176 protein-coding genes, 1 other RNA gene, 2 pseudogenes, 1 CRISPR repeat array and 2 riboswitches (1 of these 182 running past the window's edge) are annotated in these 179,534 nt (G+C 62.2%); of the genes and pseudogenes, 62 read left to right on the plus strand and 117 right to left on the minus strand.

The features are described 5' to 3' along the window. The 4 genes in view from BJN45_RS12630 to BJN45_RS12645 are tightly spaced (at most 39 nt apart) and all read right to left on the minus strand, a layout consistent with a single transcriptional unit that may run on beyond the window. Positions 1 to 1,325: the 5' portion of a methyl-accepting chemotaxis protein gene (locus BJN45_RS12630; RefSeq protein ID WP_076095765.1), read on the minus strand. The gene continues 799 nt to the left of window position 1, outside the view; only the first 1,325 of its 2,124 coding nucleotides appear in the window; it begins with the start codon at positions 1,323 to 1,325; the stop codon falls past the left edge of the window. Between the two features lie 39 nt (positions 1,326 to 1,364). Continuing rightward, complete coding sequence (locus BJN45_RS12635) at positions 1,365 to 1,877, minus strand: chemotaxis protein CheW (protein WP_076095767.1); 513 nt, start codon at positions 1,875 to 1,877, stop codon at positions 1,365 to 1,367. A gap of 5 nt (positions 1,878 to 1,882) precedes the next feature. Continuing rightward, positions 1,883 to 2,248 (minus strand): response regulator transcription factor, encoded by a 366-nt coding sequence (locus BJN45_RS12640; protein WP_076095769.1) that lies wholly within the window; start codon positions 2,246 to 2,248, stop codon positions 1,883 to 1,885. Positions 2,249 to 2,262: 14 nt separating this feature from the next. Beyond that, positions 2,263 to 2,637 (minus strand): response regulator, encoded by a 375-nt coding sequence (locus tag BJN45_RS12645; protein WP_076095771.1) that lies wholly within the window; start codon positions 2,635 to 2,637, stop codon positions 2,263 to 2,265. 221 nt (positions 2,638 to 2,858) lie between these two features. Between BJN45_RS12645 and thiD the strand changes: the two genes are divergently transcribed. From thiD to sugE, 4 genes are read left to right on the plus strand one after another with little or no spacing between them, the layout of a single operon-like run. Next, positions 2,859 to 3,722: a bifunctional hydroxymethylpyrimidine kinase/phosphomethylpyrimidine kinase gene (gene thiD, locus BJN45_RS12650; RefSeq protein ID WP_076095773.1), complete on the plus strand. Its 864-nt coding sequence runs from the start codon at positions 2,859 to 2,861 to the stop codon at positions 3,720 to 3,722. Next, positions 3,709 to 4,356: a thiamine phosphate synthase gene (gene thiE / locus BJN45_RS12655; protein ID WP_076095776.1), complete on the plus strand. Its 648-nt coding sequence runs from the start codon at positions 3,709 to 3,711 to the stop codon at positions 4,354 to 4,356. The genes thiD and thiE overlap by 14 nt, the downstream gene beginning before the upstream one ends. Continuing rightward, complete coding sequence (gene hemL / locus BJN45_RS12660) at positions 4,353 to 5,636, plus strand: glutamate-1-semialdehyde 2,1-aminomutase (protein ID WP_076095778.1); 1,284 nt, start codon at positions 4,353 to 4,355, stop codon at positions 5,634 to 5,636. Before thiE ends, hemL begins: the two co-directional genes overlap by 4 nt. Then, on the plus strand, positions 5,633 to 5,971 hold the full coding sequence (sugE, locus tag BJN45_RS12665; protein ID WP_076095780.1) for a quaternary ammonium compound efflux SMR transporter SugE: 339 nt from the start codon (positions 5,633 to 5,635) through the stop codon (positions 5,969 to 5,971). The genes hemL and sugE overlap by 4 nt, the downstream gene beginning before the upstream one ends. Here sugE and mgtE read toward each other — a convergent pair whose 3' ends face one another. The 10 genes from mgtE to thiC all read right to left on the minus strand — a co-directional run bounded on the left by mgtE (position 5,972) and on the right by thiC (position 16,918). Beyond that, complete coding sequence (mgtE, locus tag BJN45_RS12670; RefSeq protein ID WP_076096117.1) at positions 5,972 to 7,414, minus strand: magnesium transporter; 1,443 nt, start codon at positions 7,412 to 7,414, stop codon at positions 5,972 to 5,974. Between the two features lie 77 nt (positions 7,415 to 7,491). Further along, entirely contained in the window at positions 7,492 to 8,187 is a 696-nt protein-coding gene (gene mtgA / locus BJN45_RS12675; protein WP_076095781.1) for a monofunctional biosynthetic peptidoglycan transglycosylase, read from the minus strand. After that, a complete protein-coding gene (aroE, locus tag BJN45_RS12680; RefSeq protein ID WP_076095783.1) occupies positions 8,184 to 9,008 on the minus strand; it encodes a shikimate dehydrogenase in 825 nt (274 codons plus the stop codon). Before aroE ends, mtgA begins: the two co-directional genes overlap by 4 nt. A 5-nt stretch (positions 9,009 to 9,013) precedes the next feature. Further along, positions 9,014 to 9,898, minus strand: coding sequence for a TonB family protein (locus BJN45_RS12685; protein WP_205750587.1), 885 nt, complete (start codon positions 9,896 to 9,898; stop codon positions 9,014 to 9,016). Next, entirely contained in the window at positions 9,895 to 11,796 is a 1,902-nt protein-coding gene (locus BJN45_RS12690; RefSeq protein WP_076095785.1) for a ribonuclease catalytic domain-containing protein, read from the minus strand. The genes BJN45_RS12685 and BJN45_RS12690 overlap by 4 nt, the downstream gene beginning before the upstream one ends. A 7-nt stretch (positions 11,797 to 11,803) precedes the next feature. After that, a complete protein-coding gene (locus tag BJN45_RS12695; protein ID WP_076096120.1) occupies positions 11,804 to 12,361 on the minus strand; it encodes a YqiA/YcfP family alpha/beta fold hydrolase in 558 nt (185 codons plus the stop codon). Continuing rightward, positions 12,358 to 13,179, minus strand: coding sequence for an undecaprenyl-diphosphate phosphatase (locus BJN45_RS12700; protein ID WP_076095787.1), 822 nt, complete (start codon positions 13,177 to 13,179; stop codon positions 12,358 to 12,360). The genes BJN45_RS12695 and BJN45_RS12700 overlap by 4 nt, the downstream gene beginning before the upstream one ends. Before the next feature lie 39 nt (positions 13,180 to 13,218). Next, on the minus strand, positions 13,219 to 13,461 hold the full coding sequence (locus BJN45_RS12705) for a hypothetical protein (RefSeq protein WP_076095788.1): 243 nt from the start codon (positions 13,459 to 13,461) through the stop codon (positions 13,219 to 13,221). Further along, positions 13,458 to 14,849 carry a chloride channel protein gene (locus tag BJN45_RS12710; RefSeq protein WP_205750588.1) on the minus strand — a complete coding sequence of 464 codons (1,392 nt, stop codon included), beginning with the start codon at positions 14,847 to 14,849 and terminating at the stop codon, positions 13,458 to 13,460. The genes BJN45_RS12705 and BJN45_RS12710 overlap by 4 nt, the downstream gene beginning before the upstream one ends. Positions 14,850 to 15,001: 152 nt before the next feature. Further along, a complete protein-coding gene (gene thiC / locus BJN45_RS12715; RefSeq protein WP_076095791.1) occupies positions 15,002 to 16,918 on the minus strand; it encodes a phosphomethylpyrimidine synthase ThiC in 1,917 nt (638 codons plus the stop codon). A 55-nt stretch (positions 16,919 to 16,973) separates the two neighbouring features. Beyond that, a riboswitch (TPP riboswitch) is annotated at positions 16,974 to 17,082 on the minus strand. 125 nt (positions 17,083 to 17,207) lie between these two features. Between thiC and BJN45_RS12720 the strand changes: the two genes are divergently transcribed. Genes BJN45_RS12720 through BJN45_RS12740 form a run of 5 tightly spaced genes read left to right on the plus strand, consistent with a single transcriptional unit; the run spans position 17,208 to position 21,742 of the window. Next, positions 17,208 to 18,680, plus strand: coding sequence for a carbonic anhydrase (locus BJN45_RS12720; protein ID WP_076095793.1), 1,473 nt, complete (start codon positions 17,208 to 17,210; stop codon positions 18,678 to 18,680). A 53-nt stretch (positions 18,681 to 18,733) separates the two neighbouring features. After that, entirely contained in the window at positions 18,734 to 19,366 is a 633-nt protein-coding gene (locus BJN45_RS12725) for a TetR/AcrR family transcriptional regulator (protein WP_076095795.1), read from the plus strand. Between the two features lie 60 nt (positions 19,367 to 19,426). Next, positions 19,427 to 20,080 carry a protein-L-isoaspartate O-methyltransferase family protein gene (locus BJN45_RS12730; RefSeq protein ID WP_076095798.1) on the plus strand — a complete coding sequence of 218 codons (654 nt, stop codon included), beginning with the start codon at positions 19,427 to 19,429 and terminating at the stop codon, positions 20,078 to 20,080. Continuing rightward, complete coding sequence (locus tag BJN45_RS12735; RefSeq protein ID WP_076095799.1) at positions 20,080 to 20,403, plus strand: rhodanese-like domain-containing protein; 324 nt, start codon at positions 20,080 to 20,082, stop codon at positions 20,401 to 20,403. Before BJN45_RS12730 ends, BJN45_RS12735 begins: the two co-directional genes overlap by 1 nt. Positions 20,404 to 20,410: 7 nt before the next feature. Further along, complete coding sequence (locus tag BJN45_RS12740) at positions 20,411 to 21,742, plus strand: TolC family outer membrane protein (RefSeq protein ID WP_076095801.1); 1,332 nt, start codon at positions 20,411 to 20,413, stop codon at positions 21,740 to 21,742. On the opposite strand, the gene waaA is transcribed toward BJN45_RS12740, so the two are convergent. Together waaA and waaC are read right to left on the minus strand one after the other, a co-directional pair. Continuing rightward, positions 21,708 to 22,967, minus strand: coding sequence for a lipid IV(A) 3-deoxy-D-manno-octulosonic acid transferase (gene waaA / locus BJN45_RS12745; RefSeq protein WP_076096122.1), 1,260 nt, complete (start codon positions 22,965 to 22,967; stop codon positions 21,708 to 21,710). The genes BJN45_RS12740 and waaA overlap by 35 nt on opposite strands. Next, positions 22,964 to 23,917 (minus strand): lipopolysaccharide heptosyltransferase I, encoded by a 954-nt coding sequence (gene waaC / locus BJN45_RS12750; RefSeq protein WP_076095802.1) that lies wholly within the window; start codon positions 23,915 to 23,917, stop codon positions 22,964 to 22,966. The genes waaA and waaC overlap by 4 nt, the downstream gene beginning before the upstream one ends. A gap of 125 nt (positions 23,918 to 24,042) precedes the next feature. Between waaC and glmS the strand changes: the two genes are divergently transcribed. Continuing rightward, positions 24,043 to 25,866, plus strand: coding sequence for a glutamine--fructose-6-phosphate transaminase (isomerizing) (gene glmS, locus BJN45_RS12755; protein ID WP_076095804.1), 1,824 nt, complete (start codon positions 24,043 to 24,045; stop codon positions 25,864 to 25,866). Continuing rightward, on the plus strand, positions 25,867 to 26,697 hold the full coding sequence (locus BJN45_RS12760; protein WP_076095806.1) for a symmetrical bis(5'-nucleosyl)-tetraphosphatase: 831 nt from the start codon (positions 25,867 to 25,869) through the stop codon (positions 26,695 to 26,697). 190 nt (positions 26,698 to 26,887) lie between these two features. Here BJN45_RS12760 and BJN45_RS18225 read toward each other — a convergent pair. The 9 genes and pseudogenes from BJN45_RS18225 to BJN45_RS12805 all read right to left on the minus strand — a co-directional run. Next, a pseudogene (locus BJN45_RS18225) lies at positions 26,888 to 27,367 on the minus strand (lysophospholipid acyltransferase family protein); the annotation flags it as partial. 50 nt (positions 27,368 to 27,417) lie between these two features. Continuing rightward, positions 27,418 to 28,170 carry a GNAT family N-acetyltransferase gene (locus BJN45_RS12770; protein ID WP_076095810.1) on the minus strand — a complete coding sequence of 251 codons (753 nt, stop codon included), beginning with the start codon at positions 28,168 to 28,170 and terminating at the stop codon, positions 27,418 to 27,420. Positions 28,171 to 28,249: 79 nt separating this feature from the next. Next, positions 28,250 to 29,188 carry a carbohydrate kinase family protein gene (locus BJN45_RS12775; protein WP_076095812.1) on the minus strand — a complete coding sequence of 313 codons (939 nt, stop codon included), beginning with the start codon at positions 29,186 to 29,188 and terminating at the stop codon, positions 28,250 to 28,252. A gap of 9 nt (positions 29,189 to 29,197) precedes the next feature. Continuing rightward, a complete protein-coding gene (locus BJN45_RS12780; RefSeq protein WP_076095814.1) occupies positions 29,198 to 30,244 on the minus strand; it encodes a DUF3426 domain-containing protein in 1,047 nt (348 codons plus the stop codon). After that, on the minus strand, positions 30,220 to 31,110 hold the full coding sequence (gene prmA, locus BJN45_RS12785) for a 50S ribosomal protein L11 methyltransferase (protein WP_076095816.1): 891 nt from the start codon (positions 31,108 to 31,110) through the stop codon (positions 30,220 to 30,222). Before prmA ends, BJN45_RS12780 begins: the two co-directional genes overlap by 25 nt. A 2-nt stretch (positions 31,111 to 31,112) precedes the next feature. After that, positions 31,113 to 32,471 carry an acetyl-CoA carboxylase biotin carboxylase subunit gene (accC, locus tag BJN45_RS12790; RefSeq protein WP_076096123.1) on the minus strand — a complete coding sequence of 453 codons (1,359 nt, stop codon included), beginning with the start codon at positions 32,469 to 32,471 and terminating at the stop codon, positions 31,113 to 31,115. A gap of 8 nt (positions 32,472 to 32,479) precedes the next feature. Next, entirely contained in the window at positions 32,480 to 32,932 is a 453-nt protein-coding gene (gene accB / locus BJN45_RS12795; protein WP_076095818.1) for an acetyl-CoA carboxylase biotin carboxyl carrier protein, read from the minus strand. A 54-nt stretch (positions 32,933 to 32,986) separates the two neighbouring features. Beyond that, positions 32,987 to 33,469 carry a type II 3-dehydroquinate dehydratase gene (gene aroQ / locus BJN45_RS12800; RefSeq protein ID WP_076095819.1) on the minus strand — a complete coding sequence of 161 codons (483 nt, stop codon included), beginning with the start codon at positions 33,467 to 33,469 and terminating at the stop codon, positions 32,987 to 32,989. 39 nt (positions 33,470 to 33,508) lie between these two features. Further along, positions 33,509 to 34,099, minus strand: coding sequence for a hypothetical protein (locus BJN45_RS12805; protein ID WP_076095822.1), 591 nt, complete (start codon positions 34,097 to 34,099; stop codon positions 33,509 to 33,511). A gap of 50 nt (positions 34,100 to 34,149) precedes the next feature. On the opposite strand from BJN45_RS12805, the gene mpl reads away from it, so the two are divergent. Both mpl and BJN45_RS12815 read left to right on the plus strand, forming a co-directional pair. Further along, positions 34,150 to 35,496, plus strand: a complete 1,347-nt coding sequence (mpl, locus tag BJN45_RS12810) for a UDP-N-acetylmuramate:L-alanyl-gamma-D-glutamyl-meso-diaminopimelate ligase (protein ID WP_076095824.1) — start codon at positions 34,150 to 34,152, stop codon at positions 35,494 to 35,496. Continuing rightward, positions 35,493 to 36,080: an SCO family protein gene (locus BJN45_RS12815; protein ID WP_076095826.1), complete on the plus strand. Its 588-nt coding sequence runs from the start codon at positions 35,493 to 35,495 to the stop codon at positions 36,078 to 36,080. Before mpl ends, BJN45_RS12815 begins: the two co-directional genes overlap by 4 nt. Before the next feature lie 48 nt (positions 36,081 to 36,128). On the opposite strand, the gene BJN45_RS12820 is transcribed toward BJN45_RS12815, so the two are convergent. The 10 genes from BJN45_RS12820 to BJN45_RS12865 all read right to left on the minus strand — a co-directional run bounded on the left by BJN45_RS12820 (position 36,129) and on the right by BJN45_RS12865 (position 45,021). Beyond that, a complete protein-coding gene (locus BJN45_RS12820; protein ID WP_076095828.1) occupies positions 36,129 to 38,405 on the minus strand; it encodes an NADP-dependent malic enzyme in 2,277 nt (758 codons plus the stop codon). 156 nt (positions 38,406 to 38,561) lie between these two features. Then, complete coding sequence (locus BJN45_RS12825) at positions 38,562 to 39,344, minus strand: energy-coupling factor ABC transporter ATP-binding protein (RefSeq protein ID WP_076095830.1); 783 nt, start codon at positions 39,342 to 39,344, stop codon at positions 38,562 to 38,564. Further along, positions 39,337 to 39,891: an ABC transporter permease gene (locus BJN45_RS12830; RefSeq protein WP_076095832.1), complete on the minus strand. Its 555-nt coding sequence runs from the start codon at positions 39,889 to 39,891 to the stop codon at positions 39,337 to 39,339. Before BJN45_RS12830 ends, BJN45_RS12825 begins: the two co-directional genes overlap by 8 nt. After that, on the minus strand, positions 39,888 to 40,532 hold the full coding sequence (locus BJN45_RS12835) for an energy-coupling factor ABC transporter permease (RefSeq protein ID WP_076095834.1): 645 nt from the start codon (positions 40,530 to 40,532) through the stop codon (positions 39,888 to 39,890). Before BJN45_RS12835 ends, BJN45_RS12830 begins: the two co-directional genes overlap by 4 nt. A 9-nt stretch (positions 40,533 to 40,541) precedes the next feature. Continuing rightward, positions 40,542 to 41,528, minus strand: a complete 987-nt coding sequence (locus BJN45_RS12840; RefSeq protein WP_076095836.1) for a hypothetical protein — start codon at positions 41,526 to 41,528, stop codon at positions 40,542 to 40,544. Beyond that, positions 41,525 to 41,947, minus strand: a complete 423-nt coding sequence (locus BJN45_RS12845) for a hypothetical protein (RefSeq protein ID WP_076095838.1) — start codon at positions 41,945 to 41,947, stop codon at positions 41,525 to 41,527. The genes BJN45_RS12840 and BJN45_RS12845 overlap by 4 nt, the downstream gene beginning before the upstream one ends. Beyond that, positions 41,944 to 42,639, minus strand: coding sequence for a DUF4198 domain-containing protein (locus tag BJN45_RS12850; protein WP_076095840.1), 696 nt, complete (start codon positions 42,637 to 42,639; stop codon positions 41,944 to 41,946). Before BJN45_RS12850 ends, BJN45_RS12845 begins: the two co-directional genes overlap by 4 nt. A gap of 111 nt (positions 42,640 to 42,750) precedes the next feature. After that, on the minus strand, positions 42,751 to 44,076 hold the full coding sequence (locus tag BJN45_RS12855) for a PAS domain-containing sensor histidine kinase (protein ID WP_076095842.1): 1,326 nt from the start codon (positions 44,074 to 44,076) through the stop codon (positions 42,751 to 42,753). Next, the gene (gene nikR / locus BJN45_RS12860) at positions 44,051 to 44,515 is read right to left on the minus strand and encodes a nickel-responsive transcriptional regulator NikR (RefSeq protein ID WP_076095844.1); all 465 of its coding nucleotides are present in this window, start codon (positions 44,513 to 44,515) and stop codon (positions 44,051 to 44,053) included. The genes BJN45_RS12855 and nikR overlap by 26 nt, the downstream gene beginning before the upstream one ends. A 50-nt stretch (positions 44,516 to 44,565) precedes the next feature. Beyond that, entirely contained in the window at positions 44,566 to 45,021 is a 456-nt protein-coding gene (locus tag BJN45_RS12865) for an RrF2 family transcriptional regulator (protein ID WP_076096125.1), read from the minus strand. A gap of 68 nt (positions 45,022 to 45,089) precedes the next feature. Here BJN45_RS12865 and ccoG point away from each other — a divergent pair, with 68 nt between their 5' ends. Continuing rightward, on the plus strand, positions 45,090 to 46,496 hold the full coding sequence (ccoG, locus tag BJN45_RS12870) for a cytochrome c oxidase accessory protein CcoG (protein ID WP_076095845.1): 1,407 nt from the start codon (positions 45,090 to 45,092) through the stop codon (positions 46,494 to 46,496). 98 nt (positions 46,497 to 46,594) lie between these two features. Beyond that, complete coding sequence (locus BJN45_RS12875) at positions 46,595 to 47,560, plus strand: AAA family ATPase (RefSeq protein WP_076095847.1); 966 nt, start codon at positions 46,595 to 46,597, stop codon at positions 47,558 to 47,560. A 42-nt stretch (positions 47,561 to 47,602) separates the two neighbouring features. Here the strand turns inward: BJN45_RS12875 and BJN45_RS12880 are convergent, their stop codons facing one another. Together BJN45_RS12880 and speG are read right to left on the minus strand one after the other, a co-directional pair. Beyond that, on the minus strand, positions 47,603 to 48,025 hold the full coding sequence (locus tag BJN45_RS12880; RefSeq protein WP_076095849.1) for a hypothetical protein: 423 nt from the start codon (positions 48,023 to 48,025) through the stop codon (positions 47,603 to 47,605). A 90-nt stretch (positions 48,026 to 48,115) separates the two neighbouring features. Further along, on the minus strand, positions 48,116 to 48,652 hold the full coding sequence (gene speG / locus BJN45_RS12885; RefSeq protein ID WP_076095851.1) for a spermidine N1-acetyltransferase: 537 nt from the start codon (positions 48,650 to 48,652) through the stop codon (positions 48,116 to 48,118). Between speG and BJN45_RS12895 the strand changes: the two genes are divergently transcribed. After that, positions 48,585 to 52,088 carry a PAS domain S-box protein gene (locus tag BJN45_RS12895; RefSeq protein ID WP_240494568.1) on the plus strand — a complete coding sequence of 1,168 codons (3,504 nt, stop codon included), beginning with the start codon at positions 48,585 to 48,587 and terminating at the stop codon, positions 52,086 to 52,088. The two genes, speG and BJN45_RS12895, sit on opposite strands and share 68 nt — an antisense overlap. On the opposite strand, the gene BJN45_RS12900 is transcribed toward BJN45_RS12895, so the two are convergent. The 4 genes from BJN45_RS12900 to BJN45_RS12915 are packed head-to-tail and all read right to left on the minus strand — an operon-like array spanning position 52,089 to position 57,599. Next, positions 52,089 to 53,510, minus strand: coding sequence for a nickel-dependent hydrogenase large subunit (locus BJN45_RS12900; protein ID WP_076095857.1), 1,422 nt, complete (start codon positions 53,508 to 53,510; stop codon positions 52,089 to 52,091). Continuing rightward, on the minus strand, positions 53,507 to 54,502 hold the full coding sequence (locus tag BJN45_RS12905; RefSeq protein ID WP_076095860.1) for a HupU protein: 996 nt from the start codon (positions 54,500 to 54,502) through the stop codon (positions 53,507 to 53,509). The genes BJN45_RS12900 and BJN45_RS12905 overlap by 4 nt, the downstream gene beginning before the upstream one ends. After that, positions 54,499 to 55,986, minus strand: coding sequence for a sigma-54-dependent transcriptional regulator (locus tag BJN45_RS12910; RefSeq protein ID WP_076095863.1), 1,488 nt, complete (start codon positions 55,984 to 55,986; stop codon positions 54,499 to 54,501). The genes BJN45_RS12905 and BJN45_RS12910 overlap by 4 nt, the downstream gene beginning before the upstream one ends. Next, positions 55,983 to 57,599, minus strand: a complete 1,617-nt coding sequence (locus BJN45_RS12915) for a hydrogenase maturation protein (protein WP_240494569.1) — start codon at positions 57,597 to 57,599, stop codon at positions 55,983 to 55,985. Before BJN45_RS12915 ends, BJN45_RS12910 begins: the two co-directional genes overlap by 4 nt. Before the next feature lie 223 nt (positions 57,600 to 57,822). Between BJN45_RS12915 and BJN45_RS12920 the strand changes: the two genes are divergently transcribed. After that, the gene (locus BJN45_RS12920) at positions 57,823 to 58,023 is read left to right on the plus strand and encodes a hypothetical protein (protein WP_076095867.1); all 201 of its coding nucleotides are present in this window, start codon (positions 57,823 to 57,825) and stop codon (positions 58,021 to 58,023) included. 6 nt (positions 58,024 to 58,029) lie between these two features. On the opposite strand, the gene hypE is transcribed toward BJN45_RS12920, so the two are convergent. The 17 genes from hypE to BJN45_RS13010 all read right to left on the minus strand — a co-directional run bounded on the left by hypE (position 58,030) and on the right by BJN45_RS13010 (position 72,650). Next, the gene (hypE, locus tag BJN45_RS12925; RefSeq protein WP_076095868.1) at positions 58,030 to 59,082 is read right to left on the minus strand and encodes a hydrogenase expression/formation protein HypE; all 1,053 of its coding nucleotides are present in this window, start codon (positions 59,080 to 59,082) and stop codon (positions 58,030 to 58,032) included. Positions 59,083 to 59,622: 540 nt separating this feature from the next. After that, complete coding sequence (hypD, locus tag BJN45_RS12935) at positions 59,623 to 60,747, minus strand: hydrogenase formation protein HypD (protein WP_076095872.1); 1,125 nt, start codon at positions 60,745 to 60,747, stop codon at positions 59,623 to 59,625. Then, positions 60,747 to 60,995 (minus strand): HypC/HybG/HupF family hydrogenase formation chaperone, encoded by a 249-nt coding sequence (locus BJN45_RS12940; protein WP_076095873.1) that lies wholly within the window; start codon positions 60,993 to 60,995, stop codon positions 60,747 to 60,749. The genes hypD and BJN45_RS12940 overlap by 1 nt, the downstream gene beginning before the upstream one ends. Before the next feature lie 17 nt (positions 60,996 to 61,012). Further along, entirely contained in the window at positions 61,013 to 61,516 is a 504-nt protein-coding gene (gene hybE / locus BJN45_RS12945; RefSeq protein WP_076095875.1) for a [NiFe]-hydrogenase assembly chaperone HybE, read from the minus strand. Continuing rightward, positions 61,513 to 63,798 carry a carbamoyltransferase HypF gene (gene hypF, locus BJN45_RS12950; protein WP_076095877.1) on the minus strand — a complete coding sequence of 762 codons (2,286 nt, stop codon included), beginning with the start codon at positions 63,796 to 63,798 and terminating at the stop codon, positions 61,513 to 61,515. The genes hybE (BJN45_RS12945) and hypF overlap by 4 nt, the downstream gene beginning before the upstream one ends. Then, positions 63,795 to 64,862, minus strand: a complete 1,068-nt coding sequence (hypB, locus tag BJN45_RS12955) for a hydrogenase nickel incorporation protein HypB (protein WP_076095878.1) — start codon at positions 64,860 to 64,862, stop codon at positions 63,795 to 63,797. The genes hypF and hypB overlap by 4 nt, the downstream gene beginning before the upstream one ends. A 12-nt stretch (positions 64,863 to 64,874) precedes the next feature. After that, on the minus strand, positions 64,875 to 65,216 hold the full coding sequence (hypA, locus tag BJN45_RS12960; protein WP_076095880.1) for a hydrogenase maturation nickel metallochaperone HypA: 342 nt from the start codon (positions 65,214 to 65,216) through the stop codon (positions 64,875 to 64,877). Beyond that, positions 65,209 to 66,117: a hypothetical protein gene (locus tag BJN45_RS12965; protein ID WP_076095881.1), complete on the minus strand. Its 909-nt coding sequence runs from the start codon at positions 66,115 to 66,117 to the stop codon at positions 65,209 to 65,211. The genes hypA and BJN45_RS12965 overlap by 8 nt, the downstream gene beginning before the upstream one ends. Continuing rightward, entirely contained in the window at positions 66,114 to 66,587 is a 474-nt protein-coding gene (gene hybE / locus BJN45_RS12970) for a [NiFe]-hydrogenase assembly chaperone HybE (protein ID WP_083651274.1), read from the minus strand. The genes BJN45_RS12965 and hybE (BJN45_RS12970) overlap by 4 nt, the downstream gene beginning before the upstream one ends. Next, on the minus strand, positions 66,584 to 66,784 hold the full coding sequence (locus BJN45_RS12975) for a rubredoxin (protein WP_076095883.1): 201 nt from the start codon (positions 66,782 to 66,784) through the stop codon (positions 66,584 to 66,586). The genes hybE (BJN45_RS12970) and BJN45_RS12975 overlap by 4 nt, the downstream gene beginning before the upstream one ends. After that, the gene (locus tag BJN45_RS12980) at positions 66,781 to 67,656 is read right to left on the minus strand and encodes a hydrogenase expression/formation protein (RefSeq protein WP_083651276.1); all 876 of its coding nucleotides are present in this window, start codon (positions 67,654 to 67,656) and stop codon (positions 66,781 to 66,783) included. Before BJN45_RS12980 ends, BJN45_RS12975 begins: the two co-directional genes overlap by 4 nt. Continuing rightward, positions 67,653 to 68,111 carry a hypothetical protein gene (locus BJN45_RS12985; RefSeq protein ID WP_076095885.1) on the minus strand — a complete coding sequence of 153 codons (459 nt, stop codon included), beginning with the start codon at positions 68,109 to 68,111 and terminating at the stop codon, positions 67,653 to 67,655. The genes BJN45_RS12980 and BJN45_RS12985 overlap by 4 nt, the downstream gene beginning before the upstream one ends. Continuing rightward, positions 68,108 to 68,410 carry a HypC/HybG/HupF family hydrogenase formation chaperone gene (hypC, locus tag BJN45_RS12990; protein ID WP_076095887.1) on the minus strand — a complete coding sequence of 101 codons (303 nt, stop codon included), beginning with the start codon at positions 68,408 to 68,410 and terminating at the stop codon, positions 68,108 to 68,110. The genes BJN45_RS12985 and hypC overlap by 4 nt, the downstream gene beginning before the upstream one ends. Beyond that, positions 68,410 to 69,021, minus strand: a complete 612-nt coding sequence (locus tag BJN45_RS12995) for a HyaD/HybD family hydrogenase maturation endopeptidase (protein ID WP_076095889.1) — start codon at positions 69,019 to 69,021, stop codon at positions 68,410 to 68,412. Before BJN45_RS12995 ends, hypC begins: the two co-directional genes overlap by 1 nt. A 3-nt stretch (positions 69,022 to 69,024) precedes the next feature. Next, on the minus strand, positions 69,025 to 69,729 hold the full coding sequence (cybH, locus tag BJN45_RS13000; protein ID WP_076095890.1) for a Ni/Fe-hydrogenase, b-type cytochrome subunit: 705 nt from the start codon (positions 69,727 to 69,729) through the stop codon (positions 69,025 to 69,027). Between the two features lie 22 nt (positions 69,730 to 69,751). Next, a complete protein-coding gene (locus tag BJN45_RS13005; RefSeq protein WP_076095892.1) occupies positions 69,752 to 71,548 on the minus strand; it encodes a nickel-dependent hydrogenase large subunit in 1,797 nt (598 codons plus the stop codon). Position 71,549: 1 nt separating this feature from the next. Then, positions 71,550 to 72,650 carry a hydrogenase small subunit gene (locus BJN45_RS13010; protein WP_076095894.1) on the minus strand — a complete coding sequence of 367 codons (1,101 nt, stop codon included), beginning with the start codon at positions 72,648 to 72,650 and terminating at the stop codon, positions 71,550 to 71,552. A gap of 279 nt (positions 72,651 to 72,929) precedes the next feature. Here BJN45_RS13010 and BJN45_RS13015 point away from each other — a divergent pair, with 279 nt between their 5' ends. After that, positions 72,930 to 77,180, plus strand: coding sequence for an EAL domain-containing protein (locus tag BJN45_RS13015; protein WP_076095896.1), 4,251 nt, complete (start codon positions 72,930 to 72,932; stop codon positions 77,178 to 77,180). Here the strand turns inward: BJN45_RS13015 and BJN45_RS13020 are convergent. Beyond that, a complete protein-coding gene (locus BJN45_RS13020; RefSeq protein WP_076095898.1) occupies positions 77,162 to 78,067 on the minus strand; it encodes a hydrogen peroxide-inducible genes activator in 906 nt (301 codons plus the stop codon). The two genes, BJN45_RS13015 and BJN45_RS13020, sit on opposite strands and share 19 nt — an antisense overlap. A 158-nt stretch (positions 78,068 to 78,225) precedes the next feature. On the opposite strand from BJN45_RS13020, the gene BJN45_RS13025 reads away from it, so the two are divergent. The 11 genes from BJN45_RS13025 to BJN45_RS13075 all read left to right on the plus strand — a co-directional run bounded on the left by BJN45_RS13025 (position 78,226) and on the right by BJN45_RS13075 (position 86,956). Then, entirely contained in the window at positions 78,226 to 79,230 is a 1,005-nt protein-coding gene (locus BJN45_RS13025; protein WP_205750589.1) for a cytochrome-c peroxidase, read from the plus strand. Positions 79,231 to 79,353: 123 nt separating this feature from the next. Next, positions 79,354 to 79,968, plus strand: a complete 615-nt coding sequence (ccmA, locus tag BJN45_RS13030; RefSeq protein ID WP_076095899.1) for a cytochrome c biogenesis heme-transporting ATPase CcmA — start codon at positions 79,354 to 79,356, stop codon at positions 79,966 to 79,968. A gap of 10 nt (positions 79,969 to 79,978) precedes the next feature. Beyond that, positions 79,979 to 80,647, plus strand: coding sequence for a heme exporter protein CcmB (gene ccmB / locus BJN45_RS13035; protein WP_076096134.1), 669 nt, complete (start codon positions 79,979 to 79,981; stop codon positions 80,645 to 80,647). Then, a complete protein-coding gene (gene ccmC / locus BJN45_RS13040) occupies positions 80,644 to 81,390 on the plus strand; it encodes a heme ABC transporter permease CcmC (RefSeq protein WP_076095901.1) in 747 nt (248 codons plus the stop codon). The genes ccmB and ccmC overlap by 4 nt, the downstream gene beginning before the upstream one ends. Further along, on the plus strand, positions 81,387 to 81,575 hold the full coding sequence (gene ccmD, locus BJN45_RS13045; RefSeq protein WP_170873088.1) for a heme exporter protein CcmD: 189 nt from the start codon (positions 81,387 to 81,389) through the stop codon (positions 81,573 to 81,575). Before ccmC ends, ccmD begins: the two co-directional genes overlap by 4 nt. Beyond that, a complete protein-coding gene (gene ccmE / locus BJN45_RS13050) occupies positions 81,572 to 82,063 on the plus strand; it encodes a cytochrome c maturation protein CcmE (protein ID WP_076095904.1) in 492 nt (163 codons plus the stop codon). The genes ccmD and ccmE overlap by 4 nt, the downstream gene beginning before the upstream one ends. Positions 82,064 to 82,065: 2 nt before the next feature. Then, entirely contained in the window at positions 82,066 to 84,057 is a 1,992-nt protein-coding gene (locus BJN45_RS13055) for a heme lyase CcmF/NrfE family subunit (RefSeq protein ID WP_076095906.1), read from the plus strand. Continuing rightward, positions 84,054 to 84,641, plus strand: coding sequence for a DsbE family thiol:disulfide interchange protein (locus BJN45_RS13060; RefSeq protein WP_076095908.1), 588 nt, complete (start codon positions 84,054 to 84,056; stop codon positions 84,639 to 84,641). Before BJN45_RS13055 ends, BJN45_RS13060 begins: the two co-directional genes overlap by 4 nt. After that, positions 84,638 to 85,120 carry a cytochrome c-type biogenesis protein gene (locus tag BJN45_RS13065; RefSeq protein ID WP_076095910.1) on the plus strand — a complete coding sequence of 161 codons (483 nt, stop codon included), beginning with the start codon at positions 84,638 to 84,640 and terminating at the stop codon, positions 85,118 to 85,120. The genes BJN45_RS13060 and BJN45_RS13065 overlap by 4 nt, the downstream gene beginning before the upstream one ends. After that, on the plus strand, positions 85,117 to 85,953 hold the full coding sequence (gene ccmI / locus BJN45_RS13070; RefSeq protein WP_076095912.1) for a c-type cytochrome biogenesis protein CcmI: 837 nt from the start codon (positions 85,117 to 85,119) through the stop codon (positions 85,951 to 85,953). Before BJN45_RS13065 ends, ccmI begins: the two co-directional genes overlap by 4 nt. 70 nt (positions 85,954 to 86,023) lie before the next feature. Continuing rightward, positions 86,024 to 86,956 carry an exopolyphosphatase gene (locus BJN45_RS13075; protein ID WP_076095914.1) on the plus strand — a complete coding sequence of 311 codons (933 nt, stop codon included), beginning with the start codon at positions 86,024 to 86,026 and terminating at the stop codon, positions 86,954 to 86,956. Between the two features lie 3 nt (positions 86,957 to 86,959). Here the strand turns inward: BJN45_RS13075 and BJN45_RS13080 are convergent, their stop codons facing one another. The 5 genes from BJN45_RS13080 to scpA form a co-directional block, all read right to left on the minus strand. Beyond that, entirely contained in the window at positions 86,960 to 87,214 is a 255-nt protein-coding gene (locus BJN45_RS13080; protein WP_076095916.1) for a hypothetical protein, read from the minus strand. Between the two features lie 68 nt (positions 87,215 to 87,282). Further along, positions 87,283 to 89,295: an acetyl-CoA carboxylase biotin carboxylase subunit gene (locus tag BJN45_RS13085; protein ID WP_076095918.1), complete on the minus strand. Its 2,013-nt coding sequence runs from the start codon at positions 89,293 to 89,295 to the stop codon at positions 87,283 to 87,285. Between the two features lie 21 nt (positions 89,296 to 89,316). Then, positions 89,317 to 90,852, minus strand: a complete 1,536-nt coding sequence (locus BJN45_RS13090; RefSeq protein WP_076095921.1) for an acyl-CoA carboxylase subunit beta — start codon at positions 90,850 to 90,852, stop codon at positions 89,317 to 89,319. Between the two features lie 27 nt (positions 90,853 to 90,879). After that, a complete protein-coding gene (gene meaB, locus BJN45_RS13095) occupies positions 90,880 to 91,869 on the minus strand; it encodes a methylmalonyl Co-A mutase-associated GTPase MeaB (protein ID WP_430793430.1) in 990 nt (329 codons plus the stop codon). Between the two features lie 27 nt (positions 91,870 to 91,896). Then, positions 91,897 to 94,047: a methylmalonyl-CoA mutase gene (gene scpA, locus BJN45_RS13100; RefSeq protein ID WP_076095926.1), complete on the minus strand. Its 2,151-nt coding sequence runs from the start codon at positions 94,045 to 94,047 to the stop codon at positions 91,897 to 91,899. 160 nt (positions 94,048 to 94,207) lie between these two features. On the opposite strand from scpA, the gene BJN45_RS13105 reads away from it, so the two are divergent. Beyond that, on the plus strand, positions 94,208 to 94,879 hold the full coding sequence (locus BJN45_RS13105) for a GntR family transcriptional regulator (RefSeq protein WP_088179072.1): 672 nt from the start codon (positions 94,208 to 94,210) through the stop codon (positions 94,877 to 94,879). A gap of 1,071 nt (positions 94,880 to 95,950) precedes the next feature. After that, positions 95,951 to 97,873, plus strand: coding sequence for an LTA synthase family protein (locus BJN45_RS13115; protein WP_205750590.1), 1,923 nt, complete (start codon positions 95,951 to 95,953; stop codon positions 97,871 to 97,873). Here the strand turns inward: BJN45_RS13115 and BJN45_RS13120 are convergent. Then, positions 97,852 to 98,628: a phosphatase PAP2 family protein gene (locus BJN45_RS13120; RefSeq protein WP_240494574.1), complete on the minus strand. Its 777-nt coding sequence runs from the start codon at positions 98,626 to 98,628 to the stop codon at positions 97,852 to 97,854. The genes BJN45_RS13115 and BJN45_RS13120 overlap by 22 nt on opposite strands. Beyond that, positions 98,615 to 100,570, minus strand: a complete 1,956-nt coding sequence (locus BJN45_RS13125) for an LTA synthase family protein (protein ID WP_076095934.1) — start codon at positions 100,568 to 100,570, stop codon at positions 98,615 to 98,617. Before BJN45_RS13125 ends, BJN45_RS13120 begins: the two co-directional genes overlap by 14 nt. 196 nt (positions 100,571 to 100,766) lie before the next feature. Between BJN45_RS13125 and BJN45_RS13130 the strand changes: the two genes are divergently transcribed. The 4 genes from BJN45_RS13130 (at position 100,767) to BJN45_RS13145 (ending at position 104,151) form a co-directional block, all read left to right on the plus strand. Next, entirely contained in the window at positions 100,767 to 101,444 is a 678-nt protein-coding gene (locus BJN45_RS13130; RefSeq protein ID WP_076095936.1) for a response regulator transcription factor, read from the plus strand. Next, positions 101,437 to 102,699 carry a sensor histidine kinase gene (locus BJN45_RS13135; protein ID WP_076095938.1) on the plus strand — a complete coding sequence of 421 codons (1,263 nt, stop codon included), beginning with the start codon at positions 101,437 to 101,439 and terminating at the stop codon, positions 102,697 to 102,699. The genes BJN45_RS13130 and BJN45_RS13135 overlap by 8 nt, the downstream gene beginning before the upstream one ends. 88 nt (positions 102,700 to 102,787) lie before the next feature. Further along, positions 102,788 to 103,474 carry a class I SAM-dependent methyltransferase gene (locus BJN45_RS13140; RefSeq protein WP_076095940.1) on the plus strand — a complete coding sequence of 229 codons (687 nt, stop codon included), beginning with the start codon at positions 102,788 to 102,790 and terminating at the stop codon, positions 103,472 to 103,474. Continuing rightward, positions 103,471 to 104,151, plus strand: coding sequence for a lipopolysaccharide kinase InaA family protein (locus BJN45_RS13145; RefSeq protein ID WP_076095942.1), 681 nt, complete (start codon positions 103,471 to 103,473; stop codon positions 104,149 to 104,151). Before BJN45_RS13140 ends, BJN45_RS13145 begins: the two co-directional genes overlap by 4 nt. An 845-nt stretch (positions 104,152 to 104,996) precedes the next feature. Here BJN45_RS13145 and gmtX read toward each other — a convergent pair. From gmtX to BJN45_RS17670, 6 genes are all read right to left on the minus strand, one after another. Then, positions 104,997 to 105,722 (minus strand): gamma-mobile-trio protein GmtX, encoded by a 726-nt coding sequence (gene gmtX, locus BJN45_RS13155; RefSeq protein ID WP_205750592.1) that lies wholly within the window; start codon positions 105,720 to 105,722, stop codon positions 104,997 to 104,999. Next, positions 105,706 to 108,645, minus strand: coding sequence for a gamma-mobile-trio integrase GmtZ (gene gmtZ / locus BJN45_RS13160; RefSeq protein ID WP_076095944.1), 2,940 nt, complete (start codon positions 108,643 to 108,645; stop codon positions 105,706 to 105,708). The genes gmtX and gmtZ overlap by 17 nt, the downstream gene beginning before the upstream one ends. After that, positions 108,645 to 110,126 (minus strand): gamma-mobile-trio recombinase GmtY, encoded by a 1,482-nt coding sequence (gene gmtY, locus BJN45_RS13165; protein WP_076096138.1) that lies wholly within the window; start codon positions 110,124 to 110,126, stop codon positions 108,645 to 108,647. Before gmtY ends, gmtZ begins: the two co-directional genes overlap by 1 nt. Positions 110,127 to 110,136: 10 nt before the next feature. Continuing rightward, positions 110,137 to 110,520, minus strand: coding sequence for a hypothetical protein (locus tag BJN45_RS13170; RefSeq protein WP_139326347.1), 384 nt, complete (start codon positions 110,518 to 110,520; stop codon positions 110,137 to 110,139). Between the two features lie 273 nt (positions 110,521 to 110,793). After that, positions 110,794 to 111,168: a helix-turn-helix domain-containing protein gene (locus tag BJN45_RS18270; RefSeq protein ID WP_076095948.1), complete on the minus strand. Its 375-nt coding sequence runs from the start codon at positions 111,166 to 111,168 to the stop codon at positions 110,794 to 110,796. Between the two features lie 575 nt (positions 111,169 to 111,743). Further along, a complete protein-coding gene (locus tag BJN45_RS17670; RefSeq protein ID WP_139326348.1) occupies positions 111,744 to 112,604 on the minus strand; it encodes a hypothetical protein in 861 nt (286 codons plus the stop codon). A 423-nt stretch (positions 112,605 to 113,027) separates the two neighbouring features. Here BJN45_RS17670 and BJN45_RS13185 point away from each other — a divergent pair, with 423 nt between their 5' ends. Then, positions 113,028 to 113,261 carry a helix-turn-helix domain-containing protein gene (locus tag BJN45_RS13185; RefSeq protein ID WP_076095952.1) on the plus strand — a complete coding sequence of 78 codons (234 nt, stop codon included), beginning with the start codon at positions 113,028 to 113,030 and terminating at the stop codon, positions 113,259 to 113,261. A gap of 105 nt (positions 113,262 to 113,366) precedes the next feature. Then, positions 113,367 to 113,600 carry a hypothetical protein gene (locus BJN45_RS13190; protein WP_076095955.1) on the plus strand — a complete coding sequence of 78 codons (234 nt, stop codon included), beginning with the start codon at positions 113,367 to 113,369 and terminating at the stop codon, positions 113,598 to 113,600. Between the two features lie 84 nt (positions 113,601 to 113,684). Here the strand turns inward: BJN45_RS13190 and BJN45_RS13195 are convergent, their stop codons facing one another. Next, positions 113,685 to 115,349, minus strand: a complete 1,665-nt coding sequence (locus BJN45_RS13195) for a cation acetate symporter (RefSeq protein WP_076095957.1) — start codon at positions 115,347 to 115,349, stop codon at positions 113,685 to 113,687. Then, entirely contained in the window at positions 115,349 to 115,669 is a 321-nt protein-coding gene (locus BJN45_RS13200) for a DUF485 domain-containing protein (RefSeq protein WP_076095959.1), read from the minus strand. The genes BJN45_RS13195 and BJN45_RS13200 overlap by 1 nt, the downstream gene beginning before the upstream one ends. Positions 115,670 to 115,797: 128 nt before the next feature. On the opposite strand from BJN45_RS13200, the gene BJN45_RS13205 reads away from it, so the two are divergent. Then, the gene (locus BJN45_RS13205) at positions 115,798 to 116,574 is read left to right on the plus strand and encodes an enoyl-CoA hydratase/isomerase family protein (protein ID WP_076095960.1); all 777 of its coding nucleotides are present in this window, start codon (positions 115,798 to 115,800) and stop codon (positions 116,572 to 116,574) included. Between the two features lie 12 nt (positions 116,575 to 116,586). Here BJN45_RS13205 and BJN45_RS13210 read toward each other — a convergent pair whose 3' ends face one another. Genes BJN45_RS13210 through dctP form a run of 11 tightly spaced genes read right to left on the minus strand, consistent with a single transcriptional unit; the run spans position 116,587 to position 126,478 of the window. Continuing rightward, a complete protein-coding gene (locus BJN45_RS13210) occupies positions 116,587 to 117,396 on the minus strand; it encodes a sulfite exporter TauE/SafE family protein (RefSeq protein WP_430793431.1) in 810 nt (269 codons plus the stop codon). 7 nt (positions 117,397 to 117,403) lie between these two features. Then, a complete protein-coding gene (gene mdcH, locus BJN45_RS13215; protein ID WP_076095963.1) occupies positions 117,404 to 118,318 on the minus strand; it encodes a malonate decarboxylase subunit epsilon in 915 nt (304 codons plus the stop codon). Between the two features lies 1 nt (position 118,319). Next, complete coding sequence (gene mdcB, locus BJN45_RS13220) at positions 118,320 to 119,213, minus strand: triphosphoribosyl-dephospho-CoA synthase MdcB (protein WP_083651280.1); 894 nt, start codon at positions 119,211 to 119,213, stop codon at positions 118,320 to 118,322. After that, on the minus strand, positions 119,206 to 119,871 hold the full coding sequence (mdcG, locus tag BJN45_RS13225; protein WP_076095965.1) for a malonate decarboxylase holo-[acyl-carrier-protein] synthase: 666 nt from the start codon (positions 119,869 to 119,871) through the stop codon (positions 119,206 to 119,208). The genes mdcB and mdcG overlap by 8 nt, the downstream gene beginning before the upstream one ends. Before the next feature lie 3 nt (positions 119,872 to 119,874). Further along, positions 119,875 to 120,597 (minus strand): biotin-independent malonate decarboxylase subunit gamma, encoded by a 723-nt coding sequence (gene mdcE, locus BJN45_RS13230; protein ID WP_076095968.1) that lies wholly within the window; start codon positions 120,595 to 120,597, stop codon positions 119,875 to 119,877. Further along, entirely contained in the window at positions 120,594 to 121,496 is a 903-nt protein-coding gene (locus BJN45_RS13235; protein ID WP_076095971.1) for a biotin-independent malonate decarboxylase subunit beta, read from the minus strand. The genes mdcE and BJN45_RS13235 overlap by 4 nt, the downstream gene beginning before the upstream one ends. Further along, a complete protein-coding gene (gene mdcC, locus BJN45_RS13240; RefSeq protein ID WP_076095973.1) occupies positions 121,493 to 121,807 on the minus strand; it encodes a malonate decarboxylase acyl carrier protein in 315 nt (104 codons plus the stop codon). The genes BJN45_RS13235 and mdcC overlap by 4 nt, the downstream gene beginning before the upstream one ends. A gap of 5 nt (positions 121,808 to 121,812) precedes the next feature. Then, the gene (gene mdcA / locus BJN45_RS13245) at positions 121,813 to 123,465 is read right to left on the minus strand and encodes a malonate decarboxylase subunit alpha (RefSeq protein ID WP_076095975.1); all 1,653 of its coding nucleotides are present in this window, start codon (positions 123,463 to 123,465) and stop codon (positions 121,813 to 121,815) included. Between the two features lie 17 nt (positions 123,466 to 123,482). Continuing rightward, the gene (locus BJN45_RS13250) at positions 123,483 to 124,823 is read right to left on the minus strand and encodes a TRAP transporter large permease (RefSeq protein WP_076095977.1); all 1,341 of its coding nucleotides are present in this window, start codon (positions 124,821 to 124,823) and stop codon (positions 123,483 to 123,485) included. Beyond that, positions 124,820 to 125,404 carry a TRAP transporter small permease subunit gene (locus BJN45_RS13255; RefSeq protein WP_076095979.1) on the minus strand — a complete coding sequence of 195 codons (585 nt, stop codon included), beginning with the start codon at positions 125,402 to 125,404 and terminating at the stop codon, positions 124,820 to 124,822. The genes BJN45_RS13250 and BJN45_RS13255 overlap by 4 nt, the downstream gene beginning before the upstream one ends. 48 nt (positions 125,405 to 125,452) lie before the next feature. Then, entirely contained in the window at positions 125,453 to 126,478 is a 1,026-nt protein-coding gene (gene dctP, locus BJN45_RS13260) for a TRAP transporter substrate-binding protein DctP (RefSeq protein ID WP_076095981.1), read from the minus strand. 189 nt (positions 126,479 to 126,667) lie between these two features. Here dctP and BJN45_RS13265 point away from each other — a divergent pair, with 189 nt between their 5' ends. Beyond that, complete coding sequence (locus tag BJN45_RS13265; RefSeq protein WP_076095983.1) at positions 126,668 to 127,354, plus strand: GntR family transcriptional regulator; 687 nt, start codon at positions 126,668 to 126,670, stop codon at positions 127,352 to 127,354. A gap of 6 nt (positions 127,355 to 127,360) precedes the next feature. On the opposite strand, the gene BJN45_RS13270 is transcribed toward BJN45_RS13265, so the two are convergent. The 5 genes from BJN45_RS13270 to BJN45_RS13290 form a co-directional block, all read right to left on the minus strand. Beyond that, positions 127,361 to 128,161 carry a sulfite exporter TauE/SafE family protein gene (locus BJN45_RS13270; protein ID WP_076095985.1) on the minus strand — a complete coding sequence of 267 codons (801 nt, stop codon included), beginning with the start codon at positions 128,159 to 128,161 and terminating at the stop codon, positions 127,361 to 127,363. Beyond that, the gene (locus BJN45_RS13275; RefSeq protein ID WP_076095987.1) at positions 128,158 to 128,625 is read right to left on the minus strand and encodes an EVE domain-containing protein; all 468 of its coding nucleotides are present in this window, start codon (positions 128,623 to 128,625) and stop codon (positions 128,158 to 128,160) included. The genes BJN45_RS13270 and BJN45_RS13275 overlap by 4 nt, the downstream gene beginning before the upstream one ends. Before the next feature lie 52 nt (positions 128,626 to 128,677). Beyond that, positions 128,678 to 128,857, minus strand: a non-coding RNA gene (gene ssrS, locus BJN45_RS13280) — 6S RNA. Positions 128,858 to 128,887: 30 nt separating this feature from the next. Then, on the minus strand, positions 128,888 to 129,214 hold the full coding sequence (locus BJN45_RS13285; RefSeq protein ID WP_076095989.1) for a cell division protein ZapA: 327 nt from the start codon (positions 129,212 to 129,214) through the stop codon (positions 128,888 to 128,890). Between the two features lies 1 nt (position 129,215). After that, entirely contained in the window at positions 129,216 to 129,413 is a 198-nt protein-coding gene (locus BJN45_RS13290; protein WP_076095991.1) for a hypothetical protein, read from the minus strand. Positions 129,414 to 129,527: 114 nt separating this feature from the next. Next, positions 129,528 to 129,733: riboswitch (cobalamin riboswitch) on the plus strand. A gap of 104 nt (positions 129,734 to 129,837) precedes the next feature. On the opposite strand from BJN45_RS13290, the gene BJN45_RS13295 reads away from it, so the two are divergent. From BJN45_RS13295 to BJN45_RS13320, 6 genes are all read left to right on the plus strand, one after another. Next, positions 129,838 to 131,664 carry a TonB-dependent receptor domain-containing protein gene (locus BJN45_RS13295; RefSeq protein WP_076095992.1) on the plus strand — a complete coding sequence of 609 codons (1,827 nt, stop codon included), beginning with the start codon at positions 129,838 to 129,840 and terminating at the stop codon, positions 131,662 to 131,664. Between the two features lie 4 nt (positions 131,665 to 131,668). After that, a complete protein-coding gene (locus BJN45_RS13300) occupies positions 131,669 to 132,646 on the plus strand; it encodes a FecCD family ABC transporter permease (protein ID WP_076095994.1) in 978 nt (325 codons plus the stop codon). Beyond that, complete coding sequence (locus BJN45_RS13305) at positions 132,643 to 133,416, plus strand: ABC transporter ATP-binding protein (RefSeq protein WP_076095996.1); 774 nt, start codon at positions 132,643 to 132,645, stop codon at positions 133,414 to 133,416. The genes BJN45_RS13300 and BJN45_RS13305 overlap by 4 nt, the downstream gene beginning before the upstream one ends. A 6-nt stretch (positions 133,417 to 133,422) precedes the next feature. Then, positions 133,423 to 134,013 carry a cob(I)yrinic acid a,c-diamide adenosyltransferase gene (gene cobO, locus BJN45_RS13310; RefSeq protein WP_076095998.1) on the plus strand — a complete coding sequence of 197 codons (591 nt, stop codon included), beginning with the start codon at positions 133,423 to 133,425 and terminating at the stop codon, positions 134,011 to 134,013. Beyond that, positions 134,013 to 135,293: a cobyrinate a,c-diamide synthase gene (locus BJN45_RS13315; RefSeq protein ID WP_076096000.1), complete on the plus strand. Its 1,281-nt coding sequence runs from the start codon at positions 134,013 to 134,015 to the stop codon at positions 135,291 to 135,293. The genes cobO and BJN45_RS13315 overlap by 1 nt, the downstream gene beginning before the upstream one ends. 102 nt (positions 135,294 to 135,395) lie before the next feature. Next, complete coding sequence (locus BJN45_RS13320) at positions 135,396 to 136,271, plus strand: Tim44 domain-containing protein (protein ID WP_076096002.1); 876 nt, start codon at positions 135,396 to 135,398, stop codon at positions 136,269 to 136,271. Positions 136,272 to 136,328: 57 nt separating this feature from the next. On the opposite strand, the gene BJN45_RS13325 is transcribed toward BJN45_RS13320, so the two are convergent. Continuing rightward, positions 136,329 to 137,825: a protein adenylyltransferase SelO gene (locus BJN45_RS13325; RefSeq protein WP_076096003.1), complete on the minus strand. Its 1,497-nt coding sequence runs from the start codon at positions 137,823 to 137,825 to the stop codon at positions 136,329 to 136,331. A 255-nt stretch (positions 137,826 to 138,080) separates the two neighbouring features. On the opposite strand from BJN45_RS13325, the gene cas9 reads away from it, so the two are divergent. From cas9 to cas2, 3 genes are read left to right on the plus strand one after another with little or no spacing between them, the layout of a single operon-like run. Further along, entirely contained in the window at positions 138,081 to 141,434 is a 3,354-nt protein-coding gene (gene cas9, locus BJN45_RS13330; RefSeq protein WP_076096005.1) for a type II CRISPR RNA-guided endonuclease Cas9, read from the plus strand. After that, positions 141,421 to 142,323 carry a type II CRISPR-associated endonuclease Cas1 gene (cas1, locus tag BJN45_RS13335; protein WP_076096007.1) on the plus strand — a complete coding sequence of 301 codons (903 nt, stop codon included), beginning with the start codon at positions 141,421 to 141,423 and terminating at the stop codon, positions 142,321 to 142,323. Before cas9 ends, cas1 begins: the two co-directional genes overlap by 14 nt. 3 nt (positions 142,324 to 142,326) lie before the next feature. After that, positions 142,327 to 142,659, plus strand: coding sequence for a CRISPR-associated endonuclease Cas2 (cas2, locus tag BJN45_RS13340; protein ID WP_205750593.1), 333 nt, complete (start codon positions 142,327 to 142,329; stop codon positions 142,657 to 142,659). Positions 142,660 to 142,722: 63 nt separating this feature from the next. Next, positions 142,723 to 146,176: direct repeats of the CRISPR family, unit length 37 nt; unit sequence GATTGTAGCTTTCCGGGGTGAGAGAGGGAGCTACAAC. A gap of 5 nt (positions 146,177 to 146,181) precedes the next feature. Here the strand turns inward: cas2 and BJN45_RS18070 are convergent. The 3 genes and pseudogenes from BJN45_RS18070 to BJN45_RS13355 form a co-directional block, all read right to left on the minus strand. After that, a pseudogene (locus tag BJN45_RS18070) lies at positions 146,182 to 146,547 on the minus strand (hypothetical protein); the annotation flags it as partial. A gap of 3 nt (positions 146,548 to 146,550) precedes the next feature. Further along, positions 146,551 to 146,916, minus strand: a complete 366-nt coding sequence (locus tag BJN45_RS13350; protein ID WP_076096009.1) for a YajD family HNH nuclease — start codon at positions 146,914 to 146,916, stop codon at positions 146,551 to 146,553. Positions 146,917 to 146,929: 13 nt separating this feature from the next. Then, positions 146,930 to 147,940: an MBL fold metallo-hydrolase gene (locus tag BJN45_RS13355; RefSeq protein ID WP_076096011.1), complete on the minus strand. Its 1,011-nt coding sequence runs from the start codon at positions 147,938 to 147,940 to the stop codon at positions 146,930 to 146,932. A gap of 71 nt (positions 147,941 to 148,011) precedes the next feature. Between BJN45_RS13355 and BJN45_RS13360 the strand changes: the two genes are divergently transcribed. After that, positions 148,012 to 148,230: a hypothetical protein gene (locus BJN45_RS13360; protein ID WP_076096013.1), complete on the plus strand. Its 219-nt coding sequence runs from the start codon at positions 148,012 to 148,014 to the stop codon at positions 148,228 to 148,230. Here BJN45_RS13360 and BJN45_RS13365 read toward each other — a convergent pair. Both BJN45_RS13365 and queC read right to left on the minus strand, forming a co-directional pair. Next, entirely contained in the window at positions 148,227 to 149,330 is a 1,104-nt protein-coding gene (locus tag BJN45_RS13365) for a YeeE/YedE family protein (protein ID WP_076096015.1), read from the minus strand. The two genes, BJN45_RS13360 and BJN45_RS13365, sit on opposite strands and share 4 nt — an antisense overlap. A gap of 1 nt (position 149,331) precedes the next feature. Further along, the gene (queC, locus tag BJN45_RS13370; RefSeq protein WP_076096016.1) at positions 149,332 to 150,009 is read right to left on the minus strand and encodes a 7-cyano-7-deazaguanine synthase QueC; all 678 of its coding nucleotides are present in this window, start codon (positions 150,007 to 150,009) and stop codon (positions 149,332 to 149,334) included. 99 nt (positions 150,010 to 150,108) lie between these two features. Here queC and BJN45_RS13375 point away from each other — a divergent pair, with 99 nt between their 5' ends. Genes BJN45_RS13375 through BJN45_RS13395 form a run of 5 tightly spaced genes read left to right on the plus strand, consistent with a single transcriptional unit; the run spans position 150,109 to position 154,586 of the window. Then, positions 150,109 to 151,272, plus strand: a complete 1,164-nt coding sequence (locus BJN45_RS13375) for an ABC transporter substrate-binding protein (protein ID WP_076096144.1) — start codon at positions 150,109 to 150,111, stop codon at positions 151,270 to 151,272. Further along, complete coding sequence (locus BJN45_RS13380; protein ID WP_076096019.1) at positions 151,269 to 152,183, plus strand: branched-chain amino acid ABC transporter permease; 915 nt, start codon at positions 151,269 to 151,271, stop codon at positions 152,181 to 152,183. Before BJN45_RS13375 ends, BJN45_RS13380 begins: the two co-directional genes overlap by 4 nt. Beyond that, positions 152,184 to 153,131, plus strand: a complete 948-nt coding sequence (locus tag BJN45_RS13385) for a branched-chain amino acid ABC transporter permease (RefSeq protein ID WP_076096021.1) — start codon at positions 152,184 to 152,186, stop codon at positions 153,129 to 153,131. Then, positions 153,124 to 153,879 carry an ABC transporter ATP-binding protein gene (locus tag BJN45_RS13390; RefSeq protein WP_076096023.1) on the plus strand — a complete coding sequence of 252 codons (756 nt, stop codon included), beginning with the start codon at positions 153,124 to 153,126 and terminating at the stop codon, positions 153,877 to 153,879. Before BJN45_RS13385 ends, BJN45_RS13390 begins: the two co-directional genes overlap by 8 nt. Beyond that, the gene (locus tag BJN45_RS13395; RefSeq protein ID WP_088179073.1) at positions 153,876 to 154,586 is read left to right on the plus strand and encodes an ABC transporter ATP-binding protein; all 711 of its coding nucleotides are present in this window, start codon (positions 153,876 to 153,878) and stop codon (positions 154,584 to 154,586) included. Before BJN45_RS13390 ends, BJN45_RS13395 begins: the two co-directional genes overlap by 4 nt. Here BJN45_RS13395 and BJN45_RS13400 read toward each other — a convergent pair. The 10 genes from BJN45_RS13400 to ybgC form a co-directional block, all read right to left on the minus strand. After that, positions 154,533 to 156,242, minus strand: a complete 1,710-nt coding sequence (locus BJN45_RS13400) for a putative bifunctional diguanylate cyclase/phosphodiesterase (RefSeq protein ID WP_240494570.1) — start codon at positions 156,240 to 156,242, stop codon at positions 154,533 to 154,535. The genes BJN45_RS13395 and BJN45_RS13400 overlap by 54 nt on opposite strands. Before the next feature lie 173 nt (positions 156,243 to 156,415). Then, on the minus strand, positions 156,416 to 156,778 hold the full coding sequence (locus tag BJN45_RS13405; protein ID WP_076096025.1) for a PilZ domain-containing protein: 363 nt from the start codon (positions 156,776 to 156,778) through the stop codon (positions 156,416 to 156,418). Positions 156,779 to 156,794: 16 nt separating this feature from the next. Next, positions 156,795 to 157,433, minus strand: a complete 639-nt coding sequence (gene queE, locus BJN45_RS13410) for a 7-carboxy-7-deazaguanine synthase QueE (RefSeq protein ID WP_076096026.1) — start codon at positions 157,431 to 157,433, stop codon at positions 156,795 to 156,797. Further along, on the minus strand, positions 157,434 to 158,177 hold the full coding sequence (gene ybgF / locus BJN45_RS13415; RefSeq protein ID WP_076096028.1) for a tol-pal system protein YbgF: 744 nt from the start codon (positions 158,175 to 158,177) through the stop codon (positions 157,434 to 157,436). A 2-nt stretch (positions 158,178 to 158,179) separates the two neighbouring features. Beyond that, a complete protein-coding gene (pal, locus tag BJN45_RS13420; protein WP_076096030.1) occupies positions 158,180 to 158,722 on the minus strand; it encodes a peptidoglycan-associated lipoprotein Pal in 543 nt (180 codons plus the stop codon). A gap of 18 nt (positions 158,723 to 158,740) precedes the next feature. Continuing rightward, entirely contained in the window at positions 158,741 to 160,012 is a 1,272-nt protein-coding gene (gene tolB, locus BJN45_RS13425; protein ID WP_076096032.1) for a Tol-Pal system beta propeller repeat protein TolB, read from the minus strand. Between the two features lie 31 nt (positions 160,013 to 160,043). After that, a complete protein-coding gene (locus BJN45_RS13430) occupies positions 160,044 to 160,814 on the minus strand; it encodes an energy transducer TonB (RefSeq protein WP_076096033.1) in 771 nt (256 codons plus the stop codon). A 3-nt stretch (positions 160,815 to 160,817) separates the two neighbouring features. Further along, entirely contained in the window at positions 160,818 to 161,219 is a 402-nt protein-coding gene (tolR, locus tag BJN45_RS13435; protein WP_076096035.1) for a protein TolR, read from the minus strand. A gap of 3 nt (positions 161,220 to 161,222) precedes the next feature. Continuing rightward, positions 161,223 to 161,900 carry a protein TolQ gene (gene tolQ / locus BJN45_RS13440; RefSeq protein ID WP_076096037.1) on the minus strand — a complete coding sequence of 226 codons (678 nt, stop codon included), beginning with the start codon at positions 161,898 to 161,900 and terminating at the stop codon, positions 161,223 to 161,225. Then, on the minus strand, positions 161,897 to 162,319 hold the full coding sequence (gene ybgC / locus BJN45_RS13445) for a tol-pal system-associated acyl-CoA thioesterase (RefSeq protein ID WP_076096039.1): 423 nt from the start codon (positions 162,317 to 162,319) through the stop codon (positions 161,897 to 161,899). The genes tolQ and ybgC overlap by 4 nt, the downstream gene beginning before the upstream one ends. A 126-nt stretch (positions 162,320 to 162,445) precedes the next feature. Here ybgC and BJN45_RS13450 point away from each other — a divergent pair, with 126 nt between their 5' ends. Continuing rightward, positions 162,446 to 163,909: a sensor domain-containing diguanylate cyclase gene (locus BJN45_RS13450; protein ID WP_076096040.1), complete on the plus strand. Its 1,464-nt coding sequence runs from the start codon at positions 162,446 to 162,448 to the stop codon at positions 163,907 to 163,909. A 1-nt stretch (position 163,910) separates the two neighbouring features. On the opposite strand, the gene ruvB is transcribed toward BJN45_RS13450, so the two are convergent. The 7 genes from ruvB to BJN45_RS13485 form a co-directional block, all read right to left on the minus strand. Next, positions 163,911 to 164,969, minus strand: coding sequence for a Holliday junction branch migration DNA helicase RuvB (gene ruvB / locus BJN45_RS13455; protein ID WP_076096042.1), 1,059 nt, complete (start codon positions 164,967 to 164,969; stop codon positions 163,911 to 163,913). After that, positions 164,966 to 166,021, minus strand: coding sequence for an AI-2E family transporter (locus BJN45_RS13460; protein ID WP_076096044.1), 1,056 nt, complete (start codon positions 166,019 to 166,021; stop codon positions 164,966 to 164,968). The genes ruvB and BJN45_RS13460 overlap by 4 nt, the downstream gene beginning before the upstream one ends. Beyond that, the gene (gene ruvA / locus BJN45_RS13465; protein ID WP_076096046.1) at positions 166,021 to 166,599 is read right to left on the minus strand and encodes a Holliday junction branch migration protein RuvA; all 579 of its coding nucleotides are present in this window, start codon (positions 166,597 to 166,599) and stop codon (positions 166,021 to 166,023) included. The genes BJN45_RS13460 and ruvA overlap by 1 nt, the downstream gene beginning before the upstream one ends. A gap of 34 nt (positions 166,600 to 166,633) precedes the next feature. Continuing rightward, positions 166,634 to 167,179: a crossover junction endodeoxyribonuclease RuvC gene (gene ruvC / locus BJN45_RS13470; protein ID WP_170873090.1), complete on the minus strand. Its 546-nt coding sequence runs from the start codon at positions 167,177 to 167,179 to the stop codon at positions 166,634 to 166,636. Further along, the gene (locus BJN45_RS13475) at positions 167,176 to 168,030 is read right to left on the minus strand and encodes a DMT family transporter (RefSeq protein ID WP_076096047.1); all 855 of its coding nucleotides are present in this window, start codon (positions 168,028 to 168,030) and stop codon (positions 167,176 to 167,178) included. The genes ruvC and BJN45_RS13475 overlap by 4 nt, the downstream gene beginning before the upstream one ends. 143 nt (positions 168,031 to 168,173) lie before the next feature. Continuing rightward, entirely contained in the window at positions 168,174 to 169,001 is an 828-nt protein-coding gene (locus BJN45_RS13480) for a hypothetical protein (protein ID WP_139326349.1), read from the minus strand. A 5-nt stretch (positions 169,002 to 169,006) separates the two neighbouring features. Further along, positions 169,007 to 169,732 carry a YebC/PmpR family DNA-binding transcriptional regulator gene (locus BJN45_RS13485; RefSeq protein ID WP_076096050.1) on the minus strand — a complete coding sequence of 242 codons (726 nt, stop codon included), beginning with the start codon at positions 169,730 to 169,732 and terminating at the stop codon, positions 169,007 to 169,009. Between the two features lie 132 nt (positions 169,733 to 169,864). Between BJN45_RS13485 and BJN45_RS13490 the strand changes: the two genes are divergently transcribed. The 3 genes from BJN45_RS13490 (at position 169,865) to BJN45_RS17675 (ending at position 172,365) form a co-directional block, all read left to right on the plus strand. Next, a complete protein-coding gene (locus BJN45_RS13490) occupies positions 169,865 to 170,746 on the plus strand; it encodes a pirin family protein (protein ID WP_076096051.1) in 882 nt (293 codons plus the stop codon). 208 nt (positions 170,747 to 170,954) lie between these two features. Next, entirely contained in the window at positions 170,955 to 171,671 is a 717-nt protein-coding gene (locus BJN45_RS13495; protein ID WP_076096053.1) for a hypothetical protein, read from the plus strand. Between the two features lie 208 nt (positions 171,672 to 171,879). Next, positions 171,880 to 172,365: a hypothetical protein gene (locus BJN45_RS17675; protein WP_139326350.1), complete on the plus strand. Its 486-nt coding sequence runs from the start codon at positions 171,880 to 171,882 to the stop codon at positions 172,363 to 172,365. Positions 172,366 to 172,685: 320 nt separating this feature from the next. Here BJN45_RS17675 and BJN45_RS13500 read toward each other — a convergent pair whose 3' ends face one another. Both BJN45_RS13500 and BJN45_RS13505 read right to left on the minus strand, forming a co-directional pair. Beyond that, positions 172,686 to 172,940 (minus strand): Txe/YoeB family addiction module toxin, encoded by a 255-nt coding sequence (locus BJN45_RS13500; protein WP_076096054.1) that lies wholly within the window; start codon positions 172,938 to 172,940, stop codon positions 172,686 to 172,688. Next, the gene (locus BJN45_RS13505; protein ID WP_076096056.1) at positions 172,937 to 173,188 is read right to left on the minus strand and encodes a type II toxin-antitoxin system Phd/YefM family antitoxin; all 252 of its coding nucleotides are present in this window, start codon (positions 173,186 to 173,188) and stop codon (positions 172,937 to 172,939) included. Before BJN45_RS13505 ends, BJN45_RS13500 begins: the two co-directional genes overlap by 4 nt. 137 nt (positions 173,189 to 173,325) lie before the next feature. Between BJN45_RS13505 and BJN45_RS13510 the strand changes: the two genes are divergently transcribed. The 4 genes from BJN45_RS13510 to BJN45_RS13525 all read left to right on the plus strand — a co-directional run bounded on the left by BJN45_RS13510 (position 173,326) and on the right by BJN45_RS13525 (position 176,906). Beyond that, complete coding sequence (locus BJN45_RS13510; protein WP_076096057.1) at positions 173,326 to 174,915, plus strand: helicase HerA-like domain-containing protein; 1,590 nt, start codon at positions 173,326 to 173,328, stop codon at positions 174,913 to 174,915. A gap of 86 nt (positions 174,916 to 175,001) precedes the next feature. Continuing rightward, positions 175,002 to 175,307: a DUF1294 domain-containing protein gene (locus BJN45_RS13515; protein WP_240494571.1), complete on the plus strand. Its 306-nt coding sequence runs from the start codon at positions 175,002 to 175,004 to the stop codon at positions 175,305 to 175,307. 146 nt (positions 175,308 to 175,453) lie between these two features. After that, positions 175,454 to 175,960: a DUF2059 domain-containing protein gene (locus BJN45_RS13520; RefSeq protein WP_076096061.1), complete on the plus strand. Its 507-nt coding sequence runs from the start codon at positions 175,454 to 175,456 to the stop codon at positions 175,958 to 175,960. 7 nt (positions 175,961 to 175,967) lie between these two features. Further along, a complete protein-coding gene (locus BJN45_RS13525; RefSeq protein ID WP_076096062.1) occupies positions 175,968 to 176,906 on the plus strand; it encodes a LysR substrate-binding domain-containing protein in 939 nt (312 codons plus the stop codon). On the opposite strand, the gene BJN45_RS13530 is transcribed toward BJN45_RS13525, so the two are convergent. Together BJN45_RS13530 and BJN45_RS13535 are read right to left on the minus strand one after the other, a co-directional pair. Continuing rightward, complete coding sequence (locus BJN45_RS13530) at positions 176,831 to 178,198, minus strand: tetratricopeptide repeat protein (protein ID WP_076096064.1); 1,368 nt, start codon at positions 178,196 to 178,198, stop codon at positions 176,831 to 176,833. The genes BJN45_RS13525 and BJN45_RS13530 overlap by 76 nt on opposite strands. A gap of 4 nt (positions 178,199 to 178,202) precedes the next feature. Further along, complete coding sequence (locus tag BJN45_RS13535) at positions 178,203 to 179,360, minus strand: GGDEF domain-containing protein (RefSeq protein ID WP_076096066.1); 1,158 nt, start codon at positions 179,358 to 179,360, stop codon at positions 178,203 to 178,205. Positions 179,361 to 179,534: the final 174 nt, after the last annotated feature.

Genomic DNA, 179,534 nt, shown 5'->3' on the forward strand with positions numbered 1-179,534 from the left:
GTTGCCGCCGTCACCCGGTTGGCCGCATCGTTGATCCGGCCAACCAGCACGCGCAGTTCTTCAATCGTGTAGTTGATCGAGTCGGCGATGGCGCCGGTGATGTTCTCGGACACGGTCGCAGTGACGGTCAGGTCGCCGTCGGCGAGATCGCCGAGTTCGTTCATCAGGCGCAGAATGGCGTCCTGGTTTTCACGATTGACCTGCTCCGAACCCAGACGCTGCTTTTCCACCTCCTGCGTACGCCTTTCGGCATCGGCAAGATAGACCCGTACCAGCATGACCAGCACACCCAGTGCCGCAGCGATCAACACGACCAGCGCAACAACGAACAAGGCCCGGCCGCTCATCGCGTCCTGATAACCACGCGCCAGTTCGTCGGTGGCCTTGAGCAGTTCTTCGCTGTCGCGGAAGATGCGCGAACCGGCCTGCTTCGACAGGACCAGCGGCTGCATGTTGCCGAGAATGCCGGAAATAGCCGTCTCGTAATCCTTGAATGCCGCTTCCAGCGCTTCGACCTTGCTGCGCGTATCGGCATCGTTGACACCACGGGTCAGGCCCTGCATCAGGTCGCGGAAATTGTTGGTGTCCTTGCCCAGCAGGAAGGCCACTTCCGGGTTTATCTCGGCACCGACGAGAAGGGCTGAAGCGTTCTTGGCGATCCGCTGAGTCAGCATGACCAGCTGGTTGGCCGCCGCGATCTCGCGTGCCGTCGCCCCTGCCTGCAGCTTGAGCGCCGCGACTTGTTCGGTCAGTTCCAGCATCACCGAATTGTTGTCATCGATGGTGGCGACGTTCTTGCCCAGATCGATCAGGTTCTTTTCCTGCCCGATCACCGTTTCGGCGTCCTTGTCGGTCTGCGCCCAGCGTCCGCTGAGGGCATCGAGCTGCGTCTGCACCGCGCCCGGAGAGGCCGGCACGCTGACGCTGCCGAGCTCACCACCGCGCGTCAGTTTTTCCATCAGCTCGCCGAAGGTCGCACGCGACTCCTTGAGCTGGGCGAAGGCAACGGGATTCCCCTGCAGCGCCAGCGACGACGCCTTGGCGAGGCGCTGGGACAACATGCGCATTTCGCCGGAGGCCGCCACATACGCCGTGGCATGAGCCGAGTCGCGATTGTCCCGGGCGACCAGGATGGCAATGATCAACAACAGGACCACGAACACCCCGCCTAGGATCTTCATCTGCTGGATCGCCGACTTCCCGGAAAGGAAGGTGGGCCCGGCAGATGCCGCAGGCTTTGCCGGCATCTCGTCACCGGTCACGGTAAACGGCGACATGTCCTTCTTCGATGCCCCGAATTTCGGGAATTTGAAGCTCAAAGCCATTTCTAACCTCCACTTGGACCCGCCGGAGCGGATCCGCTTTTATATTCCGATATTCATGAAACGCTGATCAGCCAGCAGTTCGCGCACGGCCAGCTTGCGCCAGACCCGCCCGTCGGTGTCGGCGAAGCGCTGCCGCCCCCAGGCAGGGAATGCCTCGTCGGCAGTCATTGCGGTGAAATTTTCCGGCTTCTTCAAACCCAGCATGCGCGACACCAGCAAGGCCGCGTTCGATCCATGGCGCGCACCGATCAGCAGCAGGCGGGCATTGGCATTGCGGGGCGTCGGCGGGCTGTCGAGAAAAGCCGCGAAATCGCTGACTGCGTAAAGATTGCCGCGCACATTGGCGATCCCGGAAAACCACGGATGGGTCAGCGGCACAGAGGCCAGCTGCGGTGCCTGCACGATCTCGCCACCGTCGGACAGGTCGATCAGCCAGCCTTCACCACTGACATCGAGCCCCAGCCACGATGATGAACCATGCCCCTGCGCGGCATCGCTGAGGCGACCGGCCAGATAGGTCTGGAAATCCCGCAGGCTGCTCTTGCGCGCCATGACGGTCAGGGCAGGGCAGCGATGCGCTGCAGGAGTTCCTGCGGATTCAGCGGCTTGACCAGGTAATCAACGGCGCCCTGACGCAAGCCCCAGATCTTGTCGGTCTCCTGCCCCTTTGACGTGCAGACGATGACCGGGATGTGCTTGGTTTCCTCGTCCCGGGTCAGCGTCCGGGTCGCCTGGTAGCCGTTGAGGCCAGGCATGACGACATCCATCAGGATCAGGTCGGGTTTGCTGGCCTTGGCCTTGGCAATCCCTTCCTCGCCGTTTTCGGCGGTGGACACCAGATAACCGGCCTTGCTCAGCAGATCGACTGCGAAAAAGCGCTCGGTCGGCGAATCGTCAATGACGAGAATATTCTTGACGGGCATTCTTGCTCCCTGAACTACTGTTTGATTTCCGTTTCCACCGGCAATGCAAAACTGGCAACCGTTTGCAGCAGGCTATCCTTGGTGAAGGGCTTGGTCAGATACTGGTCCGACCCGACCATGCGTCCGCGCGCCCGGTCGAACAAGCCGTCCTTGGAGGACAGCATGATCACCGGAGTGGCCTTGAAACGCGGGTTTTTCTTGATCAGTGCGCAAGTCTGGTAACCATCGAGACGCGGCATCATGATGTCGCAGAAAACGACAGCCGGTTGATGATCGGCGATTTTTGCCAGGGCATCGAATCCGTCTTCGGCAAGAACAACCTGACACCCCGCCTGCACGAGAAAAATCTCGGCGCTACGGCGTATCGTGTTGCTGTCGTCGATGACCATTACACGGACGCCGCGCAGTCTCGATAAATCAGTCAATTCCCTGCCCCCTGAGTGTCTCTTGGCGCACTTTGCATATGCCTGTCATCTTACTACGGAACCGGCAGCAATCCACAACCTGCAAGTCGCCAAGCATACCCGGACAAATCGGCGTCGGCATCCCGTAATCGGATAGAATCGCGCATTCGAATCATCGCTTCCGCCGCATCCGCTGCGACCCTCCCATGCAGACTGCCACGCCCACACCGGCAACTCCGCCACAGGTTCTCGTTTTCGCCGCCAGCGATCCGACCAGTGGCGCCGGCATCCAGGCCGACATCCTGACCCTGGCCAGCCTCGGTTGCCACCCGCTGACCGCCGTCACCGCACTGACCGTTCAGGACACCACCGGCGTCCAGAGCCTGCTGCCGACCACCGCCGAACTGCTGGAGCAGCAGGCGCGCACGGTGCTCGAAGACATGCCGGTGGTCGCCTTCAAGATCGGCCTGCTCGGCAGCGTCGAGAATGTGCTGGCGGTGGCCGAGATCGTCTCCGACTACCCGGAAATCCCGCTGGTGTTCGACCCGGTGCTCGCTTCCGGCCGCGGCGACAACCTGTCCGGCGAGGAAATCATCGCCGCGATGCGCGAGATGCTGCTGCCGCAGACCACGATCATCACCCCCAACGCCCCCGAAGCACGGCGACTCGCCGAGAGTGACGAGGACGAAAACGAGCCGTCGCTCGACGTCTGCGCCGAACGCCTGATCGAGATGGGCGCGCAGTACGTGCTGATTACCGGCACTCACGAAAACACGCCGGAAGTGGTCAACACGCTGTACGGCGCGAGCGGCGTCATCCGGCACGACCGCTGGGAACGCCTTCCCGGCAGCTACCACGGCTCCGGTTGCACGCTGGCGTCGGCGATTGCCGGCTGCATTGCCGGTGGCGCCAGCGTCGAGGAGGCGGTGCGCGATGCCCAGGACTTCACCTGGCAATCACTGAAGAACGGCTTCCGTGGAGGCATGGGACAGTTCATTCCCGATCGCATGTTCTGGGCCCGCGACGACGAAGCCGATGCTGACAAGGGCAAGGGTGATGAACCAGCCTGAATTGCGCACGCAGTTGCGCGGGCTCTACGCGATCACGCCCGAATGCGTCGATGGCGCCCGGCTGCTGGCGCAAGTCGGCGCTGCGCTGGCCGGTGGCTGCCGCCTCGTGCAGTACCGCGACAAGCTGAGCAGCATGCCCGAGCGCGTCGCTCGCGCCCACGCGCTGCGCCAGCTGACGCGACAGCATGGCGCACACCTGCTGATCAACGACGATCTGGCGCTGTGCACGCTGGTTGACGCCGACGGCGTCCACCTCGGCCGCGGCGACGGCGACCTGCGCGTCGCCCGCGCCATTCTCGGCCCACAGCGCCTGCTCGGCGCTTCCTGCTACGCCGATTTCGACACTGCCGTCAGCGCCGCGGAAATCGGTGCCGACTACGTCGCCTTCGGTGCCGCGTACCCGTCGCCGACCAAGCCCGAGGCCGCGCCGGCGCCGGTCGACCTGTTTTTTCGGGCAAAAACCACGTTGACCGCAAAAATCTGTGCCATCGGCGGCATCACCGTCGCCAATGCACCACCGTTGATCGCCGCCGGCACCGACCTGCTGGCGGTCATCACCGACCTTTTCTCGGCGTCCGACATCACTGCCCGCGCCGCCCAGTACCAGGCACTTTTCGAGGGAAAGAAATCATGAGCTCACGCAACCAGCAACTGTTCGAACGCGCCCAGCGCCACATTCCCGGCGGCGTCAATTCGCCGGTACGCGCCTTCCGCTCGGTTGGCGGCACGCCGCTGTTCTTCCAAAAAGCGGCCGGTGCCAAGGTGCAGGATGCGGACGGCAAGTGGTACACCGACTACGTTGGCTCCTGGGGTCCGATGATCCTCGGCCACGCCCACCCTGAGGTCATCGCCGCCGTCCAGGCCGCAGTCGTCGACGGCCTGTCGTTCGGCGCGCCGACCGAGCGCGAAGTCGAGATCGCCGACCTGCTGTGCGAAATGGTGCCGTCGATGGACATGGTCCGCCTGGTCTCGTCCGGTACCGAAGCGACGATGAGCGCCATCAGGCTGGCCCGCGGCTACACCGGCCGCGACGTACTGATCAAGTTCGAAGGCTGCTACCACGGCCATTCCGATTCGCTGCTGGTGAAGGCCGGCTCGGGTGCGCTGACTTTCGGCAACCCGTCGTCCGGCGGCGTGCCGGCCGACCTGGCACAGCACACGATGGTGCTCGCCTACAACGATCCGCAGCAACTTGCCGACGCGTTCGCGCAACATGGCGACAGGATCGCCGCCGTCATCGTCGAACCGGTGGTCGGCAACATGAACTTGATCGCACCGACCCAGGCCTTTTTGAACGCAATGCGCGAGTTGACCGCAAAACACGGCGCCGTGCTGATTTTTGACGAAGTGATGACCGGTTTCCGCGTCGGCCTGCACAGCGCCCAGGGTCTGTACGGCATCACGCCGGACCTGTCGACCTTCGGCAAGATCGTTGGCGGCGGCATGCCGATGGGTGCTTTCGGCGGCAAGCGCGAGATCATGGAACAGATCGCCCCGCTCGGCCCGGTCTATCAGGCTGGCACGCTGTCCGGCAACCCGATCGCCACCGCCGCCGGCCTGGCGACGCTGAAACTGATCCGGAAAAACGGCTTTTACGAGGCGTTGACCGCAAAAACCCAGGCCTTGTGCGACGGTCTCGTCGCTGCCGCCCGCAAGCACGGTGTCGCCTTCAGCGCCCAGAACGTCGGCGGCATGTTCGGCCTGTACTTCGCCGCCAGCTGCCCAGGCACCTACGACGAGGTGCTGGCCTGCGACAAGGAAGCCTTCAACCGTTTCTTCCACGCGATGATCGCCGCCGGCCATTACTTCGCACCGTCGGCCTTCGAAGCCGGTTTCGTCTCCGCTGCGCACAGCGACGCCGATATCGCGGCGACGGTGGCAGCGGCCGACGCCTGGTTTGCGAGCAGCAAATGAGCAGCGGCGTCGCCTGGATCATCCTCGCCATCGCCGGGCTGTGCGAGATCGGCTGGGCGGTCGGACTGAAATATACCGAGGGCTTTTCGCGGCTGTGGCCGAGCGTGTGGACGGTGATCGCCATGGTTGCCAGCGTCGCGCTGCTCGGCTGGTCGCTGAAAGTGCTGCCGCTGGGTACCGCCTACGCGGTGTGGACCGGCATCGGCGCCGTTGGCACCGCCATCCTCGGCATCTACCTGTTCGGCGAGTCGCGGGAAGTTGCGCGGCTGGTCAGCATCGGCCTGATCGTCGCCGGCATCGTCGGGCTCAAGCTGCTGACCCCGGACGCCCACTGATCACATCAGGAACAGCGTCGCCAGTCCGAGAAAGATGAAGAAGCCACCGGAATCGGTCAGCGCGGTGATCATCACCGAGCCACCGATGGCCGGATCGGCGCCGAATTTCTGCCGCATCAGCGGAATGCCGACACCGGCCGAAGCCGCCAGCAGCAGATTCAGCGTCATCGCTGCCGTCATCACGATCCCCAGCTGGTAACTGCCATACAGCCACCAGGCGGCAAGCCCGAGCAGGCTGCCCCAGAGCAGGCCATTGATCGTGGCCACACCCAATTCCTTGCGCAACAGACGACGCATCGCATCCGGCTGCACCTGGCCCATGGCGATGGCACGCACGATCATGGTGATCGTCTGGTTGCCGGAGTTGCCGCCGATGCCGGCGACGATCGGCATCAGTGCCGCCAGCGCAACCAGCTTTTCGATTGAATCCTCGAAGGCGCCGATGACGCGCGACGCGAAAAAGGCCGTGACCAGATTGACTGCCAGCCAGGCCCAGCGGTTCTTCACCGAATCCCAGACCGAGGCGAAGATGTCTTCTTCCTCGCGCAGACCGGCATGCGCCAGTTGCTCGTGCTCGGCTTCCTCGCGGATGTAGTCGACGACATCGTTCACCGTGACCCGGCCGAGCAGCTTGCCATCGCCATCGACCACCGGCGCCGACACCAGGTCGTAGCGCTCGAAGGCCTTGGCCGCGTCCTCGGCTTCGTCGTCCGGTTCGAATTCGACGAAATCGGTCTGCATCAGACTGCCAACCTCGACATCGACTTCGTTGACCAGCAGGATGTTCAGCGGCAGCACACCTTTCAGGCGCTCGTCGCGATCGATGACGAACAACTGGTCGGTGTGATCGGGCAGTTCTTCGAAACGGCGCAGATAACGCAGCACGACTTCCAGCGTCACATCCTCGCGCACGGTGACCATGTCGAAGTCCATGATCGAGCCGACCGACTCTTCCGGATAGGACATCGCCGCGCGCAGATGCTCGCGCTCGTCGGCCGGCAGGCTGCGGAAGACGTCGTCGATGACGCTCTGCGGCAGATCGGGCGCCAGGTCGGCCAGTTCGTCGGCATCGAGGCTTTCGGCGGCGGCCACCAGTTCGTTGCGCGCCATCGACTCGATCAGGCTTTCGCGCACCGCGTCGGAGACTTCCAGCAGGATTTCGCCGTCGTGCTCGGCCTTGACCAGATCCCAGACGATCAGCCGCTCATCCGGCGGCAAAGCCTCGAGAATGTAGGCGATGTCGGCCGGGTGCATCGGCTCCAGCTTGTTCTGCAACTCGTGCAGATGCTGCTTGTGCACGATGTCCTCGACCAGATCGTGGCGCGGCCCCTCCTGCCGGTGCACCAGATCTTCCACCAGCTTGTGCCGGGCGAGCAGGGTCTGCACCTCGGCGAGGCGCTCCTGCAGATCTTCGGCATCAGTCAGTTGGTTGTCTTCACTCATGGTGCAGCGCCGCAAATGGAGGCCCATTTTAGCACCGGGCAGATGTCGCCTTCCTGACAAATTACTGCGGATTTCCCCTAGGGCACGACCGCCGACGGCATCCGGGCGAGGATGATCGCCGTCTTGCGCCCCAGTCCCGGGGCGTTGCGGTTGCGGTCGTAGAAGCGGGGATTGGGAACCATCCCGGCCAGCCGCGCAGCCTGCGCCGGGCCCAACCCAGCGGCGCTGACGCCAAAGTAATGGCGGGCAGCCGCTTCGGCGCCGAAAACGCCATTACCCCACTCGATGACATTCAGGTACACCTCGAAGATGCGCTGCTTGCTCCACAAATGTTCCAGCAGCAGCGTGATCACCACTTCGTTGCCCTTGCGCCAGAAGGTTTTGCTCGGACTCAGGAACAGGTTCTTGGCCAGTTGCTGACTGATGGTCGAACCACCGGCGACAAAGCGTCCCTTTTTCTGGTTCTTTTCGATGGCTTTCTGGATGCCTTCCCAATCGAAGCCTTCATGATCGACGAACTTGGCATCCTCGGCAGCAATGATTGCCCGCTTCAGGTGCAGCGAGATTTGCCGATAAGGGACCCACTGCTGGCGCAGCACGGCGTCCGGATTCTTTGCCCGCAACTCGCCCAGCCGAATTTCCATGAAGCGCGTCGTCCCGGGATTGAAATACCCCCAGTACATGACCCACAGGACCAGCCAGAACAGCCAGATGAAACCCAGCGCAATCAGGCCGAGCAGTCCCCACTTGAACCAGCGGCCGACGGCCTTCATCCGCTGAGCGCTGCCCGCAGCATTGCCAGCACCGGACCGGTCGCGGGGCGCACGCCGCGCCACACGGCGAAGGCTTCGGCAGCCTGGCCGACCAGCATGCCGAGGCCATCGGCGCAGCGCGCCGCGCCTTGTTCGCGGGCCAGTTTGAGGAAAGGCGTCTCGCCCTTGCCGTACATCATGTCGTAGGCCAGCGCGCCCGGCGCGAAAATCCCCGGCGGCAACGGCAGGCTGTCGCCGGACAGGCTCGCCGATGTCGCGTTGATGACCAGATCAAAGCTTTTACCGGCCATTTTTGCGAAATTACCGGCGTCGACCGCAGCAATGTCGGAAAACGCGGCAGCCAGCGCCTCGGCCTTGTCGGCGCTACGATTGGCGATGCTCAGCGCCGCCGGCGCACCGGCCAGCAGCGGTTCGATGACGCCACGCGCGGCACCACCGGCACCAAGCAGCAGGATGCGCCTGCCGCTCAGCGCAAAACCGAGATTGCCGGCAATATCGGCAACCAGCCCGGCACCATCGGTGTTGTCGCCCAGGATGCGGCCGGCGACGAAGCTCAGCGTGTTGACCGCACCGGCCCGTGCGGCCCGCGGCGTCAGTTCGTCACACAGGCGGAAAGCCTCTTCCTTGAACGGCACGGTGACATTGGCACCGCGTCCGCCCTCGGCGACGAAGGCGGCAACGGCGGCGGCAAAGCCATCGACCGGCGCCAGCCGTGCGGTGTACAACAGATCTTCTCCGGTCGACGCGGCAAAAGCAGCATGAATGGCCGGGGATCTGGAGTGGGCAATCGGGTTGCCGAAGACGCAGTAGATATCAGGCATGATGGTCAGCGATTGCTGGTATCGAGCGTATCGCCCGGGACGAAGTTCCATTCGCGGGCAAAGGACAGGATCGAGGCACCGCCCATCGCCTCGCGCGGAATCGGCCCGAACGGGGCCGCCATGCGCAGGATGCGCAGTGCCGCCTGATCGAGCACCTTGTGTCCCGACGAGCGGGATATCTCGGCACTGTAAATGCTGCCGTCCTCGACGTTCAGTTCGACGAAGATGACGACGCGTCCGTACAGCTTGCCGCGCGCCTGCTCCGGATAATTGAGCGTGCCGATGCGTTCGATCTTCTGTTTCCAGGCGTCGAAATAGGCTGCCAGACCATACTCTTTGGTCCGGGCGCCAATGAATTTTTTCTGTGGCCGCTTGTTGTACTCATCGACCGATTTGCTGATTTCACCTTCGAGACGGGCCATCGCCCTTGCTGCATCGGCAAGATCCAGCCCGCTCAGCGGCGTCGCCGGCGCCGGTTGCTCGCTGCGCGTCTCGGCTGCGGCCACCCGGGCCAGACTGCGCGCCTGCGCCAGCATCTTCTGCTGCGCCGCTTCCAGTTCCTGCACCCGCCGCCGCATCTGCTGCAGATCGCTGCCGGTCACCTGCTGCGCGGTTGGCGGCAGCGGTGTCTTCGCCCGACGGTTCTCGTCGGTATTGCCACCGCCATCGAGATTGGCTTGCGCCAGCGCCTGCGCATCGCTCGGCGCGCGCGCCGAACGGGCATTGACGAGGATGATGTCGAGCGCCTTTTCGCGGGCGACCTTCGACGCTTCGGGAAAGGCGAAATGCAGGCTGAGCAACAGCCCATGCACCAGCAGCGAAATGCCGATCGCCAGCCACAGTCGGCGATCGCCCGGGGCGTTCGGTACTGGCGCCAGCCGCTGCTTCACGGCGTTTCTTCCTCCATGACCTCCACCGGCTCGGCGGCATCGAGCAGCGAGACGAAGCGCAGCGTGACTTCCGGTCCGAGCAGGTCGATGGCCTCGACGGTCAGGCGCAGGCGTTGCCCCGGCGACAGGTCGGCCGGCACCGAAGGCACGCGCGCGATCAGCGGCAGGTGGTCGAGCTTGACCAGCTGCTCGCGGCGCACCGTTGCGTCGATTTCGACGATTTCATGCTGCTGCAGCCAGCGCAGGCACCAGTAACGCTCCATCGAACGCTGGAAATCGGCATAGGCGGCGTAAGTCAGTTCGAAATCGCGCATCGCGGCGAACAGTTCGGCGGATTTCTGCGGGAAAGCCGGCGGTTCGCCGCGCAGGCAGGCGATCAGTTGCCACTGGTTTACCAGGTCGCAGTAACGGCGCAGCGGCGACGTCATCCATGCGTATTGCGGCACCCCGAGGCCTTCGTGTGGCAGCGGCGAGGTGGTCATGCGCACCTTGCCCTGCGTCTGCGCCCGGTACAGGCAGGCGATGTTCTTTTCGGCGAGCAGGCCGCCCCAAGTCGAGTTGGCGACGATCATCAGTTCGGCGACCAGCTTGTCCAGCGGACTGCCGCGCTTGCGCTCGCTGATCTCGACGCGGCAGGCATCGGGATCGGCCAGATCGCCGTCGATGGCGAAGTTGTAGTCATTCACGCCCTGCGTCGCCGACGGCTTCCCGCGCCGGCCTTCGCAGGCATTGGCAAAGTGCCACAGGTGCAGCAGTTCGTCCTTGAAGGGTTCGTCGGGCAACGGTCCGTTGATGGTTTCGGCGTTGAACCAGGGTTCGACTTCGTGATGACGCAGATTGGCGGCGATATGCACCATTTCCAGTTGCGACTCGTGCGAAATCACCTCGAATTGCTCGTTGACCGTGAGATAGATCGACACCGCCGGGCAATCGACGCCGCCGGCCAGCGTGTAGTTCTGCACGACCGCGTCGGGCAGCATGGTGATCTTGTTACCCGGCATGTAAACCGTGGACAAGCGGGTGCGGGCAACACCGTCGAGCGGCGAGCCATGCTCGATGGCCAGGCCCGGTGCGGCAATATGGATGCCGATGCGCGAGCCGATGCCGGGCAGCCGGACGACCGACAGCGCATCATCGATCTCGGTGGTGTTGGCATCGTCGATCGAAAAGGCGCGCACGTCGGCACGCGGCAGGTCGCGCGGCAGCTTCGGCGCATCGAGCGCCGGGAAGGCCAAACCCTTCGGGAACTGTTCGTGCAGGAAACGCTTGTAGTGCAGGTGGTAGGCCGACTTGATCGCGCCGCATTTGAACAGCAGTTGCGCGGCGGTCAGGCCGGTTTCGTCACAGGCCGTCTCGAAAGCCTTGGTTTCCGGCTTGTTGCGATCCGGCGCGTAGAGCAGGGCGTCGGTCAGGGCGCCGATTTCCGGCGGCAGACGGAATGCCTTCAGCTCGGTGAGCCAGCCTTCCATCGCGAGCGCTTGCTGACGCTTTTTTTCAAGATTGGCCAGAGCAGCTGCGAGAATGTCGGCAGGCGCCTTGCGGAAGCGGCCCTTGCCTTTGCGGTGGAAATAGACAGGCGCGGCGTGCAGGGCAAGCAGCACCGCCGTCGCTTCGACCGGCGCGGGGTCGTGTCCGTAGTAATCACGGGCAAAATCCAGAAACGAAAATTCGCCATCGCTGACGCACTCCCACAGGAAATCGGCCTCGATTTCTTCAGCCAGCGGCGTTGCCTGCTCGAGCAGGTGCGCGGCGGAAGGTTTCTCGAAGCGCAACAACACGGTTGCGGCCTTGATCTTGCTGCGCTTGCCGGTCGGCATTTCAACCTGCAACGAGCTGTCGTTGTCGGCCATGATGGTGCCGGCCTTGAAGCCGCCGTCTTCTTCAAACAATACATTCATCGGCGGATTATAGCCCGGCAAATTCAATGAGTTGCGGCAACAACTCGGGAAACCGCGTGAAGCTGTGATCGCCGCCCTCGTAGACACGCTGCCGGCAGCCGAACCAGAAGGCCTGCGCATCGTGATAATCGAGCACCTCGTCGCCGGTTTCCAGCAGCAGCCAGTAACGTTCCGGTGTCGGCCGGGCGACCTGCGCGCGCAGTTGCGCGGCGTGTTCGGCGGTGAAGGAAAAGCGCTCGCCGCTATGGAAATTGTCGTGTTCGCCGATGAATTTCGTCACATCGATGCGGTCGACCGCAGCCGGATTGATCAGTACCGCGTTCAACCCGTACTTCTCCGCCAGATGGCTGGCGTAATGTCCGCCGAGCGACGAACCGACCAGCGTCACCCGGCCGCCGGCGGCTTCGATCAGGCGCGACATGTCGGCCATGGCGATGGCCGGCACCGGTGACAGTTGCGGACAGACAAACTGCCCGGCCAGCCCGCGCCGGGCCATTTCCTCAGCCAGCAGGCGCGATTTCCACGATGCCGGCGACGAGCGGAAACCATGCAGGTAAAGGATCACGCCGTCCACTCGACCCAGCCCATTTGTGCGGTCAACAGCACAATCACGCCAAAAACAATGCGATACCACGCAAACACGGTGAAATCGTGGTTGGAAATGTAGCGGACCAGGGCCTTGACGCTGAGCATTGCGGCGATGAACGAGGCGACGAAACCGACAGCGAACACCGGCAGGTCCTCCAGTCGCAGGATCGCCCAGTTCTTGTAGACGTCGTAAAGGGTCGCCGCAAACATCGTCGGAATGGCGAGGAAAAAGGAGAACTCGGTCGCCGTCTTGCGCGACAGGCCGAAGATCAGCCCGCCCATGATCGTCGCCCCCGAGCGCGAGGTCCCGGGAAACATCGCCAGCGCCTGGGCGAAGCCGACCTTGAGCGCATCGGACCAGCGCATTTCGTCGACGCTGTTGATGCGCGGCTGGTACACCTTGCGCTCGATGTAGAGGATCAGGAAACCGCCGACAATCAGCGCGCCGGCGACCGTCAGCGGATTGAACAGATAAGTCTTGATCGTGCTGTGAAACATCAAGCCGAGCACCGCTGCCGGCATGAAACCAACCATCAGCAAGCCGACGAAACGCTGCTGCACCGGGTCCGAGCGCAGTCCGCCGGCCACCTGGGTGATCCGCTCGCGATACAGCCAGCACACCGCCAGGATAGCGGCCAGCTGGATGACGATCTTGAACACCTTGCTCTGTTCGTTGGTGTAGTCGAGCAGACTGCCACCAATGATCAGGTGGCCGGTCGAGGAAATCGGCAGGAATTCGGTCAGCCCCTCGACAACGCCGAGGATCAGGGCTTTCAGGAGAAGAATCGGGTCCATGCGGGGCGGCACTCTATGACAAGAGCGCGCATTTTACCCTTACGGACGCGTCGCCGCCTCCAGATTGGCAAGCCAGCGCAGCGCCTGGTCGCGCGTCTCGCCGCACATTTCCCGCGCCGGCTGCAGCCCGGCACAGCATGCCGGACGCTCCGGCAGCCCGAATATCCGGCAGCGCATGGCAGTATCGAGATGCCGGCAAGCCTCTCCCGCCGGCTTGTCCAGCGAGGAAATCGACGGCGCGATGCAGCAGGCGCCACAGCCCGGGCGACAGACCGGAATCACTTGGCCGGCGGCGGCGACTGTTGCCGGACCATGTGCTCGGCCAGCGTCGCATACAAGGGCTTCGAAACCATCCGTGACACCGCCGACGCGATCAGCGCCGTGGCCATCAGACCGATCACCAGCGAGTAGCCGTCAACCATTTCCATGACGATGATGAACGCAGTAATCGGCGCCTGCGTCGCCGCGGCGAGAAAGCCGACCATGCACAGCACGACGATGGTGGTCGGGAAAGCCTGACCGGAAAGCAGCGGCACCAGATCCTGGCCGATGCCGGCGCCAATCGCCAGCGACGGCGCGAAGATCCCGCCCGGCAGACCGGAAAGGTAGGAAATCACCGTCGCCACGAATTTCGCCGGCCCGTAATACCAGGGCATGTCGGCCTGTCCGGTCAGCAAGGACTTGGTTTCCGGAAAACCGCTACCCCAGGTGATGCCGCCGCTGGTGTAGCCGATCGCTGCCAGCAGCAGCCCGCAAAAAACCACGAAGGCGTAAGGATGCGCGCTGCGGAATTCCGCCAGTCGCCCCTTCCAGCCAGTCACCGAAATCAGCAGCATGCGGGCAAAGATTCCACCGGCGAAGCCGGTGATGACGGCACACGTCAGGATCGTGTACAACAACTCCGAACTTTCGCCGAACACCACGACCCGACCGAAATAGTTGTCGTTGCCAAGGAAATACTGGGCGATCACACCGGCCAGCACGATGGCGGTGATGACCACGCCGCTCATCCGCGACTCGACGCTGCGCGACAATTCCTCAATGGCAAAGACGATCCCGGCCAGCGGCGCGTTGAACGCCGCGGCAATCCCCGCTGCCCCGCCAGCCACCAGCAGATGCTGGCGATGGATGCGCAAGGTTGCCGGCATGAAACGGCCGGCCGCCGCCATCAGGCTGGCGCCGATCTGCACGGTCGGTCCCTCGCGCCCAAAGGAGAAACCTGCGCCGACAGCCCCCACCCCGAGCATGATCTTGCCAAACGCGATGCGCAGCGACACCAGCGGCCGCCACGGCCCATCCGCCGGCCGCTTCATCTCGGCAATCACCTGCGGAATCCCGCTGCCCTGCGACCCTGGAAAATACGTCCGGGTCAGCCAGAGCAAACCGGCACCGGCCAGTGGCGTGACGATGAACGGCATCCAGGGATACAGCGCTGCCGCATGGGCAAAGCGCTCGGCAGCGCCATCGCTGAGCAGCGCAAACGCCACCGCCGCCAGACCGACGACAATGCCACACCCCCAGAAAACCATGCGCCCGCCCCAGATGCGCAATTGCGCCAGCAGGTAGTTCTGGTTGGCACGGATGTAGGCTTGCGTCAGCCGCAAGCGGGCTTCGACCCGCTGTCGAAGCGCCATCAGGCGACGCATGATCCAGCCTTGATCAGAACTCACAACGCCTCCAGGCATCGGGGAGGCTTCGCCATTGCGGCGAAAAATGGAAGAAACACTTCATGACCGGCATTTTGACAGGATTTCGCTGCATCGTTCAGGCAAAAATGGCGGCCAGCGCCGCCATTTTTGCCTGTTTTGGACCGTCGACCGCATCAGACCTTGCGATAAACCTCCGCACCGCTCTTCACGAACTCGACGGCCTTGGTTTCCATGCCCTTGGTAAGCGCTTCCTCTTCGGCAATCCCCTGCGCTGCCGCGAAGTCGCGTACGTCCTGAGTGATCTTCATCGAGCAGAAGTGCGGGCCGCACATCGAGCAGAAGTGGGCAACCTTGGCCGATTCCTTGGGCAGGGTCTCGTCGTGGAATTCGCGCGCCTTGTCCGGATCGAGGCCAAGGTTGAACTGGTCGTCCCAGCGGAACTCGTAGCGTGCCTTGGACAGTGCGTTGTCGCGGATCTGCGCACCGGGGTGGCCCTTGGCCAGGTCAGCGGCGTGGGCGGCGAGCTTGTAGGTGATGATGCCTTCCTTGACGTCGTCCTTGTCCGGCAGACCCAAGTGTTCCTTCGGCGTCACGTAGCAGAGCATGGCCGTGCCGTACCAGCCGATCATCGCCGCGCCGATGCCGCTGGTGATGTGGTCGTAGCCCGGCGCGATGTCGGTGGTCAAGGGACCAAGCGTGTAGAACGGGGCTTCCTTGCAGTATTCGAGCTGCAGGTCCATGTTCTCTTTGATGAGGTGCATCGGCACGTGGCCCGGGCCTTCGATGATGGTCTGCACGTCGTGCTTCCAGGCGATGGCGGTCAGTTCGCCGAGCGTCTTCAATTCACCGAGTTGGGCTTCGTCGTTGGCATCGTAGATCGAACCGGGGCGCAGGCCGTCGCCGAGGCTGAAGGCCACGTCGTAGGCCTTCATGATTTCGCAGATTTCCTCGAAATGCGTGTAGAGGAAGCTTTCCTTGTGGTGCGCCAGACACCACTTGGCCATGATCGAGCCGCCGCGGCTGACGATGCCGGTCATGCGGTTGGCGGTCATCGGGATGTAGCGCAGCAGCACGCCGGCGTGAATGGTGAAGTAATCGACGCCCTGCTCGGCCTGCTCGATCAGCGTGTCGCGGAAGATTTCCCAGGTCAGGTCCTCGGCCTTGCCGTTGACCTTTTCCAGCGCCTGATAGATCGGCACGGTGCCGATCGGCACCGGCGAGTTGCGGATGATCCACTCGCGCGTTTCGTGAATGTTCTTGCCGGTGGACAGGTCCATCACCGTGTCACCGCCCCAGCGGATCGACCAGGTCATCTTCTCGACCTCTTCCTGGATCGAGGAGCCGAGCGCGGAGTTGCCGATGTTGGCGTTGATCTTGGTCAGAAAGTTGCGGCCGATGATCATCGGCTCGCTTTCCGGGTGGTTGATGTTGTTGGGAATGATGGCGCGGCCGCGGGCGACTTCGCTGCGCACGAATTCCGGCGTGATTTCCTCGGGAATGCTGGCGCCGAAGCTCTGCCCCGGATGCTGACGGGTCAGCAGCTTGGCCATTTTTTCGCCCATCGGACCAGTCGACCGCAAGGATTCGACATAGGCAGCGCGATTCAGGTTTTCCCGAATCGCCACATATTCCATTTCCGGCGTGATGATACCTTGGCGCGCGTAGTGCATCTGGCTGACGTTGGCGCCGGCCTTGGCGCGGCGCGGCTTGCGCTGCAGGCCAGGGAAGCGCAGTTCGTCGAGCGCCTGATCGGCCGCACGCTGGCGACCGAATTCGGAAGACAGGTCCGGCAGTTCTTCGGTATCGTTGCGCTCTGCTATCCATTTTGCCCGCAGTGCCGGCAGGCCGGAGCGGATGTCGACCTTCACCGCCGGGTCGGAATAAACGCCGGAACAGTCATAAACATAGATCGGCGGATTCTGTTCGCCGCCCATGCCGGTCGGCGTGTCGGCCTGCGAGATTTCACGCATCGGCACCCGGATATCCGGACGCGACCCTTCAACATAGATCTTGCGGGAATTGGGCAGCGGCTGGATGGCGGCCTCGTCGACGTGGGCGTTGGCGGCGAGGAAGGTGTCTTTGGCGTTCATGAGTGCTCCATGCGGGGATTCAGCAGGGTAAGACGGGCAAGGAGCGATCTGGTTCCAACGGCAGAGTTCGTTTCCCTACGACGGCATGACCCGGTCAGGTTCGAAGGGTATTTCTCAGTCGACCGAAACACCGAAACCGGCTGGCGACACCCCTAACGAGTGGGCTGCAAGGTACTGGAAACACTGGAAAAATGCAACAATTGCACAAGAAAGCTCAAGATTTCTCGAAACTGGTCGAAATAAGTTCGACAAGCCCGCGAATTTCAAAGAAAAGCCTGAGGGAAACATAATGCGTTTGATGACCATTGCCATCGCACTGGCCACCCTGCCCGGGGTCGCCATGGCGGCGCCGAGCTGGCAGAACATTTCTGCCGAAGCCGGCCGCCGCATCGAGCTCGACCGCAGCACCATGAAGCGGGAAGGCAATGTTGTCGAAGCGCTGAGCCGGGTCACCCTAGACCGCGAACTGACTGACAGCCGCAGCGGCGTCCCCTACAAGATCATCGAGGCCACCACCCGCTACGACTGCACGTCGCGCAGCGCCCGCACGATCAAGCGCATCTACCGCCAGACCGACAAGGACACCATCCGCGAGGAAGACATTGCCGGTGCGGAACTGCCGGTGCGCAGCGGCACACTCGACGATCGCGTACTGCGCGAAGTCTGCCGCCCGCCCAAGGAAAGTCCGGCGGAACTGGCACAGAAAGCCAACGAGGCCACCAGCAAATTGCAGCAAGCCAACGAGGCCATGCTGAAGAAGGAACTGGCCAAGGCAGAAACCCCTGCACCGATGAAAACGGTCGAGACGACGAGTTCGGCGCCGATTCCCTCGATTCGGCCAAATCTGAAGGCGGCCATGGAAAATGCGGCCACCAAGGAAGCCCCGCCGCCCGCGCCGGTGGCAGTGCCGGCGCCAAGCATTCAAAAACCGGCCCCGACCATCAACGTCCCGACCGGCACCACGCAAACCGTACGCAACAACGCCCCCAGCCCGCGCCCTGCCAGCCGTCCGGCCGCGAAACCAGCGGCCGCCCAGGGCGGCTACATGCTCGAACTGGTCCGCCCCGAACAGGCCCGGCCACAGTTGCCGGTTGCCTGGGGATACGAAGGTGCCGGCGGACCTGAAAACTGGGCCAGGATCGACCCACGCAACACGCTTTGCGCCAGCGGCCAGCGCCAGTCCCCGATCGATATCCGCGACGGTATCAAGGTCGACCTGGAAACCATTCGTTTCGATTACCGGCCCTCGACCTTCCGCATCGTCGATAACGGGCACACCGTTTCGGTCGCTGTTGGCGACAGCACTTTCTCGCTGACCGGCAAGACATACGAACTGGAAGACATCCACTTCCACCGCCCCGCCGAAATGCGCGTCAACGGCCAGCGCTACGACATGTCCGCTCACCTGGTCCACCGCGCCCACGACGGCAGCCTGGCGGTGGTCGCCCTGCTCCTGGACCGGGGTACCGAGCATCCGGAAATCCAGACACTGTGGAACAACCTGCCGCTGGAAAAGAAGGCTCCGGTCCAGCCGCCCAAGGCAATTATCGACCCGGCAAAGTTGCTGCCCGAATCCAGGCAGTACTACACCTTCATGGGCTCGCTGACGACTCCGCCTTGCACCGAAGGCGTGCTATGGATCGTCATGAAGCAACCGGTCCAGGTTTCCGACGAACAGATCCGGATTTTCAACCGCCTGTATCGCAACAATGCCCGCCCGGTCCAGCCTGCCGGCGACCGCCTGATCAAGGAAAGCCGTTGACCCTGTCGCAGCGGCAGTGATAACTTAATGACCATCAAGTCATTAAGCCGATCATGCACTCTGCCGTCCCTGCAAGAAAGCGCCGCAAGGAAGCCCGCCCCAGCGAACTGCTGTCGGCGGCGCTGACGCTTTTTGTCGAAAAGGGTTATGCCGCCACCCGCCTCGAAGACGTCGCAAACCTTGCCGGCGTCTCGAAAGGCACGCTCTACCTTTACTACGCCAACAAGGAAGCCTTGTTCAAGGCGGTCATCCAGGAAGGTATCGTCCCAGTCATCGTTGAAAACGAGGAAATCGCCGCCCGCCATACCGGCAGCAGTTTTTCCCTGCTGGAAAAGCTGCTCGACCACTGGTGGAACCGGATCGGCTGCACCGCCTACGCCGGCATTCCGAAACTGATGGTTGCCGAGGCGCAGAACTTCCCTGAAATCGCCGCCTACTATTACGCCAACGTGATCGCCCGTGCCCGGGCACTGGTCGGCGCAGCCCTGCAACGCGGCATGGAGAGCGGCGAATTTCATCGCCACGATATCGAATTGACCATCGATGTAGTCATCGCACCCGTGCTGATGCTGCTCATCTGGGAATTCTCGCTCGGCCAGTTTCAGAACACTGCGACCAACCCCCGGGATTATCTTGCGGTGCACATGAAACTGCTGCAGCAGGGGCTGTGCGTCGCTCGGGTATAATCGCATTTTGTCGGAACCAATATATTAGCCTATGCTAATATAAAGCCTGCGGAGACCTCCATGAATATCGAACAAGCGCGCTTCAACATGATCGAACAACAGATCCGCCCCTGGGAGGTTCTGGACCCGCAGGTGCTGGACCTGCTTTTCGTCGTCAAGCGCGAGGATTTTGTGCCTGCCGTTTACCGCGACCTGGCATTTGCCGACATGGAAATCCCGCTGGGTGAAGGCCAGGTGATGCTGGCCCCGCGCATCGAAGCCCGTCTGCTGCAGGAACTCTCCGTGCGCAAGAGCGACAAGGTACTGGAAATCGGTACCGGCAGCGGCTACATGGCCGCGCTGCTGGCTGCCCGCGCAGAACATGTCGTGACCATCGAACTCCGCCCGGAAATCGCCGCGATCGCCCGCGACAACCTGCAGCGCGCAGGCGTCGGCAACGTCACCGTCGAATGCGCCGATGGCATTCGTGGCTGGACGCAACGCGCACCGTTCGACGTCATCGTGCTGTCCGGCGCCGTGCCACAGATTCCCGATGGCATTCTCAAGCAATTGCGTGTCGGCGGCCGCCTGGCTGCCGTGGTCGGCGCCGCACCGGTGATGGAAGCACAACTAATCACTTGTGTTGCCGAAGGTGTTTTCAACACGGTCAACCTGTTCGAGACGGTGATTCCCGTGCTCGACGGTGCCGACGCCAAGCCTGGATTCAGCCTCTGATGCAACAGATCCGGGCAAGCCAACTCGCCGCCTGGCTGGCCGACGACAGTCGGCCGAAGCCAGTGCTGCTGGATGTCCGGGAACCCTGGGAGGTGGCGCTGTGCCAGATCGAAGGTTCGCAGCACATGCCGATGCATACGGTACCGCTGCGCTGCACCGAGATCGAGCCGGAGCGCGAGATCGTGGTGATCTGTCATCACGGCGGACGCAGCATGCAGGTGGCGATGTTTCTCGAACGCAAGGGTTACGGAACGGTGCTCAATCTTCAGGGTGGTGTCGAAGGCTGGGCCTGCGAAGTCGATCCCGGCATGAGCCGATATTGAGGAAAGCATGAAAAAACTCGCCTGGCTTCTGGCCTGCCCACTGTTTGCCTCACCACTGTCCGCTGCCGATCTGATGCAGGTCTATCGCGACGCCCAGGACAACGACCCGGTTTTTGCCGGCGCCCGCGCCACGCTGGACGCCGGTCGTGAAAAGGCACCGCAAGGTCGTGCCGGCCTGCTGCCCAGCCTGACGCTGTCCGGCAATACGGTATGGAACGACAGCGAGACCGACCCGAGAAACAATCTGGCCGCCAAAAGCAGCAACCAGTACAACACCAACGGCTATCAACTGACGCTGTCACAGCCGCTGTTCCGCTGGCAGAACTGGGTGGCCTACGACCAGGCCAAACTGCAGGTGGCGCAAGCTGAAGCGAATTTTGTTCAAGCCCGGCAGGATCTCATCCTGCGCGTTGCCCAGGCTTATTTCGACGTGCTGTACGCCAGCGAAAACCTGACGGCGGTACGCGCCAACAAGGAAGCCATCGCCCAGCAACTGGAGCTGGCAAAGAAAACTTTCGAGGTCGGCACGTCGACGATCACCGACACCCACGAGGCACAGGCGCGCTTCGATCTGGTCTTGGCACAGGAAATCGCTGCCGACAGCGAACTGGAGATCCGGCAACAGGCATTGCAGGCATTGATCGGCAAGGACCCGGGGCCGCTCGCGGCACCGCGCAAGGATGCCCAGTTGAACCCGCCAGAGCCGAACCGGCTCGCCGACTGGGTTGCCGCTGCGGAAAAGGATGCCCTGCCGGTGCAGATTCAGCAGACGCTGGCCGAGATCGCCGCCCGGGAAGTCGACCGGCAACGTGCCGGCCATTATCCGACCGTCGATCTGGTGGCCAACCAGGGCAAGGCGAAGTCCTACACCAGCGCCGCTGTCGGTGCCGTCGATTCGGATTACAGCAACATTGGCCTGCAACTCAACATTCCGCTCTTTCAGGGCGGCCTGACCACCTCGCGCCAGCGCGAGGCGGCCGCCAACCGCAGCGCCGCCCAGTCCGGACTGGAAGCCGCACGCCGCAACTCGACACTGGCCGCCCGCCAGTATTATCTGGGCGTCACCAATGGCCTGGCCCAGGTCAACGCGCTGAAGGCTGCGCTGGTGTCGTCACAGTCGGCACTGGAATCGAACAAGCTGGGTTATGAAGTCGGCGTGCGCATCAACATCGACGTCCTGAATGCTGAAAACCAGGTCTATGTCACCCGGCGCGACCTGGCCAAGGCGACCTTCGACACGCTGATGGCGCAACTCAGACTGAAGGCGGCGGTCGGCTCGCTGGGCGAGGATGACGTAGCCAAGATCAACGCTCTGCTCGAACCGAACAGCGCTCGATAAGCTGCAGCGTACGCTGCGTCGCCCCCCGGTGGGCTTCGGCAAAGGCACTGGCCGCCAGACGCATGGCAGCCAGTTCGTTTTCGGCCTGCAGCAGGCGGTCGACCGCAATCGTCAGGCCTGGCACATCGGCGACGCGCTGCGCAGCACCGGCAGCGATGGCATCTTCCGTCGCCCGCAGGAAGTTGAAGGTATGCGGACCGACCACGACCGGACAAGCGCAGGCCGCCGCCTCGATCAGGTTCTGCCCGCCCAGCGGCAACAGGCTGCCACCGATGAAGGCGAGGTCGGCCAACGCGTAGTAGGCCACCATCTCGCCCATGCTGTCGCCCAGCCAGACCTGCGTATCCGGTGCCGGCAAGCCTTCGCTGCGCCGGACGTGACGCAGCCCGCGCTGCTGCAGCAGCGCCTCCACCTCGGCAAACCGTTGCGGATGGCGCGGCACCAGAACCAGCAAGGCATTCGCTGCGCTGTTTAGCCAGGCGTCGAGCACCAGTGATTCTTCGCCCTCGCGCGTGCTGGCAGCCAGAAAAACTGGCCGCCCGGCCAGCTGCGAACGCCACTGCCGGCCGAGCGCCAGTATCCCCGGCGAAGGCGCCACGTCGAACTTGAGATTGCCGCAAACCTCAACCCGCCCGGCCCCCAGCGCGGACAGTCGCGCGCCGTCAGCTTCGCTCTGGGCAGCAACGGCGCACAGGGAAGCGAAGGCCGGGCGCACCAGCGGGGCAAAGCGGGCGTAGCCACGCGCCGAGCGCGCCGACAGGCGGGCATTGACCAGCAGCACCGGCAGATTGCGGCGAGCTGCGCCGGCCAGCAGGTTCGGCCAGATCTCGGTTTCCATCAGAACGCCGAAATCCGGCGAAAAGTGACGGAAAAAGCGGTTGACCGCATCCGGCAGGTCGTAAGGCAGATAAGCCTGGATCACCCGATCGCCATAGACCGCCAGCCCGGTCGCCCGACCGGTCGGCGTCATGCCAGTCAGCAGGATGCGGTGCGTCGGCCAGCGCTGCAGCAAGGCTTCGATCAAGGGTTGCGCGGCGCGCGTTTCACCGACTGAAACGGCATGCACCCAGATAACTGGATTTTCCGGACGTTGCCCGTAGAAACCGAAACGTTCGCCGACGTTATGCAGGTATTCCGGCTGTTTTCTTGCCCGCAGCAACAAGCGCAGCAGGATGAAGGGCACCAGCAGGTAAAGCAGCGCTGAATAGACAATCCGGGCCATCAGTTGCACACCGGCGCCAGTTCGGCCAGTACCTCGGCCACCCCGGGACACTGCCCCGTGCCACCCAGATTGCGATGAAAACCGCTGCCGTAGACACCGGTCAAACCCGGTTCGGTTGCCGTGTAGAGAGCAACCGTCGGTACCGTCAAGGCAACAGCGAGGTGGGTCAGGCCGGTATCGACACCGACCACCGCCTGCGCACCGGCCAACAGACTTGCCAGCGTATCGATACGTAGCGGCGGCGCTGCCACCGCGCCCGGAATCGCAGCTGCAAGACGGGAAGCCCGCTCGCGTTCAAGCGGACTGCCGGCCGGCAGCACGGCCTGCAAACCCAGCGCCGCCAGCTTGCCACCAAGCTCGACCCAGCGCGCTTCCGGCCACAACTTGTCATCCCGACTGGTGGCGGTCAACAGCACCAGATAGGGCTTTTCCGGCAACCAGTCGAAATCCTGCGCCACCGCCGCAATGCCGTAATCGACTGCATCGTCAACGCGGTAACCGAGCGCAGCCCCGGCCAGCTGGCGATTGCGCACCACCGCGTGCAACTGGCGGTCGACGCTGTAGTGGCGATCGTAAAAACGCGCCGCCAGCGATTCGCGCGCCGAATCAGAAGCGTAGCCGGCAACAATGCCGTTGGCGCGACTGGCAAGCAAGGCGCTTTTGGCCAGCCCCTGCGTATCGAGCACCAGATCGTAGTCAACTTCGCGCACGCGCTGCTGGAATTCCAGCATTTCTCGCCAGGTCGCCGCCTGCAGCAGCGCCTTCCGCCAGCGCCTGACGGCGACCGGAACGATGCGGCCAACCGCAGGATGCAGGCGTGGAATGGCGACGAAACTCTCCTCGACGCACCAGTCGATCCTGGCCTGCGGGAAATGCCGGTGAATGTCGCTGGCAACGGGCAGGTTATGGATGACATCGCCGAGCGAGGAAGTTTTGACAAGCAGGATGCGCATCGGGCGAAACACGGGGGAAGGACGAAGCCGCGATTATAGATCGGCGGAGCGCACAAGCCCCTTTCCCGGACGGCCCGGACGCAGCTTGCTGTAAAATATGTCCGGTCAATTTCTGGAATTTCACCATGTGCGGCATCGTCGCGGCAGCAGCCGGCAATAACATCGTTCCCGTCCTCGTCGAAGGGCTGAAGAAGCTCGAATACCGGGGCTATGACTCGGCCGGACTGGCGGTCATCGGCGACCGGAAAATCGACCGCGTCCGCTCGGTCGGGCGGGTTGCCGAACTGGAGAGCGCTTCGGCCGCCACCAGCTCGCCGACCGGCATTGCCCACACCCGCTGGGCAACGCACGGTGTTCCTTCCGAGCGCAACGCCCACCCGCACATTTCCGGCAGCATCGCCGTCGTGCACAACGGCATCATCGAGAATTACGAAAGCCTGCGCAGCGAACTGACCGCCCAAGGCTATGTCTTTACCTCCGACACCGACACCGAGACCATCGCCCATCTGGTCGAATCGCTGCTGAAGACCGAACCGGACCTGTTCCGCGCGGTACAACTGGCCTGCCGGCGACTGATCGGTGCCTACGCCATCGCCGTCATCGATCACCAGCAAGCCGGCCGGATCATCGTTTCCCGCGAAGGCTCGCCACTCCTGCTTGGCCTGAGCGACACCGGCAACTATGCCGCCTCGGATGCCTCGGCCCTGCTGCAGGTCACGCGCAACATGGTCTATCTGGAAAATGGCGATATTGCCGAGTTGACCGCAACAAGTGTCAGGATCGAACGCCTCGACGGGACACCGGTCGAACGCCCGGTACATGTTTCGCAGTTGTCGGCCGCTGCAGTCGAACTGGGCAATTATCGCCACTACATGCAGAAGGAAATTTTCGAGCAGCCGGAAGCACTGGCCAACACACTCGAGATCGTCGGCGGCAGCAAAAGCATACAGCCCGGAATTTTCGGCGCCGAAGCCAGCAACTTGCTGCAGGATGTCGACCACATCCTGATTCTTGCCTGCGGCACCAGCGCCCACTCGGGAATGACCGCCCGCTACTGGCTGGAAGCCGTCGCCGGCGTGCCCTGCACCGTCGAGATCGCGAGCGAATACCGTTATCGCACTTCGGTCGCCAATCCGCGGCAACTGATCGTCGCCATCTCGCAGTCCGGCGAAACCGCCGACACACTGGCTGCGCTGCGTCACGCCAAGTCACTCGGCCAGCTGAAAACGCTGGCCATCTGCAACGTACCGGAATCGGCCATCGTGCGCGAGTCGGCACTGCGTTTCATCACCCGTGCCGGCCCGGAAATCGGTGTCGCCTCGACCAAGGCCTTCACCACCCAGCTCGCCGCTCTGTTCCTGCTGACGCTGGTGATGGCCAAGGTGCGCAACCGCCTCAGCGCCGATCAGGAAAGCGCCTACATCGACCAGTTGCGCCATCTACCGGTTGCGGTCAACAAGGTCCTGATGCTGGAAAAGGACATCGAGATCTGGGCACGCCGCTTTGCCGACAAGCACCATGCATTGTTCCTCGGCCGTGGCCGCCATTACCCGATCGCCCTCGAAGGTGCGCTGAAGCTGAAGGAAATTTCCTACATTCACGCCGAAGCCTACCCGGCAGGCGAACTGAAACACGGCCCGCTGGCCCTGGTCGATGCCAGCATGCCGGTCATTTCGGTGGCCCCGGCCGACGATCTGCTGGAAAAACTCAAGTCCAACCTGCAGGAAGTCCGCGCCCGCGGCGGCGAGCTTTACGTCTTCGCCGACGCCGATTCGGAAATTCCGGAATCGGAAGGCGTGCACATGCTGCGCCTGCCTGAACACTACGGCCTGCTGTCACCGATCCTGCACGTCATCCCGCTGCAACTGCTGTCCTACCACGCAGCGCTGGTGAAGGGAACGGACGTGGACAAGCCGCGCAATCTGGCCAAGTCGGTGACGGTGGAGTAAATGGCCACTTACGCCATCGGCGACATCCAGGGCTGCCACGATTCGCTGCAGCGATTGCTGGCGGACTGCGCCTTCGACCCGGAAAAGGACCGCCTGTGGCTGGTTGGCGATCTGGTCAACCGCGGCCCGAAATCGCTGGAAACGCTGCGGCTGATCAAATCCTTCGGCAAATCGGCGTTGACCGTACTCGGCAACCACGACCTGTACCTGCTGATGGTGGCCGAAGGCGGCGCCAAGTATCGGGCCAAGGACGATACCCTGGACGACGTCCTGAATGCGCCGGATCGCGACGAACTGCTCGACTGGCTACGTCGGCAACCGCTGTGCCACACTGAAGGCGAGCACTGTCTGGTGCATGCCGGCCTGCTGCCGCAATGGACGGCAAAACGCTCCCGGGAGCTGGCCCGCGAGGTCGAAGCCAAGCTGCAGGGCAAGGATTACCGCGAGTTCATCCTCAACCTGTGGGGCAGCGAGCCCGCCGCCTGGTCGGATGACCTGAAAGGCTGGGGACGCCTGCGGGTGATCGTCAATGCGATGACCCGGATGCGCTTCTGCACCAAGAAGGGCGTGATGGAGTTCAAGGCCAAGGGCAAACTGGTCAATGCCCCCGAAGGCTATCTACCCTGGTTCGACATCCCCGGGCGCAAGAGCGCCGACGCGGTACTGGTGACCGGCCACTGGTCGGCCCTGGGACTGCGCATCACGACCAATCTGCTGGCGCTTGACTCGGGTTGCCTGTGGGGTGGTCACCTGACCGCTGTTCGCCTGGAAGACCGGCGGATATATCAGGTGGATTGCTCACCAGCGGAAGTGCAGCCGCTAAAGCGATAGCCTCGCGGGCTTCTGCCGCCACCTGCTTGCGATCTTCGCCACGCAGACCGCGCAGCGGTGTCGTCACCAGACGGGCGATGATGCGTGGTCGCTTGAGGATGGCCGCAGTGCATTCGCCCAGCGAGATGTCGCCATCGTAGCGCGGCGCCAGGCTGCGCTCACCGTTCAGTTCCCAGTAGGAAATCGCCGCCGGCAATACCGGCCGCCCCGCCGCCAGCGCCGGCTGGAGCAAGGCGGCGTGGAAATGCAGCAGACTGCGCCCGTCGGTGGTCGTCCCTTCGGGAAACACCGCAACACACTTGCCGGCAGCAAGCAGCGCAGCGATCTCGGCATTGACCAGCCGGGCATGCCCACGACTGCCACGGCGCAGGAAAACCGTGTCGTTCTTTTCCGCCAGCCAGCCGATCACCGGCCAGTGGCGGACCTCTTCCTTGGACACAAACGCGGCCGGAAAAGCAGCGTTGATCACCAGGATATCGACCCAGGAGATGTGGTTGGCCACCAGCAGGACGCCGGGCACGCAATGCGTCAGGTCAGCCTCGACTTCGATCCCCAGGGCGTCGAGAAAAGCCGCCGCCCAGCTTTGCTTGAGCAAGCGGCGGCGACGGTCACCGCAAAGACGGAAGACGGTCAGCGAAACGATCAGGCCGCTGACAAGAAGCAGCGCCACCCGGAACTGGCGGAAGGCGCGAATGAGTCTGCTGGTCTGGTTCAGGCTGTTTATCCCAGATAGTGTTTGGCGTAACGGCTGGCAACCTTGGCCATCGGCATCAGGATGGGCAAGTCGGCCGTGTTGAAATCAGGATCCCATGCCGGCTCACCGCAAATCCAGGCCCCTGCACGCAGGTAACCCTTGATCAGCGGCGGAACTTCGGCCGGACGATCCTGCTGCAGGGCAGCCAGCGGCAGCGGACAACGCGGGAAGACCCGGTATTCCTGCGGCCCCAGATGATCAGCAGCCAGCCGATTATACAGACTGGCGGCAGCATGCCCGCCGTCAGCCATGCTGATCGATGCGCAGCCGATCAGGTAATCGTGGCCCCGCTCCAGCATGTACTGGGCAAGCCCGGACCACAGCAGGGTGATCGTCGCACCGGTGCGGTAATCCGGATGGACGCAGGAACGGCCGATCTCGACCATGCGCGAGCGCAGATGCTGCAGCCGGGTCAGGTCGAATTCGTTTTCCGAGTAGTAACCGACCTGACGGGCATTTTCCGGCGGCAGGATACGATAGGTGCCGACGATGTCGCCGCTCTGGGTATCGCGCACGACCAGATGCTCACAGTAGGGGTCGTAGATGTCGTGATCGACGCCCGGCGTACGGCTCGGCAGATTGGCGCCCATTTCACCGGCAAAGACTCGGTGACGCAGGCGCTGGGCTTCGAGAATGTCGCCCTGGCTGCGGGCAAAGCCGACAGCCAGGCTCTTCTTTTCGGGACGGGCACGTGCTGCCGTCTTGTGGATGCTTTCCATGTTGTTCTCCTTTTTGCTATGGAGAACAGCATGAAAGATGCGTGTTACACGCCTATTGCCCGATCGTTACAGGCGGGTTTCAGACCGGCCAGGGCAGGCTGCCGAAGGCCTTGCGGTAACGCTCACCGATTTCCTCGCGGCTCGGCTGATGGTTCTGGCCACCGCGGTGGGCAATCTTGATCGAGCCCATGACCGAAGCCAGACGCCCCGTGGTTGGCCAGTCGAAGCCGTTGGCGATACCGTAGAGCAGGCCGGCGCGATAGGCGTCGCCGCAGCCGGTCGGATCGACGATGGCATCCGGAGCAACGCACGGGATGTCGTAACGCTGGCCGTGGGTATGGATTTCCGAGCCTTCGCCACCGCGGGTGACGATCAGCGCCTGCACTTCGGCTGCCAGTTGTTCGAGGCTGCGTCCCGTGCGATCGCAGGCGAGCTTCGCCTCGTAGTCGTTGAAGCAGGCGTAGTCAGCCAGCTTCAGAAAATCCATCAGGTCGTCGCCGCTGAACATCGGCAGTCCCTGACCCGGATCGAAAACGAACGGCACGCCAGCCGCAGCGAAATCGCGCGCGTGCTGCAGCATGCCTTCACGACCATCCGGGGCAACGATGCCGAGCTTCGCATTCGCGCGGTCAACCTTGTTCAGATGCGAAAAAGCCATCGCACCGGGGTGAAAGGCAGTGATCTGGTTGTCATCGAGATCGGTGGTGATGAAAGCCTGGGCGGTGAAGCTGCCGGGGACCTCACGGACGTGCGCACGCGTCAGACCAAGCTTGTCGAGACGATCGAGGTAGGCACGGGCATCGTCGCCAACCGTGGCCATGATCGTTGCGTCGCCGCCGAGCAGCATCAGGTTGTAGGCGATGTTGCCGGCACAACCGCCGAATTCCCGACGCATCTCGGGAACCAGGAAGGCCACGTTCAGGATGTGGATCTGTTCCGGCAGGATGTGATTCTTGAAGCGGTCCGGAAAGACCATGATGTTGTCGAAGGCCAGCGAGCCGCAGATCAGTGTCGTCATGTTTTGATTTCAGGGATAGAAAATGTAAAGGCGGTAGCCTGCGGCACCGATGCCGGAAGCCTCGATCCACAAACGTACGGAGGTCTCGCCATTGGCTGGGAAGGCAGCCTGCGGCGAACCCGGCGACAGGTAATCCGCTGCCCCGATCACCCGCCGGGCAACAACCTTGTCGTTCACGTCGGTCAGGGTCAGTTCCAGACTGGGCCAGGCCTGCGCATGAGTTGCGCGATTTTTCAGCGTGGCATTGAGGACAAACAGTCCGCGCCCGTTATCCGACTGCAGATCGGACGTCTCGATGGAAACCAGCGCGGCATCCTGCGGCAACGGAACCTCAATAGCCAGGGCGGAATAGAGCGCCGCGGCAGCGGGCAGGCGCAGGACGACTTCGGTGCGGAAATGGTAGGCCAGCTGACCGCCGAGCATCAGCAGCAACAGGACAAAAACCAGCACGTAGGGCCAGACGGGCGATCTGGGCGTTGCGTCGTCAAAACTGCCGATTCCGTCGCTGGCCAGCGCACCGGCCGACCAACGATTGAAAGTCGTGCTGTCAGCCAGCTCCCGGATGGCAACCAGGCCAGCCTCGCGAGCGGCCTGAGTACTTTCCTCCGGCGTTTCTGCCAGCGGCGCGGCAAGTACGGGAGAGAGGTCATCTGCTGAAGGCGCAACAGGAAATGGGGCGACATCCTGCGGCATCTCGGCAAGCGGCTCGCCCGGCGAGGCAACGGGCATTTCCGGCATTTCCGGGACGTCGACCGCAAGCGGCGCGGGCTCTGCCGGGAGCGCTTCGGCAACCTCCCCGACGGTAACGGCACCAGAGTCTCCGGACCAGGATGTCGGCGCGACAGTTTCAACCGGCGGCGGCAAGTCCGGCACCTGAAGATCGTCCGGTGCTGCAGCGGTTTCGACCTGCAGATGATCGAAGGCGTTGAAAACTGTCTGGCAATGCCCGCAACGCACCTTGCCGGCTTTCAGCCGCAACTGCTCGGAGGTGACCCGGAATACCGTGCCACACGCCGGGCAACGACTGCGGGTCAGGGCCGGACCCCGGCCAGACATACCCAGTCCTCGCGCACGTCGGCGACCTGCAGTGGAATCCACGGCGCATAGACGGCGATGATCTCGTCCGCCTGCTCGCGCAGGATGCCGGACAACGCCAGACGCCCGCCAGAGCGCACGTGGGCGCAGATGGCCGGGGCCAGAACTCGCAGGGGATTCGACAGGATGTTCGCCACGACGACATCATACTCGCCAGCCAGCGCCTGTGCTGAATCGGCGAAGCGGGCAACGACCCCGTTGCGCTCGGCATTGGCGTTGGCCGCCTCAACTGCTTGCGGGTCAATGTCGACACCGGCAACGCTGGCCGCCCCGAGTTTCGCTGCCGCAATGGCCAGAATCCCCGAACCGCAACCGTAATCCAGCAGGGAATCGCCGACAGCAACGGTGCGTTCCAGCCATTCCAGGCACAGCCGGGTCGTCGGATGCGAACCGGTACCAAAAGCCATGCCGGGATCGAGAATCAGATTGATCGCCGCCGGATCGGGTGACTCATGCCACGACGGCACGATCCACAGACGGCCGGAAACACGGATCGGGTCGAATTGCGACTGGGTCAACTGCACCCAGTTCTGCTCGGCCACCGGCTCGACGGAATACGCCGGGACATCGGCCAGACCTACGCGGGCGGCCGCCTCGGCGAGCATCCCCGGGACATCGGCATCGGGCTCGAACAGCGCAACCACGCGCGAGTGCGTCCAGCCCGGCGTACTGACCGAACCCGGTTCGCCGAATTGCGGCTGCTCATCCGGCGTGCCGGCGTCGGCATCCTCGATGCTGGCCGACAGCGCGCCAATCTCGATCAGCGCGTCGCAAACCGGTTCGGCACTCGCCGCATCGGTGAGGAAACTGACGTTTTGCCAGGCCATGACTATTGCTTGACCTCGCTCTTGTCGGCCAGCTTGTGCTCCAGATAATGGATGCTGGTGCCGCCTTCATTGAAGCGGGCGTCGAGCATCAGTTCCTGATGCAGCGCGATGTTCGTCTTGATCCCCTGAATGCTCATCTCGGACAGCGCGATGCGCATGCGGCGGATGGCCTGCTCACGGGTATCGCCATAAGCGATGACCTTGGCGACCATCGAATCGTAGTGCGACGGCACGCGATAACCCTGGTAGATGTGCGAGTCGACCCGGATGCCGGGGCCGCCAGGCGGATGATAAAACTCGATCTTGCCGGGAGATGGCACGAACGTGAAGGGATCTTCGGCGTTGATGCGACATTCGATCGCATGCCCGCGCAACACGATGTCCTTCTGCCGATAGCGCAGCTTTTCACCGGCGGCGACACGAATCTGTTCCTGGACGATATCGACACCGGTAATCATCTCGGTCACCGGATGCTCGACCTGGACGCGGGTGTTCATCTCGATGAAATAGAACTCGTTGTTTTCGTACAGGAACTCAAAAGTCCCGGCGCCACGGTAACCGATCTTGCGGCAAGCCTCGGCACAGCGCTCGCCGATGCGGGCGATCAGGCGGGCGGGAATATGCGGCGCCGGCGCTTCTTCGATGACCTTCTGGTGGCGACGCTGCATCGAGCAATCGCGCTCGCCGAGATAGATGGCGTTCTTGTATTCGTCGGCCAGCACCTGGATTTCCACGTGACGCGGATTTTCCAGGAATTTTTCCATGTAGACCGCAGGATTGCCGAAGAAACTGCCGGCTTCCTGACGAGTCATCTGTACCGCGTTGAGCAACGCGGCCTCGGTATGAACAACCCGCATGCCGCGACCACCACCACCGCCAGCGGCCTTGATGATCACCGGGTAACCAACGGCACGGGCGATCCTGATGATTTCCTTCGGATCTTCCGGCAAGGCGCCATCGGAACCGGGAACACAGGGCACACCGGCCGCCTTCATCGCATCCTTGGCCGAGACCTTGTCGCCCATCAGACGAATGGTTTCAGCACGCGGCCCGATGAAGACGAAGCCAGAAGACTCGACACGTTCGGCGAAATCGGCATTTTCGGAAAGGAAACCGTACCCAGGGTGAATGGCCTCGGCATCAGTGACCTCGGCCGCCGAAATGATGGCCGGCACGTTCAGGTAACTCTGGGCCGACGGCGCCGGGCCGATGCAGACCGACTCGTCGGCCAGCTTGACGTACTTGGCTTCGCGGTCGGCCTCGGAATGGACAACCACGGTCTTGATGCCCAGCTCGCGACAGGCGCGCTGTATCCGGAGGGCAATTTCGCCCCGGTTGGCGATCAGAATCTTTTCGAACATCGCCATGATCAGCCGATCACGAACAGCGGTTCACCAAATTCGACCGGCTCGCCGTTATCAAGCAGGATGGCCTTGATCACACCAGAGGCATCGGCTTCGATTTCGTTCAGCAACTTCATCGCCTCGATGATGCACAGCGTTTCACCCTGCTTGACCGTCTGGCCGATCTGCACGAATGCTTCAGCACCGGGTGACGGCGAGCGGTAGAAGGTACCGACCATCGGCGACTTGACGACATGCCCCTCTGGCGTATCGTCCTCATCATCGAGATTGACCGAGGAAACAGCCGGCGCACCAGACGGCGCGGGCATCTGGGCCGGCATCGCGTACTGCATTGGTGCAGCAACGGCACCGTAGTGCTTGGCGATACGGACCTTTTCCTCACCCTCGGTGACTTCCAGTTCCGAAATACCGGATTCCTGAACGAGGTCGATAAGTTTCTTCAGCTTGCGCAGATCCATGATGACTCCCTAAATTTTTGCGCATTTTGGGCGCATGATCACGACAGTTGTCGTTTACTGATCCAGATTGATTTTGTTGAGCAGGTATTCGAGGGCCAGGCGATAGCCCTCGTGACCCAGGCCGCAGATGACACCAATGGCCAGGTCGGAGAAATACGAGTGATGCCGGAACGACTCCCGGGCATGCACGTTCGATAGATGCACCTCGACAAAGGGGATGGCGACAGCCGCCAGCGCATCACGCAGCGCAACGCTGGTATGCGTGTAGGCGGCCGGGTTGATGATGATGGCGCGAACACCTTGTTCGCGCGCGGCATGAATGCGCTCGATCAGGGCACCTTCGTGGTTGCTCTGAAAAGCTTCCAGGTCAACACCGACACTTTCCGCCAGCCGGGCAAGCGTCAGGTTGATGTCGGCCAGCGTCACGCTGCCGTAATGTTCGGGTTCACGAGTACCAAGCAGATTCAGGTTCGGGCCATGCACGACAAGGATGCGGGCCTTTTCCGTCGACTTGGAAGCAGTTTTTCGCTTCGTCATACCGGCAAGTTTGCCGCAAATCGCTGCAACTTGTCCAGTCTATTCCTTTAGTGAGAGGCGCAACTCGGCGGCCCGCATGCGCTCGCGTGGCCGCCCGTCGCGGTGTTTCATGCTGACCCGCTCAAGCTGTGGCGACAGGATGACCAGGTTGGCGTCAACGGTATCGGTTTCAATCTGCAGTACGGCCTCGACCTTGTCGCTGCGCGGATCAACATGATTGACGTCGACCCCGCGGTTGAGCAGGAATATCTCGACTTCCTTCGCGCTGTCGGCAAACAGCAGAATGTCGATATGCGAGTGCTCGCCCGCCGTACCGTCCAGCACCGAGCCGGTCAGCCAGGGATTGAAGTCGACCAGCAACTCGAGCAGTTCGAGCGCCGAATGGCGCAAGGCCGCCAGCAATTCCGCATGACCTTCGTCCTGATACAGGCTGCGGTAGGCGCGCAGCTCGGCCTCGACTTCGGCATTGTCGGGAAATGCCGTGTGCTCCGGCAACCCCAGCTGGCGGGCTGCCTTCTTTTTGGCATGGTGATAGTCGCTGATACCGTCCTCGGCCATCAGGCGTGCGGCAGCGGCGGCGATGGCGGAGCGGGTTCCGGAACCCGTTCGAAGCCTTTCGTGGCGGGGCATGATGTCTCGCTCAGGGTAGAATCGAGTCCATTCTAACCACAGTACGTGACATGCACATTCACATTCTTGGCATCTGCGGCACCTTCATGGGCGGCATTGCCCAGCTGGCCGTTGCCTCAGGCCACCGCGTCACCGGCTGCGACGCCAATGTCTACCCACCGATGAGTGACCAGTTGCGGCATGCCGGCATCGAGCTCATCGAGGGCTTTGCCAGCGAACAACTGGCATTGAACCCGGACATTTTCGTCATCGGCAACGCAGTTTCGCGTGGCAATCCGTTGCTCGAAGTCATTCTCGACCGCGGCCTGCCCTATGTTTCCGGTCCGCAGTGGCTGGCCGAGAACGTCCTGCAGGGAGGCTGGGTGCTGGCTGTCGCCGGCACCCACGGCAAAACAACAACCAGTTCGATGCTGGCGTGGATACTCGAAGACGCCAACATGGCGCCTGGCTTCCTGATCGGTGGCGTGCCGCTGAACTTCGGCGTTTCCGCCCGTCTCGGTGACACCCCTTTCTTCGTCATCGAAGCCGACGAGTACGACACGGCCTTCTGCGACAAACGCTCGAAATTCATTCATTACCGGCCGCGCACCGCCGTGCTGAACAATCTGGAATTCGACCACGCCGACATCTTCGCCGATCTGGCAGCGATCGAAACGCAATTTCACCACCTTGTACGCACGCTGCCAGAATCCGGACTGGTCGTCTCCAATGCCGCCGAGGCCAGCCTCGAGCGCGTGCTGGCGCGTGGCTGCTGGACACCGGTCGAACGCTTCAACGCAGCCGATGGCTATCGCACCGCAGGTGACGATGCCAGCGGCGAGCTGGTCCTTTACGGCGCCGACGGCGAAATCGGCCGTACCGTCTGGCAGTTGACCGGCGAACACAACCGGGCCAATGCCTGCGCTGCGCTACTCGCCGCCCGCCACGTCGGCGTGCCTTTTGCCAAAGGACTGGAAGCCCTGGCCCGCTTCGGCAACGTCAAGCGGCGCATGGAAGTCCGTGGCGTAGTGCGTGACATCACCGTCTATGACGATTTCGCCCACCATCCGACGGCCATCGCCACGACTGTCGCCGGCCTGCGGCGCAAGGTTGGCGATGCGCGCATCCTGGCGGTTCTGGAGCCGCGGTCGAACACGATGAAACTGGGCACGATGAAGTCGCAGTTGCCGGACAGCCTGCGCGAAGTCGATGTCGCCTACTGTTACGCCGGCAACCTTGGCTGGGACGCCGGGGAAGCGCTGGCGCCGATGGGCGACCGCGCCTGCGTCCACGACGATCTCGACGCGCTGGCCGCAGCCGTCACCGAAGCCGCCCGACCGGGCGATCACATCCTGGTGATGAGCAATGGCGGTTTTGGCGGCATACACAACAAACTGCTGGAAAGGCTTTCTGCATGAACCGACGCGATTTCATCGCCCTGCTGCCGGCACTGGCGCTGGCAGGCTGCGGCCAGAGCGCACCGCGCTTCAACAACACCGACCTGTCGGCCGGCAACATCTTCCCGACGGCAAATTTGTTCGACGGCACTGGTCGACCGCGCAATTTCGAGGAATTCCGCGGCAAGGCGGTATTTGTCTTCTTCGGCTACACCAGTTGCCCGGACATCTGCCCGACGACGCTGCGCAAGTACGCCAGCCTGCTGCGCAACCTGCGCGACAAGGAAATGGCCAAGGTGCAGGTGCTGTTCATCACCGTCGACCCGGAGCGCGACACCCCGGAACGCACCGATACCTTCGTCAAATGGTTCAATCCAAACTTCATCGGCCTTTCCGGCACGGAAGAGCAGATCGCAGCAGTAGCCGCCCAGTTCAAGGTCGTTTACAGCAAAAAGACCGTCGAAGGCGGCATGGGTTACGTCATCGATCACACTGCCGCCGCCTACCTGATCGATCCGAAGGGACAGTTGCGCCTGGCCATTCCGGAAGCGGCATTGCTCGAACCGATCAGCGCCGACCTGCGCACCTTGCTCGAGGAAAAATAAGAAACCCCGCCGTGGCGGGGTTTCGCTAGTGCAACCCGGATCGGGCAATCAGCGTTCCATCGACTCCACAACCGCCAGCGCCGTCATGTTGACCAGACGGCGCACGGTGGCCGTCGAAGTCAGCACATGCACCGGACGGGCGACGCCAAGCAGGATGGGGCCGATGGTGACGCCTTCGCCGGCGGTCATCTTGAGCAGGTTGTAGGAGATGTTGGCGGCATCGATATTCGGCATCACCAGCAGGTTGGCTTCGCCCTTCAGCGGCGACTCCGGATTGGCTTCGCGCCGGACATCCTCGCTGAGCGCCGAATCACCGTGCATCTCGCCATCGACTTCCAGTTCGCCTGCCGACATGGCCGAAACCAGCCCCGCTGCAACGCTCATCTTGCGTGCCGATTCTGACGAACCGGAACCGAAATTGGAATGCGACAGCAGCGCCGCCTTCGGATGGCTGCCGAAGCGCTTGACCTGCTCTGCCGCCATCAGCGTCATTTCAGCGATTTCCTCGGCCGTCGGATTCTCATTGACGTGGGTGTCGCAGATGAACAGCGAACGCCCCGGCAGCATCAGGTAATTCATCGCCGCCAGCGTATTGACGCCAGCGCGCTTGCCGATGACCTGGTTGATCACCCCGAGATGGTGGCTGTACTGACCGGACATGCCGCAGATCAGGCCATCGGCGTAACCCAGCTTGAGCAGCATGGCGGCGATCACCGTCGGCTTGCGATGCAGGGCTTCCTTGGCAATGGCCGGCGTCACGCCGCGCCGCACCATCAGTTTGTGATAGGCGGTCCAGCACTCACGATAGCGCTCGTCGGATTCCGGATTGACGATATCGAAATCGACGCCCGGCTTGATGCGCAGCTTGGCTTTTTCCAGACGATGCTCGATGACGCCAGGACGTCCGACCAGGATCGGGCGGGCAAATTTTTCCTCGATCACCACCTGGGCGGCACGCAACACGCGTTCATCTTCGCCCTCGGCGTAGATGATGCGCTTGCCCTTGGCCTGGCGTGCTGCCTGGAAGATGGCACGCATGCCGACACCGGTGTGATAGACGAATTCCGACAGCTTGGCGCGGTAGGCATCCCAGTCGGTGATCGGACGGGTGGCGACACCCGAGTCGATGGCGGCCTGCGCAACAGCCGGCGCGATCTTGACGATCAGGCGCGGGTCGAACGGCTTCGGAATCAGGTATTCCGGGCCGAAGGAAAGATCGGCGCCGGGGTAGGCCATGGCCACTTCATCGGTGACTTCGGCTTCGGCCAGTTCGGCAATGGCACGCACCGAGGCCATCTTCATCTCTTCGGTGATACGCGTGGCGCCGACATCCAGGGCGCCGCGGAAGATGAAGGGGAAGCACAGCACGTTGTTGACCTGATTCACATAGTCGGAACGGCCAGTGGCGATGATCGCGTCGGGACGGACTTCCTTGACCAGTTCCGGCATGATTTCCGGGGTCGGGTTGGCCAGCGCGAAAACCATCGGCTTGTCGGCCATGGTCTTGACCATGTCCTGCTTGACGACGCCAGCGGCGGACAGGCCAAGGAAGATGTCGGCGCCGACCAGGGCATCAGCCAGCGTCCGCTTGTCGGTCTCCTGGGCGTAACGGGCCTTGGTTTCGTCCATGCCGCCCGGGCGGCCAACGTAGATGACGCCCTTGGAGTCGCAGATGGTGATGTTCTCGCGCTTGACGCCGAGATCGCACCACAGGTTCACACAGGAAATGGCCGCGGCGCCAGCACCGGAAACGACGACCTTGACCTCTTCGATTTTCTTGCCGACGACCTTCAGGCCGTTGAGCATGGCGGCGCCGGAAATGATCGCGGTGCCGTGCTGGTCATCGTGGAAGACCGGAATGTTCATCCGCGCCTTGAGCTTCTCTTCGATGTAGAAGCACTCCGGCGCCTTGATGTCTTCGAGGTTGATGCCGCCGAGCGTCGGCTCGAGCGCGGCGATCATGTCGATCAGCTTGTCCGGGTCGTTCTCGGCCAGTTCGATGTCGAAAACGTCGATGCCGGCGAATTTCTTGAACAGGCAACCCTTGCCTTCCATGACCGGCTTCGAGGCCAGCGGTCCGATGTTGCCAAGGCCGAGGACGGCGGTGCCGTTGGTGACGACACCAACCAGGTTGGCGCGCGAGGTGTACCAGGCGGCCGTCGCCGGATCTTCAACGATCGCGTCACAGGCGGCGGCAACACCCGGCGAGTAGGCCAGCGCCAGGTCGCGCTGATTGGTCAGTCCCTTGGTCGGGCGGACGGAAATCTTGCCTGGCGTGGGCCAGCGGTGATATTCAAGTGCGGCTTCGCGCAAATCCTTTTCCACGGAAAAATCCTCGGCAGTCAGGTTAGGGAAAACCCTGTAGGGTACTCCAAAGATCCGGAACAGGGTGTGTAATTATGAATTATGGAGTACTTGGCAGCAATTTTCCACCATTCCGGGCGTTGACCGCAGCATTCCGTTCACCCGCCTTTCGGCGACTCAGGACGACTCCCAATCGTGGGCATGCAGGTGTGCATGCGCCGTCCCGCCATGACGATGCCGGTGCCGATGCGCCAGACCGGCCGCCTGCAGCAGGTCGAGATCGTGCAACGCTGTTGCCAGCGGCCCGTCGTAAATCAGTTGGCCGTGTTCGTCGAGAATCAGCGCGCGCTCGCCCAGTTCGGCGGCAAGGCTCAGGTTGTGCGTGCTGATCAGCAAGGTGCGCCCGGAATCGAGCAAGGTGTCGATGAGCCAGCCGACGGTGCGCGGATCGAGCGATGCACTCGGTTCGTCAAGCGCCAGGAACTGCGGGTCGAGCGCCAGCAGGCAGGCCAGCGCCAGCTTCTGCTTCTGCCCGCCAGACAGCGCGAACGGTGCTTCGTCGAGCAGGCCGTCGAGCTTCAACTCGCCAGCCCAACGCGCCACGCGGGCGTCGATATCGGCCAGCCCCAGTTGCTTCGGCCCGTAGGCAATTTCGTCGCGTACGCTGGCATTGAACAACATCGCTTCGGGATGCTGGAACAGCAGCACGTTAGCCTGCCGGAAAGCGCGGGAGAAATCGCGCTGGCGCAGGATTTCTGCGGTCAACGCCTGTCCCTGCCAGGAAATCGTACCGCTGGCCGGCGCCAGCAGGCCGTTGGCCAGGCGCAGCAAGGTCGATTTGCCGGCGCCGTTCGGCCCCAGCAGCACGGCTTTCTCGCCGGCTTCAATGCGGAAGTTCAGCCCGGAAAACAGCGTCTTGCCATCCGGCCAGGCATAGCCGACATCAGCAAACTCAAGCATCGAACGCCCCCCGCGAACGCATCGCCTGCGCCACCTGATCGGCGCTGTGCAGCGATTTGTCGAGCAGCGCACCACCCTGGGCGCCAGCATGGCGCAGCAGATCGACCGGCGTCGGCGAAACCGGATTGCGGCTGCGGAAAGCCAGCCGGAAATCGTCGAGCAGGCGCCGGTATACCGCGACCTGTCCGATTGCCAGCGTCGCGATCATTGCCAGCAACGGCCAGCCGGCCAGCGCTTCCAGCAATTTGATGCGGTCGACCAGCCAGAAACCGAGAAAAACCAGCAGCAGCACGCGCAGGTTCATCAACAGCAGCACGTCCGCCACCGGCCGCGCCTGCCACCAGGCGACCAGCGCGTAAGCCAGGCTGACGCTGACATTGAACAGCAACAGCGCAAGCACCGCCCGCGTCAGCAAGCGCCAGCGCGCCGGCCCGGCCGCCAGCAGCGCCAGCCCCAGACCAGCAGCCAGCCAGCCAGCCTGGTGCACGAAAGTGATGCCGACCACCGTAAGCAGGTAAAGCAGCAGCCAGGACTGTGCGCGGTTCATGCGCTGACCCAGCCTTTTCGCCGGGCATGGCGCCAGACGAAGACCGTCAGTGCCGCCTCGCCGATGCCGATCAGCAGATGCGGCAAAAGCACGGCCGGCACGGTGATCTCCGGCCCGAGCGGGAAAAACAACGGCGTCCCGTCTTCACGCCGGGCGATCGTCGGCTGGATGCCGAGCAGCAGCGCAACCAGCAGCGCCGACACCTGCAGCGAGATGAAGGCAGCCAGCGCGACGGCGACAGTGTCGCCGGCGACCGCGAACAACCGGCGCACGGCCACGGCGACCAACGCCCCGACCAGCCCGAGCGCCAGCGCGTTGACGCCCAGCGCGGTGATGCCGCCGGCGCCGAACAGCAGCGCCTGCAACAGCAGCACCCCGCTGTAGGCAAGAAAAGCCAGGCGCACGCCGAAGATCAGCGCCAGCACCGCTACCCCCAGCGCATGGCCGGATGTCCCGCCGGGCAGCGGCAGCATGACCAGCCCCAGGGCGTAGGCCAGCGCCGTCAGCATCGCCAGCCGCGGCACCAGCGTTTCATCGAGGCGCCGGGCCAGTCCCCGCCCGGCCCAGGCCCAGGCGACACCGGCCAGCCCCCAGGCCGGCAGGTAGGTTTGCGGAGACAGGAAGCCGTCGGGGATATGCATCGCTGTCGATTAGAACATCAGCGAAGCGGAGAAGACCAGGCGATATTTTTCTTTGCCCTCGGCGCCTTGCTGGGTGCTCGATTCATTGAGATCGGTCCACACCGGTTTCTTCACCCCCAGCGCGAAACTGGCGTTATGCCAGTAGGCGCGCACGCCGGGCATGACGTAGAGCATGCGCCCACCGGTGCCGCGCTCGCCGACGCCTTCGACGCGGTCACGGCCAAGCGTCAGATATTGCAGTTCGAGCACCGGATCGAGACGGAATCGCTGCTCCGGCAGCGTCAGCGCCCGCCAGGCCAGGGCGCCGTTGAGCCGGTTCTCGGCACCGAACTGCACGCGCTCGCCGTTATCGTAGGTATAGGGCTGGAAGCGGAAAGTGGATGCCTCCAGACTCAGCGTCAGCGTCTCGCTGAGCATCTTGCTCGCGGTGATTCCCAGCGACCACGCCGGCTTGCCGAAACCCAGCGATTTGCCGGCATCGATCGAGCCGTCGGCCAGACGATGGTTGGCGCTGCCGGTCGGCACGGTGGCGCCGGCAAAGACGCTGAAATGCCAGTCCTCGAGATCGTCCAGGCTTTCATTGGCCGGGGTCAGCCGCCAGCCATCCTGGTCGTAACGAAAACCAACCTGGCCCATCAGCGACATGTCGGCCCAGCCACGCGAATCGAGACCGCCGGATTCCTCGACCTTGGTGTTGTGCGGCACGAAAACATAGGCCGAGAACCACGGCGTCACGCCGTAACCCAGGCCAAGCATGGTGAAACGGGCGTAATCGGCGTTCGGCGCCGCCCAGTCGTATTTCCTGAAGCGCGCTTCATCGACCTTCAGGTAAGCGAGCACGCCACCTTCCGGCAATACCGACGATGCCGCCGATTCGATCGGCGCCCCCGGCCCCTGCAAGGCGGCCACGCCGACGCCGGCCACACCGTGATGGGCCAGCGCCGCTTGCGCCAGACCTAGAACCAATCCCGCCCCCAGCAAGATGCGCTTGTTCATGCTTTCTTCTTCCTCAGGAAAAGCTGCCACACCCCGAACAGTCCGAAAATCCCGCCCAGTCCCGCCAGCCACAGACTGGAACGCGCCGGCGTAGCCGCGACCTCTACCGCCGTCCCGCCCACTGCCTGGACAACGATCTCCCGCTCGACACCATGGCCATCGGCCGACCAGGCTTTCAGCCGCCATTGCGGCTGATCGTCGGCGATGAAGACGACGCGACCACGGGCGTCGGTCCGTCCGACCTGTCCCGGAACCTCGCTGCCTGCCGGGTAAAGCTCGTAGGCCTCGAACGCAAAGGGCTGGCCGTCGGCGTAATGCAGGCGAACGACATTCGCCGGGCCGCTCAGCGTCTCGACAACGATTTCATGGGCCGCCGCCGGCAAAGCCAGCAGCCAGCCGGAAAGAAGCAGCGCCCTCATCGCGAAATCTCGAATTGCAGGCTGGTCGAGCGCAGCGAAACATCCGCCTTGCCGTCGTTCAGCGGCGTTTCCCGGCTGGCCGTAAGCAGTTGCAGCCCGCCGTGACGCAGGCGAATGGCGATCTGCCCGTCGGCGCCGCTGACCCCACGTGTATCGTCGCCGTAGGCCACCGGCACGCCGGCCAGCGGCTGGCCGTCGTCGGTGACCAGCAAGTTCAGCTTGTCGCCGATTTTCACGGTGAAAGGATCGCGCAGCGGCGTGATTTCCAGCCCGACCCCGAGTGGTTTGGCCGATGCTGGCGACCACTGGCCGATGCGTTTCACCGCTTCCTGCGAATGCCAACTGCGCAGCACGCCGGTGAGGCCGGTCTTCGGCTGGTTCTTCGTTTCCCAGGCGGTCTTGGTCCAGTAGCCGGAAACATAACTGACCTGCAGTACCGCGCACGGCCCGGCCAGGCGGACCGGGGACTGCGCCGGCACCGTCAGCTCACGCCTGCGACCATCGGCGTCGACACACAACGCACCGGCGACCCTGGCCGCATCGTAAGCCACCGTTTCGGCGCCGGCGTGTCCGGAATGCCGGTGCCCCTGCAGCAACAGGTAGTCGCTGCCGGCGGCTTCGAGCCACAGGTCATGCGCCAGCAGCGGGCTGGCAAACAGCAGGGCGAGGAGAGGAATCAGGACTTGGCGCATGCAGGGAAATCCGGCGTATGAAACTATTTTCTATTTTCATACAAATTCCATGCCCGAACCATAAGTCATTGTGCGTACTGGTTTTGCGGGTTGCTGCCAAGGCTGAAGTGGTTACTTCCCTTCCACTGGCAGTGTCAGGATGAATTCCGCTCCGCCGTCAGGCAGGTTCGCGGCAATCAGCCTGCCGCCGTGGCGCTCGACGATGCCGTAGCTGATCGACAAGCCGAGCCCGGTACCCTGGCCGACCGGCTTGGTCGTGAAAAACGGTTCGAACAGGTGCGCCAGATTGGCTTCGGGAATTCCCGGGCCATTGTCGGCAAAGCGCAGCACGATCTCGCCGCCCTGCTGGCGCCCGGTTATCGACAGGCGCGCATCGCGGCGACCGGCGGTCGCGTCGCAGGCGTTCTGCACCAGGTTCATGACCACCTGCTGCAGTTGCCCGGACGAACCGCGACAGTGCAATTTGTCGGGCAAATCACAGTCGACCGCAAACTTGTCGCTGCTGCTCTGGGTAACCCAGCGCACCGAGCGCTCGACCACTTCGTTGAGGTCGACTTCTTCCGGTTGCGCCTTGTCGACCGCGGAAAATCGTTTCAACGCGTCGACGATGTCGCGGGTCCGCTCGGCCCCTTCGATCATGCCGTCGATCAGGTGCGGCATGTCGGCCAGGATGCGGTCGATGCGCAACTCCTCGCGCAATGCCGGCAATTTTTCGCCGTTGCCGGCATGCACCGTATCCAGGTAAGTGCCGAGGCGGCTGGCGTAGCGCTGCAGCGACAGCACATTGCCGAGCACGAAGCTGATCGGGTTGTTCAGTTCATGCGCCACGCCGGCAACCAGACGACCGAGCGAAACCATTTTCTCGGCGTGCAGCAACTGGCTCTGCGTCCGCTTCAAATCATCGTGAGCCTGGCGCAGCGCCTGGTAGGCACGACGCAGTTCGCCGACCGGCCGACCGGTGACGACGACGCCCATCAGCTTGCCGGTCTGCGACACGCGCGGCGTGCAGTTCATCGACACCGGTACGGTCGACCCGTCGCCGGCGCGCAGGAAGAACTCGCAGTCGTGCACGCCGTCACGGGCATGGCGGGCAAAGACCTCGCGCGCCTTGCTGCGCTCCACATCGTCGGCAAATAGGTCGAAGATCGGCGTATGCGCCAGTTCTTCGGCCGACTTGCCGGCAAAATGGCAGAGCGAGGGATTGACCTCCTCGATGCCGCCATTGCGGTCGCAGACGATCAGGATGTCCGACATGGATGCCAGCACGCTCTCGATGAACTGGTGCGACTCTTCAAGCGCGGCGTTCTTTTCTTCCAGCGCCACTTCGTACTGGAGGAGGTCGTTGTAGACCTCGTCCATCTTCTGGATGACCTCGATCCAGGCCTGCTCCCCGCTGCCGGAGAGCAAGGATTCAGCGGGCGGGACGGTAGTGGACATGGTCGCTGCCATGCGCGTCGTGCGCGTGGTGGAATTCCGTTTCCAGGGCGATCAGATTGAGCTTGCCGTGACGGACGCCACGTTCGGCGATCAGTGCGTCGGCAAATTGCCGCACATCTGCGGTCAACCCCTTCAAAACGACATTTTCCAGGCAATTGTCGTGATCCAGATGCGTGTGCATGGCCGCCACCGTCAGATCATGGTGATCGTGCTGCAGCCCGGTCAGGCGCTCGGACAGCTCGCGTTCGTGGTGGTTGTACACGTAGGACAGGCTGGCCACGCACTGACCGCTCGGCTCGCCGCGCTGGCGATCGCTTTCAATGGCGCCGCGGATCAGGTCGCGCACCGCCTCCGAGCGATTGACATAGCCACGGGCCGCAATCAGTTCATCGAACTGGCGGGCCAGCGAATCATCCAGCGAAATGGTGAAGCGTTCCATCGATCAGGCTCCTGGCGAAAACGCCTGCAACAATGCCGCCATTCGTCGCGTCATGCAACCGGCCTGAGCCCTGCCTCACGCAATGGGATCATCCGGCCAAGCTCGGCCGGATGGTGCAGCAGGTCGTCCAGGGTGTAACGGTCCAGGACCGCGAACATCGCCGCCAGCGCTTCATCGAGGATGGCCGGCAGGCGACAGACCGGCAGTATCCGGCAGTTGCCGCCTGTAACAAAACACTCGACCAGCGCCCAGTCGTTCTCCGTCTGCCGGATCAACTCGCCCAGATGAATTTCGCCGGCCGGCCGCGCCAGACGGATACCGCCACCCTTGCCGCGCACCGTCTCGACATAGCTCAGCCGCCCCAGATGATTCACCACCTTGGTCAGATGATTGGCGGAAATATCGTAGGCCTCGGCAATTTCGCCTATCGTCGCCAGCCGGTCGGCATGCACGCCCAGGTACATCAGCACGCGCAGGCTGTAGTCGGAGAAACTGCTCAGTCGCACCGGCACCCTCCTGATGATAAGATGCAAAAATTATACATGTTAAGCAAACGAGAAACCCTTCGCACACCATGGTAAAGCAATCACCCGGCAAGCGGACCATCGAGATCAAACCGGTACCTGACCCCAACGTCAAGGTTTACCCGCGCTCGGTCAGCGGCGTGTTCAACAGTTGGCGCGTGGCTTTCGTCTGGCTCACCCAGATAGTCTTCTACGGCCTCTGCTGGCTGCCGTGGAACGGCCGGCAAGCCGTGCTTTTCGACCTGGAACAGCGCCGCTTCTATCTGTTCGACCTCGTGCTGTGGCCGCAGGACACCATCTATCTGACCATCCTGTTGCTGCTGTCGGCACTGGCGCTGTTCCTGTTCACCGCCGTCGCCGGCCGGCTGTGGTGTGGCTACAGTTGTCCGCAGACCGTCTACACCGAGATCTTCCTGTGGGTGGAAAAGTGGATCGAAGGCGAGCGGCCGCAACGCATCAAGCTCGATGCAGCGCCGAACAGCCGCGGGAAAGTGCTGAAGAAATCGCTCAAGCACACCATCTGGCTGGTGATTTCACTATGGACCGGCCTCACCTTCGTCGGCTATTTCACACCGATCCGTGAATTGCTGGTCAGCCTGACCACCGCCGGCAGCGGCCCCTGGGAGGCTTTCTGGGTTCTGTTCTACGGCGGCGCCACCTACGGCATGGCCGGTTTCCTGCGCGAGCACATGTGCAAGTACATCTGCCCCTACGCGCAATTCCAGTTCGTCATGTTCGACCGCGACACGCTGATCGTCGCCTATGACGCGCAACGCGGCGAAGCGCGCGGCAGTCGACCGAAGAACGCCGATCCCCGCGCCCTCGGCCTCGGCGACTGCATCGACTGCAACATCTGCGTCCAGGTCTGTCCGACCGGCATCGACATCCGCGACGGCCTGCAACTCGAATGCATCGGCTGCGCCGCCTGCATCGATGCCTGCGACCAGGTCATGGACAAAATGAACTACCCGCGTGGACTGATCCGCTACTCGACCGAAAACGCCGTCGAGCAAGGTTTCGGCCGCCAGGAAATCGTCCGCCGCACCTTGCGCCTGCGGCCGATGCTCTATCTTGGTGCATTCCTGCTCATCGGCGGCGCCAGCGCCTGGTCGCTGGCCACCCGGATGCCGCTCAAGGTCGGCATCGAAAAGGAACGCGCCGCGCTTTATCGGGAAAGCGACAATGGCGACATCGAAAACGCCTTCCGCATGCACCTGACCAACGCCAGCGAACAGCCGCGCAGCTTCCGCATCGAGGTCGCCGGCCTGCCGGGCATTGCCATCAGCGGCACCGGGCAGGCCAGCGTGCCCGCTGCCGGCATGCAGGAAATCGCCCTGTCGGTGCGGGTCGAACCGGGCAGCGCCAGCTCCGGATCGCATCCGATCACCTTCAGCATCATCGACGCCGACAACCCTGAAATCCATGTCGAACAGAAGGCCTCGTTCTGGATGCCGTAACCGGCACGGGAAATGCTTCGTCTTTTGCGTGGCCGGCGACTCAAGCTGGGTCGTCCGGGCTCCGTTAAACGAGGCATGCAGTCCAGGAGGAAGTCATCATGGCCCACACCGACATCCGGCTCACGGTCGCTGAAGAGCGCACCATCTACGACGTCGCCGACATCGAGCGCGCCCTTGAGGACGCCACCGGCAACCGCAACGAAGCCCTGGCCGCACTCTACGAGAAAATGAAACAGCGCGGTGGCGGCCGTTTCCTGATCCGCCCCAGTGGCACCGACATGATCGACGATCTCTACGACAGCTGCCCGAACTTCGGCGACGTCATCGACGACCTGAAAAAGCACCTGGCACTGGCCGTCGCCGGCAGCGAGCCGATGCACTTCACGCCCATCCTGCTGCTTGGCGAACCGGGCATCGGCAAGACCCATTTCGCCCGCGAACTGGCTGCCCGACTCGGCACCGGTCACGAATTCGTGTCGATGAGTTCGCTCACTGCCGGCTGGATCCTGTCCGGCGCCTCGGCACAATGGAACAATGCCAAGCCCGGCAAGGTGGCACACACCCTGGTGCATGGCGACTACGCCAACCCGATCGTGGTCCTAGACGAGATCGACAAGGCCGGCGGCGATTCACGCTACGACCCGATGGGCGCACTGTACAGCCTACTCGAGCACGATACCGCCAAGGCCTTCAAGGACGAGTTCGTCGATATCGACATCGATGCCTCGCACATCCTGTGGGTAACCACCGCCAACGACGAACGCAGCATTCCGGAACCCATCCTCAACCGGATGAATGTCTATGAAGTGCCCCGCCCGGACCATGACGCATCGCTGGCGATTGCCCGTTCTCTCTACCGCGACTGCGTTTCGGAACACGACTGGGGCTTCCCGCCAGACGCCGACGACGCCGTCCTCGAACGCCTGGCCTCACTACCGCCGCGCGACATGAAGAAGCGTCTGCTGTCGGCGTTCGGCACCGCCAAGCTGGAAGGACGCAACTGGCTGGATGGCCGTGATTTCGACCAGACCCGAATGGGGCGCAGCCGCAAGATCGGTTTCTGAAAACGGGCGCCCAAGGTCGAAGACACTCCCCGGCCCTGGGCGTCAGCCACCAACCAGTTGTGCGGCGGCCACTGCGCTTGCTGACAACATCGACAATAAAAATACCAGACGCAACGGCTGCGATACCGGCAACAGATAAAGCATGAAAAGATGCGAGGGATGAGCAGTCCGGCCGATACCAAGCACGACGCAATGCTCATCGATCCTTGCCGAAGTTCCCCGAATACGGATACGGCAACCGGTACCAAACATCCGCTGGATCAGCAGCAACCCGGCCCACGAACTCAGGTCCACGTGACGTGTTGCCGAAAAATCAAAAATCAGATCAGAAAATGTTTGATCGGCACGCAAGCACTGTATCAACGCGGGCATCTGTGTGTGCCGAAGGCATTCCGGCAGGGTCACGGTACATATGCCGCCCCTGCGATCGACCACGATGGGCGGGTAATTTCCGGTTTTCATCATGTAACCTCCAGACCACGAAAAATTGACATAAGCATATCGTAGCCGGAGAAACATTACAAAAGCATTAACCGAAATCTGCTTGCGACTGATTCACTCCTTGCCAGCGGAAGCCGAGCGCATCGCCAGATATTCCGGCTGAAAGATCGCCATCCGAAATACATCCCGATATTCGCCATCGACGAAAAACTCGTGTCGCAGGCGTCCTTCCTCGCGAAACCCCTGCTTGCCATAGACCGAAATGGCCCGCACATTTTCGCAGTCGACAATCAACGACAGCTTGTACAAATTGAGTACGGTAAAGGCGTAATCCATGGCCAGACGGGTCGCCGCCTTGGCATAGCCCTTGCCCTGATGGGCCGGGGCAATGATGATCTGGAATTCGGCGCGGCGATGAATGTGGTTGATTTCGACCAGCTCGACCAAGCCAATCCGCTCACCATCTCGCTCGGCAACAAAGCGGCGTTCGCTCTGGTCGTGAATGTGCTTTTCATACAGATCGTACAACTCGACAAAAGCCTCGTAAGGCTCCTCGAACCAGTAGTGCATCACGGTTTCGTTGTTGTCCAGTTCGTGGACAAAGCGCAAATCCTCGCGTTCCAGCGGTCGCAGTTTCAATTTTTCCGGCATAAGGCCTCCTTCAGGCGATTCAGACCCGATTCTAACGCCGGCAGAAGGTGTAATCTGTCATCGAATTTTCATCCCGCCACGGAACACGATCCTGTCCTCCCTGAACACAGACGCCACGATCACCCACCCGCACCTCCGGCGCTGGCTGGTCGCATTCGTCCTCCTGATCAATACCATCGTTGTCGCCGTTGGCATCCAGAGCCTGCTGTACAGCCGGGAACGAAACATCCAGGCCGTACACGACACAACCGGCAACCTGGCCAACCTGCTTGAAACAAACATCGCGGAGACAGCAAGGCACATTGATCTGGCCTTGCTGGCCGTGGTCGACAGCATGGAGGCCAGCCTGCGCGACAAGCGCCTCGAAAACGGGCGTATTGGCGAAATGCTGCGTGTACAGGCCGAGCGAGTTCCCGAGGTCGATGCCTTCCGGATCACCGACCAGGAAGGCCTGGTCATGTGGGGCAAGGGCGTTGCCCCCAAGGCCCCGGCCAGTTATGCCGACCGCAGCTTCTTCGCCCGCCACGTAGAGGCCCCCGGCCAGCACATGCTGCTCAGCCCACCCATCATCGGCCGTGTTTCGGGTGTACCGGTCATCGCCTTCACCCGCTCCTATCGCCATCCGGACGGACGTTTTGCCGGCGTCATTTCTGCCGCTGTTCCGATCGCGCATTTCACGGCGCAACTCGCGCAACTGAATCTGGGCGCCCATGGTTCGGCCGTAATCCGCCATGAAGATATTGGCTTGATTACCCGCTATCCACAAGTCGAGGGTGAAGCCGGAAAAATCGGGCACAAGGCGGTCTCCCAGCCTTTCCTGGACATTCTCAATTCCGGTGTCGCCAACGGCAGTTTCCACACCCCACGCGCACCGGACGGTTTCGAACGCACCTATGCCTTCCGGCGGGTGCGGAACGTGCCATTCATTCTGACCGTCGGCATGGCGCCACAGGATTATCTGGAAAGCTGGTACGACGAAGCCCGGAAACTCGCTGCCTTCGGCACCGCCTTCCTGCTCGTCAGCCTGCTCGCCGCGTGGCTGATCGACCGCTTCTGGCGGCAACACCTGCGCGATACCGAACGCTTGCTGAGCAGCCAGTCGCGTTTCAGGAATTACGTCGAAACTGCACCGGTCGGTATCTTCATTGCCGATCCCGATGGCCATTACCGCGAAGTCAATCCTGCAGCCTGCGACTTGACAGGCTACACCCGGGAAGACCTGCTCGAAATGTCGATCACCGACCTGGCTCCCGAACAGCACGCCGAACAGCACGATGCGCTTTTCGAAATCATCAAACAGGGGGCTCGTCAAGATACCGAGATGAGCATTCGCCATCGCGACGGCTACGAAATCCCCGTTGCCCTGCGTACCACGATCCTGCCCGACGGTCAGGTGATGGGTTTTTGCACCGACATGCGGGCACGCAAGGCTGCCGAAGCCGAACTGGCGGCACGGGAAGCACTGCTCGAACAGATTTTCCAGGCATCCAGCGTCGCCATCCTGCTGGTCGATCAGCAGGGACGGTTGACCCACGCCAACCAGCGCATGGCCGAGATGTTCAGCATTCCGCTACATCAGCTGATCGGCAGTGAATATGTATCGCTGATTCACCCTGACGAAAGGGAAACCGGCAGACACAGGATGCTCGCACTGCTGGCCAGCGACATCGATGCGGTGGATCTGGAGCGCCTGTACTGGCGCAACGACCACAGTGAATTCTGGGGCCACCTGACCGGCCGTCGCCTTTACGCTGCCGATGGCAGCATGCTCGGCCTGGTCGGCAGCATTGCCGACATCAACGAACGCAAGCTGGCTGAAGCCGCCTTGCGCGAAAGCGAACAGCATTTCCGCACGCTGGCCAACAGCGGCTCGGCACTGATCTGGACATCCGGCCTGGACAAGGGCTGCAACTATTTCAACACAACCTGGCTGACATTCACCGGACGACCGCTGGAACGCGAACTGGGCAACGGCTGGGCGGAAGGCGTGCATCCTGATGACTTCGCTCGCTGCCTGGCCGTTTATGTTGATCACTTCGACCGCCAGCAGCCATTTTCGATGGAATATCGCCTGCGTAACGCCGACGGCGATTACCGCTGGATACGCGATGACGGTACGCCACGCTACGACAGCAAGGGTGAGTTCATCGGCTTCATCGGCTTCTGCTACGACATCACCCGCGAAAAGGCCACGGCTGATGAACTGCACCGCTATCGCCAGCACCTTGAAGAGCAGGTCGAACAGCGGACCCGGGATCTCCAGCGCGCAAAGGAGGCCGCCGAAACGGCCAACATCGCCAAGAGCGCCTTTCTCGCCAACATGTCGCATGAAATCCGGACACCGCTCAATGCGATCACCGGCATGGCCTACATGATCCGGCGGGCCGGGCTCAGTGAACAGCAAAGCGAGCGCCTGGACAAACTGGAAACCGCCAGCCGGCACCTGCTTGAGATCATCAACGCAGTGCTCGACCTGTCAAAAATCGAAGCCGGCAAATTCTCCCTGGAAGAAAACCAGCTCGATATCCCGGTCATGCTCGACAACATTGCTAGCATCCTGCAGGACAAGCTTCAGGAAAAAGGGCTGCGACTGGAAATCAGCCTACCCCCTGCGCTGCCGCCCCTGCTCGGCGACCAGACCCGACTGCAGCAGGCATTGCTCAATTACGCGGTCAACGCGGTCAAATTCACCGAAACCGGTAGCATTACCATCCACATAGAAGTCCTCGAACAATCGCCGCAAGATGCGTTGCTGCGTTTCTCGGTCAAGGACACGGGTATCGGGATTACAGCCGACATCCTGCCGCGCCTGTTCACCGCCTTCGAACAGGCCGACAACTCGACCACCCGGCGCTATGGTGGCACCGGGCTGGGCCTGGCGATCACCCGCAAGCTGGCCGGGATGATGGGCGGCGAGACAGGCGTCGACAGCCTGCCCGGCCGGGGCAGCACTTTCTGGCTGACCGCCCGCCTGCGCACCTGCCACTCATCCCGCCAGTCGGCAGCACCGATCCGGGAAAATTCGGCAGAAACAGGGCTGGGCAGCAATTTCGCCGGCCAGCGCATACTGCTCGTCGAGGACGAACCGATCAATCGCGAAATCAGCATCATGCTGCTCACCGATACCGGCCTGATCGTCGACATCGCCGAAGATGGCCGTCAGGCGGTGGCGGCCAGCAGCAGCCAGCATTACGCGTTGATCCTGATGGATGTCCAGATGCCGGGCATGAACGGCCTTGAAGCAACCCGGGTCATCCGTCAGAACCCCGCCTGTGCCGACATCCCCATCCTGGCAATGACGGCCAACGCATTTGTCGAAGACCGCGCCCAGTGCCTGGAAGCCGGCATGGATGATTTCATCCCGAAACCGGTCAACCCGGAAGAACTGTTCGCCAAATTGCTGAAATGGCTGGAAAGCGGGCGCCAGCCGCAGTGATCAATGCACCGTGCACACCATGCACGGATCGAACGAACGCACCACATGCTGCACCGTTGGCGGTGCGTCGTCGCCGGCAGGCAGGCCGACCAGGGCTTGTTCGAGCGCACCGGGCGTGCCTCCGGCATCGCGCGGGGAGAAGTTCCAGGTGGTCGGGGCAATGATCTGGTAGCGCTCGATGCGTCCACGCTTCACGCTCAACCAGTGGCCCAGGCCGCCACGGGCGGCTTCGACCAGGCCGACGGCGCTACCGCTGTCGGGTAGCGGAGCCGGCAGGCAGAACGGTTCGCCCGGCTCGATGGCGCGTACCCAGTTTTCCATCGCCGGAACGATGCGGGCGACTTCGACCATGCGGGCGACGATGCGCGCGGTGACGCTGCCGCCGTGCCGCTCAACCAGATCGCGCAGCAAGGGTTGGCCGGCGACCAGCTGCCGGGCCAGCGCGCCGGTTTCGACGACCTGCCCGGCGTAGCGCGGCGCCTTGCACCAGGTGTAGGCTCCGGCCTTGTCGGCATCGACACGCGTTTCGCCTTGTGCGGGCGGCAGGGGTTTGTCGCCAAATAGCCAGGAATGGCTGACATCTTCGGCGATTTTTGCCGTTTCCAGTGGGTCGACCGCAGCATTCGGCTGCCACAGACCAGCCGGGAAAAGTTCGTAGGCGCCGTACGACAGGAAACGATCGCTGGCCCGACCACAACCTGCCAGCCCGAGATCGCCGGCTGCCCGCAGGAAATGGGCGAAGTCGCTATCGCGCCCGGCGGCCCAGGCCTGCAGTGCGTCGAAGCTGCTCAGTCCGGCAAAGGCTTCAAGCGCATCGCCGAGCACCACGCCTTCGACGAAGGCGCGAAACTCGCGCAGCAAGGCCTGGATGCGGATACGTTCCGCTGCCGTCATCGCCTTGCTGCTGCCGCCCGGCTGCAGCGCCAGCGTGTGCGGCCAGCGGCCGGCGAGGAAGCCGGTCAGGTTGAAGAAGCGGGCGCGCGCCTGCAGCCAGGGTGCGACGGCGCTGCCGCGCTGGGCAGTGAAACGACGGGCGACCTCGCTGTGCCAGTTGCGGTCGACATAGGCGGCACGGGCAAAATCCGGCATGAAGAACAGATAGAAATGCGTCAGATGGTCGGCCAGGTTTTCCGTTGCCAGCACCAGCCGGCTGGCCAGTTGGCCGTTCGGTGGCGGCGTCACGCCGGCCAGCGCGGCCAGCGCCGAGGCCGCAGCGGCCGACTGGGCAACCGAGCAGATGCCGCAGATACGCGGCACGATGGCCAGCGCGTCTTCTGGCGGACGACCAACCAGCACTTGCTCGAAACCCCGGAACAGCGGCGAATTGACCCGTGCGGCAGCGACGTACCCGGCATCGACATCGAGACCGACCTCCAGGTCACCCTCGACACGGTTGAACGGACCAAGCTGGATGCGCTTCATTTTCCTGTCTTCTTCACCGACGGACGGACCACGGTATGGTCCTCGACCGCATTCTCGCGCACCCGTTTCGGCGTCGCCGACTTGGACAAGGCGGCCAGCGCAACGAACCAGGCTTTCGGCATGTCGGTCGGCAGGCCGACCGGAATGCCGGCGAGCTTGGGCGTTTCCTGGAAAGCGTGGCCGGGCGCCTCGAAACCCGGTTCGGTACAGGCGATGCAGGCGTAGCCGCCCTTCAGGCACGAACCGGCGCCGTTCCATGCCCGCGTGTTGCAGTCGGCGTGCGCCTGCGTACCCTTGCAGCCGAGGTTTTCCATCAGGCAACCGAGATCGGAATGCTTCAGTGCGCTGGCCTTGAATTCGTAGAACTCGTTGCGCGGGCAGCCGTGGTGGACCAGTTGTTCGGCGTACAGCAAGGGCCGGCCGACTTCGTCGAGGTCGCTTGCGGTCAACCCGTCAAAAGCCAGTTTTTCCAGCGTATCGACGATCCAGCCGGGATGCGTCGGGCAACCGGCGATATTCACCACCGGCAAGCCGCTCCGGGAGAGAAAACCCTTGCCGAGCAGGCCGCCCGGCGTATCGGTGTCGTACTGCAGACCGCAGGCTTCCAGCGGATTGCCCGGCGTGCTGGCCGAAAACCCGCCCCAGGCCGTGCACGAGCCGATGGCAAATACCCACTTCGCCTGCTCGGCCAGGCGCTGCACCCATTCGGTCAGCGGTCGGCCGCTACCGGCCATCAAATGAAACCTGCCGGTGCCGTTCGGCCCGCGCAGCATCGCTCCCTCGATACAGAGGACGTCGAATTCGCGCCGGCCGGCGGCGCAATCTTCAAGAATTGTCAGCGCTTCGTCGCCGCTGGCTTCGGACAGCGCCGGATGCCAGACGAACTCGATGCCGGCATCGCGCAGTTCGTCGAACAAGGGCCGCGGCTCGTGGCACAGCAGAGATTGCGTGCAGCCGCCGCAACCGCCGCTTTGCAGCCAGAGAACTTTCATTGGTCCCCCTGCCCTTCGTCGGCCAGACCGTAGCGCGCCAGCTTCGCGCGCAGGCCGACGCGCGACAGGCCGAGCTCGCGCGCGGCGCGCGACTTGTTGCCGTGATGCCGCTGCATGGCTGCCTGCAGCACGCGCAATTCGAGTTGTTCCATGCGCTCGCGCAGATTGCCGGAGAGTCCGTCGGTCCAGCTTTGCGTGGCTTGGCATGCGTCGACCGCAGGACCTTGGCGCAACCTCGGCGACAGCACGTCCATCCCCAGGGTTTCGCCATCGGCCAGCGCCACCATGCGCAGGATTTCATTCTGCAGTTCGCGCACATTGCCCGGCCAGGCGTAGGCCGCGAATACCGCCAACACCTCGGCGGAAAAACCGGTCACGCGCTTGCCCAGCGCGGCGCAACTCTGCTCGAGGATACGCACGGCCAGCAGCGGCAGATCCATCGGCCGGTGGCGCAAAGGCGGCACATGCACCGGGATGGTCGCCAGCCGGTAATAGAGATCCTCGCGGAAACGGCCGGTCCGCACGTCTTCTTCTAGGTCGCGGTTGGTTGCGGCAATCACCCGGACATCGACCGACACCGACTTGTTGCTGCCGAGCGGGCGAAACTCGCCTTCCTGCAGCGCACGCAGCAACTTGACCTGGAAGGCCGGGCTGGTTTCGCCGATTTCGTCGAGGAACAGGGTGCCGCCGTCGGCCTGCTGGAACAGGCCGATGCGGTCATCGACGGCGCCAGTGAAGGCGCCGCGCTTGTAGCCGAACAATTCGGATTCAAGCAGGGTATCCGGGACCGCGCCGCAGTTCTCGGTAATGAAGGGCTTGTCGGCGCGATTGCTCTCGTAATGGATGGCACGGGCAATCATTTCCTTGCCGGTGCCGGATTCGCCGGTGACCATCACCGACAGGTCGTACGGCGCGATGCGACCGACCAGATCGCAGACCGGATCGAGCGGACTGCCCGGCCCGCGGACCAGCGCGGCCAGGCCGAAGACCTTGCGTGCCTTGTCCTGCTTGCTGTCGACGCGGCGCCGCAGCACCGGCTCGGCGGTGCGCAGGTCCAGGCTGAGGCGCTGGTTTTCCTGCTGCAGCCGCCATACCTCGGCGGCGCGCTGCAGCGTCAGCAACAATTGCTCGGGCTGCCAGGGTTTGAGCAGGTATTGCCAGATGCCGGCTTCGTTCACGCCGCTGATGATGTCCTCGGCGTCGGTATAGCCGGACAGAATGATGCGCACGATGTCCGGCCAGCGCTGGCGCACTTCCTTGAGGAACTGGACGCCGGTGGTGCCGGGCATGCGCTGGTCGCAGAGGATGACGCGGATGCCTGCGGTCGACTGCTCCATTTCGAGGATTTCCATCCCCTCGACCGCGCCGGACGCGCAGAACACCTCGAAATCTTCTTCCAGCGTGCGCCGCAAGGCTTCCTGCGAGCGCAACTCGTCATCAATGACGAGTACGGCAGGCAGGCGGCGCAACACGGGTGAGCTCATGCGGGTATCTTCCAGTCGAGATCGCGGTGACGCGCCAGATGGCGCGGCGTCCACGAATGCGGGCTTTTCTCGACGAAATGATAACGCGCGACGTGATACGACGGGTCGAAGCCGTAGAAATTGCGCCGCATCGCTGCCAGTTCCTCTTCCCGATATTGCGCCAGCGGCTTCACCGCTTCGTCGGCGGCGCGGCGGGCAACTTTGTCTGCCAGTTGGCTGACGAAATCGGGCGCGTGCGCCAGTTCGGCTGCCCGGCGCGCGACATCGACGGTGAAGCCGGGCGCCGGCAGGCAGGCGTCGTAGAAACCCAGACGCACCGCCTCGGCAGCGGACATCGGCAGGCGATGGCGCATGATCGCCGCCGCGCCGTCGGCGCCGACGCGGGGCGGTAGCAGATAGGTCCAGAACTCCGAACCGAACAGGTTGCCCATGTTCTTGTAATGCGGATTGAGCATGACCCCGTCGCGCGCCCACACCTGATCGCAGGCACGGGCGAGGAAGCAGCCGCCGGCCCCGGCATTGGCGCCGACGGCGGCAACGGTCAGTTGCGTCGTGCAGCGCAGGATGGCCTCGGCCAGATCGTCGATTGCGTTGATGTTGGCCCAGGATTCATCCGGCGGACTGTCGGCCGACTCGATCACGTTCAGATGAATGCCGTTCGACCAGAAATCGGCACCGCCGCGCAGCACGATGACGCGCACTGGTTGCGTCGTCGCCCAGCGGAAAGCCTCGGTCAGCCGTCGGCACTGCGCCGTGCTCATCGCCCCGTTGTAGAAATTGAAGGACAGGAAACCGACGCCGTCCGCCGCTTCCCAGGCGATGTCCTGCCAGGTCGGGTGCGCTGCCTTGTCCCAGCCAGCCAGCGGCTTTTCCGGCAACAGGGCGGCTTCCGGGAAGGCCAGCGCGGTTGGCAATTTGATGCGGCCGGGACGTTTGACGTGGCCGATCCATACCGCGCCATCGACGGTCGCCCGACAGACTGCTGTTTCACGCCGCGCCAGCAATTCGCCCGGAGCGCCGCGCAATTCACTTTCCGGGTGCGCATCGAACAGGTGGCAGGGCGAGTCGAACAATTCATCGGCAACCCCGGGAAAACCATCGGCAGCATGCAGACAAGCGAGGATTTCTGCGGTCGACTGCGTTTTCCAGTCGATTTTCCGGTCAGCCTGCCGCATCAACGGATGCGCCACACCGGGCACGCGCTGCGGCACGAAGTCACCCGCCGTCAGGCGCTCGACTGCCTGCAGCACGGCGCGCACCGCCGCTTCAGTCACTTCATTGCGATACAGCGAAGCCTTGGCGGCCGGGCGCATGGCAAATGTCGCGCTGGCCCACACCGGCCCGGCGTCCATTTCGGCCTCGGCCTGCAGCACCGTGACACCCCAGCTTTTTTCGCCGCGCCGGATCGCCCAGTCCAGCGCCGACGGGCCGCGATCGCCGGGCACGCCGGGATGGACGACGAAACACGGCAGAACCGACCACACCGAGGCCGGAATCGCCCGCTTCAGGAAAGGCGCCAGCAACAGGTCGGGGCGGAAACGTTCGACCGCCTCCTCGGTGACCGAATCGGCAATGTCGAACTCGACGCTGAGTTCATGCCCACGCGCCGCCAATTCGCAAAAAAGGCGCTGCGTAAGACTGTTGAAACTGTGCGTTATGAATAATATCCGCATGTTGTGTAAGTTTTTTCACCAGACCAAAAAAGAACAAAGCCAGTAACCACGCGGGATTGCGGGCACATTCCGGATACATTGTGCTGAATTATGACCTTCGCCATATTTTTCAATCACTTGGCTTTCGCTAGGATGCGCGAAAACATATCAGGGAGTTAACAACATGACCGCAGCTCAGCGCAAACCATCTCGTTCGCGGACCGCCGCCAAGGTCCGTCCGGAATACATCGCCGCCGTACGTTACCCCGACGGCAGCCGCGATCTGTTCCACGTCCGCAACGCCGACAGCCTCGCCGACGCCCGCGAAATGGTCCTGCTCGAAGTCGGCGACGTGCGCAGCCTGCTGCTTGCCCGACGCCACTGAACACCTTCAGCAAATCCGCGGCAACTGCTCGCCGCTCAGCCAGTCCACAATGCGCCGGCCACCAAAAGCCGTCGTCATCTGAACGAAATGATGATCGTCGGCATGCACCCGGCCGATGATCGCCGCCTGCTCACCGAGCGGATGCGTGCGCATTGCGGTCAACAGGGTTTCAGCGTCATTTTCCCCGCAGATCGCGACCAGTTTGCCTTCATTGGCGACATAAAGCGGGTCCAGACCGAGTAGTTCGCAGGCTGCATTGACCGCCGGCTGCACCGGCAACGCCTTTTCCTGCAACATCATGCCGACGCCCGACTGGCGGGCGATCTCGTTCAGCGTCGTGGCCAGCCCGCCGCGCGTCGGATCACGCAGCACGCGGATGTCGGCAGCGCTCGCCAGCAGCATCTCGATCAGTCCGTGCAGCGCGGCCGTGTCGGAAACAATGGGTGACTCGAAGCCCAGGCTCTCGCGCTCGGCCATGATCGCCATGCCATGGTCGCCGAGCGTGCCGGAAATCAGGATCACATCGCCCGGCCGCGCCCGCCGCCCCGACAACTCGCGCCCCGGCGGCACGACGCCGACGCCGGTAGTGGTGATGAACACCCCGTCACCCTTGCCGCGCTCGACCACCTTGGTATCGCCGGTCACCACCGGCACCCCGGCATCCCTCGCCGCCGCTGCCATGCTCTGCACGATGCGCGCCAGCTCGCCGAGCGGAAAGCCTTCTTCGAGGATGAAACTGGCCGCCAGGTACAGCGGCTTCGCCCCCATCACCGCGACGTCGTTGATCGTCCCATGCACCGACAGGCAACCGATGTCACCGCCCGGAAAGAACAGCGGCGAGACGACATGGGCATCGGTCGCCATGACCAGCCGACCCTCACCGGTCGCCGGCAGCACGGCGCCGTCGTCGCCCTGACCGAGATACTCGTTGCCGAGGTGGCGGGCGAACAGTTCATCGATCAACTGCGCCATCGCGCGACCACCGGAACCATGGGCCATGTCGACCTGGCCGTGTTTGAGGTCGAGGGGGCGGATGTAGGTTTTGCGGGGTTCGCTCATGATGTTAATTGGCGGCTTTGATGTTTAATGAGGGGGGTTTCGCGCTTGAGGCGCGCCTTACTTTCTTCTTGCTTCGCCAAGAAGAAAGTAAGCAAAGAAGAAGGCGACCCTGGGTCGGTGCCGGCTGCGCCGGTTCCCTGCGCTACTCGAAACGCCGGGCGGCTGCGGAACTCGGGGCTGCGCCCCTCAAACACTCCTCGCCGAAAGCCCCCGGCATTCCTGCGTTGCTCGGCACCTCTCAAGGGGCCCGGAAAAACAGCCGTACTCGGAGCGTTTGCCCGTTGATTCAGGACGCCTTTCGGGTCCCCATGTGCAGCGCCGAGCAACGGAGCTGGCGGCGGAAAAAGGGCGAGGACTGTCTGAGGGGCGAAGCCCCGAGTTCCGCAGCCCCCGCCGACAGCGAGTAGCGCAGGGCAGTCGGCAACGCCGACCGCGTAACCTGGGGTCGCCTTTTCTTTGGCTACTTTCTTTTGGCGAAGCAAAAGAAAGTACGCCCGCGCCTCAAGCGCGGAACCCGGCCGCAGTGAAACGGAACACGCCTCAAACATCCTTATACCGCCCATACGTGTAGTGCGCCGCACAAGCCCCCTCCGACGACACCATGCACGACCCCACCGGATTCTCCGGTGTACACACCGTCCCGAATATCTTGCAGTCCTGCGGCCGCTTGACCCCGCGCAGGATCGCCCCGCATTCGCAGGCCTTGTGGTCGGGCACCGACGAATAGTCGACCGGAAAGCGCTTTTCGGCATCAAATTCGGCGAACGTGCTGCGAATGCGCAGCGCCGAGTACGGTAAAACATTCAAACCGCGCCATTCGAAATTCTTGCGCATTTCGAAGACCTCGGCGACCAGCGCCTGCGCCTTCAGGTTGCCGTTGCGGTCAACGGCGCGCGAGAACTCGTTTTCGACTTCGGCGCGGCCTTCGTTGACCTGGCGGATCAGCATGCGGATCGCCTGCATCACGTCGAGCGGCTCGAAGCCGGCGATGACCACCGGTTTGCGGTATTCCTCGGCGAAGAATTCGTAGGGCCGGCTGCCGATGATCGTCGACACGTGCGCCGGGCCGACGAAGCCGTCGAGCGGCACGGTGCCCCACTGGCGCACTTCCGGCGATTCGAGGATGCTCGATATCGCCGACGGCGTCAGCACGTGACAGCAGAGCACCGAGAAATTCTTCAGCCCGAGCGCGGCGGCCTGCTTGATCGCCACCGCCGTCGGCGGTGTCGTGGTTTCGAAGCCGATGGCGAAGAAGACGACCTGTTTGTCGGGATTTTTCTGCGCCAATGCCACGGCGTCGGCACTCGAATAGACCATGCGGATGTCGCCGCCTCTGGCCTTTGCCTTCAGCAGCGACAGGCTGTCGGAAGCCGGCACGCGCAGGCAGTCGCCGTAGGTGCACAGCGTCACGCCCTCGTCGAGCGCCAGCCGGATCGCCTGGTCGACGCGGCCGATCGGCAGCACGCACACCGGGCAGCCGGGGCCGTGGATCATGCGGACGTTGTCGGGCAGCAGGTCGGTGACGCCGTAGCGCGAGATGGCGTGCGTGTGGCCACCGCAGAACTCCATGAAATGGTAGTGGCGGGCTGGGTCAGCTTCGGCGCGGATGCTGGCGGCGATCTTCTGCGCCACCTCGCCGTCGCGGAATTCGTCGATGTATTTCATCAGTGCAGCGTCAATCCGTCGCCATCTGCGGTCAACTGCCCCATTTCGGCAAAAAGCTTGAGCGTCTGCTCGGCTTCTTCCGGATCGAGCTTGTTCAGCGCGTAGCCGACATGGACGATGACGTAATCGCCGACGGCAACGCCATCGACCAGCGACAGCGAAATTTCCTTGCGCACGCCGGCAAGATCGACGACGGCGTTGTCGTTGTCGCGCAGTTCGACGACTTGCGCGGGAATGGCCAGACACATGTTGCTTCCCTCCTGGTTCAGGTCCGGCCGGCCAACCGGCGGAAGAATCCGCGCCGGTCGACCGGTGGCCTGGGCGCCGTTGCTGCCGGCAGCGGCGCAAACGGCAAATCGAAAAGTACTGCCAGCGCATCCATCGCCGCTGTCAGTGCTGCGTCCTGCCCGGCCAGTTCGGTCACCGGCGCCAGGATCGGACAGAAGAAGCTGCGCGGCACGTCGGCATCGTCGGCGTGTTCGGACAGCATGTCGAGGTCGCCGGCCGGGAAGCCGACGCGCAGCCGTTCACCATCGGCCAGATCGCGCCACAGCTCACCGCCGCCGGGCAGCAACAGCAGGTGGATGAACCACGGCGTGAGCACCGTGCCGATCCAGTCGCCGCGATAGCGGCGGAAACCGGCGATATCGACGCTCAGTTCCGGATGACCGGCAGCGCTGCCGGCGACCTGCTGAAAGCGCCGGTAGCGGGCCAGCACCTGCGCCGCCGGGTTGTCCGGGTAGGGCACGGCTATCGAAATTTCGTTCATGCATTCACTCCCTGTTCCTGTGCACGCCGCGCCACCCAGGCCTGACCGAGCGCCAGACCGCCGTCGTTGGGCGGCACCTGACGCGCCTGCAGCAGTTCGACGCCGGCTTCAGCCAGGTGCGCCTGCAGCGCATCGACGAGCAGCGCATTCATCGCGCAGCCGCCAGCGATGGCTATTTTCGCAAGTTTTTCGCGGTCGACCGCAAACAATGCCCATTCCGCCAAACCGGCCGACAGCGTTGCATGAAACAGCGCCGCGCCGTAAGCGGGATCGCGGCAATCGAGCAGTGTCGGCAGCAGTGGCGACAGGTCGAGTTCGCCGCCGGCCAGTTGGTAGCCGCCGGGCAAGGGATCGACCGGACCGTGGCCGGCCGCCAGGCCTTCCAGCGCCATCGCCGCTTCGCCTTCGTAGCGCGCCACAGCGCAGACACCGAGCAGGCCGGCGACGGCGTCGAACCAGCGGCCGAGGCTGGAGGTCGGCGGGCAACGCAGGCGCCGGGCGAGCATCGTCAGCAGCGGCCCGGCATCGCGCTGCGGCCAGGTGCGCTGCAGCCAGTCGCCGATGCGATGCCCCTGACCGCCGGCGTGCAATGCCGCAACCGCCATGCGCCACGGTTCGCGGGCAGCGCGGTCGCCACCGGGCAGGGCGAGCAGCCGCAAATGACCGAGACGACGGCAGTCGGCGCCGTCGACCCGCAGCAGTTCGCCGCCCCAGGCGCCACCATCCGGGCCAAGACCGACGCCATCCAGCGCCAGCCCGATGATCGGCTCGTTGACGGCATGTTCGGCGCAGATCGCGGCAATATGGGCATGATGATGCGCAACAGCCAGCGCCGGCACACCGAGTTCGCCGGCCAGGCGCAAGGCCAGTTGCGTCGACGGGTAATCGGGATGCAGGTCGTGGGCAATCAGTGCCGGCCGGCAGTCGAGGATGGCCAGCAGATGGCCGACGGTTTCTTCGAGGAAGGCGATGCTGGCGGCGTTGTCGAGGCTGCCGACATGCTGCGACAGGAAGGCCTCGCGACCGCGGACAACGCACACCGTGTTCTTCAGGTAGGCACCGAGCGCCAGCACCGGCGGGCCATCGTCGGCCAGCGCGACCGGCAGCGGCACGTAGCCGCGCGCCCGGCGGATGAAATGCGGGCCGGCGCGCAGCACCGAATCGTCGCAGCGAACGACGATGCCGCGGTCGTGTTCCAGAAAGGCGTCGGCAATGCCGGCGAGACGTTCATGCGCCTCGTCGTTGTCGATAACCAGCGGCTCGCCATGCGGATTGGCGCTGGTCATCACCAGCAGCAACGGGCTTGCCTGCGTCAGCCAGCCGGTTCCCGCCGGACGGCCGGCGGCTTCGTGCCAGAGCAGCAGATGCAAGGGCGTCGCCGGCAGCATGACGCCGAGCCGGGACAGGCCCGGCGCGACCTCCGCCAGTTCGCTGTTGCCTTTCGCGCACAGCACGATCGGCGCCGCCGGGCTGCGCAGCAGCGCCAATTCGGCCGCGCCGATCCGCGCCTGGGCGGCCAGCGACGCGGCGTTCAGGCCCATCACCGCGAAGGGTTTGGCCTCGCGCTGCTTGCGCCGGCGCAGTTCGGCCACCGCCTGGGCGTTGTCGGCGGCGCAGGCGAGGTGAAAACCGCCCAACCCCTTGATCGCGACGATCGCGCCGTTTTGCAGCAATTCCACCGTTTTTGCCAGCGGATCACCGTCGACCGCAGCACCGCTGGCGTCGAGCAGGTGCAGGCGCGGGCCGCAATCCGGGCAGCAGGTGGTTTCGGCGTGGAAGCGGCGATCAGCAGGATCGGCATATTCGGCGGCGCAGGCCGGGCACAGCGGGAAAGCGGCGAGGCTGGTGCGTACCCGGTCATATGGCAGACCGGCGCTGACGGTATAACGCGGGCCGCAATGCGTGCAGGTAGTGAAGGGGTAACGCCAGCGCCGACTGGCCGGATCGCAGATGTCGGCGATGCACGCCGGGCAGATCGCCGCATCCGGGCCGATGGCCGTGGCCAGCACGCCGGACAGGCTGTCGCGGATGATAAAGCCGGGCGCCAGCGCCTCGTCGCAGGCGTCGTTGTCGATGCCGTCGACGCGGGCCAGCGCCGGTATTTCCTGCGGCAAGCGGGCGAGGAATTCCGGCAGTTTTTCGCCGTCGACCGCAATCGTCACGCCGGCGCCATCGTTGCGCACCCAGCCGGCCAGCCCGAGTTCGCCGGCCAGCTGCCAGACGTAGGGGCGAAAACCGACGCCCTGGACCAGTCCGCGAATGCGCAGCAGGCGAGCGCTCACTTGGCCGCCGAACTTTGCTCCAGGCGACGCTCCAGCTCGGCGATACGGGCCTTGAGCGCGTCCACGGTCAGCGCGCGCTGGCTGCGCCGGGCGTCGAGGCCGCTTTCGATCCACGCCAGCCAGGCGTCCATGCCTTCGCCACTGGTCGCCGAAACGCGGAAGATGCGCAGGCGCGGATTGACGCGGCGGGCGTTGGCTTCGGCCAGGTCAGCGTCGAACTGCAGATGTGGCAGCAGGTCGCATTTGTTGAGCAGCATCACGTCGGCAGCGGCGAACATGTCCGGGTACTTGAGCGGCTTGTCCTCGCCTTCCGTCACCGACAGGATCGCCACCTTGTGCTGCTCGCCGAGGTCGAAGGCGGCCGGACAGACGAGGTTGCCGACGTTCTCGATCAGAAACAGCGAGCCGTCGGCCGGGCGCAGACGCTCCATCGCGTGACCGACCATGTGCGCGTCGAGATGGCAGCCCTTGCCGGTGTTGATCTGCAGCGCCGGCACGCCGGTGGCGCGGATGCGCTCGGCGTCGTTGGCGGTCTGCTGGTCGCCTTCGACGACCTGGATGGCGACGCGCTCACGCAAGCGTTCGATGGTCTTCACCAGCAGCGTCGTCTTGCCGGAACCGGGGCTGGACACGAGATTCAGCGCAAAGACGCCATGCTCATCGAACCAGGCGCGGTTCTTCGCGGCGTAACCGTTGTTCTTGCCGAGGATGTCCTGCTCGATCTGCACCATCCGCGCCTGGCTCATGCCGGGCACATGCGCCCGGGCCGGGCCGCTGCCGTAATCGAGATCGGCACCAGCGTGGTGGTGATGATGCTCGTGGGCATGTTCATGCTGATGGGCGCCGTGATGGACATGCGGGTGTTCGTGCTCGCTGCCGTCATCATGCCGGTGCGGGTGCGCATGGGCGCCGGCCGTGCTGGCAGCGCCATGGTCGTGCGCGTGCTCGTGGTCATGCCCGTGGGCATGGTGATGGACGGTGCCGTCGGCATGAACATGCGCATGTTCGTGCGCCCCGCCTTCGATCCGGACTTCGCCGTCACCGCATCCGCAAACTGTACACATCCTCGTCTCCTTCTATTCGATTGCGATTTCCCTGACCCGCATTTCGGTGCCACCGGTCGGCTGGACCTGGTGGCTGCCGCAGACCGGGCAGGCGCCGTACAACTCGCTCATCGCCACCGTCGCCGCGCACGGCATGCACCAGCCGGCGCCCGGTACGGCGACGATTTCCAGCGCCGCGCCATCGGCGATGCCGCCCTTGGTCACGACGTCGAAACAAAAGCGCAGCGCTTCCGGCTCGACCGACGACAACTGGCCGATTTCGAGCACGATCAGACCGACCCGGGCGGCGTTCTCGCGCCGCGCGGTGTCCTCGACCAGCTCAATGATGCCTTCGGCCAGCGACATTTCATGCATCTTTCCACTCCACTTCGTAGGGCAGGCACGGATCGAGCGCCAGGATCGCCGTTTCCAGACCAATCCTCGCCGCCCCCGCCGACTCGAAACAACGCCCGGCGAGCAATGCCGCCAGCGCTTGCGGGCCGGCGAAACAGGCATCGGTCGGCGCTTCGAGATGATACCGCTTCACCTTGCCTTGCTCGATGGCGATCGCGTGCGTCAGGATGCCACGCGCGGTGACACTTTGCGCCACCCCGACCCCGTCGCCGCCAGCGGCGACCAGCGGAAACGGCTGGCTGGCCTCGAGTGCGGCGGCAGCGCGGGCAACGTCGGCGATGCGCGCCAGCCAGGCAGCGGCGATGTCGTTCGGCGCCGGTGGCCGTGGTGGCACTTGCGGCGAACTCCCGCCGGCCTGCCACCAAACCAGCCAGGCGGCCGGGTCTGGCGTCGGCCAGTTCGGCGCAATGTTGCGGTCGACCAGCGTTTTCCGGCATTTTTCCACCAGCGGACACAACGTTTCATCGATCAGCCGACGGGTCGCGGCAAGGCCGTCGACACCGAGGCGTGCGCTGCGCCAGGCGGCGAATTCATCGCGCGCCGGCACCAGTCCGCAGGCCACGGGCCAGTCGAGGAGCAGGCGCCACAGGTTCTCGTGCAGCATTTCCAGCCACAGCAAACGGTCGTCGAGCGCGCTGCGCTCAAACTGCCGACCGTCGGCCACCGCCAGCGCCGCCTGCGCGGTGAAGCGCTGGGCTTCGGCGCACAAGGCGTAGAGATGCGGAACCAGGCGCACCGCAGCGTCGGGGTTCTGGCCGACGAACAGTCGCGTCATCGCCGGCCGTTCGAGGACGACTGCGTCGATGCGCACGCTACCGTCGGTGAAGGCAGCGCGGATCTGCAGCGTGCCGGCCGGATTCATCCGCGCAGGCCGAGAAAGGCGCGGCGACTGGCCGGCGCCGCATCCACCGGTGCCGCCGGGACGGCGAGCGGGTCGTTGAACAGCGCGGTGATCGCCGCCAGCGCGGTCAGCCGGGCCTGCTCGTGGCTGACGAATTCGCCGGCCGGCGAGAACAGCGAACACAGGTGGTAACGGCCCAGGCGGTCCTCGTCAGCAACGATGAATTCATAGACGCCGGACGGAAAGGACCAGTCGTAGTGGCTGCCGGCCAGGGCTGCCGGCCAGTCGGCGTGGCCGGGCAGGCAGAGCAGGTTGATCGCCCACGGCGTGACCAGCGCGCCGACCCAGTGACCGGTCTCGGCCAGACGGAAGCCGATGGCCTCGACCACCAGCGCCGGGTTGCAGATCGGCAGACCGGCCATCCGCGTCGCCGCGATGTCGGCAAAAACGTCGGCGATTGCGGTCGACGGGTCCTGCGACCAGATTTTCACGCCGGCAGCACCATGAACTTGTGCTTGCCCGCGTCGCAGCCGGGGCAGCACCAGTCGTCGGGCAGTTCGGCGAACGGCGTGCCAGGCGCGATGCCGCGCACGTCGTCACCTTCGGCCGGATCGTACACCCACCAGCACACGCCGCATTCGAGGCGATCGTCAGGCTGCACGGCGCGGAAGCTGCCTTCGAAAATCACGCCGGCTCCGCCATCATCGCCAGGTATTCCTGCAGACGTTCGAGCGAATCGGCGAAGTCGTCGTCGGCAGCGAGCGCGACTTCGGGAACGCCGACGATCTCGATCGAATTGAGGATCAGCGCGTCCATGCTGTTGAAGTACTGCACCCACCAGACGTTCTTCAGCCGCGTGCTGGTGATCCGGCAGTTGCCGTAGCCGCGCGACAGGATCGATACCTCGCGGTGGCCGAGCCAGCCGTAGAGCGTGTCGAGGTCGGCCTCGCTGACCGGCAGCAGGCTCAGGTTGATGACGTGGGCGGCGTCGCCGGGTTGCCAGGCAGCCGCCTGCATGCGGATTTCCTCGACCAGCGCCTGGGCATTCATGCAGCCGGCGGGGTACTCCGGCAGCGCCAGCGTACTGCCGGCGCAGGCTTGCATGGTGTCGAGCAGAACGCCGGGAATGGCGCCGGTTTCGAGGCGGTCGGCGACGAAGCGGCCGTCGTCGGCGACTTCGAGCACGCGCCAGAAACCGGCAAAGGCGGTTTCCTGGACGCGCCAGTGGCGCGGCGCGGTGGTGAAGGCGCTGACTTCGCCGAAGCCGAGCGACTGGTTGATCAGTTCGCGCACTGCGGCTGGCTGGCCGAGCAGCTCGAGGCTGGCGCCGCCGGCCAGGCCTTCGCGGCCAGCGGCGGCGATGAAGTCGCCGAGCAGGCCGAGCACGGCGGCCACCGCGTCGGGCGCGGCGTCATCCGGCAGGTAAGGCGCGGAAAAAGTCCGCATGCCTTGCGGCATCGGCAGGTAGGCCGGGGCTTCGTCGCCCTGCGAGCCGGGGCCGGTCATTGGCCCCATGGTAACGACAGAAATCGGAAAAGGACGCAGCGTGGACGGGTTCATGCGCAGGCTCCAGTCTGACCGGCATCACGCACCGGGATGGCAATCGGGCGCGGCCGGGCCGGGCCGGCGGCAAGGCGGGCAATCTCGTCGCGGTATTCCTGCCAGTCGCGGATGCCGTTGAGGCTGCCGAGGTAGTCGCCGTCGCGCAGGAAGACGACCGCCGGCGCACGCGCCACGGCAAAGCGCTGCATCAGCGCCGGTGCCGCTTCCGGGCCGGCGACCAGACGGGCAACGTCGGCACCGAGGCCGTTCAGCGCTTCCGGCAGGATCACGCAGGCATCGAGGATTTCCAGGTTGCGCTGCGGGTCGTCGGTCAGCAGCAGCGCCGCCAGGCCGGCGGGGAATTGCGGATTTTCGCGGTCAACCCGCGAAAATCCGTGTTTTTGCTGCATCCGGGCGAGCGCGGTTTCGAGGCGATCGAGCGAGGTCGGGCCGGCTTTCAGTTCGAGACTCATGGGTTTTGCGTCCTCAGAAATTCAGGCAGTTGCGGTTCGCGGTCGAGATCGGCGAAGAAGGCGGAAAGATCGGTGGCACCGGCGTTGACCGCAGAAAGCGCGGCCAGCGCGGCATTGACGGCAGCGGCGCGGTCAGCCGGAATGACTTCACGGGCGGCATCGAGAAAACACAGCAGCCAGGTCCCCGGCGGCTGCGCACCGACCAGCCGGATGTCGATCGACACCTCGCCATTGCGTCCGTGACAACGGGCGAAATGCTCGCCGCAGTCCAGCACCTGGACGGGAATGCCGAGGCACATCAGGCGGCTTCCGTATTGAGAAAGCGCGCGTCGCCAAGCCGGTAGGCCTGCTCGGCCGATGGCCGGCCGGCTTCGTAGACATCCATCGCCAGCGCCCGGTCGGTAATCGCCTCGGCGCCGCCTTCGCGGATGCTGCCGACGACGCCCCAGCGTTCCAGCCAGTCGAGCGCCAGATTCAGCGCCGGCACCATCTGCGCCTTGACCACGTCGCGCAGGCTGCCACCGTAGTCTTCGAGCTCTTCCGGCTGGACACCGATGAGCACCAGTTCGGCCGGCAGCTTGTCGGTCAGCTCAGCGGCCATCAGCACTTCCTGGAAACCGGTCTGGTGCAGGCTCATCTTCTTGGCGCCCATGAAGCGCGGCACCTGGTCGCCGACCACCTCGCGCAGATCGCCCAGCGCGTCGCCATAATCGACGGCGTCGAAGACCAGCAGGCAATCGGCTTCCTGGACGTAGGGCAGCAGGTACAAGCCCTGCGTGCCGCCGTCCATCACCGTGACGTTGTCGGGAAAGCACCAGCCGGCGTTGAGCGCCTCGACGCAACGCACGCCGAAGCCTTCATCGGCCCACAGCAGGTTGCCGATGCCGAGCACGAGTATCCGTTTTTCCATCGCTCAGTCCTTGAACATGCGCCAGCCGGAGATCATCGTCGAGATCAGCGACTGCCGGCTCATGATGTCCTCACGGATGGCTGCGTAGATATGGATGACGGCGAAGGTCATCATGATCCACATGCCCAGCCGGTGCAGGTTGTGCACCTGCAGCGAGCCACCGAGCGCCGGAATCACCCAGCCGAACAGCGTATCGCTCCAGGTGCCGAGACCGGCACCTTCGCTGTACAGCGCAAAGCCGGTGAACACCATGCCGACTGCCAGCACCGTGAAAAAGAAGAACATCATCAGCTGCGCCATCGGATTGTGGCCGACGTATTTCTTCGGCGTCTTTTCCAGGAACAGATACCAGCGCAACTCGAAGAAGACTTCACTCCACCATTGCCGGTTGGTGATCGGCAGCTTGAAGATCTGCTTGGCGTGGTGATTGCCGACGAAGGCCCAGTAGATGCGGCCGAGCAGACCGATGGCAAAGATGTAGGCAGCGGCGAAATGGGCAAAACGGATATAGCCCATCAGGAAGTTGTCCGAAGCCTCACCGGGCATCGTCGGCAATGGCAGGCCGATGAAATACCCGGTCACTGCCAGCACCACCATGGCCAGCGCGTTGATCCAGTGCCACAGGCGGACCGGCGCTTCGTAAACATAGATCGAACGCACCTGCTTGCCGTGCCGTTCGGCCTCCAGCATGTCCTGTTGTGAAAGCATGATTGCCTCCTTTCCGGACCGCTCAGCGGACCTTGACCGTCGTCATTTCCTGTCCGTCCGGGCTCATCACGTGCGTCGAGCAGGCCAGGCAGGGATCGAAGGAATGCAGCGTGCGCAGGATTTCCAGCGGTTCGTCGGCCTTGGCCACCGGGGTGTCCATCAGCGACGCTTCGAACGCACCGATCTGGCCCTTGTGGTCGCGCGGACCGCCGTTCCAGGTGGTCGGCACGACGCACTGGTAGTTGTCGATCTTGGTGTCCTTGATCTTGATCCAGTGACCGAGCGCACCGCGCGGGGCTTCGGTGAAGCCGACGCCCTTGGCTTCCTTAGGCCAGCTCGACGGATCCCATTTCTCGATATTGGCGGTGTTGAGATCGCCCGCCTTGAGATTGGTCATCAGCTTGTCGAACTCGCGGCTCTGCAGCTTGACGCAGTACGCCGTCTCCAGGCCGCGCGCGGCGGTCCGGCCAAGCGTCGAGAACAGCGCGGTCACCGGCACGTCGAGGTGCTTCAGCGCGCCTTCGACCAGACCGTGGATTTCCGGGTATTCCTTCGGCTGCAGGTAACCCAGCACCATCCGCGGCAGACAGCCGACTTCCATCGCGTGACCGCGCCAGCGCGGGGCCTTGATCCACGAATACTTGGCGCCCTCGTCGAGCTCCTTGATGTTGGTCTTGGTGCCCTTGGTGTTCGGGCCGAGGACGAAGTTCGGCTCGGTGACGCCGTCCCACGGATGCAGGCCGAGGTTGTCGTCCGGGTACTTGTACCAGCTGTGGGCGACGTATTCCTGAACCTGTTCCGGATCACGCAGATCGACCGGATGAATCTCGTCGAGCTTGCCGTTGATGATGGCGCCGCGCGGCAGCAACAGATTGCCGGCCGAGTAGTCGTTGGCCGTCTTCGGAATGTCGCCGTAGGACAGCAGGTTCTTCGACGACAGGCCGCCGCCGTACAGCCAGCCCTTGTAGAAGGAGCCGATGGCCAGCAGGTCGGGAATGTAGACCTGTTCGACAAACTCGGTACAGCGGTCGATGATGCTCTTGACCAGGTTCAGCCGTTCCATGTTGATGGCGCCGACCGCCCCCGCGCCTTCGAGGTTGATCGCGCAGGGCACGCCGCCGACCAGCCAGTTCGGATGCGGATTCTTGCCGCCGAAGATGGTGTGCACCTTGACGATTTCCTTCTGGAAATCGAGAGCCTCCAAATAGTGCGCCACCGCCATCAGGTTGGCTTCCGGCGGCAGCTTGTAGGCCGGGTTGCCCCAGTAGCCATTCATGAACGGGCCAAGCTGGCCGGAATCGACGAACTTCTTCAGGCGATTCTGGATGTCGCGGAAATAGCCCGGCGACGACAGCGGCCACGACGAAATGCTCTGCGCCAGCGCCGACGTTGCCTTCGGATCGGCCTTCAGGGCCGACACGACGTCGACCCAGTCGAGCGCGTGCAGGTGGTAGAAGTGCACCAGATGGTCGTGAATGTAGAGATTCAGCTGCATCAGGTTGCGGATGGTGTTGGCGTTTTCCGGAATCTGGATGGCCAGCGCATCTTCAACCGCACGCACCGAGGTCAACGCATGGGTACCGGTACAGACGCCGCAGATGCGCTCGGTAAAAGCCCAGGCATCGCGTGGATCGCGGCCCTTGAGGATGACTTCCAGACCGCGCCACATGGTGCCGGTGGATACCGCGTTGCGGATGACGTTGTTGCTGTCGAGATTCACTTCCACCCGCAGGTGGCCCTCGATGCGGCAGACCGGGTCAACGACGACGCGCTTGCCGGAATTGTCGAGCTTGAAGCCCTGGGTTTCGTAAGCGCTCATCTTATTTCTCTCCCTGATTTTCACTGACTTTTTCACTCTCGCCGGCCTTCTGGCGGGCGCGGGCCAGTGCGGTCACCGCAGCGTGCGCGGCAATCGCCGCACCGACGGTGCCGGCAGCCGCCTTGCCGATGGTGTCGGCATTCGATTCGACGCCGAAGGCCTTGATGTCGGTGACGCGGTCGTAGAACGAACCCTTGTCCCAGAAGCCGTCCTCGGAACAGCCGATACAGCCGTGACCGGACTGCACCGGCCAGCTGACGCCACCGTTCCAGCGCATAGACGAACAGGCGTTGTAGGTGGTCGGGCCCTTGCAACCCATCTTGTACAGGCAGTAGCCCTTGCGCGAGCCCTCGTCATCCCAGGCTTCGGCGAACTGGCCGGCGTCGAAGTGGCCGCGGCGATAACACTTGTCGTGGATGCGTTGACCGTAGAACATCTTCGGCCGGCCCTGGCGGTCAAGTTCGGGAATGCGGTCGAAGGTCAGCATGTAGGTGACGACGCCGGTCATCACTTCGGCGATCGGCGGGCAGCCCGGCACGTTGATGATCGGTTTGCCGGTGATCACCTTGTGCACCGGCGTCGCCCGCGTCGGATTCGGCTTGGCGGCCTGCACGCAACCGTAGGAGGCACAGGCGCCCCAGCTGATGATCGCCTTGGCATCGGCGCAGGTTTCCTTGAGTTTCTCGACGAAGGGGCGGCCGCCCTGGATGCAGAACATGCCGTCTTCGTTGAGCGGCGGATTGCCCTCGACGGCGACGATGTACTGGCCCTTGTACTTCTTCTTGACCTCGTCGAGGATGGCTTCGGCCTGGTGGCCGGCGGCGGCCATCAGCGTATCGTCGTAGTCGAGCGACAGCATCGAGAGGACGACATCCTTGGTCAGCGGATGCGCCGAACGGATGAAGGATTCCGAGCAGCAGGTGCATTCGAGACCATGCAGCCAGAGCACCGGCGTCCGCGGCTTGGTTTCCATCGCATGCGCGATGCGCGGTGCGGCGGCGCTGCCCAGCCCGAGCGAGGTCGCGGTCAGGCTGCAGAATTTCAGGAAACTGCGCCGGGTGATCCCCTGGCGGCGCAGCACTTCGTAAAAGGTTTCGGTCACGGCGCTTCCCCCCTCTGGTCAGACATGCAGTGGCGCCATCACCGCAAAGCCTGTGCCATCTCCGGCGGAATTTTTCTTTTCCCATAAAAACCATGGACTTGAAACAAAACCCCCGGCCCGGCAGCGGCCATGCCGGAAAACAACCGGAAGGCAAGACACCACTTCTGGAAAGTATTCATCCACCTTTAGCGCAGCCGACTGGCGCTATTTCCGCTCACAGCCTGCAAAAGGCTTGCGATCGATCAACACAAGCGCGGTTTCGCTCACTAAAATCCCGGCATGCCTACCGTAGCCGACCTGATGACCCTGCACGCCGATAGCGTCGCGCCCGATTCGACGCTTGCCGATGCCGCAGCAATGATGGTGGACGCCCGGATTTCTTCTGTTGTCGTGATCGATGATGGCCGGATCACCGGCATCCTGACCGAACGCGACATGTTGCACGCGATGCGCCAGCATGATGATCACAGTCGCCCGGTCCGCGATTTCATGACGTCGCCGGTATTCACCGTCAATCACGATACCGAGGTTCGCGCCGCCTTCCGCCAGGCCACCCGCCTCGGCATCCGCCATCTGGTCGTCACCGCCGGTGATGGCAAATTGCTCGGCATCATCAGTGAAACGGACTTCCGGCGTTTCTTCGGCCTCGACTTCTATCGCCAGCTGAATACCGTCGAAGGCCTGATGGACAGGGTATTTCCCCGCCTGCCAAGGACAGCCACGCTGGACAGTGCGCTGGCCGCGATGGAAACCGCCCGCGCCACCAGCGTCGTCGTTGTCGATGGCGATCAGGCCTGCGGCATCGTCACCGAACGCGATGTCGTCCGCCTCTACCTGCAGATCGATGGCAATCCGACGCTGGGTGAAATCATGACCCACCCACTGGCCAGCGTGCTCCCGGAAACCTCGGCAGCGGAAGCAGCAGCATTGATGCTGGAAGCCAGAATCCGGCACCTGACGGTGGTCGACCGCAATAATCGCCTGCTCGGCCTGCTCACTGAACACAGCCTGATCCGGCCGCTGGAAATGGATCTGCTCGACGAAACCGTCAGCGAACAGCGCGGCCTGCAAACCCGTTACGACGAAGCCCTGCTGATCCGCAACGCCGCCATGGCCGGCCTGCTGCGCGGCGAACGCCTGGAGAACCTGCTCGAACTGATCGTGCTCTCCGCCGAACACGAAGTACCCGACATCAAGTGCGCCATCATGCTGGCCGAACCTGCGGGCGAAAGCCTGCACCTCGCAGCCGCCCCCAGCCTGCCCGATGCCGCCTGCCAGATACTGCAGAACGTGCCCATCGCCGAAGGCCAAGGGGTCTCCGGCACTGCCGCCTGGCGCCGCGGCGAAGCCTATATCGAAGATGTCTTCGTCCAGCCCGAGGGTGAAAACTACCGTGATTTCGCCCGCCTGCTCGGCGGTCATTCAGGCTGGGCCGAAGCCCTGCTCGGACCGGACAAGGAGTTGCTGGGCACTTTTGCCGCCTACATGCAGAAGCCGGGACGACTACCCGACAGCAGCCGCGAAACCATCCGACAGGCCAGCCAACTGGCAGCCCTGCTGATTTCCCAGCAACACCAGTCAACAGAACTGCAGAACAGCCGGAACACCTTCCACCAGCTATTCGAAACGGTCGCCAACGCACTCTTCGTGCTCGACGCCGACGGTCATTTTCTCGATGCCAACCAGGCCGCCGAACAGATGTCCGGCTACAGCCGGGATGAGTTGCGCGGCCGCACGCCGGACGACATGGCCGTAGCCGGGATGAATGCGCCCGGCGCAGTACTCGCCGCCATCCGCGCGGCTGCCGGCGGCCAGGCACAAGCCATCGAATACTGGGGACGCAACCGGGCCGGACAGATCGTGCTGATCCGCGTTCAGATGACCGCCACCTGCTACGCCGGCCAGAACGCCGTCATTGCCAGCGCCATCGACATCGGCGCCAACCGTGCGGAGGAATTGCGCCTCGGCATCGAACGCGACCTGGCCAACGCACTGTCCACCGGCGGCGGCAGAGCCGACCTGCTGGCAACGATGCTCAAGCTGGCACTACGCTTCCCTGAATTCGATTGCGGCGGCATCTACTGGCTGACCACCGGCGGCGACTATGAACTGCTTGCCCACCACGGACTTTCGGAACGCTTCATCGAACAGGTACGGCACTACTCGGCAGACTCTCGACAGGCACGCCTCATACGGGAACACAAGGTCATCTGCAGTTGCCAGCACTGCTGCAGCGAGAACCAGGAATGCAGCCTGCTTGCCTTGCCCCACATCAGCGAGGAAGGCCTGCGCTGCCTGCTGATCCAGCCCATCGTCGTCGATGGCCAGGCAGTTGCCTGCATGAATCTGGCTGGCCGCCATACCGACCAGATCTCCGCCGCCAATTGCCTGGCCGTCCAGAACATGGCCCGGCAATTTGCCCTGGCGCTCGAACGCCAGGTACTGGAAGAACGTCAGCGCCTTGCGGCCAGCGTTTTTGCCAATGCCCACGAAGGCATCATGATTACCGACGTCAGCGGCCGCATCGTCGAAGTCAATCCGACTTTCAGCGAGTTGACCGGCTTCAGCCGGGTCGAGGCAATCGGCCAGAATGCCGGCCTGCTCAACTCCGGGCACCACGACAGCGCCTTCTATCGGGAAATGTGGCAGGCCATCCACCGCGACGGACACTGGCGCGGCGAAGTCTGGAACCGCAAGAAATCCGGCGAGATTTTTGTCGAACTACTAACCATCTCCGCCGTCCGCAGCCCGGATTCGAAGATCACGCATTTCGTCGGCATTTTCTCCGACATAACCCTGCTGAAGGAACACCAGCAGCGCCTCGAACATCTGGCACATTTCGATGCCCTGACCCAGCTGCCCAACCGCATGCTGCTCGCCGACCGCCTGCAACTGGCAATGGCCCATGCCGCAAGGACACTGGGACTGCTGGCGGTGTGCTATCTCGACCTCGACGGCTTCAAGCCGGTCAATGACCAGTTCGGCCACGCTGCCGGCGACCGCCTGCTGATTGAAGTCGCGCAACGTCTCAAATCCTGCGTGCGGGGTGGCGATACCGTTGCCCGACTGGGTGGCGACGAATTCGTGCTGCTGCTCGCCGACCTCGGCGACATCCACGAATGCGATCAGGCACTGAATCGCATCTCGGCATCGCTGGTCCGCCCTTTCGCGGTATCCGGCGAGGAAGTCTGCATCTCCGCCAGCATCGGGGTAACGCTCTACCCGAACGACGGCTCGGATGCCGACACCTTGCTGCGCCATGCCGATCAGGCGATGTACGTGGCCAAGCAGGCCGGACGTAACCGGCACCATCTGTTCGACCCGGAAAACGACCGCCGCGCCCGCCGCCGCCGCGACGAAATCGCGCGCATCCGCGAAGGCCTGGCAGCGGAAGAATTCGTACTCTATTACCAGCCGAAAGTCGACATGCGGCAGGGACGCGTCGTTGGCGCCGAAGCCTTGATCCGCTGGCAGCATCCGGAACAGGGGCTGCTGTTGCCACAGGAATTCCTGCCGGCCATCGAAGGCAGCGAACTGGCCATCGATCTTGGCAACTGGGTGATCCGGACCGCATTGGCCCAACTCTCCGCATGGACTGCGGCTGGCATCGATCTCGCCCTCAGCATCAATATTGCCGGGGAGCATCTGCAGCATCCCGGTTTCGCCGAAGACTTGGGCTGCCAACTGGCAGCCTGGCCCAATGTTCCGCCGGACCGGCTCGAACTGGAAGTACTGGAAACCGCCGCCATCGAGGATATCGGACGGGCCGCCCAACTGTTTGAGGAATGCCGGCGCCTCGGTGTCAGTTTCGCCCTCGACGATTTCGGGACCGGCTATTCGTCGCTGACCTATTTCCGCCGGTTGCCCGCGGAAATGCTCAAGATCGACCAGTCCTTCATCCGCGACATGCTGGACGACCCGGAAGACCTGGCCATCGTCGAAGGGGTGATCGGCCTGACCCGGGCCTTCCGCCGGAAGGTTATTGCTGAAGGCGTCGAAACCGTCGAGCATGGCCTGGTGCTGTTGCTGCTCGGCTGCGATCTGGCCCAGGGCTTCGGCATTGCCCGCCCCATGCCCGCCGCAGCGTTGCCGGAGTGGATGGCTGCGTTCCGGCCGGACGAGTTGTGGGGGGCGGCTTCAGCCTTCGAATGGTCGCGCGAGGACCTGCCGATGCTGATCGCCGAAGTCGACCACCGGCGCTGGCTGAAAACCCTGGATGCCTGCCTCGCCGGCGCCCCGGACAGCCACCCGGCGCCGGAGCTCGATCACCGGGCCTGCGGCTTCGGCCGCTGGTATCACGGCGCCGGCGCCCGGCGCTACGGCCGGATTCAGGCATTCGCCGCCATCGACGAGGTCCACGTCCGCTTGCACGATGTCGCCCGAACCATGCTTGACCTGCACCACGCGGGCCTCGCTGACGAGGTCGCCCAGCACGTTCCTGACCTGCAGACCGCCAGCCGGGAGCTTTCAGAGTTGCTGCAGCAACTGCAGGCTGAAATCCTGATCGGCGCTCAGACCAGCAGACGGTAAGCCGGAGAATCCAGTCCGCGGACTGCCGCCAGCAGCGCGTCGATGGCCTTGGGCCGGACGAAGCAGTTGCGCCAGGCCAGCGCCACCCGCCTTGAGGGTTCGGGGGGCAGGAACGGAATGACGCGGATCATGTCGTTGTTGTAAGGATGCTGCAGCGCACCCTCCGGCAAGACCGACACGCCCAGCCCGGAAGCGACCATGCAGCGGATCGTGCCGATCGAGTGGCCGAGACGGATATCGGTTTCCGGACTGCTCACTTGTGGACAGGCACCCAGCACCTGATCGCGGAAGCAATTGCCCGCCTTCAACAGCAGGACCTCGTCGCCGGCAACATCCTCCGGCGCGATGGCCGGCAGGTTTTCCCAGGGATGCCCGCAGGGCACGACAACCTTGAAAATTTCGTCGTAGAGCGGCCGGGTCAACACACCCGGCAGATCGAACGGCAGCGCCAGGATGGCGACATCGAGATCGTTGTCGCGCAGCATGTCGGCGAGGTTGGCCGTCATGTTTTCCTCGATCACCAGCGGCATGTTGGGCGCCACCCGCTTGAGCGAATGGATCAGTTGCGGCAGCAGATAGGGGCCGATGGTATGGATGACGCCAAGGCGCAAGGTGCCGTCCAGCTGATCGCGACCGCGCTGGGCGATCTGCCGCACTTTCTCGGCCTCCTCCAGCGCGTGTTGCGCCTGCTCGACCACTTTGGCCCCAACCAGACTGGGGCTGACGAACCCCTTGCCACGTTCGAACAACTGCACGCCCAGTTCATCCTCAAGCCTCGCGATGGCGACGCTGAGTGTCGGCTGGCTCACCGAACAGCGCTCGGCAGCACGGCTGAAATTGTTCTCCTGGGCAAGCGCAACAATGTAACGCAACTCGGTCAAGGTCATTCGTTTCTCTCCTCTGGCCCCGGATCATACCCTCATGATCCATAGGGGTTCCCTATGAGGGCTATAGTTGAAACCCATAAAAAACATTGACTTGGATCAAGTCTAGCATACCCCCCCGGGGGAGAATGGCCGGACACATCTTTCAACGAGGGAGAACAATGATGAAACAAACCATTCTTTCGACAGCCATTGCACTGATTTCCGGTCTGGCGATCACGACTGCCGTCCAGGCTGCTGCCGATGAGCCGATCCAGCCGATCAAGCCGCCCGCCAGCATCAACATCGGCATGGTCGAACTGGGCAAGAAGCTCTATTTCGATCCGCGCCTGTCCAAGTCCGGCATCATGTCCTGCAACACCTGCCACAACCTGTCGATGGGTGGTACTGACAACATCCCGACCTCGGTCGGCGACAAGTGGCAGCAGGGCCCGATCAATTCCCCGACCGTGCTGAACTCCAGCCTGAACCTGGCCCAGTTCTGGGACGGCCGTGCGGCCGACCTCAAGGCACAGGCCGGCGGTCCGATCGCCAACCCGGGCGAAATGGCCTTCACCCACACCCTGGCAATCAATGTGCTGGAATCCATTCCGGCCTACGTCCGCGAATTCAAGCTGGTCTTCGGCAAGGACAAGATCGACATTGATCAGGTCACGCTGGCCATCGCCGAATTCGAGAAGACCCTGGTGACCCCGAACTCGCGCTTCGACCAGTGGCTGCTCGGCAACAAGGCCGCCCTGAACAAGACCGAACTGGAAGGCTACGCCCTGTTCAAGGACAGCGGCTGCGTCGCCTGCCACAATGGTGAAGCAGTCGGTGGCAACTCCTTCCAGAAGATGGGTCTGGTCGAACCGTACAAGACCACCGCCACCGCCGAAGGCCGTGCCGGTGTGACCGGCAAGGATGCCGACCGTTTCAACTTCAAGGTGCCGACTCTGCGCAACGTCGAAATGACCTATCCGTACTTCCACGACGGCGCTGCCAACACCCTGACCGAAGCTGTCGACATCATGGGTCGCCTGCAGCTGGGCAAGAAGTTCACCAAGGACGAAAACGCCAAGATCGTCGCCTTCCTGAAGACCCTGACCGGCGACCAGCCGACCTTCACGCTGCCGATCCTGCCGCCGTCTTCGGATGCCACGCCGCGTCCGACGCCGTTCAAGTAAGCACCGGTTTCACCTCTCCGATTCGGGGGCTTCGGCCCCCGTTTTTTTCTTGTTTGATTCACCTCAATCTGCCGGTACACTTGCGCCTCCATAATTCGCCCCTGATCTTTCCGGGTATTCACCATGCTGGAAGCTGACAATCTGGAATGCGTGCGCGGCGAGCGCCGCCTTTTCGCAGGCCTGGGCTTCAAGCTGGCAGCGGGGGAACTGATTTACCTGCAAGGCCGCAACGGGGCCGGAAAGACCAGTCTGTTGCGCATGCTGATTGGATTGCTGCCACCGGAAAACGGCGAGATCCGCTGGCAGGGTCGGCCGATCCGCAGCCAGAACGACGAATTCCACGCCGATCTCTGCTATCTCGGCCACCTCAATGCCATCAAGGAAGAGCTGACACCGCTCGAAAACCTGCTGGCCGCCGCCCGTCTGGCCGGCGAGACGTTATCCGAAGACGATGCCATCGATGCCCTGGAACAGGTCGGCCTGGCCGGCCGCGAGGACCTTGCCTGCAAGTACCTGTCGCAGGGGCAGAAGCGCCGCGTCGCACTGGCCCGGCTGGTCGTGGACCGGCGCCCGCTGTGGATTCTCGACGAACCTTTCGTGGCCCTTGACGTTGCTGCGGTCGACTGGCTCGCCGGCATCATTTCCGGCCATCTGCAACGTGGCGGCATGGCCGTGATGACGACCCACCAGCCGGTTGCCATTCCCGCCGGCAATGTCCGCGAACTGCGCATCGGCTGAAGGCGAACACATGCTGAAAATCGTCACTTCCGTCATCGCCCGCGACCTGAAACTGGCCATGCGTCGCCAGGCTGACATCGTCTCCGCATTGTTTTTCTTCGTCATCGTCGTCAGCCTGTTCCCGCTCGGCATCGGACCGGAAGTCGATCTGTTGCGCCAGCTGGCCCCCGGCGTTCTGTGGGTAGCCGCGCTGCTGGCAACGATGCTGTCGCTGCCGCGCCTGTTCGCCGACGACTACCGCGATGGCACACTCGAACAGCTGGCGCTGTCGCCACACCCGCTGGGCCTGATCGTCACCGGCAAAGTGATCGCTCACTGGCTGGTTTCCGGCCTGCCACTGGCACTGATCGCGCCCATCCTGGGCATTCAGTTCGACCTGTCGGGCGAAGCCCTGCTGGTGCTGACCGGCGCCATCCTGCTCGGCACGCCCGCACTGTCCGGCATCGGTGCCATCGGTGCCGCGCTGACCCTTGGTCTGCGCGGTGGCGGCGTTCTTTTATCCCTGCTTGTTCTCCCTCTCTACATTCCGGTGCTAATATTCGGCGCTGGCGCAGTTGATGCGACGGTGTCCGGTCTCGGGGGGGAAGGACATCTTTCACTGCTCACTGCAATGACCTTTGCTGCAATCGGTTTCGCCCCCTGGGCGTCGGCTGCGGCCCTGAAGATCGCCCTCGAATGAACGACCGCTTCAACCTGTATCGTTTCGCCTCCCCGGCCACCTTCTACCCGTTGGCTGGCCGCCTGATCCCCTGGTTCATCGCCGCCGGCATCCTGTTCGGTCTGGCCGGCCTGTATATCGGCATGCTCGTCGCACCCACCGATTTTCAGCAGGGCGAGGGTTACCGGATCATCTTCATCCACGTCCCGACTTCGTGGATGAGCATGTTCATCTACCTGGTCATGGCCTTCTGGGCAGCCATCGGCCTGGCCTTCAACACCCGGTTGTCGGGGATGATGGCGCAGGCACTGGCACCGACCGGTGCGCTGATGGCTTTCCTGTCGCTGTGGACCGGCGCGCTGTGGGGCAAGCCGATGTGGGGCACCTGGTGGGTCTGGGATGCCCGGCTGACCTCGGAACTGATCCTGCTCTTCCTCTACATCGGCTACATGGCGCTGGTCGCCGCCATCGACGATGCGCGCCGTGCCGACAAGGCCGGCGGCATCCTGCTGCTGGTTGGCGTGGTCAATATCCCGATCATCTATTTCTCGGTGAAGTGGTGGAACACCCTGCACCAGGGCTCCAGCGTCAACCTGACCAAGTCGGCGATGGCCGAGGTCATGCTCTGGGGCATGCTGCTGATGGCACTGGCCTTCTGGATGTATTCGATTGCCGTCGCTCTGGCCCGCGTCCGGACACTGATGCTCGAACGTGAGCGCCATACCGACTGGGTCAGAAAAACGCTCGTCGGAGACGAACAATGATCTACTGGAACAGTTTTTCCGACTTTCTCGCCATGGGTGGCTACGGACTCTACGTCTGGGGATCCTTTGGCGTCACCGCACTAGCCATGGTCATCGAGCCAATTGCTGTTGCCCGCAACCGCAAGGCCACCATCGCCCGCCTGAAGCGCCAGCTGCGCGCTGAATCCCGGAGTACCGAAGCATGAAGTCCCGTCACAAGAAACTGGCCCTGATCGTTGGCGCAGTCGCGCTTTTCGGCATCATCATTGTTCTGGTGCTCAATGCACTGAACAGCAATATCGCGCTGTTCAAATCCCCCACCGAGGTAGCCAACGGCAACTTTCCAAAGGACAAATTGTTCCGTATCGGCGGTCTGGTCAAGGAAGGCAGCATTCAGCGGCAGGCCGACGGCGTGACCATCCGTTTCGTCATCACCGACTCCGAATCCGATCTTACTGTCGACTATGTCGGCATCCTTCCCGACCTGTTCATGGAAGGCAAGGGCGCTGTTGCCCAGGGCAAGCTGTTGCCCGACGGCTCTTTCAAGGCGCAGGAAGTGCTGGCCAAGCACGACGAGAACTACATGCCACCGGAAGCGGCCCAGGCGCTTAACGACGCGCATGTGCGCGGTGTCCAGAAACAGGCTGAACAGGATGCCGCCGCCGCGGTGGCCAAACCGAAAGCGAGCTACTAAGCATGATCCCTGAACTTGGCCATTTCGCCCTCATCCTCTCCGCGCTGATCGCGCTGCTGCTTGGCACCCTGCCGCTGATCGGCGCCCATACCGGCCGGCAACCCTGGATTGCGCTCGCCCGCCCGGCGACCACCGCTTTCGCGCTACTCGTTACCGTCTCCTTCGTCTGCCTGACCTGGGCCTTCATCGCCAACGACTTCTCGGTGGTGTACGTTGCCCAGCACTCGAACACGCTGCTGCCCATCGAATACCGGATGGCGGCCGTATGGGGCGGCCATGAAGGTTCGCTGCTGCTGTGGATGCTGATGATGTCCTGGTGGGCGCTGGCTGTACGCATGTTTTCCGGACAACTGCCGGAAGTCATGCTGGCGCGCGTGCTCGGCACGCTGGGCCTGGTCTGTTTCGGTTTCCTGCTGTTCATCCTGTTCACCTCCAATCCTTTCGAACGCCTGCTGCCCGGCGTCGCCGAAGGGCGCGACCTGAACCCGCTGCTGCAGGACCCGGGACTGATCATCCACCCGCCGCTGCTCTACATGGGCTACGTCGGCTTCTCGGTGGCCTACGCCTTCGCCATCGCCGCGCTGCTGTCGGGCAAGCTTGACGCTGCCTGGGCGCGCTGGTCGCGGCCATGGACGACTGCAGCCTGGGTATTCCTGACGCTGGGCATCGCGATGGGCTCGTGGTGGGCCTACTACGAACTGGGCTGGGGCGGCTGGTGGTTCTGGGATCCAGTCGAGAATGCCTCGTTCATGCCCTGGCTGGTCGGCACGGCGCTGATCCATTCGCTGGCGGCAACCGAAAAGCGCGGCAGCTTCAAAAACTGGACGGTGTTGCTGGCGATCTCGGCGTTCTCGCTGTCGCTGCTCGGTACCTTCCTCGTCCGCTCGGGCGTGCTGACCTCTGTCCATGCCTTCGCCACCGACCCGACGCGCGGCATCTTCATCCTGATCTTCCTCGTCGCCGTCATCGGCACCTCGCTTGCACTGTTCGCCTGGCGGGCGCCGTCGGTCGGCCTTGGTGGGCGTTTCGGCCTGGTTTCACGCGAATCGCTGCTGCTCACCAACAATGTACTGCTGGTGGTTTCCTGCGCCACCGTCCTGCTCGGTACGCTCTACCCGCTGCTCATCGACGCGCTGGGCGTCGGCAAGATCTCGGTCGGCCCGCCGTACTTCGACGCGGTCTTCGTGCCGGTGATGGTGCCGGTGCTCTTCCTGATGGGCATCGCCCCGTTCGCCCGCTGGAAGGAAGCATCTGTCAGCGAAATCATCCGCACCTTGCGCTGGGCATTCGTTACCGCCGCCATCGTCGCCATCGCACTGCCGCTGGTTTACGGTGAATGGAAGGCGTTGACCGCACTCGGCATCCTGCTGGCCGTGTGGATCACGCTCGGCGCGCTGATCAACTTCATCCAGCGGGTCAACGCGACCCGCAACGGCCGCAGTTTCATCGCCACCGCCTTCGACCAGCCGGCCAGCTTCACCGGCATGCACCTGGCACACATCGGCATCGCCGTCTTTGTCGTCGGCGTCACCATGGTCTCCAGCTACGAAGAGGAAAAGGACGTGAAGATGGCGCCGGGCGAGACCATCGAGGTCAGCGGCTACAGCTTCACCTTCAATGGCGTGAAGGCGGTACAGGGTCCGAACTACCAGGCTGCTCAGGGCGATTTCGATCTGTCGGTGAATGGCAAATTCGTCCGCAAGCTCGACCCCGAGAAGCGCAACTACTTCTCGTCGTCGATGCCGATGACCGAAGCTGCCATCGATGCCGGGTTCCTGCGCGACGTTTACGTCTCCCTCGGCGAACCGATCAACCCGGACCAGCCGGAAGGTGAATGGGCCGTCCGCGTCTATTACAAGCCGTTTGTCGACTGGATCTGGGGCGGTTGCGCGATCATGGCCCTGGGCGGCCTGATCGCCATGCTTGACCGGCGCTACCGCAACCGGCGCAAGCACGGCAAGGAAGAAGCCCTGGCTGGAGAACTCAAGGCATGAACCGTTATTACTGGATACTGGGCGCCTTCGCCGCCCTCGTTGTGCTGCTGGCCGTCGGCCTCAACCTGAACCCGCGTGAAGTACCTTCGCCACTGGTTGGCAAACCGGCCCCGGCCTTCAAGCTGGCCGTGCTCGGCAAGGCTGACACGACGATGGGCCCGGAAGACATGAAGGGCAAGGTCTGGCTGCTCAACGTCTGGGCCTCCTGGTGCGTTTCCTGCCGTCAGGAACACCCGGTGCTGGTTGATTTCTCGCGGCGCGGCAACGGCACCCCGGTCGTCGGCCTGAACTACAAGGAACTGCGCGGCGACGGCGCCATCGACATGCGCCGTGTTCCTGCCGAACAGGAAGTGCCGATGGCGCTTGAGCGAGCCCAAGGCTGGCTGAAGGAACACGGCGATCCCTACCTGCTGACGGTGATGGATATCGACGGCCGCGTCGGCATCGACTACGGCGTGTACGGCGTGCCGGAAACCTATGTCATCGACAAGGCTGGCATCATCCGGATGAAACATACCGGTCCGGTCAGCCCGCAGATCCTGAACGACAAGATCCTGCCCCTGGTCGCGGAGCTGAACAAATGATCCTCGCCCGCACCCTGATTTTTGCCCTCAGCCTGCTGTCGACCGCAGCATTTGCATCGGCAACCAATGAAGCCGCGCTGGCCGAAGATCCAGTCGCCGAAAGACGCCTGCAGGATCTGTCGCGCGAACTTCGCTGCCTGGTTTGCCAGAACGAGACCATCGCCGATTCGAACGCCGAACTGGCGGTTGATTTGCGTCGGGAGATCCGCGGCATGATTCGCGACGGTCGCTCGGACAGCGACATCCTCGAATTCATGGTCACCCGCTACGGTGATTTCGTCCTCTACCGGCCGCCGGTCAAGGGCATCACGCTGTTGCTCTGGGCTGGCCCGATCCTGCTGCTGTTCATCGGCATCTTCGCCATGCGTGGTTATCTCAAGCGACGCAGCGCCCAGGTTGCCGTCACCAACGCCAAGCCCCTGTCCGCCGAGGACACCCGCCGCGCCGACGCGCTGCTCAAGGAAATCGACGACAAATGACCCAGTTTGCCATCTACGCCACCCTGATCATTGTCGCGGTTGCCGCAATGATTCTTCCCAGCCTGTGGTTCGCCCGCCGTCGTCAGCCCTCCGGAGCCGACCGCAAGGCCGCCAATCTGGCAATTTTCCGCGACCAGCTGGCTGACCTTGAACGCGAGCGCAACGAAGGCAGTCTGGACGAAAGCGAATTCGAGCAAGCCCGCAACGAATTGCAACGCCGCCTGCTGGAAGAAGTCGAAGCCGGGGACGAAGCCGAGCCGGTGCCTGCCAGCACCAGCCGCCCCACCGCCGTTGCACTGCTGGTGCTGCTGCCGCTGGCCGCGCTGGCCGCCTACACCGTGCTTGGCAATCCGCGCGCTCTGGATCCGGTCAATACCGCACCGCAAAAGCAGATGACGGCCGCAGATATCGAAGGAATGGTCGCCAAGCTTGCCGCCCGCATGCAGCAGAACCCGGACGACATGAACGGCTGGCTGATGCTTGCCCGCTCCTACAAGATGCTCGGTCGCTATGCCGAATCCGTCGAAGCCTACGCCAAGGCCGAGCCGGTCATCGAGAAAGACCCCGAGTTGCTCGCCAGTTACGCCGAAACGCTGGCCATGGCCAGCGGCAAGGGCCTGAGCGGCAAAGCCAGGGAACTGATCGACAAGGCGCTGAAGCTCGATCCGCAGCATGGCCACACCCTTTTCCTGGCCGGCGCCGCCGCCATGGAAGCCGGTGACGCCAAGAACGGCATTGCCTACTGGGAAGCGTTGCTGCCGCAGGTGGAAGCGGGTTCCGAACTGGATCAGATGCTGCGCAACGGAATCGAGCAGATGAAACAGGGCAAGTGATGTCCTCCGGTACGGGAAGGCGGTATGCTTGCAGCTATTACTTACCGCCTAACCATCTGGAGACCCTCGCATGCCCCAGGAAAAATTCCGCCTCGTCACCCGCAGCGACTTCGACGGCCTCGTCTGTGCCGTTCTGCTGAACGAACTGGACCTGATCGACGACATCAAGTTCGTCCACCCGAAGGACATGCAGGACGGCAAGGTGGACATCACCAGCCGCGACATCACCACCAACCTGCCTTACGTCGCTGCAGCCCACCTCGCCTTTGACCATCACCTGTCGGAAACCATCCGCAACACCGGCGAGCGCAAGAACCACATCATTCACCCGGAAGCCCCCTCGGCTGCCCGCGTGGTCTATGACTACTACGGCGGCAAGGCAGCCTTCCCGAACATCAGCGACGCGATGATGGAAGCCGTCGACAAGGCCGATGCCGCGCAGTTCTCGCGCGAGGAAATCCTCGAACCGGCCGACTGGGTACTGCTCAACTACCTGATGGACGCACGCACCGGTCTCGGCCGCTTCCGTGAATTCCGCATCAGCAATTACACCCTGATGATGGACCTGATCAAGTACTGCCGGAATCACGGCATCGAAGACATCCTGTCGCTGCCGGATGTGCGCGAACGCGTCGACCTGTACTTCGAGCATTCGGCCAAGGCGCGCGAGCAGATCCTGCGCTGCGCCACCGTCCACGGCAACCTGGTCGTCCTCGACCTGCGCGACGAGGAAACGATCTACGCAACCAACCGCTTCACCATCTACGCCCTGTTCCCGCAAACCAACATTTCCATCCACGTGATGTGGGGCGTGCAGAAGCAGAACACCGTTTTCGCCACCGGCAAATCGATCCTCGACCGCAGCAGCAAGACCAATGTCGGCGAACTGATGCTGCAATACGGCGGCGGCGGCCACGAAGCCGCCGGCACCTGTCAGGTCGCCAACGACCAGGCCGGCGTTGCGCTGCAGGCACTGATCACCCGGATCAACGCCGACGGCTGATCCTCAGCCGGCCGGTGCCACGAGCGGGGGTGGCGTCATCCCCTGCTCGATCATTTCGGTTTCCACCTTGATCCGCAGCACCAGCAGGCCCTGCAACGACTCACGCGCCTTGTCGTCCTGCCAGGCATCGTGATGGTCGCGCAGACAGGCCTCGACTTCATGGCGGTTGGCCAGATCGACACCACAGATCAGCGCGTACTTGCGAATCTCGTGATCGAGGTCAGCAAGTTCCTGCGCGTAATGTTCAAAACCGCTCATATTCACTTTCCGAAAAAAAGGCCTGTTCGAAAACAGGCCTTTTTGACTGGTTGACCGCAGCAGCGAGTTTATTCGAACTCGATGATGATCTGGTCGACCGACAGGCTTTCGCCGACGGCAGCGGAGATCTTCTTGACCTTGCAATCCTGCTCGGCCTTGAGGATGTTCTCCATCTTCATCGCTTCGATGACCGCCAGCTTCTCGCCGGCCTTCACTTCCTGACCAACCTGTACCGCCACATCGCGCAGCAGGCCCGGCATCGGCGACAGCAGGAACTTCGACAGGTCGGGTGCCGGCTTCTCCGGCATCAGTGCCAGCAGTTCGGCAGCACGGGCGCTCATGACCATGAAGTCGGCACGCGTTCCCCAGTGGAACAGCGAGTACTTGGTCTTGTGACGCTCGACCTGCAGCGTGAATTCCTGACCGTTGCAGGTACCGACGAACAGCGATTCGCCCAGCTTCCAGTCGGAAAGGATTTCGTACGTCTGACCGTTGTACTCGACATGGTAGCCACCCGGGATCGGCCGTGCCGTCACCGCGTGGTTTTCCTTCTCGGCACCGTTCAGGCGGACAACCATCCACTGGTCGCCGACAATACGCTCATGGCCCTGCAACTGGCCGCTGATCGATGCCGAGCGGTCGGTGAAGGCGCGATAGACGTAGGCAGCAACAGACACCAGCAGGGCCGGATCGTCGTGCGGCACCATCGAGGCATCGAAACCGTTCGGGTAGTGCCTGGGGATGAAGCCGGTGTCGAAGATGCCCGAATGGAAGACCGGATGCTGCATCAGCGCAGCCTGGAACGGGATGTTCGAGGAAATGCCGCGGATGACGAAGGCGTTCAGTGCGTCACGCATGCGGGCAATCGCCGCGTTGCGGTCCTTGCCGTGCACGATCAGCTTGGCAATCATCGAGTCGTAGAACATCGAGATTTCGCCACCGTCGTAAACACCGGTATCGACACGGGTCGTGCCCTGGGCGTCGCTGGTTTCAGCCGGCGGCAGGAACTTGACCAGACGACCGGTCGACGGCAGGAAGCCGCGGAACGGGTCTTCGGCGTTGATCCGGCATTCCATCGACCAGCCGTTGATCTTGACGTCGGCCTGGGTCAGCGGCAGCTTCTCGCCGTAGGCGACGCGGATCATCTGCTCGACCAGATCGAGGCCGGTGATCAGTTCGGTGACCGGATGTTCGACCTGCAGACGGGTGTTCATTTCCAGGAAGTAGAACTCCTTGGTTGCACCGGAGACGACGAACTCGACCGTACCGGCCGACTCGTAATTCACCGCACGAGCCAGGGCCACGGCCTGTTCGCCCATCGCCTTGCGCATCTCGGCATCGACGAAGGGGCTCGGCGCCTCTTCGATGACCTTCTGGTGACGACGCTGGATCGAGCAGTCACGCTCGTTCAGGTAGACATAGTTGCCATGGCTGTCGCCGAGCAGCTGGATTTCGATGTGACGCGGCTCGAGCACGTACTTTTCGATGAAGACCCGATCGTCGCCAAAGGAGTTGCGGGCTTCGTTGACGCAGGACGAGAAGCCTTCATGTGCTTCGGCATCGTTGTAGGCAACGCGCAGACCCTTGCCGCCGCCACCGGCGGAAGCCTTGATCATCACCGGGTAGCCGATGCTCTGGGCGATCTTGACGGCTTCGTCCGGGCCGGCGATGGCATCGTTGTAACCCGGAATGGTATTGACCTTGGCTTCGATGGCCAGCTTCTTCGATTCGATCTTGTCGCCCATCTTGGCGATGGAGTAGTGCTTCGGACCGATGAACTTGATGCCTTCTTCTTCCAGACGACGCGAGAATTCAGCATTCTCGGACAGGAAGCCGTAACCCGGGTGAACCGCCTCGGCGCCGGTCTGCTTGCAGGCGGCGATGATCTTGTCGGCAACCAGGTAGGACTCTTTCGAGGCCGCCGGACCAATGCAGACGGCTTCGTCAGCGAGATCGACGAACAACGCATCCTTGTCGGCTTCGGAATAGACGGCGACGGTCTTGATGCCCATCTTGCGGGCGGTCTTGATGACGCGGCAGGCAATCTCGCCACGGTTGGCAATCAGAATTTTCTTGAACATGTTCCTTTTTCTCCCTGACGCTTACAGAGGAATGTTGCCGTGCTTGCGCCACGGGTTTTCGAGTTTCTTGTCACGCAGCATGGCCAGCGAGCGGGCAATCCGCTTGCGCGTGGCGTGCGGCATGATGACGTCGTCGATAAAGCCACGGGCGCCGGCGACGAACGGATTGGCGAACTTTTCCTTGTACTCGGCTTCGCGTTGGGCGAGCTTGGCTGGATCGTTCTTTTCTTCGCGGAAGATGATCTCGACCGCACCCTTCGGGCCCATCACGGCGATTTCAGCGGACGGCCAGGCGAGATTCACGTCGCCGCGCAGGTGCTTCGACGACATCACGTCGTAGGCACCGCCGTAGGCCTTGCGGGTGATGATGGTGACCTTGGGTACGGTGCACTCGGCGTAGGCGTAGAGCAGCTTGGCACCGTGCTTGATGATGCCACCGTATTCCTGCGTGGTGCCCGGCATGAAGCCCGGGACGTCGACGAAGGTCACGACCGGGATGTTGAAGGCGTCGCAGAAACGGACGAAGCGGGCGGCCTTGATCGACGACTTGATGTCCAGGCAGCCGGCCAGCACCAGCGGCTGGTTGGCGACGATGCCGACCGGATGGCCGTCCATGCGGCCGAAACCGATGATGATGTTCTTGGCGTAATCGGCCTGCAGTTCGAAGAAGTCATTGTCATCGACGACCTTGATGATCAATTCCTTCATGTCGTACGGCTTGTTCGCGTTGTCCGGCACCAAGGTGTCGAGCGAATAGTCGAAACGGTCGACCGGGTCGTTGGTCGGCGTGACCGGCGGCTTTTCCTTGTTGTTCGACGGCACGAAATTCATGAAGCGTCGCAGCATCGACAGCGCTTCGACGTCGTTCTCGAAAGCCAGGTCGGCAACGCCGGACTTGGTCGTGTGCGTCACGGCGCCGCCCAGCTCTTCGGCGGTCACGTCTTCATGGGTAACGGTCTTGACGACTTCCGGACCGGTCACAAACATGTAGGAGGAGTCTTTCACCATGAAGATGAAATCGGTCATCGACGGCGAGTAGACCGCACCACCGGCGCAGGGGCCCATGATCATCGAGATCTGCGGCACGACACCGGAAGCCATGACGTTACGCTGGAACACGTCGGCATAGCCGCCGAGGGAGGCAACACCTTCCTGGATGCGGGCGCCGCCCGAATCGTTGAGGCCGATCACCGGCGCACCGACTTTCATCGCCTGGTCCATGACCTTGCAGATCTTCTCGGCATGGGTTTCCGACAGCGAGCCGCCGAAGACGGTGAAGTCCTGCGAGAAAACGAACACCAGACGGCCGTTGATCGTGCCATAGCCGATGACGACGCCATCACCCGGGGTCTTTTCGGCCTGATCCATGCCGAAATCGACACAACGGTGTTCCTTGAACATGTCCCATTCTTCGAAGGAACCCGGATCGAGCAGCAGTTCGATGCGCTCACGGGCGGTCAGCTTGCCCTTCTTGTGCTGGCTGTCGATGCGCTTCTGGCCACCGCCGAGGCGGGCCATTTCGCGCTTTTTTTCCAGCTGGCGGATGATGTCATGCATAGAAAACTCCCTTTGTGGAACGGGTGATTAGTGTTTCAAATAGTCGAGCAGGGCATACGCGGCGGCAGCCGGCGTCGTATGGCCCGCTTCGACCGATCGGGTGTAGGCGGGCAGGTTTTCCTGCACACGCGGGTGATGACGGAAATGCTGGCGCAAGCCGGAATCGATCAATTGCCACATCCAGCTCAGCGCCTGATGCTGGCGCTTGGCGGCGAATTCGCCGGTCGGCTTCAAGGCCGCCTGGTATTTCTCGACCTCGGCCCAGAACTCGACGATGCCCTGCTTGTGCAAGGCTGACAGCGCGATCACCGGCGGCGACCAGTTGGGCGACGCCGGGCGCAGCATGTGCAGCGCGTTGCGCCACTGGGCACGGACGACGGCAGTTGCCTGCTTGTCGATGTCGGCCTTGTTGATGACCACCATGTCGGCGATCTCGACAATGCCTTTCTTGATCGCCTGCAAATCGTCGCCGGCATTCGGCAGTTGCAGCAGGCAGAACATGTCGACCATGCCGGCGACGGTCGTTTCCGACTGACCGACACCGACGGTCTCGATGATGATCACATCGTAGCCGGCCGCTTCGCACAGCAGCATGGCTTCGCGCGACTTCTCGGCAACGCCGCCGAGCGAACCGGACGACGGGCTCGGGCGGATGAAGGCTTCCTCGCGCTGGCTCAACAACTCCATCCGCGTCTTGTCGCCGAGGATGGAACCGCCGGATACCGACGACGACGGATCGACCGCCAGCACCGCCAGTTTCTTGCCCTGTTCGATCAGCCAGACGCCCAGCGCCTCGATGAAGGTCGACTTGCCAGCACCGGGCACACCGGAGATGCCGATGCGGATCGCCTTGCCGGTACTCGGCAACAGCGCGTTCAGCACCAGCTGCGCGCGCTGCTGGTGATCGCCGCGGGTCGACTCGATCAGCGTGATCGCCTTGGCCAACGAACGACGCTGGCCGGCCAGCACACCGTCGACCAGGGACTGATCGGCAGCGGACAGGAGATTGGCTCGCACGGGCGCTTCGTCCAGTTTCATCCGGGTTTAAACGCGGGCCTTGCGGATTTCTTCGAGCACCTTGACGGCCGAATCCTCGATCCGGGTTCCCGGACCGAAAACGGCCTTGGCACCGGCATTGAACAGGTAATCGTAGTCCTGCGCCGGAATCACGCCACCGGCGAAGACGATGATGTCGTCACCGCCCTGCGCCTTCAGCGCCTGCACCAGTTGCGGCAGCAGGGTCTTGTGACCGGCCGCCAGCGACGACACACCAACGGCGTGCACGTCGTTTTCGATGGCCTGACGGGCAGCTTCTTCCGGCGTCTGGAACAAGGGCCCCATGTCGATATCGAAGCCGAGGTCGGCGTAGGCGGTGGCCACCACCTTGGCACCGCGGTCATGACCATCCTGACCGAGCTTGGCGATCATGATACGCGGACGACGGCCTTCTTCTTCGGCGAATTTGGCGACATCGGCCTTGATCTGTTCCCAGCTTTCCTGACCTTCCACGACACCTCCGTAGACACCCGAAATGGTCTGGTTGTTGGCGCGGAAACGGCCGAAGACCTTTTCCAGCGCATCCGACACTTCACCGACCGTGGCGCGCAGACGCATGGCCTTGACGGTCAGGTCGAGCAGGTTGCCATCACCGGTTTCGGCAGCCTTGGTTAATGCGGTCAAAGCAGCGTCGACCGCAGCAGAATCGCGCGTCGCGCGGATCTGCTTGAGGCGGGCGATCTGCGAGTCACGCACGGCATGGTTGTCGATATCGAGGATGTCGATCACGTCTTCCTTGGCCAGCTTGTACTTGTTCACGCCGACGATGACGTCCTTGCCGGAGTCGATGCGCGCCTGCTTGTCGGCAGCGCAGGTTTCGACCTGCATCTTCGCCCAGCCGGATTCGACGGCCTTGGTCATGCCGCCCATCGCCTCGATTTCCTCGATGATGCTCCACGCCTTGTCGGCCATGTCCTGGGTCAGCTTTTCCATCATGTAGGAACCGGCCCACGGGTCGACGACATTGGTGATGTGGGTTTCTTCCTGGATGATCAGCTGCGTGTTTCGGGCGATGCGCGACGAAAACTCGGTCGGCAGCGCGATCGCTTCGTCGAGCGCGTTGGTGTGCAGCGACTGGGTGCCACCGAAGACGGCGGCCATCGCTTCGATGGTGGTACGGACGACGTTGTTGTACGGGTCCTGCTCGGTCAGCGACCAGCCGGAAGTCTGGCTGTGCGTGCGCAGCATCATCGACTTCGGGCTCTTGGCCTCGAACTTGGTCATGATGCGGTGCCACAGCAGGCGCGCGGCGCGCATCTTGGCGATTTCCAGATAGAAGTTCATGCCGACAGCCCAGAAGAAGGACAGACGGCCGGCAAAGGTATCCACATCCATGCCGGAAGCGATGCCGGTGCGCACGTATTCCATGCCGTCGGCCAGCGTGAAGGCCAGTTCGATTGCCTGGTTGGCGCCTGCTTCCTGGATGTGATAGCCGGAAATCGAGATCGAGTTGAACTTCGGCATGTGCTGCGCGGTGTAGCCGAAGATGTCGGCGATGATCTTCATCGACGGCTTGGGCGGATAGATATAGGTGTTCCGCACCATGAATTCTTTGAGGATGTCGTTCTGGATGGTGCCGGACAGCTTGTCCTGGCTGACGCCCTGTTCCTCGGCAGCAACGATGTAGCCGGCGAGGATGGGCAGCACGGCGCCATTCATCGTCATCGACACTGAGACCTTGTCGAGCGGAATGCTGTCGAACAGGATCTTCATGTCCTCAACCGAATCGATCGCCACGCCGGCCTTGCCGACGTCGCCGGTCACCCGGGCATTGTCGGAATCATAGCCGCGGTGCGTCGCCAGGTCGAAAGCCACGGAAACGCCCTGACCACCGGCGGCCAGTGCCTTGCGATAGAAGGCATTGGAAGCTTCGGCGGTGGAGAAGCCGGCGTACTGACGGATGGTCCACGGCTTGACCGCGTACATCGTCGGTTGCGGGCCACGCAGATAGGGCGCAACGCCCGGCAGCGTGTCGGCGAACTCGAGACTTTCGACGTCCTTTTTCGTGTACAAGGCCTTGACCGCAAGGCCTTCCGGGGTATTCCAGACCAGATTATTGACATCGCCACCCGGGGACTGTTTGGCCGCAACCTTTTCCCAGACATCCAGGTTATTGGAATCAAAGAACTTTTCAGACATGAAACACCTCTCGCCGATTCGATTTTTTCGGGCCGATGATGCAGAATTCAAAATTCTACGCTTTCGCACCCGGCTTGACATAGCTAGCCCCACATAATACTGTATCCATAATTATGGAAGCAAGTCGGCAACGCACCGATCTGCCCGCCGAGACCACATCATCACAATGAACCGTATTGCACCCACCGCGCTCTACCAGGAAGTCGCCGAACGACTGCGACAACGCATCTTCGCCCACGAACTGACGCCAGGCATGTGGATCGACGAGCAGAAGCTCGCCGAACAATATGGCATTTCGCGTACGCCGCTGCGTGAAGCACTGAAAGTCCTGGCTTCCGAGGGACTGGTCGAACTCAAGCCACGTCGTGGTTGCTACGTCACGGAAATTTCCCGCCGCGACCTCGACGACATCTTCCCCTTGATGGCCATGCTCGAAGGCCGCTGCGCCTTCGAGGCAGTAAAACGCGCCAAGACGGCCGACCTGGCTGCACTGAAGGCAATCCACGAAAAACTGGAATCCGCCTCCCGCGATGGGCGCATCGATGCCTTTTTCGAGGCCAATCAGGAATTCCACAAGAAAATCCAGGAACTGTCCGGCAACCGCTGGCTGCTCTCGGTCATCCAGGACCTGCGCAAGGTGCTGAAGCTGTCGCGCCTGCACTCGCTTTCTCTGGAAGGACGCCTGCAGCAGTCGCTGGACGAGCACCGGGCAATTCTTGCCAGCATGCTCTCCGGCGATGCCGCCAAGGCCGAACGGGAGATGCACGACCATCTGCTGTCCGGCCGCGAGGCGCTGGCGCGCATGGATGCGCAGAACCAGAAAAGCGCCTGACGCAAAAACGCTGATTGCTGCGGTCGACCGCAGCAGACAAAGAAAAACCCCCTGACGACCAGCGCTATGTGGAGAAAAAATGCACATATTTGTGCGTGAGTGAGTATCCACAGGGGTTTTAGTTTGTTAACCGTAATACTTCGCCCGGACTTCGGTCTGGGCGATTTTGTTTGAACTTGAGGATTCTGAGCCAAGCTCTAAGCACGCAAGCGCAAGCGCAACCGTAACCCAAAGGCGACGTTCGCCGCCACGCTGATCCAAGGGCCGGTTTCTGAGCAAACCAGCCGTTCAACTTGAAAGCTGAGCATCTCCTTCTCGGCCATTGCTGCCGTTGAGCATGTGACCAGACTCGGGCGGAAATGCGCCAGAAAACCGCCGTTCAGACATAGATGGTGATCAATGTCGATTTGGCGCTACTGACTTTAGCCGGCCCCGACCCGAAGTGGAAATTGATCGTTTGGTGAAGCAGACGTTTAGGAATGCCTGTATTCACCGGCCTGCGTGCCTTCTCACGCAGGTCTAGTTGGATGCTGCGCTAGCTATCACGGCACTACGAAATGCTGGGCTCTATTGCCGCCTTGACGTTTTTTTCACATCTTTTTTGACAGAATAGTCACGTTCAGCCAATTAACATTACCAAAAACAATCTGGTGAAGCTGCCGCGTTATTCCTAGCCCAAATAACGTTGATTGTTGGTTTTCCCCCAAAAGTACATCTACTAAAACCTCGTCCCCGTGCCTGTAACCATCGGAATGGGCCATTGCCCTGAACGCGAAAATTATAGTGAGTTGCACCGTCCCTTCGTTGCTCCAGCAGGTGACGCACAGAAGCAATCCAAGGAGAAGCACGCTATCTCGGATTATGCGGAGATCGGTCCCGGGAATAGGCCAAATTTCTCTGATGAAGTTGTATTTCAGAGCAGCAATTACGCGGTTTTCTAATCCTTACTCAGGCTGATTTTCTATACAGAAATTTTCCATGCAGCAAAACGTAACGAAACGTTCTAACGCCTCAAAATTATCTTGCTTTTGGCAGGGCATTGACCTATCCGGCCCTTACGCCGGGATCGCCATGCTTTTCCTGATCGGCCTGCCCATGCTGACGCTGTCGCGCGCCGCGCTGATGTTCTGGCAATCGGAGCGCGTCGCCGCCACCGGCATCTGGCCGACCATGCTGCTGCAGGGCATCCGCGTCGACATCATCCAGCTTTCGTTGCTCGCCCTGCCATTGCTGCTGCTCGCCCCCTTGCTCGCCGGCGAGCGCCTGTGGCCGGCCTGGCGGCGCCTGAACATCGTCTGGATCACACTGGCGATCGCCGCCTTGGCCTTGCTGGAAATTGCCTCACCGGCCTTCATCAGTGAATACGACAGCCGGCCGAACCGGCTGTTCGTCGAATACCTGAAGTATCCCAACGAGGTTGTTGCCATGCTGTGGAACGGCTTCCGCCTGCACCTGGTCGGCGGACTGCTGGTCACCGGCCTCGCCGGCTGGTCCGCCTGGCGGGTGATGCGCAATTGGCAGCGACGCGAAGCCCCCTGGTCGGGCTGGAAACTCTGGCTGACCTGGCCGATCCTGTTCCTGATCTGCGCACTGGCCATCCGTTCGACGCTGCAGCACCGCGCAGCCAACCCGGCAATGTTCGCACTGACCGCCGACCCGATGGTCAATACGCTGATTCTCAACTCCGCCTGGTCGGTCACGCACGCGATCTACGGCATGCAGCACGAAGCCAATTCCAGCGACATCTACGGCAAGATGGAAGCCGCCGACATCCTCGCCGAATTCCGTCAGGCCCGCGCCAGCTTCGGTACCCCGCATCCGCTGGTCGACGATGCGGAAATCCCGACCCTGGTCGACCAGAAGGCGACGGTGCGCCGAGCCAAGCCGCTGAATCTGGTGATCATCCTCGAGGAAAGCCTGGGCGCAACCTTCGTCGAATCGCTGGGCGGTGTGCCGGTAACGCCCAACCTGGAAAGACTCAAGCACGAAGGCTGGTGGTTCGAGCAGCTCTACGCCACCGGCACACGCTCGATCCGCGGTATCGAGGCGGTCACCACGGGCTTTCTGCCGACGCCGGCGCAGGCCGTGGTCAAGCTGTCGCTGGCCCAGCGAAATTTCTCGACGCTGGCTTCCACCCTCGGCCAACACGGCTACGAATCCGAGTTCATCTACGGTGGCGAAGCGCATTTCGACAACATGCGCGGCTTCTTCACCGGCAACGGTTTCACTCACATCACCGAACAGAAGGACTACAAGAACCCGAAGTTCGTCGCCGGCTGGGGGGTCTCCGACGAAGACCTGTTCGACAAGACGCACGAACGCCTGAGCGCCAAGCACGCCGAAGGCCAGCCCAGCTTCACGCTGGTGTTCACTTCGACCAACCATTCGCCCTTCGATTTCCCCGATGGCCGCATCGAGCTCTACGAGCAACCGAAGGCGACCGACAACAACGCTGTCAAATACACCGACCACGCACTCGGCGAGTTCATGGTCAAGGCCAAGGCCAGCCCCTACTGGCAGGACACCCTGTTCGTCGTCGTTGCCGACCACGACATCCGCGTGCGCGGCGACAGCATGGTGCCGGTCGAGCGTTTCCATATCCCCGGGCTGATCCTCGGTGCCGACCTCAAGCCAAAGCGGGTCAGGACCGTCGCCAGCCAGATCGACCTGGCGCCGACGCTGCTGTCGCTGATGGGCGTTGATGCCAAACATCCGATGCCCGGCCGCGACCTGACCCGCGAAGCCGACGACCTGCCGGGCCGGGCGGTGATGCAGTACGAACAGAACTACGGCTGGATGGAAGGCAAGCAGGTCGTCGTCCTGCGCCCGGAAAAGGAACCCGCCTTCGCCCACTACGACCGCCAGACGAAACACCTGAGCGCCGCCGAGGCACCGCCCGCCGACGGCGAGGCACTGGCCCGGCGCGCGCTGGCGCACGCGCTGCTGCCAGCCTGGCTGTACCGCGAGCAGCGCTACCGCTTGCCCGAAGAGTAATCGAGCCGGGTCAGGCTCCCGTAAGAAGTCGCTTCAGTTCCTATGGCTTGGTATCGATCGAGAAAAACACGGGACAACACTAGGCAAATAGTCCAATCGATCAACAGCGTCCAAAGGTTGTGGGATAGAAAGTGCGCACCTTGTAACATGCGGCCCAGCGAGAGGACGCCACCAAAAGCTAGAGCAAAGACCATACTCACTCGAGCAAAACGTGGGTGGCGCTCGCGCAGGGCGAAGTATAGGGCTAATAGAGAAAAGCCTGTCGCAGCATGCCCGCCAGGCCAACAGCGGCCAGAGCGTGTAATTCCTGGAAGCGGGCCAAGCAGCGGCACAAACGCTTCGCCACCGCCGAAGACGACCAAATCCTTGGGGCACTGAATTTCGGTTAGAGCTTTCAGTGGCGGGATAATCGCTGTCGATACCCCCATTGCTAGCGCGATGTATCCCAGTTGTCGCCGCCAAGGACGCAATCTCACAACTTTCCACGATGCAAAGAAGCAAATAATGGTCAGCACAAAAAATGCCATAACGATATATTTTGCTTGCCTATGGAGCACAGTTTCCAAAAAAACATTGTGCTCACCGATAAACCCCTGGCCTGGGACATATAACAACCCGGCAACATGAAAGTCGAGTTGTACGGGATCTAGCACCAGCAACAAGACCATTAGACTGAATGTCAATGCCAACCAGCGTTTGAAAGGGAGTACTAGCGATTTTTGCATGATGGTTTGCGGATTATTAGTTAGCGCCATCACGGGATTTTTTCGCCGAAGGTTGCCAAGACAGAAGCCCTTCACGAAAGGCGTGGCTGGCTCCCTGAAAGTAAGCGATGTTGCGACGAGCCAGCGGGTCAGCAACCGTGACATCGCGTTCTTCGCTGGTTTCGAGGGCATCGTAGCGATGGCGCAGCAAGCGGCGTGGACTGAGGATTGACAGGTCACGACCATCGTAGAGGCCAAGATGTTGATAATTGCCGATCAGTGCGCGGCCAGGCCGCTTCGGATCGAGCAACAGATTACGACCGAAAAATGTGGACTCATAATCGATGTTGAGTAAGCCAAGCAGGGTAGGCGCTAGGTCGATCTGACTGCCCAGCGTCGCGACCTCTCGCGCGGCGATTAAGCTCGGCGCGTAGAAAAATAGCGGGATGTGATAACTATTGACAGGCAAGTCCTCGTAACCGGCGCTACCAGCGGTATGGTCAGCGACAAAAATGAAAATGGTGTTATCGAACCAAGGCTTGCTCCTCGCTTGTTCGAGAAATTTTCCGATGGCGTAGTCAGTGTATTTGACCGCTCCTTCTCGTCCTGAGCCGGAAGCTATGTCGATACGTCCCTCGGGATAGGTGTAGGGACGATGATTTGATGTCGTCATCAACTGCAGTAAGAATGGCTTGCCTTCAGCATGATTCTGGTCGGCCAGCTTGATCGCCTGTAGGTAGAGATCCTCATCGGCCATCCCCCAAGCATTCTGAAATGACATTTCCCTTTCTGGTACATTGCTCTGGTCGACGATGCGATAACCGTTACCGCTGAAAAATGCGTTCATGTTGTCGAAATACCCGCGGCCGCCATACACGAAAACTGCATCGTAGCCTTTGCTGGCAAGTTGCTTCCCGAGGCTGGCATAGCCACTCTCACGCCCAAGTCGTTTGACAATGGAACGTCCCGGCGTCGGTGGCACCGATAGAGTGATAGCTTCCAGACCACGGTCAGTTCGGGTTCCGGTGGCATGGAAGTTATTAAAGAATAGGCTTTGTTGGCGGAGAGCGTCGAGATTGGGGGTCAGGCCACGGCTGTCTCCGAAACTGCCGAGATATTTTGCGCTGAGGCTTTCGATGGTGACCAGAATAATGTTGTGATGCACCGCATTGCCAGGATTGTCGATCCTTCGACGAATATCGAGCGGGTTCTCGCTAACAAAATGGGCATTTGGCTCGGCAACTTCAGCACGCAACTGCGCTCCGACTTCAGCGTCTGGCAAACTCGCGTAAAACTGCCGATAGTCGAGTTCGTTGTTTCGGAACGCGGCAAAAAACTGGAATGGGCCATTACCGGCAAGCTCTCGCTGATAGACGTTGCCACCCGCACTAATCGGAAAGTCCTGGCCGACCACTGCTAGGTTAATGCTGGCAGAAATAATCAGGGTAAGCAGCCCTGCCAAGCGCTTGCGTATCGGTAATAGTGGCAGGACGTAGTAGTTTGCCAAGGTCTGGCGAAAAACCAGCGTGGCGAAGATGGAAATGATAGCCAGCATGCCCAGCAGGCGGAAAATCGGGTAGGACTCGACGATGTTGCTCAGTACTTCCTTTGAGTACACCAAATAATCTACGGCGATGAAATTGAAGCGAACGCCGAACTCATCCCAGAAAATCCATTCGGCTGTAGCGACAAACAGCATGGTAAAAAGACTCATGCTAGTCAGCACGCTCAGAAAGCGACGGTGGCCATGACTGCACCACAGCTTCTCCGGGCACAGAGTCAGATACAGAGCAAGCGGCAGCGCAGCGTAGAGCAGGAACGACAGATCATAAACAGCACCGATTGCATACAAATGCAGAATATCGGCAAGTCCAGCGCTGGCTTCAGACCAATGAGTGATAAGCAAAAGGCTGCGCGTCAGAAAAAAAATCAGTAGCCAGCTAGTTAGGATGAATGCGAGAAAACGGGTTTGGGCGTGGCGGAGTGGAAGCATCGGCAATTGCTCAAGTCAGAACGGAGCGCAGTGTCTGCTTGAGGTGGTCAAGGCCGCGTCAAAGACTTGTCAAAAAAACGTCAAGGAAGCCGGTGTCGCAAGAAAGTGCCGTTCGGTAGACCATTTTTTTTGGAATTTTTGCGATTGGCCGTAAAAATCCGCTATTTTTCTACTTCGATATTTATCCAAACAGACCATGCGCCTGCTCGTCATTGAAGACAATCCAGATATCCTTGCCAACATCGTCGATTATTTCGAGACATCAGGCCATCTGGTCGACTGCGCCCGAAATGGTCCGGGAGGGCTGCACCTGGCACTGACCGGGAACTTTGATCTAATCGTTCTCGACATCATGCTGCCCGGAATGGATGGCTATCAAGTGTGTGCTGCGTTACGCGCCAGCGGTAATGCCGTCCCGATCATCATGCTGACAGCCCGCGACGCACTAAACGACCGTCTGCAGGGGTTAAACAATGGCGCCGACGACTACCTGATCAAGCCATTTGCGCTCGCCGAACTGCAGGCACGTATCGAAGCCATACTTCGGCGTACGCAAGGTAAACATGCTCAGCGCTTGCAGGTAGGCGACCTCGTTCTAAACCTCGATGATTTTTCGGCGGTTCGTGCAGGACAGGTGCTACGCCTGAATCCGGCGTGCTTCAAACTGCTCGAAGTGCTGATGCGCAAGAGCCCAGGAGTCGTACGTCGGCAAGTCCTCGAGGAGGCTCTTTGGGGCGAAGATATACCGGCTAGTGATGCGTTGCGCAGCCATCTGCATCTATTGCGGCAGGTAATCGACAAGCCCTTTGAGCAGCCGCTACTGCATACCATTCATGGCGTCGGTTATCGTCTGGGCGAGGTAAAGGATGCTTAGGAAACAACCGCTATCCCGGCGTATTTTGCTCTCCTTTGTGTCGCTGACGATTGTTATCAGCGGTTTGTTTGCCTGGGCAATCATCGCCGTCGTGCATGTAGTAGAGGAAGAACTTGTCGGCCAGGAACTGATAGCGGAAATGGTCCAGATCGAGAAACATTTCCGCGAAGACGGACAGCTTCCCGATGTGGTCGGTGGCGGCGAACTATTTGTGCCGACCATGCGGGCGCAAGCAATACCCATGGCCTTTACCAACCTGCCCAAGGGCTACAACGAGGTAGTCACACCGAATGGTGCATGGCACGTCGTCGCAACTGAAATTGAGGGGATTCCTTTTATCCTTGCACGAAATCAGGATGCTTTCGAAGCACGAGAGCAGACCTTGTATAAGGTTGTCATCGGCGGTTTTTTTCTTTCAGTCGCATTATCACTGCTGATTGGATGGTTGACTGCCTATCGCGTCATTGATCCTGTCGTGCGGTTGGCGCGACAGGTGCGCAACCGGGATCAATTGCTGCCGCTAGCACCACCGCTTGCGTCTGATTATGCTTCGGACGAAGTCGGCCAGCTTGCCCAAGCCTTCGATCTGGCGATGAGTCAGTTGCGTGCCCTTGTAGAACGCGAGCGCCTGTTCACAGCCGATGTCAGCCACGAGTTGCGAACCCCACTGATGATCATCGCAACATCTGCTGAATTATTGGCGCGAGAAGAGCTTGGACAGCGCGAGCGCCGCCAAGTAGAGCGTATAACCAAGGCTGCAGGCGAAATGCGCGAACTGGTCGAAACCTTCTTGCAGTTGGCTCGTTCCCACACAGCAGCATTGCCGACCGGTGAGTCGGTTACGTTGGCCGAAATGGCGGTCGAGCAGGCGGCATATTGGGGCGACGAAATTAGTCAAAGGGATCTGGTTTTTCACTGGCAGGTTGAGGGAGAAAACCCCCAGCGGTGGCACCGAACGTTGTTGCGTGTGGTCATGGGCAACTTATTACGTAATGCGCTGCACTACACCGAGCAGGGTGAAATACGGCTGACCGTCGGTACCACAGGCTTTCGCATTGAGGATACCGGGCCCGGCATTCCTGAATCCGAACGTGAGTCGCTGTTTCAGCCCTTCGTGCGTGGCACAGAGGCACGCGGAGAGGGGCTTGGACTAGGTTTGTCGCTGGTCAAACGAGTATGCGAGATACAAGGCTGGAGCATTAGCGCTAGCAATCGCCCCGGCGGTGGTAGTCGCTTCGAAGTGACTGTCGTATAGGCAATTTAACGAAATTTTGACGGGCTTTTGACGGGCTCTTGACAGCCAGCTATCTATCGTTGCGACCATTCTGTCTGAAAGGTATGCAATGTCCGTTGAGTCGCCAATCCAGCTCGAATTTTCGAGCAAGTATGACAGCGCGCACGCACAGCAGTATTTCGTCAAACATCAGGATGGATGGGCACGTCGTCTATCCAACATGCGTGACCAGCAACTGGCTCGACGAGCCTTGGCGATCGCAGGCGACCCAGGTCTGGTTCTTGATCTCCCCTGCGGCGCTGGGCGTTTCTGGCCGACGCTTGCGGAAAAATCCAATCGGGTAATTCTCGCCGCTGACAATTCTGCGGACATGCTCACTGTCGCTCGCCGCGCCCAGCCGGAAAATGTCCTCGCTCGCGTTCATACCTTTCAGGCATCGGCATTCGCTATCGATCTCGGTAATGCAGCGGTCGACTGTATTTTTTGCATGCGATTGCTGCATCATGTCGCCGATCCGGCGCATCGTCTGGCGATGTTGCGCGAATTCCATCGAGTGACTCGCGATACCGTAATCGTGTCGTTGTGGGTCGATGGCAATTTCAAGTCCTGGCGTCGCAAGCGTCTGGAAAAGCGGCGGGCGGCACGCGGCGGCAACGAAAATCAGAACCGCTTCGTCGTTGCGCGACACACAATCGAAGCAGAATTCGCCGAGGCAGGTTTCGAGATCATCGGCGCCCAGGATTTTTTGCCCGGCTACGCCATGTGGCGGGTCTATACCTTGCGCAAGACATCATGAGCGGCACGGCATCCCAGATGTTCGAACGCTGGTGGCGGGCCGAAGGCGAATGGGTCGAAGAGGCCAACCAGCGACGCGGTGGAGAGAGTGGCGTACAGCGTTTGCCAGGGGAGCGTCGCCCGCTCTACTGCAAACGCCAGTGCGGGCATGTACACCGCTCACTCTGCCATCCGCTCGGGCGACCGACCGTGTTGCGTGAGGCCGAGTCGATCCGTGCCTTCCGGGCGCTCGGTCTCGGCGTGCCCGAACTGGTCTATTGTGGCGCGCGCAAGCAGGGAGATACCTGGCAGGCTTTGCTGGTGACCGAGGAGTTGCCAGGCTTTGTCGCTCTCGATCGCTGGTACGCGACGGAGGCGGAAAGTGTATCGCCGGCTGCGCGGGGGCTGCTTCTCGATCGCCTCGGTCAGTCGCTGGCGCTGATGCACGCTGCCGGCTGGCAGCACGGCTGCCTGTACGCGAAGCATGTATTTGTCCGGGTCGAAGAAGGCAGCTATGGGCCGATGGTCGAAGTGGCGCTGATCGATCTTGAGAAATGCCGGCGCCGCTGGCTTCGTAAGTTTGCCGCGCGCCACGACATGGCGCAATTTTCCCGCCACCGGGGCGGCATGCCGCCGGCCGACTGGGATCGTTTGTTGGCAGCACACTCGGCTGCCTTGGCAGCGTTGGGTTTGTGTTGAGTCCTACCGTGAATCTTGTGTCGAGTTTCAGCGTTCTGCAACGCTATTTCCTGCTACTTTATCTGGTGCGTTCGCCATGATTGCGGCTTTCTAGCCGCTGGTGTCGATTGACGGGGCGCTCGCCTGGGGCTTTGCCGTACTGGCCAGTGCCGTTTATGCCGGTTTGTATCTGTTAGACCTCGTGAATATCCACGGAAAACACACGATCACTGTCCATGACCGATTCAAGGCTGGCCGCTGCCACACAATGGGCGCCTAGTCAGCGAGGTATCTGCGTGGCGCCACGCGCCTCTCTCGACCGCATGAATCCCTTCCTAGAGCACCACCGCATCAAGCCTGTTATCGACAAGGTGTAGCCTTTGATAAAGCGATCCTGGCCTACCAGCACCTCGTGCGCGGCCCCTTCGGCAAAGTCGTGATCAAGGTTAGTTAGTAGTTTCAGCGTTGATCCGGTTCACGCGAAACAGAGGAGAAGCGATCACCCGGCTGCGGGCGACCGCTTCTGGTCTCTGTGCTGTCCCTCCAGCATCAATGGCTGAGCGTCTGCAAAGGCCGAGTTGTGTGAATTGGCTATCCGGGAGGTTTTATAGCGCAGCGGTCGTTCAGATGACTGCCTTGTAGCAAAGGCGAACTACCGCTTCTGGCCGAACTCAGACCTTGGGGGCGCTGCCCCCAAACCCCGGCACTCGCCGTGAGGCAGCCGGGGCGAGTTAAAAACCAACCCACCACAGCAGCCCGGAGCGTTGCTCGCTCCATAGGCGTCAAGGGCTTTCGCGGCATAAACGGGGCCCTCCCGCCACGCGGGCCCCTCCCATTTATTCCACGACCCTTGACCCCGCTTCCGCTCATGACCGCTCAAAGTCCTTTTCGTAGCCGACATTGGGCATTCCGGCCAGCGCACCGGCGAGCGGTGCGTGCTTGGGAGAGGCCGACTCGCCCAGAACCTTTCGTATCGCCGTGACGTACCCCGGCTTGAAGATCGGCCGACCAGCCTCATTGATCACGCGCCCCGCGGCATCGGTTTTCCAGCCCTCATCCTTGAGTAGTCGGTCGCTGATGGCGTGGCGCAGGGCCTCGATTTCAGAGGGGTAAAGTCCGGTCGAGGCTGGCAGGACCTCAATCGACTCGCGCGGCGGCTGGGAGGGAGCTGGGCGCATATCGATGACGCGGTTGCCCTCGGCCTTGAGTAGCGTGATTTCACGGCGCATCTGTCGGTTCTCGGCCAGCAAACCGGCCATCATCGAGCGCAGCGCCGGGTTTTCGATCTTGTCGATCAAGGCAGTGTAGGGGTTCTCGCTGACCTGGCGTACCTTGCGCGTCACGCCACCCGTATGCTCGGCCCATGCCTTGATCAGCCCCTTGTAGTCATCGCCGGTCTTATTGTGGATCGCGCCCTTGCTCGGGCCGCCGCGATCTTCCGCGATGCGGGCGATGGTCGCCACAGAGAAGTCCTTGCTGCCGCGCTCGTACTGCTCTCGGCAAACCTCGTGGATCAGGTCGAGGGTCTTCTGCTTGCGAGGCGTGGCGGTTTTCTTGAGCTGCTCGAGCAGGTCGTCAGGGTGCATCGTCATGGGAATCCTCCTTGGGCGGGGCAAGCGTCCGCGTGGTCTTGGCGTGGTCGATCAGCACCTGGGCCTTGACCAGGGCGATCTCGTTCAGCACTTGATCCTTGAGCAGGCCGATCTCCTTGAGTTTGAGGAGGCATTCGGCATAGGGCAGTGCGTCCTTGATCGAACCGGTGCGCGCCTGAATCAGTTGCATCACGGCATTGCCAACCAGTAGTTGCTCCTCTTGGTCGAGGTAGATGAGCACCGGGTCCATGCGGTTGTAACGCAGCATGGCATCGAGCATCTGCGAACGCCGAATGGTGGCGAAATCGGCATCGATTTCCGGGTAGATCACCGCGTTTTCGCAAACGACTTCCAACTGGTGTAGCACCGACTGTGACTCGATAAAGCCCACCTTGAGGTCGGCCATGCTGCCTTTGGCGACGAGCTTCACGCCGCCCGTCGTCTTATCCTCGGCAATCTGGATGGAGCGCTGGATCAGGTGGTTTGTCGCCTGCAAGTCGTTCATGTACTTGTTCAGGATCAACGCCTCGGCCTCGGCGTACTTGTTGAGCTGATCAAACTCGCGCACGCGCAGGAAAGGCCGCTCATCCCGCTCGGCCTCCAGCTGCTGATTCTCAAGGGAGGTGAGCTTGTCCTGCAAGGTGTTGTAGCGGTTGCTCTGGCGGTGAGTCTTTTCACTGACGGTATTGAAGTGTGCGATCAGACCCGGCAGGAAGGCGGGGCCGGTCAGGAAGAAGCGGCAGCAGACGCAATTGCGCTCCTGCGGGAAACCGGGGGTAGGGGCGTAGTCGCTCTGCGTCGAACCTGGTCTCAGCTTTTCCCCGCCCACATCGCACAGTGTCGCGCCATTAGGGCAGATGCCCTTGTCGTCGAAGACGAAGGCAGCCGCGGTCTTGTTTCGGAGCACCGCCTGCACCGCGTCCTCGGATACATAGGCAAAGCGCTGGGTCACCTGCTCGAAGGTCGCGTCCAGGAGGAAGCGTCGATGGTTGGCCTGTTCGGCTTCCAGTTCGTTCTTCTCCGCCTCGCTCAAGACCTCCCGCATATAGGCCTTGCCGAACTTGGTGTAGTAGAGCGTCATGATGATGGTCGCGTGACCGGCGATCATCTTGGACACCACGGCAATCGGCAGCTTGAGGTCGAGGATGAAGTAGGAGATCAGCGACACGCGCAGGGCGTGCAGGGGAAAGAAGGTTCCCGTGTCAGAGTCATGATTGACAAAGTGCAACGGCGTGCCGTTATCCAGCGTTTCGCCCCGCTCGGCGCATCTCTGCCCCAGTTTTGCGAGCAACTTGTACCAAATAGGTACCAAAGACCAGTCGTCCAGTGGTTTTTCACCCTCGCCATCGGTCGGGTCACGGAACAGGAAACACGCCGAACCGCGCTGCGCAAGCACCTCGGGATGGGGCGGCGTTCTGCCGAAGTGCTTGCGCTCCAGCTCCGCCCATGGCGTCGGCGCGGTAATCGGGTTGTAGCGCTCCTGCCAATTGCGGAGCTTCTCTAGCCAGTACAGCACTTCGTCGTTGGCCCAAGGGATGACGTAGCCCTTCTCGTTCTCGGCCTTGTTGATGTCGGCGGTCTTGTTGGTGTTGATGTATAAACCGGCTTCTTTTTCGTTCGCGCTGCGGTGGAAGACGCCGCGCTGATAGGGGCGCTTCTCGCTACCGGTGGCCAGTGGGCGGTGGTTGTGTACGAAGCCCCCGCCGCCCGGCGCATGGATATAGCGCCAGGTATCCGCTTCACCGGAGTCCAGCATGCGGACCTGGAAGGTGCGCAGAGGCAGTTCCAGCTTTATATACAGGGCCACGGCACGCACCGGCGACCACATTTCCCACACTTCGGCCGGGTAGCCTTTGGTCTCCATTTCATATTTGGACGCGGCACGCTGGTGGGCCACGCAATCAGGGTCCTTAGGATCGATGATCGTGGGATCGACCACGAACCAGTCTCCGCCGTGCCTCCCTCCCTCCATCGCCTGCTGCGCCCATTTCCAGTCGCCGAAATTCCGCCCCTCAGCCAGCATGCCGCGCAACTCACGGATATAGCGGATCGAGAGCGAGGCTTTATCGGATTGGGTGTTCTTTGGCAGGCCGGATAAGGCAAGTCGCTGGATGGGGTTATGGAACCGGGATCGATCCCATTCGCCGGTCTCGGGATCGCCCAACTTGTTCGCCAACACCCAGTCGAGGAAGTCAGTGATCATGTTGTTGTAATCCACATCGGCCGCTTGAAGCGTCTGCGTGCCCTCTCGTTTGGCACTGACGGTCACCTGGGCGAAGTCCGGCTTCTCCGTCTCGCGCAGCAGGAAGCGCCCGTAATTGCGCTCAAGGTTCTGGCCGTGGATGTAGTGGATAAGAAATCTGTCGAGAGCCTTGCGGACCGCATCGACACAGGTTTTCTGGTCCTTCAGCCACTCGGCGGCGAGGCTGCGCCAATCCTCGAGCCTGGGGTCGATCAGGAGCACATGGGCGAAGCTCAGGTCAGAGGTCTTGCCGTGCATCTTGACAGCCCTTCTCGGGAAAGGATTGGCAAGGTGCGGCGGCACTAAACGATGACCGTCGGCGTCAAGGACGGAGAGCTTTTGACGGAGAAGCCAGTCGAGGAAGTCGCTCACAGCGTCGTGCTTTTTCTGGGCCTCCTTTTTGGTTATCAACTCCAACCCCAGCACCGGGTCCAGCGCGGGCAGCGCCCCATCCCTTGCCAAGAACTCCTCGGCCGACAGGGTATGCATCCCCTGCCCGTGCAGGTAGGTAACCAGGAAGGCACCCAGGGCGGATTGCTTGTTCGAACTCTTCCAGGGCATCCCCGCCCAATACTCCGCTGCCCGCGCCCGCCAGCCTTCCAGCGCCGGATCGAGATCGAGCAGAAAGCGGAATTCGGGGTCGAATTTTTCGACGGTCTTCTTTCGTCCTTTGCGTGGCATCAGCGTCTCCTCAACAATCTGGGATTCGGGCCAGAGAACAGACCCAGCGGATCAACGTCCTCGAAGCCATAGGCGAGGAAGTCGGGCGGCAGCAGCGCCGAGCTGTCCTCAGCCGCTTCAGCGTGGGCCAGGGCAGCATCAATGGCCCGGTTGAGCTTCACGCGATCCGGCTCGGTATAGACGGCCTGCGATTCCAACGACTTGTGATGCAATGCCTTTTTCAGGAAGATCGCATCGAGGCTCAGGTCGGACAGCCGCTGGCCGTAGGCATGGCGGTGGCCGTGGGGCGTGGTGCCGAGCGCCTTCGCCGGCACGAGTCTGATCCGCTTGACGGCCTTGGCATGAGCATCCTCGAAGGCGTCGATGCTGTAGGGTTTGCCAGTGCGCGTCACGAAGGCATAGGGGTGGTCCGGTTTGAGCCGGTCGCGCTGTGCCATGTAGAACACCCACAGTTTCCAGAACAGTTCCCCTGCCCAGCGCAGCGCCCAATGCACATGCATGAAGTGCTGCTTGCTGTCGAGCGTATTGCCCTTCCAGCCTGCATGCAGGGTGTGTGTGCTCTTGTAGTCTGTCCTCGGTAGCAAGCCATATTTATCGCGCAGGTAGGTGGCACGCTCACAGGCTACCGGCTTGCCTTTGGCATCACGCAGATCGGCCGGTGCTTGCCCGAGACTGGGGTGATAGACCTTGACTAGCGCCGAGCCGGGCGCGGTGTCGTCATGGATCACATCATGGATATACAGGTGGAAAGGCTCACTCATACGCAGCCCGCCGTAGTGCATCAGCATCGTAATCAGGATGTCGCGCAGATTCAGCCGTTCCTCGATGCGCGGACTCTTCTGCTTACCGGGGACGATGAAACCTTTGAACAGCAGATCGACCATCCGGTCCGCCGGAAAGAACTTGACCGGCTCGTGGTCAATGACGGGGCTTTTCTTGAGCAGGGTGGTGCGCGCCCGACTGATTTTGAGCGCGGCGACGTCAACGCTCATGGTGTGGCCAAGGAAGGCGCGGTTGCGCTGATGCTGCCAGGCCGCCCATGCTAGTTGCTCCTCGGCGCGGGTGGCCTGTCGCCACGGGTTAAGTTGTTTAGTGCCGTGCTCCTCTGCCATCCAGTCGCTGAACTTGGAGAGGTGATTCACCAGCACGCGCACCACGGCCGGCGAACGGGCATCCCAGTACAGGTCGCTGGGGTCGTTGCCGTCGAGACCGACGGTGCCGCTATAGAGCCGCTGCACGAAGGTGTTGAACAGGTCGTTCGGGGTGTCGAAGGCGCGGTGGTTCGCCTCCATGTAGTCGATCAGGAGGCTAACCGCTTGCACCAGTTTGTTGGTGTTGCTCTCCGAGAGCATGTGCCGGTGCTTGAGGATGTAGTGGATCAGTGGTGGCAGCGGGCCGAACTCGGTGATGATCACCGGGATTTCCTCAAGGAGCCCGGTGTTGTCACGCACCACCTTGTAGTAGGCGACGGTATGGGTCACGGCCAAGACCTCACGCACCGTGACGCCGCGACAAAGTCTGAGATAGCCATCGAGAGCGAATTTCTTGGTCGCTCAGATTTAGCTGTTCGCCAGTATCAGATTCGAGCGGGATTTTCCCGGTCGCAAGCCTACGTCGAATTTGCCAACGGGTTTGCCCTTCGATGAACACCAGGTCGACTTTAAATGAGGTACGAAGCATGTGCTCCCCATCAGGGTACTGGATGAGCACCGGCTGCTCCCGATACGACAAAACTCCTCGGGAGAACTCCAGTAGATGGATCGCAGCCAACTCCAACAGTGACTCCCAAGCCACCGTCCGCCCCATTTTGTATGAGGGGAAATATCCTCGAAACCGCCGACCACTGAGGGTTACAACCTTGCGTGAAAGCATCATCTTTCTCCTGGTGGCAGACAAAAGAAGTCCCTGCGCCCGCCGCGCATTTCAAAAACCGATCAAATTTCGAGACAAAAGAACACCATCAGCCGGTACAAAACAGGCTGTTGTCTCGATAAATCCTTGGGGTTAGGCTTGACGCCTCAGGTGCAGGAAGAAGATACTTGGCTTGTCTAGAGCAGTATCCGCGTCACTCAGCGAGGGCAGGCCTAACCGCTTGCCCTTTTTTGTTTACATGGTGTCCCTCCTTATGAGTGCGCAGCCAGCAAGGCTTTACCTCGGCATGTCCCTGCAGATCTGTGGAAAGGACAGGGCGAGCTGAATTAACTGAATCTGTTGCGGCAGCAAACTGCCGAGCTGGGGGACCAATTGGTGAACCATTTGGAATTCAGCGTCGCTGGCCCGATGTGGGATCGAAAACTGGCGGCGCGAAGTCTGCAGTGCTTCCTCCAACTTAGCCTGATCCTCCTCCGAGAGAGATAGTCCACTGATCAGTCGCCGGATGAAATCCTGCCGCGGCGGCCCTTTTTCCCCTCTTTCGAGCGCTGAAATATAGCTGGGCTCATAACCGAGAAGAAGAGCCAGCTGCTTTTGCCGGAGACCTCGCCGGATCCTGAAAGTTTTGAGCGCTTGTGAAAATGGACTCAATTTTCGCCAATGGTTGATTTTTCTTCGAATCTAGCAAAAATTGCCGCGCACGTACACTAAATTATTGATTATTATATATATTTGCAATAGTGCAAAAATTCAACTGCTAGGCAAAATTCGAAATTGAAACGATTTTCTATCGCCGTGCGAACACGCAAACCCAACTCGAAAGTAGCTACTCAACGCCGAAGCTGACTGTGGTGCATTGATGCATTGGACTGAGTTCGACACGCGCCGAGTTGGTCCACAAGGGACCAGCGGATATAGCTGGGATCACGCAATCGAGGCAGCAACAGGAGCACTGCTTCAGGCATGTCACCCTGATCCGCATAACTTCTCGGTGATAATCCTTTAGCGTATGTCTCGTCGACAGCCGGGACATTCAAATATTCCTAAGCCCACGGATCAAATACATGAATGTAATCGACCGTATCCGATGGCGAAACGTCACAATACGACGATGTATTGACTGCCCGGAAATTTGAGTTCATGTCGATGAACAGCGACACCATTCGGGACAGGCTCGATCATCGTAATACCGGACCTCGCGTCGCTAGGCACCGCTAATCCACCCATCAAGCAGCGAATTCTGATCCTTCGAGTGCCCCTGACAGGGGGACGTCAGCACGACAGGTGAATCCGTTCTCTCCATGTTTAAAAAACATATCGTGAAGAACATAGCTTATTTGGGTTCGGCTTAGTTCAAAGTTTCTACGAAAACCCTTGATTTTCCAGCCCTCCGCACGTGCACGATCTGCACGTCTCTGGCAGGAAGCAATCATGTAGTTAGAGGCGTGCGGCGCCGTAACTCCTTTTCTTGCGCGATAGTCCACCGCATCACCAGCACAGGCCCAAAGAAACTGGTAAAACTGGGAAACAGAGAAGTCTCTCAGAAGATTTTCGATCAGGGTCGTCAGTGCAGTTGCTCCTGGGATTGGCAGGTTTCTCTGGTGAAGGCTATAGACACAGAACTCCCAGCACTCAGCAAAAGCGAGTTCACGCCAGATTTGGCAACACTCCTCTCCCCAGTCATTCGGCCAGTCTTCCGCAGCAACGTAGATTTCAAGTGCCTGTACAAACCTCACACCATCCGGCATGCGAAGCACCCAATGCGTTTGACCAAAATCCATGCCTACGATTTGTCCACCTCTCTCTGTAAATGCTTTTGAGGGAGATGTCGGATCGGGAGAGAGCAAATCGGCTGTAATCAAACATTCGATCAGGCTGCCCTGAAAATCTGGTGCGTAAGGCGCAAAGCGAATTCCGGAGGTGCTTAATGGGCCAATTCGAGAATCGTCCAACCAGCCACCACTTCGGACAAGACAGATGAGTGCGACGGCCTGACGCGCAGTCAGTTGCTCTGGCTGAATCTGGGTTGGCGTGTACGCCCAGTTGGCGAAGCAAAATTGCTGGATCTTCGTATGCTGTTGCTGCACGCGCAAATCTTCCTCCCGCAATCGCTTGAATTTGCAACCGGTGCAAGCACACCGCGACGACTCAATGTGAGCGCATTGGCTACAACGTAGCGTAGATCCTGACGACCAGGACTTCGAGCGTCGCGGGCGAACCATCGGAGCATTGCAGTATTGGCATAGCTCGGCACTTGGCTCGGGAGGGAAGTGGCTGCACAGCGTGCTTGCAGAGCAATTGACCCTGTATTGCTCCAGCAATGTTGCCACCCGCTCTCCGGCGTAGTAGCGACTCATAAGCTCAAGCAGTTCCGCCTCGCTGAGATGTCCGAGCGGCTGATATGTAGGCATGTGGCGTCTTCCTGAAAGCCACAAACTATATTTGAACTAAAGGCTTTTTGTCACTTATAGAGCGTGGCCGCAAAGAGGTTCGGTTCCTAGCATCGCACCATGGAATCAACGCTCACATTGGAACAGCAAGCTGACCTTCAAAAGTTCGGCCAACGCTTGGCTGAGCTCCGGAAGGCTCGCGGCTGGTCGCAAGAGAAGCTCGCACTGGAGAGCGGACTCGCGCGCAGCTACCTAGGTGGTGTCGAACGAGGTCAGCGAAACATCGCCCTCCTGAACATCCTGAAGCTGGCTCGCACATTGGAATGTGATCCCGGCGCCCTGCTCAGGTTCTGAGCACCAAGACCTGCCGCACTACCCTTGCCTTCTGACTCGCGCCGCTAGACTCTATTCAGCTCGAACCCGGTTACATGAACAGAAAACAAAACCAGACCAATAATCATGATTAATGCGCTGACCTTGATGGCCAGCAGCCTGCTCAAGTCCCGCCAGGGGTGTGGTCAAGTTCACCGTATTGCGCGGACGGCGGCGCCCATTACGGCACCCGATGAAAAGGCGGCGAAATTCTCGCCTATTTTCGTGGACAGCGAGATTGTTAACCGCATTCATAGTATGGCTATTTCAACTCCATATATGAATGGATCTCAAGCAAAAAAATACCGCTTCAAAGACTAGAAGCGGTATTTTTAAGCCTAATTATTAAGCCCCACTAACTCCATATAAGTCGCCTCGTCAGGGGGTTTCTACTTTCAGTACTGCTTAGTGGTTGGCTGCGCCAGATGCACCGTAACCCGTCTGGGCGCGGACATACTGGTCACCGAAGGCTTCCTTCTCGGACTGGGCGCGGACGCTCGAGTCGGACTTCGAGAAGATGTAGGCCAGCAGGAAAGCCAGCGGCATCGCGAACAGTGCCGGCTGGGTGTAGGGGAACAGCGGGGCAGCATTGCCCAGCACGTCGACCCACACAGACTTCGAGAAGACCACGAACAGCACGGCGGAGACCAGACCACCGTAACCGCCCCACAGCGCGCCGCGGGTGGTCAGACCCTTCCAGTACATGGACAGGATCAGCACCGGGAAGTTGGCAGCTGCGGCAACACCGAAGGCCAGACCGACCATGAAGGCGATGTTCTGCTTTTCGAAGGCGATGCCGAGAATGATGGCGACAAAGCCGAGGCAGATCGTGGCGATCTTGGAGACACGGATTTCCGAAGCTTCGGAAGCCGTACCCTTCTTGATCACGCGAGCGTAGATGTCATGCGAGATCGCCGAAGCGCCAGCCAGGGCCAGACCGGAAACCACCGCCAGGATGGTGGCGAAGGCCACGGCTGCCAGGAAGCCGAGCAGCATGTCGCCGCCGACGGCCTTGGCCAGGTGCATGGCAACCATGTTGCCGCCACCGATCAGCTTGCCGCCGATGGTGCCACCTTCGAAGAACTCCGGATTCTGGCCGACGATCAGGATGCCGGTCAGGCCCATCAGGAAGATCACGTTGAAGAAGTAGGCAACAAAACCGGATGCGTAGAGCACCGACTTGCGCGCTTCCTTGGCATCGGTAACGGTGAAGAAGCGCATCAGGATGTGCGGCAGGCCAGCGGTACCGAACATCAGGCCGAGACCCAGCGAGATTGCGGTGATCGGATCAGCCAGCAGGCTGCCCGGATGCATCAGGCGCTCACCCAGCTTGTGCACCGACATTGCCTGGTCCATGACCTTGCTGAAGGAGAAGTCGAACTGGCTCATCGCCAGGAACATCACCAGCGTGCCACCGGACAGCAGCATCACGGCCTTGATGATCTGCACCCAGGTGGTGGCAACCATGCCGCCGAAGGTGACGTAGACCATCATCAGCAGACCCACCGCGAAGATCGCGACGTTGTAGTCGAGACCGAACAGCAGCTTGATCAGCTGGCCGGCACCGACCATCTGCGCGATCAGGTAGAAGCAGACGACGGTCAGCGAGGAAATCGCTGCCATCGTGCGCACCTTGCCCTGGTCGAGGCGATAGGCGGTGATGTCGGAGAAGGTGAACTTGCCCAGATTACGCAGGCGTTCAGCCATCAGGAACAGGATGACAGGCCAGCCGGCGAAGAAGCACAGCATGTAGATATAGCCGTCATAGCCCTGCATGTAGACCATCGCGGTCAGACCGAGCAGCGTGGCAGCGGACATGTAGTCGCCGGCAATCGCCAGACCGTTCTGGAAACCGGTGATGCCACCGCCGGCGGTATAGAAGTCCGACGTGGACTTGGTCCGGCTGGCGGCCCAGTAGGTAATGCCCATGGTCATCGTGACGAACAGGCAGAACATGGTGATGGCGTGCCAGTTGGTGGCCTGCTGCTCGGTCGGGCCGAGGGAATCGCCAGCGGCGACGGCCAGGGTGCTCAGGCTCAGCAGCCCGAGTGCGGAAATGATTTTACGCATTACTTGTTCTCCTTCCAGGCCTCGCGCACCACTTCCTGCGAGAGTGCGTCAAATTCGGTATTCGCACGACGAACGTAAACCGCCGTCAGCGCCCAGAAGAAAATGAACATGAAGAGTTCAACGACAACACCGATGGTCCAGCGGGAGCCTTCGGCAATCGGTTGGCCCAGTGATTCCGGGGCGAATGCCACGACCATGACGAAGCCGTAGAACATGATCAAAACAATTGCGGCCAAGGTCCAGGCAAAGCGTCCCCTCCTGGCGACCAGCTCCTGGAATTTGGGATTGACCCGCATCCTTTCGTACATCACGCTGCTCATATTGTTCTCCTTATTAATTAATAATTACCGAAAAAATCGGCGCAGGCATTGTATCTTATATAAGACACAACAACCTTACGGCGCGTGTAAGCTTTCGGGTTTGCACCTACTCAAGGAACACAAGAAAAATGAGCAGCATCGATCTGGCGATTGACGGCGAAATCGCCACCCTGACACTCAACAACCCGGGCAAGCTGAACGCCATCGATCTGTCCATGTGGCAGGCACTGTCGCAAAACATGGCCAATCTTGCGGTCGACCGCAAGATTCGCTGCATTGTCATCCGTGGAGCCGGCGAAGACGCCTTCGCTGCTGGCGGCGATCTGGAGGAATTCGTCAGCGGCCGGGCAACGCTCGAACAGGCACTGCTCTATCATGGCGAAGTGGCCGCTGCGCTGAATGCCATCGCCGATTGCCCGCAACCGACCGTGGCACTGATCCGCGGTGCCTGCATCGGCGGCGGGCTGGAAATCGCCGGTGCCTGCGATCTGCGCATCGCCGGCGAAAGCGCCCGCTTCGGCGCGCCGATCAACAAACTCGGTTTCTCGATGTACCCGGGCGAAATGGAAGGCCTGCTGCGCCTCGCCGGCCCGGCGGTGATCAAGGAAATCCTGCTCGAAGGCCGCATCCTCAACGCCCGCGAAGCCTGCGACAAAGGGCTGGTCACCCGCGTCGTACCGGAACCTCAGGTCAGCGACGAAGCCTACGCCACCGCCCGTCGCATCTGTCAGGGCGCACCGCTGGTTGCCGGCTGGCACAAGCAGTGGATTCGCCGCCTGCTCGACGGCCGACCGCTGAGCGACGCCGAAAAGGCCGAGTCCTTCGCCTTCCTGGCGACCGAAGACTACAAGGAAGGGCTGTCTGCCTTCTTGGAAAAGCGCAAGCCGGTGTTCAAGGCGCGCTGAAGCCGCCCCCGTTCAGTTGCTGTACAAGCTCCACAGCATCTTCACCGAGAGCAGTAGCAGCAAGCCGGCGAAAATACGGCGCAGTACGCGTATCGGCAGACGATGGGCCAACCGGGCACCGGATTGGGCAGTCAGGACACTGGCGAGCAGGATGATGCCCAGCCCAGGCAGATAGACGAAGCCAAGACTGCCCGGTGGCAGGCCTGCATGCCCCCAGCCGTTCCAGATGTAACCCAGGGTACCGCCGACAGCAATCGGCAGACCGACCGCCGCCGAGGTCCCGATCGCCTGATGCGGCCGTACGTTGCACCAGATCAGGAAAGGCACGGTCAGCGCACCGCCACCGATGGCAACCAGGCTGGAGAAGGCGCCGATCACACCGCCCGCCAGACTGAGGCCGGGCCAACCAGGCAGGCGGCGTCCCGGCTGCGGGCGCCGCTCGGCGATCATCTGCCCGGCGACGAAGAGCATGAAGCCGACAAACAGGATCGACAGCGTCCGCGACGAGACGAAGGCAGCCAACTGGGCGCCGAGTAGCGTCCCGAGCAGGATACCCGGCGTCAGCCGGCGCATCACCGGCCACAGCACCGCCTGGTGGGCATGATGGGCACGCAGGCTGGACAAGGCGGTGAACAGGATGGTGGCCATTGAGGTCCCGAGCGCCAGATGCAGCACTTCACGGGCCGGAAAACCCTGTTCGGCAAACAGGATGGCCAGCATTGGCACCACCACCACGCCACCACCAACGCCGAGCAGGCCGGCGAAAAACCCGGCAACGCCCCCGGTCAGCAGATAGGCTGCAATCACCGCAAAGGACATCATGCCTCGCTCAGCCGGCGCATGATTCGATCCAGTGAACGATGCCGTCATCACTACGGAAATCGTCGCAGGCCCGTGCCGGAATTTCCGGCGCCAGTTCGACAAACAGACGGGTCAGGGCATTGCCGGGGCCGATTTCGAGCACCGCATCCGGCTGTAGTTCGCGCACTGACTGCAGGCAGGCTGCCCAGTCCAGCAGTGTGGCGATCTGGCGCCCCAGCGCGGCGAGCGCCGGGCGTACCGTGCGCGCCGCCGTCCCGTCGACAGCGCCAAGGACCGGAAAGGCCAAGCGGCCATCGGGCATGTGCGCCAGACGCTCGGCAAAAGCCACCGCAGCACCAGCCAGCAAGGGGGTGTGCGATGGCGTCTGCACCGCCAGCGGGACCAATCGGCTGGCGCCGGCCGCCAGCAGGCGCTCGGTGATGCTGGCAATACCGGACCGTGGCCCGGCCAGCACCAGGTGGCGCGGCGCATTGCGGATCGCCACCGCCAGTCCGGCCTCGGCGGCCAGGCTTGCAACCAGCGCTTCATCGAGCCCGAGCACGGCCAGCATGCCGTGCTCGCCGGCAGCGGCAGCATCCATCAAGGCCGCCCGCTCAGCACACAGGGCGACGCCGTCGCTGGCGGAAAATGCCCCGGCAGCGCAGCAGGCCGCCATCTCGCCCAGCGAATAGCCGGCGGCACAGATTGGTCGCGGCAAACGGTCGCGCAGACGGTGCCAGGACATCATCTGCTGGGCAAAGATCAACGGCTGGGCGATCCGGTTGCGGGCAAGCATTTCCGGGCTTGGCAGCTGGCCTTCGCCGATGGCCGGCAAAGCCCGAAGCAAGGCGGCACGCAGTTCCCCGGCAACACCATGGTCAACCTGCCGCCAGTGTTCCGGCGTCTGCCCACCCTGGCCGCTGAAGAGGAGGGCAAGACGCATGTCAGTACAGGCCGTCCACTTCGGCCAGGAACAAGGTGACACCGAGCAGATCGGCGCTGCCACCGGGACTCAGCCGACGGGCGACGAAAGCGCGGTCGATGGCGACTGCATGAGCGCGCCAGTCAGTGGCCAGGACTCCGCCGACGGCGAGAAAACCGGCGGCCAGCTGACGGCCGAAGCTCAGTCCCTGGCGACCACCACGCCACAGCAGATTGCTGTCATCCAGCCCGGCCATCAGCGTGAACAAGGCCTGTATCGCAGCCCGTTCGCTATCGCCGGTTTCGGTCAGAATCCGGCGATAGGCCGGGAGGCCAAGTTCCAAAGCCGCCGGGAAACCGGCCGCCGCTTCCTGACGGGCGCCGCCGCAGCCGTATCGACGGGCAACGATCAGACCGTGGCTGGCGGCATCTGCAGCTGTCGATGCCGCCAAGCCGTCCAGGATTTCCCTGCCCCACCGCTCACTGACCATCCGGCACACAGCCGCCGCTTCCAGTTTTTCACCGGTAGCGGCGAGCAGGCCGCTCGCCGCACAGAGCAGGCCGAGATTGAAAATGGCGCCGCGATGCGTATTGACGCCCCCGGTAGCCGTCAACATGCGCTGTTCGGCGGCGATGCCGAGTGCCTGCAAAGGCGCCAGCGCAGGCGCCTGCAGGCCACATTCCGCGATGGCAGGGAAGTAGTCACGTAGCGCATGCAGGCTGCGGACGAAGGTGACGAAATCCATGTCGTCATGACTGCCCACGCTATCCGGACAGACCAGCCCGGGCTTGGGCGCCAGCGCTGCCTCACGGTACAGGCTGCGAATGGCCAGCCGGCCGATCCGTGCCGGCGCAACGGCCATGTCAACCGGCTCGACCTGATGGGACGCTGTCGTCAGCAGGGCGGATTCAGACATGGCAGGGCTCCGGCAGCAAGGTAGCGATGAGGTTTTCCAGAGGCTGCAGGCCAACTTCCCGCGACCCTTTGACGAGCACCGGGGCGGCCGGGGTTTTCTGCTTGGCAAGAATCTCGCGCCAGGCGACGGCCCGACCACCGGGAAAGCGGATTTCGCCATCGAGCTGGCAGCTCAAGCCTTCCGCCGCACGCTGCAGGGCCGCCAGCATGGTCTCGAATTGCGCCGGCGTAGTCACATCGCAGATCAGATCGATATCGGAACCGGCATGACGGTAGGCCTCACCACTCAAGGCCTCCCAAGCCAGCGAACCGTAGACGCCAAGCGTCGCCGAGCAAATCTCGGCCCGCCCGGCCAACTCACGCAGTGGCGCGGCCTGATCGGCCGGCAGGCGGGGCAGGCAGTCGGCGACAGCCAGCGCTGGCCGGCGGCGGGCAATGGCAGCCGGCGCAACAAGGATCGCCAGGCGCTGCCGATTGAAAGCCTGCGGCAGGGCCAGACCGAGCAACAGTGCCTGGTCATCCGGCTGGCGAGCCACCACCAGCGGCCGACCGGCTGCAATCCACCGTTCGGCAGCCAGCCAGAGCGGCGAGCCAACGGCAGCGCAGGGAGAATCCCAGGCTGCCTCCGGATGGAGATAGACGAGATCGTGGCGGCGCATGATTCAGGCGCCGGCGGTCGCGTTCTGCACAGTCGTGGCAATGTCCGACGCCAGCAGGCGGCCGCCGCGACTCAGGCCTGTGCCCTGACGCTGGTCACCGGCACTCACCGCCTTCCGGGCCGCGCTCAGGGCATCATCGAGCAAGTCCGCCGACGGCACCGGCCAGATGGCCGCGATGCCACCCATGCGCACATAGCTCCCGGCACCGGGCGCGAAGATCGGGGACGTTCCCGCCAGTTCGACCAGGCGTTCGTGGGCGATCTTGGTCACCCGCGACATCGCCCGCAGATCCATCACCCGCACCTGGGCATCGGCCAGCGCATAAGCCTGATCGGCCATCAGCCCGAAGGAAAGGAAACCGCCGCTGACGGCATTGGCGGTAACCAGACTGAGCGAGGGATGGCCCTGACGCCGGGCGAAATCGACACAACTGGCCAGATGCGCCAGCGAGCCGTTCAGGCACAGCAATTCCTGGCTGCGCGACAGCGCCTGGCCGCTGGTATCGACGAGAAAGACCAGCGGCCGGCCGGGATGCCGCTCGACGGTGTCGAGGACGAAACCGGACAGGGCCAGTGCCATGGCGTGGTCAATCGCCGCCGCGTCGGTGGTGCCGAGCACGGCGACCGTACCCTGGGCAGTCGTTGCTTCACCGGTGATCACCTGGTTGGCAACGGCGACCGTGTGACCGGCCGGGAACAGCGCGTCGAGAATGTCGTTGAGGCTCATGTCGGTAGTCCTTCCTTCAAGGCGACCAGGCTGTCGCGGTCAAGCAGCGGCACGCTGTCCGGCCGGGCGATGCCGAGCGCCGCCCAGACCTGAAGGCCATCGCGGTACGTGGCGTAGGCGGCGAGACGGTTTTCCAGTACCTGCTGGCTGGCCCGCAGTTGGGCGAGACCCGGCGCGGCTTCCTGCCAGCCGGCAAGAAGTTTGGCGACGCCGGTACGAAAGGCCGGGATGTCGTCTTCCACCAGCTCGGCGCAATCGCCCATCAGGTAGCGATGCTTGCCGCCGGTGACGCGCCAGACCAGCGCACGGTCCTTGGCGTCGAATTCCTCGACACCGGCGACCGTTTCGATGACTTCCGGGCCGGACAGCGCCAGCCGGCCCTCTTCCGAGATGATGATGGCCGAACATAGCTTGGCGACGATGCCCATGCCACCAAAGGCGCCGCAACTGCCACCGACCAGTGCGATGACCGGGACTCCGGCCGCGCGGGCGTCGAGCACGGCGCGCATGATTTCGGAAATGGCGATCAATCCGGCATTGGCTTCATGCAGCCGGACGCCGCCGGAATCGATCAGGAACAGCACGGCGGCCGGCTTTTCCTGCACCGCGCGACGGAGCAGGCCGACGATCTTGGCGCCGTGGATTTCTCCGACCGCGCCACCCATGAACTGGCCTTCCTGGGCGATGGCAAAAATCGGCTTTTTTTCCAGTTGACCGTAGCAAACAACCACTCCGTCATCAAAGGCACCGGGCAGGTCGAGCATGGCCAGATGCGGGCTGGGTTGCGATTCGGCTGGCGGCAGGATTTCGGCAAAGCTGCCGGGATCAAGCAGGCCGGCCAGGCGAGCCCGCGCTGTCGCCTCGAACCAGCTGTGGCGTGAAGCAAGCGACGGGATCATTGGGCACCTCCCTGATATTCGGCCAGCGCCTGGGCCAGACGCAAGGTGACGACAGCGGGCGTCGCCCCCATGTCGTTGATCGCGATCTCGGTACCCCCGGCCGCGTGGCCGGCAGCAAAGCTGCCGAGCACCGCCTGCCAGGTGTCGCCAAAGCCGCGCGCCGAGGTCTTGATGCTGACCCGGCAAGCGGCCGGCTCACTGCCGGTCTTGATCAGGATTTCCAGGTTACCGGAACCGACCACGCCACACAGTGCGGGATCGGCAACGCGGGAAACCGGCTTGGAAGCAAAACGAAAGTCGAGTGTTTCCATGGTGGTCACCAGTTGCGGAAGCGTGAAGGGGGGGCGTACAGGCCGCCCGACCAGCGCACCAGATCCTTGACGGAACGGGCAGCAAGCAGGTCGCGCGTCGCCTGACGCGGATCGATGCCGAGGTCTTCGGCGCGGCGGATGATGCCGCGGTCGCGCAGGTTCTCGACCATCGCCTTGTCGCGCGCCATGCCCACCGGCGTAAAGCCGGCGACACCGCGAATTGCCTGCTCGCGCTCTTCCGGCGAGCGGCAGAGCAGCAGGTTGGCGATGCCTTCCTCGGTGACGATGTGGCTGACGTCGTCGCCGTAGATCATGATCGGCGGCAGTTCGGCACCCATCATTTTCTGCAGCTTCCACGCGTCGAGCTCCTCGACGAAAACCGGCGCCATGTGCTCGCGGAAGGTTTCGACCATCTGCACGACCAGCTTGCGGCCGCGAATGGCGTTCGGCCCGGCCGCCTCGCGCCCGGCTTTCAGCCAGGCCGGGCTGGCGTGACGCCGGCCGTGCGGATCGGACCCCATGTTCGGCGCGCCGCCGAAGCCGGTGATCCGCCCCAGCGTCGCCGTCGAACTGTTGCCGGCCAGGTCCATCTGCAGGGTCGAACCGATGAACATGTCGCAGGCGTAGAGGCCGGCCGTCTGGCTGAACGCCCGGTTGGAACGCATACTGCCATCGGCGCCGGTGAAGAAGACGTCGGAACGGGCCGAGATGTAGGCGTCCATGCCGACTTCCGAACCGAAGCAGTGCACCGATTCGACGAATCCGGATTCGATCGCCGGAATCAGCGTCGGATGCGGATTGAGCGCCCAGTGCGTGCAGATCTTGCCTTTCAGGCCCAGGTCGGCGGCGTAGGTCGGCAGCAGCAGCTCGATCGCCGCCGTGTCGAAGCCGATGCCGTGGTTCAGGCGCGTCACACCGTACTCGGCGTAGATGCCCTTGATCGCCATCATCGCCATCAGCACCTGCACTTCGGTGATCTGTGCCGGGTCGCGGGTGAACAACGGCTCGATGTAGTTCGGCTTCGGCGCCAACACCGTGAAATCGACCCAGTCGGCCGGCACGTCCACACGCGGCAGCTTGTCGAGGCGCTCATTGACCTGGGCGATGACGATGCCGCCCTTGAAGGCAGTGGCCTCGACAATGGCCGGCGTGTCTTCGGTGTTCGGCCCGAGGTAGAGATTGCCGTCGGCATCCGCCGCCTGCGCCGCGATCAGCGCGACATTCGGCGTCAGATCCATGAAGTAGCGGCCGAACAGTTCGAGATAGGTATGAATCGCCCCGATCTCGATGCGCTGTTCCTGGACCAGCTTGGCCAGGCGGGCGCCCTGCGGGCCGCTGAAAGAAAAGTCGAGGCGGTTTGCCAGGCCACGCTCGAAAAGGTCCACATGGCTTGGAAGCGCCAGGACAGACTGGACCATCTGGAGTTGATTGATACGCGCCGGATCGCAGTCGGCCAGCGACTCGGCAAGGAAGTCGGCCTGCTTCTGGTTGTTGCCTTCGAGGCAGACGCGGTCGCCGGGCTGGATGACCGCTTCCAGCAGGTCGATGATGCGTTCGGCCGGGATCGCCTTGCCGAGGCCGAGACCGGCCGCCCTTTCGAGGCGGCGGCGGCGGCTCTGGCGCAAGCTGTCCCAGTTGCGGGAGAGAGGTGCGTTCATGATGATCTTTCCGTCACTCAGGAGCCGGCGTACTGCGACGGCAGCCAGGTGGCGATTTCCGGGAAGATGCACAGCAGCACGATGCCGAGCGCCATCAGACCGAGGAAGGGCAGGGTGCCCCACATGATCTGCTTGAGCTTGACGTCGGGCGCGATGCCGCTGATGACGAAGAGATTGAGGCCGACCGGCGGTGTCACCAGGCCCATTTCCATGTTGATGGTCATGATCACACCGAACCAGATCAGGTCGATGTCGAGGGCAACCAGGGCCGGCAGCAGCACCGGGGTGACCATCAGGATGATGGCAACCGGCGGCAGGAAGAAGCCGAGGACCAGCAGCATCACGTTCACCCAGAGCAGGAACTCCCACTTGCCCATGCCCAGCGAAACCAGCCAGGCGGCGGCCGACTGGGTGATGTGCAGGTAGCTCATCACGTAGGTGTAAAGGAAGGACATGGCGATGATCAGCATGATCATCGACGACTCGCGGGCGGTGCCGGAAAGGATCACCTTCATGTCGGCCCAACGCCAGCAGCCGTAGATGCTCATGACCATCAGCATCGCGCCGAAGGCGCCGATACCGGCGACTTCCGAGGGCGTGGCCCAGCCGTCGTAAAGAGCGACCATGACGATCATGATCAGACCGAGGAAGGGCAGCAGGCGCGGCAGGATTTCCAGTTTTTCCTTCCAGCTGTAGAACTCTACCGGCTCGGCGGCCAAGCCGCTCGCCTTGTGGTTGAGCAAGCGCTCGGTCTTCTCCGCCCAGGCCTTGTACATCACCCAGATGGCGAACAGAGCGGTCAGCAGCAGGCCAGGCCCGACACCGGCCATGAACAGCTTGCCGATCGATTGCTCGGTGGCCAGGCCATAAAGGATCAGCGTCAGCGACGGCGGAATCAGGATGCCCAGCGTGCCGCCGGCAGCGATCAGGCCGGTCGCCAGGCGTTCGGAATAGCCGCGCTTGCGCATTTCCGGAATGCCGGCCGAGCCGATCGCCGCACAGGTCGCCGGCGACGAGCCGCACATCGCGGAAAACACCGAACAGGCCAGCGTATTGGCCAGCCCGAGGCCGCCCGGCATCTTGTACAGCCAGCGGTTCAGCGAGTTGTACAGGTCCGCGCCAGCGCGCGACTTGCCGATTGCCGCCCCCATCAGGATGAACAGCGGAATCGTCAGCAGCGTGAAGCTGTTCAGCTCCGAGAAGATGGTCTCGGCGATGATGGTCAGCTGCGCCGCCGGCATGAAGAAGTACATGAAGATCACGGCCACCGAGCCAAGGGCAAAGGCAATCGGCATGCCGGAAAAAAGGAAAACGAAGGTGGCCAGCCCGTACATCAGGCCCATTTGTGCGACGCTCATTTTTGCGCTCCTTCATCGTCATGCTGGATGCGTTCGATGGCCACCTGGATGGCGGCGTTATGCTCCTTCGGCGGCTGATGCGAGCGCATGGCTTCCGGCAGCGAGTCCTCGATGAACTGGACAAAGATCTGCAGGGTCAGCGAGGTCATGCCGATGGCCATGGTGGCGAATACCGGCCACATCTTCGGCGCCCAGGAGGTGTCGCTCATGCGTCCCTCGTCCCAGGCCTCGTAGAAGAGATGCCAGCAGTTCCAGGTGATGAAGGCACAGAACAGGAAGGACAGCAAATCGGTCAGCGCCAGGCGCCACTGGGTCCAGCTACGCGGCATGATCTCGTCGAGTATCTCGATCGGTACATGGCCACGGTTAAGCTGGGTGTGCGCTGCCGCCAGGAAGCTGGAAGCGATCAGCAACATCACGCAGAACTCGATTTCCCAGTCGGTCGGCCAGGCGAAGAAATAACGGACGGCTACCTCGAAGACGAGGACGCCACTGGAAATGACGATCAGGAAGGCCGACAGGTAACCGGTCGCGATGTTGAAGGCCTTGACCGCGCGGCTGATGAAATATCCGGGGCTCATGATTCACCTTGAGAAAAAGGAGGGGCCGGGCCTTGCCCGGCCCTCGGGTTACTTGACCGACAGCGCCATGTCGAGCAGCTCGCGGCCACCTTTGATGTTCTCGGCGAAATCCTTGAACGCGGTCTGTTCGGCGACGGCACGCCAGGCGGCGAACGCCTTGTCGTCCATGTCGGACACCTTGGCCCCGGCCTTCGCATAGACATCTGCCATGCGCAGGTCATCCTTCTTCGACTCATCGACACCGAACTGCTCAAGGCTGGCGCCGACTTCACTGACGATCTTCTGCTGCTCCGGCGTCAGCGAGTCATAGAGGCTCTTGGAAATCAGCAGCGGCTCGAACATGAACCAGAAACTCTTTTGCCGTGCCGTCGTCACGAACTTGGTGAATTCGTGCAGACGGAAGCTGATCAGCGAGGTACTGGAGGTCAGCGCTGCGTCGAGAACGCCCGATTGCATGGCCGAATAGATTTCCGACGACGGCATGCCGGTCACGGCAGCGCCAGCGCCCTTCAGCATCTGGTCCATTTCCTTGCTGCCACCGCGGAACTTCAGGCCCTTGGCATCCTCAGGCACAACCACCGGTTTTTTGGTCGAGGCGATGCCGCCGGCCTGCCAGACCCAGGTCAGTATCTTGATATTCTTTTCGGCGAGAATACGGTCGAGTTCCTTGCCGACTGGTGCATTTTTCCAGCGCATGCCCTGCTCGTAGCTGGTGACCAGGGTCGGCATCAGGGTCAGGTTGACCGCCGGAATCTCGCCGCCGCCATAAGCCAGCGGCACCAGGCTCATGTCCAGCGCACTCTTGCGCAGGGCGCCGATCTGGCTGTTCGTCTTCATCAGAGAACTGCCCGGGTAGATCTCGAACTTCAGGCTGCCTTTGGTCTGCTTCTCGACTTCGGCGGCGAAGCGGCGAACCAGACGGTCGCGGAAGTCGCCATCTTCACTGGTCGCCGCCGGGAACTGGTGCGAAATCTTGATGACTCGCGGTGCTTGCGCATGAGCGCCGGGCAGGGAAAAGGTCAGAGCGGCGGCGGCAATGGCCAGGGTAAGGTGACGCTTGGTCTTGCTGATCATGGATGTCTCCTCCAGAGTTAATCATGCACGGACGGTGAAACCTCACTGGCTGGCTTATCCTTGCTGCCGGAATACCGCACTGTTATTTTGTGTTCAAAAATCACCGTTGTGTATACAAGATATCAAAAATTAAATACCAGTCAACTAATTTCGTATAATGCAATCGTTGCCACTCTCCGGAGCATCCTTGTGAACAGCACAGCCGAAATTCCCGCCACCACCCGCCAATCGGAACGCCTGGGCGAGTTGATAGAGGAACGCATCGTCACCGGCGTTTACCCCCCCGGCACACGGCTGGATGAACAGGAACTGGCCGATACCTTCGGCGTCTCGCGAACGCCGGTACGCGAAGCGCTGATCCAGCTTTCATCGGTCGGCCTGATCGAAATCAGACCGCGGCGCGGTGCGACCGTGCCCGAAGTGGGCGCTGACCGGGTCTGTGAAATGTTCGAGGTGATGGCCGAACTGGAAGCCATGTGCGGTCGCCTGGCCGCACGGCGGATCACGCCCGACGAACAGATTGCGCTACAGAAGGCGCACCGCGCCTGCGAAGCGGCACGCGATGCCAACACGCCGGATGTCTATTACCAGTTGAATGAAGTTTTCCACCAGCGCATCTACGAAGCCAGCCACAACGGCTTCCTCGTCGAGCAGGCAACAGCCCTGCACCGCCGGCTGCGGCCCTACCGGCGCCTGCAGTTGCGGGTACGCAACCGGATGGCGACCTCGTTCAACGAACACCAGGCCATCGTCGACGCCATCATCAAGGGCGACAGCGATCTCGCCTCGGCACAACTGCGTGCCCACGTGACGGTTCAGGGCGAGCGCTTCGCCGACCTCGTCGCCACCTTGCGCGACTTCAAGGCCGGCACCTGACCGGCTTCAGCCGATCAGGCTGTGCAGCATCTTGGTGGCAAGCAGCGCAAGGAAGCCACCAAAAGCCCGCTTCAGTTGCTTGACCGGCAGCTTGTGCGCCAGTTTGGCGCCGACCGGCGCCATCAGGATGCTCATCGCAACGATGCCGATGAAGGCCGGCAGGTAGATATAGCCGAAGGAATAGGCCGGCAGTCCGCTATCGCTCCAGCCAGCGACGATATAGCCAACAGCACCGGCAACGGCGATCGGGAAGCCCAGCGCCGACGATGTACCGACGGCGTTGTGGATCGCCACATTGCAGAACAGCATGAACGGCACCGACAGAAAGCCACCACCGGCAGCAACCAGGCTGGAAATTACGCCGATCACGCCGCCAGCGATGAAACGCCCCAGGTTACCCGGCATCTGGCGATGGGCGTGCGGCTTGAAGTCGAGCATCATCTGCAGTGACGCGTAATAGACGATGACGACGAAAATCGCCGTCATCGGCCCGGTTGGCACCTGACCGGCAACCAGCGAACCGCCGAAAGTACCGAGCACCAGTCCGGGCGCCATCCTCCTGACGATGTCCCAACGCACCGCACCGTGCGCGTGATGGGCGCGCATGCTGGAAATCGACGTAAACACGATGGTCGCCATCGACGTACCAAGCGCCAGGTGCATGACATGGTCAGGCGGAAAATTCTGCGCGACAAACAACATGTACATGAAAGGCACCAGGGTCAGGCCACCACCGACACCGAACAAGCCGGCAACAAAGCCCCCAAAAATACCCAGCAACGGATAAGCAAGCCACCAGAGAGTCATATCTTCGTTTCCAGCAATCGGTTTATAAATGCCCATTCCGCCGCCGTCACGGGTGTGATCGACAAGCGGTTGCCGCGCGCCAGCACGCGCATGCCGGCCAGTTCCGGATGACTGCGCAATTCCGGCAGGCCGAGCAGACGGGAGCGGGCGACGAAACGCACGTCGCGCAACCACCAGCGCGGCTTGTCCGGCAGCGATTTCGGGTCGAAATACTTGTCGACCGCAGAAAACTGCGTCGGGTCCGGATAAGTGTCCGAACAAATTTCGCAGATGCCGGCGATCCCCGGTTCGGCGCAACCCGAATGGTAGAAGAAGGCCAGGTCACCAGGCTGCATGCTGTCACGCATGAAATTGCGCGCCTGATAATTGCGCACGCCAACCCACGGAAATGCCTTGTCCGGTGCGGCAGCGAGATCGTCGATCGAAACTTCTGCCGGCTCGGATTTCATCAGCCAGTACTGCATGTCACGATTCCACAAATGAAAACAGGTGGCAGAGAATCTGCCACCTGTCGAATAAGTCCCCGCGAGTGCCGTCAGGCCGGCATCCTGAACCTGGGTCCAGAGTGGTTGCTTTCCTTCCGCATCAGGCACATTCGACGAAGAACGCGCACAACAGCGGGTATTTGGTCCGCAACCGATGCCAATAAGCATTGGTTCAAGGAATATATGGCCTTAACAAACACCGCAGGGAACACTTTGCGGGTCACCCCACAACTGAAAGCTCTCAGAGATCCAGTTGCTGCTGCGGTGCCAGTACGGCATCCAGCCGTGCTCCCATGTCTTCGATTCTACGCTTCGTTTCGGTCGATGCAACCGTTTCGTCACTTGCCGCACCAGCCGGCACAGCCAGACGTTCGTGCGCGATATTCAGCGCAGCCATGACGGCGACGCGCTCGGCAATCGTGCTCTTGGTCCGCTGGGCGATTTCGCGCATCTTGTTGTCGACCAGATCAACAGCGGCCAGCAGCGCATCGCGCTCTTCCGGCAGGCAGGCCACGCGATATTCGCGGCCCATGATCTTGACGTCGAGGAAATTCGGCTCGGCGTTCATCTCAGGCATCCTCGGGGATCTTGTCCATCAGGCCTTCCAGACGTTCCCGGGCCGCCGTCATCGTTGACCGCAGATGCAGCCTTTCCGCTTCCGCGGCGGCCATCTGATTCTTCAAAACCTCGTTCTCGGCGCGCAACTGGTGGACCAGGGCGACGACCTGTTCGATCTTGGCTTCGAGCGCTTCGAATTCGCTGTTCATGGCGCGCACTATAGAGGGACAAATGCTGCCCGGTCAAGGACTAAGCAGCTATTTTCAAAGTGTTTTATCGGCAGCGCCTGATGTTGCCTGTCGCATGTCGCGGCAATGCGCTGTAGAATGCCCGCCGTGTCAGGTGCTGCGCGCGGTTTCAACCAAGCGCAGTTAAACGGGAAAGCGGTGCGCCTCGCCAGAGGCAACGCCGCTGCTGCCCCCGCAACGGTAAGCAAGTGCGGGCGTATCACAAGGCCACTGGGGAAACCTGGGAAGGCGATACGTCAAGACTTGCGAGCCCGGATACCGGCCTCACACACCTAGCGGAAGTGCCACGGGGTGGTGGTACCGGTTTCCAGACCCAACCCCCTCCCCGGCATTTCCATTTCTATGCATTCCGGCATGCGGGGACGCCTGCCGGGAAGGGGAATTCATGTATTCACGTTTCAGGCCACTACTGGCCCTGGCACCGGCAGCCATTGCCGCCGCCGCGTTCGCTGCCGATCATGCGACACTGGACAACATCGTTGTCACCGCAACCCGCCAACCCATGCGCACTGCTGAAATCCTGACCGACGTCAGCACGATCGAACGCAGTGACATCGATGGCGCGGGCCATTCCAGCCTGGAGGAAATCCTGGCCAGCCAGCCGGGGGTCGAAATGACCACCAACGGCAGCCAGGGCGCAGCCTCCAGCCTGATGATCCGCGGCACCAACGGCAGTCACGTCCTGCTGCTGGTGGATGGCGTCCGGATCGGTTCGGCAACCTCCGGCAACATCGCCTGGTCGCGCATTCCTGCCAACCAGATCGAACGCATCGAAATCATCCGTGGCCCGGCTTCTTCGCTATACGGCAGCGAGGCCATCGGCGGCGTCATCCAGATATTCACCCGCCAGGGCAATGGTCCGCTGCGCTTCACCGCCGAAGCCGGTGCCGGCACTTACGGCACGCGATCGACCAATGCCGGGTTTTCCGGTGGCCATGACGGCTGGCGTTACGCCCTCAACCTGTCGCAATACAGGACTGACGGTTTTGACAGCAAGCCCGAGGACAGCAAGGCCAACCGCGACAAGGACGGCTTTCGCAACGATTCGGCCTCCGGTCGCCTGGCCTATGAATTCGCGCGCGGCCACGAACTGGCCTTCGGCTTTTTGTACAGCGAAGGCAAAAATCAGTACGACAGCAGCGGCATCGCCGTGGACTGGGTCAACCGGACACGTAATGGCACCGCCAACCTGACCCTGAAAAACGCCCTGACCAGTCACTGGAACAGCACCCTGAGCGTCGGTCAGAGCATCGACAAATCAAAGGCGTTGAAGGACGACGTGCGCAACAGCGTGTTCGATACCGAACAACGGCAGTACGCCTGGCAAAACGACATCCGCAGCAGCTTCGGCAATTTCCTGCTGGGCTTCGAGCGACTGGAACAGGAAGTCGACACGACCAGCCGCTACGCCCGCTTCGAGCGCAGCAACAATTCGCTGCTGGCCGGCTGGAATCATGGCTTTGCCAGTCATCGCCTGCAGGCCAGCGTGCGTCACGACGACAATTCGCAATTCGGCAACAAGACTACCGGAACAGCCGCCTACGGCTACCGCTTCACCCCGAACTGGCGAGCCAACGTCAGTGTCGGCACAGCGTTCAAGGCGCCGACCTTCAACGACCTGTACTACCCGCTAACCGGCAAGTACGTCGGCAACCCGGCGCTGAAACCGGAGTCGGCGCGCAACCAGGAAGCCTCGCTGCATTACGAAACCGGATCGCAACATGTCTCGCTGACCTGGTACCTGAATCGCGTCGAGGACCTGATCATCTGGCCGAAGGCCGGTGCCGTGATCATGCCGACCAATGTCAGCAACGCCCGCATCGAGGGCAGCACGCTGGCCTGGCAAGGCAACGTCGGCAAGTTCAACCTTGCCGCCAGTTACGACTGGGTGGACGCGAAAGACGGCAGTACCGGCAAACAGTTGCCGCGCCGCGCCCGGCACAGTGCCAAGGCCTCGGTCGGACAGACGATCGGCGACTGGGAATGGCGGGCCGAACTGTTCGCCAACGGCCAGCGCTACGACGATGAAGCCAACACGGTCCGCATGGGCGGCTACACGCTGGCCCATGTCTACGCCGCCTACCGGTTTGCCAAGGACTGGAGTGTGTTCACGCGGATCAACAACGTCTTCGACCGCGATTACACATTGACCGACGGCTACGCGACCCCGGGCCGCAACGCCTTCGTCGGCATCCGTTATAGTCCGCAGTAAGACCATGCCGACCCGCCGCCGCGCCTTCCTGATCCTCGCTTCCCTGTGCCTGCTGGCACTGGCGAGTTTCGCGCTGGCGTTGACGGCGGGCAGCCTGCAGGTGGCGCCGGCAGACATCCTTGCGTCGCTGGCCGGCCGCGGTGACGGGAGTGGCGACGTGGTCGTCCAGTTGCGCCTGCCCCGGGCGCTCGCCGGTTTTGCCTGCGGCGGGCTGCTGGCGCTGGCCGGTGCACTGATGCAGGTGCTGCTGCGCAATCCGCTGGCCGATCCGTACGTGCTGGGTATTTCCGGCGGCGCCGGTGTAGGCGCGATGTTCGCCATGCTGTTTGGGCTACCGCTGCTGGCCATCGACGGCCTGGCCTTTGCCGGCGCGCTGGGGGCCATGTTCATCGTTTTCGGGCTGGCCCATGGCGATGGCAGCTGGACCCAGACGCGCCTGTTGCTGACCGGCGTCATCGTCGCCGCCGGCTGTGGCGCGCTGATTGCGCTGATGCTGTCGATCGCCGACGAACGCAAGCTGCATGGCATGCTGTTCTGGTTGATGGGCGACCTCGGCCAGACCTACGACTGGTGGCCGGCGCTGCTGGCGCTGGTCGTCGCGCTGCTGTGCGCGATGCCTTTTGCCCGCGAACTCAACCTGCTGTCACGCGGCCTGATGCAGGCGCAGGCACTGGGTGTTGCGGTCGACCGCCTGCGCTACACGATTTACCTGCTGGCTTCGCTGGCCACCGCCGCCTCGGTCACCACCGCCGGGTCCATCGGTTTCGTCGGGCTGGTCATTCCGCACCTGGTCCGGCTGGCCACCGGCAACGACCAGCGCCTGCTGCTGCCGGCCTCGGTGCTGGCCGGCGGTTCCTTGCTGGTGCTCGCCGATACGGCCGCGCGCACCGTCATCGCACCAATGCAGTTGCCAGTCGGCGTGCTCACCGCGCTGATCGGCGTACCGGTCTTCCTGTTCCTGCTGTCGAGGCAACCAAAGTGAGCGCTCCCTTGCTCGAAGCCCGGCAACTGAGCGTCGAAATTGGCGGAAAAACCGTCGTCGACCGCATGAATCTGTCGCTGCAACCCGGCGAGCGGCTGGCCATCCTCGGCCGCAACGGCGCCGGCAAATCGACCTTGCTGTCCACGCTGGCCGGCCTGCGCCCGCCGCAAGCCGGCGCCGTACTGCTCGACGGCGAGGACTGCGCACTGCTGGCCCCGCGCCAGGCCGCCCTGCGTCGTGCCTGGCTCGGCCAGTTCCAGAACGATCCGTTCGGCTCGACGGTGCTGGAAACCGCGCTGACCGGCCGCCACCCACACCTCGGCCGCTGGGACTGGGAATCGAAACACGACGCCGAACTGGCGCGGAAGGCGCTGCAAGCCGTCGGCCTTGACGGCATGGAAACACGCCAGGTTCATACGCTATCCGGCGGCGAACGCCAGCGCCTGTCGATTGCCACGCTGCTGACGCAGGCAGCGATGCTGTACCTGCTCGACGAACCGCTGTCGCACCTCGACCTCAACCACCAGATGGCCGTCCTCGAATTGTTCGCCGGCGCCGCCCGCGATTGCGGCGCCGCCGTCGTCATGGTCCTGCACGACCCGGCGCTGGCCCACCGCTTCTGCGACCGGGCGCTGCTGGTCTACGGCGACGGCCGCTGCGCGCAGGGCACGGTCGACGACATCCTGACGGCCGAAACGCTGTCCGAACTCTACGGCTATGGCCTGCGGCAGATCGAAGACCGCGGCCACCGCTGTTTCATCCCGGAGTAAGAAACCATGGCGATCAGCCACGAACAACGCATGCAGAAGAAGAAGACCGTCATCGACGGCAAGATCGACGCCGCCCAGCAGGAACGCGGCGTACTGGTGATCAACACCGGTAACGGCAAGGGCAAGTCGTCGGCCGCTTTCGGCGTCGTCGCCCGGGCGCTCGGTCACGGCATGAAGGTCGGCGTCGTCCAGTTCGTCAAGGGCCGCTCGGACACCGGCGAAGAAGCCTTTTTCCGCAACCAGCCGAACGTCGCCTGGCATGTCGGCGGCGAAGGCTTCACCTGGGAAACCCAGGACAAGGAGCGCGATGCGCAGGCCGCCCAGGCCGCCTGGGCAGTCGCCTGCCAGCACCTGGAAAACCCGGACATCGGCCTGGTCGTTCTCGACGAAATGACCTACGCCTTCAAGTACGGCTGGCTCGACCTCGACGCGGTGCTCGCCCGCCTGCTGTCACGCCCGGCCATGCAGCACGTCATCATCACCGGCCGCGCCGCGCCGCAGGCACTGCGCGACGCCGCCGACACGGTCAGCGACATCGGCATGGAAAAACACGCCTTCCAGGCCGGCGTCAAAGCCATGCCCGGACTGGAGTGGTAATGCCCGCCTGCCCCGCCCTGCTCATCGCCGCCCCCGCCTCCGGCCAGGGCAAGACCACCGTCACCGCCGCGCTGGCCCGCCTGCATGCGCGCCAGGGACGGCGCGTGACCGTCTTCAAGTGCGGGCCGGATTTCCTCGATCCGCAGATTCATGCCTTCGCCAGCGGTCGACCGTGCCAGAACCTTGACCTCGGCATGTGCGGCGAGGCCGATGCGCGCTGGCGGCTGGCCCGTGCTGCCGCCAATTCCGACCTGATCCTGGTCGAAGGCGTGATGGGCCTGTTCGACGGTACGCCGTCGGCTGCCGACATCGCCGAGCGCTTCGGCATTCCGGTGTTGGCGCTGATCGACGCCGGTTCGATGGCCCAGACCTTCGGCGCACTCGCCCACGGTCTGGCCACCTATCGCCCCGGCCTGCCGTTCGCCGGCATGCTCGCCAACCGGGTGGCCAGCGCCCGCCACACGGAGATGCTGCGCGACAGCCTGCCGGCCGGCATGGGCTGGTTCGGCGCCCTGCCGAAAAGTGGCGACAGCCTGCCTGAGCGCCACCTCGGCCTGCTCCAGGCGGCCGAGATCGACGACCTCGAAGCCCGCCTCGACAAGCTGGCCGATGCATTGCAGGCCAGTGCTGCGGTCGACCTGCCAAAACCGGTGAATTTCGCCGAAGCGCCGCCGCCGGCGCTGCCGCCGCTGCTCGCCGGCCGGCGCATCGCCATCGCTCGCGACGCCGCCTACGGCTTCATCTATCCGGCCAACCTGGAAACCCTGCAGGCACTCGGCGCCGAGCTGCACTTCTTCTCGCCGGTCGCCGGTGACCGGCTGCCCGACTGCGACGCCGTCTGGCTGCCCGGCGGCTACCCGGAACTGCACGCCGATGCACTGAGCGCCAACCGGGCGCTGTGGCAGGCGCTGCACGCGCATGTCGACGCCGGCAAGCCGCTGCTCGCTGAATGCGGCGGCATGATGAGCCTGTTCGAGGAAGTCGTGGACAAGGCCGGTCAGGCCCACAGCTTCGCCGGCCTGTTGCCCGGCCGGGCAGTGATGCAGCCGCGGCTGGCGGCACTCGGCACGCAGTTTGCCGATCTGCCGGAAGGCCGGCTGGCTGGCCACACCTTCCATTATTCGAAAAGCGAGACGCCGCTGGCGCCGCTGTGCCGCGCCGTCACCGCCGACGGCCGCGACGGTGAAGCGATCTTCCGCCGCCAGCGATTGACCGCGTCGTACGTGCATTTCTACTTCCCGTCACAGCCGGAAGTGGTTGCCGCGCTGTTCAGTTGCTGAGAACTTATCTGTTTTTTCGAAGTCTCTATTAGCGACACGCTGCTTTTCCGGAAGCACTAGCTGCGTACAATGCATGCACATCATTCTCTACAGGAGACATCCATGAACAAATTCATTGCGATGGCAGCGGCCGTAATCATCGGTTTCACGCTGAACATCAACGATGCAGAAGCCAAGCGCCTCGGTGGCGGCAGTTCCTTCGGCATGAAGCGCCAGGCCACGCCGCCGGCCAACAACGTCCAGCAGGCACCGCGTCAGCAGCAGGCCGCCGCCGCGCCGCAGGCCCAGCCGAAACGCTCGTGGATGGGCCCGATCGCGGGTCTGGCCGCGGGTCTGGGCCTGGCCGCACTGGCTTCGCACCTCGGCTTCGGCGAAGAACTGGCCAACTTCATGATGATCGCGCTGCTGGCCATGGTCGTCATCGGCGCCATCGCCTTCTTCATGCGCAAGAAGGCCGGTGCCCAGGCGCAAGGCATGCAGTACGCCGGTGCCGGTGCCAATTTCGGCGGCCAGCCGGGCAACGTCGCCCGTCCGGACTTCACGCCGGCTGGCGGTTCGTCCTACGCCCCGGCAGCCCAGGCGGTTGAATCGACCGGCGGCAACATCCCGGCCGACTTCGATGTCGAAGGCTTCGTGCGCAACGCCAAGGTCAACTTCATCCGCCTGCAGGCCGCCAACGATGCCGGCAATCTCGACGACATCCGCGAATTCACTTCGCCGGAAATGTTTGCCGAGATCCGCATGGCCATCGCCGAACGCAACGGTGCCGAACAGGAGACCGACGTCGTCCAGCTCGACGCGCAAGTGATCGACGTTGCCGAAGAAGCTGGCCGCTACATCGTCAGCGTGCATTTCAACGGCCAGATCCGCGAAGAGCGCAACGGCCCGGTCGAAGCCTTCTCGGAAATCTGGCACATGGCCAAGCCGGTCGACGGCAGCCGTGGCTGGGTGATCGCCGGTATCCAGCAAGTCCAGTAAGCGTATTGGCTGTAGAAGCAAAGGCCGGTGGGGGCAACCCCGCCGGCCTTTTTCATTTCAGCTCGAACAACTGACCGCCAGACCGTTCGCCCAGTCCGGCGGCAGCGCCGCGTAGGCGGCGTATTCGGGCTGCTCGTCGAAAGGACGGCGCAGGCAGTCGAGCTGGCGCCGGACTTCGGAGAAATCGCCGGCCTGCGCCTGGCGGATCGCCTGCTCGGCCAGCCAGTTGCGCAGCACGTACTTCGGATTGGCCGCGCGCATCGCCGCCTGTCGTTCGTCGTCCGGCCACGGCGTCTGCGCCAGCCGGGCGCGCCAGCCCTCGAGCCAGGCATCGCAAGCCGCCCGGTCGACGAACAGGTCGCGTAGCGGCGCATCGGTTTTTGCCTGGATTTCGCGGTCGACCGCAGCAGGCAGGCCGGAAAGGGTGCGGAAGAACAGCGTGAAATCGGGACGGTGCTGCTGCAGGAAACCGAAGGTTTCACCGATGAAATCGCCGTCGTCGGCCAGCGCCGAGCGCAGCCCCAGCTTGCCCCGCAGCAGCCGCTCGAACGTGCCCTCGAAAGCGGGGCCGTAGGTCTCGTCGACCGACGCCCGGGCAATTTCCGGACGCTTCAGCAAGGGCAGGAAGGCATCGGCCAGGCAATAGAGATTCCATTGCGCGATGTGCGGCTGATTGCGATAGCTGTAGCGCCCGTAATTGTCGGAATGGTTGCAGATGTGCCCGGGATCGAAGGCTTCCATGAAACCGAACGGGCCGTAATCGAGCGTCAGGCCGAGGATCGACATGTTGTCCGTATTCATCACGCCGTGCATGAAGCCAACTGCCATCCAGTGCGCGATCAGTTCGCCGGTCCGCGTCGACACATCGCGCAGCAGCGCGTCGTACGGGTTGGCAGCAGCCAGGCATTCCGGCCGGAAGGTGGCGATGACGTAATCGGCCAGCTGCTGCACTTCGCGCTGCCTGTCGCGCGCAGCCCAGTGCTCGAAGGAGCCGAAACGGACAAACCCGGGCGCCACGCGCGCGACCACGGCGGCCGTCTCGATCATTTCGCGCCGCACCGGCTGATCGGCGCCGATGACGCACAGCGCCCGCGTCGTCGGGATGCCCAGGCCGGCCATCGCCTCCGAGCACAGGAATTCGCGGATCGACGAGCGCAGCACCGCACGCCCGTCGGCCCCGCGTGAATACGGTGTCTTGCCCGCCCCTTTCAACTGGATTTCCCAATGTCCCTGGGCGTTGCGCAGGCCGCCGAGCAGGTGCGCCCGACCGTCGCCAAGCTGGCCGGCCCAGACGCCGAACTGATGTCCGGAATACACCGCCGCCAGCGGCTGGCAGCCGGGCAGCAGGCTGTTGCCGGCAAACACCTCGGCAAACTGCGGACTGGCCAGGAAATCGGCCGGCAGACCGAGCAGATCCGCAACTTCTTCGCTGACGCCCACGACGTAGGGTTCGGACAAGCCCTGCGGCGCCAGGCGGGTGTAGAAATGCTCGGGCAGGCCGGCAAAGCTGTTGTCGAAATCGGGCAGGGCGGGGATTTTTTCGGTGGCGTTCATGGCTCGTATCAATGAAGTCTGTCATTCCGGACTTCACTAGGAGTCGGAACATTCGGCTTAGTTCTATAGAACAAAGACGCGGTGCCCCTAAATGTATCTCTGAAAATATCCGTGCCAAAAATAAAAGGCCCGGCAGGTTTCCCTGCCGGGCCGGATTCGGTCGCCCCCGAAGGGGCACCTTATTGTAGCAACGGCTCTCACCCCGGAAAGCTACATGGCGTTATTCTACGCACTTCGAATAACAAACCGCAAATCATGAGCGCGACATACACCATTGGACTAGACATTGGCATCGCATCGGTTGGTTGGTGCGTTCTTGGCGAAACACACATCCTCGACTTGGGGGTCAGGGCTTTCGACAAAGCCGAAACCGCCAAGGAAGGCGAATCGCTGAATCTCGCCCGACGCAGCGCTCGCCTGATGCGGCGCCGTTTGTTCCGGCGGATGTGGCGTTTGAAAAAATTGGCTCGCTTGTTGAAAAGCGAAGGCTTGATCGCCGATACCAAACTGTTCAAGCCTGAACAACCTTTCCCTGCCTCACTTTGGCAATTGCGAGTCGATGGACTTGATCGCCGCCTGAACAACGAAGAATGGGCGCGCGTCATTTATCACTTGTGCAAACACCGGGGCTTTCATTGGATCAGCCGCGCCGAGGCGAAACAAGCCGAAGGCGACAGCAAGAGCGAGGGTGGCAAGGTCAAGCAAGGTTTGGCCGGCACGGCAAAGCTCATGGATGAAAAGGGCTATCGCAGCGCGGCTGAGATGGTTTTGAAGGAATTCCCCGAAGCCCAACGCAATAAGCAAGGCGAATATCGCAAAGCACTTTCCCGGGAACTGTTGGCCAAAGAACTGGCGCTGCTTTTTGCTAGACAACGAGAGTTCGGCAACCCGCATGCACCAATTGCACTGGAAACCACGATCCTCGGCAGCGGAGATAAAAAGAGCGGGTTGTTCTGGCAGCAAAAGCCGGCCTTGGCCGGCACCGACTTGCTCAAGATGCTCGGCACATGCACTTTCGAGAAAGGGGAATACCGCGCCCCCAAAGCCAGCTTCACCGCCGAACGCCACGTCTGGCTGACGCGCCTGAACAATCTTCGCATCGTCACTGATGGCGTCACCCGCCAACTGACCGAACAGGAACGCTTACACGCTATCCCCTTGCCTTACCGACAAGCAGGCGACCTGACCTACAAACAGCTTGGCGCAGCACTCACCAAAGCCGGGCTGCTCGAACCCGGCAGTTTCAAATTCATCGGCCTCGCCTACCCCACAGAGGCACAAAAAGCCGAAGGCAAGGCCAAAGATCCCGAATCAGCCACACTGATCAAAATCCCGGGCTGGCAGGAACTGCGCCAGACGCTCACAAATCCCAAGGCTGGCCTCAACGACGAGTGGGAGAAAATTTCGGGAATGGCATTGTGCGGTCAACCGGAAATTTTCGACAAAATTGCTTGGGTACTGAGCGTTTATAAAGACGACGACGAAGTCCGCACCGAACTCGCCAAGCTGGCATTGCCAAACCCGGAAGCGCTGACTGAAGCCCTACTGAATATCCGCTTCGACAAGTTCCACGCCCTATCACTGAAAGCCTTGCGCGCCATCGTTCCGCACATGGAAAAAGGTCTGCGCTATGACGAAGCCTGCGTTCAGGCTGGTTACCATCATAGCCAGTTGCATAAAGTCGGCGACGGCCAACAAAAATACCTACCGCCGCTGTACGACGGCCGCGATGGCGATGGGCGAATGATTTTCGCCGAGGATGCCGACATTCCGCGCAATCCCGTCGTCCTTCGTTCGTTGAATCAAGCACGCAAGGTGGTCAATGCCATCATTCGCCGCTACGGTTCGCCGTCGGCGGTCCACATCGAAATGGCCCGTGATCTGTCCCGAGCATTCGATGAGCGCAACAAGATCAAGAAAGAGCAAGACGAATACCAAGCCAGAAATCAGCGCGATCGCGACCAATTCATCGAACTATTCGGCCATCCACCCAAGGGCCTTGAGTTCGAGAAATGGCGCCTGTACCGGGAGCAGAACGGCCAATGCGCCTACTCGCAACGGCCTCTGGCAACCTCGGGCGATGTCGCCGAAATCTTCCTCGATGGCTCGACCGAAATCGACCATGCCCTGCCCTATTCGCGCAGTTTCGACGACAGCAAAAACAACAAGGTTCTGGTGCTAACCCGCGAAAACCGCGACAAGGGCAACCGCACCCCTTTCGAATATCTGGGCGGCGCCGAGAACAGCGAACGCTGGCAACGCTTCGTTTCTTTCGTCGAATCGAACAAGGCCTACCGGCTAGCCAAGCGCACCCGGCTGTTGCGCAAGGACTTCGGCGCCAAGGAATCGGAGGAGTTTCGCGAACGCAATCTTAACGACACACGCTACGTTTGCCGCTTCTTTAAGAACTACGTTGAACAGCACCTGAAACTCGCAGAAGGCAGCGCAGCCAAACGCTGCGTCGTCGTCAGCGGCCAGCTAACCAACTTCCTACGCGCGCGCTGGGGACTGCTCAAGGTTCGCGCCGACAGCGACCGCCACCACGCACTGGATGCGGTCGTCGTTGCCGCGTGTAGTCACAGCATGGTTCAACGCCTGTCCAATTATTCGCGCACCCGCGAACTGGAGCAGGTGCGTGAAGGCTTCGTGAATATCGAGACCGGCGAAATCGTTAATCCGGCCATGCACCAGCAACTACGCGAACACTTCCCTGACCCATGGCCCTACTTCCGGCACGAACTGGAAGCCCGCCTGAAAATCGATTCGCCAGAATTGTTGCGCGAAGAAATGGCCCGTTTGGGAAGCTACACAGAGGAAGAACTCGCGGCCTTGAAACCGCTATTTGTTTCCCGCGCACCACAACGCCGCAACGGCGGCGCAGCCCACAAGGACACCATCTACGGTCAACCGGAAAGATTGAAGAAAAACGGGAGCGTCACGCAGAAAGTCGCACTCGCCAGCTTGACACTGAAAGACCTCGACTCGCTCGCTGATCCGCACCGGAACACCAAGCTTTACGGAGCCATACGGGAACGCTTGGAAGCTCATGGCGACAAGGGCGACAAAGCCTTTCCGGCCAGCAACCCACTACGCAAACCCGACAAGGACGGCAACCCGACTGGCCCCATCGTTCGCACCGTCACCAAGGTCATCGACAAACTGTCTGGTATTCCGGTGCGCGGCGGCATCGCCAAGAACGACACCATGTTGCGGGTGGATGTGTTCACCAAGGCCGGCAAATTCCACCTAGTGCCAGTTTATGTGCATCACCGGGTGACAGGGCTGCCGGATCGGGCGATTGTGGCTTTCAAGGACGAAGAGGAATGGACGCTGATTGATGACGGTTTTGATTGGCGCTTTTCGCTGTACCCCAACGATCTCGTCCAGATACGTTTGAAGAAAGAGAGCTTTTTGGGCTACTACACAGGAACAGATCGTTCCACAGGCGCTGTAAGCTTGTGGGCTCACGACAGAAATCAAGCCGTTGGAAAAGATGGTTTGATGCGCGGCATCGGTGTTAAGACAGCCATGAGCATCGAGAAATTCCACGTCGACGTTCTCGGCAACATCTATCCCGCCCCAACGGAGAAACGTCGTGGGCTGGCGTAGTGTGATGATCTCCCGGCCAGCCAAACTGCGCCGAGAACATTTCTCCCTGGCCATCGAGCAGGAACAGACTGCTTTTGTCCCCTTCGAGGACATTGCCATCATTGTCCTCAACCACCGTGAAATCCAGCTTACCCACCCGGTACTCTCAGCCTGTGCTGACTACGGCATCGGGCTCTACGCTACCGGCGACAACCACCAGCCCAATGGTGTCTTCCTGCCGTTTCTCGCGCACTCCCGCACCACGCGCCTGATGCGCAAGCAGATGGATATTCCTCGCCCCCTGGCCAAGCAAGCTTGGGCCAACATCGTCCGGCGCAAGATCGAAAACCAGACAGCCGTTCTTCGTTTTTGCTCAAAAAACGGCGTTGACCGCATGGATTCCTACGTCCGACGGGTGCGCTCGGGCGACACGGAAAACCTCGAAGGCCAGGCCGCCGCCTTCTACTTCACCCAACTCTTTGGTCAGGGCTTTTATCGGGCAGAAGAACGCTGGACCAATGCCGCGCTCGATTACGGCTATGCCGTGCTACGCGGCGCCGTCGCCCGGGGATTGGTGGCCCACGGCTTGCACCCCCCCATCGGCCTCTTCCACGCCAGCGAACAAAATGCCTTCAATCTGGCCGATGACCTGATCGAACCCTTCCGCCCCCTGGTCGACCTGCACGTCGCCAAAAATCCAGCCACCACGGAAGGTGATCTCGCCCCACAGGACAAAGCAGCATTGGTGGCCTTGCTCAACGTCGACGTGGGCATGCCACAAGGCAAGATGTCGGCGCTTTCCGCCATCGAATACGCCGTTGAAAGCCTCGCCCGGCTATTCGAGCAGGGCGACAGCGAGTTGGAACTACCCAACTTGATCGGCTTGCACGCCCACAGGCTGGAATGCTGAGGCATGGGTCTGGAGACACGACGCTTCATGCGACTTATCGTCTTCTTCGACTTACCCATGGTCACCAAAACCGAGAAACGCGCCTATGTGCAGTTTCGCCGCTTCTTACTCAATGACGGCTACGACATGATCCAGTGGTCCGTTTATGCCCGACTGTTAAACGGCAACGACGACCACGAAAAACACCTCAAACGCCTAGTCGACAGTCTCCCCCCGGCCGGTTCCATCCGCTGCATGACCGTCACGGAAAAACAATTCGCAGGCATTCGCCTGCTGGTCGGCATGCCCCTTTTTCAGGAAAAAAAGGTTCCGGCGAACCAGATGTTGCTGTTCTGATACCGAAATTCCACCAAAAAAACCCCCGCCCAGCTACGCCGGGCGGGAATTTTGGGTCAGTCAGATTGTAGCTTTCCGGGGTGAGAGAGGGAGCTACAACCACGTTTGATGTAACCGCGCCGTAAGTGCTGATTGTAGCTTTCCGGGGTGAGAGAGGGAGCTACAACAGCCCGGCGAGCGTGCTTTCGATGTAGGTGGATTGTAGCTTTCCGGGGTGAGAGAGGGAGCTACAACCCTGCTGCGCGAAGACCTGCCCACCAGCCAGATTGTAGCTTTCCGGGGTGAGAGAGGGAGCTACAACCTCGAAACCGGCATCACCGAAGCCATGTACGATTGTAGCTTTCCGGGGTGAGAGAGGGAGCTACAACCACACGGCCTTCGAGGCTCCAGACTCGGCGGATTGTAGCTTTCCGGGGTGAGAGAGGGAGCTACAACCGTCCACGGCACCCAAGACCCATGCGTCAGGATTGTAGCTTTCCGGGGTGAGAGAGGGAGCTACAACGATTAAAATGCCACCAACAAGGGTCGCGAAGATTGTAGCTTTCCGGGGTGAGAGAGGGAGCTACAACCAAACGCCAACATCACCAAGCAAAACCGGAGATTGTAGCTTTCCGGGGTGAGAGAGGGAGCTACAACGTTGAAGCGTGAAGATAAACCTACCTGTAAGATTGTAGCTTTCCGGGGTGAGAGAGGGAGCTACAACCCGCTGGAACGGGTAATGCACCCGCTTGGCGATTGTAGCTTTCCGGGGTGAGAGAGGGAGCTACAACATGTCCGCCAGCGTTGCCTGTTGCGCTGCCGATTGTAGCTTTCCGGGGTGAGAGAGGGAGCTACAACCGTAATCAGCCGACGATTTCATCGTCGCGAGATTGTAGCTTTCCGGGGTGAGAGAGGGAGCTACAACCTTCTGCATGTCCATGGCGATCTGGCCGATGATTGTAGCTTTCCGGGGTGAGAGAGGGAGCTACAACCACCGAGCAAGGATCGAGGTCGATCACATCGATTGTAGCTTTCCGGGGTGAGAGAGGGAGCTACAACCTTGCTGTTGGTTGTTCAGGTCGATTTACAGATTGTAGCTTTCCGGGGTGAGAGAGGGAGCTACAACGCTTGCTTTCGTATTGTTCTTCAGTGACCGGATTGTAGCTTTCCGGGGTGAGAGAGGGAGCTACAACGAGAAGGGATCAACCAAATCCCCGAACAAGGATTGTAGCTTTCCGGGGTGAGAGAGGGAGCTACAACGCGAAATGGTGAAGACGTTTGATGAGTGGTGATTGTAGCTTTCCGGGGTGAGAGAGGGAGCTACAACATGCGCAGGCTGATGCGCCATCGCTGATGGGATTGTAGCTTTCCGGGGTGAGAGAGGGAGCTACAACCAACCAAGAAGCCGCCCCGCAGGCATTCACGATTGTAGCTTTCCGGGGTGAGAGAGGGAGCTACAACTATTCGTTTAGTGTTGGCGCTGATACCTACGATTGTAGCTTTCCGGGGTGAGAGAGGGAGCTACAACTTCTGCTGCGTCGTGGGTTGAAGCGCGGGGGATTGTAGCTTTCCGGGGTGAGAGAGGGAGCTACAACTACAGGCTCTTGAGGATGATCGTCCGTGATGATTGTAGCTTTCCGGGGTGAGAGAGGGAGCTACAACAGGATCGAGCAAAGGTATCGGTCAAATAATGATTGTAGCTTTCCGGGGTGAGAGAGGGAGCTACAACGGCGTGCAGACGGTGTATTACCTAGTCAATGATTGTAGCTTTCCGGGGTGAGAGAGGGAGCTACAACCCTCGCCTGTGTCCTTTCGCGTCTGATAGTGATTGTAGCTTTCCGGGGTGAGAGAGGGAGCTACAACGATGGTCATGCGCGGCCTGCTTAGTCGAACGATTGTAGCTTTCCGGGGTGAGAGAGGGAGCTACAACACCCTCACCGGCTGAAGCAAGCGCACAAGCGATTGTAGCTTTCCGGGGTGAGAGAGGGAGCTACAACAGCAGGTACTCGGCATTGATCTGCCATGGCGATTGTAGCTTTCCGGGGTGAGAGAGGGAGCTACAACCAGTCGTTCGGCCATGCGGGCGGTTTGCTCGATTGTAGCTTTCCGGGGTGAGAGAGGGAGCTACAACTCTCGTAGCCGGTGGAGGTCTTGGTCAGATGATTGTAGCTTTCCGGGGTGAGAGAGGGAGCTACAACATGCCAGACTGCGGCCGAGGCCGACAGTCGGATTGTAGCTTTCCGGGGTGAGAGAGGGAGCTACAACAGATGGCGCTGGACAGCACCGCTCTTAGATGATTGTAGCTTTCCGGGGTGAGAGAGGGAGCTACAACGAGAATCAAAACCTGTGCCTTAACTTCCATGATTGTAGCTTTCCGGGGTGAGAGAGGGAGCTACAACCGACTCAAGCGCGGTAAAGCGCTTGTCCCAGATTGTAGCTTTCCGGGGTGAGAGAGGGAGCTACAACGCCCGCGACAAGGGGCTGGGTCCGGTCAATGATTGTAGCTTTCCGGGGTGAGAGAGGGAGCTACAACGACCATGTCCAGGTAGTTGCGGGCATAGTCGATTGTAGCTTTCCGGGGTGAGAGAGGGAGCTACAACTCCTTCGGTTAGGTTGTTTTCCTGAGTATCGATTGTAGCTTTCCGGGGTGAGAGAGGGAGCTACAACACCCTTGATGTCGGCGCAATTGCAAAGAATGATTGTAGCTTTCCGGGGTGAGAGAGGGAGCTACAACTTTCTGGATACTCGACTCGACCCCGGGCCGGATTGTAGCTTTCCGGGGTGAGAGAGGGAGCTACAACCAGAATGTCGAGGCCCTAACATGCAACGCAGATTGTAGCTTTCCGGGGTGAGAGAGGGAGCTACAACGGTGTGCGCCGGGAAGCCGCCAACCTCGCCGATTGTAGCTTTCCGGGGTGAGAGAGGGAGCTACAACAGCGGACCAGTCGTATATCCAGTGCCGGGCGATTGTAGCTTTCCGGGGTGAGAGAGGGAGCTACAACCGGCGGCAAAGGAGTACTGGCCGGTGACTTGATTGTAGCTTTCCGGGGTGAGAGAGGGAGCTACAACGTTACCTACCGGACCTCGTACACCTACAGCGATTGTAGCTTTCCGGGGTGAGAGAGGGAGCTACAACCAAGGGTGTGCTGCACACGCCGAAATCGATGATTGTAGCTTTCCGGGGTGAGAGAGGGAGCTACAACCCGTAGGTTTCCAGGAAGGTAGCCAGGTCGGATTGTAGCTTTCCGGGGTGAGAGAGGGAGCTACAACGCCTTACTTGCAGTCGATTTTGGGCAAACAGATTGTAGCTTTCCGGGGTGAGAGAGGGAGCTACAACCCTCGATCTTGGTTTCCTGGTGACAGTGGCGATTGTAGCTTTCCGGGGTGAGAGAGGGAGCTACAACGCTGAATGATGCGTTGCTGAGCATGCAAACGATTGTAGCTTTCCGGGGTGAGAGAGGGAGCTACAACCACCGTGCGGACATCAACGCCATGCGGCAGGATTGTAGCTTTCCGGGGTGAGAGAGGGAGCTACAACACGTCCGCACCGAGCAGCGCGTCGCATTCCTTCATCAGCATCTCCGCCAATTCCGAATGATAGTTCGGGTCGAGGGCTTCCATCATTTCGTGAGCGGCGAACAGGCCGGCTTCGCGTGACAGCGTGGCCGCCATCTGGCGGGCCATCTGGTCGCTCAGTTGCGATAGCTGAAGGCGCTCTTCGTGCGTCAGGCTGCGCTGCGAACGAGCCAGCCAATCGGCGGCCAGACTGGCGCCCTGGGCTGCGGTCAACCACTGTCCATGCTCATAAAAGGCCGACAGACGCTGGGCGGCGAGGGCGAAGATGAGGGCAACGCGGGTCCCCCGGTCGCTGGCCACCGGCGCCGGGATCGGGCTTTTCGGCCGCTGCATCGGCTACTTGTCGGTTTTCAGCAGCGACTTCAGCGCGGCAAAGGGCGAATGGGTGGCCGTACCCGCGTTGTTGCGGCTGTCGGTGTAGCCACGGTCGGCCTCGATCTGCTTCTGGTGCTCGTTGTCGTGGCAGTACAGGCACAACAACTCCCAGTTGCTGCCGTCGACCGGGTTGTTGTCGTGGTTGTGATCGCGGTGATGCACGGTCAGTTCGCGCAGGTTGGCGTGCGTGAATTCGCGGGCGCAACGGCCGCAGATCCACGGGTAGATCTTGAGCGCCCGTTCGCGATAGCCCTTTTCGCGCTCGTCGGCGGCCTTGCGGGCGTCGGCGACGATCTTGTCGAGGCGGTTGTGGTTGATCGTGCTCATGCGTTTTCCTGTTTCAGAAGGCGGCGGCCTCGGCTTCGAGATAAGCGAGGCTGACATACTTTCCGATATTGGTGTCGAAACCCTTGGTATCCCTGGCCCGGCTGGCGACGCGCGGGTCCTTGAGCACCAGCGCCTTGGCTTCTTCCATCGGCTGACCGGCCTCGACTGCCTTGACGCAGCTTTCGTAGATGCCGGCGAACAATTCGCGATTCCACGCCAGCACGCCGGCGCTCGGCTGGCCGTGACCGGGCAGCCAGATCGTCGCCGGGGCGTTCTTTTCCAGTTGTTCGTAGGCCTTCAGGCTGCCGGCGTAGGAGCCGTCGTCCATGTTGGCGATGCGCCGGTCCATGGCGATGTCGCCGACACAGGTCAGCTTGTCGCCGACGACCTCGACACAGATGTCGTAAGGCGTGTGCGCCTTGCCGTAATGGTGCAGGCGCAGCGTCAGGTCGCCGAATTTCAGCTCCTGGCCGTGGTCGACCGCAATATTCGGGGCGACGATTCTGGTACCGACCGTCGCCTGGTTGGTCCATTGCTCCATCAGCGTGCGCCACATGTTGCCCTGCATGCCCTGGATTTCCTTGATCGTGCCGGCATGGGCGTGGATCGGCAGCTCGCCGTAAGCCTCGACGAAAGCCTGGTTACCCAGGAAATGGTCGCCGTGATAATGGGTGTTGATTATCGCGACGACCGGTTTCTTCAACGTCTTCTTCAGCTGGCGGACGGCCATTTCGCCGATCTGCACCGACGCACCGGTGTCGACCACGACAATGCCCTTAGGCGTGTCGATGAAAGTCAGGTTGCACATCATGCCCTGGTTTTCCGGGGTCGGAAAACCGTCGGGCGAGTAGATCATCCACACGTGTTTCGACAACTGGCGCAGCGGGTGATCCTTGACCGCCGGCCCGCGGACGAAGTTGTCGAGGTCGCTGGCGAAGGCGCCGACGGCATGCCAGGGGGCAAACTCGGCAACGCCAACGGCGGAGACGGCAGCAAGCGAGCGAAGAAAATGGCGGCGGTTCATCAGCGTCTCCTGAATTATTAAAATAGGTGCCTATCTTCGCGCCTAAGTCCGCGCTCGTCTACACTCACGCCATGCACCGCTACCCGACATCCTTCATCATCCTGAGCGCCCTCGGCCTGCTCTGCGCCATTCCCGGCCTGGTCAGCATCGCCGGTTTCGGCGCCGTCATTCACCCGGTACTCGACGACCCGATGGCCGGCCTGGCCTTCATCGTCTCAGCCATCGCCCTGTTCGGCTCGGCCGCCTTCCCGCTGGTCATCAGGAAACTGCAGGCAGGCGACGACGCCTAGACTTCGCGCATCATCCGCCAGTACTGGACCTTCATCGCCACAACCGAGCCGACGAGGATCGCTGCCAGTGTGACGAAGGAACCGAGTGCCAGCGTCGATACGCCGGTAATCCCCTGACCGACCGTACAGCCCATGGCGGTGACACCGCCGAAACCCATCAGCGCGGCGCCGATCAGGTGTGTGGCAGTGTCCTCGACGCTGGCAAAACCTTCCCAGCGGAAACTACGGGTCAGCAGCGACCAGACCAGCGAGCCGGCGATGACACCAAACACCGCAGCGATGGCGACGGTAACGACGCGGCTGGTATCCGACCACAGCATGAACAGTTCCAGCGTGTAGGCGACCGGGGCAACGAAGGTCAGCGATTCCATGCGGCCGCTGTTGGTGGCGAGAAAGGCTTCTTCCAGCGTGTCCGGATGTTCGGCGACATAGCCGAGGTGACCGCTGACATACCAGGCAAAGACGACGAGCAGTCCGGTGCCGAGACCGCCGAGCAGGTTGTCGAACGTCCAGAAATCACGGCGCAGCAGGCAGAATGCGGTCAACCCGCCGCCGATGCCCAAAACCGCCAGCGCAAAAGCCATCTGCGCTTCCAGTCCGAAGCCGGCGAGCAGGCGCGGAATATCCTGGCCTTCCGGCATCGCAATCGCGACGCTGTCGAGATAATTGACGCGAAACACGCCGAACACGCCGCGCATCGTCATGTAGGCAAACAGGCCCAGGACCAGGAAGACGACCAGCGACTTCAGGTTGCCGGCACCGATCCGGATCAGCGTCTTCGAGCCGCAGCCGGACGCCAGCACCATGCCGATACCGAAACACAGGCCACCAATGATGTACGACAACCAGGTGAAGGACGGCGTGCGGTAGATCGACTTGTCGAGATCGATCAGCCCGGCGGCATGGAGTGCGCCGGCGCCGAGAATGGCGACACCGATGGCCAGCAGCCACATGCGCATGCGGCTCCAGTCTTCCATGTTGAGGATGTCGGAAACCGCCCCCATGGTGCAGAAATGGGTTTTCTGACCGATTGCGCCAAAGACGAAAGCCAGCGCGAAAGTCAGCCAGAGTACGGTGGAGGGGGAAAGATCAGCGTCCATGTCAGGTTCGGTAGGCAGTGGGGTCGGGAATGCCGGCAGCCGCAAAACCTTCGGCGCGCAGGCGGCAGGAGTCACAGACACCACAGGCCCGGCCAAGTTCATCGGCCTGGTAGCAGGAAACCGTCAGCCCGTAATCGACGCCCAGCGCATGACCGGTGCGGATGATGTCGGCCTTGGTCAGATTGATCAGCGGCGCATGGATCGACAGCTTCTGGCCCTCGACCCCGGCGCGCGTGGCCAGATTGGCCATGGTTTCGAAGGCAGCAAGGTAATCGGGACGGCAATCCGGGTAGCCGGAATAGTCGACGGCGTTGATACCGACGAAGATGTCGCGGCTGCCCAGCACCTCGGCCCAGGCCAGTGCCAGCGACAGCATGATGGTATTGCGCGCCGGCACGTAAGTGACCGGGATGCCCGGCTGTACGCCATCGACCGGCACCGCGATGCTAGTGTCGGTCAGGGCCGAACCGCCGAACTGGGCCAGGCCGAGATTGAGCACGCGATGCTCGCTGGCGCCCAGCGCCTTGACGACGCGGTCGGCGGCCTGCAATTCTGCGGTATGCCGCTGTCCGTAGTTGAAGGACAGGCAGTAGCAGTCGAATCCCTGGCTGCGCGCAATGGCCAGGCAGGTGGCGGAGTCCAGGCCGCCGGAAAGTAGGACTACGGCTTTTTCGTTCATGGGGCGCGAATATACCCGAATTTCGGGGTCGACCGTGACGGTATCTGCTTGTTCCTGCGCTACAATTTGCCGCTTTCCTCACCTGCCCTGGAGAACAAGATGCCGACCCGCCTGACTGTCCTTGCCGCCGCGCTGATGCTCGCCGGTTCCGTCCATGCCGCCGACAAGGTCAAGGTCGGTTTCGTGTCCACGCTGTCCGGCCCCGGTGCCGGCCTCGGTGTCGATATCCGCGACGGTTTCAACCTGGCGGTCAAGCAATTGAACGGCAAGCTCGGCGGCCTGCCGGCCGAAATCCTGATCGCCGACGACCAGCAGAGCCCGGACGTCGCCAAGCAGGCGACCGACAAACTGCTGAAGCGCGACAAGGTCGATTTCATGACCGGCGTCGTCTTCTCCAACATCATGCTCGCCGTCGGCCCGGCGGTGTTCCAGAACCAGACCTTCTACATCTCGGCCAACGCCGGCCCGTCGCAATACGCCGGCGAGCAGTGCAATCCCTTCTTCTTCAACGTCGCCTGGCAGAACGACAACCTGCACGAAGCCGTCGGCAAGGTCGTCCAGGACAAGGGTTTCAAGAACGTCATGATCGTCACCCCGAACTATCCGGGCGGCAAGGACGCAGTGTCCGGCTTCAAGCGTTTCTACAAGGGCCAGACCGAAGAGATGTACACCAAGCTCGGCCAGCTCGACTACGCTGCCGAACTGGCGCAGATCCGCGCCGCCAAGCCGGATGCGCTGTTCTTCTTCCTGCCGGGCGGCATGGGCATCAACTTCGTCAAGCAGTTCGTCGCCAGCGGCCTGTCACAGCAAACGCAGCTGTTCGCCCCCGGCTTCTCGGCCGACGAGGACGTGATCAAGGCCGTCGGTGCGCCGATGATGGGTATGTTCAACTCGTCGCACTGGGCGCACGACATGGAGAATGCCGAGAACAAGCGCTTCGTTGCCGAGTTCGAAAAGGAATACAAGCGCCTGCCGTCGCTGTACGCCTCTCAGGGCTACGATGCAGCGCTGATGATGGATGCGGCGGTGCGCGACGTGAAGGGCAACCTCGGCGACAAGAAGGCGCTGCAGAAGGCACTCGAAGCCAAGCGCTTCAAGTCGGTACGCGGCGACTTCAAGTTCAACAGCAACCATTACCCGGTGCAGAACTACTACCTGCGCGCCATCGGCAAGGATGCCCAGGGCCGCGTCACCAACAAGACCATGGGCACCATCTTCACCAATCATGCTGACGCCTACGTGGCTCAGTGCAAGATGAAGTGACCCAGCTGTTCCTCGAGCAGGCCCTCAACGGCCTGCAGTTCGGCCTCATGCTGTTCCTGCTGGCCGCCGGGCTGACGCTGGTCTTCGGCATCATGGACTGCATCAACCTGGCACATGGTTCGCTGTACATGGTTGGCGCCTATTTCGTCGCTGCTGCGGCGCAGGCCGCCGATTCGTTCTGGCTCGGGCTCGGTGCCGGCATCGCCGGCACCGCCGTGCTTGGCCTGCTGCTCGAACTGTCGCTGTTCCGCCAGTTGTACCGGCGCGACCACCTGGCGCAGGTGCTGGCGACCTTCGCGCTGATCCTGATCGCCAACGAGACGGTCCGGCTGATCTGGGGACCGGCGCCGCTGTTGCTCAATCCGCCGGAGGCGCTGGCCGGCCCGGTCGAGATCGCTGGTTTCTTCTACCCGGCCTACCGGCTGGTGATCATCGCCTTTGGTCTGGCCGTCGCCGGGCTGCTCTACCTGCTCGTCGCCAAGAGCCGGGTCGGCATGTGGGTGCGCGCAGGTGCGTCGAATCGGGAAATGACCGAGGCCCTGGGTATCAACGTGCGCGGCCTGTTTACCGCCGTGTTCGTCTTCGGCGCCGCCTTGTGCGCGCTGGCCGGCGGCCTGCTCGGGCCGCTGCTGGCGGTCCAGGTCGGCATGGGCGAGAGCGTGCTGATCCTGGCTTTCGTCGTCATCATCATCGGCGGCATCGGCTCGATCCGCGGCGCCTTGGTCGGCGCGCTGATCGTTGGTACGGTCGACACACTCGGCCGGGCACTTTTGCCGACGCTGCTGCGCGCGCTGCTGCCGGCCGACGCGGCGGCGACGCTCGGGCCGGCGCTGGCGTCGATCCTGATCTACCTGCTGATGGCCGGCATCCTTTTCTTCAAGCCGCAGGGCCTGTTTCCGGCGAGGGCGTAAATGGCTTTCTACCGTCCCGCCCGCTGGCAGAAACCTGTCGCCGTCGTCGTCCTGGCGGCGCTGCTGGCATTGCCGTCGCTGCTCGAAATCCTCGATCAGGGCTATTACATCGGCTTCGCCACGCGCGTGTTGATCTTCGCGCTGGCCGCTTCCAGCCTGAACCTGGTGCTCGGCTTCGGCGGCATGGTGTCGCTTGGCCACGCCGCCTTCTTCGGCGTCGGCGCCTACGTCGCGGCGATCTGTCACCAGGCCGGCATCAACGAAGGCCTGCTGGTGCTGCCGCTGGCGATGGCGGTCGCCGGGCTGTTCGCGCTGGCGGTCGGCGCCGTCAGCCTGCGCACGCGCGGCGTTTATTTCATCATGATCACGCTGGCCTTCGCCCAGATGACCTATTACCTGTTCGTTTCGGCCAGCTTGTGGGGCGGCGACGACGGCCTGCCGATCTACGAGCGGATGCGCCTTGGCGGCATCAGCCTGGTCGGTGACGATGCTCTGTTTTTTGCCGCACTCGGGGCGTTGACCGCAAGCATGCTGCTTTTTTCCCGACTGGCGCAGGCGCGCTTCGGCCGGACGATCCAGGCCATCCGCGAAAACGAGACGCGGATGGAGGCGCTCGGTTATCCGGTGTTCCGTTATCGCCTGGTCTGCTTCGCGCTCGGCGGCGCCGTCGCCGGGCTGGCCGGCGCGCTGCTCGCCAACCTGACCGGGCTGGCCAGTCCCAACCTGCTGCAATGGACGCAGTCGGGCACCTTGCTGGTGATGGTCATCATCGGCGGCGTCGGCTATCTATGGGGCGGTGTCGTCGGTGCCGTCGTGCTGTTGCTGCTCGAGGAAGTCCTGCTCGCCTGGTTCGACCACTGGCATATCGCCCTCGGCCTGCTGTTGCTGGCCGTCGTGCTGTTCGCGCCGAAGGGCGTCGCCGCCTTGTTCGGGAAGCGCCATGACTGATCCGCTGCTCGAAGTCCTTGGCCTGTCGCGGCGTTTTGCTGCGGTCGACGCCCTGAAAGCGGTGAATTTCACGGTCGCTGCCGGCGAGGTGCATGCGTTGATCGGCCCCAACGGCGCCGGCAAGACAACCTTCATCCACCACCTGTCGGGCGCGCTGACGCCGGACGCCGGCAGCGTCCGTTTCGCCGGGCGCGATGTCACCCGGCTGACGATGCACGAACGGGTGCGCGCCGGCATGGCGCGCTCGTACCAGATCACCAATGTCTTCCTCGGTCTGTCGCTGCTCGACAACGTCGCGCTGGCCGTCCAGGGGCGGCGCGACGCCGGCAGCAGTTTCCGCTTCTGGCGGCCGGTCGACCGCGAAGCGCGGTTGTTCGAGGAAGCCCTGGCTTTCCTCGAACAGGTCGGCCTGGCAGCCAAGCACGGCCAGTTGGCCGGCCAGTTGTCGCACGGCGAGCAGCGGGCGCTGGAACTGGCGATGGCGCTGGCGACCAAACCGCAATTGCTGCTCCTCGACGAACCGATGGCCGGCACCGGTCCGGAGGAATCGGCGCGCATGGTCGAGCTGATCGAACACCTCGCCCGTCACGTGACGATCCTGCTGGTCGAGCACGACATGGACGCGGTCTTCCGGCTGGCCGACCGCATCTCGGTACTGGTCAACGGCCAACTGATCTGTACCGGCACGCCGGACGAGGTGCGCAACGACGCCGATGTCCGCCGCGCCTACCTGGGGGATCACCTGTGAGTGCGCTGCTCGAAATCAACGACCTCGAAGTCGCCTACGGTCCAAGCCAGGTGCTGTTCGGCATCGATCTGGCGATGGCCGAGGGTGAGGCAGCGACGCTGCTCGGCCGTAACGGCATGGGCAAGACGACGACGCTGCGCGCGCTTTGCGGGCTGGAGCCGGTGCGCGCCGGCAGCATCCGCTTTGCCGGCGAACGCATCGACGGCTGGCGGCCGGACCGCATCGGTCGCGCCGGCATCGCGCTGGTGCCGGAAGGCCGGCAGTGTTTTCCAAATCTTACGGTCGACGAGCATTTGGTGGCATTTTTCGCCAATCGTCGCAGCGTCGCCACACCGTGGACTCCGGCCCGCGTCTACGAACTCTTCCCGCGCCTGGCCGAGCGCCGGAAAAACCTCGGCAACCAGTTGTCCGGCGGCGAGCAGCAGATGCTGGCGATCGGCCGGGCACTGGTCACCAATCCGCGCCTGCTCGTTCTCGACGAAGCGACCGAAGGTCTGGCACCGCTGATCCGTGACGAGATCTGGGCCTGCCTCGGTCGTTTGCGCGGCGAGGGCCAGAGCGTGCTGGTCGTCGACAAGTACGTGGAAAAGCTGATCGCGCTGGCCGACCGGCACACCATCATCGAGCGCGGGCAGGTCGTCTGGTCCGGCAGTTCAGTCGAGCTCGATGCCGATCACGGGATCTGGCACCGCTACCTCGGCATCTGATCGGGCACCGAGGACCGCTTCGAATACCGGCAGCGGCACCGGCCGGCCGAACATGTAGCCCTGGAACAGCGTGCAGCCGTGTTCGACCAGGTAGGCGTGCTGCGCCTCGTCCTCGACGCCTTCGGCGACGACGCTCAGACGCAGTGAATTGCCCATGGCAATGATCGCCCGGACAATCGCCGCATCGTCGGGATCGCTGGTGATGTCGCGGATGAAGGAACGATCGACCTTCAACTGCTCGAACGGGAAACGCTTGAGATAGGCCAGCGACGCGTAACCCGTACCGAAATCGTCGAGGGAAAAGCAGACGCCTAGCAGGCGCAGGGCGCGCATCTTGAACACCACCTCCTCGACCTTGTCGAGCAGCAGGCTTTCGGTCAGCTCCAGCTTCAGCCGGCGCGGATTGGCACCGTGCCGGGCGATTGCAGCGCTGACCTGGTCGACGAAGTCCGGCTGACGGAATTGCCGGGCGCTGACGTTCACCGACAGATAAAGATCGCGGCGCGACGGATCGTCAGCCCAGCTGCGCAACATGGCACAGGCCGTATTGAGCACCCACAGTCCGATCGGGACGATCAGCCCGCTCTCCTCGGCCAGCGGAATGAAATCGTTGGGCAGAACCATCGGCAGACCGACCGGTTGCCAGCGCAACAGCAACTCGGCGCCCACCAGTCCTTTCGCCGCATCGACCTGGGCCTGGGCGTAGAGCACGAATTCATCGCGCGCCAGAGCGTGACGCAATCCACTCTCCAGGCGTGCCCGCTGGTCGAGCGTCGTCTGCATCGCCTGATCGAAAAACCGGGTCGCGTTGCGACCGGCTTCCTTGGCCTTGTACAAGGCGATATCCGCCTGCTTGAGCAGGGTTTCGACCGATTTGTCCTGCCCGCGGAACAGGCTGACGCCGATGCTGGCCGTGCAGTAATGCTCATGTCCATGCGCCAGCATGACCGGCCGCGCCAGTTCCTCGCGTATCTTCTCGGCCACCGCTTCGGCGCTGACCGCGGCTGCCCGGGGATGCGGGTCCAGCGCCTCGAGCATCACCGCAAATTCGTCACCGCCCTGGCGCGCAGCCGTGTCGCATTCGCGGATGCACAGCTTCAGGCGGCAGGCGATCTCGATCAGCAGATGGTCGCCGATGTCGTGCCCAAGGGTATCGTTCAGTATCTTGAAATTGTCGATATCGATGATCAGCAGCGCGCCGTGCTCAGCCTTGCGCTTGCCCGACATCCGCGCCTGCTCGAGCCGGTCGAGCAACAGGCGGCGATTGGGCAGGGCGGTCAGCGGATCATAGAAAGCCAGGTGCTGGATCTCGGACTCGGCGTGCTTGAGCTTGCTGATGTCGGAAAAGGTCGCCACGTAGCCGGAAGGCTCGCCCGCGTCATCGCACAGCACGTTGATGACCAGCCACTCGGGGTAGATTTCACCGCATTTGCGCCGATTCCAGATTTCACCTTCCCAGTGACCGTCCTCTTTCAGGGCTTGCCACATGGCGGCGTAGAACGCCGGTGACTGCCGGCCGGAAGCCAGGATTTTCGGTGTCTGACCGATGATTTCGTCGAGGGCGTAACCGGTCAGCCGGTGAAAGGCGTCATTGACGCGCAGGATGCGCTGACGCAGATCGGTCACCAGGATGGCGGCACCGATCTGATTGAACAAGGCTCGTTGATTCCATATGACCGCTGCCTGCTCAGTCTGGCAAGCCCCCTGAAAGTCGTGATCCGACATGACGCTCCCACATGTCATCGTTCCGAAAGGCTCATTCCATGTCTATCGCATGGATTTTCCCGAGTATGCCTGATGAAAACCGTTCAGATCAATAACAATTCTCATCAGCTTCCGGAAAGAAGGCTGATTTCGCGTTCCAGCAGGGTTTCGTCACCGAGATTCAATTCGACCAGACGACGCAGGTGGGTGACGCTGTCGAGGTCGATTTCATGGCTGGCCAGACCGTAGCACTCACCCTGGTGATGGACGACGGTGATGCCCATGCGAATGCCGGTTTCACCGTTGTCGAGAGCGACATGCAGGACGCCATTGCTGCCGACCTTGACGAACATCGGCTGGGACGGCCGGATCAGCGCGCCTTTCAGCGAGATATCGAGAACATCGACCGGATGCTCGCCGTCGGCAAGGAACAGGCGGGCCGAACTCTGGAAGCTGATGCGGGTGAACTGCCGGCGATTCTCGGTCATGGTCGTCTCCTTGGACTTATTTTCCCTGCATGTTACCCCAAAGCAGCTTGTGCAACTGCAGCTGGAAACGCACCGGCAGGCCATCTTCGAGAATCCAGCTGGCCAGCTCGGCCGGTTCGATGCTGCCCTGCGCCGGTGAAAAAAGCACCGGACAGCGGGCATCGAGCCGATGCGCCAGCAGCACCTCGCGCGCCCATTCGTAATCCTCGCGCGAAGCGATGACGATCTTGATCTCGTCGCGCGGCTTCAGGTGCGTGAGATTGGCCCACAGGTTCTTGGCGGATTCGCCGGAATCCGGCGCCTTGAGGTCCATGATGCAGGAAACGCGCGGATCGACCGGCGCGATGTCGAGCGCCCCGGAAGTTTCCAGCGAGACATCGTAACCGGCATCGCACAGGGCACTGAGCAAGGTCAGGCATGCCTTCTGCGCCAGCGGCTCGCCGCCGGTGACGCAGACCTGGCGAGCCGGATACTTGCCGACCTCGGCCAGCACCGCTGCTACGGTCGACGTCTCGCCACCGGTAAAACTGTAGGTCGTGTCACACCAGGTGCAGCGCAGCGGACAGCCCGTCAGGCGGACGAAAACGGTCGGCAGGCCGACGCGCGATGCTTCGCCCTGCAGGGAATAGAATATTTCGGTGATGCGCAGCGTCAATTACTTCTTCTTCAGGCGTTCACGTGCCTTTTCGGCAGCCGGCGAGGCCGGGTGCTTTTCCAGCAGGGTTTCCAGCGTCCGGGTTGCTCCCTTGCGATTACCCAGCTCCTGCTGACAGGTGGCAATCGACAGCAGGGCGTCGGGCGCCTTGTCGCTGTCCGGATAACGCGTGCCGATCTGGCTTTGCGCCTCGATCGCCTTGGTGCAGTTGCGCTGGGCATACCAGGCATTGCCCAGCCAGTACTGGGCATTCGGCGCCAGCGATCCGGCCGGATATTGATCGACAAAACCGGCAAAAGCGGCTGCCGACTCCTTGTACTTGCCAGCCTTGAACAGTTCCAGCGCAGCATCGTAGGCCTGCGCTTCCTTGGCCGGATCACCTGCGATAGCCGCTTTCGGCCCGGCAGCCGGGTCGGTAGCCGGCGCACTGTCTGCCACCTGCTGCGGCTCCAGTTTGCGTAGCCGGCTGTCCAGATCGAGATAGAAATCCTGCTGCCGCTTCCTGGATTGCTCCAGCTCGTGTGTCAGGGTCTCGATCTGGCCGCGCAGGCGGGCGATTTCCTCGGCCTGGCGCTGGATCTGCGCCGACAGTTCGAGTTGCGCCCGGGCCTGCTGGTCAAAACGTGCCTCCGCATTGATCTGCAGATCGGCTATCTGGCGACGCGCTTCCTTGTCGTCGAAAAAGGCCCAGGCCGAACTGCTGCCCAGCACCGCGATCAGAAAAACCAGTGGGAGGCGACGCATGATCAGAACTCGCCGCGACCGTCAGGAGCGCGATAGAGAACGTCGGCGCGACGGTTTTCAGCAAACGCAGCTTCGTCACGACCCGTATTCCGCGGCTTCTCTTCACCCAGGCTGACCGATTCGATCTGGTCTTCACGGGCACCGAGCAGCACCAGCGCACGCTTCACGGCATCGGCCCGCTTCTGGCCGAGCGACAGGTTGTATTCACGGCTGCCGGTTTCGTCGGTATTGCCCTGGATCAGCACCTTGAAGCCGCGATTGGCAACGAGATACTTGGCATGGGCAGCGACCAGCGCCTGGTAATCACCCTTGACCTCGTACTTGTCGACATCGAAGTAGATGCTGCGCTGGGCCAGCGGGCTCTTCGGATCGGTCAATTCGCGCGGCAGGCCGCTGGCATCGAGGTCACCGGCAACTACCGACTTGACGTCGGTGCTGCTGCCGGTACGGCCTTCGACCGGTGCACCGCTGTCTTCGGGCAACGGGGTGGTGCTGCAACCAGCAAGAACGGCGAGCAGCAGGGAAATGGACAAAAGTTTCTTCATGGTTAACTCCGACGGGGTTTACTTCAGGAAAGGCCCCCATGCCGGTTCGCGAACGTCGCCCGCGGCAATGGAAAGGCGTTGTTTTATGCGACCATCGATGGACACGGCCGACAACAGGCCGCGGCCACCGACTTCGGTAGCAATCAGGATCATCCGGCTGTTCGGCGCAAAGCTCGGCGATTCGTCCTTGTTCGAATCGGTCAGCACCTGGACCTGGCGGCTGGCCAGATCCATGACTGCCAGCTGGAAACGACCGTCGCGGCGGGCGATGAAAGCCAGGCTTCGGCCATCCGGTGACGGCCGCGGCGATACGTTGTAGCTCCCCTCGAAAGTCACGCGCTGGGCAGCACCGCCGCTCGCGTCAATGCGGTAGATCTGCGGGCTGCCGCCGCGATCCGAGGTGAAATAGATGTGTGCGCCATCGACGGAATAACGCGGCTCGGTGTCGATTCCGGACGACTGCGCCAGGCGCTGCAGACCACTGCCATCGACATTGACCGAGTAAAGCTGCGAGTTGCCGTCCTTGGACAAGACCACGGCCAGCTTGCGACCATCGGGCGACCAAGCCGGCGCCGAATTGGAGCCCTTGAAATTGGCGACGATGTGGCGTTGACCGGAAGCCAGCGAATGCACGTAGACCACCGGCTTCTTCTTTTCGAAGGAGACGTAGGCCAGCTTGCTGCCGTCCGGCGACCAGACCGGCGAGATGATCGGCTCGGCCGACGTCAGCGCGGTGGCCGCGCCCTGTCCGTCAGCATCGGCGATCTGCAGCAGGTACTGACCGCGTGACTTGACGACATAGGCAATGCGGGTCGAGAAAACCCCCGGCTCACCGGTCAGCTTCTCGTAGATGAAATCGGCAATGCGATGGCCGGCCATGCGCAATTGCGCACTGTTGGTGACATAGACCGCGCCGCCCAGCGCCACGCCCTTTTGCGTGTCGTACAAGCGGAACCGCGCTTCCATGCGGCCATCCGGATTGCGCACGACGCTGCCGGCGGCAAGCGCATCGGCACCACGCCCCTTCCACGCTGCATGATCGACCGGCGCATTCTCGTCGAGCACCGCCCCGGCCGGATCGACCAGCTTGAACAGCCCGCTGCGCTCAAGATCGGCCCGCACGGTCGCGGCAACGATGCGCGCCATGGTCGGATCGCCGGCGAAATCGGCGATCGCCACCGGAATGCGGTTGGCACCGGCGCCGGTAATTTCGATGGATAGCTGCGCGTGAGCAAATCCTGCGGTCAACAAGCTGCAGAGCAGGAAAATACGACGGGAAATTCTGGACATTGTGTTCATTTTCAGTGAATTGAGCGCGATTTTACTCTTCAAACGGCTTGTATTTGATTTCCAGCGTACGCTGGAACAATGACGGATCGTCGGGCTTGGGCAACGGCGACGAGCGGCGGATGGCGCGTTCGATCGCTTCGTCGAGGACCGGCATGCCGCTCGAACGCTTCAGACGGACATCAAGCACTTCCCCGTTCGGCAACTGGTTGACCTCGAAAATCGCCTCCGGGTTGCCCTGAATGGCAGGTGGCAGCACGATGTTGCCGCGGATCTTGCCGCGGATTTTCGCCGCATAGCTTTCCAGACCACGGCGGTTCGCCGCTGCTTTCTGTTCCTTGTCCGCCAGCGTGGCCAGGAGATTCTGTTCGGCCGTCGACTGGCGCTGCCGGCTTTCCCGTTCCAGCATTTCCTTGAACGGATCGACCTTGGGCGGTGGCGGTTTCTTGTCGACCGGCTTGACCTCGGGCTTGGGCTCGGGTTTCGGCGGCTCGGGCTTTTTCGGTTCGGGTTTCTTCTTTTCTTCCTTGACCACGATCTCCGGTGCCTTCGGCGGCACAACCTTCGGCGGCTCCACCGGCACCGGCTTCGGTTCCGGCGCGACTTCCTTCGGTGGCGGGGGCGGCGGCGCGACGCGCGTCGCCTGTACCGGCACCGGCGACCACAGCTCGACGTTCATCGCCTCCGGCTCGCTGCGCTTCCACTGCACGCCAAAGAACAGCGCAGCGATCAGCAACAGATGCACGATCAGCGTGAAGGCAACCGCCTTCTTCTTGCCGGGTTCCGCTGGACGATCAGGGATCATCGACTACTTGACCGAAGTTTCCAGACCGACGCGGTCGAAGCCCTGCTTCTTCACCTCGTCCAGGGCCTTGATCACATCACGGTACGGGACTTCTTCGTCACCGGCGACCAGCACCGCCATCTCCGGCGTCTTCCGGCGTTCCTCAGCCAGCACCTTGCGCAAATCGCCGACGCCGTCGAGCTTCTGCTCCTTGCCATCGACATCGAACAATGACAGCGCACCATCCTTGTCTACCTGCACGCGCAGGAATTTGTCCGGCTTCTGCGGCGCCGTCCCGGTCGCCGGCAAATTGACCGAGCCGGTGGTCATCATCGGCGTCGCCACCATGAAGATGACGAGCAACACCAGCATCACGTCGATGTACGGAACGACGTTGATCTCGTTTTTCAGACGGCGCTGGCGCATGACTTACCGCATCTGCCGTTGCAGGATGTTCGAGAATTCTTCCATGAACGACTCGTAGCGCACGGCGATGCGGTCGATGTCATGCGAGAAACGGTTGTAGGCCAGCACCGCGGGAATGGCCGCGAACAGGCCGATGGCCGTAGCGACCAGGGCCTCGGCGATGCCCGGTGCAACCGAGGCGAGGGTTGCCTGGCCGACGTTGGACAGCGCGCGGAAGGCATGCATGATCCCCCAGACCGTGCCGAACAGGCCGATGTAGGGCGACACCGAACCGACCGAGGCAAGGAAGGCGAGATGCGCTTCCAGCGTATCCATCTCGCGCTGGTAAGTGGCACGCATGGCGCGGCGGGAACCGTCGACGACGTCCTTGGAATCCAGGTTCTTCTGGCCACGCAGCTTGGTGAATTCGCGGAAGCCGGCTTCGAAGATGCGCTCCATGGAACCGGCGCTGTGGCGATCGTTGACCGCGCTCTGGTAAAGGTTGTTGAGATCGCCGCCGGACCAGAAATCGCGCTCGAAATCCTCGGTCTTGCTGCGCGCCTGCTTGACGGCAAACCACTTCATCGCGATGTAGTACCAGGACATCATCGAGACGCCGGCGAGCAGGGCCATGACCGCCTGCACAACCACGCTGGCTTGCAGGATCAGGTGAAGGATGGACATATCCTGGGCAGGGTTCATTTCAGTGCTTCCAGCTTGGCATGCAGATAATCGGGTATGGGAGCGGGCGTCATCGTCGCCATGTTGACGCAGGCGATCTCGACGCTGCCGGTAACGAGTTCAACGTCGCCGCGGCGGACGTGCTGGCGGAAGACAACGCGCACCCGCGTCAGCTTTTCCACTTCCAGGCCAACGACCAGTTCGTCATCAAGACGCGCCGGCTTCAGATACTCGCAACTTGCCTTGCGCGCGACGAAGCCGATACCGGCCTCGCTGGCCAGTTGCGCCTGCCCGTAGCCGGCAACACGCATCCACTCGGTACGGCAGCGCTCGAAGAATTTCAGGTAGTTGGCGTAGTACACCACGCCACCGGCATCCGTATCCTCGTAGTAGACTCGGACCGGAATTGAGAAGGCGTTGGCACTGGGTTGATATTTCATCCCGGGATTTTACCTTGCGTCGCAACATCCAATTGTAACAGCTTGTTTCCACGCGGATAATCAGCCAGCCCCCGACATCCTGAAGACAAAGTGGCGTTCGCCCGCGCCGTCCAGCATAATCCCGTCATGTCCAGACCTTTCCGCATCATTGATCGCCGCAGCCTGATTCTGCTGCTCGGCCTGCTGCTCAGTTGCGGCTTCTTCGCGACGACGCTGTTCGGCTATTTCGTCTCCAAGGAAGCCATCCGCAGCGCCATCATCGGTCAGGACCTGCCGCTGACGTCAAGCAACATCTACTCCGAAATCCAGAAGGATCTGGTGCGTCCGGTGCTGATTTCATCGACGATGGCGCACGATACCTTCCTGCGCGACTGGATCCTGCGCGGCGAAAACGAAGTCGGCGAAATGTCCCGCTATCTGGCCGAGGTCAAGGTCCGGCACAAGGCATTCAGCAGTTTCTTCGTTTCCGAGAAAAGCGGCATCTATTACACCGGCGAGGGCGTGCTCAAGCATGTGGCCGAGAACGAACCCCGCGACGCATGGTATTTCCGCGTCCGCGACATGCAGGAAGAGTACGAGATCAACGTCGACCCCGATCTGGCCAACAGCGATGCGCTGACCATCTTCATCAATTACCGCGTTTTCGACTTCGATCACAACTACATCGGCGCCACCGGCATCGGCCTGACCGTCGATTCGGTACGCCGGCTGATCCGCGATTACCAGACACGCTTCAAGCGCACCATTTACTTCACCGACGCCAGCGGCAAGGTCGTCGTTTTCGGCGATCCGACGAAACAACCGCCCGAACTGCGCGCCAGGCCGGGCCTGGCCGCCCAGCTCGACCACATCCTCAAGGAACGAACCGGTTTCTACCAGTTCAAGGATGGCGGCGACAACCACCTGCTCAACGTCAATTACCTGCCCGAACTGCAGTGGTACCTTTTCGTCGAGCAGAACGAGGATGTGGCGCTGGCCGGCGTACGCCAGACGCTCTACGTCAATCTGGCAATCAGCCTGCTGGTGACGCTGATCGTGACCTTCCTCAGTTACCTGACGCTTGGCCACTACCAGTCGCGCATCGAAACGATGGCCTCGACCGACAAGCTGACCGGCCTGCTCAACCGCCACGCCTTCGGCATCCTGATCGACAAGCTGCTGGCCAGCCATCGCCGCAATCCGCAGCCGATCACCTTCCTCCTCGCCGACATCGACCACTTCAAGCAGATCAACGACCGCTACGGCCACCGCACCGGCGACCAGGTGCTGACCAACGTTTCGTCATTGTTGCGGTCGACGCTGCGTGCCGCCGATTTTGCCGTGCGCTGGGGTGGCGAGGAATTCCTGCTGGTACTGCCGGGCTGCACCGGCGACGAAGGACTGCTGATTGCGGAAAAACTGCGCCTGGCCGTGCAGGAAAGCACCCCTTGCCCGGAAAACGCGGCAATCCGCACGACACTCAGTTTCGGTGTCAGCCAGTACGATGATCGGGAAACGCCCGACCAGGCCATCAGCCGGGCCGACGAGGCGCTTTACGCGGTCAAGCAGACCGGCCGCAACGGCGTCAGCCTGGCTCCCGCAAAAACCTGAATCAGCTGTCCGACAGCAGGTCGCGCACCAGCGCACTGGCCGGCTCGGCCAGGCCGAGGTGGCGATAAATGGCCGGCGTTGCGATGCGCCCGCGCAGCGTGCGTTGCAGGTAGCCCTGCTGGATCAGGTAGGGTTCGAGCACATCCTCGATCGTGTCGCGCGCTTCGCCGATCGCCGCCGCCAGGTTGTCGACGCCGACCGGGCCGCCGCCGAACTTGTCGATCACCGCGTGCAGCAGCTTGCGGTCCATCAGGTCGAGACCGGCCGGATCGACGTCGAGCATATGCAGCGCCAGGTCGGCAATCTCGCGGGTGATGTTGCCGTCGGCCTTGACCTCGGCGTAGTCGCGCACCCGGCGCAGCAGGCGGTTGGCGATGCGCGGCGTGCCGCGCGAGCGGCGGGCGATTTCCAGCGCGCCGTCGCTGTCGAGCGGCGCGTTGAGCAGCGATGCCGAGCGGCTGACGATGCTCTGCAACTCCTGCGCGTTGTAGAACTCCAGCCGGGCGACGATGCCGAAACGGTCGCGCAGCGGATTGGTCAGCATGCCGGCGCGCGTCGTCGCGCCAACCAGCGTGAATGGCGGCAGATCGAGCTTGACCGAGCGCGCCGCCGGGCCTTCACCGATCATGATGTCGATCTGGAAGTCTTCCAGCGCCGGGTAGAGGATTTCCTCGACCACCGGGCTCAGACGATGGATTTCGTCGATGAACAGCACGTCGTGCGGTTCGAGATTGGTCAGGATCGCCGCCAGGTCACCGGCGCGTTCGAGTACCGGACCTGACGTCTGGCGCAGGTTGACGCCCATTTCGGCGGCGACGATGTGCGCCAGCGTGGTCTTGCCCAGGCCGGGCGGGCCAAACAACAGTACGTGGTCGAGCGATTCGCCGCGGTTCTTGGCCGCCTGGATGAAGATTTCCAGCTGTTCACGGATTTTCACCTGGCCGGTGTAATCGGCCAGGCGCTTCGGCCGCAGTGCGCGTTCGAGCGCCTCTTCCTGCGCCGATTTGGTTTGCGGCGCGATGATGCGGTCGACCGGTGCCAGCTTGTCGGTTTCGATCATGATGTCGTTTCCTCGCGCAGCCAGCGGGTCAGCAGCATGTGGCCGAGCGCCAGCAGCACCGGCCCGAGAAAGATGCCGATGAAGCCGAACACCAGCACACCGCCGAACACGCCAAGGGCGATGATGAGCACGGACAGGCCGGCACCGCGGGCCATCAGGATCGGTTTGACGACGTTGTCGATGCTGCTGATGATCAGCATGCCGTACAGCGCCATGAAGATGGCCCAGCCGATCTGGCCTTCACCATAAAGCCACAGCGCTGCACCGCCCCAGATCAGCGGCGGGCCGACCGGAATCATCGACAGGAAGAAGGTGGCGAAGCCGAGCAATACCGGCGCCGGGGCGCCGGCGATGAAGAAACCGAGCATCGCCACCGAGCCCTGCGCCGCCGCCGTGCCGACGATGCCGAGCATGACGCCAAGGACGGTACCGCGCGCCTTGTCGATCATGCCTTCGCCCAGTTCGCCACCGAGCTTGCGGGCGCCGACATACAGCGCGTTGGCGACGGTCGTCCCGTCGCGGTAAAGGAAGAAGACGACGAACAGCACCAGCGCCAGTTGCAGCATGCCGTTGGCCACCACGCCGCCGGCCAGGATCAGGAATTGCCGGGCCGGCGCCAGCATCTGCGCAAGCAGCGCATTCAGCGCTTCCCGGCTGCGCGCGATCTCATGCCAGAAATCGACGATCTGGCCGCCGAACAACGGAAAACCCGCCAGCCAGGCCGGCGGTTCGGCCGGCAGCCCCTGATCGACATACGGCTTGACCAGATCGATGAGCCGGTCGGCACCGCTGACCAGCGCGCCGGCCAGGAAAATCGTCGGCACCAGCAGGATCAGCACCAGCAGTGCCACCATCAACGACGCCCCCAGCGTATCGCGCCCGCCCAGCCGGGGCAGCACGCGCTCCCGGTAAAGTTCCCAGGTGCACACCCAGATGACGAAGGCGAACAGCACGGCGCCGATAAACGGCAGCAGCACCGTGAAACAGCCGATGATGAGCAGCACCACCAGCGCAATCTGCGCCAGCCGTTTGGGATCGCTATCGTTGAACATCAGGCCCTCGACAACAACTTGAGCGCCTGCCGGATACCGTCCGAGGTACCGACGTCGGCCGGCAACTGCTTCATCGCCGCCGCCGCTTCCTTCTCGTTGTACCCAAGCGCCAGCAGCGCGTTGGAAATATCGGCCCGGGCGTCGTCGACCGCAACATTCAGCGAAATCCCGGTGGCGTCGGCCAGTTTGCCCTTCAATTCGAGCAGCAGCCGCTCGGCGGTCTTCTTGCCGATGCCGGGCACCTTGATCAGCCGTCCCAGTTCCTGCTGCGCCACCGCCGCCGCCAGGTCATTGACCGACAGGCCGGAGAGTACCGACAGCGCCGTCCGGGCGCCGATGCCGGAAACCTTCAGCAACTGGCGAAAGGCAAAACGCTCGGCCTCGCTGAGGAAACCGTACAGGTAATGGCCGTCATCGCGCACCGCAAAATGCGTCAGCAGCGTGACCTTTTCGCCGCTCCCCGGCAGGTTGTAGAAAGTGCTCATCGGCACGTCCAGCTCGTAGCCGACGCCGTTCACATCAAGCACGATCTGCGGCGGGTTCTTTTCGGCGAGCAGGCCGGTGAGTCTTCCGATCATGGGGTTTCCCGATACTGTATGTTCAAACAGGTTCTCATCCTATCAGTCGCCCGCCACGAACGCGATACCCCGCCGTCGCCAGCGCCCCCAGCCCCTGGCCGCCATGCGCGTGGCAAATGGCGCAGGCCAGCGCGTCGGCGGCATCCGCAGTCGGCGCGCCGGGCAGGTTCAACAGCCGGACAACCATGTCCTGCACCTGCTCCTTGGCCGCCTTGCCATGGCCGACCACCGCCTGCTTGACCTGCAACGCAGTGTATTCGGCCACCGGCAAACCGCCATGCACCAGCGCCGACATCGCCGCCCCGCGCGCCTGACCGAGCAGCAGCGTCGATTGCGGATTGACATTGACGAACACCTTCTCGATCGCCGACTGATTCGGCTGATAGGTGGCGATCACCTCGCTGATGCCGGCAAACAGCGTACCGATGCGCTCGGGCAAGGAGTGCTTGTCGTTCGACTTGATGCAACCGCTGGCAACATAGATCAACTGCTTGCCGTGCATCTCGATGACGCCGAAGCCGGTCACCCGCAGGCCGGGGTCGATGCCGAGAATGCGCACGGCGCTCGTTTCGCCGCTCATTTCGCAGGCCTCGCCACCAGGTACACCCCGCTGACCGCAACCGCCATGCCCAATGCTGCGGTCAACGTCAGTTTTTCACCAAAAACCGCCCAGGCGACCAAGGCCGTCGTCGGTGGCGTCAGGTAGAACAGGCTGGCGACATTGACCGCGCTGCCGCTGCGGATCAGCAGGTTGAGCAGGCTGATGGCGCCGAGCGACAGGACCAGCACCAGCCAGCCGAGCGCGAACAGGAATTCGCCGGTCCACGCAATGCGGTAATCCTCGAACAGCGCAACGGCAATGCCGGTGACGATGGCCGTCGGCACGAACTGGATGACCGAACCGGTACGCAGATCGAAGCGGGCGCAGAAGCGTTTCTGGTAAAGCGTGCCGGCGGTGATCGCCAGCAGCGCGACAACGGCCGGCCACAACATCGGCCCGAGCGCAGCGTCGCCGAACTTGCCGGAAACGACCAGCCCGACCCCGACAAAACCCAGCGCCAGCCCGCCCCATTGGCGAGCACTCACTTTCTCGCCGAGCAGCCAGCCGGCAGAGCAGGCCGTCAACAAAGGCTGCATGCCGACAACCAGCGCGGTGATCCCGGCCGGCAGACCATGCTTGATCGCAACAAAGACGCCACCGAGATACAAGGCATGCACCAGCACACCGGAAACCCCGATATGCAGCCACTGCGCCGGGTCCTTCGGCCACGGCGCACGCATCGCCACCGCGATCAGCAACATCAGCGCAATCACCAGGCCGTAGCGGGTGAGCAGGAAAGACAAAGGTTCGGCGTAGGGCAGGCCGAACTTGGCACCGACGAAACCGGTGCTCCACAGGAAGACAAAAAGCAGGGGATAGATACGTTGCATCGCCGACCTGGTTAGGGAACTGCCGATTCACTCGTCATCGCGAGGAGCGAAGCGCCGTGGCCACCCAGAAACATCTGGATTGCCGCGCTGCGCTCGCAATGACAAACACCTAACAATCAGCGTCTTCTCGGCGACCCAAGCCGTCAATTGACGATGACATTGTATTTAAGAAGCATTTTTGGCAAATGATCGTCGAGGTTGCGAACGTGATCATCGGTCAGCTCAATCAGATTGAAATTGTATTTCTTGTAGATATCGATCTTGGTCGCCTTCCGAGCAGCATATTTCGGATCATTCTCCAAACCCCAGTATTCGATATAAACCTTGCCGCCGGGAATGTAGAAATCACAATAAAGCTCTTCCTCAACCGGCAACTGTCGCTCATAGGCATGTACAAGCCCGGACATGTATAGCCAGTTATCGATCAAGGCCTCGGCTTTGGAGCGAACCCAGTGACCATCGGTTGCCCGATGTGTCGGTGCAAATTTTTCCCGAAAACCCGGGGAGGCCGGATCGGGCACTTGCGCCTGCGGTTGTTCGGCCTGTTCCGATGCTTTGGCGCCCGATAGCTCCTTGACCGTATTGGTCAGGATGCGCGACGACAACAGCGACTCGGGCCAGAGCACAAACGGAATGCCGGTTTGGTGATGCTCTTTGGCTTCAGCCTTCAGTTTCAAACCTTGCTCGGTCGGCACCCACCCCTTCCGCTCCCGATGAATCCAGCCCAATTCCGCAAGAACCTGGTTGATCTTCTGACTGGATAAGCCCAGCCGCTCACCGAGCCCGGTTGAAGACAGCAGCGAAGATGCTTTTTCCGGTTTTTTCTCCGGAAGCGAGGGGGAGGACTCTGCGGCCTTTGGCGATTTCTTGGCAGACAACCAATGCTCATAGCAAAGGGAATAACCTGCCTTTGAAACCGGCTTCTTACATCCGGCAACAGAACAATTCGGCAGGTCTTTTTTGTCCGCCATCAGGTTTATTCCTCGATGACCGCCGTCGTGTAGATTTCCTGGACGTCGTCCAGGCCTTCCAGCGCGTCGAGCAGTTTCTGCATCTTCACCCCGTCGTCGCCGGCGAACACGTTCTCGGCTTCCGGCTTCATCGTCACTTCGCCGAATTCCGGCGTGAAACCGGCGGCTTCCAGTGCGTCCTTGACGGCAACGTAGTCGGCCGCCGACGTGATGACTTCGATCGAACCGTCGTCGTTGGTCGCCACATCCTCGGCACCGGCTTCGATGGCGGCATCCATCAGCGCCGCTTCGTCGGTGCCCGGGGCAAACAGCATCTGGCCGCAGTGCTTGAACTGGAAGGCAACGCAACCGTCGGTGCCCATGTTGCCGCCGTACTTGTTGAAAGCGTGGCGGACTTCGGCGACGGTGCGGGTCTTGTTGTCGGTCAGGCAGTCGACCATGATCGCCGCGCCGCCAATGCCGTAACCCTCGTAACGGATCTCGACGTAATCGACGCCTTCAAGTTCGCCGGTGCCCTTCTTGATCGCGGTGTCGATCTTGTCCTTGGGCATATTCACACCCTTGGCCTTGTCGACCGCAACACGCAGACGCGGATTGAAACCGGCGTCGCCGCCACCCATCTTGGCCGCCACGGTGATTTCCTTGGCGATCTTGGAGAAGGCCGCACCACGCTTTTCGTCCTGACGACCCTTGCGGTGCTGGATGTTGGCCCATTTGCTATGACCTGCCATGCTCTTTTCCTGAATGCGAATAACGAAGAAGGCGAGATTTTACCCGTCCGGCGTTTTCCCGTCAGGACGGCATCGCGCTTTTCTCCGCCGCCTGTGGCAGGCTGACGCCATCACCCGCCAGAAAGGGAAATCATGTCCGCCATCCAGCGCATCGCCACCCGCGAAACCGAACTCGGCGCCGGCCTGACCATCCGCCGCGCACTGCCCACCCGCCAGCGGCGCATGGTCGGCGCCTGGTGCTTCCTCGACCACATCGGCCCGATCGACTTCGCCCCTGACGCCGGCATGCACGTCGGCACCCACCCGCACATCGGCCTGCAGACCTTCACCTGGCCGGTCACTGGCGAAATCCTGCACCGCGACAGCCTGGGCAACGAACAACTGATCCGCCCCGGCGAAGTCAACCTGATGACCGCCGGCCTCGGCATCGCCCACACCGAAGATTCCCCGCTACCCGGCCAGCGCCTGCACGCCGCGCAACTATGGATCGCGCTGCCGCCGGAACAACGCGACTGCCCGCCCGACTTCGTCCACTACACCGAATTGCCGACGTGGTCAGCCGACGGCGCCGAATTCACGCTGCTTGCCGGCGACCACCAGGGCCGCCGCGCCCCCACCCGCATCCACACGCCGCTGCTCGGGCTGGACATTGCCGCCACCACCAATGTCACGGTCGACCTGCCGCTAAGGCCAGAATTCGAATACGGCCTGCTGCCGCTACTCGGGCAAATCGACGCAGCCGGCGAAACGCTCGGCGGCGACGAATTCCTCTACCTCGAACCCGGCCGCGACAACCTGCAGCTCAAGCTGCCCGCCGGCAGCAAAGCCCTGCTGCTCGGCGGCGAACCCTACACAGCGCCGCTCCAGATGTGGTGGAACTTCGTTGCCGGCGACCGCGCCAGCATCGCCGAAGCACAACGCCAGTGGGAAAACGGCAACCCGCGCTTCGGCCCGGTCGGCGATGGCTGCGCACCGCGCCTGATGCCGCCGGCGCTGCCAGCAGGTTGGGGGTGAACAGAACGCCAAAAACACCCACTCGACATGAAATCGCCCGCTCGTTATGCTGGGTGCCTGTGATCAATGACTTGCAACAGGCTCAGACGTGGGAGACGAAGCATGATGATAGCCAGCCTACGGCAAACGACCGAGATATCCGACAGAATAGGAGACGGTTTTCCAAAAAACACCCGCAAAATGTCAACAGCATTAAGCTAACCCCTTCATGAGAATACAAAAAGCCCTAGCAATTGCCACTGCGATAGTTTGTGTTGTAGTTATTGCTCCGTGGGTCATCACTTTTGGCGGACAAGCACTTTCGCCCAAACCAGGAGACTGGGGGGTTTTTGGGGACTACATCGGTGGAACCCTTTCGGGCCCTCTTGCTCTCGCTGGCTTCATCGCGCTCCTGATCACAATCCAGCAGCAGAGGTCCTTTGCTCTAGCCGAGCAAAACAAATCTAATGACCTTAGGTATTTTGAAAGTGCGCTGCAATGCCTGAAACGTGCCTACGAAACAATTAAACCGATTGAAGCTGAAGCACCGCCCAAGAGTCGATTGGTATGGCTTACAACAGCTAGGTGGCTTTTGGCAGCAAACTCCATTTCGAGCAAAATTTCGGGAACGTCGCCGTCCTTAAAGAACGCATATGAGCTTGAGGCTGAACACTACAGAATGCTGTTCTGCAATTTCCTCAAACCCAATCAGATGGACTCCGTGTTTTCACAACAGGCATTCTTTGCTGGGGACCGCTCCATGAGCGGCTCAGAGCTCGAGGAACGAAGTGTGCGTGTGATCTTAGAGTTCATGGAGTGGCCGGAGGAAAAAAGAGATGTTATTGACAAAGTACCTGTCTACACACGGGAAGAGGTCGAATCTATGCATGTATGGTTACGGGGGCTCCAGGCCTTCTTGCAGGGGAAACCTCGCTTTAAGCAATAGTGAATATGGGACAGACCACGATTAGTTACCCATCGAAATACGATACCGTGATCTGTTCCCTATTGTCGTGCTGTCGGTAAGGTACGTTACGCCAATCACATATCAACAAAAACTCCCTTCAATAACAGTTTTCACCTCGTACAACGCAAAGACAATCAAATCCTTCTCGACGAGCACTGAACAATTTCGATATACAGAAAGACAATCCATGTCGCCAAAAATACATAAAACCATTATTCTTCTAACATTAATTTTTAATTCATCAACCACAATTGCATCATCGAATGACAGAACTTCAATAGATATTTATTGCGAAAGCATGTCCTTGGCCCTATATGAATCAACATTAAATTACCAAGCGCCAAAAACACCAGAAATTGCGCGACGAGTAGAAAAATCGCAATCCGAAACACTCAAAGCATGCAAGGCAATGCCAGCCTCTGGTGGAACCGAAAAGAAAATAAAGAAAATGTCACCTGAAGAGATAAATTTGGTAAGTTGCATAGGCATTGCCGAGGGAATATTTATGGCCAAATCAGAATCAACAGAAAATCAATTTAGCTATGCTGAATTGACAAAAAATAGAAACTTCATAGCCAACGCATGCATAACAAGTCAGAAACGCTTTTTAAGCGACCTCAGAAAACATGGACCAAAGTACGCATTAAATCAAACATACCAGAATAAAAAATAATCAAATCTCCGCCGATTAGAATATGTCATTAACCATTATCACCATTTCAATTTATGTTGCATTATTGATTCTTAACTTCGCAACAGCAAGTATAAGTCACTACATCAAAGCCTTTGCCCTGCATGGAAGATAATTAACACACTAAATAAGCTGTCTTCGTTATGTATAATCCCAGCAATAGCTATCGACGTCATCCGCTATATCTTCTAATTATTTCAGCTCTTCTGGAGCAACAAAGGAAAGACCACGTTTAACTAGCTTAGAACCATAGTCTTTCCCCCTGTGAACTGCCCAGCGCGATTCAGCTTTACGCTCGCACATCAATAATGAAACCGCAACTGCGCAATCAACAGCGCATCCCCTTCCACCCGATAAACCATCCGGTGTTCGTCAGTAATCCGCCGTGACCAGAACCCTGACAGCGCATGTTTCAGCGCCTCCGGTTTTCCCACCCCGGCGAAGGGATCGCGCTGCGTTTCACGAATCAGCTTGTTGATCCGTTCAACCATGCGCCTGTCCTGCTTCTGCCAATAGAGGTAATCCTCCCACGCCTCATCGGCAAAAATCAGCTTCACGCTGCCAGTTCCCGTTCGCTGCCTTTACCGGCATTCAGTTGGGCGGCGGCCGAGAGCAGTCGTTTGGCGTTGGCCGGGGTGCGCAGGAGATAGGCGGTTTCTTCAAGCGCCTTGTAATCTTCGAGCGATAGCATGACCACGGCTTGGTCACCATTGCGGGTGATGATCAGGGCTTCGTGGTCGTCGCAAACCCGATCCATGGTACTGGCGAGGTTCGCACGCAGCGTGGTGTAGGTCATTGCATCCATTTCAGGCCTCCGTATATGTACGTTTCACTGTACATAGCACGCTGTATATTGTCCAGCCCGCTTTACCGTCCTTAACAACAGCCCGCCGCCGCGGCGCTAGAATGCGGGCATCTGATCCTGCCCGGAGTTTCCACCTCATGTCCGAACCGCTCTACCTCGCCAAGGCCGGCGATTCCTATCCCGCGCTGCTGCCGCAGATGACCAACCGCCACGGCCTGATCACCGGCGCTACCGGCACCGGCAAGACGGTGACGCTGCAGACGCTGGCCGAACGGCTGTCGTATATCGGCGTGCCGGTGTTCATGGCCGACGTCAAGGGCGATCTGTCGGGCGTGGGCGCTGCCGGCACCGTTTCGCCGAAGCTGCAGAAGCGCATCGACGAGTTGGGCATCGAGGGCTATACCAATTACGCCAATACCGTCGCTTTCTGGGATGTGTTCGGCAATAACGGCGTGCCGGTGCGCGCTACCGTCTCCGACATGGGGCCGCTGCTGCTGGCGCGGCTGCTCAACCTCAACGACACCCAGTCCGGCGTGCTGCAGATGGTGTTCAAGATCGCCGACGACCAGGGGCTGCTGCTGCTCGATCTGAAGGATCTGCGGGCAATGGTCCAGCATGTCGGCGACAACGCGGCGCAGTTCAAGACCGAGTACGGCAATGTGTCGACGGCGTCGATCGGCGCCATCCAGCGCGGCCTGCTGACGCTGGAAGAGCAGGGCGGCGATGTCTTCTTCGGCGAGCCGATGCTCGACATCAACGACCTGATGCAGGTGGACAGCAACGGCCGTGGCGTCATCAACATCCTCGCCGCCGAGAAGCTGATCCACGCGCCGGCGCTGTATTCGACCTTCCTGCTCTGGCTGCTCGCCGAACTGTTCGAGCAACTGCCGGAAGCCGGTGATCTGGACAAGCCCAAGCTGGTGTTCTTCTTCGACGAGGCGCACCTGCTGTTCGATGGCGCGCCGGATGCACTGGTTAACAAAGTTGAGCAGGTGGTGCGCCTGATCCGCTCGAAGGGCGTCGGCGTGTTCTTCGTTACGCAGAACCCGCTCGATGTGCCGGAAAAGATCCTCGGCCAGCTCGGCAACCGCGTCCAGCACGCGCTGCGCGCGTTCACGCCGCGCGACCAGAAGGCGGTGCAGTCGGCCGCCGAGACGATGCGCGCCAACCCGAATTTCAATGCTGCCGAAGTCATCACCGAACTCGGCGTCGGCGAGGCGCTGGTTTCTTTCCTCGATGAAAAAGGCCGGCCGAACATCGTCGACCGCGCCTTCATCTTCCCGCCCGCGTCGCGCCTCGGCCCGCTGACCGAGGACGAGCGCAAGGCCTGGCTCGATGCTTCGCCGATGCTGGCGACTTACGGCACCACGGTCGACCGCGAATCGGCTTACGAAATCCTGCGCGGCCAGCCGGCAACGACGAAGAAGTCCGGCCCCGGCGCCATCCCGGCACCGGCCGCCCCCGGCGCGCCGGCCCGGCCGACCGCCAGCCCGCGCCCGCAACCGAGCCCGGCGCCAGCGCCCGCAGAAGAATCCGGCGGCGGCCTGCTCGGCGGGTTGGGCGATCTCCTGGGCGGCACCACCGGCCCGCGTGGCGGTCGCCGCGAAGGCGTGCTCGAGGCGGCGGCGAAGAGTGCCGCGCGCAGCGTCGCCGGCACCGTCGGCCGCGAACTCGGCCGGCAGATCCTGCGCGGCGTGCTCGGCTCGATAATGGGCGGTCGGCGCTGAGTTGCGCCCGGACACCGGCAAAATCCGCGAATGGCCGGCTGGCGCCACTGTTTGCGCTCGCCTTCGTGGTTTTTGTCGGTTTTCTGGTGTGGACCGCAAGATTGCCGGCGCTGATCCTCGGCCTCTACCTGGGCGCCAGCGTCGTCGCCTTTATCGCCTACGGCTTCGACAAGTCGGCTGCCGTGCACAATCGCTGGCGCACACCTGAACGAACGCTGCACCTGGTCGCACTGCTCGGCGGCTGGCCGGGCGCGCTGGCGGCGCAGCGGCTGTTGCGGCACAAGTCAGCCAAGCCGTCGTTCCAGATGATGTTCTGGCTGACCGTGCTGCTCAACTGCGGCGCACTCGGCTGGCTGCTATCGGCGGGCGGTGTGCCGCTGTGGCAGCGCTGATTCATCCAACATCGCGAGGCGCGTAGCGATGCGGCGATCCGGGCTGTTCCGGATTGCTATGGCTGACGGTCATTTTTGTAGCCGGAGGGCGGTCGACCGCAATAAAATGGCGAGCCAATCTTTTCGTCATAACCTGCGAGAACCCCATGACCCGACTCCGCCTGTTGATCGCCGCCCTGATTTTTTCTGGCACTGCCGCCGCCATCGCCGAACCGGCGAGTGAAGCGTCGATCCGCGAACTGCTGACCGTCACGCAGGCACGCGAACTGAGCGATGGTATGAACACCCAGCTCGACGAGTCGATGAGCGCCGGTATCCGCATGGCCCTCGGCGACCGCAAGCCGACGCCGAAGCAGCAGCGGGCGATCGACAACATGAAGGACAAAATGCTGGTGGTGATGCGCGGCGAGCTCGCCTGGGAGCGGATGGAGCCGCTGTACATCCGTGTCTATCGCGAATCGCTGAGCGAGGAGGAGGTCGCCGGCATGCTCGAGTTCTACCGGACGCCGGCTGGTCAGGCGCTAATCCGCAAGATGCCGCTGATGATGCAGAAGATCATGCCCGAGATTCAGGGTCTGATGAGCTCGGCGATGCCGAAGATGCAGCAGGCCCAGCGCGAGTTCATGGCCGAGATGAAGGCTGCCGGGGAATAACACGGCCATGCACGACCTGCCGCCCCTGCACGCACTCCCCGCTTTCGAGGCGGCGGCACGCCTGGGCAGTTTCCTGGCGGCGGCGCAGGCGCTGCATCTGACGCCGTCGGCGATCAGCCATCGCATCCGGCTGCTTGAGGCGCACCTCGGCCAGCCGCTGTTCGAACGCCGGCACCGGGCGGTTGCGCTGACGCCAGCCGGGCGCCGTTATCTTGCCGTCGTCCGCGACGCGCTGCTGCGCCTCGACGAGGCCAGCGCCCAGTTGCGGGCGCCGCAGCTCGAACGGCTGCGTATCTCGGCGGCGCCGGCGCTGGGCAGCCGCTGGCTGGTCGGCCGCGTCGCCACCTACCAGGAGCAACACCCCGAGCTCGAATTCACGCTGTCCACGGCCACCGGCCTCGGCCCGCTGCTCGCTGGCGAAGCCGATCTCGGGCTGCGCTACGGCGAGGAGGAATGGCCCGGCCTGCTCGCCTGGAAGCTGTTCGAGGAGCGCATCTTTCCCGTCTGCAGCCCGGCGCTGGCGGGCGGACTGAAGACGCCGGCCGATCTTGACCACTGCCGCCTGCTGCGCCATCCGCTGCTTTCGTGGCAGCGCTGGTTCGCCGCTGCCGGCCTGAACCGCGGCGAACCGGCCAGCGGCCCGCGTTACGAGGATGCGCTGCTGATGCTCGAAGGTGCTGCTGCCGGCCACGGCGTCGCGCTGATGGCGGCCAGCCTGGCCGAACCCTGGCTGGCCGACGGCCGCCTGTGCCGCCCGTTTGCCGCCGATTGCCCAGACCGCAGCTTTTACGTGGTGGCACCGCCGGCGATCCAGGAACGACCGGCGACGATGGCTTTCATCCGCTGGCTGGTGCGCGATGCGCACGCCGCTCAGGCGGCGGCGAATCCGGTCAAGGCCGCGGCCAGCGCCGCAATCACCGGCGACCAGCCGCCACCGGCCGGCTGACGGAACAGGCGGACAACGCCCGGATACCACGGCGAATCGTCGCGCCCGGCCAGCCAGCGCCAATCGGTCTGGTAGTCGGGCAGCAGCACCCAGCAGGGTTTGCCGAGCGCGCCGGCAAGGTGGGCGGCGGCGGTGTCGACGGTGATCAGCAGATCGAGATTGGCGATGATCGCCGCGGTGTCGGTGAAATCGGCGATCCGGCTGCCCAGGTCGACGATGCTGAAAGGTCGCCCGGGATCGCCCGCCTCGTCTTCGCCGGCACCTTTCTGCAGGCTGTAGAAACGCAGCCCGGGAATGCCGGCCAGCGGCGCCAGCGTGTGCAGCGACGGCAGCGAGCGCTCGCTGTCGTTCTCGAAACGCGGATTGCCCTTCCACACCAGACCGACCCGGCGCCCGGCGCCATCGCCCATGCGCGCGGCCCAGGCGGCGACCAGCGCTGGCTCGGCGGCGAGGTAGGGGATGTCCGCCGGGATCGTTTCCAGCCGGGTCTGCAGGTGATGCGGCAGGCTCAGCGGCGGCGTCCAGTAGTCCCAGCTGTCGGCCGGCGCCGGATCGCCAACGGCGAGAACTTCGTCGACACCGGGCAGCGTGCGCAGCAGGCGGGCCAGCGGCGGATGACAGAGCACCGACACGCGCCGGGCACCGGCCGCCTTGAGCAGCGGCACGTAGCGGCAGAACTGGATCATGTCGCCGTGACCGGCTTCCGGCCCGATCAGCAGCGACTTGCCGGCAAGCGCCTGGCCATGCCAGCGCGGCAGCGCCAGCGCCTGCTCCGTCGCGGCCAGCCAGTTGCGCGCTTCCATGCACTCCCAACCCTCGGCGTAGCGCCCCTGACGCAGCAGCACGTAGGCGAGGTTGAAGCGGGCATTGGCGAACTCCGGGGCGAGCGCCATTGCGGTCCGATAACATTGCTCGGCCTCGGCTTCCCGCTTGCAACTGGCGAGCAGCACGCCGAGATGGGTCCACGCCTGCGCTGATTGAGGATCGGCCTGCACAGCCCGGAGATAGATCCGCTCGGCTTCGGCAAAGCGCCTTTGGCTGGCGAGCAGGCCGGCGTAATTGACCAAGATCTGGCATTGCCCCGGCGCCAGTGCGACCGCCTGCCGGTAGCTGGCCTCGGCATCGGCCAGACGACCAGCCTGCTCCAGCGTCAAGGCCAGGTTGGCGTGGGCTTCGGCCAGCGTTGGCGCCAGCCGCAGGCTCTCGCGCAACAGGGTCTCGGCAGCGGCAAGATCGCCGTCGCTCAGGCGCCGGGTGCCGGCCGCAAACAGGGCTTCGGCATCATCCGCCATCGCCTCAGCTCCGCCGGGCCGGGGCCATGCGCACGCTGTCACGGCCGGCCGCCTTCGCTTCGTAGAGTGCCGCGTCGGCCTGTGCGATCAGGCTGTCGGATGAATCGCCGGGACCGGGCACGCCGCACCACAGCCCGCTGCTGAAGCGGTAAGACAGCACCAGGTCACCGAAGCACGCCGGCTGCGCGGCGACAGCGGTGCGCAGTTCGTTGATCACCGTCAACGCCCCGTCGCCGCCGGTATCCGGCAACAGGATCAGGAACTCCTCGCCGCCGTAACGACCGATTTCATCGGACTGGCGCAGACGCTGGCGCAACAGCGCGGCTGCCTGTTGCAGCACGGCGTCGCCGGCGAGATGACCGTGGGTGTCGTTGACCAGCTTGAAATGATCGATGTCGAGCAGCGCAATCGTCAGCGCCGTGCCGGCCCGGCGCGAACGCTCCAGCTCGCGTTCGAACGTTTCGAGGATGGCCCGCCGGTTGGCAATGCCGGTCAGCGCATCGTGCAATGCCATGTCGCGCAACGCCGCCTCGCTGCGTTCCTTGGCCATCAGCACCAGACCGAGCGAGAACATCATCACGGTGACGGTGCCGATGCTGACCGAGACCGTCTGGCGCAGGTTGCTGACGTTGTAGGGCAGATCGGCGGCGGCGCCGGTGGCAATGGCGGCAACGCGCAGCAGCAGACCGATCAGACTTATGCCGCCACCGATCAGCAACAGCAGGTAGGCACGACCGCCGTTGCGGGCGTAACGCCAGGTCCAGGCCATGATCAGCAGACATTGCAGGATCAGCACCAGACAGGCGGCAAACATCCGCGGCTCGCGGGTGTCGATCAGCGCCGTCAGCGCCACCGCCATCAACAGCGGCAGGCTGAAGATGCGCGCCCACGGCACCGGCTGGCCGTGGATGCGCAGCAGGCTGGCGGCGTAGAAGGCCAGCGCCAGCGCCAGCAGCGTGTTGCCAACACCGTAGGTCAGCCACAGCGGCACCTGGCCGTAGAGCGTGAAGCAACAATAGGCGAGCGCGTGCGCCAGCAGTCCGGCGCCGCCGGCACGCATGCCATCCCGCTTGTTCTCCTGGCCGACCAGGATCAGGCAGAAGGCCATGATCAGCGCCACCAGGGCCACCGAAGCAAAGATCGTCGGGGTGTTGAATATCATGCGTGAAGGATAACGGTCTGTGTCGCAGAAGACGAGCCACCCCGTCAATAACCCGGGGGCTACGGATGAACTTCATTCATTCGACACGCAAATAATTCGTTTGAATTCACTCGTTGGCGACCGCATCCTGAGTACACCGCTCCTCTCCGCCGCGCCCCGCCCACCCGGCAACGG

The sequence above is a fragment of the Azonexus hydrophilus genome (genome assembly GCF_001956855.1).
GTDB classification, from domain to species: Bacteria; Pseudomonadota; Gammaproteobacteria; order Burkholderiales; family Rhodocyclaceae; genus Azonexus; species Azonexus hydrophilus_A.

Coding starts and splice junctions, on each gene's coding strand:
- BJN45_RS12635 (WP_076095767.1), bottom strand. CDS start 1,877: ATGGCGCGCAAGAGCAGCCTGCGGGATTTCCAGACCTATCTGGCCGGT.
- BJN45_RS12640 (WP_076095769.1), bottom strand. CDS start 2,248: ATGCCCGTCAAGAATATTCTCGTCATTGACGATTCGCCGACCGAGCGC.
- BJN45_RS12645 (WP_076095771.1), bottom strand. CDS start 2,637: ATGGTCATCGACGACAGCAACACGATACGCCGTAGCGCCGAGATTTTT.
- thiD (WP_076095773.1), top strand. CDS start 2,859: ATGCAGACTGCCACGCCCACACCGGCAACTCCGCCACAGGTTCTCGTT.
- thiE (WP_076095776.1), top strand. CDS start 3,709: ATGAACCAGCCTGAATTGCGCACGCAGTTGCGCGGGCTCTACGCGATC.
- hemL (WP_076095778.1), top strand. CDS start 4,353: ATGAGCTCACGCAACCAGCAACTGTTCGAACGCGCCCAGCGCCACATT.
- sugE (WP_076095780.1), top strand. CDS start 5,633: ATGAGCAGCGGCGTCGCCTGGATCATCCTCGCCATCGCCGGGCTGTGC.
- mgtE (WP_076096117.1), bottom strand. CDS start 7,414: ATGAGTGAAGACAACCAACTGACTGATGCCGAAGATCTGCAGGAGCGC.
- mtgA (WP_076095781.1), bottom strand. CDS start 8,187: ATGAAGGCCGTCGGCCGCTGGTTCAAGTGGGGACTGCTCGGCCTGATT.
- aroE (WP_076095783.1), bottom strand. CDS start 9,008: ATGCCTGATATCTACTGCGTCTTCGGCAACCCGATTGCCCACTCCAGA.
- BJN45_RS12690 (WP_076095785.1), bottom strand. CDS start 11,796: ATGAATGTATTGTTTGAAGAAGACGGCGGCTTCAAGGCCGGCACCATC.
- BJN45_RS12700 (WP_076095787.1), bottom strand. CDS start 13,179: ATGGACCCGATTCTTCTCCTGAAAGCCCTGATCCTCGGCGTTGTCGAG.
- thiC (WP_076095791.1), bottom strand. CDS start 16,918: ATGAACGCCAAAGACACCTTCCTCGCCGCCAACGCCCACGTCGACGAG.
- BJN45_RS12720 (WP_076095793.1), top strand. CDS start 17,208: ATGCGTTTGATGACCATTGCCATCGCACTGGCCACCCTGCCCGGGGTC.
- BJN45_RS12725 (WP_076095795.1), top strand. CDS start 18,734: ATGCACTCTGCCGTCCCTGCAAGAAAGCGCCGCAAGGAAGCCCGCCCC.
- BJN45_RS12730 (WP_076095798.1), top strand. CDS start 19,427: ATGAATATCGAACAAGCGCGCTTCAACATGATCGAACAACAGATCCGC.
- BJN45_RS12735 (WP_076095799.1), top strand. CDS start 20,080: ATGCAACAGATCCGGGCAAGCCAACTCGCCGCCTGGCTGGCCGACGAC.
- BJN45_RS12740 (WP_076095801.1), top strand. CDS start 20,411: ATGAAAAAACTCGCCTGGCTTCTGGCCTGCCCACTGTTTGCCTCACCA.
- waaC (WP_076095802.1), bottom strand. CDS start 23,917: ATGCGCATCCTGCTTGTCAAAACTTCCTCGCTCGGCGATGTCATCCAT.
- glmS (WP_076095804.1), top strand. CDS start 24,043: ATGTGCGGCATCGTCGCGGCAGCAGCCGGCAATAACATCGTTCCCGTC.
- BJN45_RS12760 (WP_076095806.1), top strand. CDS start 25,867: ATGGCCACTTACGCCATCGGCGACATCCAGGGCTGCCACGATTCGCTG.
- BJN45_RS12770 (WP_076095810.1), bottom strand. CDS start 28,170: ATGGAAAGCATCCACAAGACGGCAGCACGTGCCCGTCCCGAAAAGAAG.
- BJN45_RS12775 (WP_076095812.1), bottom strand. CDS start 29,188: ATGACGACACTGATCTGCGGCTCGCTGGCCTTCGACAACATCATGGTC.
- BJN45_RS12780 (WP_076095814.1), bottom strand. CDS start 30,244: ATGTCTGGCCGGGGTCCGGCCCTGACCCGCAGTCGTTGCCCGGCGTGT.
- prmA (WP_076095816.1), bottom strand. CDS start 31,110: ATGGCCTGGCAAAACGTCAGTTTCCTCACCGATGCGGCGAGTGCCGAA.
- accC (WP_076096123.1), bottom strand. CDS start 32,471: ATGTTCGAAAAGATTCTGATCGCCAACCGGGGCGAAATTGCCCTCCGG.
- accB (WP_076095818.1), bottom strand. CDS start 32,932: ATGGATCTGCGCAAGCTGAAGAAACTTATCGACCTCGTTCAGGAATCC.
- aroQ (WP_076095819.1), bottom strand. CDS start 33,469: ATGACGAAGCGAAAAACTGCTTCCAAGTCGACGGAAAAGGCCCGCATC.
- BJN45_RS12805 (WP_076095822.1), bottom strand. CDS start 34,099: ATGCCCCGCCACGAAAGGCTTCGAACGGGTTCCGGAACCCGCTCCGCC.
- mpl (WP_076095824.1), top strand. CDS start 34,150: ATGCACATTCACATTCTTGGCATCTGCGGCACCTTCATGGGCGGCATT.
- BJN45_RS12815 (WP_076095826.1), top strand. CDS start 35,493: ATGAACCGACGCGATTTCATCGCCCTGCTGCCGGCACTGGCGCTGGCA.
- BJN45_RS12825 (WP_076095830.1), bottom strand. CDS start 39,344: ATGCTTGAGTTTGCTGATGTCGGCTATGCCTGGCCGGATGGCAAGACG.
- BJN45_RS12830 (WP_076095832.1), bottom strand. CDS start 39,891: ATGAACCGCGCACAGTCCTGGCTGCTGCTTTACCTGCTTACGGTGGTC.
- BJN45_RS12835 (WP_076095834.1), bottom strand. CDS start 40,532: ATGCATATCCCCGACGGCTTCCTGTCTCCGCAAACCTACCTGCCGGCC.
- BJN45_RS12840 (WP_076095836.1), bottom strand. CDS start 41,528: ATGAACAAGCGCATCTTGCTGGGGGCGGGATTGGTTCTAGGTCTGGCG.
- BJN45_RS12845 (WP_076095838.1), bottom strand. CDS start 41,947: ATGAGGGCGCTGCTTCTTTCCGGCTGGCTGCTGGCTTTGCCGGCGGCG.
- BJN45_RS12850 (WP_076095840.1), bottom strand. CDS start 42,639: ATGCGCCAAGTCCTGATTCCTCTCCTCGCCCTGCTGTTTGCCAGCCCG.
- BJN45_RS12855 (WP_076095842.1), bottom strand. CDS start 44,076: ATGTCCACTACCGTCCCGCCCGCTGAATCCTTGCTCTCCGGCAGCGGG.
- nikR (WP_076095844.1), bottom strand. CDS start 44,515: ATGGAACGCTTCACCATTTCGCTGGATGATTCGCTGGCCCGCCAGTTC.
- ccoG (WP_076095845.1), top strand. CDS start 45,090: ATGGTAAAGCAATCACCCGGCAAGCGGACCATCGAGATCAAACCGGTA.
- BJN45_RS12875 (WP_076095847.1), top strand. CDS start 46,595: ATGGCCCACACCGACATCCGGCTCACGGTCGCTGAAGAGCGCACCATC.
- BJN45_RS12880 (WP_076095849.1), bottom strand. CDS start 48,025: ATGATGAAAACCGGAAATTACCCGCCCATCGTGGTCGATCGCAGGGGC.
- speG (WP_076095851.1), bottom strand. CDS start 48,652: ATGCCGGAAAAATTGAAACTGCGACCGCTGGAACGCGAGGATTTGCGC.
- BJN45_RS12900 (WP_076095857.1), bottom strand. CDS start 53,510: ATGAAGCGCATCCAGCTTGGTCCGTTCAACCGTGTCGAGGGTGACCTG.
- BJN45_RS12905 (WP_076095860.1), bottom strand. CDS start 54,502: ATGAAAGTTCTCTGGCTGCAAAGCGGCGGTTGCGGCGGCTGCACGCAA.
- BJN45_RS12910 (WP_076095863.1), bottom strand. CDS start 55,986: ATGAGCTCACCCGTGTTGCGCCGCCTGCCTGCCGTACTCGTCATTGAT.
- BJN45_RS12920 (WP_076095867.1), top strand. CDS start 57,823: ATGACCGCAGCTCAGCGCAAACCATCTCGTTCGCGGACCGCCGCCAAG.
- hypE (WP_076095868.1), bottom strand. CDS start 59,082: ATGAGCGAACCCCGCAAAACCTACATCCGCCCCCTCGACCTCAAACAC.
- hypD (WP_076095872.1), bottom strand. CDS start 60,747: ATGAAATACATCGACGAATTCCGCGACGGCGAGGTGGCGCAGAAGATC.
- BJN45_RS12940 (WP_076095873.1), bottom strand. CDS start 60,995: ATGTGTCTGGCCATTCCCGCGCAAGTCGTCGAACTGCGCGACAACGAC.
- hybE (WP_076095875.1), bottom strand. CDS start 61,516: ATGAACGAAATTTCGATAGCCGTGCCCTACCCGGACAACCCGGCGGCG.
- hypB (WP_076095878.1), bottom strand. CDS start 64,862: ATGTGTACAGTTTGCGGATGCGGTGACGGCGAAGTCCGGATCGAAGGC.
- hypA (WP_076095880.1), bottom strand. CDS start 65,216: ATGCATGAAATGTCGCTGGCCGAAGGCATCATTGAGCTGGTCGAGGAC.
- BJN45_RS12965 (WP_076095881.1), bottom strand. CDS start 66,117: ATGAATCCGGCCGGCACGCTGCAGATCCGCGCTGCCTTCACCGACGGT.
- BJN45_RS12980 (WP_083651276.1), bottom strand. CDS start 67,656: ATGAACCCGTCCACGCTGCGTCCTTTTCCGATTTCTGTCGTTACCATG.
- BJN45_RS12985 (WP_076095885.1), bottom strand. CDS start 68,111: ATGAGTCTCGAACTGAAAGCCGGCCCGACCTCGCTCGATCGCCTCGAA.
- hypC (WP_076095887.1), bottom strand. CDS start 68,410: ATGTGCCTCGGCATTCCCGTCCAGGTGCTGGACTGCGGCGAGCATTTC.
- BJN45_RS12995 (WP_076095889.1), bottom strand. CDS start 69,021: ATGGAAAAACGGATACTCGTGCTCGGCATCGGCAACCTGCTGTGGGCC.
- cybH (WP_076095890.1), bottom strand. CDS start 69,729: ATGCTTTCACAACAGGACATGCTGGAGGCCGAACGGCACGGCAAGCAG.
- BJN45_RS13005 (WP_076095892.1), bottom strand. CDS start 71,548: ATGAGCGCTTACGAAACCCAGGGCTTCAAGCTCGACAATTCCGGCAAG.
- BJN45_RS13015 (WP_076095896.1), top strand. CDS start 72,930: ATGCCTACCGTAGCCGACCTGATGACCCTGCACGCCGATAGCGTCGCG.
- BJN45_RS13020 (WP_076095898.1), bottom strand. CDS start 78,067: ATGACCTTGACCGAGTTGCGTTACATTGTTGCGCTTGCCCAGGAGAAC.
- BJN45_RS13025 (WP_205750589.1), top strand. CDS start 78,226: ATGATGAAACAAACCATTCTTTCGACAGCCATTGCACTGATTTCCGGT.
- ccmA (WP_076095899.1), top strand. CDS start 79,354: ATGCTGGAAGCTGACAATCTGGAATGCGTGCGCGGCGAGCGCCGCCTT.
- ccmB (WP_076096134.1), top strand. CDS start 79,979: ATGCTGAAAATCGTCACTTCCGTCATCGCCCGCGACCTGAAACTGGCC.
- ccmC (WP_076095901.1), top strand. CDS start 80,644: ATGAACGACCGCTTCAACCTGTATCGTTTCGCCTCCCCGGCCACCTTC.
- ccmD (WP_170873088.1), top strand. CDS start 81,387: ATGATCTACTGGAACAGTTTTTCCGACTTTCTCGCCATGGGTGGCTAC.
- ccmE (WP_076095904.1), top strand. CDS start 81,572: ATGAAGTCCCGTCACAAGAAACTGGCCCTGATCGTTGGCGCAGTCGCG.
- BJN45_RS13055 (WP_076095906.1), top strand. CDS start 82,066: ATGATCCCTGAACTTGGCCATTTCGCCCTCATCCTCTCCGCGCTGATC.
- BJN45_RS13060 (WP_076095908.1), top strand. CDS start 84,054: ATGAACCGTTATTACTGGATACTGGGCGCCTTCGCCGCCCTCGTTGTG.
- BJN45_RS13065 (WP_076095910.1), top strand. CDS start 84,638: ATGATCCTCGCCCGCACCCTGATTTTTGCCCTCAGCCTGCTGTCGACC.
- ccmI (WP_076095912.1), top strand. CDS start 85,117: ATGACCCAGTTTGCCATCTACGCCACCCTGATCATTGTCGCGGTTGCC.
- BJN45_RS13075 (WP_076095914.1), top strand. CDS start 86,024: ATGCCCCAGGAAAAATTCCGCCTCGTCACCCGCAGCGACTTCGACGGC.
- BJN45_RS13080 (WP_076095916.1), bottom strand. CDS start 87,214: ATGAGCGGTTTTGAACATTACGCGCAGGAACTTGCTGACCTCGATCAC.
- BJN45_RS13085 (WP_076095918.1), bottom strand. CDS start 89,295: ATGTTCAAGAAAATTCTGATTGCCAACCGTGGCGAGATTGCCTGCCGC.
- BJN45_RS13090 (WP_076095921.1), bottom strand. CDS start 90,852: ATGCATGACATCATCCGCCAGCTGGAAAAAAAGCGCGAAATGGCCCGC.
- scpA (WP_076095926.1), bottom strand. CDS start 94,047: ATGTCTGAAAAGTTCTTTGATTCCAATAACCTGGATGTCTGGGAAAAG.
- BJN45_RS13115 (WP_205750590.1), top strand. CDS start 95,951: ATGCTTTTCCTGATCGGCCTGCCCATGCTGACGCTGTCGCGCGCCGCG.
- BJN45_RS13120 (WP_240494574.1), bottom strand. CDS start 98,628: ATGGCGCTAACTAATAATCCGCAAACCATCATGCAAAAATCGCTAGTA.
- BJN45_RS13125 (WP_076095934.1), bottom strand. CDS start 100,570: ATGCTTCCACTCCGCCACGCCCAAACCCGTTTTCTCGCATTCATCCTA.
- BJN45_RS13130 (WP_076095936.1), top strand. CDS start 100,767: ATGCGCCTGCTCGTCATTGAAGACAATCCAGATATCCTTGCCAACATC.
- BJN45_RS13135 (WP_076095938.1), top strand. CDS start 101,437: ATGCTTAGGAAACAACCGCTATCCCGGCGTATTTTGCTCTCCTTTGTG.
- BJN45_RS13140 (WP_076095940.1), top strand. CDS start 102,788: ATGTCCGTTGAGTCGCCAATCCAGCTCGAATTTTCGAGCAAGTATGAC.
- BJN45_RS13145 (WP_076095942.1), top strand. CDS start 103,471: ATGAGCGGCACGGCATCCCAGATGTTCGAACGCTGGTGGCGGGCCGAA.
- gmtX (WP_205750592.1), bottom strand. CDS start 105,722: ATGACGATGCACCCTGACGACCTGCTCGAGCAGCTCAAGAAAACCGCC.
- gmtZ (WP_076095944.1), bottom strand. CDS start 108,645: ATGCCACGCAAAGGACGAAAGAAGACCGTCGAAAAATTCGACCCCGAA.
- BJN45_RS13170 (WP_139326347.1), bottom strand. CDS start 110,520: ATGATGCTTTCACGCAAGGTTGTAACCCTCAGTGGTCGGCGGTTTCGA.
- BJN45_RS13185 (WP_076095952.1), top strand. CDS start 113,028: ATGGAATCAACGCTCACATTGGAACAGCAAGCTGACCTTCAAAAGTTC.
- BJN45_RS13190 (WP_076095955.1), top strand. CDS start 113,367: ATGATTAATGCGCTGACCTTGATGGCCAGCAGCCTGCTCAAGTCCCGC.
- BJN45_RS13195 (WP_076095957.1), bottom strand. CDS start 115,349: ATGCGTAAAATCATTTCCGCACTCGGGCTGCTGAGCCTGAGCACCCTG.
- BJN45_RS13200 (WP_076095959.1), bottom strand. CDS start 115,669: ATGAGCAGCGTGATGTACGAAAGGATGCGGGTCAATCCCAAATTCCAG.
- BJN45_RS13205 (WP_076095960.1), top strand. CDS start 115,798: ATGAGCAGCATCGATCTGGCGATTGACGGCGAAATCGCCACCCTGACA.
- BJN45_RS13210 (WP_430793431.1), bottom strand. CDS start 117,396: ATGATGTCCTTTGCGGTGATTGCAGCCTATCTGCTGACCGGGGGCGTT.
- mdcH (WP_076095963.1), bottom strand. CDS start 118,318: ATGCGTCTTGCCCTCCTCTTCAGCGGCCAGGGTGGGCAGACGCCGGAA.
- mdcB (WP_083651280.1), bottom strand. CDS start 119,213: ATGTCTGAATCCGCCCTGCTGACGACAGCGTCCCATCAGGTCGAGCCG.
- mdcG (WP_076095965.1), bottom strand. CDS start 119,871: ATGCGCCGCCACGATCTCGTCTATCTCCATCCGGAGGCAGCCTGGGAT.
- mdcE (WP_076095968.1), bottom strand. CDS start 120,597: ATGAGCCTCAACGACATTCTCGACGCGCTGTTCCCGGCCGGTCACACG.
- BJN45_RS13235 (WP_076095971.1), bottom strand. CDS start 121,496: ATGATCCCGTCGCTTGCTTCACGCCACAGCTGGTTCGAGGCGACAGCG.
- mdcC (WP_076095973.1), bottom strand. CDS start 121,807: ATGGAAACACTCGACTTTCGTTTTGCTTCCAAGCCGGTTTCCCGCGTT.
- mdcA (WP_076095975.1), bottom strand. CDS start 123,465: ATGAACGCACCTCTCTCCCGCAACTGGGACAGCTTGCGCCAGAGCCGC.
- BJN45_RS13250 (WP_076095977.1), bottom strand. CDS start 124,823: ATGAGCGTCGCACAAATGGGCCTGATGTACGGGCTGGCCACCTTCGTT.
- BJN45_RS13255 (WP_076095979.1), bottom strand. CDS start 125,404: ATGAGCCCCGGATATTTCATCAGCCGCGCGGTCAAGGCCTTCAACATC.
- dctP (WP_076095981.1), bottom strand. CDS start 126,478: ATGATCAGCAAGACCAAGCGTCACCTTACCCTGGCCATTGCCGCCGCC.
- BJN45_RS13270 (WP_076095985.1), bottom strand. CDS start 128,161: ATGACTCTCTGGTGGCTTGCTTATCCGTTGCTGGGTATTTTTGGGGGC.
- BJN45_RS13275 (WP_076095987.1), bottom strand. CDS start 128,625: ATGCAGTACTGGCTGATGAAATCCGAGCCGGCAGAAGTTTCGATCGAC.
- BJN45_RS13285 (WP_076095989.1), bottom strand. CDS start 129,214: ATGAACGCCGAGCCGAATTTCCTCGACGTCAAGATCATGGGCCGCGAA.
- BJN45_RS13290 (WP_076095991.1), bottom strand. CDS start 129,413: ATGAACAGCGAATTCGAAGCGCTCGAAGCCAAGATCGAACAGGTCGTC.
- BJN45_RS13295 (WP_076095992.1), top strand. CDS start 129,838: ATGTATTCACGTTTCAGGCCACTACTGGCCCTGGCACCGGCAGCCATT.
- BJN45_RS13300 (WP_076095994.1), top strand. CDS start 131,669: ATGCCGACCCGCCGCCGCGCCTTCCTGATCCTCGCTTCCCTGTGCCTG.
- cobO (WP_076095998.1), top strand. CDS start 133,423: ATGGCGATCAGCCACGAACAACGCATGCAGAAGAAGAAGACCGTCATC.
- BJN45_RS13315 (WP_076096000.1), top strand. CDS start 134,013: ATGCCCGCCTGCCCCGCCCTGCTCATCGCCGCCCCCGCCTCCGGCCAG.
- BJN45_RS13320 (WP_076096002.1), top strand. CDS start 135,396: ATGAACAAATTCATTGCGATGGCAGCGGCCGTAATCATCGGTTTCACG.
- BJN45_RS13325 (WP_076096003.1), bottom strand. CDS start 137,825: ATGAACGCCACCGAAAAAATCCCCGCCCTGCCCGATTTCGACAACAGC.
- cas9 (WP_076096005.1), top strand. CDS start 138,081: ATGAGCGCGACATACACCATTGGACTAGACATTGGCATCGCATCGGTT.
- cas2 (WP_205750593.1), top strand. CDS start 142,327: ATGGGTCTGGAGACACGACGCTTCATGCGACTTATCGTCTTCTTCGAC.
- BJN45_RS13350 (WP_076096009.1), bottom strand. CDS start 146,916: ATGAGCACGATCAACCACAACCGCCTCGACAAGATCGTCGCCGACGCC.
- BJN45_RS13355 (WP_076096011.1), bottom strand. CDS start 147,940: ATGAACCGCCGCCATTTTCTTCGCTCGCTTGCTGCCGTCTCCGCCGTT.
- BJN45_RS13360 (WP_076096013.1), top strand. CDS start 148,012: ATGCACCGCTACCCGACATCCTTCATCATCCTGAGCGCCCTCGGCCTG.
- BJN45_RS13365 (WP_076096015.1), bottom strand. CDS start 149,330: ATGGACGCTGATCTTTCCCCCTCCACCGTACTCTGGCTGACTTTCGCG.
- queC (WP_076096016.1), bottom strand. CDS start 150,009: ATGAACGAAAAAGCCGTAGTCCTACTTTCCGGCGGCCTGGACTCCGCC.
- BJN45_RS13375 (WP_076096144.1), top strand. CDS start 150,109: ATGCCGACCCGCCTGACTGTCCTTGCCGCCGCGCTGATGCTCGCCGGT.
- BJN45_RS13385 (WP_076096021.1), top strand. CDS start 152,184: ATGGCTTTCTACCGTCCCGCCCGCTGGCAGAAACCTGTCGCCGTCGTC.
- BJN45_RS13390 (WP_076096023.1), top strand. CDS start 153,124: ATGACTGATCCGCTGCTCGAAGTCCTTGGCCTGTCGCGGCGTTTTGCT.
- BJN45_RS13405 (WP_076096025.1), bottom strand. CDS start 156,778: ATGACCGAGAATCGCCGGCAGTTCACCCGCATCAGCTTCCAGAGTTCG.
- ybgF (WP_076096028.1), bottom strand. CDS start 158,177: ATGCGTCGCCTCCCACTGGTTTTTCTGATCGCGGTGCTGGGCAGCAGT.
- pal (WP_076096030.1), bottom strand. CDS start 158,722: ATGAAGAAACTTTTGTCCATTTCCCTGCTGCTCGCCGTTCTTGCTGGT.
- tolB (WP_076096032.1), bottom strand. CDS start 160,012: ATGTCCAGAATTTCCCGTCGTATTTTCCTGCTCTGCAGCTTGTTGACC.
- BJN45_RS13430 (WP_076096033.1), bottom strand. CDS start 160,814: ATGATCCCTGATCGTCCAGCGGAACCCGGCAAGAAGAAGGCGGTTGCC.
- tolR (WP_076096035.1), bottom strand. CDS start 161,219: ATGCGCCAGCGCCGTCTGAAAAACGAGATCAACGTCGTTCCGTACATC.
- tolQ (WP_076096037.1), bottom strand. CDS start 161,900: ATGAACCCTGCCCAGGATATGTCCATCCTTCACCTGATCCTGCAAGCC.
- ybgC (WP_076096039.1), bottom strand. CDS start 162,319: ATGAAATATCAACCCAGTGCCAACGCCTTCTCAATTCCGGTCCGAGTC.
- BJN45_RS13450 (WP_076096040.1), top strand. CDS start 162,446: ATGTCCAGACCTTTCCGCATCATTGATCGCCGCAGCCTGATTCTGCTG.
- ruvB (WP_076096042.1), bottom strand. CDS start 164,969: ATGATCGAAACCGACAAGCTGGCACCGGTCGACCGCATCATCGCGCCG.
- BJN45_RS13460 (WP_076096044.1), bottom strand. CDS start 166,021: ATGTTCAACGATAGCGATCCCAAACGGCTGGCGCAGATTGCGCTGGTG.
- ruvA (WP_076096046.1), bottom strand. CDS start 166,599: ATGATCGGAAGACTCACCGGCCTGCTCGCCGAAAAGAACCCGCCGCAG.
- ruvC (WP_170873090.1), bottom strand. CDS start 167,179: ATGAGCGGCGAAACGAGCGCCGTGCGCATTCTCGGCATCGACCCCGGC.
- BJN45_RS13475 (WP_076096047.1), bottom strand. CDS start 168,030: ATGCAACGTATCTATCCCCTGCTTTTTGTCTTCCTGTGGAGCACCGGT.
- BJN45_RS13480 (WP_139326349.1), bottom strand. CDS start 169,001: ATGGCGGACAAAAAAGACCTGCCGAATTGTTCTGTTGCCGGATGTAAG.
- BJN45_RS13485 (WP_076096050.1), bottom strand. CDS start 169,732: ATGGCAGGTCATAGCAAATGGGCCAACATCCAGCACCGCAAGGGTCGT.
- BJN45_RS13490 (WP_076096051.1), top strand. CDS start 169,865: ATGTCCGCCATCCAGCGCATCGCCACCCGCGAAACCGAACTCGGCGCC.
- BJN45_RS13495 (WP_076096053.1), top strand. CDS start 170,955: ATGAGAATACAAAAAGCCCTAGCAATTGCCACTGCGATAGTTTGTGTT.
- BJN45_RS17675 (WP_139326350.1), top strand. CDS start 171,880: ATGTCGCCAAAAATACATAAAACCATTATTCTTCTAACATTAATTTTT.
- BJN45_RS13505 (WP_076096056.1), bottom strand. CDS start 173,188: ATGGATGCAATGACCTACACCACGCTGCGTGCGAACCTCGCCAGTACC.
- BJN45_RS13510 (WP_076096057.1), top strand. CDS start 173,326: ATGTCCGAACCGCTCTACCTCGCCAAGGCCGGCGATTCCTATCCCGCG.
- BJN45_RS13520 (WP_076096061.1), top strand. CDS start 175,454: ATGACCCGACTCCGCCTGTTGATCGCCGCCCTGATTTTTTCTGGCACT.
- BJN45_RS13525 (WP_076096062.1), top strand. CDS start 175,968: ATGCACGACCTGCCGCCCCTGCACGCACTCCCCGCTTTCGAGGCGGCG.
- BJN45_RS13530 (WP_076096064.1), bottom strand. CDS start 178,198: ATGGCGGATGATGCCGAAGCCCTGTTTGCGGCCGGCACCCGGCGCCTG.
- BJN45_RS13535 (WP_076096066.1), bottom strand. CDS start 179,360: ATGATATTCAACACCCCGACGATCTTTGCTTCGGTGGCCCTGGTGGCG.